Below are 219,544 nucleotides of genomic sequence, written 5' to 3'. Positions count from 1 at the left end.
ATTAGTATTCATGACGGACTCCTTTTGTTGGTTGATCCCCATGCCCATGCGAACCAGTACGTCTACTTTGGCGCAAAAAGACGGAGGGAGTCCATCCCATCACGTTACAGCTTGGGATTGGTATAAAGAAATAAGGTTTCTCCTTGCACATATTGCCATTCTCCTTTCCTCCTTTTCCCCCTTCTTTTCCTCATCTTGTCCATTAAATAGCAAGACTTTTGCCAAGCTGGCAAGACGCCTTGGCAAGCCTATAACAATGCTCTGAAACATTGTTGTATCAAATCATTTTTCTCATTGACGTCAGGAACCTTTTCTGCCCGGAAATCTCAGAGAAGGCATGCACCGAGTCAACATGACTCAAGGCAACGGAACCTGCAAAAATGAGAATGACAGAACTGACATCAACCAACAGCAAGGCATGGACATCGATGATCGTGACGGTTTGCGCCGCGGCCGCGCTAAGCGCATGCGGTGGAGGCATGCCGGATGAAGATGCCAATTTATTAGGCGCGCCGATACAGGCACATCGCAGCCAGAAACTGACCGGGACGGCGAGTGATTTCAATCCTGGGATCTGGGATCAGCATCACTGGGATGAGTGTGATTGCGGACGTAATGCCACACCCTCGAACGCACCCTGGACAGGCGGGCGTTAAGGATTAGCTGTACTGCATCAATGAAATCCGCTCTCGCTTTAGCGGCTACCCTGCAGGGCGTCACGCTCCCTGATTGTTTTCTTCAGCATTGCCTCGGCCTCGGCCACTTCCTGCTCCAGCGTTAACTGCCGCGCCTTGTACTGGTCATTCAGTCGCGAACCGCCATTGGCATTGCCGGTGCGCTCGCCAGGCAGGGGTTCGACGCCGTTCTGCTGCTTCTTCCTTGCATCTTCGAGAAGCATCTCCGCCTTCATTACATGTGCATTTGCTTCATCGATGCTCTTGCGCGTCGATACTGAAGCAACCGGCGGAAGCCTGGACACCGGCGTCGATTCCACACGCGGCGGAACCACAGGACGTTTTCCTGTCTCCGACTTCCAGGTGTTCATGTTTGCGGGATCAGGAACAATCGTCTCATCGATCCTTGCGCCTTTGATGTGCTTGTCGGAATAAACAATCTTCCCGTTCGGCATAACCTGCCGGTACACCTTGGATGCAGGCTTGCCAATGCTTGCTGGCGCCGCCAGTTGTAGTTCTTCGGCAGAATGGGAGACCAGCGGCATCAATGCCAGCAGAAGTATGGCAACGCATGGTGAAAACAGTGATGTCATGACGGCACTCCTTTCTTGCATACATTAGCAAATTCAAATCAACGCTTGATGATAATCAGCAAAGAGCTTGTGGAGCATGGCGTCAGGACATCCTCTTTTCTCTGAAACTCCGTTTGATTGAGCAATTGCAACGCCCGCATGAAGCAAGGCGACATACTTTGCTGTAACCCATTCAGCATCTGGCATTACGGAAGGAAACAGGCGGTGAGGTATCAATGGATTAGCGGCAATCAGTTTTCCTTGCTCGAAAACGGTGAGGAATTCTATCCGCGCATTTTCGAGACGATCGCTGCTGCCCGGAACGAGGTGTTGATCGAGACCTTTATCCTGTATGAAGACAAGGTGGGAAAGCGCCTGCATGAAGTACTCATGGCAGCGGCGCGTCGCGGTGTGCAGATCGACCTCACGGTCGATGCATTTGGATCGCCAGATCTGTCCGACGAATTCATTTCGTCACTCACGGGCGCGGGTGTACGTTTGCATGTTTTCGACCCGGCCCCGCGCCTGTTTCGCCGGGTAAATTACTTCCGCCGTATGCATCGCAAACTTGTGGTCATCGATGGCATGCGCGCTTTTATCGGCGGCATCAATTATTCGGCCGATCATCTTGCCGACTATGGACCGGAGGCGAAGCAGGATTATGCGGTAGAAGCGGAAGGGCCCATCGTGACGGAAATCCATCGGTTCATGCATCAGGCAATTCGCGACGGCTTGCCGCGCAGTCACTGGTTTCAGCGCCGCCATGCCGTGCCGAAAATCCCGACGCCGCCCCGCGCCGGCAATGCCGACGCCCTGTTTGTCTGGCGCGACAACGGGCAACACACCAATGACATCGAACGTCAGTACCGTGTCGCGATACGGCTTGCTCGCAAGCGCATCGTGATCGCCAATGCCTATTTTTTTCCGGGCTATACCTTCCTGCGTGATATGCGCAAGGCCGCCCGACGTGGCGTGGAAGTATGCCTGATCCTGCAGGGCAAACCGGATATGGCCATTGTCCAGACTGCCGCTGCCATGCTTTATCACTACCTGCTTCGTGGTGGAGTCAAGATTTTCGAGTATTGCGACCGACCCCTGCATGGCAAGGTTGCCGTGGTTGACGACGAGTGGGCGACGGTCGGGTCCAGCAATCTGGACCCGCTCAGCCTTTCGCTTAACCTGGAGGCGAATGTCCTGATCCGTGATCGCGATTTCAACCGTCAGTTGAGCGATAAGTTGCAACATCTGATGAACCACAGTTGCAAGCGCATCGAGACACAGGACTTGACCGAGTCCACCGCCTGGCGGCAGGTCAGAAGCTTTTTTCTGTTCCATGTGCTGAGACGCTACCCGTCGTGGGCCGGATACCTGCCGGCGCATGCGCCCAGACTCGCGTCCTTGCCGGAGGCTGCCATCGAACCCGACGGCGCGGACCGCCTCGACGACAAGGCCATACAATGAGCGACGCCTCGCGAACCACGCGGGATGAAAAGCATGGGCTGACATCAAAACCGTGGTGGCCATGGCTGAAGCGGGGTGGCTCGCTGGTGTTCTTCATCCTGGTTGCCTACCTGCTTTTTACGCAGGCACGCACCGTCGAATGGGGCGAAGTCATCGACACGGTGCAACGCCGACCCTTGCAGGATATTTTCATTGCCTGCGCATTCGGCGCGGCGAGCTATGCGCTGTACAGCTGCTTTGACCTGATCGGACGTTACACCACCGGTCATGGCCTCGCGGTACCCAAGGTCATGCTGGTCAATTTTGTTTCCTATGCCTTCAACCTCAATCTTGGTTCATTAGTCGGCGGGGTGGCCTTCCGCTATCGGCTGTACTCGCGTTTCGGACTAGAGGCGGCAGTCACCACCCGGGTCGTCATCATGAGCATGCTGACCAACTGGCTCGGCTACGTATTGCTGGCCGGCCTGGTCTATCTGTTCCAGCCGCCGCCGTTGCCGCCTGGCTGGAATCTCGATGCGCTGGGCCTGCGCGTGCTGGGCGGCGTGCTCTGCACCGCTATCTTCGCCTACGTTCTCTGCTGCGCCGTGTCGCGCAAGCGTACCTGGACCATCAAGGGACAGGATTTCACCCTGCCTTCGCTTCGTCTCGCGGCGTTGCAGCTATTGATGTCATCGACGAACTGGTTGTTCATCACGTGTGCAATCTACTTCTTGCTGGGACAAAAGCTTGCTTTTCTGACGGTATTGAGTGTCATGCTATTGGCGGCGATTGCCGGCGTCATTACCCATGTGCCGGCAGGGCTCGGGGTGCTCGAAACCGTATTTGTTGCCATCCTGTCGGAGCAGGTGCCGAAGAGCGAATTGCTCGCTGCGCTGATTGCCTATCGCGCGATTTATTACCTGATGCCGCTTGCGGTGGCGACGGTGGCTTATCTTGCGATGGAAGCGCGCGCACGGCAATCGTCGGCCGCTGACACCTGACTGTGCTTCAACCCTGACTAGAATTCCTAGCCAAAATGGCATGCTCCTTGCTGTACATGGGGATTCACTGATATATCCCATGGAGGAAACATGAAGACCTCGACATCGATGTTGCTGGCTGCATTGCTGGCAGCTTCACAATTGGCGTGGGCGCAAACCTCAACGCCAAGTTCTCCCGGCGTGAGTTCGAGAACGATGGGCAGCAGCAGTTCGGTAGAGCCCAATACCCAAGCAGGTTCCGGTTCCAGCGGCTCAACGACAGGGGCCGGTGGCCCCGGCACATCAGCCGCCGGCAGCAGTGATTGCGCTCCAGGTACAACCAGCGGCGTCACCAGCAGCGATGCCAAAGCCAACGGTCGCAACAGCAGTACCGGTGGCACAGGCGGCGCCGGAACGACTTCATCGGCCGGCAACACCAATTGTGCATCAGCGACATCGGGAGGAACGTCCGGAGCACGCGGCACCGGCGCGTCAGGACTGAGTACCGGGACCAGCCCGACCACACAGGGGGTGGGCACCATGGGCAGCGGCTCCAGCGGATCACCGACGGGCCCTGGCGTCAGCGGTCCGACAAACGGCATCGGACGCTAGTCCGGGCTACATCATGCGGGCGGAAACGCCCGCAACTTCAGCGTGCAAGTGTGTGCAATCGGACTCGCCGCGCGAGGTCTCACCACTCACCAGCGCGTCTTGCCATAGCTGGATGCGTCAAAAGCGCCGGAAGTGCCAGAGGTGTGCTGGCGGCGTTTCTTCATTTGCCACAGCGCCATGAGCGCCAGACCGGATCCCAGCATCACCGCGCCTGTTGTGCGGGGATGGGTGGCGGCACTGGTATAAACACTGGTCTCACGCGCCGTCCCGCCGACACCTCCACGTTCCAGCAGATCGGTCTTGTGGGTATAGAGATTATTGTTGTCGCGGTGATCGGCCTGCTTGTCGGACTTCATCAGCTTGTACATGAAACGCTGCATGCCCTTGTCCAGCAAGCGCGGAATGTAATGAGCGCCGGCACCCATCAGGCGGGCACGGCTTCCGACGTACATGTCCCTGACAGAATGTTCCGCTGCATACAACAGTGCATCAGCGGCAATCTCGGGTGCATAGATGGGAGGAGGAAGCTTGGGCTCGACTTCCAGGTAATTTTTTGCATGGGTGACCAGCATGGTATCGATGGAAGCCGGCTTGATCAACGTCACCGATACAGGCGCGCCTTCCTCTTCCAGTTCGACGCGCAGGGAATCCGTAAAGCCTTTTACCGCATGCTTGGATGCCGAATAAATTCCCTGCAGCGGCACCGCGCGATCGGACGTTTCGCTCCCCATATTGATCAGCGCGCCACCGCGGGTCTTGAGATGTTTTACAGCGACCAGCGATCCATTGACGACGCCCCAGAAATTAATGTCGAACAGGCGGCGCATGTCGCCCATCGATACCTCTTCATTCTTGCCGAAAATACCCACCCCGGCTACGTTCATCCAGGTATCGAAACCGCCAAAGCGTTCAATCGCCATGCTGGCGACACGTTGCATGTCGGCTTCGTTGGCAACATCGGCCGCTACGTAGATCGCTTCCGCGCCTTGCATATTGATATCGTCCGAAATCTGCTTGAGTGCATTTTCATTTCGCGCTACCAGCACCAGTCTGGCGCGCTGCCTTGCCGCCTTGCGTGCCGTTGCCAGTCCGATACCGCTGCTGGCGCCAGTGATAACGATTACCTGCTCCGATAATTTCTTGAGTTGCATGGCCATAATGATCTCCCGTGAAAAGCGGTGACAGGCGCGAAAAGCATGCCAGTGCTGCTGTGCCACGGAAAGCCGCTGGATACGCTTGCAGCGTCGTCGCTGCGCGTGCCCACGGATAAACCGGATGGCAAGATCGGCATGAAGTTATTACGCGGTCATGCGCGTTTTCTACAAGTGGCGCAGCGGAGGTGAGTGCGTTCATCTGCCGGCGACCGGTGCCACGGAATTTTGCCTTCGCGATCAGACTGAGATGACACTGGAATTGCCGATAATGGAAATACTGTACTGTTTAACCGTAAGGCCGCCTGCTGTTATCGATCTCTACTTCCGCGGCGCTGAGATAACCTTCAGTCGGATTAATATGTTGGCGTGATGGCATCGCGCCGACTTGCCCGACCAGTTCCGGTGCGATTCTTTGCATCAGGTCTTCCGGTATTGATTCGGCACACGCCTTTGCCGCCGGGAATAGTGGCGCGGCGGATGCTTGCATGCCCGACGCGACATCCTGGACAAGCGGTTCAAAATGTTTTCGCGCAAGGTCCATCAGCATGGATCGCATGCGTGCGGAAAATGGATTCGACTCTGCGGCTTCGGCAAGACTGGCGTGGTCGATCACCGGAATTTCTGCCGCTCCCGATCCGGCACTGGAAAGATGGAAGGGATTGAATCCGGCCTGTAACAGATAGCTCAAAAACCGTTCATGGAATTCGTTGTGGCGCATGCCGTCGAGTGCCAGTGCTTGAAAGGAAGGCCCCGCGCCTTCGTTATAGGCATGAGCGCCGCGTTGGGCGAGTTCTTGCAAGACGCGCCAATCGAAATTTTCCCGATCGCTTTCCCACTGTTCCTGCAAATCCATGAAGTCGCCTACCAGGCGATTAATGCCGTCAGGACTATGCGCGCTCATAGTGCCTCCAAAACACGGTTTGGTGTCCATTCCGGGAAAACGTTCAACTCGGTCTTCCCCCGATGAATGCATGACCTGGCGTTCATTGCGCCGAATACGATCCGTGCCAGCACACAGCGATGCGATAGCGCAAGTCGGGCATCGGAGTCATCCACGAACCGCGGAAAGCCTCATCATCAAAGGGCGGAAAAAAGCACCAGGCGACAGCGTTTTTTTGGCGAATGCCTGCATGCTTTCCAGCGTCACATTGCGCTTTACGTCCTGTTCGTCATACTGAACTTCACGCCTGGTTTATCCAACTTGTCCATCTTCAGGAGAAATAAATGAAAATTCTTCTCTTCATCATTCCCGCGCTTGCGCTATCGAGCTCATTTGCCATCGCGCAAATCCCACCAACCACCCCGACCACACCGACCACCCCTACAACGCCGACCACACCGAGCACACAGGAGCTGTTTATTCCACTGTTCGGAAGTACCGGCAGCAACTCTTCCGCCGGGGGAACCGCAAATGCATCCACATGGTTTATTGATGTGACGAACCGTCAGGTTGTGTTCTGTTCACAAACGGCGAATGGCACAGGTGCCACTGCAGGTACGCCACCCTTCACTTGTACGACACAGCCGATACCGGCTGCAACCACCACGCCGGGAACAACCCCAGGCACAACACCAGCCGCTCCTGCAGCAGGCGCACCGCCATTTGGTACACCAGGTACACCAGCGACCGGCACAGGCGGCACATCATAAGCGGGCAGACCGGGTTCAACCCGAAACACAGCAAGCGACACCGTGACAGAAGCCTTCCGCCAGGCGTACGATTTTTGCTGGCCTGTACCTGTGTCGCTCCTGCTGAATGCTGCTAATTCATGGTGCTAATACTGCAGTAACAGTATCCCTGAAAGTAATCACCACAACGTCGGCCCACAGCGCGGTGTCCGTGCTGTGGGCGTTGTTTGTCATCATGAGGTAACAATGAAACTGGTGACCTGGAATATTCAGTGGGGGCGTGGAGCGGATGGGCGTGTCGATCTCGACCGTATCGTTGCGCATGCGCAGCGATTCGCAGACTTCGATGTACTGTGCCTGCAGGAAGTCTCTGCCGGGTTTTCCGAACTTCCCGGCAATGATGACAGCGATCAGTTCGAGGGCATCGCGCAACGTCTGCCCGGCTATCAGGCGATCGATGGTATCGCCGTCGATCTGCCGCATCCTGAGCGTGGGCGTAAGCGCTTCGGTAACATGATCCTGTCACGCTTGCCGGTTGGTCCGGTGTATCGCCATTTGCTGACATGGCCGGCCGATCCAACAACAAAAACCATGCAGCGCATTGCCCTCGAAGCCAGTATCGAGACGTCTGCCGGCGCAGTGCGGGTAATCACGACGCATCTTGAATACTATTCGGCAAAACAGCGGCGGGCTCAGGTGGAGCAGTTGCGCGCATTGCAGCAGGATGCCGTCAGTCATGCCGATCATCCCGGCGTCGGCAAACCAGCAGACGGCCCTTTTTTTCATCCTGAGCGCGGCAAGCCCGCGATCCTGGCTGGTGATTTCAACTGCAGGCCGGATTCGGACGAACACGCACGCCTGCTGATGCCCTTTGACGATGCAACACCGGCTTTTCACGATGCGTGGCAAGTCCTTCGCCCCGGACAATTGCATCCGGCAACGGTTGGCCTTTATGACAAAGCACAGTGGCCCGACTCTCCCTTCACCTGCGACTTTATTTTTGTCAGCGAAGATCTCACGGCGCGCTCGCGAGACATCCGTATCGATCAGGAAACCGATGCATCGGATCATCAACCTGTCATGCTCTGCCTTGACTGAGTTGCCTTGCAGAACGACACGGGCCATTGCTGACATTCAATATGTTGCCGCTTCCTTGAGAAAATGTAACGACTCTTTTAAGGAACTTTGTATCTTGTACGAAAATGATCTACCTTAGACTGCAGGAACATGGGAGACGTACATCTCGTGCCGTTATTCCTGGTAATGCAAAGGACCAGACAAATGAAAAGGGTTATGAAGTGGGTGTTGATCGCGCTGTTGCTGGGTGCCGCGACATTCGCCATCCTGTTATGGCAGCAAGGTCCAACATTCAAGGGGCCGCCCACCGGGCCGGCCGATGTCCCGCCACCGCCCGTGGCCGCTACTGAGCCGGGAATCCATTATCCGCTGCCTGAAGCGAAAACCGAGCCGTTGCCGACGCTGGAGAAAAGCGATGTGCCGCTGCTGTCGGCCTTGGGCGACCTGATCGGCAATGCGGCGGTCAAGCAATTTATCCAGCCACAGGAAATCGTCAGGCGCATCGTAGTCACGGTCGACAATATTCCGCGTAGCGTCATATCGGCCCAACTGATGCCGACAACACCGGTGCCAGGCAAATTCCGCACGACGGGCAAGGGCGACAATCTCACCATGTCCGCACTCAATACCGAGCGCTATACGTCCTTTGTGCGATTGCTGGAGAGGGTGGATTCGAAGAAGCTGACGAACCTGTATATTCACTACTATCCCTTGTTCCAGCAAGCCTATCGTGACCTTGGTTATCCCAAGGGTTATTTTAACGACAGGCTGGTCACCGTCATCGACCATATGCTCCAGGCGCCGCAAAGCGATGGACCGATCGTGCTGGAGCAGCCGCATGTCTTTTACAAATTCGCCGATCCCGAACTGGAGTCCTTGTCGGCGGGTCACAAGCTGATGCTACGGGTCGGGAATGACAACGCGGCGAGGATCAAGAAGAAGCTGCGTGAAATCCGCGGGGAGCTGGTGAAGGCCAGCGAGGCGACGCAGACAAAGTCGAAGTAAGACAGGGCGCCTTCACTGGCTTGGTTAGCCAGGTAGTGATGTAGTGATGGGGCATCCGTTGAGAGAACCGACTCTAAGCGTTAAACGTTTTTAGGGGCGGTCTTGGAATCGATATCGGCCAGCGATTCCTGTCCGCGCTGCGTGATGTCGAAGCCATCGCCCGATGCCCGTGGAACGATATGGCCCTTCTTGCTGAGGAACGTTGCAACGCCGGTGTCCAGTTTGGTAAGAGGGTCGTTAGCGACAGCACGCAGCCCATCGATACAACGCTTGATGAACAGAGTAGTCTCACCTTTTTCCGTCAGGATCAGCTGTCCGCCTTTTTCATGCGTTGCGTACTTCAGGCCGACCAGCCGCTTGGTATTTCGCGCAACGCAAGCATTGGGACGCTCGCCACGTTTCAGCTTGGTGATCTGGAAAAGCGCGTCGTATTCGTCTTTGGTGAGGCTGTCGTCCACTTGTTATCCTTTGTCTGGTATGGCCATTTAATCCGCGAGCATGGTACGCGCCTATGCTTGGAGTAACAAGCGCATTCATTAATAGAAAGAAGAATGAACGGTTGAGGCCAAAACTCGGTGTTATTTAGATTGCAACATTACAGATTTTGCATAAAATGCAACTTCTTAAACTTTGTATCTAACGACATGCAGCAAAATCCAGACTTCAGCTTAGTCCTTTCGCCAATTCAAATGGCAGCTTTGCTACAGGGGGAAAGCATTGATCCCGTAAGTGTCCATTCGAACCGTTTATGGGGAGGCGTGGGTATTATCGGCGGAGCTATCGAGCTCATTGGAGCGGGCGCCCTATTGCTTGCACCTGATCCCACCATGACAACTAAAATTGGCGGGGCGTTGTTGGCGGCTCATGGACTGGATACCTTGTCGACTAACGCTAACCAAGCGTGGAACGGACGCCTGGCCCAGTCCTTCACGTCAAAAGCCGCTTCCAGTGCAGCAAGAAGTTTAGGTGTCGATGCCGGAACAGCTCGCACTATAGGGACCTCGGTGGACATAGCAGTGCCTGTTGTTGTCGGTGGTTTGCTAGGAGCCCTTCGCGTTGTATCTATTCGTGCAGGAACAATCAATTTGCTGGCAGAAGAGGCGGCTGGTGGACATGCCATTGCACGTCATGTTGGAAAGAGTGAAGCCTGGCTTCGTTCGCGCCTTGCGGCAGAAGCACACATACCGGCGGCCACGTCCTTTAAAAGTATTAAAGAGGCAACGGCTGTCATTTCCAAAGCGGTTAAGGTAAATTCAGCAGCAATCAAGAGTGCGATGCACTCTGCCAATGTTGGTCAAAGCTATGCTTTTCAGTACAACGCAGGCAAAGTTATCGGTTATGGCGTGACGCGGAAAGCTAATGTTTTACAAGACATGACTAAAATCCGTATCGTTTTAAAGAAGATCAGTCATGGTGGTAAAGTTTATTTTTTACTGACTGCTTTCCCGATTCCCTAAAAGACCACAATGCATAGCTATCTCGAATCCTTTCCTTACCTTGAGCAACTTTTAGGTGGATGGTTTCATCAAGACTTTGACCTCGCAGGCGGAACCATTGAAGCAATCATGGAGAACTATAGAAGCACGGCTCATCCGCATGATGTGATGGGTGTGAAGGCAGACATCCAACGTTTCATTCATAACGCGGAGGCGAATAAAGCTGACCTTGAAAAAGCATTCGTGAAGCAATTTAATCCCGATATATTGCCCGCGGCATGGGGAATGTCGACCAAAAACTGGTTGTTGTATCTGAATGAACTACTTTGACATTTATTGGCTTGAAGTTCAATTGCAAGAAAAGTGACGTGATTCTCTCTCCGACTTTCATAAAGGCCAATTGTCGAGAGAGAATCAATCACTAATTCCTCCGGAAGAAAAGGGCGATGACTACTTGCCCCACGAATCCTTCAACGTCACCACCCGGTTAAACACCGGTCTTCCAGGTTGCGAATCCACGCGATCGGCAACGAAATAACCGTGCCGTTCGAACTGGAATTTTTCGTCCGGTTGCGCGGCTTTCATGCCTTGCTCCAGATAAGCGGTAATCACTTCCTTTGCGTTCGGGTTCAACACCGCCTTGAAATCCTTGCCGCCGGCGTCCGGATGCGGATCGGTGAACAGTCGGTCGTACAGGCGTACTTCAGCTTCCAGTGCATGCGTCGCGCTGACCCAGTGGATATTGCCCTTGACCTTGTAGTTGTTGGAGCCTTCGGTACCGCTCTTGCTGTCGGCAAAATAATTGCAATGTACGGCGATGACCTTGCCATCGGCATCCTTGTCGCAACCGGTGCATTCAACAACGTAACCATAGCGCAGGCGGACCTTGTTGCCCGGGAAGAGGCGGAAGTAACCCTTGCTCGGCACTTCCATGAAGTCTTCCGCTTCGATCCAGAGTTCCTTGGTGATCGGAAAATGACGGTTGCCGCGTTCCGGATGGTGCGGATGCACCGGTGAACTGCATTCGTCGATCAGGTTCTCGGGGAAGTTGTCGATGATGAGCTTGAGCGGGCGCAGTACGGCGGTGGCACGCGGCGCCTTTTCATCGAGGTCGTCACGCAATGCGCCTTCGAGCGTGCTCATGTCGATCCAGCTGTCCGCCTTGGCGACACCGACACGTTCGCAGAACAGGCGAATCGATTCCGGCGTATAGCCGCGACGGCGGATGCCAACGATGGTGGGCATGCGCGGATCGTCCCAGCCGTCGACGATGTTTTCATCGATCAGTTGGCGCAGCTTGCGCTTGCTGGTGATCGCATAGGTCAGGTTGAGGCGAGCGAACTCGGTTTGCGCCGGCAGCGGATGCTTGAAGAAGCCGCCTTCCGCTGCGCGTTCAAGGACCCAGTCATAGAACGGACGATGGTCCTGGAATTCCAGCGTGCAGAAGGAGTGGCTGACGTGTTCGATCGCGTCTTCCAGCGGATGCGCGTAGTCGTACATCGGGTAGATGCACCACTTGTCGCCGGTACGGTGGTGATGCGCATGGCGGATGCGGTAGATCGCCGGATCGCGCATGTTCATGTTGGGCGAGGCCATGTCGATCTTGGCGCGCACGATATGTTCGCCATCCTTGAACTCGCCTGCCTTCATGCGGCGCAACAGGTCCAGCGATTCGGCGGCGGGGCGGTCGCGGAAAGGCGAGTTCTTGCCAGGCTCGCCGAAGTTGCCGCGATTCTTTGCCATGTCGTCGGCGCTCTGGCTGTCGACATAAGCGTGACCGGCGCTGATCAGGTATTCGGCAATTTCATAGAACTTGTCAAAATAGTCGCTGGCGAAATACAAATGCTCGCCAGTGTTGTCTTTCCAGTCGAAGCCCAGCCACTTGACGCTGTCGAGAATGGTGTCGACGTATTCCTGTTCTTCCTTGGTCGGATTGGTATCGTCGAAGCGCATGTGGCAGCGTCCGCCGAAATCGCGTGCAAGGCCGAAGTCGATGCAGATTGCCTTGGCATGGCCGATATGCAGGTAACCGTTCGGTTCAGGCGGGAAACGGGTGACGACAGGGGGTAGCGGGCGGCCGAGCGAGTCGGTGCGGTTGCTGTACTTGCCAGCGGCGTTGTCGGCTTCAATGATGCCACGCAGGAAATTGGAGGCCGGTGCGTTGTCCGCAGCGCCTGCTGGGGCTGGTTTACTGGTGTTCTTGGAGTCGGTGCTCATGTGCTTCGCAAAATGCGTTGAAATGAATGGATTGACGGGCATTTTACCGTAGCAGGGTAAGCTCGGCGCTTCCGGCAGGCTGCATATCGGAAAACTGCTTCAATCCCCGCTGTTCGTTTGTCGCAGGATGACTTCCCATACAATTTTCGGCTTGTCATAGCGGGCGATCGATAATTCCTCAATGGAAATTCTTTCCCATCCATGCGCAAAAAGAAGATCGACGGATTCCCGGTCAAAAAAGCGTTTCGGAAAACCATCCACCAGATAATAATTCCGTCCAACCGGCTCATGTCCGACCGCACCATAATGGACATCCCGCGTCGAGTTCAGCCGGCACAACAGGATACCTCCTGGCGTCAGGGAGCGTCCAATGTCGCGCAGTATCGCCTCGGTTTTGTCCCATGCGAAGTAATGCAGGCACAAACTGGCAATCCCCACATCGAAGCTGCGTTCGGCAAACGGCAGCGGCTCACGCAGGTCATGGCATACCATCAACGCGCCCGGCGCCGCGCGGGCGCAGCGCGCGAGTGCCCTGGGCGAGACGTCGGTGCAGGTAAGACGGACGATATCTTGCTCAACCAGGTAAGCCGAGTCGTCACCTGGGCCGCTGCCAAGCTCTAGCACCGCCGGGATCGGAGCCTGTGCCTTGATGAGGGGAATCCACCTTGCCAGCCAGAGATCCGTTTGCATATCAGTTCCCGAAGATCCCTATGCGCCACGCGGCGCAAACAGGATGATTGCCATGCCGCTCAGCGATACCAGCACGCCGACGACGTCAAAGGCCGTGGGGCGCATGCCGTCAACCAGCCATAGCCATGCGAGCGCGACCGTAATGTACACCCCGCCATACGCGGCATAGGTACGGCCGGCGGCGTCAGGATGCAGTGTAAGCAGCCAGGCGAACACTGCAAGGCTCAATGCGGCCGGAATCAGCAGCCAGGTGCTTGCGCCTTTCTTCAGCCAAAGATAGGGCAGGTAGCAACCAAGAATTTCAGCGATCGCGGTCAGGACGAACAGTAACAGGGTTTTTGCGGCAAACATGGGTTTTATCGGTAGAGACTGGGGAGACTGAGCAGTCGCTTGTATCAGAAAACGCGACCCGGGGTAGCGGGAAGAGCATCCTGGCTCGGGATCATGCATTTAGTCTTCCGCGCGCAGGAAGTTGCGCTACATTACCTGCGCATCATAACCCGGAGCGTTCGATGAAAATAAAACGTGAAGTTTTGCAGGCGGCGGCCGACGCCGGTGTGCTTAATCCCCTTGAAATTGATGGCTTGCTGGCTTTCCTGGGCCGATACGAGGGTTTGCCGGGACAGGGGTCTTCACCGCGATTTTCCGGCACGCATGTCCTGTACTACCTTGGCGGCATGCTGGCGATCGGCGCGGCGTCGCTGTTCGCGACCCTGGCGGTCGAAGCGGCCGGGATGCCTGCGTTGCTCATCCTGTCGCTGCTCTACGCGGCGGTGGCCGTGGCGATTGCGGCGATACTGGAAAAGCGTGGCCACGGTATTCCGGCCGGTATCTTTGCAACCCTTGCGGTGGCCCTGGTGCCGCTGGCCGTGTTTGCGCTCCAGCATGTCCTCGGCCTCTGGGTCGATGGCGCGCATGCCGAGCACTATCGTGACTATCATCGCTATATCGACTGGCGCTGGTTAATCATGGAACTGGCTACCCTGGCTGCCGGCGCCGCGTTGCTGTGGCGCTTTCGTTATCCTTTTCTGATGATGCCGATTGCGGTCACCCTGTGGTACATGGGCATGGACATCATCCCGGCACTCCTTGCACAAGCCGGGGGCGAAAACGACTGGTTCAGCGGTGCCACATGGGAATTGCGCAAACAGATATCGCTTGCCTTTGGCATGCTCATGCTGCTGCTGGCGTTCTTTGTTGATGTACGTTCCCGGCACGACAAGGACTACGCGTACTGGCTTTACCTGTTCGGCTTGCTGAGCTTCTGGGGCGCATTGTCGATGATGGGGACCGGCAAACTGCCCGGTAAACTGGTTTATCTGTGTATCAACTTCGGCATGGTCTTTGTCGGCGCCTTGCTGGGGCGACGCGTATTCGCCGTGTTCGGCGGCATCGGCATCGCGATGGTGCTGGGCGACCTGTCATGGAACCTGTTCAAGAACAGTATTGCGTTTGTGCTTGTGCTGACGGTGCTCGGTTTTGCGCTGATCGGTGTCGGCGTGTGGTGGAGCAAGCATGAAGCGCGCATCTCGTCGCGCCTGCGTGAATTCCTGCCGGAGAATGTGCGTGAGCTCATCGACAATCGCCGGGGATGAATCATGCAGCGGTGCATCCTGGAAAGTCGGCGCACCGTCATACGCCATCTATTTTTAACTGTTGGTTACTCTGGTTTGATGGTGCGTAAATCAGGCGTCGATGTCGGCTAAGCGCTTGATGTATATCTATCCGATGTGTTTTGAAAGTCGCTTAAATACATCATGTAAATCTATCGACGATGTGCAGGCCCGACGTTTCATTACATCGAACTCCTCCGCTTTCACTACCTTTGCCGCTTTTAAATTAACGAGGTTTTTCCTCGTCAGGACCGTCAAAATCATCAGGGCCAGCAGTCAGTTAGCCAGCCTCCTGACGATGGTCAGGCAAACCACAGGACAGTGGAGACCGACGGCACCAAGCCGCTCTCGATAAACGTCGGAATATCAAAGGAGCGAGAATGACTATCCAACGCGAGGACTTGGTAGCCGCCGCTGCCGTGGGCTTGCTGCCATATAGGCAGATCGATCCGCTGCTGGTTTTCCTGCTTCAGCGTGACGTGATCAAGAAGCGTCTCGAACTTGGCGCACCTCTGAATCCGCGACAGCCCGGCAGCCTCGCCACGACGCTATCGTGGATCGCGATTGCACTGGGTCTGGTCACGGCTGCGATGTTTGCCGTCCTGTTTACTGGTCGCGCGGTGCAGACAATGGGAGTGGGTGCATTGTTTTTCATCACTTTGTTTTATGCGCTTGGCGGCCTTGGCGTATCGAACTGGTTCAAGCGCCATGGGCTTGGCGGCCGTGCGCGGGCATCGCTCGCCGTTCTGTTGACCGCTGCGCCGCTTGCCGTGTTCGCGCTACAGCAGGTGTAAAGATATCGACCGTGTCCGGTTGCGTTTCATTGTAAGGATCGCGCCGCTTGCCGGATTACATTTGTTTAAACAAATGCGCATAAACACGGCTGACCGTCAGCATTTGTTCGCGATTCTTCAGTTTGAGTAACAGCTTGCCAGTCTCGTCACGCAGCGCGGCCTGGATGCAATGCACGTTCACTACCGTTCCGCGATGTATCTGCCAGAAGCGCGATGGATCGAGCTGCGGCAACAATTCCTTCAGGCTGGTGCGGATCAGTGATTCGCTTTCGGCGGTGACGACGTTGACATATTTGTCGGTCGCCTCGAAATACTGAACTTCGTCAACCGGAATCAGCCGGATCTGGTTGCCGACAGCGGCCCGGATCATGGTCAGGCGTTCGCCAGCACCCGCTACACCTGGCATGCCCGGCACCAGCGAGCGAAGCTGGCCAACGATGCGTTCCAGTTCGGCACCGCGTTCGACATCGTGCTGCAGGCGCGGCTTGAGCCGCTCGACCGTCTTGCCGAGGCGGCCGTCGCTGATTGGCTTGAGGACGTAGTCTGCCGCCGCATACTCGAAGGCCTGCAACGCATATTCATCGTAAGCGGTGACAAACACGACCAGGGGAAAATGGGGGCCTTCGGGCCAGTCTTCGGCAAGTTCCTGAGCGGCTTCGAGTCCGGTTTTGCCCGGCATTTTAATGTCCAGGAAGAGCACATCAGGACGTTGCGCCAGCGCTTCCTGCACCGCGCTTGCGCCGTTGTCGACGACACCGCATACCTGCAGCTCGGGCCACAAGCGCTGCAGTGTCTGCTGCAGGGTATAGGCGAGAATCGGTTCGTCTTCCGCAATCAGTGCGCGTGGGTGGTTCATACGGGTATCCTCAATGCGGCAATCACGCCTTCCGGCGTATTGGGACCAAGTGCAAACTGCGCCGCGTCGCCGTACAGGGCGCGCAAACGCTCACGAATATTCTCGACGCCAAGATGGGTACTGAGCTTGTTTTCCGGAGATGCGCCAAGTCCGAGGCCATTATCGATTACCTCCAGGTGCAGCATGTCCTTGTGGCGTGCCGCCTGCACCGTGACTTGGCCGCCGCCGACCTTTGGTTCGATGCCATGCCTGATGGCGTTTTCTACCAGCGGCTGCAACAGCATCGGCGGGATGCGGATTTGCTGGAGTTCATCCGGCAAATCAAGCCGGTATGACAGGCGCGCACCCATGCGTACTTTCATCAGCCCGAGATAGGCTTCCATGAGTGAAAACTCGTGTGCCAATGTGGTCTTGTCCGAGCGCGACGATGCCAGCGTCGCGCGCAGGTACTGGATCAGCTGATCGAGCATGTGCTGCGCCCTGGGCGGATCAATGGCGATCAGCCCCTGCAGGTTGGCCAGCGTGTTGAACATCATGTGCGGTTCGATCTGTGCCTGCAGCATCTGCAGTTGCGCCTGCAATGCCTGTTTTTCGATGGCCGACGCGCGCGCTTTTTCATTGGCCGCCTCGGCCTTGAAGTGTTCCATCACACTACGGCTATAGAAGAACCAGGTGATGCTGCCGCAAACCACCGCAAACAGCACGAGGAAACCTACCAGGTTGTTGGAGCGGACCGCCTGGAAGCTTTCCCTGGGAATGTCGAGCAGCCAGCTCGCAATGCTGTTGCCGCCATACTGCGATACGGGCAATGCGACAAGAAACATCAACAGGAAGGGCAGACGCGTTGGCTTGTCGAGTCCCCAGATAAGCAGTCTGCCGCCGTCGAGTATGGTCACCATCAGCGTGCCGATGCACATCGAGATGACAAAGTTGATGTAGAAGGTGCTTGGTATCCGCATCACATAGGTAATCATCAGGGCGATCGCCGTGTTGAATACACTGGTGATCGCCACATCGATGACAAAGCGACGCAGGCGTGGATAAGTGGCAAGAACCGGAAGTGCGGAGGTATTCATCAATGCGAAGCGTGATTTTTTTTCAGTTCCTGTTCGATCATCCGGTTCTTCCATGTCATTCCCGGGCCGTGCAGGTAGGTCGCCAACCCATGGAATAGTAACCCGATTCCCCAGCCAAACAGCGGCCATACCGCCCAGACCTTGTTTGGCGTGACCAGGACATTCGTCAGGATAAGCCCGGCATTCACCAGCACAAAGACGGAAAGATGGATGGCAAAGCCGATCTTGCGTTCGACATGGCGCTTTGCTGCGCGGTAGGCGTCATTGGTTTCCATGATGGATCTCCTTTGTAAATCGTTGAAAGGGCGATGGCTTTTCAATTCCGGGGCGAATCAGATCAAGCCGACCGACTGCCACACGAGGTGGCCGAGCAGACGTTGCGGCAACAGCGTAAAAGTACCGGCAACAACCAGGCTGATGTAAAGGGAACGCATGCCGCGCTGATGGGCGTGGATGTTTCCTTTCGCCACGGCATAGATGGAACCGGCAAGTCCCGCAATCGTGATGAGGGAAAGCAGGTGAATCCAGGAATAATGTCCATGGGTCCGGATGCCGAAGGAAGACAATACGGCGATCAGCATCAGGATTACCCAGCCGCGACCAAGCAGGCGGTGCAGGGGCGTACCCTTTTTCGACAGCAGGGCCGCGCCACCGACGGCGATGGCTGACGTTGCCGCCAGAACATGGGTGAGGATGAGGGGGGTGAAGGCCATGATGCGCTCCCGGTAATGCGTGTCGATGGAGCCATTCTGGACATGGACGGCAGGCTTTTACAGCGCAATGCGACGAACTGCCGTAGTCCGTCGTAAACCTTGCGATTTCAGGAGCGAAGCGCAGGGCGGGGAATGGGAAAAGCCGGTTAAAAGCCCACCGCCTGGCCATCGCGCCGGCTGTCGCTGGCTGCGATGTAACCGTCAGCGGTTTTCCAGATGAACTGGCCGGAGCCGAAATCATGGTTGCTGTCGGTGCGGGTATTGACCTTGTGGCCGCGTGCCGCCAGCTCGGCCACGATGTCCGGCGGCATCGTGGTTTCGATATCGACCTCAAGGCCGCTGTTGACCTTCCAGCGCGGCGCATCGCATGCAGCTTGCGGCTGTTGTCCGTAAGTCAACATACGCACCAGGGTTTGCACATGACCTTGAGGTTGCATGTTGGCGCCCATCACGCCAAAGCTCATCTGCGCCTTGCCGTCCCGCGTCAGGAAACCCGGGATGATCGTATGAAACGGTTGCTTGCCCGGCGCTACGCAATTTGGGTGGCGGGCATCGAGTGAAAATCCGCGGCCGCGATTGTGCAGGCTGATCCCGGTTCCCGGCACCACGACGCCGGAACCGAAGCCATGGAAATTGGACTGGATGAAACTGACCATCATCCCGCTTTCGTCGGCGGCACTGAGATAGACGGTGCCTCCTTGGGGTGGCCGCCCGTGCTCCGGCGTTCCCGCGCGATGCAGGTCGATGCGTCTGGCACGGTCGGCCAGATAATGATCGTCAAGCAGGTGGGCGGCGGTAACCTCCGTCATTGCACGGTGGTCCGCAACCCAGCGGTAGGTATCGGCAAACGCCAGCTTGATCGCTTCAATCTGGCAATGATGGAAATCCGCGGAATCCAGTGCAAAGCGTCCGATATCCAGTTGCTCGATCAGACCGAGCGCGATCAGAGCGGTAATTCCCTGGCCATTGGGAGGAATTTCATGGACGGTGTAGCCGCCATAGTCGCGGGTGATCGGTGTGACCCATGAGGGATCAAAAGCGGCCAGATCATCGATGCCGAGCGCGGCATCATGCTGTTTCGCATGCGATGCCATGGCTTCCGCCAGTTCGCCGCGATAAAACGCTTCGCCATGGGTTTCGGCGATGCGGATCAGGGTATGCGCCGCTTCGGCAAAGACAAAGTTCTCACCAACATGCGGTGCCCGGCCGTGCGGCATGAAAGCGCGGGCAAACCCGGGTTGATCCTTCAAGTGAGGGATTGCGCGTTCCCATTTCGACTGCACGACAGGGGCAACCAGATGACCGCGCTGGGCAATGTCGATCGCCGTTTCAAACAACTGTGTAAAAGGCAGCTTGCCGAAGCGTTCGGACAATGCCACCCAGCCGGCAACCATGCCGGGCACCGTGACGGTGTCCCAGCCATGGGAGGGAATACGCCCGTCATGCCGTTGCCTGAAATACTCGGTGGTCCAGGCTTGCGGCGCCGGTCCGGACGCATTCAGTCCATGCAGTTCATGGCCATCCCACAGGATCGCAAACGCATCGCCGCCGAGGCCGCAGGATACGGGTTCGACAATGGTCAGCGTGGCGGCCGCGGCAATTGCTGCATCGACCGCATTGCCGCCGGCATGCAACATGCGCAAGCCCGCCTGCGCCGCCAGTGGATGGGAAGTGGCGACGACATTCCGGGCGAGCAGCGGACTGCGGGTCGTCGGATAAGGGTTGCTCCAGTTAAAGTCGTCCATGCCTGCTCCCGGTTTTTAAAATTTGTTGGAATTTTGCGTGGAATTCTGGCGATGCAGCAATCAGCTCAATTCATGAGCATCAAACGATGCCCTTCTTGCGCAATTCTTCCACCTGTTCCGCGCTGCGGCCGAGCACGTCGCGCAACACCTCGTCGGTATGCTGTCCCAGCAGGGGCGGCGGCATGTCGTAGCGCGGCGGCGTGGCAGACATTTTCATCGGGCTGCCGACAAGTTTAACTTGCGCGCCGGTCGGATGCGGCAGATCGACCCGCAGTTCGCGCGCGACCACCTGCGGGTTTTCGAAGACTTCGTCAAGATTGTTGATCGGACCGCAGGGCACACCCGCGGATTCGAGGGCGTCAATCCATTCCTGCTTGGTCTTGGTCTTGACCATCTCGGCCAGCAGCGGCACCAGGATATCGCGATGCCGCACGCGCATCGGGTTGGTGGCAAAGCGCTCGTCGGCAAACAGGTCCGGCCTGCCGCCAGCTTCCACGAAGCGACGGTACTGTCCGTCATTGCCGACCGCCACAATGATATGACCGTCCGCAGTAGGAAAGGTCTGGTAGGGGACAATATTGGGATGGGCATTGCCCCAGCGATGTGGCGGATTGCCGCTGGCAAGATAGTTGGTGTTCATGTTGGCCAGCATGGCTACCTGTACGTCGAGCAGCGCCATGTCGATGTACTGGCCTTCGCCGGTCCGGTCACGGTGCGTCAGTGCGGCCATCACCGCGATGGTCGCGTACATGCCGGTCATCAGGTCGGAAATCGCCACGCCGGCCTTTTGCGGACCGCCGCCCGGCTGGTCGTCCCGTTCGCCGGTGATGGACATGAAACCGCCCATGCCCTGGATAATGAAGTCGTAGCCGGCGCGCTGCGCATAGGGACCACTCTGGCCGAAACCGGTAATCGAGCAATAGACCAGGTCCGGTTTTTCCTTCTTCAGGGAGTCGTAGTCCAGCCCATACTTCTTCAGCTGGCCGACCTTGTAATTTTCCAGCACTACATCCGATTGCCGCGCCAGTTCGCGCACGATCTGCTGTCCTTCGGCTGAAGCGATATCGAGCGTCACCGAACGCTTGTTGCGATTGGCCGCGAGGTAATAAGCGGCTTCGCTGGTGTCCTTGCCTTCCGCATCGCGCAGGTAGGGCGGGCCCCAGGAGCGGGTGTCGTCACCGGCGCCGGGGCGTTCGACCTTGATCACATCGGCGCCGAGGTCAGCCAGGTTTTGTGCGCACCAGGGTCCCGCGAGCACGCGGGTCAGGTCGAGTACGCGGATATGTCCAAGTGCTTTGTTGACAGGCAGGTCAGTCATGTTCGATTGGGTGTCGGATGAGCACCTCGCCGGCGCTCAGGTGGATCGGGTAGCCGTGGTCGCTGCGGTTGATTCTAACCGCATGCGGCAACCTCTGTCTCGACTGACCTGCCGGAGATCCTAGTTGCGCCCGGTGCGCGGCACGGGCGGCGTGCCATCGTTGAGCTGTGGACGGAACATCCGGTACTGGTCCCGTCCTGAACGCTTGGCTTCTACCAGCGCAATGTCTGCCTTTTTCATCAGCGTGTCGAGATCCGTACCGTCAAAGGGATAGATGGCAATGCCGACGCTGGCCGAAATCTGCACCTTATGGCCACCGACCGAGAAAGCGCCGCGCATGGTATCGACCAACTGCGTGGCGATGTCGTCGGCAATGCGCATGTCGCTGAGGTTGACCGCCAGCAGAACGAATTCGTCGCCGCCCAGGCGGGCAACGATGTCGTTCTTGCGGACCACGTTGCGCAGCCGCATGGCCGAGGCTTTCAGCAATTCGTCGCCGACCTCCTTGCCAAGACTGTCATTGACTTCCTTGAAGCCGTCGAGGTCGATGAAGAATGCCGCAAGAGTATTGGCGCGGGTCGTCATCTTGGGGAAGATGTCAGCCGCCTGGTCAAGCAGGAAATCGCGGTTGGGCAGGCCGGTCAGCCGGTCATGGCGGGCAAAATGCTTGGCCTGCGCCTCGGCGCGGACACGGTCGACTTCCTTCAGGATGAGCGCAATCAGGCCGGCAACGATTTCGGCGAAATCGGATTCATCGCGCCGCCACTGGCGGACTTCGCCGACATGCGACAGCACCAGTACGCCGGCATAGGCATCGCCATGCCTTACCGGCATGGCGATCACTGCCTTGACCTGGTTGGCGTGAAAGTACTCGCAATAGACGGCGACACGCGCATCCTGATCCACGTCCGCGACGACCAGCTGATGGTCGCTGCTGAGCACGCGTTGGAACAGTGAATGCAGGGACGTGCCGGACGGCAGGCTCAGTTGCTCTTCATGATAGTTCTGGCGCAATTCGTCATAGGCCAGCATGCAACGGGTTTTCTGGGGATCATCATGGACGTCCCAATACGCGCAGCGATGCGTTCCCAAGGCCTTGGTGGCGGATTTCAGAATGACTTTCAGTGCCGACGAAAAATTGGCATGTGGATGCTGGGCGATGCGCATCAGGCGATTCAGATAGTGAAGCTGGCGCTTCTTGTCCAGTTCCACGCCTTGCTGACGCTGTACGTCGTCGGTAACGTCACGCAGGTTGAGCAGCAGTCCACCGACGTCTTTCTGGTTTTGCAGATTGCGCACCTCGCCAGCCACATGACGGTACGGCCCCCCCTGGCCACGCAGCCGGAAGGCAAGCGGCACGGCGGGTCCATCCGGTTGTGCCTGTGCGAGCGATTCGACGAAACGCGGGCGATCTTCTTCATGAACCTGCTGGGCAATATCGACGTTTGTGCCGACTGCATTGCGGAAAGCGCGGTTGCTGTAGCGCAGGTTTGCATCGGGCGTGCAGACCGCGATCAGGTCAGGCAAATGATCCGTCAGCGAAGAGGCATCTGCCAGGTTCGGCGCATCGTTACCGGTCAGTTGGTCGACCTCCGCGCTCGACAGCATCGGCTGCAATACCCATATCACGCAACCGGCATCGCTGAATGTATCGACGCGGTTCGCAACCAGTTGATAATGGACTTGCGCGCCGCCCTTGGTCCGCAAATACATGTCGCTGCCATCTTCCATTGATGGCTGGATCGGCTGCGTTGACGTGCCCGATGGCTGGAACAGTATTTCGAGCGGTTGTCCGGCCAGTTCATCGTCGGTATAGCCAAGTTGGGTCGCAAGCGTTGAATTGGCATGGACGATCATGCCATCGCGCAGAAAGAGCAAGCCGGTATCGACCCCGCCAAGCAGGTCGGAAAATGCGTGCCAGCCTTCAGGGATGATGAAGGTGGACGCGTCGAAAGGCGAATTATAGGAATTGTCGGAAGCCATGTGGTGTGCATCGACCGCTCTCGTCCATGCGCGTTGACATGAACGAAGGCGGCCCTCCTTTAATTAACGTTTGGCATTAGACTACGACTGGTTGAATATCATTCCAAGACATAGATCAAGCCATGTGGTTTTATCCAAAAATCGTTGCCCACCGCGGCGGCGGCACTCTTGCCCCCGAGAATACCCTTGCCGGAATGCGCTGCGGGCTGGCACACGGATTCCGTGCCGTCGAATTCGACGTCATGCTGTCTGCAGATAATATACCGGTCCTGATGCATGACCCGCAGTTCGGCCGTACAGTTCCCGGGCATGGGCAGGTCGCGATGACGACGGCAGCCGAACTGGCTGGAATGGACGCGGGTTCCTGGCGTGGTCCAGAGTTCGCTGGCGAGCCTGTGCCAAAGTACGAACAGGTTGTGGCTTTCTGCAAGGAAAATGGCATCTGGATGAACGTGGAAATCAAGCCGTCTCCCGGCTTCGAAGCGATCACTGGGGCAGTGGTGGCGGAAACGACAAGAAAACTGTTTGCACAGGAACTTGCCGCGGGCGCCGCACCGTCGGAATTACCGTTGTTCTCGTCATTTTCGTTCGACGCGCTTGCAGCGGCGCAGGATACCGCGCCCGATATTCCCCGGGGCTTCCTGCTGGATATTTTGCCGCCGGACTGGCTCGACAAACTGCGCAGCCTTGATGCCGTCGCCCTGCATACAAATCACAAAAAACTTACTCCCGACCAGGCGCGCGCCATCAAGGAAGCCGGTTATGGGTTGTTTTGCTATACCGTCAATGAACCGGAGCGCGCACGGGAAATCCTGACATGGGGCGTCGACGCGTTTTGCACCGACCGGCTCGATCTGATCGGACCGGATTTCGCTGCATAATCAAGCACTTCCGATCGTCGGCGCATTTGCCGGCACTATCCGGGCCGGGTCGCCGATCCCGTGCCAATGCCTTTGCGCAGCGTCTTTTTCCGTTGCGTTTCGCGTATCATTCCACCCCGGCTTCACCAAGGGGATATCACGTATAATCAACGGTTTGCAAGCTTAACCCCTAGTCGCCACCGAACATGAAATCGTCTGAAATCCGCGAAAAATTCCTGAAGTATTTCGAATCCAAGGGCCATACCATCGTTGCGTCCAGCCCGGTGGTGCCTGGGGATGACCCGACACTGCTGTTTACCAATGCTGGCATGAACCAGTTCAAGGATGTCTTCCTGGGCTTCGACAAGCGTCCGTACACCCGTGCGACGACATCGCAGAAGTGCATCCGCGCAGGCGGCAAGCACAATGACCTGGAAAACGTCGGCTACACCGCGCGTCACCACACCTTCTTTGAAATGCTGGGCAATTTCAGCTTTGGCGATTATTTCAAGCACGACGCGATCCAGTTTGCCTGGGAATTGCTGACCGACGTGTTCAAGTTGCCGAAGGAAAAACTCTGGGTCACCGTCTACGCGGAAGACGACGAAGCTTACGAAATCTGGAACAAGACCGTCGGCGTGCCGGCGGAACGCATCGTGCGCATCGGCGACAACAAGGGTGCGCGCTATGCGTCCGACAACTTCTGGATGATGGGGGACACCGGTCCCTGCGGTCCGTGTACCGAGATCTTTTACGATCACGGTCCCGAAATCCCCGGCGATCCGCCTGGTTCGCCCGATGAAGACGGCGACCGTTACATCGAGATCTGGAACAACGTGTTCATGCAATTCAACCGCGACGAAGCGGGCGTCATGCACAAGCTGCCCAAGCCCAGCGTCGATACCGGCATGGGCCTTGAGCGCATCACCGCGGTGCTGCAGCATGTCCACGGCAATTACGAGATCGATACCTTCGTCAACCTGCTGGCAGCCGCGAAGAAGGCCGTCGATGCCGCTGGCGCCGGTGACTGCGACAAGGATTCGCCGTCGCTGAAAGTCATTGCCGACCATATCCGTGCCTGTACCTTTACGATCGTCGACGGCGTCATCCCGAGCAACGCCGGTCGCGGTTATGTGCTGCGCCGCATCGCCCGCCGTGCGATCCGTCATGGCTACAAGCTGGGCGCACGCAAGCCGTTCTTCTATTCGCTGGTCCCGGCGCTGGTCGCCGAAATGGGCGACGCCTACCCGGAACTGCGCCAGAATGAAAAGCGCGCGACCGAAGTGCTCAAGCAGGAAGAAGATGCGTTCTTCCGCACCATCGCCAACGGCATGGAAATCCTTGAGCGCGCGCTTGCTTCAGGCGCCAGGCAGATCGATGGCGATACCGCATTCAAGCTGCACGACACCTACGGCTTCCCGGTCGACCTGACTGCCGACGTTTGCCGCGAGCGTGGCGTCACAGTGGACGAAGACCGCTTCAACGCACTGCTCGATGAACAACGTCAGCGCGCACGCGAAGCCGGCAAGTTCAAGATGGCGCAAGGCCTGGAGTACAGCGGCAACCCGACCACTTTCCATGGCTACGAAAAGCTGATCCACGAAACGGCGACAGTGACGGCAATCTACGTCGACGGCACGGCGGTCAATGAAGCGAACTCCGGCGACGACGCCGTCGTGGTGCTCGACCATACACCGTTCTACGCAGAGAGCGGCGGCCAGGTTGGCGACACCGGTGAACTGCGCAACGCTGCGTCACGCTTCCTGGTTGAAGATACCCTGAAGATCCAGGCTGCTGTTTTCGGTCACCATGGCCGCATCGTCGAAGGCACGATCAAGGTCGGCGACGTCGTCAATGCCAAGGTCGACGCCGAGAAACGCGCCAGGACCATTCGTAACCACAGCGCGACCCACCTGATGCACAAGGCGCTGCGCGAAGTGCTGGGCGCACATGTGCAGCAGAAAGGTTCGCTGGTCAATGCCGAGCGTACACGTTTCGACTTTGCGCATAACGGCCCGATGACACAAGAGCAGATCCGCAAGGTCGAAGCCATCGTCAACGCCGAGATTCTCGCCAATCATCCGACCCAGGCGCGCGTCATGCCGATCGAAGAAGCGCAGAAATCCGGCGCCATGATGCTGTTCGGCGAAAAGTATGGCGATGAAGTCCGCGTACTCGACATCGGTTCAAGCCGCGAACTGTGCGGCGGCACCCACGTGCAGAGCACTGGCGACATCGGCCTGTTCAAGGTCGTCGCCGAAGGCGGTGTCGCAGCGGGCGTCCGTCGTATCGAGGCAGTGACCGGCGAGAATGCGCTGGCTTACCTGCAGTCGCTGGAAACGACCGTCAACAATGTGGCGGGTACGCTCAAGGCGACGCCTGCTGAAATCAATGCACGTGTCAGCAGCGTACTCGAACAGGTCCGCACACTGGAAAAGGAACTCGCCGCGCTCAAGGGCAAGCTGGCTTCCAGCCAGGGCGACGAACTGGTTGGCAAGGCGGTCGATATCAATGGCCTCAAGGTGCTGGCAGCAACGCTGAACGGCGCCGACGTGCCGGCGCTGCGCGAGACCATGGACAAGCTCAAGGACAAGCTGAAGTCGGCGGCCATCGTGCTGGCGGCGGTCAATGACGGCAAGGTCAGCCTGATTGCCGGCGTCACCGCGGATGCCACCTCCAAGGTCAAGGCTGGCGAACTGGTCAACTTTGTCGCTCAGCAGGTGGGCGGCAAGGGCGGCGGCCGCGCCGACATGGCGCAGGCTGGCGGTACCGATCCAAGCGGCTTGCCCAAGGCGCTCGACGGCGTTGCCGCCTGGGTACGCGAACGCGCATAAGGACGCACTTACTAGGACTAGGAGCTCGCATGGATTACCAATATTGTCCGATTTGCGCCGCGCCGCTGATCCAGCGCGCGGATACCGGCGAAGGCGGCAAGGTTCGCCTTGCCTGTCCTGACGGACATTGGACGCATTGGGACAATCCGCTCCCCGTATTGGCCGCCCTGGTCGAAGTCGAAGGTCGTATCCTGCTGGCGCGCAACGCAGCTTGGCCGGAGAAAATGTTTGCCCTGATCACCGGATTCATGGAGCGGGGCGAGACGCCGGAGCAGGGCGTTGCCCGCGAACTCAAGGAAGAAACCAACCTGGACGCCGATGAGATCACCCTTATCGGCGTCTACGAGTTCGTCCGCAAGAATGAACTCATTATTGCCTACCATGTGAAGGCGTCGGGCGACATCCGCCTGTCCGAAGAACTGGTCGATTACCGCCTCGTCGCACCCGAAAAGCTCCGTCCCTGGCGTGCCGGTACCGGCTACGCGATGGCCGACTGGATGCGGGCTCGCGGTTTGCCCGTCGAATTTCTGGACTGGGCTTCTTAACCCGCTCGATCTGCTCGAACTAAACAGATTCCATAAACCCTGGAAGCCGCGCAATTTCCGTGTGGCTTGCTGCGACGCACCAAGCTTCCCATATTTAGGGTAGAATTTTTGCTACTTCCCAATCCCTGTCTTCCCTCGAGAAAGCAACATGGAATTCCAGAAAGAGCTTGACGCTCGCGGCCTGAACTGTCCGCTGCCCATCCTGAAGGCAAAGAAAGCGCTGGCGGAAATGGCCAGTGGCGAGATCTTGCGTGTCACGGCAACCGATCCCGGTTCAGTGCGCGATTTCCAGGCTTTTGCCCGCCAGACGGGCAACGAACTCGTTAGCCACAGCGAGGACAACAAGGAATTCACCTTCTTTATGAAGCGCAAATAGTCTAATCTGTCCTGATTCGGCGCAGGTTGTGCCACATTGATTGCGCTATTCTCATCAGCTTGTACAAGGCGCGGCCATGCTTCCGCAAAGCAATACGCCGTAAGCTTCCCTCCGCCTTTTTGGATTTTTGCTGTGAATTAGGGCATACTGTCTACCAATTAATAGAACGGTCGTGCTAAATTCTGCATCCAGTCCAGTTCTCTTTATAATCACGGTTTGGTTTACGTTAACGTCAATTGTTTATTTACAAAGGCACAGCTATGAAAGTTTTGGTTCCAGTCAAGCGCGTGGTGGACTACAACGTCAAGGTCCGCGTGAAATCCGACGGCAGCGGCGTGGACATCGCCAACGTCAAGATGTCGATGAATCCGTTCGACGAGATCGCCGTTGAAGAAGCGACCCGCCTGAAAGAAGGCGGCAAGGTCACCGAAGTCATCGCTGTGTCCTGCGGCGTAACGCAATGCCAGGAAACTCTGCGCACCGCGATGGCGATTGGCGCCGACCGCGGCATCCTGGTCGAAACCGATGTCGAACTGCAGCCGCTGGCTGTCGCCAAGCTGCTCAAGGCGGTCGCCGACAAGGAGCAGCCGCAGCTCATCATCCTGGGCAAGCAGGCGATTGACGACGACTGCAACCAGACCGGCCAGATGCTGGCGGCGCTGCTGGGTTGGGGCCAGGCGACGCAGCCGCAGCTCATCATCCTGGGCAAGCAGGCGATTGACGACGACTGCAACCAGACCGGCCAGATGCTGGCGGCGCTGCTGGGTTGGGGCCAGGCGACCTTTGCCTCCAAGGTCACCCTGGAAGACGGCAAGGCAACCGTGACGCGTGAAGTCGACGGCGGCCTGGAAACTCTGGCGCTGCCACTGCCGGCGATCGTCACGACCGACCTGCGTCTGAACGAACCGCGCTATGTGACCCTGCCCAATATCATGAAGGCCAAGAAGAAGCCGCTGGAAACCCTCAAGCCGGCCGATATCGGTGTGGACGTCACCCCGCGCCTGAAGACCCTGAAAGTGTCCGAGCCGCCGAAGCGTTCGGCCGGCATCATGGTCAAGAGCGTCGACGAGCTGGTGTCCAAGCTCAGGAACGAAGCCAAAGTCATCTAAGCCTCATCCAAGCCGTTTGCGCCTTTACCTTATTCAGATCAGGAAACCATCAAACACGACAACGCTTCGCTCAAGGGAAGCACCCTCAACACCATTACTGCTGCCGCCCAGTGCGGCGGCGACGTCCACGTGCTCGTGGCCGGTTCCAACGGCGGCGGCGCTGCCGAAGCCGCTTCCAAGATCGCTGGCGTGACCAAGGTCCTGGTCGCCGATGCACCGTATTTCGCTGAAGGCCTGGCCGAGAACGTCGCTGAACAGGCGCTCGCCATTGCTTCCGCGTACTCGCACATCCTGGCCCCGGCGACTGCCTACGGCAAGAACATCCTGCCGCGCGTGGCCGCCAAGCTCGACGTCGGCCAGGTGTCCGAAATCACCAGGGTGGTCTCCGCTGACACCTTCGAGCGTCCGTTCTACGCCGGTAACGCCATTGCCACCGTGCAGTCGGCTGACCCGGTCAAGGTCATCACCGTCCGTACCACCGGCTTCGATGCGGCAGCCACCGGCGGTAACGCCGCAGTGGAAACCATCACCGCAGCGCCGGATGCCGGCAAGTCCGCCTTCGTCTCGCGCGAAGTGGCCAAGTCCGACCGCCCTGAACTGACCGCCGCCAAGGTGATCGTTTCCGGCGGTCGTGGCATGGGTTCCGGCGACAACTTCAAGATCCTCGAACCGCTGGCTGACAAGCTCGGTGCAGCGATGGGTGCTTCGCGTGCGGCGGTTGACGCCGGCTTCGTGCCCAACGACTGGCAGGTTGGCCAGACCGGCAAGATCGTGGCGCCGCAGCTGTACATCGCGGTCGGCATCTCCGGTGCGATCCAGCATCTGGCCGGGATGAAGGATTCGAAGACCATCGTTGCCATCAACAAGGATCCGGAAGCACCGATCTTCTCGGTGGCCGATTACGGCATCGTGGGCGACCTGTTCGAACTCGTGCCACAACTGGTCAACGAACTGGGTTAAACCGCAGCACAGCAGGGATGGCAGCGTGCCGTCCCTGCGAAAGAAATTGATGAAAATACCGGGCAGATGTGCCGGGTTTGTCGCGAAGCTGACAGGAATTCTCCGCAAGCTTCGTCATACTGCCCGCCATCCTGCCCTTCTTTTTGGAGACTGAAATGAGCTACGTCGCCCCGTTGAAAGACATGCTGTTCGTGATCAACGAACTCGCGGGCCTGTCCGAAGTGAATGCCTTGCCCGGCTGTGAAGATGCGAGTCCGGAAACCGTGGAAGCGGTGCTGGAAGAAAACGCAAAGTTTTGCAGCGAGGTAGTCGCACCGCTTAACGTTATCGGCGATAAAGAGCCCAGTTTCTGGAAAGACGGCAACGTCACTACCACCAAGGGCTTCAAGGAAGCATTCAAGGCCTTTGGTGAAGCCGGCTGGCAGGGCGTGCAGCATCCGGTCGAGTTCGGCGGCCAGGGCTTGCCCAAGCTCGTGGCAACGCCTTGCATTGAAATGCTCAACTCCGCCAATCTGTCGTTCGCCCTGTGCCCGCTGTTGACTGACGGTGCGATCGAGGCGCTGATGACTGCCGGTACCGACGAGCAAAAGAAGCTCTACCTGGAAAACCTGATTTCCGGCAAATGGACAGGCACCATGAACCTGACCGAGCCGCAAGCCGGTTCCGACCTGGCCCTGGTGCGTACCCGCGCCGTGCCGCAGGGCGACGGCACCTTCAAGATTTCCGGCACCAAGATTTTCATCACCTATGGCGAACACGACATGGCCGAGAACATCGTCCATCTCGTACTGGCACGTACGCCGAATGCGCCGGAAGGCGTGAAGGGCATTTCGCTATTCATCGTACCGAAGTTTCTGGTCAATGCCGATGGCTCGCTGGGCGAGCGCAACGACGTGCATTGCGTCTCCATCGAACACAAACTGGGTATCAAGGCCAGCCCGACCGCGGTGCTGCAATTTGGCGATCATGGTGGTGCGATCGGCACCCTGGTCGGCGAAGAAAACCGCGGCCTCGAGTACATGTTCATCATGATGAATGCCGCGCGCTTTGCGGTCGGCATGCAGGGCGTCGGCCTGGCCGAGCGCGCCTACCAGAAGGCTGTGCAATACGCACGTGATCGCGTGCAATCGCGCGATCTCGCCGGTTCCAGCGGTCCGGTGGCAATCATCCATCATCCGGATGTGCGCCGCATGCTGATGTCGATGCGTGCACAGACTGAAGCGTCACGCGCGTTGTCCTACGTCACCGCGGCAGCCCATGATGCCGCCCATCATCATTCTGATGACGCTGTGCGCAAGACCAACCAGGCTTTCTACGAGTTCATGGTGCCCATCGTCAAGGGATGGTCGACGGAACTGTCGATCGACGTTGCCTCCAATGGCGTGCAGGTCCATGGTGGCATGGGCTTCATCGAAGAAACCGGCGCCGCTCAGTATTACCGTGACGCACGCATCCTGCCAATCTATGAAGGCACGACCGCAATCCAGGCAAACGACCTGATCGGCCGCAAGACGGTGCGCGATGGCGGTGCGACCGCCAAGGCAATCCTGTCCCAGGTACGCCGTACCGAGGAAGAATTGTCGGCCTGCACCTCGGGCGACCTGGCCGCTATCCGCAATCAGCTGGCAGCCGGTTCCAAGGCACTGGAAGAGGTTGTCAATTATGTCGTCGGCAACATGAAAGGCGACATCAAGGGTGTGTTTGCCGGCAGTGTGCCGTACCTGAAAATGGCGGGTGTCGTTCTCGGCGGCTGGCAGATGGCACGCGCCGCACTGATTGCCCAGCGCAAGCTGGACGCCGGTGAGGGCGATGCAAAGTTTTATCAGGCCAAGATTGCTACCGCACGTTTCTTCGCCGACCACTTCCTGGCACAGGCCGCCGGTTATCGTGCCGCAATTGTCGATGGCAGCGCGGGCGTCATGGCATTGGCGGAAGAGCAGTTCTGACAACGACGTACTGCGCGGTTTGATGTAGCGCTAGAAGGCAGCCCGCGGGCTGCCTTTATTGTTTGTAAACCGTGAACTCTCGGCACTTTTGCAACTCTGCCTCCATATCGGGTAATCAATTGTGCAATTGTAGTTTCTGATCGGGAGGCGATCATGAAACGGTTGTTGGCTACGGCAACCCTGCTTATCGGACTTGCTGGTCCCTGGTGGACCAGCGCTATGGCGGTCGACGCCATCACCACGGCGGATGCGATAGCCATCCATGACGCCGTACAGCTTCAGCTTGAAGCCCTCGCTAATGACGACGCGGACCGCGCGTTCGAACTCGCCAGCCCGGAAAAGCGCATGTTGATCGGCAGTCCCGACAGGTTCCTGCGATTGATCAAGGAGCAGTACAACCCAATATACCGCTACGAGCGCGCGATTTTTTCCAGTGCCGAAGTCATCGACGGCAACGCGATCCAGATCGTCCGGGTCACGGACGAAAACAGCAAGGTGTGGATAGCCGTCTTCTGGATGCAGGAAGGTGAAGACAGCCGCTGGAAGATCGACGGCTGTCAGTTGCTGGAAACAACCAGCGTCTCCATCTGAGCGTCAAGTGTCGACTATTGACTGTCGACCGATGCTGTTTATAAAAATTTGACAGCAGGCTGCATTACGTGTGAAGGCGTGTGTGCCCTGCATTGCCCGCCTCAGCGCAGTCTGCCGATATACGCCTTGTCCAAGGCTGCATCGCCGGCGGTAGCGGTCGACACGGCTGGAATGGATGCCGCAGGAAGCTGAGCGGTCATGCTGACAGCTTCCTCGCTCTTTGCAGTCGCTTCTCTTTGTGCCGCCAGGTTGGAGAGCAGCGGTGCCTTTGGCGGTATGCGGACAAATAAGCCTTCGGCGCCGAAAAATACCTGCTCCAGCTTCGTGCAAATCTGCGGCAGATCTTCATGGTCCATGCCAGATGCAAGCTGCAATACATACCGACAATAAGCAGGGTCAAGCCGCATGTATTCGATATCGGTCACGCGGCCATTGTGCCGTCGCAGGATCACATGCAAGCGGCTCATCAATGCAAAGGCCTGGCTTTCCAGCGCAGCAAGCGTCACTTCCTGTAGCGCGCTCATACGACGTGCTCTCCATGCTGTTGCAGGTCCAGACCATCGCGTTCCTGCTCAGGTGTCAGGCGCAGGCCGACGAGCAGATTGACTACCGCAAGGATCGCCGCACTCATGAGCGCCGAGTACACTACCGTTACGATAACGCCAAAGGCTTGCGTGCCGATATTGCCTTCCACACCGCCAATATTTTTTACCGCGAACACGCCGGTCAGCAGCGCTCCCAGGATGCCGGCGATTGCATGGACGCCAAAGACATCAAGCGAGTCGTCATAGCCGAACATGGACTTAAGCGATGTTGCACCCCAGTAGCACACCATGCCACCCAGGGCGCCGATGGCGAGTGCGCCACCGGTCGACACGTAACCGGATGCTGGTGTGATAGCAACCAAGCCGGCAACTGCACCCGATACCATGCCCAGAACAGAGGGCTTGCCGCGTCGCAACCATTCCACCGACATCCAGCCAAGTGCAGCTGCGGCGGTCGCGACCTGAGTGACCAGCATCGCCATGCCTGCGCGGCCATCAGCTGCGCCCGCAGATCCGGCATTGAAGCCAAACCAGCCCACCCACAGCATTGAGGCGCCTACGACAGTCAATACCAGGTTGTGTGGCGGCATTGGCTCCTTGCCGAAGCCCGCTCTTGGGCCCACCATGATGGCGGCAACAAGCCCCGAAATGCCGGCGTTGATATGCACGACCGTGCCACCCGCAAAATCAAGCACACCTTTTGCCGCCAGCCAGCCGCCCGGTTCCCATACCCAGTGTGCAATTGGCGCATAGACCACCAACGACCAGATCGTTATGAACAACACCAGAGCCGAAAACTTCATGCGTTCTGCAAATGCGCCCGCGATCAAGGCCGGTGTGATGATGGCGAAGGTTAACTGAAACATCATGAACACGCTTTCCGGTACCGTTGGCGCCAGTTCGTGTACCGTCAGTTTTCCACTGTCCTTCACATATTCGAGGCCTTCCAGCAGGACACGTGTTGCGCCGCCAAGGAAAGGTGAGCCAGGTGTGAAGGCAAGACTGTAGCCAACCAATACCCACAAAACGGTGACGATACAGACAGTAATGAAGCTATGGGCCATCGTTCCCAAGGCATTCTTTTTGCGCACCATGCCGGTATAAAACAGGGCTAGTCCGGGTATGGTCATCAGCAGAACCAATGCAGTAGAGGTCAGCATCCAGGCCGTATCCCCGGCGCTGATTGTGCTGCTATCGACCAAAGTGGGACGGGTAAGGGGTGCGGCCGCCATCGGTAGAGGCGTTGGGGCAAGGGCGAGTCCTGCGGACGGCGCGCTGTCGCGGGCCGATGTGTCTGCCACAGCCGCCGATTCAGCCGGTGCCGATGACACCTGGTCGGTTTGCTGCGCGACTGCCGGCAACATAATGAAAACAATTACCAGCTGCATCAGGAAACGCAGCGCAAAATGCGGAATTTGCTTCATATGAACCCCCGGAATAGTTTGGTGGAGTACTCGTTGCCGCAACGACATGGTTCCGCGCAGCATGTTTTGTGCCATGCAGCATTTCAATAAAAACATGCTTGCTTTGCACAAAATCCGGTAATTTGCTCGTACGCTGCACCATAGATGACAGTAGGGATGCGTCATCACGACGCATTTTTGAGCGATGCCCCAAAGCGGGCGTCAAATATTGCGAGGCAAAACCAGGATTAATGCGATGGATGAGGGCCGGGAAGCCGGAGAAACTTGATGTGGCGCCCGCGCCCGCCTATAACGAAGCGTGCCGCCAATTTCATAGGTAATACACGACCGGACTTCTAGGCTGCACAGGCCACTGGAAACATCAGTGTCGACCTACTTCTCCTGCAGGAGGTAAGCATCATGGGACGCAAATTTATCGACTGTCGCGAATTTCCAAGCGATAGCGGCTGCTCGGTCGCCATATCGGCCGATTCCGATCAAGAATTGCTGGAAGCAGCAGTGCAACACGCGGTCAGCGTGCACAAGCATGAGGACAGTCCGGAATTCCGCCAGCAGCTGAAATCCCTGTTCAAGGAAGGCACGCCACCTGTCGAGCGGCCAACCGCTCACATGCTGTAATCCGGGCCGTTCAGCCGTAGGCGCCGCCTGTGAATAACAGGTCGAAGGTGCGAGCGATTGCCGCGATCAGGGCAATCGCTCCACCGGCAAAGGTAATCACCACAAGAATGATCACCAGCCAGCCCGAATCGGACTGCCGTCCAGAACCGGCATTGTGTTGAACATCCCATTTTTCATCAGGGGTGAGCCCGATAACGAGTGCCGCGATAAAGCCAGCAAATATCGATAGCGGAAACAGCACTACGTGAAGCCAAGCCAGCTTGTCTTTTTTTCCATAAAGATAGAATCGGTGTGCGCCAATACCACCAAAGACTGATGCGAGAAAAGTGGCAAGTGTTTTGTTCTTGTGTGTAACGTTCATGTAATGTCAGCTTGCCGGCATGCGCGCCGGGCAAGTCATTTTATAGTGCAGTTCAATCCGGCGCCCTTGGAGTCCATGGCGCGGCATAGCGACAATCGGCCGCCGCGTAGTGTGCATGAGACCGTCCCCCAAAGCAACGCCGGACGGCAAATGCTTCTAAACTTGCCGGCACATCGAAAACTGGGCTATAATTCCCGGCTTTTTCCGCCCTCGAACAATTTTTGGAAGCAAATTATGGTCGTTATTCGTTTATCTCGTGCCGGTGCCAAAGGGCGCCCGTTTTTCAACATCGTTGCAACCGACTCGCGTAATCGTCGTGACGGCCGTTTCATCGAGCGTCTCGGTTTCTACAATCCGGTAGCATCGGGCAAGGATGAGGCTTTCCGCATCACTCAGGATCGCTTGGCTTACTGGCAAGGTGCTGGCGCGCAACTGTCCCCGACCGTTGCCCGTCTGGTAAAAGCTGCTGGCAGCAAGGTCGCCGCTTAATTGTCAGTGAAACCTGCTTCGGGGATATCAGTCCCTGATGATCTGGTGCTGGTGGGTCATGTGACCGGCGCCTATGGAATTCAAGGCTGGATCAGGATCAGGCCTTATTCGTCGGATGCGGACGCAATGCTGCATGCAAGGACATGGTGGCTAGACAAGCCGGTCCTCCGTGACGTCGACATGATGCAGGCAAAGATCCATGGCGAAGATGTCGTTGCCCAGTTGATGGGGGTGGCGGACCGTAATGCGGCAGAAGCGCTCAAGGGCGCGACCGTCCAGGTACGTCGAAGTCATTTCCCGGTCCTGTCGGACGATGAGTTTTACTGGATCGATCTGATTGGTCTGGAAGTCGAGAACCTTCAGGGCGAGCCCCTGGGCAAGGTTGCCGATCTGATGGACAACGGTGCGCATCCCATCCTGAAAGTGACCGCCGCTTCGGCAGCCGAAGGTGAAAAGCCGAAGGAATGGCTGATTCCCTTTGTCGAGCAGTTTGTCAAAACGGTTGATCAGGCTGGCAAGAAGATCACAGTAGACTGGGGTCTGGACTTCTGATGCCTGACGCTGGACGACCGCATGGCGACATGCAGACTGCTTCAGAAAAAAGTTGAGGATGAGCAGAGATGCAATTTGATGTCGTCACGCTCTTTCCCGACATGTTTGCTGCGATAACGCAGTCCGGCATTACCCGTCGCGCGTTTGAACAAAAGCGATGCAGTCTGTCGCTCTGGAATCCGCGTGATTTCACGACTGATAATTACCGTACTATCGACGATCGCCCGTATGGCGGCGGCCCTGGCATGGTGATGTTGGCAAAGCCTCTTGAGGCTGCGATTGGGGCGGCTAAAGATCGGCAGGCGGAGCAAGGCTTGCCAAAGCCGCGAGTCGTCTACCTGTCGCCGCAGGGAAGGGCGCTGACGCATGAGCGTGTGATGCAGTTGACGTCAGAACCTGGTTTGATCTTATTGTGCGGACGTTATGAAGCAGTCGACCAGCGTCTTCTCGATCGCTGCGTAGACGAGGAAATCAGCCTTGGTGATTTTGTGCTGTCCGGTGGCGAGCTACCTGCGATGGCCTTGATGGATGCAGTGATCCGGCAGTTGCCGGGGGTTCTGAACGACGATGTGTCGGCTGTTGAAGACAGCTTTGTCAATGGCTTGCTTGACTGCCCGCATTACACGCGGCCGGAGGTTTACGAGGGTGTCGCAGTCCCTCCGGTGCTGATGGGTGGCCATCATGCCGAAATCGAGAAGTGGCGCCGTGAACAAGCCTTGCTGGCAACATCAAAAAAGCGGCCCGACCTGATCTTGAAGGCGCGGGCGGCTGGTTTGCTGACGCGGGCCGATGAAAAGTTTTTAAGCAGTGTGCAGTAGCAGGTATGCAGTAGAAGTATCGAGCGGACGATGTCTGTCCGCATGTTTAACCCCATCCTCTACCGGGCAAATTTTCTGTGTACAAGCACATGCGCCGGCAAGATGGTATCAGGAGCTAACAAATGGACTTGATCCAGAAACTCGAGCAAGAAGAAATCGCCCGCCTGGGCAAAAACATCCCTGACTTCGCACCGGGTGACACCGTCGTCGTCAACGTCAATGTGGTTGAAGGCACTCGCAAGCGTGCACAGGCTTACGAAGGCGTCGTCATTTCGCGTCGCAATCGCGGCCTGAACTCCAACTTCATCGTGCGTAAGATTTCGTCCGGCGAAGGCGTGGAACGTACCTTCCAGCTGTATTCTCCGTTGATCGCTTCGATCGAAGTCAAGCGTCGTGGTGATGTGCGTCGTGCGAAGCTGTACTACCTGCGTGAGCGTTCCGGTAAGTCGGCACGTATCAAGGAAAAGCTGCCAAACCGTCGCGTTGCTGCTACCCAAGCTGCAGAGTAATTGCGGATCTGTAGGCAGAAGGGCACCGTATGGTGCCCTTTTTCATTTCCGGCCCGCCACATGAGATCCGGCGGTATTCAAGGATTTCATCGTGGTGTACGGAGAATCGGGTCGACCTGGCGTGCAGGACAAGGCGCGCGAAGTGCCGTGTGGCGGGCCACACAAGCGACAAGCAACGCGGTCCTGCGCGTCAAGGCGGGTCGAGGCGACAGTACACACGATGAATCCGCTCTAGAGCGCTTTCGTCCTGGCTGGGCCAGACAGCGTGTCAGGCATTGACGGTGCGTCAGGAGGGAAGTGCGCGAATACATAGGATAAACAGCCATCGCGTAAAACCATTGGCATGCCAAAGTCACTCATAGAGATCAATGCTCTTGTAGATTCCGCCAGAGGAAAACGAATTTGTCCAAATTGTTATTTGACCCTGAATCACTGCCCGTTGATGCAGTGGCCGGCGAACCGCCGATCCCATCTGAGCGCCTGACTGCCCACTGGTTGCGCCAGCGCTTTGCGCACCCGCCACCTTGGATACGTGAAGAATTCGATGAGCGCCATCTGCGCAGGCTGACCGGTGAGCCGGTGATGGCCTCGGTGCTGATGCCCCTGGTGGCGCACGAGTCCGGGCTTACCATGCTACTGACTCAACGTACCGCACACCTGCATGATCACGCCGGTCAGGTTAGTTTACCTGGCGGCCGTGTTGATGCGGTCGACACATCGGCGATTGAAACGGCCCTGCGTGAGACCGAGGAAGAGGTTGGCCTGCATCGCCGTCATATTGAAGTGCTCGGCACCTTGCCTGATTATTTTACCGGCACCGGCTTTCGTGTCACTCCTGTGGTTGCCTTGGTTCGGCCTCCATTCGACCTGTTGGCAGACCCGTTCGAGGTTGCAGAGATCTTCGAGGTGCCAATGGCCTTCTTGATGGATGGCAGGAATCATCAGCTCCGCACCTATGAGGTTCCCGAAGTAGGCGGGAAACGTACCTTCTATACAATGCCCTATGAACGGTTCTTCATCTGGGGCGCAACGGCCGGCATGCTGCGCAACTTGTTTCATTTCCTCCGCGCCTGAAATACTTCGGTGAGCGGACGAAGTTTGATTAAGGTCTTGCGCTGCGTTATCGTAGCGGCTGTGTGATTAACAAGGCAGGACAATGACCTTTCTTTCCATTCTTTTCGCGTTGCTGTTCGAGCAATTCAAACCACTGCGCGCGGATAATCCCATGTATGCGGCCATCAAGCAGCTTGCCGCCCGTATGGAGGCTACGTTTAACGCTGGCCAGGAGAGGCATGGTCGCATGGCATGGATAGTAACCATGCTCCTGATGCTGATACCAACGGCGCTGATCTACTGGATATGTCTCAGGATCAACCCTCTGGCTGCTTTGTTGTGGAACATCCTTATCGTTTATCTAACGCTCGGCTTTCGCCATTACAGTCACTACTTCACGTCGATTCAACTGGCGCTCAATAGCGGCGATGAGGCCACGGCCCGTCGGCTGCTCGCAGAATGGACCAAGCAAGACACCACGACGATGAGTGTTGCGGAAGTCTCGCGCGTCGCTGTCGAAAAAGCCCTGATCACCACGCATCGCAACGTCTTCGGCGTGTTTTTCTGGTTTGCGATGCCGCTGGGGCCCGCAGGCGCGGTGCTGTATCGCGTGTCGGAATACCTGGCACGTGCCTGGAATGAACCTGAGCATTTGAAGAATGAGGCGTTCGGCCGGTTTGCGACCAAAGCCTTCTATTGCATCGACTGGGTCCCCGCGCGGCTCACCGCGATTGCATTCGCGATCGTCGGTAATTTTGAAGATGCCATTTATGCATGGCGCAATTTTGCCCATCGTTGGCCCGATGAAGCGATTGGGATCATACTGTCCGCTGGCGGCGGCGCCATGGGTCTACGATTGGGCACCGCTTTTGAAACGGCGTCCAGTGTGCCGACTGCCGATGCGACAACCGTGGATTCCATCAGCGTCGAACCGGAAATTCCACCCGGCGAGGAGGCGACGGTGCGCGCATTGCAGAGTACCGTCGGTCTGGTATGGCGTGCTTTGTTGCTGTGGATGCTGCTGCTTTTGCTCCTGTCCTTCGCGGTATGGCTCGGTTAATCGACAAAACATTCTCGGCGCCAATGACCGTCCGGTAGTGCTCTCGCGTATTAACTTAAGTATCATCCGGACCCGTCATCACATGAAGGCCATTCCATAGCTCTGGATAGAACAAACCGAAGTCATTGGCAAAGTATTCGCGTGCTGTCTTCGCCACTCATATTCTGAAGGCGAAATTGCAAATAGTCGAAACCGTAGCGGCACATACCCGTCTTATACCAATCCTGACCCAAAACTTAACAGGGGATCGCGTCTTTTTGCACTTTTACCTTGCCAATAAAACGCCTTCGATTCCATTTGTTACGGCAGGGCAAGATTGCTATTCCCTCTTGCATATTTCACATTGCGAAATATTGTTTCGCACCAAGTCTTCTATAAGATATAATATGCAAGAATTATGAAAGCCTGATGCTGCATAATGGCATCACACCAAACGGCTGTTTGCGCGTCTACCCGCTGCGCAGCCAGCAACAGCTAGCAACTGCTGAGAAGGCAAGCCGCACACATGGCCGAATTCAAAAAATCCACGATTGTCGCTCGCGAATTCTTCATCCAGGGCATCACCAGCGATGGCCGACAGTTTCGTCCCAGCGACTGGGCTGAACGCCTGTGCGGCGTCATGTCCTGCTTCCGTCCCGAAGGCTCCGGCGGACCCAATGCGCACTTGGGCTATTCCCCCTATGTCCGTCCCACCGTGCTGGCCGGGGTAAAGTCTGTCGTTGTGAACGAGCAACTACGAGAAATTGAACCACTTGCTTATCATTTCGTCGTCAATTTTGCCAAGGATAATGACCTGCAAATAGTCGACGCCTGCCTGCTGCCCGATGCCAAGACGCCCTGATCGGCGCGCCAGGTGGTCCCCAACTGGCACTCATCGAACACTCGGCATTAACGATATAGTCAGTGCGAATGCGCCCTGATGCCCAAGGGCTGTGCATATCGATAACACGCAGCGGCAGTGACGCCAAAGCCAAGATGCGCGACCGCAGCCGCCGTATCGCGGCTCGCAACAAACCAGGGAAAGACACCCGTAAACCCGCCCATATTCAGGATGAACAGCAACAGGCCGGAAATGGTTCCCAAGCCCACCGCTGCTGTCATCTTCATTCGATTGACCAAGGCTGCGATCGCGAGCCCATACGTCGCCGACAGGACGAAATGCAAAATACCCGCTACCAGCATGATGAACAGGTCGAAGGTGGCGGGCGGCGGCAGGACACGCGGACCGAGCACGATCGCTGCTGCGAAACGGCTGTCCCGCAGCAGCATGTCCCAGACAGGGTAGGACAGGCCCAGCCATATTCCCATCTGCAGAAAGGTCGAGGAGACGCCGGCCGCGCAACCAGCGCCGACTGCGGCGGCAATATCGAACGGTGGCGCCCTTCCTGAACGCAGGGGAGGCAGTTCGTCTGTGCGCTCATTCAGCAAGCGCGCGTCAAGATGGTGCGCCAAGCCTTCCGCGCCCTGTCGCAGGATCGCCTTGTAGCGGCGCAGAAAAAACCAGCGTGCGACCGGGGCTGCAATATTCATCCACCATCGCCGCGTAGTGAATTGCCATTCATGGTGAATGCTTGTCACGGTGTCCGCTTCTACAACAGACAAGCGGACCGCTCCCCTGAGTTCCCCATCGAGTAATCCCGTCAGGCACCCCCTCAATTCACATTGGGCCGAATCCATGGACAATGACAACGATGCGCTGGGCCACCAGGATTTCCTGTTTGCATCGGAAAGGGCCTGTATCACTGGCTGTGCGGTTGCCTCAATCAGCCATGTCGCAGAAAGCCGGTAGTCAGCCATACTCTATCGCGGGCAAAGGTTACGAAAAAGCCATAAAGCGAATAAACGTAAAACGCTCATATTTCCCAGCAGGTGTGACATTGTTGGAAGGCTACGACGCTCGCCGAATACCCGATTCACTGAAGTGAAAGGAAAAACCGGCAATGGCTTTCCGATCGGTAATAAATCCGCTACTCTTGCAAATGCAAACGCGATCTGTGAATTGAGCAACCTGCCTCCGACTCACGCCGACACAAGACCAAACCGGAAATTGAATGCCCCGACCGCGCCTGTCATTTTCGTTCTCCCCGGCGGCGACGCTGGCACTTGTTGTCGGGCTGATCGCCACAACAGCGCTGTTTGTCAGCATGCGGCGTCTCGAGCATGACAAGATCGAACTCGACTTCCAGCAGCGTGCAAATGTTCGTATACTGACGATCCAGCAGCAACTTGACCAGACCATACAGGTCGTCAAGATGCTTAACCAGGTGTTCACTACCTTCGAGCCGGTCAGCCGCGAACAGTTTCGTCTCTTCACCTTGCCTTTGCTGCAGCGGCATTCCTATGTACAGGCATTCAATTTCCATCGGCTAGTGGCGGAAGATCAGCGCATCTCCTACGAGGAAGGCATGCGCCGCCTCTATCCCGGCTACGTGATGAACGAGCTTGAAAATGGTCGCGCCGTTCCCACCAAAGTCGCGACCGGTCACCTCGTGGTCGACTATATCGAGCCGCTGACCGGCAACGAGGCCGCACTTGGACTGGATGTGACACGCAACACCCATCTGTCAGAAGCCGTGCAGTGGGCCACCGATACCGGACAGCCGACGGCCACGTCGCTCCTCACGCTGGCTCAGGGAGGCGGCGTGGCCGGTTTTCTGGTCGTGATGCCGGTGTACCGGCATGGCGCTGCTCTCGACAGCGTTGAGGCGCGACGCGAAGCCGTCATTGGCGACACGGCCGCCGTCTTCAATGCTGCCACGCTGATTGACAAGATCCTTGGCGAGAACGGCATGCTGAACGATGCATCCCTGGATATCAGCGTCTATGCGAATGGTGAAGCGGACGACCGCCATCTCGCATTCCGTAAGCTTGCGGTCCCAGCCGAAAGCCGCCAGTCGCCGTTTGCCGGCATCCCAAACTGGCTGTTCCATGATCGTCCCGACCCCATCATCCATGACTTCGATGTTGCCGGGAGGCCCTGGAAGATTGTCGTTTCGCGCAGCGCCCAGCTATTTACCGAACGCCATAACGGCTCGCTGGCGACACTGATTGGCGGCATTCTCGTCAGTTTCCTGATCGCCGCCTATGTGCATACCCTGGCGTCGCGCTCGCGGCGCGTCCAGCGACTGGTGGAGCAGCGTACCTCGGAACTGAGTCTGGCCAATGCCATGCTGAAAGAGGATATCGCTGCACGTCGCCGTGTCGAAGATGCGCTCAATTTGCGCCAACGCGCGATCGAAGCCAGTGCGAACGCCATCATCATCACCACTGCGCAGGCGCCGCACTATCCGATCCAGTACGTCAATCCCGCCTTCGAACGCATTACCGGCTATGCGTCGAGCGATGTCATCGGCCGCAGCTGCAGCCTGTTGTGGGCCGATGATCATGACCAGCCTGCAATCCAGGAAATCCGCGCAGCCGTCCGGGAAAAGCGTGAATCGCGCTTTTCATTGCGTAACTACCGCAAGGACGGTCGCATGTTCTGGAGCGACGTCTATTTGGGGCCGGTACGCGATGATTCCGGCGAGATCAATCATTTCGTGGTGTCCCTGAACGACATCACCGCGACCAAACGCTATCAGGCCGAGCTTGAGTTCCAGGCCAATCGCGACACGCTGACCGGTCTCGCCAACCGCAACCTGCTGCAGGACCGGTTGCGTCAGGCCAGTGCGTATGCGGAACGCTATGGCCATCCGGTATGGGTACTGTTTTTCAATCTCGACCGCTTCAAGTTCGTCAACGATACGCTCGGACATCATGCCGGCGACCAGTTGCTGAAAGTTGTGGCGGAACGACTGCGCGGCGCAGTCCGTGAAACCGACACCATCGCCCGCTTGAGTGCGGATGAATTCGTACTGGTGCTGCCCGAACGCACCGAAGAGCACCTGTCGGCAGCGGTCGTACAGCGCATCATGGACGCCGCTGCGCGACCCATCGTGATGGAGTCCTATGAATTCGTCATGAACTCAAGTGTCGGCATTGCCGTGTGTCCAGCGGATGGAAGCGATGCCGAGACCCTGATCAAGCATGCTGGCATTGCAATGTATCGCGCCAAGGAAATTGGACGCAATAACTTCCAGTTTTATACGCCGGCGATGAACGAGCGCGCGATGGAGCGGCTTCGAATGGAAGGCGATTTGCGTAACGCATTGGAGCGGCAGGAATTCGTGCTGCACTTCCAGCCGCAGCTCAACCTCAAGACCGGTAGCCTGGTCGGCGTGGAAGCATTGATACGCTGGGAGCATCCGATGCTGGGCACGGTGCCGCCGGGTCGCTTCATTGAGCTGGCGGAAGAAATGGGATTGATCGTGCCGATCGGCGTATGGGTGCTCCGTACCGCCTGCATGCAGGGCGTGGCATGGCAGCGCGCTGGCCTGGGCAGCTTGCGCATTGCGGTCAACCTGTCCGCGCGCCAGTTCTACCAGCAAGACCTGGTCGCAACCGTGCGCGATATCCTTGAAGAAACCGGTCTGCCGCCGCAATTGCTCGAACTCGAACTGACTGAAAGCATGATGATGAGCGACGTCGAGGTGGCGGCCGCCATCCTGCGCGACCTGAAGGACATCGGCGTGCATCTTTCGATTGATGACTTCGGCACCGGTTATTCCAGCTTGTCTTATCTGAAGCGTTTTCCCATCGACCTGCTGAAGATCGATCAATCGTTCGTGCGCGATATTACGCTCGATCCGGACGATGCCGCCATCGTGCTCTCCATCATTTCGCTCGCACACAGCCTGCGGCTGGAGGTGATTGCCGAAGGCGTGGAAACGGAAGCGCAGCTTGCCTATCTGCAGAAACATGGCTGCGATTACATGCAGGGTTATTACTTTAGCCGTCCGCTGCCAGCAGAAGAATTCCTTCAGAGATTTTCGGCATCGGCGACCGGGCACAAGTTGATCACAAGCGACAGCGGCTTGCCGACCGCTGCTATCGACGGCTGATTCAGGTTCGTCATTCAAGCGCCTTCCGTGAAGAAAATATCACCTTGGGATATTTTGGCGCTGTGGGAACAGGGTTGCCCCTACAGGGATCGAAACAAGACCTTTAATGGAGAGCAAGCATGACCGATACGCGAACCGAACGCGATACCTTTGGCCCGATCGATGTTCCGGCCGACCGGCTATGGGGTGCGCAGACGCAGCGCTCGCTGCATCATTTCCATATATCCACCGAAAGGATGCCGTCCAGTCTCGTGCTGGCACTGGCGCAGGTCAAGCGCGCTTGCGCCGTCGTCAATCGCGACCTCGGCCAGCTTGATGCAAAAAAGGCGGAAGCGATCATCGAAGCAGCCGATGAGGTGATTGCAGGCCGGCATGATCAGGAATTTCCATTGTCGGTATGGCAGACCGGATCCGGTACCCAGAGCAACATGAACATGAACGAGGTGCTTGCCAATCGCGCATCCGAATTGTTAGGCGGCAAACGCGGGCAGGAACGCCTGGTGCATCCGAACGATGACGTCAACATGGGACAGTCGTCGAACGATATCTTTCCCACCGCCATGCATGTTGCAGCGGCATCGACTGTTGCGTCGACACTGGTGCCGGCGCTCGAACAGTTGCGCTCCACACTCGCGAGCAAATCTTCATCGTTCGACGACATCGTCAAAATCGGGCGTACGCATTTGCAGGATGCGACGCCATTGACGCTGGGCCAGGAATTTTCCGGTTATGTTGCTCAACTGGATCATGCGCAAGCGTTCGTATCGTCGATGTTGCCGGCCTTGTGCGAACTTGCCGTGGGCGGTACGGCGGTCGGAACCGGGCTCAATACCCATCGTGAATTCGGCGACCGCGTCGCTGCCGAACTATCGCGCGAACTCAAATTGCCGTTCAAGAGCGCGTCCAACAAGTTTGCCGCACTGGCTGGGCACGAAGCGATGCTTGCCGCGCACGGTGCCTTCAAGACCCTGGCCGCTGCATTGATGAAGATCGCCAATGATGTACGCTGGCTTGCTTCCGGACCACGCTCGGGACTCGGTGAAATCACCATTCCGGAAAACGAACCCGGCAGCTCCATCATGCCGGGCAAGGTTAATCCCACACAATGCGAAGCGATGACCATGTTGTGTTGCCAGGTGTTTGGCAACGACGTCGCGATCAATTTTGGCGGTGCATCCGGCAATTTTGAATTGAACGTTTTCAAGCCAATGATCGCGCATAACTTCCTGCAGAGCGTACGCCTGCTCGCGGATGGCATGCTGAGCTTTGAAGAGCATTGCGCGCGTGGCATCGAAGCCAACCGCGATCGTATCTCGGAATTGATGGGGCGCTCGCTGATGCTGGTGACCGCATTGGCGCCGCATATCGGCTACGACAAGGCTGCCCAGATCGCCAAGCGTGCGCATCATGATGGCACGACGCTCAAAGAAGCCGCGTTGACGCTCGGCTTTGTGAGCGAGCAGGATTTTGACAAATGGGTGAGGGCAGAAGAAATGATTGGTCCGCGCTAAGGCTGAAAGGCAGCTTCAACCTGATGCGGCTAACACGCGCTCAGTCGTGAACCGACTGCATCACCTGTTCGCGGAACCAGATGTTGGCAGGGTCCTTGTCGACATTGGCATGCCAGTACAGAAACACATCGAAGGCCGGTACTTCAACAGGAAACGGCAGGATCTGATTGTCAAACTGCCGGTTCGCGATATGCGCATAGCGGCCGGGCATGGTCAGTACCATGTCGGTCTGGCTGACCACACGGCAAGCGGCAAAATAATGCTGGCAGCGCAGCCGGATATGCCGCTCCAGGCCGATCCGGCTCAGTTCGAAATCCTCCAGTCCGGGGCCACGGCGACGCGAGCTTGCGAGGATATGGTCCTGCTTCATGTAGGTATCGATGTCGAGCGCGCCGTCGATGTCGGGATGGCCCTTGCGCGCGACCACCACCGTTGCATCGCTATAGATGCGGGTATGCATGATGTCGCTCGATAGCGGCAGCAAGACATCGATTGCGCCGTCCAGCGTGCCGGCGGCCAGTTCGGTTTCCAGTTCACGTCGTTCGACATGGCTGGCAGCAAGATCCACCATTGGCGCGCTATCGCGCATGCGCAGCATCAGCGGAGGCAGGATGGTCGCTTCCAGCACATCGCGCAAGGCGATGTTGAAGCGCTTGTGCGCGGTTGCCGGTTCGAAACTATGCACGCCGTTCAAGGTGACTTCCAGGCCCCGCAGCGACCTGCGGATTGGATCGATGATGGTCCGTGCCAGCGGGGTGGACACCATCGTATGCCCCTGACGCACGAATAAAGGATCGTCAAACATCTGACGCAGCCTGCCCAGTGCATGGCTGATCGCCGGTTGCGTAAGGTTCAGCTTCTGGCTCGCACGTGTCACGCTGCCTTCGGTATAGATCGCATCGAAGACGATGAACAGGTTGAGGTCGACCCGGGATATATGCATGGAATTTATGGATGGTGATAATAACTATTCATTTGATAGATTCTAACCGTAGCGATATGCTCTTCACAACCCGCTATTCAGGCGGTTAGCCAAGGGAAGTACGCAATGGGACAGATCTACCTCGTCCGCCATGGACAAGCTTCATTCGGTAGTGCGAACTACGACCAGTTGTCCGAGCTGGGCCACGAGCAGGCCCGCTTGCTGGGCGAATGGTTCGCCAGTACCCATCAGACCTTCGATTGTGTTGTTACCGGCGGCATGAAGCGCCATCGCCAGACTGCCGACGCCTGCCTCGCGGTATTGCCGAAATCTCATCGAGTCAATACTGAATGGCTGACCGATCCTGATTTCAATGAATATGACCACCACGAGATCATGGTGCGCCACCGGCCGGATTTTGACGACCCGGACGAGGTGAAGCGCTTCCTTACCTCCAGCCCAAAAGCTAAATACGCCTTCCAGGATATCTTCCAGGTATCGATGTCGCGCTGGATGAGCGGCGAGTACGACCGTGAATATCGCGAACCCTGGCCGGCATTCAAGCAGCGCTGCGTCGGCGCATTGCGTCGCGTGATGGATGGCGCGGAAAAGTCGCAGAGCATCATTGTATTTACGTCGGGTGGCACGATTTCCACCATCTGCCAGCATGTGCTTGGCTTGCAGGACAAGCAGGTGGCCGAACTCAACTGGACGCTGGTGAACTGCGCGGTGACCAAGCTGCTGTTCCAGCCGGGCCGCGTCACCCTCAGTACCCTCAACAGCTATGCCCATCTCGAATGGCTGGGCAAACCTCACACCATTACCTATCGTTAGGACCAGCATGACAAACGCAAACCTGTTCGACCTGTCCGGAAAAATCGCCCTCGTTACCGGCGCCAGCCGCGGCATCGGTGAATCGATCGCGAAGACGCTTGCTGCCTACGGCGCCCATGTGATCGTCTCCAGCCGCAAGGTGGAATCCTGCGAAACGGTCGTCGCCGCGATCCGCGACGCCGGCGGTTCGGCTGAAGCCATGGCTTGCCACATCGGCGAGATGGCGCAGATCGAAGCGGTGTTCGCCGCCATCGGGGAAAAGCATGGCCGGCTCGATATCCTGGTCAATAACGCCGCCACCAATCCGTATTTCGGCCCGATCGTCGACACCGACTTGTCGTCGTTCCAGAAAACCCTGGACGTCAACATCCGCGGCTACTTCTACAGCTCGGTCAATGGCATCAAGCTGATGACAAAGAATGGCGGCGGCAGCATCGTCAACGTCGCTTCGGTCAACGGCGTCATCCCGGGCGACATGCAGGGCATCTATTCGATCACCAAGGCAGCCGTGATTTCCATGACCCAGGCATTCGCCAAGGAGTGCGCGCAATCCGGTGTGCGGGTCAATGCATTGCTGCCTGGCGCAACCGATACCAAGTTCGCCTCGGCGCTGGTGCACAATCCCGAGGTGCTTAACAAAATGATGCCGCACGTGCCGATGCGTCGTGTCGCGCATCCCGACGAGATGGCCGGCGCGGTGCTCTACCTCGTGTCGAATGCATCCAGCTACACCACGGGCACGGCATTGAACGTCGACGGCGGGTATTTGCTCGGCTAGGTTGATCGAATCAGCGAATCAGCGAATCAGCGAATCAGCGAATCAGCAGGTGGAAGTGAGTATGGCAGGAGACAAAGCAACACAATAAAACGGCAGCGGGGCAGGGTGACCTGTCCCGCCAAGCCGACCTCCTCCGGCTGCAATCCCTCAGTCAACCGGTAACTCGGTAAATCAATGCGCATGACAGGCATCGGCCACCAAAAAAGGCCGATCGGTTTCGCGCGCCCATAGGATCGAATCACATGAAAAACCTTCAGATCAAAGTCGCCGTCATTACTGGCGCCGCCAGCGGATTCGGGCGTGAGCTGGCCATTGCCTGTGCCGGCGAAGGCATGTCGCTGGCACTGACCGATATCGATGAAAAGAATCTGCAGGGGACGGTCGAACTGCTGCCACCCGGCACGCCTGTGCTGGCGATGAAGTGCGATGTCGCCAAAGCGGATCAGGTCGAGCAGCTCGCCGTGGCGACGTACGAACGTTTCGGCGCCTCACACCTGCTGTTCAACAATGCCGGCGTGCTGGTGGGCGGTCCATTATGGACCGCAACCACGCAGGACTGGGAATGGATGCTCGGCATCAATGTGATGGGCGTGGCGCATGGTATTCGCAGCTTCGTCCCACGCATGCTGCAGCAGAAAGACGAGTGCCACATCGTCAATACTTCCTCGGTAGCCGGGCTGCTGTCTGTGCCTGGCGGCGGAATCTATTGCGCGACCAAGCACGCGGTCGTGACGATGTCCGAATGCCTGGATCAGGAGCTGCGCGCTGAACAGGCGTCGATCGGTGTCTCCGTCTTGTGCCCGGCCTTTGTGCCGACCGGCATTGCCGATGCCGCGCGCAACCGGCCCGCAGAGCTGGGCGAGGCCAATCCGCTCAACGCCGGATTCGAAGAGCAGACTCGCAAGGCAACGCAAGCCGGCAAGATCAGCGCCAGCGACATCGCCCGCATCACGCTCGATGCGGTGAAGGAAGGGCGTTTCTACATCCTTCCGCACCAGAAGATCAAGGGCGCTATCGAAACCCGCATGCGTGACATTCTCGACGAACGCAGCCCGACCCGCACTGCCCCCTGATTCGCTTCTTCACCCAAGGAGAACAGCATGCAAGCCACACACCAGCCGTCCAACGCGGCCTATGCGGAAACCCTGACACGCTCAGTGCTGGCCATGCCGATGGCACGCGCGCTGGGCTTGCAATTTTCCAGCGTGGCACCAGGGAGCGTGGAAATTGAAATCCCTTACCACGAGCAGTTCAGCTTTCGCCCGGGGCAATTGCAGGCAACCGCCATTTTTGCCGCAGCCGATTTCGCAGCGATCGCAGCGGCTGGAACCTTGCTTCCGCCAGGATGGATCAATGCCAGCATCGACTGTACCTTGAAGATCGTCGGACCGGCGAACGGCGAAAAACTCGTGGCACGCGGACGCGTCATCAATGCAGGCAAGCTGATCACGGTCAGCAGTGCCGAGGTGTTCTCGGTGCGAAATGGTGAGGAAAGCCTGTGCGCGACGGCGCTGGCAACGGCACGCAATATCGAACTGAAACAGTAGCAGCAGAAACAGCAACATCTAACCGATTCAAACGACCCAACTCGCGCAAAGCGCAACCTACAAGGAGCACGCCATGGACTTCCAGTACAGCCCCAAAGTCAAAGATTTGCAGAAACGCCTGATCGCCTTCATGGACGAGCATGTCTATCCGAATGAAGACCGATACTATGCGGAAGTGCAGGCCAACCGCGACAAGGGCAACCCTTGGGTGCCTACCGTGGTGATCGAAGAGCTGAAGGAAAGAGCGCGCGCGCAAGGCCTGTGGAATCTGTTCCTGCCCGAATCGCATCGTGGCGCCGGCCTGACCAACCTGGAATATGCGCCGCTGTGCGAAATCATGGGTCGGGCGCTGTGGTCGGCGGAAGTATTCAACTGTTCCGCGCCTGACACGGGCAATATGGAAACACTGGAGCGCTACGCCAGCGAAGAGCTCAAGCAGCAATGGCTGCAGCCGCTGCTGGAAGGCAAGATCCGCTCTTGCTTCGCCATGACGGAACCGGCAGTCGCCTCGTCGGATGCAACCAATATCGAAGCGTCGATCGTACGCGACGGTGACGAGTATGTGATCAATGGCCGCAAATGGTGGTCGTCCGGCGCCAACGACCCGCGCTGCAAGGTCTTTATCTTCATGGGCAAGACCGATCCGGCTAATCCGAACCGCCACCTGCAGCAATCGATGATTGTCGTCCCGCGCGACACACCGGGCGTCACCGTGCTGCGCCACCTGCCAGTCTTCGGCTATGACGATGCTCCGCACGGTCACGGCGAAGTGCTGTTTGAAAACGTTCGCGTTCCGGCGTCCAACATCCTACTCGGAGAAGGTCGCGGCTTCGAAATTGCGCAAGGCCGTCTGGGACCTGGCCGCATCCACCACTGCATGCGCCTGATCGGCCTTGCCGAACGCGCGCTGGAAGATATGTGCAAGCGCACGCTCAAGCGTGTCGCCTTCGGCAAGCCGGTGGCCGAACAAACCGTCACACTGGAGCGTATCGCCGACGCGCGCATCCTGATCGACCAGGCCCGCTTCCTGGTACTCAATGCCGCTTACATGATGGATACGGTAGGCAACAAAGTTGCCGCCAAAGAAATTGCAATGATCAAGGTCGCTGCGCCGAACATGGCTTGCCAGGTGATCGACTGGGCGATCCAGGCGCATGGCGGCGGCGGCGTGACCAGCGATTTCGGATTGGCGTATTCTTATGCGCAGGCGCGCACGCTGCGTCTGGCTGACGGTCCGGATGAAGTCCATCGCAACCAGATCGGCAAGCTCGAACTGAAGAAATACAAATAAGGAGCAACATGACAGGCAAGACATTTGCAGGCAAGTCGGTGCTGGTCACTGGTGGCGGAAGCGGAATAGGCCGTGCCGCAGCCTTGTCCTTCGCGGCGGAGGGTGCGCGCGTCGCGGTGTCCGATGTCGATGCCACCGGCGGCGAACAGACCGTGTCGCTGATCGCCCAGGCCGGCGGCGACGCAATCTTCATCCGCGCCGACGTATCGCAGTCGGCGCAGGTGCAGGCCATGATCGACACGGTGGTATCGCGTTTCGGCAGGCTGGATTGCGCGTTCAATAACGCCGGCATCGAAATCGAGCATCAGCCGCTGGCGGAGTCTGATGAAGCCACCTTCGATCGCATCATGAATGTCAACGTCAAAGGCGTATGGCTGTGCATGAAGCACGAGATTGCACAAATGCTGAAGCAGGGTGGAGGCAGTATCGTCAATACGGCATCGGTTGCCGGCCTGGTTGGTGCACCGACTCAGCCCATCTATGCCGGCAGCAAACATGCGGTGGTCGGCATGACCAGGACCGCTGCAGCGGAGTACGGACGCGCCGGCATCCGCATCAATGCGGTCTGCCCCGGCGTGATTCGCACACCGATGATGGACCGTGCGATTGAACGCGAGCCCCGTCGGCAAAAGATGATCGAGAAGATCCATCCGATCGGCCGCCTCGGCGAAGCGCAAGAGATCGGCAATGCGGCGCTCTGGCTGTTGTCGGATAGTGCGTCGTTCGTCACCGGCCATCAACTCGCCGTGGATGGAGGGCTGACGGCCATTTGACGATAGATCGTTTACCGTCTCGTCCAATGAGGATGAAGCGCTGTTTCCCCTGTCATTCCGGTCGCGATGCGCATCGTGACCGGAATGATCTGCATTTTACAAAACGATAATTCAGGAGACTGCAGGCATGACAGCAAAAGCAATGACCTCAAAAGCAATGACCTTTCCGTGGATCAAATCCTACCCGGCCGGGGTGCGCTGGGATGCGCCACTGCCCACCATGCCGGTGCCACAACTGCTGGATGAGGCGGCGGCGAAATGGCCTGAGAATGATGCCATTCAATTCATGGGACGCAAGATCACTTACCGTGAGTTGCTGCAGCTCGTGAACCAGGCCGCAAAAGGGTTTCAGTCGCTAGGCGTCAAGCCCGGTGTGCATGTCGGTTTGTTCCTGCCCAATACGCCGCATTACGTCATCAGCTTTTTCGGTGTGCTGAAGGCGGGCGGCACGGTCGTCAATTATTCGCCGCTGGATGCGGAAAAGGTGCTAGAACATAAGGTCGGTGACAGCCGAACCGATATCATCGTCACGCTCGACCTGGAAGTGCTGTATCCGCAGATGCAAAAGCTGCTTGGCAAGACCCGTCTGCAAAAGCTCGTTATTGGCAGCATTGGTGAAATGTCTGCTCATCCTGCGGCAGTGCAGGAACAGATGAACAAGGCCGGGCTGCTGGCCACGATCGGGAAAGACGATCAGCATTTGAGTTTTACCGACTTGCTGGACAACAACGGCGACTTTACGACCCATCCGATTGGCGATGTGCACGATACCATCGCGGTGCTGCAGTACACCGGCGGCACTACCGGCCTTCCCAAAGGCGCCATGCTTACGCATGCCAATCTCACCGCCGCCTGCAGCCAGATCAAGGCAATTGTCAGCGGCGAGCCAAAGGTGCTGGAGGAGGGCCGGGAGAGAGTGCTCGCGGTACTTCCGCTGTTCCATATCTATGCGCTTACGGTGAACATGCTGTTCGGCATCCAGATGGGTGCGGAAATCATTCTGCATACCCGGTTCGATGTCGAGGCGGTGGTGCGCGATCTGTCCGAGAAAAGGGTCACCGTGTTTCCCGGTGTGCCGACGATGTACACGGCGATCATCAACTATCCGGATATCGGTAACTATGATCTGAGTTCGCTGAAGTTTTGCGGGTCCGGCGGTGCGCCGCTGCCCGTCGAGGTCAACCAGAACTTCCAGCGGCTGACCGGTTGCTCTCTGGTGGAAGGATGGGGCATGACCGAGACTTCCCCCACAGGCACGTTCACGCCAGTGTATGGGATCCAGAAGGTAGGCTCATGCGGCATGCCGACAGTCGGCGTGGAACTCAGGTTTGTGGATGTCGATGATCCGCGCAAGGAAGTTCCGCTGGGCGAACGCGGTGAAATGTGCATCAAGGGGCCGAACGTCATGAAAGGTTACTGGAACCGGCCGGAAGCGACCGCGGCATCGATGACCGAGGACGGATTCTTTCGTACCGGCGATGTCGCCTACATGGATGAAGACGGTTTTGTTTTCATCGTCGACCGCACCAAGGACATGATCCTCTGCGGCGGCTACAACGTCTACCCGCGTATTATTGAAGAAGCGATTTACGAGCATCCCTCCGTGGCAGAGGTCAGCGTGATCGGTGTGCCCGATGCGTACCGCGGTCAGTCGCCCAAGGCCTTTATCGCGCTCAAGCAAGGCGCGCCGGATCTGACACTGGATGAGCTGAAGACTTTCCTCAAGCGCAGGCTCGGAAAACACGAGATGGTGCAGGATATCGAGATCCGCAAGGAGTTGCCAAAGACGCCGGTCGGCAAGTTGTCGAAGAAAGAACTGTACGAAGAAGAAGCGCGCAAGCGTTCGACGTCCTGAGTTTAGGCACATCGCCGTAACATCACGCAAATGATCAGGCGGCAGGCATGTAAGTGCTTGCCGCTTGTGCCTTGTGCGGACTGTATTGCGTATGTTCGTTGCGGCTGAAGCGAGCGAAGGAAGAAGAGGAAAGAAAGAGGAGGGAAGGTGGCGCAGGACACTGTCGGGAGACCAGTATCCTGCGCCATCGGATCAGCGCTGGAATGCAAGCCGGGCGATCCGTTTAATCATGATTCATATTGCATGAATCACGGGTGACACAGAGAGCTGATGTTATCCAGCTCTCTTAGCGGGGCGTCCCGCGACGGAGCAGGTTCACAATGGCCAGCAGGATCACTGCGCCAAGGAACGACACAAGCAGCGACGAGATACTAAAGTCATTCTGATTGATGGTTCCGGTTCCAAACAGCGGTGCGAGCAGCCAACCGCCGAGGAGTGCGCCTACAATACCGACGATGATGTTCAGGAACATGCCTTGGCTGGCATCCGTACGCATCACCAGGCTGGCGAGCCAGCCGAGAATACCACCGACAACAATCCAGATAATAAAATTCATTTTTACCTCCTATGTATGTTGATAGACTGGCTACTTCAATAGACTAGCTGTTAATGAATTGGTTCATGCACCGGCGCCGTCCTTCAGTTTGTTCAGCGTCATGAAAACGCGATGTATTGTGTCCTCATGACCGCTGCGAAAAGACTGTGCAAACGCGGTGAGCACTCCCGTAACCCGAGAATCAGATCGCACATGACCAGCCCTGCAGGACGGGATGCAAGTAACGTGCGATGGGGTGCTGTTGGCGTTCATACGAATCTGCTTACGGCAGGCTTCCGCGCCGGACAGTCAACCGGTGCTGTCACCCGGACGGCTTGCCCCGTCCAGGTTGCGTTGACCATCGATCTGCATCGGGAGCGGCGAAAATCCATCGTCGTCCTCGACCAGAGCTGTGGCTCCCGGTGTGGCGCTCCTTAGCGCCGCGGCATAGGCATAGGCATCCTCCTTTCCATTAAACGAAGCGAGTGGTTGATCAAAGCCTTTTTCTGCGACATCCCATTTACCGTGTAGGCCAGGAGACACGTAGATCACCAATGTCTCTTGCTGCTCGAATCTCATTACCTGTTCTCCTGCCTTTAAACAAAGATCAAGCCTTACATCTGGACCGCACCGTAGCGGCATAAGCGCTTACGCTTGCCTGTCCGCTTTACTGTGCAGACAAACTGATGCTAAGGAGGTTGATGCGTTTCGTTTGCCAACTTCGGTCTGTCGCTCATCGTTGTGCCTGACCTGGTCAAGATATCCAGGCGCACGCCGTTATAGTTGCCTGATGGCTCTATCATCACCAGGGCTTTTCCGGCATTGCAGGATTCCTGCCAGCCTAGAGTGCTGACACGCAAACATGAAGAGGGGAGTACGGTTACGGACACTCCACTGCTCTGTCATTCTTCGTTTTTCCGGCATGCGGTCGTCTGCAATGGTCTCGTACTGCATAACGATTTCCTTTCACAGGTAAAGGACAGACCCGTCAGTCGATGTTTGAAGCTTGAGAGAGCTAGTGCAAATCCTGTGCCCGTATCGAAATGGAGGGATTTGTTGAGCTGATAGTTCTTTTGGCAATTTGCTCGTGTAAATGTTCCAAGCGCAGTTGAAAACAATACAGGCAAGGCATCGGCATTCCGCATGGGAATATTTAGTCGGCATGAATCTGCATGATTTCGGGAACTGTCTTGCCCTAAAAGAAACGAAGAGTGCAGGAGACAAATTTTTTAAATGGAAATTTGCGCTGTCGCAGAAGGCCAGAAAATCTCTGTGAAATCGTGCCGCAGCAGGAAACTTAATCAGGGTCAAGTTGTCATTTGTTACACCCGAGTACGATCGGTTACAACATTTACTACAGGAGTAAATCATGACTGAACACGCGCTGGCAGGACAAGAAAGCTACGATCCCAATCGACTGCTCGACACTCTGCTCGAAAAGATGAACCTCAAGAACGACGCTGCTCTTTCCCGCATGCTGGAAGTTGCGCCGCCGGTAATCAGCAAGATCCGTCACCGTCGTCTGCCGATCGGCGCTTCGCTACTGATCCGTATGCATGAAACCACGGGTATGAGCATTCGCGAACTGCGCGACCTGATGGGTGATCGTCGCACCAAGTACCGCTTGAGCGACGCACAAGGCAAACCGAAGCCGGCTGCCGACGCGCCTCAGCCAAACCAGCCCAGCTTCCACTAAGGACGATTTCGCCTTGCACCAGCACTGTGACAGCATCGCAGGCTGATGCAAGGCAGGAGCCCCGGCATGCGACGCTTGCCGGCTGCTGAATCGATCGTCTTCAGGCAATGATGCATGGCGCGTGCACGTCGGTCCTCTCGCAGTGACCGACGTAACAAGCTTCTCCCTTCTCTTTTTTCCGGTCCTGCAGTTGTTCCCCGCAACGTCTTTGGCACTATTGCAAAGGGCGCTCGCTGTTTCCCTGGCTTCCCTGTTGTTGCTTCATTGAAATGTTGACCGAGATCAAGGTTTTTAACGTTTCGCCTGCCTATCCTGCTTTCCTCGTACATTGAACCGAAACGATGCGTCGCCATGCTGGCAGACCGCGCGGTTCCTTACAGGGAAAGCCATGTTACGCAATCTGTCCATCAAGTCCCGCCTCATCTTTGTTGTCGCATTCCTTTCCCTGATGTGTATTTCCGGCGCGGTGATCGGCCTGGGCAGCCTGCTCATCGCCAATCAGGGCCTGGAGAGTAATTATGAACATCGCCTTGTGCCGCTGGCCCGTCTTGATCGCCTGGTACGGATGATCGATCAAAACCATTTTGCCGTGGCACAGGCACTGAGCTCGGAGCCAACAGCAATCGCTGCCGAAATGGACGCGGTTGACAGTCGCATTCAAGAAATCAGCGCCGGCTGGAACACGCTGATGCAGGACATGAAGGACACCATCACGCCCGACGAGCAGGCACTGGCCGATCGCTTCGTGAGCAGCCGCAAGACCTATGTCGAGCAAGGCCTGAAACCGGCCACCTCGGCTTTGCGTGCGAATGACATCGCGCAGGCAACGCGCTTGATGCGCGGCCCGATGGCCGAGCAGATGAAGGCGATGACCGAGGCTGCCAACACCTTCATGCAATACCAGGAGCAGGCCGCAAAAAAGGACTATGAAAAAAACCAGGAAATCTATGTCTGGGTGCGTAACGCCTGCCTTTCCGGCATGGTGTTCGCGGTCCTGCTGGGTACCTGCATCTGCGTCTGGCTGGTGCGCGCCATCGCACGCCCGCTGGCTGATGCGGTGGATGTGGCGAGACGTGTCGCCGCCGGTGATCTGACCAAGGACATTGTCGTCACTTCGTCCGACGAGACCGGGCAATTGCTGCAGGCATTAAAGGAAATGAATCAAAGCCTGGTGCGCATCGTGACCGAAGTGCGCGGCGGCACCGAGACCATCGCAACGGCGTCCAGCCAGATTGCCTCGGGCAATCTCGACTTGTCGGCACGGACTGAAACCCAGGCTGCGTCGCTGGAAGAAACCGCCTCCTCGATGGAAGAACTGACCTCGACCGTGCGGCAGAATGCCGACAGTGCGCAACAGGCCAACTCGCTCGCCGTGTCAGCCTCGGAAGTGGCCATCAAAGGCGGCGCGGTCGTATCGCAGGTGGTCGATACCATGGGTTCGATCAATACGTCGGCCAGGAAGATCGTCGACATCATCGGCGTGATCGACAGTATCGCTTTCCAGACCAATATCCTGGCGCTGAATGCCGCTGTGGAAGCCGCCCGTGCCGGCGAACAGGGCAAGGGATTCGCGGTTGTCGCGACCAAAGTGCGTCAGCTTGCGCAGCGGTCCGCCGCCGCCGCCCGGGAAATCAAGGCATTGATCGACGACTCGGTGGAAAAGGTAGACCTCGGCGCAAAGCTGGTGGACCAGGCAGGCGCCACGATGCAGGAAATCGTCGACAGCGTCGGTCGCGTGACCCACATCATGGGTGAAATTTCTGTCGCCAGCAAAGAGCAGACCGACGGTATTGAACAGGTTAATCAGGCGATTACGCAGATGGATGAAGTAACCCAGCAAAACGCCGCACTGGTTGAGGAAGCGGCTGCTGCGGCAGCCTCCCTGCAGGATCAGGCGGTCGGCCTGTCGCATGTGGTCAGCGTGTTCAAGCTCACCGCAAACACGCCCGCGGCAAGCGCAAACATTGTGCCTATTGTGCCGCTGATGCGCAAACCGGCACTGAAGGCGGTAGTCGCTCCCACACCACGTGCGCAGCGGGTCGCGAACCTGTCGCCGGTTGCTGGCAGTGACTGGGAAGAATTCTGAAGTGATGGGTTGGGATTGGTATTAGTCGCTCCGTCGCTGAATCGCGTATTCGCTGACCGGCTCAGTGATACCCCTCGCCGGGTTGCAGCCGCCCTCGAAACAACCAGAACACGAATACCGTATAGCCGAGCACCATGGGCAGCAGGACCGCAGCGCCGACCAGGAAGAAGAACTGCGACGAAGGGTCCGCCGCCGCCTGCCAGATGGTCAGCGACGGCGGCACCAGGTAAGGCGCATTGGAGATCACCAGGCCCAGATAAGCGAGCAGGAACATTCCCGTCGCGCAGGCGAACGGCAATACATCGCGATGCCGGCGCATGCCGTGCCAGCAAAGCCACGCGAGGATGGCCGTCGCGATCGGTATCGGCGCCAGCAGGTACAGGTTGGGAAGGCTGAACCAGCGTTGCGCAATCCTGTCGATCTGCAAGGGCGTCCACAGGCTGACCACCGCGATAAAGGCCAGCATGGCAAACAACAGCAGTTCACCAAGGCGGCGTGCGTGATCGGCGACCGCACCGCCGGTTTTCATCATCAGCCAGGTCGCGCCCAGCAATCCATAACCCGCTACCAATGCCAACCCGCACATCAGGCTGAAGGGACTCAGCCAATCCAGTGCGCCGCCGGCGAACTGGCCGTCCTGTACGCGAATTTCCTGAAGCAGGGCGCCCAGCACCACACCCTGGGAAAATGTTGCCAGTATCGACCCGGCCGTAAAAGATAGATCCCAGTGATGATGCGTAGGCTTCGCCACCCAGCGGAATTCGAAGGCGACGCCGCGAAAGATCAGTGCGAGCAGCATCACGATGACCGGCAGATAGACTGCGGGAAGAATGATGGCATACGCTTTCGGAAAAGCCACCCAGAGGCCGACGCCGCCCATCACCAGCCATGTTTCATTGCCGTCCCAGTAAGGCGCCACCGAGTTCATCGCAAGGTCCCGCTCCGCTTCATCCTTGAGAAAAGGAAACAGGATGCCGATCCCCAGATCCACGCCGTCAAGCACGACATAAAGCGCCACCGACAAGCCGATGATCAGTGCCCAGATGACAGGAAGCATATCGTCGCTCATTCCGTTCCCCCTTCCGTGCGTTGCACCGCAGACAGCGGCCGGTTCGGCAAGGCTTCGGCTTCGCGCGGATCGACTTGCGGACCCTTGACCAGCATGCGGTGGATATAGCGTATGCCGACAGAAAACACCACGCAGTACACCAGCACGAACATTGCCAGGGAGATCGCAACAGTTGATGCCGCGATCGGTGAAGTCGCGTCCGCAGTACGCAGTACGCCAAAGACAACCCAGGGCTGGCGGCCGATCTCGGTGACCATCCAGCCTGCCAGGATCGCAACGAAACCCAGTGGCCAGCATCGGCCCACTGCGCGCAAATACCAGTCAGTCACAAACAACCGCTTGCGCCACCACAGGAAGGCGCCAGTGAAACCAATCGCGATCATCAGCAAGCCGATGCCCACCATCAGGCGAAACATGAAGAACACCGGAATGATCGGCGGCCGGTTCTCCGGTTTGAATTCCAGCAGTCCGGGAAACTTGCCGTCCCATTCATGGGTAAGCACAAGACTGCCGACGTTGGGCAGCGATACTTCCCAATGATTACGTTCGGCCTGGGCATCCGGCCAGGCAAAGATGACAAACGGCGCAGGTTTGGAACCATCCCAGTGAGCTTCGATGGCGGCGATTTTTGCCGGCTGATGCTTCAGGGTATTGAGGCCATGGAAATCGCCGACGATGAGTTGCAGCGGTGCGAGCACCGCCACCATGCCGAGACCCATGCGTATCATCGTGCGCGCTTCACGCTCGAAGCGGGCGGCCAGCACATAACGTGCACCGGTCGCCAGCACGACCAGCGAGGTCGTCAGGTAGGTCGCAATCATCATGTGGGTAAACCGGTAGGGAAAACTGGGATTGAAGATGATTTGCATCCAGTCGACCGGATAGGTAATGCCGTCGCGCACCGCGAAACCGGCGGGTGTATGCATCCAGCTATTGGCTGCGAGGATCCAGAAGCCGGAAAGGGCGGTTCCGGCAGCGACAATCACCGATGCCAGGGTATGCATCCACGGCGGCAACCGGTTCCAGCCGAACAGCATCGCGCCGAGAAAACTGGCCTCAAGGAAGAATGCGGTAAGGACCTCATAACCGAACAAGGGACCTATCGTATTGCCGACCACTTCCGAATAGCGGCTCCAGTTAGTGCCGATCTGATAGGACAGGACGATGCCGGAAACGACGCCCATGGCAAACGAGACGGCAAAGATCTTGGTCCAGAAGCGCGCCAGCAAATGGAAATGAGGCTGGCCGCTGCGTAGCCAGAGAATTTCCAGGGTGGCGATGAAAGCGGAAAGGCCAATCGAAAACGCGGGAAAGATGATATGGAAACTGATCGTAAAGGCAAACTGTATGCGCGCCAGCAGTGTCGCGTCGACACCGGCAATTGTTTCCATTGTCCTCTCCGAAAAAGACAGTGCGTGGTCGCCGAAGCGGCAAACCGCAGGGGCACTGCAATACCAGATCACTGCAAAAACAAACACTAACGAACCAAAGCCGCCCCGGGCACCAAATATCCTTACACCGGTAGACCAGCGCGGCATTGACGCGTCAATGCGTTAATGCGTTAAAGCTTCAATGCGACATCAGGACCGGTACGGGCATCGCTTCCAGCATGCTGCGTGTCACTTCACCAAGCACCCATTCCCGAAAGCGGGCATGTCCGTATCCGCCCATGATGATGAGGTCGGCGCCCGCTTCGAGCGCCAGAGAACGAAGCGACTCGCCGACTGGCGACATAGCATTGCGTTGCAGGGTCTCGATGCGAACGCCGTGCCGCTTCAGGTACTGGGCGATTTCACTTCCCGCAGGTACGCTGTGCGCGCTTGCGGCTCCTGTCCGGAATATCACAACATCGATATGTTGCGCCCGCTTCAGCAAGGGCAGAGCGGCGGACACGGCGCGAGCTGCTTCCATGCTTGCATCCCAGGCGATCAACACCCGGTTTCCGATATTCTCGAAACGCCCGGCATGCGGCACGATCAGCACGGGGCGGGATGAATTTAATACTACGTACTGTGGAAAATCCGGCATCACCACCGGCGACACTTCACCTGGATCATTCTGGCCAATCACAACAAGGTCTGCATAACGTGCCTGCAGGCAAATGCCGCCGCCAGCTTCGTCATCGACCAGGCGTTTCTCAAATGACGCAAGGCCAAGTTTTTGCACCGTAGCGTCAAAGTCCTCTAGTCCCCGCCGTGCGCGCTCACGCAGAAAATCGAGGTGCGTCCGCAAGTTCGGGTCAAGCTCCGCCAGCAGGCGCGCCTGCACCAGAAACCGCGATGCGCCGGTCATCGCGGTTCCTATAAGGTGAGCGTTTTCCGTCATGGCAACAGCGGCCGCAAGTTTGATGCGTTCTCCCGCCCGTGTCGACTCGTCGACATGGACAAGGATGGTTTTATAGGACATGGGACTCTCTTTCGCACGGACGCAATGAGGCTGTCGCAGCGCCTCCGGGAATTAGACAGGATGAATAATCGAATGCCGGAACGGATACGCTCGCCATTGATTCGCGTCAAAGTTTCGCAGGCGTCAGTACGAAGTATTCATGCATTTCCGAGGATAGGGAGGCTGCGGCGTGGCAACACTTGAATTCAGGTGAATGCACCATAGAATGAAAGTGGACCATCATGAACATGACGAACTCAAACTCAACTTCAAGCTCAACAGCAAGGCCGTCCGGGATACTTCCAATGTCTCCGGTGTGCCGGTCAAACAGTCGACGCCGCCCGCACCCGGGACCCACATCGGGTGGCCGCCGGTGACAACGGTGCATTTTCGGTTCTACGCCGAACTGAACGATTTTCTTGCGCCGTGGCAGCGGTCGAGAATCTTCAGCCAGACCTGCTCGCGCGACGCGAGTGTCAAACATATGATCGAGGCACTTGGCGTGCCGCACACCGAAGTGGAGCTTATTCTTGTCGACGGTCTCTCGGTCGACTTTGCACATCGGCTTGCGGATGGTGAATTCGTCAGTGTCTATCCCGCATTCAATACCATTGACGTAAGCCCACTGGTTCTCCTGCGTCCACCGCACACGAGGCCAGCGCGGTTTATCGCCGATGCCCATCTTGGTCAGCTTGCGCGCAACCTTCGAATGCTGGGCTTCGATGTCCTCTATCGTAACGATTACAGCGATGCGGAGGTGGCGCGCATCGCTGCCGGCGAACACCGGGTGGTGCTGACGCGCGACCGTGACCTGCTGATCAGGAAGGAAATTGTGCATGGCTGTTATTTGCACTCGGTCGGCTGCGAAGAACAATTGGCTGAAGTGCTGACCCGCCTCGAACTGGCGCGCTCGGCGCAAGCGTTCAGTCGCTGCCTCAACTGCAATGGCCTGCTGCAGGCTGTGGCCAAGCGTGATGTCGAACACCGCGTGCCGCTGCATAGCCGGATGGTGTATGACCGCTTCTACGAATGCCAGGGATGTCTGCAAGTGTACTGGGAGGGTTCGCACGTCGCGCGCATGCGGCAACGGGTCGAAAAGATGCTCGGCAGCTCGGGCACGGACGGGTAGAAGTTTTTTTGGTATAACCAGGGTTTCGACCACCCGTCCTGCCTGTGATGAACAAACCCTTTTCCGTCGCTTGCGAACGCAATCGCGATCCTATCCTTGTCGTGCTGCAAGAGGCCTTGCGGGATTGTCGGCATGTCCTTGAGATTGGCAGCGGTACCGGGCAGCATGCAGTGTATTTCGGCGCCGCCTTGCCACACCTGGTATGGCAAACCAGCGATCTGCCTGAAAACCACGAGGGCATCCTCGCGTGGCTCCATGAAGCGGGGTTGCCGAACGTGCTGCCGCCGCTGCTGCTCGACGCGTCGGGGCAGGGGTGGCCGCGGCAGGGTTTCGATGCGGTCTACACCGCGAACACCTGTCACATCATGTCGTGGGATGAAGTAGAGGCCATGTTTGCCGGTGTCGGGCGCTTGCTGCCGGAAGGTGGCCTGTTTTGCCTATACGGCCCGTTCAACTATAACGGGCGCTTCACCAGCGAAAGCAATGCCCAATTCGATGCGATGTTGCGTGCGCAGGTGCCGCATCGCGGGATACGGGATATCGAAAAGATTGTGGCGCTCGCCTCCGCGCAGGGCATGCACCTTGAGCTTGAGGACGACCATGCGATGCCGGCAAATAACCGGCTTCTGGTTTTTCGCAAAGGAGACTCTTGATGAAAACGCGCGTCCTGCCGATCAATGCAGATGCAGGTTTGACTGGGCACGCAACAGGTCGCCAAAGTTTTCGGCTGGCATCGGTTCGCTGAAGTAATATCCCTGCACGCTGTCACAGGCATTCTCGCGCAGAAAATCGAACTGTTGCTGCGTCTCCGCCCCTTCGGCGATCACGCTACATTCCAGGCTGTGCGCCAGGCTGATGATGGCTTTGGTAATGGCCGAGTCACTGCGGCTGTAAGGCAAGCCTTGCACAAATGACTGGTCAATCTTGACGGCACGTATCGGAAACTGTTTGAGGTAGGAGAGCGAAGAATAGCCGGCGCCGAAATCGTCGATGGCGACGCTGACTTCGAGTCGTTGCAAGTCGTTCAGGACGTCGATCGCTTTTTCCGGATTGCTCATGATCGCGCTTTCCGTAATCTCGAGTTCCAGATAACGCGCTTCCAGTCCGGTCTCGCGCAGGATGTCGGACAGCTTTTCGATCAGACGGTCATCCGCCAATTGGCGTGAAGAGAGATTGACCGCCACTTTCAGCCGTGCACTGCTGGCAAGCTGCCACTGTTTGTTCTGCGCACAGGCAGTGCGAAGTACCCAATAACCAATCGAATGGATGAGCCCCGTTTCTTCGGCCAAGCGGATGAAGCGATGCGGCGGCACAGCGCCAAATGTCGGATGCTGCCAGCGCAGCAAGGCTTCCATGCCACTGATGCGATTGGTCAGTACGTCGATCTTCGGCTGATAGTAAAGGGACAGCTGGTCCATTTCGATCGCTGTGCTGAGCGCGGACTCCAGCGCGAACCGCTCCTGCGCATCCCGATTCATCGCAGGTGAATAATAGCGATAACTGTTGCGTCCTAGCGCCTTGGCGCAGTACATCGCCTTGTCGGCATGTTTGATCAGCGTATCGGCGTCGACGCCGTCGCTTGGGAAACTGCTGATGCCGATACTGGTACTGATACGCAGCGGCTCCTGTCCGACTTCAAACGGCGGCCTGAATGCGGACAGTATCTTTTCGGCAATCACGCCGCCTCGATGCGGTTCATCGACATTTTCCACCAGCACGACAAACTCATCGCCGCCGAGCCGCCCGACGGTATCCGACTCGCGCAGGATGTCTTGCAGGCGCCTGGCTGTTTCCTTCAGCACCAGGTCGCCGATCGCATGGCCGAGGGTGTCATTGATCAGCTTGAAGCGGTCGAGATCCAGGAATAGCACTTCCAGCGAACGGCCGGGCCGTTCCGCAATCGTTAGCGCATGTTCCAGCCGCTGGTAAAACAGCACGCGGTTGGGCAAGCCTGTCAGCGAATCGTAGTGGGCCAGATAAGCCATCTGTTCCTGGGTCCGCTTGCGGTCAGTGATATCGCGAACAAAGAACATCGATGCAAACTTACCGGAATGCATGAAGGTTGACGAACTCATCTCCACGTCGATTGCCGTTCCGTCAAGGCGCAACAAGGTCACTTCGGCTGGAGGCAGTGCTTGCCCTTCTTTTACATGCTTCATGCGCGTGCGGACAAGTTCGTGAAAGCGCGGATCGAGGAAGGAAAACACCGAGTGTCCAATGATGTCTTCCATCCGCGTGGCACCGATGAGGGTCATGGCGGCCCGATTGGCAAGAATGAACCTGCCATTCTGCTGTGCAAGAATCGCATCGGGAGATAATTCCACCACCGTGCGATAGCGCTCGTTCGCTTCACGCAGCAGGTTTTCCGCTGCCTTGGCATCGGTGATGTCTTGCACGGTGCCAGCCATCTCGCGTACGTGTCCCTCCGCGTCGATGATGCATCGTCCATGTGCTGCGACGTAACGGACATCGCCGTTTGGCAAAAGAATGCGATGTTCAAGATAAAACGGTTTGCGGGTGGCGCGGCAAGTGTGGATGGCCGCCTGAACCGCAGGGAAATCGTCCGGGTGCACTGGGCGTCGACAGTTTTCCGGAGTGGTCGGGAATGACCCCTTGTCGACTCCCATAATGCGATAAAGCTCGTCCGACCATGTCACTTCCCGCGTTTGCGGATTCCAGTTCCAGCTCCCAAGCTTTGCCAGCTGCTGCGCATCGGCGAGCTGTCGTTCGCGCATCGCGAGCGTATTTTCGACTTGCTTGCGCGCTTCGATGTCGCTGACCAGTTCTTCTGTGCGTTCGGCCACTCGCTGCTCGAGCTTGTCACGCTCCGCGCGCAGTTCGCGTTGAGTGAATTGATTGCGGTAGACGAGGCTTGCCAGGGCAAGCCCGGTGGTGCCCATGATGCCGACGTAGACCATCAGTAAGGTCAATGACACATTGCTTGAAACATTAACTGCAGGACCGAGTGTAAAAGGTCCCAGGCCGCGTCCGGTGTTCCATACGGCAATGCTGCAGATTGCGGCGGTTGCCCAGCTGACTGCCGAAAAATTAAATCGAAACGCCGCCCATAACATAAAAGGAATTGGTACAAAGGCAACCGGCAAGTTGCCAAGCGCACTGCCCAAGGTTGCCTGGCTGACGACCAGCAACAAGATACAAAACACCACTCCCTCGACGACTCTTGCTGCCTTGTATCGCATACCGGAAAACGGATTCCACGCCATCAGGAGCGGAACGCCGACGATCATGCCGGTGGCATCGCCGAGCCACCATGTCAGCCAGTTGACTGTCAGCATTTCTGGGGTGTGCGGATAAGCCAGCGCTACGGCGGTGACGCCAAAGAGAGCGCCAATGAGTGAGCAGGCGACTGCAATGCCGACAAAACGGAAGATAGATCCACGCTGTATGAAACCCGGTTCGGTGTTGTATAGCCGCTTCAGCAGCCATGCCATTGCGCAAGCTTCCAGGGCGCTGCCAAGTCCAATCAGCAGCGCGGACTGCAGGGGGAGGCCGGCACTTACAACGCTCAGAAGCGCACCCAGCAGAATGGCCGGTGCAATCCAGGGGCCGCGCTTGAGTACCGCCCACACACCGAGGGCGGCGGGTGGCCACAAAGGGCTGACCGTACCGGGCAACATACCCAGTCTGGCCGAAATCTGACAGCTTAAGTAATAGAAGGCAGCTAGCAGGCAAAACGTGGCGAAGTAAGAGATGCCGCCTGTAAAAATATCCCGCCAGGTATAACCGCCCGTATGATTTTTTAGGATGCTGATCCGCTCCATCTCAAGCCTTCCGTCGGAGAAGTCATGAAGAGTCCAACTGCGCAGGCAGGACGGCAGTCATGCAGCCACTATGCCACTGTAGCCTTGTGGCTGTTTGAATCTTCTCAAGCGAATGTCGTGCACCTATGGTCGACGTAGGACTTTTTAATTTCTCCACGGTTCCATGACATTTCCAACTTCCTCCCGCGAGAGCGCTACGGAGACACGTAGATTTATATTTCAGGAAGCGCAACTATTTTGCGTTTTGTTAAACCAGTAAGCGATAGCTTCTATTAAGAAATCCCTATCCTTGGTGCTTGGCCGGTTCACACAGGTTCGATTTGCCGCCAGATTTCGCAGGTGCAGAGGGCCTAATACCTGATGACGCAGGACCTGTCCCGTCGAACGTGTCGAAGAATCCTGCGCCTGCTTACTTGATACACACCGCCCGCACTTGCTTGATATCGGTAATCCCTGACAGGATTTTCTCAATACCATCCATCTTCAAGGTCAGCATGCCATCTTCTAGCGCAGCGGCCAGCATCACTGCAACACGGCTGTGTTCCTGGATCAGGCGTTTCAGCTTGTCTGTCCCGATCATCAGTTCATGCAGGCCGACACGTCCTTGATAACCACCGCTGCACTCATCGCAGCCAACAGCCTTATACAGCCTGAACTTGCCGTTGTCGTGCGCATATCTCCCGGTCCACTCCTTGATGACGCGTTGCTGGCCTTCCTCGGGATTCTTGAAAGCCTCGGTATTGCGCAGCTCTTCGCAGTATTCCGCCAGCAGCAATTGCAGTTCTTCGGCGCTGGGTTCATAAGCCTGCTTGCAATTGGCGCACAGGCGCTTGGCGAGGCGCTGCGCCAGTACGCCGAGCAGTGCGTCGGCAAAGTTGAACGGATCCATGCCCATGTCCAGCAGGCGGACGATCGATTCGGGCGCGCTATTCGTATGCAGGGTCGCAAATACCAGGTGGCCGGTCAGTGACGCCTCGATGCCCATCGACACGGTTTCCTTGTCGCGCATTTCGCCGACCATGATGACATCGGGATCGGCCCGCAGGAAAGCCCGCATCGCCGTCGCGAAGTCCAGTCCGCTCTTGCGGTTGACCTGCACCTGGCGCAAACCTTTCTGCGTGATTTCGACCGGGTCTTCCGCCGTCCAGATCTTGGTTTCCGGCGTGTTCAGGTGATGCAGCACCGAATGCAAGGTTGTCGTCTTGCCTGAACCGGTCGGGCCGCACACGAAGAACAGGCCGTAAGGCTTGCTGACGGCGGCACGCAAGCGCGCAAGGTTATGCGGCAGTACACCCAGCTTGTCGAGGGGAATCGGATCGCCTGCCGCCAGGATGCGCATCACAATGTCTTCGACGCCGCCGGCGGATGGAATGGTGGCTACCCGCAGTTCGATATCGAGCGGACCGAATTTCTTGAACTTGATCTTGCCGTCCTGCGGCTTGCGGCGCTCGGAAATATCGAGGTCGCACATAATTTTGATCCGCGCGGAAATCGCATTGCGGTAGCTGGCCGGAATCTCGATATAAGGTTCCAGTGAGCCATCCTTGCGGAAACGGATGACGGTTTTTTCCTTGCCTGGGCGTGGTTCGATATGAATATCGGAGGCACCCTGGCGATAGGCGTCGACAATCACCTTGTTGACCAGCTTGACCAGTTCGTTTTCCGCCGCGGCGGACAAGTCGGCCTCGGAAAGTTCGACGCCATCATCGTCCTCACCTTCCATGCCGGACAACAACTCGCCGACAGAGGTGAGGTCGCCTTCGATGCCGAAGAAAACATCGATCGTCTGCCGGAATTCGCGCATGGTGGTGACGCGGTAGGTCAGCCTTGCCTTGGGGAATACGTTGTTGATCACACGCGCATTGCGCACATGCTCGGGATCGATGGCGAGGATCACGACGCCGTCGCTTGCTTCCCCGATCGGTACCCACTGGCTTTGCTCGACGAATTCACGTTTCAGGTTGCGCAGCAGGTCGACCGGCTTGACGCGGTCCGGCTTGTGCGGCTCATAAGGCACGCTGAAAAACTTGCTCAGTGAATGACCGATCAGCTGCGGCTTGACCTGGAATTCCTTGATCAGGATTTCTTCAATGTCATCGTTCTTGCGCCGTGCGGCGCGCGTGGCCAGTTCGAGTTCGGCGGCGGACAGCACCGCTTCCGAGACCAGGGCACTGTATTTGGAACGGATCAGCGGCGCCGGCTTGAGGCGCTGCGCATAGGCGATCGCCAGCGTCTTGCACAGTTCCCTGATGCCTTCTTCGGCGACCGCCGAAAAGGCTTCGCCGGTGCGGTTATTGATCAGCTGAATGGCGCCCAGCAGAGCATTGCTCTGCGCATCGATCAGCGGCGCGACCAGCATCTGCTTGGTGCGATAGCCCGTGTGCTGATCCACGCCCCGCTGGAAGTGCAGCTCCGGCGAATGCGACTTCAGCTCGCTCTCGTCATAAACATCGCGCAGGTTGATCACCCGGCGCGACAGTGACGCATAGCCGGCAATGCTTTGCGGCGACAGAGGCAACTGAAAATCTTTGAAGGAATTCAGGCCGGTCTTGACCCGTGAGACGATGCAGGTCTTATCCTCGCTCATCGCGTACAAGGTCAGCCGATCGCAATCAAACAGGTCGCACAGGTCCTGCGACAGGTCGAGCATGAGCTCGTCGAGATTGCTGGTCGCGTGGATCTTGTTGGTGACGGCCTGCAGCTTCTTGAAAAAAATAAGGCGGACATTGGTGTCGTCCGCGCCGACAGTCTTGGAGGTGCCTAGAACCGCGCTCATGTGGTCCCGTTCATACGGTGTGTTTCAATACAATCAACAGATGAGCTTACCTGGCAGGTCTCCTTGGGCGCGAAACCCGCGCTGCCTCGCAAAATCCGGTGTTGGCGTTTTGTCATCGTATTGCTGCTCAATTGGTGAGATCCGTGGTCTGCGTTTTCAGGCGTGCTGAATCGATGCAGACATTCGTTAACAAGATGCTTTCAATCATAATTGATCGCGTTGCGTAAATGTATCACTGCAGCAAGCATAATTTTCCACACTCTCTTTGTAACGACTAAAAAGCCGCAATTTAGTCGATTCAGTCTACAATCATTCAAAAAAGCAAAGGGAGGGCGGTACATGAGGATGCTTTCGGCGGTAGTCAAGGGTCCGGATGAAACCGCCCGGACAGTCACTACACCGTACTTACCATTCCGCCCGGACCGGCCGGGCATTGCGCGATGAAGCTTCAAGTACTTGGATGTGCAGGCGGCATAGGGGGCCGTGAACGGTTCACCACCAGCCTGCTCGTCGATGACAATCTCCTCCTGGACGCAGGCACGGGACTCACCGGCCTGGACGTCGACCAACTGGCGCGCATCGATAACGTCTTCATCACGCATAGCCATCTCGATCATGTGGCAGGTCTGGCATTGCTGGTCGATGCCGTACAGGGCAGGCGCAACGCACCGATTGTCGTCCACGCCACCGAAATCATCATCAACGCGCTGAAGCGACACCTGTTCAACTGGATCCTCTGGCCCGATTTCGCCGCGATTCCCGATGCCGCGCATCCGGCCTTGCAATGGAAGGTGGTCGGGCATGGCGACACGGTGGAACTCGGTGGCCGGCGCCTGACGTCCCACGCGGTTAACCATACCGTCGGGTCGGCGGCCTATCTCGTGCAGAATGGCCGCTCCGGTTTCCTGTTTACCGGAGATATGGCATCGACGCCGGAACTCTGGACCGCGATCGGCAATGAAGTGAAATTGTCCAAGGTGATTGTCGACTGTTCATTTGCCAATGCCGAACGCTGGCTGGCCGAAAAGTCGATGCATTTCTGTCCTGCCTCGCTCATCGAAGACATTCATGCGATGAACGACGCGATCGAGTTCCTGATTTACCATCTCAAGCCGGGCCAGGAAGATCTGATCATGCAGGAACTGGAAACGGGCGGGGGCGGGCGCCCGTTTCGCGCGCTGAAATGCGGAGACGTGTTCGAATTCTGAGCAGGTACCAGGGCACCAAGGCACTAGAAACGGAAACGTATCGTCAGTGGAAAACAATGAGCGATCCCAGTTACACCGACATTGCCCTCAGGCTTGAGCAGCGATCTTCGAGCCGATTGCGCTGAGTCCGAGATCGACGAAGCAACGCGGGCAGAACTGGACCAATGGCACACCACCCTTGCGATGGTGCGCAGCCAGCAATGGGATAGCGCGGAACAATCATTGCAAAGCTTGCTGGCGGGCGATCCACAGAGCGGCCTCTACCAGCTCTGCCTCGAACGGGTTGCGTACTATTGACAGCATCCGCCGGGTCCGGATTGGGATGGCGTGACGACGTTCGAAACGAAATAAGCCGGCCGGGAAGAAACGACATCAAGACGGCTGCGGGTGCGAGTCGGACTGCGCTTGTGGCTGCGGTCGTGTCCGCTCTTTTTGCCGGCTGCCAAACCAGAGCGCGTACTGATGCGTGATCTCTGCACCGAGGAAAAAAATCTGCGCAGAGTAATAGACCCATAACAGCAGGGCGATCGTTGAACTGGCGGCGCCGTAGCCACTTGCGACTTTGCTGCTGCCAAGATAAGCGCCTATGAGATTTTTGCCGATGATGAAGAGCGCGGCGGTCACCAGCGAACCAATCAGCACATCACGCCAAGGCAGCCTTACCTGAGGCAGTAGCCGGAAGATGGCAGCGAACAGGCTGGTGATCACACCGAATGAAACAACGGACGATATCGGCAGCAGAATGGCCGATGCGTCGGCCCAATAACCACCGACATATTTCTCCAACACCGCCAGCGCGGCATTGATCGAGAGCGATACCAGCAGCAGAAAAGCCAGGACTAGGATCAGGCTGAACGACAGTATCCGGGTACGAATGAAGGCCACGATCCCCGACTGGCGTGAAGGAGGGGTATGCCAGATTTCATCGAGACTGTCTTTCAGCTCGCCGAACACGGTGGTTGCGCCGACCAGCAGCAAAACAAATGCCGACATCGAAGCAATCAGACCGCTGGCCGGATTGCGTACACTGGCAAGCAAGAGCTGAATCGCCTCTGCACCGGCTTTCCCGACGAGACCGTTCAGCTCATGGAAAATGGCGCCACGCGCTGCCTCCTCGCCAAAAATCGCCCCGGCAATGGCAAGAACCATCACCAGCACCGGCGCCAGCGAGAACAGGGTATAAAAGGCAAGCGCCGCACCCTTGCTCGATGCGCGGTCGCTGACCCAGTGTTCCACTGCGCCCACTACCATCGGGCGCAGCCTCGAAAGAACACTGGCGGGAGGAGCGAGGTTTGCTGATTCCATGCGTCAATACGCCAAATTGGAAAGGTATTAGCCTCGTTCAATTATGGCGCGGTCGGCGGGCATTGCCATGCGCCAGCACAAGGGTGCAGAGGTGAACCCAGTCCAGATACCACCTGCCGCACCGGATACAACTTGTTGCAACCATTACGAGCCGACACTGGAGTCGCATCGCGCTTTGTCGTTTAATTGGCCTATCAATTCTATCGAGAACACATCATGAAAGCCTTCGCTACCAAAGCTCTTGCCTCCCTGCTCGTAGCCGGAATGTTGACCGCCTGCGCAAGCCCCGGTTATGGTCCGGTTGCTACCCAGCCTTACCCATCGAGTGCGGGTGGCTATCCGGCCGGAACCTATCCTTCCAGGCCTTACCCGGCCACATCGCCTTCCTATGCCTATAGCTATGGAACCGTGGATTCGATCCAGGTTGTACAAGGACAAGGTGCGCCGGCCGCAAACAACGGTATCGGTCTCGGTACGGTAGTAGGCGGTGTGGTTGGCGGTCTGTTAGGCAATCAGGTGGGCAGCGGCAGTGGCCGGAAAGCTGCGACTGTCGCTGGCGTTGTCGGCGGCGCGGTCGTGGGTAACCAGATGGAACAGCGCAACGGACAGGTGCGCGATGCCTACCAGGTTGGGGTGAGGATGGATAATGGCAGTTACCGCACCGTGGTGCAGGACAATGTGGCCGATCTGTACGTGGGTGGGCGGGTACGTATCGAAAACGACCGTGCGTATCGTCAATAGGAAATCTGCTCCAAGCGACCCAACTCAACTTTAAGTGACACGGTGATTCATCGAGGGTGATGGATGGCTGGTGCCCGATGTCGCATAGCGACAGGCGGCCACCAGCCCGCTCGCCGCGCTTGCATAAGTGTAGTCGCTCGCCATACTGACACTTGCACGCGAAAACCTGTCCCAGGCTGATTGATCCGACAGCAGCATTGCGGCTGCCGTACTCCAGGCGCCGGAGTCGAGATCTTCCACCAATCCATTACGGCCATGTACGATCAGCTCATTGGCCACGCCGGCATGTGGCGAGACCAGCACCGGTAACCCGGCGGCACAGGCTTCATTGGCCACCACGCCCCAAGGGTCCCACAGAGTTGGAAACAGAAAGATCTTCGCCGAATGATACAGCGAGGGCAGCGCTTCATGCGCAACAAAGCCCTGGAACCGCGCATCGACCTGGGCCGCATGTTGCGCGGCATACGCCCTCAGTGCATCGTCCTGCTCGCCGGCGCCCACGAACAGGATGCTGACTTTCCGCCCCAGCTTGCGCGCCGTGTGCAAGGCGACCTCAAATGCAAACATGGGATTTTTGACCGGCTCGATCCGGCCGCAAAACAGAAAATCGACATCCCGTTCCTGTGCGTTTCCAGAATTCGCGAATACCGCATTATCAATGCACAGGCAGGAGCGGAAGCAAGCTTCATCAGCAATGCCATAGCTGCGATGCAAGCGGCGACCGCCAGAGCTTGCTGATACAAAAGCCGCACTGCGTGCATACACGAGGCGACGCACTGCCTTGTGCCACTTGCCCAAGCCCTGTTCCGACACATCTGTACCATCCGTCATCGCGACATGGGGAATATGTTTTGCCAAGCAATAGGCAAAGGCATACAAGTGTGTGGGATTGAAGCCGCCGGTGACCACGACATGTGGCGCAAAGCGGTGCAGCGCGCGCACGACGCCGGGATTGTTATGGATATAACGTCCGCGAATCGTGATGATCCGTTCACGCAGAAATTCATGACCGAAGTCAAGCGAAGGAATTTCCCACAAGCGGTTCGGTTCGCGTCGCGTACAAAACAATACCTGCAGCGTGACGCCCGGCGTGCGATCCAGCGCCTGAAAGAACGGTACGCGGTAAGGTGGTAGTTCATTGGAAACGAGAGAGATGCGCAACATCGTTGACCTGCTCATATTGTGAATGGCGACTGTTTCGGGCAATCCCTGCAACGGGCAGTACGTGTGATCGTGTTTGCCGCGTCTTGTTCAATGTCTCCCTCCCGAAGGCAGAGATATATCAACTGGTCACCACCACTGCCCAAATTTGAGGCATGGATTATGCCGCGATGCGCATCGATGGTGCATCTTGCGATAGCAAGACCGAGACCGAGACCATCTCCATACGTCAAAGTCGTACACCACATTTTCTACAGATCGCCCGGTACGCAAACGGTTCTGCCACCATGATGCATCCTGGTATCAAACCATAAGCGGCGTAAAAGCAGCCTTGTCGGCATGTCTCTGTCAGCAGGAAACGGACCGTCAGATTCGGGGTTGTTGGTAAGGGCAAAAACGGCCAAATCTCACAGGATTGGCTTGATTGGAGGGTAAAGCCAACACAATTGCGAAATTATTTGTTCCAGAAAGTAATTTTCCGCGCAAACCCGCAGCCAGACGCCATTTCTTTTGTTAGAATCTGCTCCTTTTCTGAAAGGAATGCGATGAACAAAACTGAACTGGTAGATGCAATTGCAGCAGAGTGCGATCTCTCGAAAACCGCTGCGCAACGCGCACTGGACTCGGTGATCAACAATATTGTCAAAGCTGTTGCAGAAGGCAAGACCGTCCAGCTGGTCGGTTTCGGTAGCTTCGGCAGCGGCACACGTGCAGAACGCACTGGCCGTAATCCGCGTACCGGCGAAGAAATCAAGATCGCTTCCGCAAAGACTGTGAAATTCTCCGCAGGCAAAGCATTCAAGGACGCCGTCAACAGCTGATCCTTCAGGCGAGGCGCCCCGGGCGTTCTCGCCGCATCCGGGCCTGCTGTTATCGACGCAGGCATCCGCGAACAAGCACTCCAATTCTATTCCGCTCTATCCCACTCTACCGCTCTATATCCGTGCCGTACCTCTGCTGAATCCTTTATCCCCCTTGGTATCGGTAGTCAATTGCTCCAGCAAGGCCGTGACTTCGAGTGCGCCGGCTGGTTTGACCAGATGATGGTCGAAGCCCGCTGCCTTCGTGCGCGCATGATCCTGAGCCTGGCCATAGCCGGTCAATGCAATCAGCACTGCTTCGCTACAGCCTTCCTCTTCGCGCAAGCGTTTCGCCAGCGCGTAACCATCGATATCCGGCAAGCCGATATCGAGGAGGAATACCTGGGGTTTCTGTTTCCTCGCACATTGCACGGCCTCGGCGCCTGAATACGCAACGTAGACCTGGTGGCCTGCGGCATTGAGCAGCATGGCAAGCGTATCCGCGGCATCAATATTGTCATCCACCACGATGACCTTCAGGCCAGTGCGTGGAGCCGCGGGAATCACGCCTTTTGTCCGTGTCTGCTCACTGGCGCCGGCTCCGTCATGCCGAGGCAGGCGGAATGTAAATGTGCTGCCGTGTCCCTGACCCGCACTGTTTGCCTGGATTGTGCCGTCGTGCAGCGTGACGAGGCTGCGCACCAGTGCGAGCCCCAGACCGAGACCTCCCTGGGCGCGGTCCGGGGAACGTTCGCCCTGGGTAAAAAGCTCGAAGATATGCGGCAGTAGTGTGGCGTCGATACCGGCACCATTGTCTCGTACGCTGACGACGATCCTGCCCGCTTCTTCGTACATGCGGAGTTGAATGTCGCCGCCTTCCGGCGTGTACTTCGCCGCATTGTTCAGCAAGTTGGCCAGCACCTGGACCAGTCGCGTACGGTCACCCACTACCAGCAGCGCGTGGTCCGGGATGTCCAGTTTCAGCCTGTGCCGCCGTGCGTCAATCAGCGTTCGCACCTGCTCGATGGCGCCTGCTGCAACATCATGCAAATCCAGTACCGCCTTTTCCAGCGTGACCAGTCCACCGGTCACGCGAGACACATCCAGCAAATCATCGACCAGACTCGTCATGTGTTCGGCCTGGCGAGCGATGATGTCACTGGCCTTGCGCACCATCGGCTGGTCGGCGCTAAGCATTTTCAGAATCTGCGCGGCATTGCTGATCGGCGCCAGCGGATTACGCAACTCATGTGCCAGCATCGCGAGGAATTCATCCTTGCGGCGATCGGCGGCACGCAAGGCTTCGTCGGCAAGCTTGCGGTCGGTGACATCGTAGCCTTCGACAAAGATCCCTGAGGTCGTTCCATCCGTATCGATCACCGGCTGAAAGATGAAATCGACAAATCGTTCGGTCGCCGGACCGCCGGGCGTTCTCTGCAAGACCACGCGCTCCTGTTGCGCAAAGAAGGGCTCACCGGTAGAAAACGCATGATCGAGCCTGGCGAAGAAGGGCTGTCCTTCGATCTCGGGCAGCGCAAGTCGTACCGGCTTGCCGATGATGTCCCGTGCGCCGATCAGGCGCATGTAAGCCGCATTGGCAAGTTCAAATACGTGTTCGGGACCGCGCAGCACTGCCATGAAGCCCGGCGCCTGCTGAAACAAGGCACGCAGGCGATTGCCTTCCGCTGCCAGTTGCGAACTCAGCGTCTCTTCTGCGGCGCGCCGCTTCTCTTCCGCACGTGCGCGTTCGACAGCGGCCCAGGTGCGTTCGGCGACGTGCTCTGTCAGAGTCTGATCTTCATTGGTCCACCGACGCGTGCCTGGCTCATGCAGATAAAGAAGTGCGGTCAAGCGACCTACCTTGATCAACGGGACGATCAGCAGGGACCGGGTGCCAATGCTGGCGTAGCCGGTTGCATAGGGGGCAGATCGTGGATCGTCTGCAATATTATCCAGCCTCAGCACACGCCCAGCACGCAGATGATCAATGATGTCGGGACCAAAGCTATTTAGCGGACGGGTTTCTCCAGCCAGGCTGGGAACTCCGGGCGCGGTCCAGTCGCGTGCGACAGAGACGAACTGGCCGCTTGGATCGATCTCTCCGTAACCAACGCGCGATACTTGCAGATGTCGTCCCAACGCTGCTGCGGCGACTTCGGTAATTTCGTAAGGATCGTCCAGGTCGCGCAACAGGTCGGCCATCTTCAGTTCAAAGGCTTGCCGGCGTTCCGCCAGGATCTGTGCGGTAGTTTCGGTGCAGGCGCAGAACATGCCGGCGATGTTGCCGTTTTGGTCGCGTGCGGGCGAGTAGGAAAACGTGAACCAGGTCTGCTCCTCATGTCCCTTGCGCAGCATCAGCAGCGGCAGGTTTTCATTGAAGGTCGCCTCGCCAGCCAGGGCACGCTGGATCAATGGACTGATGACGGGCCAGATCTCGGTCCAGACAACATCGAAGCGGCGGCCCAGCGCATCCGGATGTTTGGCACCGAGCACTTCGCTATACGGATCGTTATAGAGAATACCAAGTTCGGGCCCCCAGGCAAGAAACATTGGAAACTTGGAATCGAGGATCAAGCCCGTCACGGTGCGCAATGCAGGCGACCAGTGCTGCGGTGGACCGAGCGGTGAATGGCTCCAGTCATGCTCGCGCATCAATGCGCGCATCTTGCCGTCGCCGGTAAGGAAATCAAAATTGCCAATGGAAGTGCTATTCAAAACGGATCTGCTCCAACGGATTGCACAAAGTTCGCAGCAAGTGTTGCATCGCGGAATCGGCGCGCAAATTGAGATACGTTATTCTGCAACAAAATCCGTATTCAGGGCCGCAAGACCGACAGGGCCTTTGACCACAATAGCGACTGAGAAATTTCTTATCTGCCTTCTTCCCCCCTGAGCCATTGCTTGCGCCACCATGTTCACCGCCTCAATGACGTTCTCTCATCCAAAATGGTGTTGTGCATGTGGCGACATGGTGAGGGTGCGCAGACTCAGCAGCCAAAATCCGGTTTGACGAAACGATCAAAAAATTGCTTAATAGACAACTTCAAATTTCCTTTGTAGACTGCCAAGCTGCTATTGATTCACACGTCGTATTAAGGGAGGGACCATGTTTACTTGCAAATTTGAGCTCAACAACCAGCCGATGAGTAAGTTCCAGATTCTTACCGTATCTTATCCAGCATTTTCCGGGCTTGGACGAGAAAGCAATAACCGCAGTGCGGCATGCCTACAAAACGTCGGGCCGATTCCATTTGGTACCTACTACATCGTCGACCGCGAGTCAGGAGGATTGCTTGGTCCACTATGGGACAGAATCAAGGGCCGAACTGACTGGTTCGCCCTGTACGCGATGGACAGTGTCATCGACGATCGTACCTATTGCAATGAGGTTGAGCGAGGAAATTTCCGTCTCCATCCCAAGGGGCCCAGTGGTTTGAGCAAGGGATGCATCGTGATTGAAAACCGCGCCCACTTTAACCATGTCAGAAGTCTTTTGAAAAGCGTTAGGCCGGTTACCATCCCAGGCACGAAGCATATGGCCTACGGAAAGGTGGAGGTCAGATGAAGGGCGTGGCGAAAGCGTTGTTTGCGCTTGTGAGCTGGGCGACGGGGGCACTTTTTTTGACGCGTCTCTGGCTGAGCAATCCTGACACGGGACTATCGCTGCCTGCGCCGTGGTGGCAATGGCTGGACGGAGTCTACGGGTCCAGCAATGCGGAAGAGGTCGCGGATCTGGAATTTTTGATTGGATTCACGATTGCTTTGGTCGTGCTGGCTGTTGCCGGTACACTGGCGCTATGCGCTTTGCGTTTCGTCCGATCGCAGCAACCGCAATAAAGGCAAGGTGCATAGCGCGCACTGTTTCGCTGCTGCAAAGGATGTCAGAAATTTTGGATCGTGTATGAGGCTCGTCAACATACACAATGTACACAATGCCGGTCCGCAGCAAATTCCATGTTCAGGGCAGCAAGATCGACAATTCCTGCGCACCCCGCAATAGCGCCGGAAGAAATTCTTCCCGCATCTTCTTTGCGCTGACGCGGGTCGCTTGCGCACCGATGTTCAGCGCGGCAATCACATTTCCCGAAGCGCCATGCACCGGCACCGCGATCGAGCGAAGGCCGATTTCCAGTTCCTCTTCAACCAGTGCATATCCGCTGTTCCTTACCTGCGCAAGGATCTCGCGAATCCGCGCTTCCGATACCACAGTTTTGTCGGTATAGGCCTTGAGTTCTACGCGGGCAAAGTAAGCGGACAAGGCGTCTTCGGATAAATGCGCGAGCAGAACCCGGCCAAGCGATGTGCAATAGGCCGGCAGGCGACTGCCGGTATTGAGTGCGACCGACATGATGCGCGCTGTCGCTGAGCGCGATACGTAGAGCACTTCGCCCTCATCCAGCATGGCAAGCGAACACGATTCATTGAGGGTACGACTGATGGCATTCAGGCAGGGCTGGGCCGAAACGGTCAATGGCGTCGACGACAGATAGGAATAGCCCAGCGTCAGGATCTTGGGCTTGAGCGAAAAATTGTTTGCTTCCGAATCGACATAACCGAGTTGCCTCAGCGTATGCAGGCAGCGCCTGACGGCCGCTCGCGGGATCCCGGTACGGTGACTGATCTGCGCGATAGTGAGGCTGCGCCGCTGGTCGCTGAAGGCGCGTATTACCGCAAGTCCGCGCGCCAGCGAAGTCATAAAACTGGGATCGGTCAGCGCGTCGATTTCCTCGGCGATGGTCAATACCTTTTTGCCGCCAGGTTCTCTGACGTCCTCAACGGCCCGCGGGGTGTTGCTTTTCATCTTGTTTTCCCAGGTTCATTCACGACAGCGCATGGTCACGTGGTCATATTCAGTCGTTCTATTGCTCTGCCGTTCTACGTAGTGCGTATTCCGTTCGGCCACCGAACACATTTGTATAACCCGCCTTGACGCTTGCGAACCGTGATAGCTACACTGCAATCATTGTTCTATAAACAGACATTAGTTCGTTTATCGCACAAAGTCAACGCAAGCTTCCTACCATTAACAGGAACCAACGTGATCAATAAAATCTGTGACTCGCTGCAGGCAGCAGTGAGCGATATCCACGACGGCGCCACCGTCATGATCGGCGGTTTTGGCAATGCCGGCATGCCTTCGGCACTGATCGACGCGCTGCTGGAGCAGGGCGCACGCGAACTCACCATCGTAAACAACAATGCAGGCAATGGCGAAACCGGACTTGCCGCGCTGCTCAAGGCGAAACGGGTGCGCAAGATCATCTGCTCTTTCCCGCGCCAGGTGGACTCCCAGGTGTTCGATGCGCTTTACCGGTCCGGCGAAATCGAGCTTGAATTGACGCCGCAAGGCAATCTTGCAGAGCGCATTCGTGCGGCCGGAGCTGGTATCGGCGGCTTCTTTTCTCCCACCGGCTATGGCACCTTGCTGGCCGAAGGCAAGGAGACGCGGGTCATCGACGGTCGCAACTATGTGTTCGAAACCCCCATCCATGCAGATTTTGCGCTGATCAAGGCCTTGCGCGGCGACCGCTGGGGTAACCTTGTCTATCGCAAGACCGCACGCAATTTCGGCCCGATCATGGCGATGGCGGCCAAATGCGCCATCGCGCAGGTGGTGGAGGTCGTCGACCTCGGTGAACTTGACCCGGAAGCGATCGTCACACCCGGGATCTTTGTGCAACGTGTGGTCCAGGAAGGAAATCCAGCATGAAACGATTCAGCCGCGACCAGATTGCCGCACGCGTGGCGAAAGATATACCGGAAGGCGCCTACGTCAATCTCGGCATTGGCCTGCCCACCATGGTGGCGAACCACTTGCCAAAGGAACGGGAAATTTTCCTGCACAGCGAAAACGGCTTGCTGGGGATGGGTCCCGCACCGGCGCCCGGCGAGGAAGACGAAGACCTCATCAATGCCGGCAAGCAGCCGGTTACCTTGCTCACCGGTGGCGCCTATTTTCATCATGCCGACTCCTTCGCGATGATGCGCGGCGGCCACCTTGATATCTGTGTGCTCGGCGCGTTTCAGGTCTCCGCAAAGGGAGACCTGGCCAACTGGCATACCGGCGCGCCGGATGCGATTCCCGCCGTCGGCGGCGCGATGGACCTTGCCGTCGGCGCAAAGCAAGTGTTTGTGATGATGGAACACCAGACCAAGACCGGCGAAAGCAAGATTGTCGCAGCATGCACTTATCCGCTGACCGGCATCGGCTGTGTCAACCGCATCTTCACCGACCTGGCAGTCATCGATGTGACGCCACAGGGACTGCTGGTGCGCGAGATCATCGACGAACTGCCGTTCGAAGAACTGCAACGCATCACCGGCGTACCGCTGACGCTGGCCCCGCTCTGAACTTTTTGCCAAGGACACATCATGACTGACGCATTTATCTGTGACGCGATTCGTACCCCGATTGGCCGCTATGCCGGCGCGCTCAAGGATGTGCGCGCCGACGATCTCGGCGCCGTGCCGCTGCGCGCGCTGATGGAGCGCAACAAGGGCGTCGACTGGACCCAGGTGCAGGACGTGTTATACGGCTGCGCCAACCAGGCCGGCGAAGACAACCGCAACGTGGCGCGCATGTCGCTGCTGCTGGCAGGATTGCCGCACGACGTGCCGGGCGCCACCATCAACCGCCTGTGCGGTTCCGGCATGGATGCGCTCGGGACTGCCGCCCGCGCAATCAAGGCCGGCGAGACCAGCCTGATGATTGCCGGCGGCGTCGAGTCGATGACGCGTGCGCCGTTTGTCATGGGCAAGGGCGACAGCGCGTTCTCGCGCAATGCGGCGATCTACGACACGACCATCGGCTGGCGTTTCGTCAACAAGCTGATGAAGGAAATGTATGGCGTCGATTCGATGCCCGAGACGGCGGAGAACGTCGCAGTCGATTACAAGATCAGTCGCGAAGACCAGGACCTGTTTGCCGTCGCCAGCCAGAACAAGGCAGCCGCTGCGCAAAAGAACGGCATCCTCGCCCAGGAAATCACGCCGGTCACCATTCCGCAAAAGAAGGGCGATGCCCTCATCGTCGAACATGACGAGCATCCGCGTGCCACCAGCGTTGAAGCGCTCGCCAAACTGAAAGGCGTGGTGCGTCCTGACGGCAGCGTCACCGCTGGTAATGCGTCTGGCGTCAACGACGGCGCTTGTGCGCTGCTGCTGGCAAATGAAGACACCGCGAAGCGCTTTGACCTGACACCGCGTGCCCGTATCGTCGGCATGGCCACCGCGGGCGTTCCGCCACGCATCATGGGCATCGGCCCGGCGCCGGCATCGCAGAAGCTGTTGAAGCAGCTTGGCATGACAATCGATCAGATGGATGTGATCGAGCTGAACGAAGCCTTCGCATCGCAAGGCCTCGCAGTATTGCGTGAACTCGGTGTCGCGGATAACGACCCGCGCGTCAATCCCAATGGCGGAGCAATCGCGCTCGGCCATCCGCTCGGGATGAGCGGTGCGCGCCTGGTCACCACGGCGATGTACCAGCTGCATCGCACTAACGGACGTTTTGCGCTTTGCACCATGTGCATCGGCGTGGGTCAAGGTATTGCGATGGTGATCGAGCGGGTATAAGCGTATTCTCCTCTCATCGCCACCATAATTTTCCTGCCAACCATGACTGAATCGCCACTTGCCAGCCTGACCGGGACCATGTTTTCGACTGCTGCCATGCGGCAGGTATTCAGCGCCGCTTCGTGTGTGCAGGGCATGCTGGATTTCGAGGCCGCACTGGCACGTGCGGAGGCGCAGGTCGGCGTGATACCTGACAGCGCCGTGGCATCGATCGCCCGGGGTTGCGATGCATCGGTGATCGACCTCGGCAAGCTGGCGCAGGACGCCGCGACATCGGGCAATCTGGCGATACCCCTGGTCAGGCAACTGACTGCAGCCGTTGCCGCCTCCGACAAGGACGCCGCGAAGTTCGTGCACTGGGGGGCCACCAGTCAGGACGCAATCGACACCGGGCTGGTACTGCAATTGCGTCGCGCACTGGAGCTGCTTGATGCAGATCTCGACGGTCTTATCGCAGCGCTGGCCAGTCTTGCGGCGCGTCACAGAGACACAGTCATGGTCGGCCGCACCTGGATGCAACATGCGTTGCCCATCACTTTCGGACTCAAACTTGCCGGCTGGCTCGATGCCTTGTTACGCCATGAAGAACGAATAGCGAGCTTGCGACCGCGCTTGCTGGTGTTGCAATTTGGCGGTGCGGCCGGCACGTTGGCAAGCCTGGGGGACCAGGGCATACAAGTCGCCGAGGCACTGGCGGAAGAACTGCAACTGGAACTGCCGGACACGCCATGGCACACGCAACGCGACCGCATGGCCGAGTGTGCAAGCGTGCTCGGCATGCTGACCGGCTCACTGGGCAAAATGGCACGCGATATCTCGCTGCTGATGCAAACCGATGTCGCCGAAGCGTCCGAGCCCACGAGCGAAGGGCGTGGCGGTTCCTCGACCATGCCGCACAAGCGCAATCCTGTCGGATGCGCCGCAGTACTCGCCTGTGCGACCAGAGTGCCGGCACTGGTATCGACCATGCTGTCCGGCATGGTGCAGGAACATGAACGCGCACTCGGCGGATGGCAAGCGGAATGGGATACCTTGCCGGAGATCGTGCAGTTATCGGCAGCAGCATTGCAGCAGATGCGTGCAATCGCTGAAGGGTTGAGCGTTGATGCGGAACGCATGCGCGTCAACCTGGACCTTACCCACGGCCTGATCATGGCCGAGGCAGTCACGCTGGCGCTTGGCAGTGCCATGGGAAGGCTGGCCGCCCATCACGCGGTCGAAGCCGCTTGCCGGAAAGCGGCAAGCACCGGACAGGATCTGCGTGACGTCTTGTTGAATGACTCGTCCATCACCAGCGTGCTGTCGCCGGCAAAGATTGATGAATTGCTCAATCCCGCTCACTACCTCGGACAAGCAGGTTATTTCGTCGACCGTGTGCTGCAATCCTGCCGCATCCGCCAACGCAAAGGAGAACAATAAGCATGCCTTTTATCGATATCAATGACGCCCGACTGCATTACGAAGTCGATGGACAGGAGGGGGCGCCCTGGCTGATCCTGTCGAATTCCCTCGGCACCCACCTGGAAATGTGGGACCCGCAGATGCCGGCGCTGCGCAGTCGCTTCCGGGTGCTGCGTTATGACACCCGAGGGCACGGCATGTCGGCGGTACCGGAAGGGCCGTACAGCGTCGAACAACTGGGACGCGATGTCGTCGCCCTGATGGATGAACTCGGTATTGCGCGTGCGCATTTCTGCGGTCTATCGATGGGTGGCATGACCGGTATGTGGCTCGGCGTGCATGCGGCCGAGCGTATCGATCGGCTGGTGCTGTGCAATACCTCTGCACTGATTGGTCCTGCCGAGGTATGGAATACGCGTATCGCCAAAGTGAATAGCGAAGGCATGGACGCCATCGTACAGGCCGTGATCGACCGCTGGTTCACGCCTGCGTACCAGCAGCGTGCACCAGAGGACGTAGCCCAGGTGCGCGACATGTTGCGGCAGACACCGGCAGACGGTTACACCGCGAATTGCGCCGCGGTCCGGGACATGGATCAGCGTGCGGATGTTGCACACATCAAGGCACCGACGCTCGTCATTGCAGGCACCCATGACCTTGCTACTCCCGCAAAGGATGGCAAGGCCGTCGCTGACAGCATTCCGGGCGCCCGTTACATAGAACTGGATGCGGCCCATCTTTCCAACTGGGAGCAGGCCGAGCGCTTTACGGCCACACTGGTCGACTTCCTCACGCAAGGAGCCTGAGATGGATGAACGCGAACGGCATGCCAAAGGCATGGAAGTCCGCAGGGCGGTATTGGGCGACGCGCATGTCAATCGCGCCGAGGCCAATGCGAATGCCAATGCACTGAATACCGAATTCCAGGACCTGATCACGCGCTATGCATGGGGGGAAATCTGGACCCGCCCCGGCTTGCCACGCCATACGAGGAGTTTGCTGACCATCATGGCCATGGTGGCACTGAACCGTGAAGAAGAACTCAAGTTGCATCTGCGTGCGGCGGCCAACAATGGTGTCACGCGCGACGAGATCAAGGAAGTGTTGCTGCAGGCGGCGATTTACTGCGGCGTGCCGGCGGCCAACTCAGCGTTTCATATGGCGCAGGAAGTTTTCCGGCAGGTTGATGCAGAGAAGGCGGGCTGACAGAGCGACTCTGCATCAGAGACCTTGAATCAGAGACCTTGAATCGAATACCCGTTTATTAAAACTATTGTGGAAATTATCTATGCGTGTCGATTGTCCAGTGCGTCGAACGAAAATCCCGCATAACCGGCAACGATATTTATACTAATAAGCCATTCCAGTCATCACAGAGAAGGAGACACATCATGCGGCATCCCACACGACAGAGGTGGCAGCCATGGTGAGCAATTTCATCGGCGTGCTGTTTGACGGTATCGCCTACGGCAGCCTGCTGTTTCTGATCAGTGTCGGGCTGTCGGTCACGATGGGCCTGATGAACTTCGTCAACCTCGCGCACGGTGCGTTTGCGATGCTGGGCGGTTATGTCTGCGTCACGCTGATGCTGCGCATGGGATTGCCGTTTCTACTCTCGCTGCCGATTGCCTTCATCGCCAGTGCCGCAGTCGGCTTCGTGCTGGAGCGCACTCTTTATCGCCGCCTGTATAAGGCCAGCCATCTTGATCAGGTGTTGTTTTCGATTGGCCTGACCTTCATGGCGGTCGCTGCGGCAACGTATGTCTGGGGTCCGCAGCAGCAGCCGGTTTCCTTGCCCGACTGGCTGCGCGGACAGGTCTCGGTGCTCGGTCTCGATCTGGGCGCTTACCGCTTATTTATGATCGCGGTGGTCATCGTCATTACACTGGCGCTGGGATACCTGATCGAGCGTACCCGCTTCGGCGCGCAGATCCGCGCCTCGGTTGACAACCAGGCAGCGTCGGCCGGACTGGGTATCAATGTGAATCGCGTATTCAGCCTGACGTTCGCGCTGGGCTCCGGTCTCGCGGGCCTCGGCGGCGGGCTCGGCATCGACGTACTCGGCCTCGACCCGACCTTTCCGATCAAGTACATGGTGTACTTCCTGCTCGTCGTCGCGGTGGGTGGCGCAGGGACCATCAAAGGGCCGCTGCTTGCAGCAATCATCCTTGGCGTATTTGATGTCGCCGGCAAATACTATGTGCCGTCGGTCGGCGCATTCGTCATCTATGCTTTGATGGTGGTCCTGCTGCTGCTGTTCCCCACCGGACTGATCGGGAGACGCTCATGAAACCCGTTACCTACGCAGCCCCGACCCAGCCGCAACCGGTTTCCCCCGCACAGCCGATTCGCCACCCATTGCCCAGCGATCGCTGGAAGCCGCTGGAAATCATCTTCTGGCTGTTGCCGCTGGCATCGTTTTTTCTGTTTCCAGGCTATCTCGTGCTAATCAGCCAGATGATGATCGTCGGCTTGTTTGCGGTATCGCTGGATCTGATTCTTGGCTATGCGGGCATCGTTTCGCTGGGACATGCGGCATTCTTCGGCATGGGTGCCTACACCGCCGGTTTGTTGTCGGTGCATGGCTGGAGCGAACCAATCAGCGGCCTGCTGATCGCTGCTGTCGTGTCGGGCTTGTTTGGTTTCCTCGTCAGCTTTCTGGTGGTGCGCGGACAGGACCTGACACGTCTGATGGTCACGCTTGGCGTCGGCCTGATGATGTACGAGGCTGCCAACAAGGCGGCGTTCCTGACAGGCGGCGTCGATGGCTTGTCCGGAGTGTCCATGGACAAGCTGTTCGGCGTGTTTGAATTCGACCTGTACGGCAAGACGGCGTTCTTCTACAGTTTTGGCGTGCTCTTCATCATCTTCGTGCTGCTGCGCCGTATGGTCAATTCGCCATTTGGGCTTGGCCTGATCGGCATCCGCGAAGGAGGAAAGCGCATGCCCGCCATCGGCGCCGATGTTAACAAGCGACTGACCGTCATCTTCACGGTCGGTGCAATGGTGGCCGGTATTGCCGGTGCCTTGCTAGCCCAGACCACGCAGTTCGTCGGTCTTGATTCGCTCAGCTTCGCACGCTCGGCGGAACTGATGATCATCCTGGTGCTTGGCGGCACCGGGCGCTTGTACGGTGCTCTCATCGGCGCGCTGGTCTTCATGCTGGCGCAGGATTACATCGCCGGTCTCAATCCGGCTTACTGGCAATTCTGGATCGGCTTGCTGCTGATCGTTATCGTGCTGTTCGCACGCGGCGGCATTCTTGGCGGTGCTGAGCGCCTGGTCAGCATGACAAAAAATTCGGCCGGCAACAAGGAGGGTAAGTCATGAGCACGACCCTACGCACACAGGGCCTGTCGAAACAATGGGGTACTTTCAAAGCCAACAGCGATATCAGCCTGACGTTTACGCCAGGCGCACGGCATGCATTGATCGGACCGAACGGCGCGGGCAAGACAACCTTCATCAATTTGTTGACCGGCAGCTTCGCGCCGACCAGCGGCAAGGTGTTTTTTGGTGATGAAGACATCACCGCGCTACCGCAACACAAGCGAGTCAAGCGCGGCATGACCCGGACCTTCCAGATCAACACACTGTTTGCCGGGCTCACCGTGCTGGAATCGGTGGTGCTGGCGATCTGCGAACGTGAAGGCAAACATTTCACCTGGTACAAAACCGTCGCGCAGCAGCATGCGGAAATCGACGAGGCAATGGCCTTGCTGAGCATGCTCAAGCTGGAGCGTGACGCGACGACTGTGACGCGCAGTCTTCCCTACGGCAAGCAGCGCCTGGTTGAAATTGCGCTGGCGCTGGCGACGAAACCCAGGGTGCTGCTGCTGGATGAACCGGCAGCCGGCATCCCGTCCGCCGAAAGCAAGGAATTGTTCGACGTGATCGCCAGGCTGCCGCGTGATGTCACCATCCTGTTCATTGAACATGACATGGGACTGGTATTCCGTTTTGCCGAACGCATTACGGTAATGGTAGGCGGCAAGGTGCTGACGGAGGGAACGCCCACTGACATCGCGGCCGATCCGCGCGTCAAGGAAGTCTACCTGGGAGAAGCGGAACATGGCTGAGTTGCTCGCACTTGACAACGTCACCGCAGGTTACGGCGAGTCGGTGGTGCTGGAAGGCATATCGCTGACCATGCAGGATGGCGACAGCCTTGCACTGCTGGGCCGCAATGGCGTCGGCAAGACCAGCCTGCTGGTCACGTTGATGGGTCTGACGAGCATGCATGGCGGTGCGATACGCTGGCAGGGCGGCGACATTGTGCGCTTGCCCACGCACCTGCGGGCGCATGCCGGCCTGGGTTGGGTACCGCAGGAACGCTTTATGTTTCCTTCGCTGACAGTTGAAGAACATTTGACTGTCGTGGCCCGACCGGGCGAATGGGATGTTAAAAAGGTCTATGACGTCTTTCCGCGTTTGCAGGAGCGGCGCTCCAACATGGGCAACCAGTTATCCGGCGGCGAACAGCAGATGCTCGCGATTGCGCGCGCACTGATGGTCAATCCAAAACTCTTGTTGCTCGATGAACCGATGGAAGGACTGGCACCCATCATCGTGCAGGAACTGACCCGTGTGATTCGCGACCTGGTCGTTGATCGCGGCATGTCGGTGATCATCGTCGAGCAACATGCCCGACTGGCGTTGTCACTGACCAAGCGTGCGATCGTTCTCGACAGGGGACGCATCGTGCACGAATCGGATAGCGACAGCCTGATGCAAGATCCGGAGACGCTGAACCGCCTGGTGGCCGTGGCCTGATTTTGTCCGGGCTGGCGACGCCGGGCGGGGTGGGCCATCGGAAAGGCATCTCCCTGCACATCAGGCCGATGTGCGGGACAATACGCTCATGACAACATCGATCAAGACCAATGCGGCGAGCCGTCCGGCGTCGCCGTTGCTCCTTGCTTTCACACTTTTTCTCGTCGCCATCAACCTGCGTCCCGCACTGTCAGGTGTTGCGCCGCTACTTGCCGCAATCCGTGCGACGACCGGCCTGTCAGCCACCGGTGCCGGCAGCCTGACGACGTTGCCGGTGCTTTGCTTCGGCGCGATTGCGCCGCTCGGCCCTTTGCTGGCGCGGCGCTATTCGGCGGAGCGCACCATCCTTTTCGGCCTTCTGGTGCTCGCAGTCAGCGTTGTGCTGCGGGTCTTTTTTGGCTTGCCGGGATTGTTCGCGGGTACCTTTCTGGCGGGAGCAAGCATCGGCGTTGTCATGGTGCTGTTGCCAAGCATCATCAAGCGGGATTTCTCGGAAAGCGCCGGCATCATGACCGGCTTGTACACCATGGGCCTGTGTCTCGGCGCGGCGGTTGCCGCCGGTGTTGCTGTGCCAATTCAGCGACTGGCAGGTGGCGACTGGCGCGCATCGCTGGCCTTCTGGGCATTGCCCGCCTTGCTTGGCGCGGTCGCCTGGGGTGTATTTGGCGTGCATGGCAATGCGACCCCGGTGCAAAAGCGTTATCGCGTGACCGGCCTGCGCGCAAGCCGCATCGCCTGGCACGTGGCCCTGTTCATGGGGTTGCAATCGATGCTGGCGTACTGCGTATTCGGCTGGCTTCCGACCATCCTAATCGATCGTGGGTTCACGCCGCTCGCCGCTGGCGCAGCGCTATCGGCGTCGATTGCCGCGCAACTCGTGACAGCCCTCGGTGGACCATCGCTGGCCAGTCGTGGCAAGGACCAGCGACTCGTTGTCATGGTGATGATATTGCTGACGGCGGCAGGTCTGATGGGTTGCATGTATGCGCCGGTGTCGCAGATCTGGTTCTGGGCCGTGGTGCTTGGCCTGGGGCAGGGCGGCAGTTTCAGTGTCGGCATGATGCTGGTCGTCTTGCGTTCGCCCAACTCGCAGATCGTCGCGTCGTTATCCGGCATGACACAGCTGGTGGGCTACCTGCTGGCCGCTGTCGGCCCGTTCGTCGCCGGGGTGATGCGGGATGCGACCGGCAACTGGAATCTCGCGGCAGGATTCTTCATGGTGACGGCGGTCGCAGCCTTGTTGATGGGCATCGGCGCAGGCCAGCGCTTGTATGTGCAGGCGAAGGTGGAGGAGGTTGCGACGTCGTAGTACATATCAAGGCTGGTTGTTCGGTTATTAGCTATGCCGGCCAGCGCGCACACGATATTCATGCGGCGACAGCTGCGCAACGCTTTCTCGAAAAAGGATGCTTAACGTTTGAGTCAACCGCAGCGGGAAGGCAAGCTGAAACGAAGAGTTAACCCTTATCGGGTATGAACTCCATCATCCAATTTATCTCCCAGGTTGCGCCATTGTCGGCTGAGAACGCCTGTTCCCAAGTCGGGTTGCCACCGGGGTTGCCGTTCCAGGTAAAGCGTACCTTGATGGGTCGGCGGTCCAGCTTGTCATCAGCAAAGAAGACACCAACGGGGCCGTTGAAACTTCCAACCACCGGCACGTCGAGCTTGTGCGGGGCGCGTCCATCAAGCCACCAGATCGCCCAGGTTTTTGTTTGTGGGTCAAACGAGCGAAAGGCGACGGCCCGCACCTCGGCTTCGGGAAAGTAGAGAACGTTGTCTTCTACATTGCCAAAGCCGCCGAGAATTTTATGCGTGCGAGAGGTTCCGGAAAAAATGGTCCAGTCACTGCAACCGGTGAGACGAGAATTAAGGCGGCGGTGGCGAACATGCCAGGCTCCCATAATGAAATCGAAGTCAGTAGGCGCTGCGATCTGGTTTGAAGGTGACATTGCGTGTTGGCGAAAAAATTTAAAACAATCGGTTTGCTAGAGCGCTTTTCAGGAAAGAGAAGGGCTGACCAAAATTGATCAGCCCTTCATTCTTTTGATTCAATCGTGCGTCTACAGGCTAGTTCGCCAGCCCCATGGGCCCACCAGCCCATGATCGGTCTTTACTTGCCGGGGTCCTTCATATCCGCAAACTTGTCGAACTCTATGTTGTAGACCTCATTGCCGCGCTTCTCGACCTTGCGGATGTACACGGTTTGAATCACGTCACGCGTTGCGGGGTCAATCGTGATTGGGCCGCGCGGGCTATTGATTTTCATGCCCTTGAGTGCAGCCATCGCCTTATCGGCATCGATCTTGCCATTCAGTTTTTTCGACACTTCATAGATGGCATGCATGCCGTCATAGGCAGCCACGGCCATGAAGTTCGGGCGTCCGCCGTTCGGGTTGGCATCGGCGAAGTTCTTCAGGAAGGTTTTGTTTTCCGGTGAATCGTGCGCAGCCGAATAATGGAAGCTGGTGATGACGCCCAACACCGCATCGCCCATTGCCGGCAACACATGGTCGTCAGTCAGGTCGCCGGTGGCGATGACCTTGATGCCTGCTTCCGCAAGGCCGCGTTCACGATAGCCTTTCATGAAGGCGATACCTTGCTCGCCCGCCGGCACAAAGATGAACACCGCTTCGGGTTTGGCATCCTTGATACGCTGGATGAAGGGTGCGAATTCAGGGTTGCGCAAAGGCACGCGAATCGATTCCACTACTTGTCCGCCGCCACCGATGAAGTTGGTCTTGAAAGCGGTTTCCGCATCGATCCCGGGGCCGTAGTCAGCAACCAGAGTGACGACGCGCTTGATGTTGTTCTTGACCGCCCAGGTGGCCATCGGAGCGGATATCTGCGGCAGTGTCATCGAGACACGCGCGATATAGTTCGACTTGGTCGTGATGATCGAGGTCGCCGCGTTCATGATGATCATCGGCTTCTTCGCCTGCTCGGCGATCGGGGCGACCGCCAATGCTTCCGGTGTCAGTCCGAAGCCAGCGAGGAAATCCACCTTGTCGCGTACCACCAGTTCCTGCGCGAGGCGCTTGGCGACTTCGGGTACCGGGCCGGTCGTATCCTTGATGATGATTTCGACTTTCTTGCCGGCGACTTTGTCACCATGTTGCTGCATGTAGGCCTTGATGCCGCCTTCCATCTGCTTGCCGTAATCGGCGAAGGGACCGGAGAAGGGCGCAATCAACCCAACCTTGATGGTTTCCTGTGCATAGACGCTGAACGAGGTCAACCCGAGGGTGCCAATGGTGCCAATGGCGGCAATGGATGCCAGTATTTTGCTGAACTTCATGGTTGTCTCCTGTATGTGGCTGGTTAGCTCTTCATATCAGCATTGGCGGGACTGGCCTGACAATGCCACTGTGAAAACGATCATAACTGAATAGCGGTTCGCTCAATAGCGATTTGTTCGGTTGTCGAACAGTTTTCAGGGTCAGGCCGCTGCTGCTCGCTGGCTTCTGACAAATAGCTGCTCACTCTATTTTTTCATAAGGCAAGCCGACGTAATTCTCCGCGATCGTGGTGCGTCCCGCCAGCGAGCCGGTGTAGTAATTCAGGTCTGCCAGTTGTATGCGCTGAGCGAATGGGTCGTCGGACAGCTTGTGCAGGATCGAGGTCATCCACCATGAGAAACGCTCCGCCTTCCAGATACGGCGCAGGCAGATATCGGAATAGCTGTCGAGCAAATCGGTGCGGCCTTCGTGATACGCCTTGCGCAGCACATGGTAGAGCGTATAGACATCGCTGGCAGCCAGATTCAGGCCCTTTGCACCGGTGGGCGGCACGATATGCGCGGCGTCGCCGACCAGGAACATGCGGCCGAATTTCATCGGCTCGGCCACGAAACTGCGCAGCGGCGCAATGCTTTTTTCAATCGACGGACCGGTCACCAGCGAGGCGGCCACATCTTTCGGCAGGCGGGACTTTAATTCATTCCAGAAACGCTCATCCGACCATTGCTCGATCGTGTCATCCAGTGAGCACTGCACGTAGTAACGACTCAGTACATTGGAACGCATGCTGCAGAGCGCAAAGCCGCGCTCATGATTGGCATAGATCAGTTCATGCGCGACCGGCGGGGTACGCGACAGCACCCCGAGCCAGCCGAACGGATAGACCCGTTCGAAGATGTTGAGCTTGTCCGTGGGCACCGACTTGCGCGACACGCCATGGAAGCCGTCGCAACCGGCAATGTAGTCACATTCCAGCGTGACAGTTTCGCCGTTCTTCACAAAGGTCACGCGCGGCGCTTCACTGTCGAAATCATGCAATGCAACATTGCGTGCTTCATAAATGCTGATGCCTCCGACCGCAGCCCGCGCTTCCATCAAATCGCGCGTGACCTCGGTCTGGCCGTACACCATGACGGTTTTTCCACCGGTCAGGCCTTTCAGGTCGATACGCTCACGGCGGCCGCTGAAGGCCAACGTAACGCCTTCATGTACTTGCCCTTCACGATCCATGCGTGCACCTGCGCCGGCTTCGCGGATCAGTTCGACCGTGCCTTGTTCCAGCACGCCAGCGCGAATGCGGCCGAGAACGTATTCCGGTGTTTTGACTTCGAGAATCACATTGTCGATACCCTGACGCTGCAGCAACTGGCCGAGCAGCAGGCCGGACGGGCCGGCGCCAATAATGGCAACTTGAGTTTTCATGATGGTCTCCTGAGTCGCTGAATGCCTGAATGCGTATTGTTGCGGTGCGAGCAGTGATATCAACCTACATGACTATCTTGGTCCACAGCGCTTGCGCGGGGAATGAACTTTCCAAGGAAAAAATTGGACTTTTCGCATATTTTATGGAGCGGTTTTGCTAAGATTCATATTCGTTCATCCCTAATCAATAATCCAACAATCTCACGATTCAACCCTCCATGGCCAACGTAGGTGCAATTCCTGTCTACAAACTGTACGGTGAACATGCCCCATGGCCAACGCCGGAAATGGTGCATTGCGAGTCGATAGCGGCACGCAGCCGTTTGCACAATTGGCATATCAAGCCGCATCAGCACAATGGCCTGTTCCAGATCCTGTACCTTGACCAGGGCAGTGCGCGCATCCAGCTTGACGACATGCACCGATCCATGCGCGCCGGACAAATACTGATGGTGCCGCAGGTCTGCATCCATGGTTTCGAGTTTTCCCGAAACACCATCGGCCACGTGGTGACGCTGGCCTATCCATTGATCAGCAAGCTGACGCGCCAGATGACCGACGGACTGGCGGCACTGACCGCGCCCAGCATGCACACACTGGGTGACGACGAAGAGAGTGGCTATATACGCGTGGCATTTTCTGCCCTCGATGCCGAATACCGCGGCGTCGCGCCACATCGCGACATCCTGATTGAAGCACTGCTGGGTGCTATCCTTGTCTGGTTGACCCGTCACGCAATGCAGGCGCTGCCGCCGCGCCCGAAAGAGGCGGTACGCGGCGGCCGTCACCTTGTCCGCTTTTCGGAATTGCTCGAAGAAAACTACACCAGGCATTTCCCAGTTGCCTATTACGCAAAACAGCTTGGTATCACCGCTGCGCACCTGAACCTGCTCTGTCGCCGGACCATCCAAAAGTCAGCACTGGAAATGATTCACGAGCGGGTCTTGCTTGAAGCCAGGCGCAACCTTGTGTACACGTCGATGACCATCAGCGAAGTCTCCTATGCGCTTGGTTTTTCCGACCCCGCCTATTTCACGCGTTTCTTCAAGCGAGGCACAGGCCAGTCGCCAAAGGACTTCCGTCGTCGTGCCGGTACCTGAAAAGTAAAAAAAGACATCTTTTTTGGTGACTCGTGGCAAGCAGCGGCTGCGCACGTTAGATACAATGCGTCCTTCACGATCAAGGAGTCCGAAAATGGATGAAAACGACTTTTCCGAAAAAGACTGGCGCCGCCTGTTGCGCCACATCGGCGAAGACCCGACGCGCCAAGGCTTGCTGGAAACGCCCAAGCGCGTCGACAAGGCATGGCAGCATTGGACATCCGGTTACAAGCAGGACCCGGCGGACATCCTGAAGGTATTTGAAGATGGCGCCGAGAAATACAACGAGCTGATCGTGGTACGCGGTATTCCTGTCTATAGCCATTGCGAGCATCACCTGGCGCCGTTTTTCGGAACGGCCACGGTGGGTTATACCCCTAATGGCAAGATTGTCGGCCTGTCCAAGCTGACCCGTCTTGTCGAGTGCTTCTCGAAGCGCCTGCAGGTGCAGGAGCGCCTGACCATCCAGGTCGCCGACGCATTGATGGAACATGTGCAGCCACTGTCAGTCGGTGTTGTGGTGCGTTGCCGTCACATGTGCATGGAGAGTCGCGGCATCCAGACGCCGGGCGAAGAAACCGTCACCTCCGCATTGCTCGGTGAAATGCGGACCAATCTCGGCCTGCGTACCGAGTTCCTCTCGCTGGCGCGCGAAAAGGATTAAGGATCTGCGATTCGGGACGATGATCTCCTCGTCATCCGATCTCTAATGCAGCTTTACCGACGGCGATACCTTGCTGCGCAGCCAGTGCACCACCGTCTGTGCAGCCATGCGAATAAAGCCGTGCAGGGCCATCACATGCTTCTGGTACATCAGCGCATACAACACCCGTGCGGTCACGCCGCCGACGAGCATCTCGCGTCCCGGAGCAGCTCCCAGCAGGCTGCCCACAGCAGCGAAAGGGCCAAGGGAAACCAGTGAGCCATAGTCGCGATACTGGAAGTCAGGACTCCTGGTGCCGGGTTGTTTCGCCAGCACTTCGGCGAGATACATCGCCTGCTGATGGGCGACCTGCGCGCGCGGTGGAACGGCTGCACCTTTCACCGGGCAGATGTAATTCGAACAATCCCCGATTGCATACACACTGTCGTCGTCCGGCGTTTGCAAAGCGGCGTTGACGATGATCTGCCTGATACGGTTCATCGGCAGTCCCAGTGTCGTGCAGACCGCAGGACCCTCTACACCCGCTGCCCACAGGGTGATGTCTGCCGCATGCCTTGTTCCATTGGTATCCAGCACCGCATCCGCATCGACGCGCGCCACGGTGGTCGATGTGCATACTTCTACCCCGAGCGAACGCAGATAACGTGCAGCACGCCTGGACAAGCGTGGATTCAGATGCGGCAACAAGAGTTCGCCGCGCTCGACAATGCTGACCCGTACGTCGTGATCGGGATCGAGCGTATGCACGTTGTACTTCGCCAGCGTGCGTACCGTATGACTTAGTTCCGCTGCCAGTTCCACACCGGTGGCGCCACCTCCGACGATGACGATATTTACAATCGTGCCTTCGCTCGCGCCTGCCAGGCGACGACTGCTCGCGTGCATGCAGTTGGCAAGGAAACGCTTGCGGAAGAGCTCGGCCTGCCAGACGCTGTCGAGCGTCATTGCGTGTTCGGCTGCGCCGGAGATGTTGAAAAAGTTAGTGACGGCGCCGAAAGCAAGCACCAATTTGTCGTAGCGCAGACTGCGCGCCGGCAGGATTTCCTGCCCATCGTCGCTGCGAAAAGGACCAATGCTGACGGTGCGACGGGTGCGGTCCACGCTCAGCACTTCGCCGCAGACGAACTGGAAACCATGCTCTGCCGCTTGTGCCGAATAGGCGACTTCGTGCATTAGTGGATCGCGCTTGCCCGACGCAACCGTATGCAGCAGCGGCTTCCAGAAATGGGTGGGAGAGCGGTCGATGAGGATGATGCGAGCGCGTCCGTTCCTGCCGAGACTGTCGCCCAACCGCGTTGCGAGCTCAAGCCCGCCGGCTCCTCCTCCTGCAATGACTATGGTATGCATCTCGTACCTCCAGACAGATTAACAATTCATGATGAGACAGCTTGCGCACGTCGCTTTGCCGATCAGGCGTCAGGTATCAGGCATTAGGATGAATCGGCATGGTCGGACGCAGGACCGGGAGTCCGTTATGTGCATCTGTTGGCTGTTAATATATGCGCAAGTAATTGAAAAGAAAAATTAATTTTTCTACAAAATTAATAAGGCATAGCTTATGAATCATGCGAGTTTTAAACAGCTTGAGGCGCTACTGCTCGTTTCACGGCATGAAAGCGTATCCCGCGCGGCTGATGCATTGCATGTGACGCAGCCTGCTGTATCGCTGCAGTTGCGCATGCTGGAAGAAGCGGCCGGAACGCCGCTGACCCGAAAATCGGGCCGCGGTATTCAGCTGACAGCTGCCGGCGAAGTGATGGTTGATTTTGCTGACCGGATACTTCGGCTGTGGGAAGAGGCGACTGATGAAGTCGCTGCATTGAAAGGCGTGATCAGCGGAACCTTGCGCATTGGTGCGGTGACCACGGCGGAATATCTGTTGCCGCCGATGCTGGTGCAGTTCACCACCGAGCGCCCCGATGTGCGTATCAAGCTTCAGGTCGGCAGCCGCCCCGAAATCATCAACCTGCTGAGCCGGCATGAAATCGATCTTGCCATCATGGGTACGCCACCGCGCGAACTTCGAACGAATGCAGCGGTGTTTGCAAAGCACCCGATGGCCTTCATCGCCAGTCCTGACCATCCATTAATGAAGCTCAAGCGCGTCTCTCTGGCGCATATCATGGAAGCGAACCTGCTGGTGCGCGAACGCGGGTCGGGCACACGCACGGCGGTGGAGCGCTTGTTCAAGGAGGCATCCTATCCGCTACGGATCGGTTCCGAGATGTCGAGCAATGAAGCGATCAAGCGTATGGTGGTCGCAGGACTCGGCGTGGCTTTTCTGTCGGTGCATGCCTGCACGCTGGAGTTCGAGGCTGGTCTCGCATGCATGCTGCCCATGAGCGAGAGCCCCGTCGAGGCTGACTGGTATGTGATGCACCTGACCGATAAGCCGATTCCGACGGTGGCAGCAGCGTTTCAGGATTTTGTCATTGAAAACGGTCAGGCCGTGGTGCGCCAACAGCTTGAAGCGTTTCATCGAGATGCGGCGCGGCGCAATCGCACGCGCAAGGCACGTTGAGCCGCAAGCGATCATGATCAATCACAATTGATCGCCATGAACGGAAATGAAAGAGGCTTGACTCAATATACCGAATTGCCGGTCACAGTGGTGGCCGTGGCGGTTTCCTTGTAGCGGGCCGCCAGCGCGCTGCTGGCGCGAGAGAGCAGGGTGGCATCAGCACCGACCGCAACGAATGCACAACCGAGTTCAAGATATTTGCGAGCGAGCGTTTCATCCGATGCAATGATGCCGGCCGCCTTGCCTGCGTTGATGATGACCTTGATGGCGTCATCGATGGTGCGCAAGACGTCAGGATGGTTCGGGTTGCTGCGATGGCCCATGGAGGCGGAGAGATCAGCCGGACCGATGAATACTCCATCGACACCGTCGACCGCCGCAATCGCGGCCAGGTTGTTCAGGCCGGTCACCGATTCGACTTGCACCAGCAGGCAGATTTCCGCATTGGCCTGATCGACATAATCCGGTATGCGGCTCCAGCGGGATGCACGTGCCAGCGCGCTGCCAACGCCACGTACGCCTTCCGGCGGATAGCGTGTCGCGCGAACCAGCGCGGTGGCCTGTTCCGGAGTATCCACCATGGGAACCAGCAGGCTTTGCACACCCAGATCGAGCAACTGCTTGATGACCACCGTATCGCCGATCGGCGGACGGACCACCGGATGCGAAGACGAAGCCGCTACTGCCTGCAATTGTGCCAGTACGCTGCGCACATCGTTGGGCGCATGTTCTCCGTCGAGCAGAAGCCAGTCAAACCCTGCGCCCGCACAGATTTCCGCACAGTAGGGATCGGCAAGGGCAAGCCAGAGGCCGATCTGGGCCTGCCGCTGTTGTAATGCCTTCTTGAACGCGTTGTCTGGGTTTTGCATGTGAGAGCCTGTCGCCTGTCTGTAACGATAGAGATTTGTGTCAGTGCATTGAAACTTTTACACCCTTTATGTTACAGCGCCGGCAATTTGCTTGCCGGCGCTGTCAGGGAACGTCGTGGCTTACTTGCGTTCCGGTGCAGACATGGCGGTAACCGGACCGATTGTCGTTGGAAACTCCGGCGGGGCAGGATCGGGAATGATTTCCGGACCTTGCGGTCCGGCGGGCCCTGTCGGATCCTGTGGCGGCGCGATTTCGGGCTGCGGCCAAGTGGATGGTGCGATCTCGGGTGCCGGATTCGGTGTTACCGGTACTTCGGGTGGGGAATGAGCAGGGTTATCCCCTGGTTCTTGCGTAGCCATGGCACTAACTCCTTATTGAAAGTTGAATCAAAGGATGCGGACAGCTCGCCAGTTGCATCGCTTTTACAAACTTGTGCCTGAGCTTGTCCACTACCGGCATACACGTTACCGGTGCAAGTTCCATTCCATTCCACCATTCCGGCAATGACTGACAGCCGGGCTGCGTTGCGGCGCCATGGAGATATTGAAAAATCGCCAGTAGCTGCGGCCGGCAAGCTTGCTTTACATCAAACTTCAATAAAAATGCCGCCCGGCTTTCGCGGGGCGGCATGGATAGGGATGACGCGCTGTCGTTCCTCAGGGCGCCGGCCCGTGCCTATCGCCTTGGCAATAGGCAATAAGCAATAGGCAATCAGGATTTGTCAGGCAAAGTTCTTTGCAACGAAGTCCCAGTTCACGAGGTTCCAGAATGCCTCGACAAACTTCGGACGGGCATTGCGGTAGTCGATATAGTAAGCGTGCTCCCAGACGTCGCAGGTCAGCAGCGGCTTATCGCTTGTGGTCAGCGGTGTGCCGGCATTGGATGTATTGACGATGTCGACCGAACCGTCAGCCTTCTTGACCAGCCATGTCCAGCCTGAACCGAAGTTGGTCACGCAGGACTTGGTAAATTCTTCCTTGAACTTGTCAAACGAACCCCACTTGGCGTTGATCGCGTCCGACACGGCACCGGCCGGTGCACCGCCACCGTTCGGTTTCATGCAGTTCCAGAAGAAGGTGTGATTCCAGACCTGGGCAGAGTTATTGAACACGCCACCCGACGACTTCTTGATGATGTCTTCAAGGGAGGCGTTTTCAAACTCGGTGCCTTTGATCAGGTTGTTCAGGTTGGTCACATAGGCCTGGTGATGCTTGCCGTAGTGGTACTCCAGCGTTTCCTTGGAGATGTGCGGCTGCAGTGCGTCCATCGCGTAAGGCAAAGGTGGCAGGGTATGTTCCATTTGGCTTCCTTTCTGTTTTCGGGCGGTTGATGTTGTTTTTGAAAGAGCTCAATTGTATGTCGGATGCGGCAAGCCTGCATATGTGCGTGTATTGATACATCCCCAATAGGTTTGCATCAACTTTTGCCGCGGATTTGCGGTAGATGGCCGGTGAATTCGCTTATTTATTCCAGCGTCGGTTGGACGCTGGCAATGCCGACTTCGGCTGCGCCATCGGCGAGTCTTACCGTCACGACGTCACGCGGACGAAGATCTTTCGGCGTACGCACGATCCTTCCCTTGCCATCCAACACCATCGCATAGCCGCGCTCGAGCGTGCGTTGTGGATTGAGCAGTTCAAGCTGGGCGCTGAGGGCGGCCAATGCCTGTCGTCTCTGCATCGTCAAGGTGGTCATCCGCGTCGCCAGCCGCCGCGCGTCATCCGTCAATTTTGCGCGAACCGGTCCGGTACGCGGCAACTGCGCGTTCAATCTGGTTTGCAACTGGCTGACAGCGAATCGTGCCTGCCGCAACGGGGTGCGCGTGGCATGGGCAAGCCGGGTCTGCAATCCCTGCAGTTTCAGTCGCTCATGGGTGATGTGCGCAGACGGGCTCACGAGCCGATGCGACAGCCAGTCGAGCGTCTGGGAACTATCCGAAAGCAGACGGCGCAGGGCGCGCGTCAGGTCGTCGGCATGGGATTCCAGCATGGACAGCCAGTCCGCGCGCGGTGCGGCCGCCATTTCGGCGGCAGCGGTCGGGGTCGGCGCGCGCAAGTCGGCAGCGAAATCGGCAATCGTGAAATCGGTTTCGTGGCCGACGCCGGAAATGACCGGCATCGCGCAATCCACGATGGCTCGGGCGACGACTTCTTCATTGAAAGACCACAGGTCTTCGATACTGCCCCCGCCGCGACACACCAGCAGGGTGTCGACTTCAGCACGTGCCGAGGCGGTGGTGATCGCCTGGGCAATCTTGTCGGCTGCGCCTTCGCCCTGGACCGGCGTTGGATAAAGAATCACCCGGACATGCGGTGCCCGGCGCCGCAGCGTCGTCAGGATGTCCCGCAACGCCGCCGCCTGAGGACTGGTTACGATGCCGATAGTGCGCGCAAACAGGGCGAGCGGACGCTTGCGTGCAGGATCGAACAAACCTTCGGCATTCAGCTTGTCCTTGAGGCGCAGAAACGCTTCGTACAGGTTGCCGACGCCGGCGCGACGGATCGCTTCGACATTGAGCTGGTAATCGCCGCGGGGCGCATACAGCGTGACGAGGGCGCGGACTTCGACCTTGTCGCCTTCGCGCGGCATGAAGCCGGCATACTGCGCGCGCCCACGGAACATCACCGCCCGTACCTGGGCGCCTTCGTCCTTGAGCGTGAAGTACCAGTGGCCGGAGGCTGCCCGCGTGAAATTGGAGATCTCTCCGGAGACCCAGGCCAGTGGAAAACTGCGCTCCAGCATCCGTGCAACGGCCTGGTTCAATGCCGATACCGTCAGCACGGACGGCGCCGCGCTTGTATCTTCGTTTAAAGAGTCAATGTTCATGCGCCTCTCCGGACGAAAACCTGTCCACAGGCGCACCAAACCGTCATCTTGCTGTCACAGTTGGTTACAATCAACTTTCATCATCCTTAAGTCCTTGATTTGTAAGGACTGCTTAATTCATGGAAATTTCCGTAAAGAAAGCAAAAAGTCTTAAAAATCAACCACTTTTGCGAAATCCCACAGACTTGCCCACAAAGTTATCCACACCTTCGGCCGAACAACAGAACAGGTTTACCACGGCCTTGCCCTTGCCCATGAAGGCTCAACACGATACATTCTGCATCCGACTGAATTGAACACCAGGAGTCTGTTTTGCTCGCCATTATCCAAGCTGCCGGCTGGCCCATCTGGCCGCTGCTGATTGCCTCCGTTATCGGACTGACACTGATCATCGAGCGGGTATTGTACCTGCGCCGCAGCCGTATCATTCCCGCCAATCTTCTCGACGATGTCATCCGTGTTTATCACAATGGCAAGATAGGTCCGGAAGTCATTGCCAACCTCGAACAGAATTCGCCGCTGGGTCGCGTGCTGGCAGCCGGCCTACGCAATGTCGACGCGCCGCGCGAGGTCATGAAAGAAACCATCGAGGAAGCGGGGCGCGGCACGGCCCACGAACTGGAACGCTTTCTCACCACGCTCGGCACCATCGCTACGCTGGCGCCGCTGATGGGCCTGTTCGGCACGGTGGTCGGCATGATCGAAATCTTCGGGTCGCAAAATGCAGCGGGCGCCAATCCTGCGCAACTTGCGCATGGTATTTCGGTGGCCCTCTACAACACTGGTTTCGGCCTGGCCATCGCCATGCCGGCACTTGTGTTTTATCGTCATTTCCGTGCGCTGGTCGACAGCTTTATCGTCGATATGGAACAGCAGGCCGTCAAATTTGTCGACATCGTCCACGGCAATCGCAAATAAGGCCGCGCCATGAATTTTCGTAAAGGCAAGGGCAGGGAAGAACCGGACATCAACCTGATTCCCTTCATCGATGTACTGCTGGTCATCCTGATTTTTCTAATGGTGACCACCACCTACAGCAAATTTACCGCGCTGCAGATCACGCTGCCGACGGCAGACGCCGAAAAGGCCATGGAACAGCCGCAGGAGATTAACGTCGGGGTTGACGCGCAAGGCCATTATGCAGTCGACAATACCAAGGTGGCCGCACGCGATGCAGCAGCTCTTGCGGAAGAGCTGAAGAATGCCTCTAATGCACACGGCCAGTCCAAAAAAGATCCCGTCATCATCATCAACGCCGATGCGACTGCGGCGCACCAGTCTGTGATCAACGTGCTGGAAGCGGCACGTATCGCCGGCTTCGACAGAGTCACTTTCGCCGCCCAGACCAGCGGCAGGAAATGAGCTCGGCTGCCGAATCAGTCCTGACCCGCGCCTGGCGCCGGCGCGGCTTGCTTGCTTGGCTGCTGCTGCCGGTTTCCCTGCTGTTTCGTGTGCTTGTCTCGGTGCGCCGGCGCCTGTATCAGGCCGGATGGCTGCGCAGTACCCGGCTGCCGGTGCCGGTGATCGTGGTCGGCAATGTATTTGTCGGCGGTACCGGGAAAACTCCGTTCGCGATCTGGCTGATTGAACAATTGCGTACAGCGGGTTTCACGCCCGGCGTGATTTCTCGCGGCTACGGTGCCAGCACCGAAAGTCCGGTCGAAGTGACCGCCGGTACCACCCCCGCCCAAGTCGGCGACGAGCCAACGCTGATCGCCCTGCGCACCGGTTGCCCGCTCATGGTCGGGCGCAACAGGGTCGCCGCCGCGCAGGCGTTGCTTGCTGCCCATCCGTCCGTCGATGTCATCGTTTCCGACGACGGCTTGCAGCATTATGCGTTGCAGCGCGATATTGAAATCGTGCTGTGCGATGAACGCGGGGACGGCAACGGCTGGATGCTTCCCGCCGGACCCTTGCGCGAACCGGCCAGCCGGACGCGCGACTTCACAGTCGTCAATGCGCCACATTTGCCGCCCCGTGTGATCGAGCCGGCATTCCGGATGCAACTTTCCGGCGACTCCGCAGTGCGTTTGTCCGATCCGTCGCATGCCGTGCCGCTGTCGACTATCCGGGCACCACGGATCCTTGCCGCAGCCGGTATTGGCAATCCGGAACGTTTCTTCTCCATGCTGAAAAAGGCCGGCCTTGCCATCCGGACGTTGCCCTTGCCGGATCACTACGATTATGCGGACAATCCTTTTGCGAAGGCTCCCGCCGATATCATCCTGATCACGGAGAAGGATGCAGTAAAATGTACCCAAATTGATACGATAAAGAGTGACCCACGCCTGTGGGTCGTACCTGTGGCAGCGCGCGTCGACGGTGCGCTCGCCAAACGAATAGTGGAGAAATGTCGTGGACGCCCGACTGCTTGATATCCTGGTTTGCCCGCTCTGCAAGGGGCCGCTCGAGTACGACAAGACTGCGCAGGAACTGATCTGCAACCCCGACAAACTGGCGTATCCGATCCGGGATGGCATCCCGATCATGTGGGCCGATGAAGCCCGTGATCTCAATGCGCCCCGCACGCCGGCGGCAAGCTAAAGCCAAGGCAAGGTCAATCAATGCGGCGCTGCAGCCGCATACTTGACGGAATGCGCCGGCGCACGGCGCTCCGCCAACGACCCGTTTGGTCTGTCTACCGGAAAAGCCCTCATGTCCTTTACCGTCATTATTCCTGCGCGCCTGGCTTCCACGCGCCTGCCCAATAAACCGCTTGCCGACATCGGCGGCAAACCGATGGTCGTGCGCGTCGCAGAACGCGCCGCGCAATCCGGCGCCGCGCGTATCGCCGTTGCCACTGACCATCAGGACATCGTTGCGGCCTGCCGGGCACACGGCGTCGAAGTTCATCTGACCCGCGCCGACCATCCTTCCGGAACCGACCGTATTGCAGAAGTCGCAGCCACCATGGGCCTTGGCGAGGATGCTGTTATCGTCAACGTCCAGGGTGATGAACCGCTGATTTCCCCGGCACTGATCGCCGCCACCGGCGCGCTGATCAGCAGCGATGTGCCGATGGCGACTGCAGCCCATGCGATTCATGAGCCTGCCGATATCTTCAATCCGAATGTCGTCAAGGTCGTGCTCGACAAGTCGGGAAGGGCGCTCTATTTTTCGCGCGCAACCATCCCCTGGCATCGCGATGGCTTCACGCAGTCCAGGGAAATCGTCCCACCGGGTTACCAGCCGTTGCGCCATATCGGCCTGTATGCGTTCCGCAATGCCTTCCTGCAGGCCTATCCTCGGCTGGCGATATCGCCGCTGGAACAGATCGAAGCACTCGAACAATTGCGGGTTCTGTGGCACGGCTATTCGATCGCTGTCCACGTTACCGATGGTGCACCTGCAGCAGGTGTGGATACCCCGGAAGACCTCGCCAGAGTACAGGCTTATTTTGGTCAAGGAAAATAGAAGAATTCCGGGCAAGCCTGCCGGTTAAACAAGATTCTGTGGTAAGTTTCATGAAAAGTTGGCGTGATACAAACATGCTGTTTCAGTCGAAACGTATCTCGCACTGCACCAAATTTAAAACCAGTCTAGGAAAATGTCATGCGTCTCATCCTGTTAGGGCCGCCCGGTGCCGGTAAGGGCACCCAGGCGAATTTCATCAAGGAAAAGTTCAATATCCCGCAGATCTCGACCGGCGATATGTTGCGCGCCGCCGTCAAGGCCGGTACGCCGCTCGGTATCGAAGCGAAGAAAGTCATGGATGCCGGTGGTCTGGTATCGGACGACATCATCATCGGCCTCGTGAAGGATCGCCTGAAGCAGGCAGACTGCGCCAATGGTTATCTGTTCGACGGTTTTCCGCGCACCATCCCGCAAGCGGACGCGATGAAGGAGGCCGGTGTAGCCATCGACTTCGTGCTTGAAATCGATGTGCCCGATGCGGCTATCATCGAACGCATGAGCGGCCGCCGCGTCCACCAGTCGTCCGGCCGTACTTACCACGTCACCTTCAATCCCCCTAAAGTGGCCGGCAAGGACGACATCACCGGTGAGGACCTGATCCAGCGCGATGACGACAAGGAAGAGACCGTGCAAAAACGCCTTTCTGTTTATCACGAGCAGACTGAAGTCCTTGTCGACTACTACAACAAATGGGCGAAGTCCGGCCAGCCTGGCGCGCCAAAGTATCGGAAAATTGAAGGAGTCGGACCGGTTGAAACCATCCGGGACAGAGCCTTCGCAGCATTGGCTGAGTAAGAATCAAAAAGCGGACAATTGTCCGCTTTTTGTTTTCGGCATGCTGAACCTAATCGGGGCAATCGAGCCCAAAATGGAACGGACATGCATGGCCCACTTGAGATAGGTGCAGCGAGGAATTGAAACACGATTGTCGGTCAGCGAACAGTGGACAATGAATAGTGAGCAGGTTTTGCTGCCGATGCGATGAGCTTCAAAGGGTTGCGTAAAAGTTTGCAGTGCGTAGTACCCGAAGGATAAGACAACGGCTATTGAAGTAGCCGTCATCGAATGTCGTACTCCTCCGGAACGTCGTCGTTGTTTTAACTTTGTCGTGAACAATATGGAGGAGTCGATATGGCAACAGGATTGTGGTTTGCCGTAGCATGCGGTGTGCTTGCCGTCATCTACGGACTGATGTCCCGGAGCTGGATCCTGAGTCAGGATGCCGGCAATGCCCGCATGCAGGAAATTGCGCTCGCTATCCAGCAGGGTGCGGCCGCTTATCTCGGACGACAGTACCGTACCATCGCGATCGTCGGCGTTGTCCTGTTTATCCTTATCGCCATTCTTCCCGGCCTTGGCCTCAAAACAGCCGCCGGATTCCTGATCGGTGCCGTCCTCTCGGGTGCCTGCGGTTTCATCGGCATGAACGTGTCGGTACGTGCAAACGTCCGCACCGCACAGGCCGCCACCAAAGGCATGAATGAAGCGCTGGACGTTGCGTTCCGTGGCGGTGCGATCACCGGCATGCTGGTGGCCGGCCTGGGCCTGCTCGGCGTGGTGCTGTTCTACTGGTATCTCACCAGTTCCGGTGCAAATGCGAGCTCCATTCATGATGTGCTCAAGCCGCTGATCGGCCTTGGCTTCGGCGCTTCCCTGATTTCGATATTTGCACGTCTTGGCGGCGGCATCTTTACCAAGGGTGCGGACGTTGGCGCCGACCTGGTTGGCAAAGTCGAAGCCGGCATCCCGGAAGACGATCCACGTAATCCGGCCGTCATCGCCGATAACGTCGGCGACAATGTCGGCGACTGCGCGGGCATGGCGGCCGACCTGTTTGAAACGTATGTCGTCACGCTGATCGCCACCATGCTGCTCGGCGCGCTGGTGATCAAGGGCGCCGAAATGCAGGCGGTGCTGTATCCGCTGCTCCTGGCTGCGGTGTCGATCCCGGCGTCCATCATCGGCTGCTGGATGGTCAAGGCCAAGCCCGGCAAGAAAATCATGTCTGCGCTGTACACGGGATTATGGTGGGCCGCCGGCCTGTCGCTGATCGGCTTTGCCGTCGTCACCTGGATGGTTCTCCCCGAACCGATGCGTGTTCCCATGATGGGTTCGGCGGTGGTTGGCATCGTCCTGACCGGCCTCATGGTGTATATCACCGAGTACTACACCGGAACCGATTTCAAACCGGTCCGGCACATCGCCGAAGCATCCACCACCGGCCACGGTACCAATATCATTGCCGGCCTTGGCGTATCAATGAAATCGACCGCATATCCGGTGCTGTCTGTGTGCGTGGCGATCCTTGTCGCATACTGGCTCGGAGGACTCTACGGCGTCGCGATTGCCGCTACGGCCATGCTGTCGATGGCCGGCATTATCGTTGCCCTCGATGCCTACGGTCCGATTACCGATAACGCGGGCGGCATTGCCGAAATGTCCGAACTGCCGGATTCCGTGCGGGCGATCACCGATCCGCTCGATGCGGTAGGCAATACCACCAAGGCGGTCACCAAAGGGTATGCCATCGGTTCCGCCGGTCTTGCCGCACTGGTTCTATTTGCCGACTATACCCACGCGCTCGACTCGGTTGGCAAAAGTACGTCCTTCGACCTGTCCAACCCGATGGTCATCGTTGGGCTCTTCATCGGTGGCCTGATTCCCTACCTGTTCGGTGCAATGGCCATGGAGGCGGTGGGACGTGCCGCGGGCGCCGTCGTTATCGAAGTGCGTCGCCAGTTCCGTGACATCAAGGGCATCATGGATGGTTCGGGCAAGCCGGAATATGACAAGGCAGTCGACATGCTGACCGCATCGGCTATCAAGGAAATGGTCATCCCATCGCTGCTCCCCGTGGTGGTTCCGGTTCTCGTCGGCATGCTGCTCGGACCGGCCGCTCTAGGCGGACTGCTGATGGGTACTATCGTTACCGGTCTCTTCGTCGCGATCTCGATGACCACTGGCGGCGGTGCCTGGGATAACGCCAAGAAGTACATTGAAGACGGCCATCATGGCGGCAAGGGGTCGGAAGCGCACAAGGCGGCAGTGACTGGCGATACCGTGGGCGATCCGTACAAGGACACCGCGGGACCTGCTGTCAATCCACTGATCAAGATCATCAATATCGTTGCACTGCTGCTGGTGCCCTTGCTGCCCGCAACCGCGCCGCAGGCAGGCGGTGCGCATGGGCCTGCTTCGATCACGGCGCCGGCGGGCACGCCGCCGACGACGGACTCGGCGGCGCCGATCGCGTCTTTTTCTGGGGGCGCCGAGCTGCCTGCCGGCGTTGCACTCGTCGTCAATAGCTCGCTATTGACTCCTCCTGCGCCTTGCCAGTCAAAAAAAATCCATCGATCTCATTTGTCACGTTATAGCTTGGGATTGGTATAAGGCGACGCAATACACGCGGTCCATCGGAATCTTCGGGACTTCGTAAATGGTGAATCAAGCAAAAGGCGGCTGCGGTCGCCTTTTGCTTTTTCGGCGAAAAGTTCGCTACAATCGCATGAATTACGTTTACGTAAACGTCATCCGGGCTGACAGGTCTGTGCATTGACGCAGACCTCAATCACCTTTCCGTTCAGAAAAGAGGAGAACATGCAGATTCAGAACAGCGTATTCATTATTACCGGCGGCGCATCCGGTCTCGGCGCGGCAACGGCCCGCATGATCGTCGATAACGGTGGCAAGGTGGTGCTGGCCGACGTTCAGGTAGAAGCCGGCGAAAAGCTGGCGGCGGAACTGGGCGGGCGTTTCGTCAAGTGCGATGTCACCTCCGAAGCCGACGGCAAGGCGGTCGTCGATGCCGCCACCGGCATGGGAACCTTGCGCGGCCTGATCAATTGCGCTGGCGTCGCGCCCGCAGTAAAGACTGTCGGAAAAGACGGTCCGCATCCGCTGGACGTATTCCAGCGCGTGGTCAGCATCAACCTGGTTGGCACCTTCAACATGGCGCGTCTCGCGGCCGATGCCATGTCCAAAACCGAGGGCAACGAATACGGTGAACGTGGCGTCATCATCAATACCGCATCGGTCGCCGCCTACGATGGTCAGATCGGACAAGCGGCTTACGGCGCATCGAAAGCCGGTGTGGTGGGCCTGACGTTGCCGATGGCGCGCGATCTGTCGCGTAACGGCATCCGGGTCATGACTATTGCTCCAGGCATCTTCGAGACGCCGATGCTGCTCGGCATGCCCCAGGAAGTGCAGGACGCACTCGGTCGCATGGTCCCGTTCCCACCGCGGCTCGGCAAGCCCGTCGAATACGCGCATCTTGCCCGCTCGATCATTGAAAATCCCATGCTGAACGGCGAAACCATTCGTCTGGATGGCGCTATCCGTATGCAGCCCAAGTAATTGTTTCTCATGGAAAGGGCGAGCGACACTTCGGTTTCGCTCGCCCTTTTGCTTGGATGCATTGTCTTACGTGCGGTGAGCGACCTCAAGTGTCCGGCATTTAGCGATGGCAAGCGCATGACAGCCAGGCACAGTCAAATTAGACTAGCCACTCCTTTCCCATGGAGTCGGCCATGATCAAAACAAAAATCTCCCTGCTCGCCACGGCATCGCTCCTGCTCGTTGCCTGCGCCAGCAATCAGACCGCACAACAAGCTGCTCCGGCCACCCCGGTCGCTCCGGTCGTCGCAACCAGCCCGGCCCCTGGCATGCAGGCCCCGGAAAGCGCGTCCGGCTTCACTGATAAACCGGGTTGGGCCGCCAAAAAATTCATGGTCGCTGCAGCCAATCCTTTGGCAACCGAAGCCGGTTACCGGGTACTGCGTGTCGGCGGTTCCGCCGTCGATGCCGCCATCGCCGTGCAGATGGTGTTGGGGCTGGTAGAGCCGCAATCGTCCGGCATTGCCGGCGGTGCCTTCATGATGCATTTCGATGGCAACACCGTGAAGGCCTTCGACGGGCGGGAAACCGCACCCGCCGCTGCAACCGAACGATTGTTCCAGACCGCCGAAGGCAAGGCCATGAGTTTCCACGAAGGCGTCGTCGGCGGACGCTCGGTCGGCGCACCCGGCGTGCTGCGCATGCTTGAACTGGCGCACAAGCAGTACGGCAGGTTGCCATGGGCATCCCTGTTCGCGCCTGCGATTTCACTGGCGGAGCGAGGCTTCGCTGTCAGTCCGCGCTTGAACGCCATGCTGAAAACTGAACAGTTCCTGAGAAAGGATCCAGTCGCGGCTGCCTATTTTTACGATAAGGATGGCAACCCCTGGCCAGTGGGGCATGTATTGAAAAATCCTGAGCTTGCGCAAGTTCTGCGTGATATCGCCAAAGGCGGTGCCGATGCGTTTTACACAGGCCAGATCGCGCGCGATATCGAAACCAAGGTAAAAAGCCATCCCACCAATCCGGGCTTGCTGACCGCGGCCGATATTGCCGGCTACCAGGCCAAGGTGCGCGAGCCGGTCTGTACCGACTACAAAACCTGGACCGTATGCGGCATGCCGCCGCCTTCCTCAGGTGGTATCGCCATCGCGCAAATGCTTGGCATGCTGGAGACAAAGAATATGCGCGCACTCACCCCCGTGAATGGTGCGCTCAACGCCGATGCGATTCATTTGTTTTCCGAAGCGGGCCGGCTCGCCTATGCCGATCGGGGCCGCTATGTCGCCGACACCGATTTCGTGCCCTTGCCCGGCAATAGCCCGAAGGCGCTGGTGGACAAGCGCTACCTGGCTGAACGCGCAGCACTGATTACGGACAAGTCGATGGGCGTGGCAAAGTTCGGCGTGCCACCGGCTACCACGCTTGCGCTCGGGATAGACAATTCTCCGGAGTTGCCGTCTACCTCGCACATTTCCATCGTCGATGCCAAGGGCAATGCCATTTCGATGACCACCACGATCGAGGACGCTTTTGGTTCCAGGCAGATGGTGCGCGGCTTCCTGCTCAATAACCAGCTTACGGACTTTTCTTTCGATCCGGTGGATGCCAATGGGCCGGTAGCCAACCGGGTGCAGTCCGGCAAGCGCCCGCGCAGTTCCATGGCCCCGACCTTCGTGTTTGAACGGGGTACGAAAAAACTCGTGCTTTCAACGGGCTCCCCGGGCGGATCTGCAATCATCAATTATGTCGGCAAGGTCCTGGTCGGAACGCTCGACTGGGGACTCAATGTGCAGCAGGCAATCAGCCTGCCCAATTTCGGCAGCCGCAACGGGCCGACCGAACTGGAACAGGGGAGGGTAAGCGATGCCTTGGTCGAACAGCTCAAGGCCAAAGGGCACAATGTCCGTGTTATGGAGCAGACCTCGGGATTGCAGGGCATCATGCGCATGAATATCCATGGAGAAGAGATGTGGTTCGGTGGCGCCGACCCGCGCCGCGAAGGTATCGTCAAGGGCGACTAATGTCTTGCTGACATGGAAGAACAGGGCAGTGCACCAGCGCCGACATGACGTCGCGTTGTTTTCAGGTTGGTCGCAGCGTCTCTGTTTCCCAAAGGGCATTGTCGCCTGCTAATCTCTTGTCATGAGTGAGAGCAAAAAAACTGGCCTTGTCCTGACTGGCGGAGGCGCACGGGCAGCCTACCAGGTTGGTGTACTGGATGGCGTCTCGTCGATCCTGCGCGACGCAGGCTGGGAAGCGTCGCGCAATCCCTATGACATTATCTGCGGCACATCGGCTGGTGCGATCAACGCCACCGCGCTGGCTTGTCATGCCGATAACTTCGAAGAAGGCCTGCACAAGGTCTTGCAGGTGTGGGAGCACTTCGCCGCGGAACAGGTGTACCGTGCCGATTCGCTCGGCGTCTTGCGATCGGGCGCCAGGTGGCTGTCGCTGATGTCCTTCGGCTGGCTTTTGCGTAAATGGAAGGCCAGTCCCCCCAATGCGCTGCTTGACAATACGCCATTGGTGACGCTGCTGAACCGGATGCTCAACTTCCCACGGCTGGATGCGGCGCTGATGGATGGGAAGCTGCATGCGCTGGCCGTTACTGCATCGTCTTATACGGCAGGTCGCCACATTACCTTCTTTCAAAGCGAAGCCGACATCGAGCCTTGGGTGCGCTCACAGCGGACGGCGTTACGTAGCCAGATCGGCGTGGAGCATTTGCTGGCTTCATCGGCGATTCCCCTGATTTTTCCGGCGACACCTCTTTACTGCGAAGGTCGGCGAGAATTCTTCGGCGACGGATCGATGCGCCAACTCGCGCCAATTTCGCCGGCAATCCATCTGGGGGCAGACAAGGTGCTGGTCATTGGTGCAGGACGACTCAATGAACCCACCCCGGAAAATCCCGGTCCGCCGCAATATCCCAGCCTTGCACAGATCGCCGGCCACGCCTTGTCCAGTATCTTCCTTGACAGTCTTGCCGTGGACATCGAGCGCACGACGCGCGTGAATCTCACCCTGTCGATGCTGACCGAAGAACAGAGGGCACGGATGCCGCTGCGTCCCATCCAGATGCTGATCATTGCTCCGTCGGAGCGCCTTGACGAAATTGCCAGCCGGCGGGTTGGCAGTCTGCCGCGCCCGATACGGATGTTGTTGGGAGGAATCGGCGCCACCGAGGCGAGCGGTGCAGCGCTGGCGTCTTACCTGTTGTTTGAATCCAGTTATACCGGCGAGCTGATTCGGCTAGGCCGGAAAGATGCGCTTGCTCGTCGCGACGACGTTCTTGCCTTCTTTGGCATGGCTGAACAGGAGCAGCAAAAATGCCAGGAGAAAGCATGGTGCGCCGGGAGCAGCTGACCCTCGCAACACGTTGACCAACACCGCCTGGGGTTGGCCTATTACCAGCCGCCGCTTTGCTGGTAATGACGTTTCCAAGGCTTTTTGCGCAAGGAACGAAGCTTTCTTGTAACAAGACGAGCGTGTATCACGGCCGTAAATCGTTTCGCTTTTGATTCTGATGCCCTAATTGAGATGGCTTTCGAATAATATTTGTTGTCAAAGTTTCATGCAGGAAAATTACGTACCACATTTAGAGTATTCAGGGTTGATTCGCATTTAACAAGCAGTTACCCTACGGTATCCGATACCGGAATTGTCAAACCTTCACAACATGGACAGTACCTCATGAACCGGCAGTTGATGAACAGATGGTTGCTGTTTTTCGCAACGCTGTTCTTTTCCCTTCAGTTATTTGCCAAGGGACTGGCCCCGATTGGCATTATTCCTGTTGAGGATTTACCCAGGGAAGGGCGTCAGACGCTGGAACTCATCAAGCGCGGCGGACCTTTCCCCTACCCAAACGACGGCCGCGTTTTCAGGAATTTTGAAGGAGTTTTGCCCAAGCAGAAGCGCGGGTATTATCACGAATTCACGGTAAAGACCCCAGGCGCGCGCAACCGCGGCGCACGGCGCATTGTTTCTGGCGGAGATCCGCAATCGTCGGGCGAGTACTACTATACCGATGACCATTACGACACCTTCCGGCGTATTAAAGAGTAAGAAGCAAGAACATGCTATTCGAGCCATCGCACAGAGAACCCGTGAACCTCATTCCCCGTACCGAGGAAGACATGAGCCTGTTTAAAACCGTGCCACCCAACTTGGTGCAGTCCATCCGCGCATTCCGGGTGACGGAATTGCAGGAAGAGGCCGCGCGTCTTGGTCAGCATTTTCTTTATGCTTATTGCGCCGAGGCAACGACAAAACAGCAAGTATTGGCGTGCATTGCGCAAGCGTTTCATTTTCCCAAACACTTTGGCAAGAATTTCGACGCGCTCAGCGATTGCCTGACCGATCTTCCCTATAAGGCCGGGCCGCAACCGGGCTTTCTGGTCGTGATTGAACAACTTCCGAACACGCCGAAGTTTGACAAGGAAGCGCGCGAAACGCTGCTTGACGTATTCCGGGACGCCGCTGACTTCTGGGCGGAAAAGAAAGTTGCCTTTCGTGTCTTTTATTCTTTCCAGTAGCGGGAGTTTGGTTTTTAACCATTGGAAAGCCGGCCGCGGGCCGGCTTTTTTATTTCATTCAGGTGGGGCAGGTAGGCCGGTACGGTAAAATGCGCGCCATGAAAAATATCGTCATCCTGATTTCCGGACGCGGCAGCAACATGCAAGCCATTGTTCGCGCGGCCAAAGCGGAAGGCTGGCCGTGCCGAATCGCGGCGGTCATCAGTAACCGCGCCGACGCGGAAGGTCTTGCATTCGCGGCGCAGCAAGGCATCGCTACCGAAGTTGTCGTCAGCAAGGATTTTCCATCGCGCGAAGCCTTCGATGCCCAGTTGCAGGCTACGATTGACCGGTTTGCGCCGGATCTCGTCGTTCTGGCCGGCTTCATGCGCATCCTGACTCCCGGCTTCGTCGAGCATTACGCCGGCCGTATGTTGAATATCCATCCGTCGCTGCTGCCGAGTTTCCCGGGCTTGGCCACCCACAGGCAGGCGCTCGCGGCCGGCGTCAAGGTGCACGGCGTAACCGTGCATTTCGTCACAGCGGAACTTGATCACGGCCCTATCGTCGCACAGGCAACAGTGCCGGTACTTCCCGGCGATACTGAAGACACCCTGGCAGGTCGCGTGCTGGTCGAAGAGCATGTGCTTTATCCAAAGGCCGTGCGCTGGTACGTCGAAGGCCGGCTGTCGATTGACAACGGCGTGGTCCATATTGCAGATGCGGCACAACCCGCATAAAGAGAAAGAAATTCCATGAGATTGCACCCAGCGGTCGTAGGCGCCGCCGAAGAGGTTTTGCGCGAAGTATTGCGTTTCACCGGTCCCGCCGACGTCATCATTTCCCGTTATTTTCGCGAACATCCCAAACTCGGCTCGCGTGAACGCAACGCTGTAGCTGAAGGCGTCTATGCGGTATTGCGCAACAAGCTTGCGTATGCGAGTTTCGCCGAATCCGGCCATGGCCCGGCAATGCGCCGGCTGACCTTGCTTGGTTTGGCGGACGCCGTCGGCGTCGACAACCTGGGCAGCCTGTCCGCGGAAGAAACCGAATGGCTGCAACGGATTGCACAAATCGACCGCAACAGTCTGCCGGTGACGCTGCGCGCCAACTTGCCGCAATGGTTGTTTGACAAACTGGTCGAGCGCGACGGCGAAGCGGCAACGCTGGAACTGGCCGAGGCACTTAACCGTCCCGCGCCGCTTGACCTGCGCGTCAATGCGCTCAAGTGGAAACGCGAAGACGTCATCGCCGAACTGGCCAAGGCACCTATCCTGTGCGAGCCCACCCCGTATGCGCCGCTCGGTATCCGCGTCATGAAGAAGCCGGCATTACAAAATCTTCCTCTATTCAAGGAAGGCGCGATCGAGGTGCAGGATGAGGGTAGCCAGTTGCTCGCCCAGATCCTGGGAGCGAAGCGGGGCGAAATGGTGGTGGATTTCTGCGCCGGCGCGGGCGGCAAGACGCTCGCCCTCGGTGCCGCCATGCGAAATACAGGTCGCCTCTACGCATTCGACGTGTCCGAAAAGCGCCTCAGCAAACTCAAGCCGCGACTCGCTCGCAGCGGCTTGTCGAATGTGCATCCGGTCGTGATTGCCCATGAAAACGACGCCAAGGTCAAACGCCTGGTATCGAAAATCGACCGTGTCCTGGTCGACGCACCCTGCAGCGGTCTGGGTACATTACGCCGTAATCCGGATATGAAATGGCGCCAGACGCCGGAATCGATTGTCGAACTCCATGCCAAACAAGTGTCCATTCTCGCCAGTGCCGCGCGGCTGCTCAAACCCGGAGGACGGTTGGTATATGCAACCTGCAGCCTGCTGGATGAGGAGAATGAATCGGTCGCCCAGCAATTCCTGGCTACCCATGAAGGATTTGAACTGGTGCCGATGAAAGATATCCTGGAAGAGCAGAAAGTGGCGCTGGAGATGCAGGATTACCTCAAGCTTTCTCCGCACATCCATCACACCGATGGCTTCTTCGCCGCTGTCTTCGAACGGAAAAAAGCCACCTGATGTACCGCGCCATCGGATTGGTGCTTGCACTTGCACCTGCACTTGCGCTGAATATTCTTTCTCTGGCCTCGGCGGTCGCAGCAACGACTACTGAGGCACCACCGCCCATTGCAGCGCAGGGAACGCTTCAACCGCTTTTCGCACCCTGGGACAATATCGAGGCCGAGATTATCGAAGTGGTCGACGGCGCTCGTCAGCAGGTCCTCGTCCAGGCCTACCTGTTGACCAGCAAGAAAATCGCCACTACGCTTCTCGCAGCGCATCGGCGCGGCGTTGATGTGAAGGTGCTGGTCGATGCCAATCAGCTCGAAAGAGTCGATTCCTCAGTAGCGCCCAAACTTGCCGCTGGCGGTATTCCCGTCTGGCTTGAGACCAAATACCAGAATGCGCACAACAAGGTCATGGTGGTCGACGCTGCCAGTCCGAAGGCGGTAGTCATCACCGGCAGTTTCAATTTCACCTGGACAGCTCAGCACAAGAATGCGGAAAACCTGTTGATTTCGCGAAATAATCCGGCGCTGGCCGCACGCTACGCGAGCAACTGGGAGCGCCACAAAAGCGAGGCAACACCTTACAAGAAATGAAACAAAACCTGCTCTCCAGCCTATTGTCCGACCTCTGGGTCGACCTTTTTGATCCCAACCTGCTCTGGCAACTCATTGCGCTTATCGGAAGTCTGGCGCTTGGGTGGACGCTTGCCCGTGCGCTGCGAGGACGTCTGACGGCGCATGACGTGCAGTTGCGCGTCATGCGCCTGGGTGTGGAAAGCTTTTCTCGCGTACTCGGACCGCTGCTTGCATTGGCGTTCATTGCGCTGTCCAAACTGGTGCTGGAACAGTGGATACATGTCAATCTGTTACGCCTCGCGCTGCCGCTGGCAGGCTCCTTCGCGTTAATCCGCCTGGCTTTCTATGTCTTGCGTCGCGTGTTTGCGCGTGGCGGCGACGCCGGAGCGCTGCTGTTACTGTTTGAAAAAGTATTCGCGACCATCGTTTGGAGTGGCGTCGCACTGTACATCACCGGGCTCTGGCCCGAACTAATCGCTTACCTCGAGCAGACTACGATCCCGGTCGGGCGGCACAAGGCGTCACTTCTGGTCATAACGCAAGCTGCGGCATCGGTGGCGATCACCCTGATGTTCGCGCTGTGGGCAGGGGCGGCACTCGAAGAACGTTTGATGCGGATGGACAGCGTGCATTCTTCCTTGCGTGCTGTGATGGCGCGCATGGGACGTGCTGTCTTGATCCTGCTGGCTGTCTTGATCAGTCTTTCATTGGTCGGCATCGACCTGACAGTGCTGTCGGTGTTTGGTGGTGCGCTCGGCGTTGGCCTTGGCCTGGGTCTGCAGAAGATTGTCAGCAGTTATGTTTCCGGATTCGTGATCCTGATCGAACGCAGCCTCGCCATCGGTGACATTGTCAATATTGACAAGTATTTCGGACAGGTGACACAAATAAACACCCGGTACACCGTGGTAAGGGGCTTTGATGGCATTGAAACGGTTGTTCCAAATGAAATGTTGTTGTCTAGTCCGGTTCAAAATTACTCATTGACAGACCGAAGCCTGCGCCTCGCTACGCGAGTGAGCGTTTCTTATAAAGCGGACATCGAGATGGTGCTCAAGCTGCTTGAAGATACGGCAGGCGGCATTCCAAGGATTTTGAAAGAACCGGCGCCCCAAGGCCTCCTGATCCGCTTTGATGCCGATGGATTTGAGCTCGAGCTGGGCATCTGGATTGCGGATCCGGAGAACGGACGCGGGAATGTACTGTCTGAGTTGAACCGGGCCATCTGGAAAAGTTTTCAAAAACATCACATCGAAGTACCGTATCCACAGCGTGAAGTGCGAATCCTTGATCTGTCTCCTGGAATTGAACCCAGGCTTTCCCCCAAAATGCCCGTCACCGAGGCGCCATAACAGCGTACAATCTGCTGCGAAATGCGGATAGGACCTTGTTTTCCAAGTAAAAACCTCGGTAAATACATGAATAGCAAGAACCCCGATGTATTCAAACTGGAGTAACCATCATCGAAACCACCATGCTTGACGCAGTACTTAACTTTCTCTCCAACGGCCTCTCCGGTGCTTCCGGTTGGGAAATCGTTGCATTTACGTTGATCGCGACGCACATCACGATTGCCGCCGTGACCATTTACCTGCATCGTTGCCAGGCGCACCGCGCGCTCGAGTTGCACGCAATCCCCAGCCACTTCTTTCGTTTCTGGCTGTGGCTGACGACCGGCATGGTGACTAAGGAATGGGCTGCCATTCATCGCAAACACCATGCGAAATGCGAGACCGAAGACGACCCGCATAGCCCTGTCACACGTGGTATCAAGAAAGTTTTTTTTGAAGGCGCCGAACTGTATCGCGCCGAGTCCAAAAACGCCGAAACCATGGAAAAGTATGGTCATGGCACACCTAACGACTGGATCGAGCGCAATCTTTACAGCAAATACAGCTGGCAGGGCGTAGGCTTGATGCTGATTATCGACATCATGCTGTTCGGCGTAGTCGGTCTGAGTGTATGGGCAGTGCAGATGCTGTGGATCCCGGTGACCGCCGCCGGCATCATCAACGGTATCGGCCACTATTGGGGTTACCGGAATTACGACTGTGCCGATGCCGCGACTAACATCTTCCCGATTGGCATCATCATCGGTGGTGAAGAGCTGCATAACAACCACCATACCTTTGGGACTTCCGCCAAACTGTCGTCGAAGTGGTACGAGTTCGATATTGGCTGGATGTATATCCGCATCCTGGAAACAGTTGGCCTGGCAAAGGTCAAGAAGGTGGCCCCGGAGCCAAAATTCAATCGTGAAAAGAGTGTGGCCGACTTTGATACATTGCAGTCCGTTATTGCTAATCGCTATGATGTGATGGCTAAGTATGCAAAATCGGTGAAAAGCGCATGGCATGATGAAGCCGAGCATTTGGCGAGCAAGGGCAAGCTGGAATACAAGCGTCTCAAATCGTCCCGCAAACTGCTGCAGCGTGAGCCGGCCAAACTTGGCGCGCCGCAGAAACAGCAATTGAGCGAACTATTTGCGCATAGCAAAGCATTGCAGACCATGCATGAAATGCGTGTCGAACTCAGTGCTATATGGGAGCGTTCCAACTCCAGTCGTGAGCAGTTGCTGCAGCAATTGCAGGACTGGTGTGTGCGTGCAGAAGCTTCGGGTATCCGCGCTTTGCAGGAATTTTCGCGTCGCCTGCGTAGCTACGCATAAAGTAGCCATATACAAGGGACTGCGTTCCCAATATAAAAACAAGCGGCCCCTCTACTTCAGGGGCCGCTTTCTTTTTGCATGGCGCAAATCCACGACACCTTTGCATTGGGTTTTCTTCTTGCCGCGCCAATTAGTCATCTGCTTTTACATCGCAAAGCGTTCCGCCCAGCTTACCAAAAGACGGAGCGGGAAAAGAAAAAGCCGTTCGATTGAACGGCTTTTTTGTTGCACGACATTGCAAAGGGCAAGATTACTTGATCTTGGTCTCTTTGTATTCAACGTGCTTGCGTGCCTTGGGATCAAACTTCATGATCGCCATTTTTTCAGGCATGGTGCGCTTGTTCTTGGTGGTGGTGTAGAAATGACCTGTACCTGCAGTCGATTCCAGCTTGATTTTGTCGCGGTTAGATTTTGCCATGATAATTTCCTAAAGATGTCCGCTTAGACTTTTTCGCCACGGGCACGCATATCGGCGAGGACGGCGTCGATGCCGATCTTGTCGATAACGCGCAGGCCGGCGTTCGAGAGGCGCAGGGAAACCCAGCGGTTTTCGGATTCAACGAAGATACGGCGGTTTTGCAGGTTTGGCAAAAAGCGACGCTTGGTCTTGTTGTTAGCATGGGAAACGTTGTTGCCGACCATCGGCCCCTTCCCGGTCACTTGGCAAACACGTGCCATGGTTCACTCCTTAAAATATTCCAGATTTGGAAAAAACGAAAGTATAGCCAAAAAAATGTGAATTTTCAATGACTTGCGAAAAACAATTGTGTCTTATATGAATTTACGAGTTTAACATTTTAATTGGCTCGCCTTGCCGGTCAGATTTCACCGTGTTCAGCAAATGAATAAACACAGCTGCCTGCGACCACAAAATGGTCGAGCACCCGAACGTCGACCAAGCCCAATGCCTGCTGCAAAGCCTTTGTCAGCGTGCGGTCAGCATGACTGGGCTCCGGACTGCCGGAAGGATGATTGTGCGCGATGATGACACCGGCTGCATTGTGTGACAGCGCAGCCTTGACGACTTCGCGCGGGTAGACGCTGGTATGCATGAGGCTTCCTCGAAACAGTTCTTCTGCAGTGATGAGACAATTTTTCACGTCGAGGAAAAGCACTGCAAAGGATTCATACGCTTTCTTTGCAAGCATGAGCTGCAGGTATTGACGGACAGCCTCCGGCGAACTCAGGACGTCTCCTCTTTTCAGTTCTTCGCTGATCGAGCGACGAGCGAGTTCAAGTACTGCCTGTAGCTGTGAGAACTTCGCCGGACCAAGCCCGTTCACCAGGGAAAATTGATCTAGCGAGGCGCTAAAGAGACCATGCAGTGACCCGAAATGGATGAGCATGTCACGACCCAGGTCGACCGCACTTTTACCGCTTACGCCAATTCGCAAGAAAACCGCGAGGAGTTCAGCGTCAGAAAGGTGCTGGGCGCCGAAGCGGATGAGTCTTTCGCGTGGACGCTGGTCTTCCGGCCAGTGATTGATTGCCATGTGATTCCGTTTAATGGTGCTTGCAAAGTCAACCCGCGATTATAAAGCGAAAAATTATTAAAATAACAATTTTACATTGTTGGGCGGCCACTTTTATCATCATTCCGGGAAGGCAAACTCCTTTGAGCAAAAGCATTCAGCGCCGTCGTGGCTTACAATAACGGGTTATCTTTTGAGTCAACTATGTCATGCAGAACGCTATCCACCCCGTCGTCACCGAATCCGCTTACCTGACCTTGCACTACCGTCTTGCGGCGATGGATGGAACGAATATCGTCAGTACATTTGAGGACAATCCCGCTACACTGCAACTCGGTACGGGTCAACTTGCGCCGTTTCTCGAGTCATGCCTGATCGGCTTGCCGGAAGGGGTGCACCAAACATTCGAGCTTCCTCCGGAAAAGGCTTTTGGTCCACGTAACCCGGAACTGATCCAGCATGTGTCAAGGGCAACGCTGACTGAGAATTCCAACTTTGGCGAAGAATACGTCATCGGCGATCTCGTTGAATTTTCCGCTCCCAGCGGCGGCCGCTTTGCAGGTATCTTGCGTGCCATTGACGCCGAAACCGCTCTATTTGACTTCAACCATCCGCTGGCCGGACAGCAGCTGAAGTTCGAAGTAAAAATTATTGGCATACTTTAAGTGCGCTCGCGCCTATCGTCTCAAGGACAGAACATGGATAAGGAAATCCTGCTTGCCCAACCGAGGGGCTTTTGCGCTGGCGTAGATCGCGCGATCGATATTGTAGAGCGCGCGCTCCAGCAATTCGGCGCACCTATCTATGTGCGCCATGAGATTGTGCATAACGCGTATGTGGTCGAGGACTTGCGCAGCAAGGGCGCAATTTTCGTCGAAGAACTCGATGAGGTCCCGGCGGGCAACACCGTCATTTTTTCTGCCCATGGTGTATCCAAGGCAGTGCAGGTGGAAGCGAACCGGCGCGGCTTGCGTGTGTTCGATGCAACTTGTCCGCTCGTGACCAAAGTGCACGTCGAAGTCGCCAAAATGCGTCGCGAAGGCCGCGAAATCGTCATGATCGGCCATGATGGTCATCCCGAAGTAGAGGGCACGATGGGCCAGACCGAAGAGGGCATGTATCTGGTTGAGACGGTGGCTGATGTCGAGGCACTGCAAGTGTGCGATCCCGACATGCTCGCGTACGTCTCGCAAACCACACTCTCGGTTGACGATACGGCGGACGTCATTGCTGCGCTCAAGCATAAATTCCCGAACATCGCCGAACCGAAAAAGGCGGACATTTGCTACGCAACCACCAATCGCCAGGAAGCAGTCAAATTCATGGCACCACAGGTGGAAGTCGTTATCGTGGTCGGTAGCCCCAACAGTTCCAATTCCAATCGCCTTCGTGAAGTAGCGCAGAAAAAGGGTGCTCAGGCCTACATGGTAGACAATTCGGCCCAGATCGATCCGGCTTGGCTGGAGGGCAAAAGCCGTATCGGCGTCACAGCGGGCGCATCGGCGCCGGAAGTCCTGGTGCAGGCAGTTATTGACCGTCTAAAAGAGCTTGGCGCGCGGAGCGTGCGACCTTTGCCCGGCGTAGAAGAAAATGTCACGTTCCCTATGCCTAAAGGCTTATCGGTAAATTGAATGAACGTTGCAGAATAAGAAATTACCCTACGGATACCCGGAATTATATTCAGACCCCTCGCTTTTTTTCCATCGATTGTTTTTTCCTTTCCTCGTTATGATTGCTGCCGGCAACGATGGTGATTGAAAAAGAATTCAAAAATTGAATTTGTCAGGTAAAGCAGTTAAAGCTTAGCTTCCTGTAACCCCGACTGTAAATTTTCAAGTACTTTTGTGCCATTTTGGTTATAACGTAAACATTCCTGTCCTTCTTCCGAAACAGTACCTTGTTAAGGTCAGCCAAGTTTACGAAGCTGTCACAGGCATTGATATTTTTTTGAATATAAATCCGTACCCTATGTCATCAGAAGCTGGCGGTTCGCGGCTGATGTCGTTAAATGAAAACAGTCAGCTAATACATTGACGTTTCTTTGGGGAACATGTTGGGTATAATGCCGCCCGACTAGGGTGAAGCTCAAAAGGCTATACAACTATAAAAAGTTTTTACCAAAAACGGGAACAGGAGACACGAATATGAGCATGACTAACGCCCGAGCCACTCGCAAGACCGCGGCATGCCTCTTCCGATAACAATAATTAACGCCAAGCGGCACCCCTGAGGATTTCATCCGGGTGCCGTTTTTATTATCTGAAAAGGTTTTGCTGCATCGCACATTAATTCTTGCAGCGAATTTGTAAAACGATTTGAACGATCCTTATAGAGAGTAGGCAAACTATGGATACCTTTATCCAACAAATCATTAATGGACTAGTGCTCGGTAGTATGTATGCGCTGGTCGCGCTTGGTTACACCATGGTGTACGGCGTCCTTAACCTGATTAACTTTGCTCACGGCGACGTTTTGATGGTGGGTGCCATGGTGGGCGTCACCATCCTCAAGATCGTGCAAACGGTGGCTCCGGACCTGCCGGGTGTCGTCAAGCTTGCCATTGCCATTATCGGAGCGATCCCGGTATGTATCCTTGTCAACGTCATCATCGAGCGCGTCGCCTATCGGCGCTTGCGTAACGCGCCTCGCCTGGCACCGCTGATTACGGCTATTGGTGTTTCGATCCTCCTGCAGACCTTCGCCATGATGATCTGGGGACGCAGCCCGATTCCGTTCCCTCAGGTGATGCCAGCGGAATCCTTCAACGTTGGCGGTGCATTGATCTCGCAGACACAGGTCATGCTGCTTGTGCTCGCTGCCGCAGCGATGACTGGCCTGGTATTGCTGGTTGAACGTACCCGCATGGGGCGTGCCATGCGAGCAACTGCAGAAAACCCCCGTGTCGCCGGACTGATGGGCGTCGACTCCAACAAGGTGATTGTCATGACGTTTGCCATTGGTGCCGCACTTGCCGCTGTCGCCGGCGTGATGTGGGGCGCAAACTACTCTTCCGCACAATTCGCCATGGGCTTCGTGCCAGGTCTTAAAGCGTTCTCCGCTGCGGTGCTTGGTGGTATCGGCAACATTTACGGCGCGATGGTGGGCGGTATTCTGCTGGGTCTCATCGAGAGCCTCGGCGCCGGCTACATCGGCGACCTTACAGGTGGCTTCCTCGGCAGCCACTACCAGGACATCTTTGCATTCATCGTGCTTATCATCGTGCTCACACTGCGTCCGTCCGGCATCATGGGCGAGCGTGTTGCGGATCGTGCTTAAGCGAAAAGGAGAGAACCATGTCGGCACTATTTGACGTCAAACATAACCCGCGCAAGGCTTACACCAGCTTTGCAATTCTTGGCATCGTCCTGATCGCTTTTCCGTTTATTGCGTCCAACTTCGGTAATTCCTGGGTCCGCATTATGGATCTGGCGCTGCTCTATATCATGCTGGCGCTCGGCCTGAACATCGTGGTCGGCATGGCCGGCTTGCTGGACTTGGGTTATATCGCGTTCTATGCACTGGGCGCCTACATGACCGGCCTGCTAGCATCGCCGCAATTCGCTTCTGTGCTCGAGTCATTCGTCAATCAGTATCCATTGATTGGCGACAGCTTGCGATGGATAGTCGGGGAGGAGGCCGCCACAAACGGGATTCACCTGTCGGTCTGGCTGATCGTGCCGCTTGGTGCAGCGCTGGCAGCGTTCTTCGGCGCATTGCTTGGCGCGCCAACCCTGAAGCTGCGCGGCGACTACCTTGCAATCGTGACACTCGGATTTGGCGAAATCATCCGTATCTTCATGAACAACCTGAATGCGCCGGTCAATATCACCAACGGCCCGCAAGGTATCAACATGATCGATCCGATTCGCATTTTCGGTGTGTCACTTGCCGGCGAACCAGGGTCACGCGCGACGGTGTATTTCGGCGAATGGGGCATGCCATCGGTGAACGCCTATTACTTCCTGTTCCTGTTCCTGTGTGCTGTAATTATCTTCATTTCCATTCGCCTGCAGCATTCGCGTCTCGGTCGTGCATGGGTCGCCATTCGCGAAGATGAGATCGCTGCAAAAGCCATGGGCATCAACACCCGCAATATCAAGCTGCTCGCATTTGCCATGGGCGCGTCCTTCGGCGGTGTTGCCGGTGCAATGTTCGCTTCCTTCCAGGGTTTCGTGTCGCCGGAGTCGTTCTCGCTGACAGAGTCCATCGCTGTGCTGGCCATGGTGGTCCTTGGTGGTATCGGCCACATCCCCGGCGTCGTGCTGGGTGGCGTGATTCTCGCTGCCTTACCTGAAGTTCTGCGTCATGTCGTTGAACCGCTGCAGCGTCAGCTGTTTGGCACCGTGCTGATCGACGCTGAAGTGCTGCGTCAGCTGCTTTACGGTCTGGCCATGGTTGTTATCATGCTTTACCGTCCGGAAGGTCTGTGGCCGTCGCCCAAGCATGAAGACCGCATGGACGCAAATGCGAAGAAGCGTCTTGACGACAAAGAACCTGCTGCGCTGGCTGCATAAGGAAAATTCATGAGCGAACAAACAATTCTCAAGATTGCGGGCGTCAATAAGCGTTTCGGCGGCCTGCAGGCGTTATCGGAAGTCAGCATCAAGATTTTGCGTGGCCAGATTTATGGCCTCATCGGCCCGAATGGCGCCGGCAAGACGACGTTCTTCAACGTGATCACCGGCTTGTATCAGGCCGATACCGGGACCTTTGAACTTGGTGGCAAACCTTATTCGCCTTCCGCACCACACGAAGTGGCGAAGGCTGGCATCGCACGGACGTTCCAGAACATTCGCCTGTTCGGCGAGATGTCCGCTGTCGAAAACGTGATGGTTGGCCGCCATGTCCGTACGCATCAGGGCGTGTTTGGTGCGGTGTTCCATCACAAGGCGGCACGCGAAGAAGAAGCGGCGATTCGTCGTCGCGCCATGGAGTTGCTGGATTTTGTCGGTATCAGCCAGTTCGCGCATCGCACTGCGCGTCATCTGTCTTATGGCGACCAGCGCCGCCTGGAGATCGCCCGTGCTCTGGCAACCGATCCTCAGTTGCTGGCGCTCGACGAACCGGCCGCCGGCATGAACGCCACCGAGAAACTCGCGCTGCGTGAATTGCTGGTCAAGATCAAGGCAGAGGGCAAGACAATTCTGCTGATCGAACACGATGTGAAGTTGATGATGGGTCTCTGCGACCGCCTTACGGTTCTCGATTACGGCAAGCCAATTGCAGAAGGCGTGCCGGCCGAGGTGCAAAGCAACCCGGCAGTTATCGAGGCGTATCTGGGAGGAGGGCATTAATGAACGAAAATATTCTGAAGGTCAGCGGTCTCAAAATCGCTTACGGCGGCATTCAGGCTGTCAAAGGCATCGACCTGGAAGTCAATAAAGGTGAACTGGTTACGCTCATTGGTGCCAATGGCGCTGGCAAGACCACAACGCTGAAGGCAATTACCAATACGCTGCCAGGTTGCAAGGTTGAAGGACAGATTCATTACACCGGCCAGCCGATTCAAGGCACGACATCGTTCTCTCTGGTCAAGAAGAATCTTGCTATGGTGCCGGAAGGCCGTGGTGTCTTCACCCGCATGACCATCCAGGAAAACTTGCTCATGGGTGCCTATATCCGTGATGACAAGGCCGCTATTCAGGCTGACATCGACAAATGGTTCAGCGTGTTTCCGCGCCTGAAGGAGCGCTCATCACAACTCGCCGGCACTTTGTCCGGCGGTGAGCAGCAAATGCTGGCAATGGCTCGTGCGCTGATGAGCCATCCGAAGCTGTTATTGCTGGACGAGCCATCGATGGGATTGTCGCCAATCATGGTGGAAAAGATTTTTGAAGTCGTTCGCAACGTGTCTGCACAAGGCGTCACTATTTTGCTCGTTGAGCAGAACGCGAAGCTTGCATTGCAGGCCGCCCATCGCGGCTATGTGATGGACTCCGGGCTCATCACCATGAGTGGTAACGCGAAGGATATGCTGAACGATCCTAAGGTCAAGGAAGCTTACCTCGGCGAAGGCTGATTCTTTCTGCTTGTCATTGACAAAAACCGCCTTGTTCGATTCATCGACAAGGCGGTTTTTTTATTACTGATCCACACATGCAGACCGGCGAAGGCATGCGTCGGCAAGCAATGGCATAATCTGCCAAACACCTAGGAGACAGCTATGCAATTTGCCATACCCCAACCTTCAATTCCCACCGTTCCTGTTGCCGGCAGTGAGTCCGTCTTTCCAGTTCATCGTATTTACTGCGTTGGCCGTAACTACGTTGAGCATGCAAAGGAAATGGGAGGAACGGGCAGAGAGGCGCCATTCTTTTTTATGAAGCCCGCGGATGCCGTGCTCCCGGTGCCAGCCGGCACGATAGGGGAAATGCCCTATCCCGGCATGACAAACGATCTGCACCACGAAATCGAGTTGGTTGTAGCCATTGGTAAAGGCGGTTCGAACATCGCAGCAGCCGATGCGATGCAATACGTCTGGGGATATGCAGTTGGTCTCGATATGACGCGTCGCGATTTACAGGGTGAAGCAAAAAAACAGGGGCGTCCGTGGTCAACCGGCAAAGGCTTCGACAAGTCCGCGCCGATCGGCCCGATCTACCCGGCCGCACAGGCCGGTAATATTGCACATGCCTCGATCCGCCTCCAGGTCAATGGGGCAGCGCGCCAGCAAAGTAGTATTGAAAAGCTGATCTGGAATATCTCTGAAACGATCGAACATCTGTCCAAGTATTTTGCGCTGCAACCGGGTGACCTTATCTTTACCGGCACACCGGAAGGCGTAGCCGCCGTCAAGCAAGGTGATGTACTGGAAGGAGCGATTGACGGCCTTGGCGAACTCAAGGTCAAGATTGTCTAAAGATTCTGTCGATTCAATCCTCGCTCTGGTCGCATGGCCGATCCATGCCGGCGACCACCCGCCAACCTGAAATCGGGATATCGCGTGAAGTTATACAGTTACTTTCGCAGTTCAGCATCCTACCGTGTCCGAATTGCCCTCAACCTGAAGGGCCTTGCCTACGAGACCTTGCCGGTACATCTTTTGAAAAACGGTGGAGAGCAGCTGACACCGGAATACCGGAAGCTGAACCCTGACGGTTTAGTACCGGTGTTCGTGGATGAGCTCGCTGACAATTCAGTGGCACTGACGCAGTCTCTCGCAATCATCGAGTATCTCGACGAAACGCATCCACAGCCTCCGCTATTGCCCCAGAGTCCATTGGGCAAAGCCTTTGTACGCAGCATCGCCTTGTCGATCGCTTGCGATATCCATCCTATTAACAACCTGCGGGTATTGCGCTACCTGGTGCGTGATCTGAAGGTCAGCGAAGACGACAAGAACGCCTGGTATCGGCACTGGTGTGAACAAGGGCTTGCCGCGATTGAGCAAACCCTGTCGACGGATAAACGCGTTGGGCGTTTTTGTTATGGTGATGCGCCAACATTGGCTGATTGCTGCCTGGTTCCACAGATCGCCAACGCACAGCGGCTCAACAGCGACCTATCGAAGATGCCTACCGTCATGCGCATTCATGATGCCTGCATGGCGTTGGACGCGTTTGTTAATGCGTCTCCCGCCAAACAACCAGACGCGGAATAGGCCTGCATCGGTTGTGCAAACTTACGTAACCGCCTATTGGACATGCAATTTCAAACAGGGCAGGAGAGTGTCAGCATGCCTCCATGCATAAGAAATCCGGAGGCATGCGGCACAATTAAGGCGCTTGGAAAGCGATCACCTCTTGTCGCTGCTCCCCGAGGCCATGGATCCCCAATGTCATGACGTCACCCCGCTTCAGGAAGCGCGGTGGTTTCATGCCCATACCGACGCCGGGAGGCGTACCCGTTGTGATGATGTCGCCTGGCATCAGCGTCATGAAACGGCTGACATAGCTGACAATCTTGGCGACCGAAAAAATCATGGTTTTCGTGTTACCCGTCTGCACGCGCTCACCGTTCAGGTCGAGCCAGAGTTCAAGGCGCTGGGGGTTGGGCACTTCATCCTTGGTGACGAGCCATGGACCAACGGGGCCGAAAGTGTCGCAACCCTTGCCTTTATCCCATTGTGTTCCGCGCTCCAGCTGATATTCACGTTCCGAAACGTCATTGACGACGCAGTACCCTGCAACGTAGTCAAGGGCATCCTTTTCGGATACGGAGCGTGCAACTCCGCCGATGACGACGCCAAGTTCTACTTCCCAGTCCGATTTCTTGGAGCCCTTCGGTAGCATGACCGGATCATCGCCTCCGCACAACGACGTAATGGCCTTCATGAAGATGATCGGTTCCTTGGGAATCGGCATTCCGGCCTCCGCCGCATGGTCTGAGTAGTTGAGACCGATTCCGATGAACTTTCCAACGCCACTCACCGGAACCCCACGCCTCGGCGCACCGCGTACAAGGGGTAATTTCGCTGGGTCAAGTTTGGCAAGTCGCGCCAGCATTTTTGGGGAAAGCTGTTCAGGTCCAATGTCGTTCACGATGGCTGACAGATCGCGCAGTCGTCCCTGGTCATCGACCAGTGCGGGTTTTTCCTTGCCAATGCGGCCATAGCGCGCCAGTTTCATGCAATCTCCTTGTTGTGTTTTACCTGCGAACCTGCACGCAGGCTGATAGGGGAGTTGGCAATATATGCGGGCGAGGAAAGCTTGTCCACAGTTCGGCACTGGCCGGAGGCGTCACTGTGGGGACTACACGGTTTGCCGTGTCTCGACCATTTTGTCGTGACTGGGCGTTATTCCGGATCAGGCAGGGCACTATTCTTAACGATCTGGATAGCCTGCCTTTAAATTAAGCAGTGCGCTAATTCCGTTAAGAATCATGACGTTAAATAAGCAATGCGACACTTATCCACAACGATAGTCACAATAGCTGTGGGCAAGTGACTATCGTTGATTTCACACCTCTGGCGTGAGGGTCAGTCAGGGAGCATTCCGTGGAATGATCAGCTTTCCGATCAAGTTGAGGCGCATGGTCACATCTGACACATTGGCGGTGCCATTTTCATCGTCGCGATCCGTTACCGGATCTTGCCCAGGCAGCTTGGTATCTTCCGGGTCGGGGGTAATGTGTTCATCGTTATTCAGTCTGGACATCGTGCACTCTGCTGGTAAGGGAAATGCTGTAAAGCTTACCTACCTACCAGGCAACGACGTTGAGATTGCTCATTCGTGTCCAAGGCTATAAAAACTGGGTATGGAAATAATGCGTAGAGTCAATGAAATGTTGAGTCAGGGATGTTTCAATGCGCGAAGACTGCGCGGAGGATCAACATGATTACTGCTGTTATTTCTTTGTTGGCGATGCTAGGCGCTGGTGCCGTGGCAGCCACCTGCATCGACAGGTTACTGCGACTCGAAGATATAGATGAGCGGCAATAACCAGACTGGCATTATTACCCTTGGCTTAGAGTTTGCGGTGTAACAGTGACACTCGGGGAGGGCATTGACTCGTCACAAAGGCTTTTGCCATTAAACGGTTATACCTGTCATATCGACAACTTCGACATTGACTGGAGCCGCAATGAACGTCGCCATGCCCGACTTCGATACCTTGGTCGCATTACATCGGCAAGACCCGGAAGCCTTGGAAATATTTCGGCGGCATCTGCTGCGTGAAGCAGTCGATACCGCGCCCGCCGAGCATCGTCCCTCCCTCGAAAAACTGCTCGACCGGATCGAGATCGCTCGCAGCAGCGCCAAAGACCCCACCGAAGCGGCAGTCATCGCATTCCGGATGATGCAGGATTCCATGAGCCGGCTTAACGAATCCTGGGACAAGGCTATGTACGAAGTTGCAGGCTTGCAAACTACGTTGCTGCTCGACCGCATGCGTCACTGATCGCTGAGGCATTTCTATGCATGAAGTGTGGGTGACAGTGCAGCAGGAGTTTTCTGATCTGCCGGATCTGACCCAGTTCACCCGTGTATGCGTCCGTCTCCTCGTCGCCATTTTGCTTGGTGCGGTATTGGGCTACGAGCGCGAATATCGTGGCACCGGCGCCGGCCTTCGCACCCATATGCTGGTCGCGCTTGGCGCTGCACTTTTTGTCCTGGTGCCGTTGCAGGCTGGTATGGAGATGGATGATCTCAGCCGCGTGCTGCAGGGATTGATCTCGGGCATCGGCTTTCTAGGCGCAGGCGCCATTATCAAACTGTCCCGCGACCGGGAAATCCGTGGACTGACGACCGCGGCAACCATTTGGGTTACGGCCGCAATTGGCGTTGCTGCGGGCATGGGGCGCGAAGCAACCGCTTTCCTGAGCACTTTGCTTACCTTATGTATCCTTGGTCTGTCGCATAGGAACACGGATGTCAAAAAAATTCCGGAGTCGGGCAGCGACGAACCTGGTGCAATGTCAGAACGTACAACTGACAAATGATGAAATGAGCGGGAAAATCGGGTTGGAAAAGCTAAAAACGAGAGGGGAATGCAAGCAGCAGGATGCAGGGAGCGTTTCGGCAACCATTCGTAGATACCGCAGATTGGTCCCGCCGACAGGGTTTGGTCCCTGCTTTGCCTGATGCAGGTTATTGATTACAAAGGCATTTTTTGAGTGTGGAAGGGCAGTGTATCACACCGTGTAACACAGGAAGCAAGCCTAAGTCATCCAAAAAAGAAATGGACGCTTCTGTCTCAAGTGCAACAAGAACAACTTTTCGTTCCCCTTTAGCCCTTTTTTGGAAAGCTCCTAAAACGGAAGGTAGGGGGGGTACTTTGGGTGGCTGCGATGAAATGTCTAGCTGTACCCCTATTCACTGCCAACTGCTGGATGGTCTGTCCAATCGCATACGCCACAACTTGTGTAATAGGCACCATCAGGCGGTATATCAATGTCGAAATGAGTCCTGACATTTCGCGACTTGCAAACAGGGCATTGCTCCGTTTTATCAGTATGGCTTCGCTCAAGAATCTGTACAAAGTGCCCGATGGTCGTTCGACAGGAATGCATGGCAATGGAGGATGCCGTCCTGTTTGCGCTCCTAGTGTGGGTGAGCCAGTTCGTTAGCTGCCACGCTTCCTTGGCAATGTTCTTAAGATGCTGGCGCAACTCCTTGTTACTTCCGCCACCACAGAGCGCATTCATTAAGACATCCGTCCAACCAATGAAATTAGCATCTTGTGGCCTTTCGACTTCGGGTGGTAGCTCCGTTCGTCGTCGTAGGGCAGCAACCAGCGAAATAAGACTTTCGCGAAGCAGCATTCCTACTGTCTGGAAATCCTCAGCTTCCACAGCACTGTCATGCCTGTTCTCGGCCTGATCCATCCTTCTAAACACCTCATCAAATGGGGATGGGGTATCCGCGTCGACCGCAGCAGACCGGCTTCTCACCCGCATCATAAGCCCGATGTGGAACGACAAGGTGTAGTCGAGGCTGGGGAAATGTTTTTGCGAATATAGATTGGTTGGCGAAGTTATAACCCACCAACGATCGACATCAGTAGTTACGTCCCATATTTCGTACGTCGCTCCCAAGACTACTTCGCTTTTTATCCTTTCAACATGCTGAACAACTTCATCCCTTGCTTGACCTTCGACGTAACGTGCAATGTCCATCTCTGAATGAGGGTCTCGTTCTACGCTATAGCGATGCAGTTCTTCAGCCGGAACAGGATGGGTATGGACGATGCAGTCATCCTGCCCTGGCCCTTTTGTTTCGTTGTTCTCCGAATGGCTTTTCATTTGACTGCTAACCGTATTTAGATCGATTTGCAGATTCTACCGGTACTGTAGCGAGGGTATCGGTGACCCCCAATCAATCTGCACGGTATCGGGCAAGAAGTATGTATGAATAGTGCAGTACGTTGCACGGTATCGGGCAACCCAGTGCACAGCGCGACACTGCCACAAAACCTCCGTTTGCTACCACCCCCAAAACCTTTACTGTTGTGTGTTAACAAAATAGGGGTATCTATTTCTAACAGTCAATGTAATACTCACACCCATTACTACCAGTTTTAGGCAAACACCATGGCAGTCTTCGGGTACGGTCGCGTCAGCACCAAAGAACAGACCACAGAGAATCAGCGTCTAGAAATTGAAGGGTCTGGCTACAAGGTCGAGTATTGGTTTGCCGACGAGGGCATCAGTGGCAAGACCCATGCTACGCAGCGTCCACAGTTCATGGCCATGCTCGGCAAAATCAGGGACGGGGAAACGCTGGTAGTTACGAAGCTCGATAGGCTTGGTCGGGATGCTGAAGATATCCTACGCACTGTCCGTACACTCGCTGACCGGAAGATCGAAGTAGTCGTCCTGCAGCTTGGCAAGCTCGACCTAGCGTCATCTGCTGGCAAACTGATGCTGACCATGCTGGCAGCAGTGGCCACTATGGAGCGCGATCTGCTGGTCGAGCGGACGCAATCGGGACTGGCTAGAGCCAAGGCGGATGGAAAGACCCTTGGTAGACCCTCCAAAACGACCCCAGAGCAGCGTGAAGATATCAGAGCAAGGCATGCAGTCGGGGAAACAGTCAGCGCGTTAGCGAGGCTGTATGAAATCTCAAGAGCTAGTGTCTTGAATATAGTGACTGATGAGGTGCAGGCGTAACCACCGTATGCTGTATCTGCAATACAACAATTCCCATCGGCTAAAAACTTGCATCCGACATAACTTTTAGGCAAAATATCACTGGATGTATTTACAGTACATCTAGCTCTGCCGTATCTGGGAAAAGGCAGTTTGGAAGCTGACCATTGCGACCGAAGGGCACGGGGTAACTTCGACTTAGGGAGAAAGGCCGGTACATATCGGCAACATGTCGAGGCGAACGTGCGCAGCACCCTTTCATTCGATCTTTAGGTTTGAAAGGAAATGCAAATGCATCAATATACGTGGACTGCCAGTAGTGGTCAGGTTTTGGGTTTCCAACGATGTGACTACCATGGCGATTGGAACCCTGTCGCAGGGGTCTACCTGTTCTGCCGTGAGGGCTTTAACTCACCGCCTGTAATCCTATACGCAGGCAAAACCGAGAACTTCAAGAGCAGGTTTGCAGATCATCATAAATGGCCTGCGGCATATAGGGCCGGTGCTACGACTGTATTGGCTTCAGTTGTCGAGAATGGGTGGCTTCGAGACTTGTACGAACGGGAATTGATAGCTCGGTTCTCGCCACCGTTGAATGAGATGTTAACCAGCCCTGCTGCAATCGCATCAACACTCGGCATCATTGGACAGGCACGTGCCGCTTCAGAAGCTCTACCTTCCTCTTGGCCGATACGTGGCTTGCTATACGGTCAATAACATCTTCTGATATCGCAGTTCGACCCGTTGACCACGACGGGTCCTTTTGTTTTGATGCAACGCCCACCAGATATATGTGAGGCGACGAGTGTCAAGATCATACAGCGTAGCTCCATATCAATACGAAGCAGCATGTTTGGCCATAAGTCATTGATAAAAAAGGCAATTTTTTATTTAGGCGTAGGGTTTTTCTTGCATTGTGGCAGTATTGCGAGCATAATCCACGTCGCCCCCTTAGTGCTTCTACGCCAAGGTTCGCGCCAGCATGGGTTGCGCCTGCTGTCATTACCGGTTTTCATTAGAAACGCCGGTTTCTCAAGCCTCATCAGATGTTCACCCAACCATTGCTGGAGCCGGTATGAGCTTGTTTCATGAACATGGTTTTAATCATGACAAGCAAAAACACGCTCGTAGCAATCGACGTATCTAACGTCATTACCCACAAGCCATCATCGTCGGCTTTCTCTGTCGCATCTTCCCCGAAGCGCAGGCGCATCAAGACCGTCACGCCTGATGCATATCGAACTTTTCAAGAACAGCGCAACAATCGCAAGCAGCAACCCGATCCAGAGCATTCCGAGGCAGGTTTTTCGGTCTACACTTTCGGCGACCTCTGCAATATGGATTTTCGCCAGCCGCCATGGCTGCTCACTCGCCTCATGCGCGTCAACGAAGTGGCGATGGTCTACGCCGGTACTGGTGTAGGCAAGACGTGGCTGACGCTTTCTTTGGCTATGGTTGCCGCTGGTGGTGGCCGGTTACTGGACTGGTCGAACGACACCCCCCGTAGGGTACTGTACCTGGATGGCGAAATGGACTCATCCGAGATGTCAATTCGCATGAAGCAGTTGGTCAAAGGACTGGACTGCGACCCCGAGGCACTGAAGAAGAACTTCGTGCTTTGCCCTCGCCAAATGCAGAAGACCATCACTGGCAATTTCATCGAGATTGAAACTGAAGGGAGCCAGCTGGGGATTCTCAAGTATGCACAGGAAGAAAAATTCGATGTCATCGTGATTGACAACCTGACGACGTTATCAGGGCAACTGGATGAGAACGCATCCAAGGACATGAAGCTGTTCAACACCTTTTTGCTTCGTGCAAAGCAGCTTGGTATCGCGATCTTGGTCGTTCACCATCAAGGCAAAGGAAAAGACAGCGGCCCACGCGGATCAACTGCGATGACGGCGACACTCAACCTTATTTTGAAACTGGAACCGTCCACACAGGAACGCGCTGCAGGGGACAAAGATGCAAAGTTCACCGTAGTCTTCGAGAAAAACCGTGGCAATGTTGATAGTCGGCCTCTGCCAGTGTGTGTTACTGCAATTCCCAAAGACGAGTTCACATCCAAGGAACAGCAGCAGACTGAGGAGATTGATGACCTCACCCTAATGGTTGACCCCGATGCGGATAGCAATGCGGAACGGGCCAAGAGGTTGCTCCAGTCAGGCAAGTACAAAACCCAGAAGGAACTGGCAGATGCATTCGGGGTGAAGCAACCAGCGATTAGCAAGATTCTTCAGAACGCAGTGGCGCAGGGTGTACTCGACCGCGATTACGTCGAGAAGTGCTTCAGTCGTGCTCGGAATGCATCTGAACCCCTGATTACGGTTGATGACGACGAACCCGACTTCTAATGGGATGATGCCTTAGGAGACAGCGGGTAATGTAACGGTGTGTGGTATGCGCTATTCTGAAACACAGACCCGCAGCCTCCTTGAGGCGAACCAAGGGGAGCGTTAGCGACCCGCGATGAATGATGTTTTTCTATATTCCATATTCTTGTTCTTTATACGGGGGAATATAGGAATACGTTGTCTCTGTTTAGATGCGTACCGCAATCTTCGACAGCCATTCGTACATGGTCTTGAGTGTGTGCCCCTTCCCATACTTTTCCGCTATGTTACCGTTGGCGTGGCCCTGAATTGCATCGCGGATGTCGCTAGGGCAACCTACTTCCCGAAGTCGATCCTTCATTGCGTGTCTGAATGAGTGGCTGGTAACCCCCCATTTTTCTATCCGCTTGTTCACTGCAGCAGAGGCCGCATCATTTCCTCTTGGACGGGCGTATTGGTCAAACAGTCCTTGTCCAGTCCGGGGCAGGGCTACAGCAGCCTTGAGTGCGTCAAGGGCAATACCTACTACAGGAACTTGTCGTTCGCTGTCAGCCGTCTTCAGTGATCGCCATGGGTTTTCACGGAAATAAACATGAGGAGTGTCATGATCTAGGAAAACATCGTGGATACTCAATCCAGAGATTTCACCGATCCTTGTACCTAGTTCTATTTGCATCAACGTCATTAAGGCAGTTGCAGACGACGTGTCACTCCGTAACGCTTCAACGATTTCCTTCAACTTCGCTGCGTCAGGTACAACGACCTTCTTCGCATCTTTCCCTTCCCCTGGAATGCGCAAAGACTCAAAAGGGTGCGTCCGCTGAATTTCTAACTCTCTTATTGCTGACTTGACTACAGCGGAGAGGGCATTAAGGGTCCGACGTACGGTCGTGGTCTTCTTGCCTTCCGCAATCAAGTGGTCAATTATCTGCCGCCCGTGCGTGCGTCCTAGGTCTTGAAATTCAATATCGCCGACAAGCCCCACCAGTGCATTCCAGTCCCGCGCTACTTTCTGGGCGAACCCTTGTTCAATACCCCTTTGATGTGTCTTGAGATAAAGGTGCAAGGCATCCGTCAACCGGAATGATTGTGGATTGGACAGAATCTTCCATGCTTCGACTTGGTAGGGTGCAAGGTATTCAGACGGGCTGGCCACATCGTATAGATCGTCATCCCCTTTGGCGAACCCTTCTCGCGCAGGCATGATGACTTGATCAATAAAATGCTCTAGGTCATACGTTTCTGCAAGCGCACGGGCCGCTGCCGTTATCTCGACGGGTGTTAGCTTCTTGCCGTCAGTGAGGGCATTAAATTCCGCTTGCTGCCGTTGGGCATATTTCTCCACCTCCCTGACCGCCGTAGTGTAGTCCGTTGTACGTAGACTCTTCCGGATGGAATCTTTACCGTAGTGATGGACGAGGTGTTGGGGTACGCGCATGTAGAAGTAATACATGTCCCCACGCCGTTGCAGGTATTGAACTGTCACTGTGATTGCTGCGCCTAACCGTATATGCATGTTTAGACCATGAGTGAGCCCATGTATCACACTCTGTATCACAGCAAATAGGGGGATTTGACGCTAAGTGACTGATATAAAAGAAAAATCAGTGCAAAATTGGTCCCGCCGACAGGAATCGAACCTGTATCTAGCGCTTAGGAGGCACTCGTTCTATCCATTGAACTACGGCGAGGGACGCTATTTTGAGGGCATTTTACACCCTGTTCTTACTCTGTGGCACTCATCCGATATAATCTTGTTTCACATCATCAGTGATACAAAGTGATACGGGGAGTGATACATGGCCAGCATTACAAAGGTCGGCTCGTCCTGGCGGGCGCTGATCCGCCGCAAAGGCCATAAGTCGCTGTGCAAGACCTTCAAGAACAAAGCGCAAGCGGAAGTCTGGGCTCGGCAGCGTGAAGCTGAGATCGACCGAGGCGAAATTGTAGCAGAGCCGGGTGTCGTACGCCTTGTCGAAGTGATACAGGCGTATCGCGACCTCCGGGATCAATCCAGGCCTATCGCTGACACGTCAAACGAGCATTACATGCTGCGGCGCCTGTCGGAAGGCCTCGGAGACAAGCGGGCGGGCTCGCTCAATCCGCAGGACCTGGTCGCCTATGCGCACATGAGGCGTGAGGAGGGTGCTGGCCCCTATACGGTCAACATGGAAGTCAGCAAGCTGGGAACCGTGATGCGGTACGCCGGCGCTGTCATGAAGATTGCGCTTCCTGACGTTGTTGGTTCGGCGCGCCCGCTTCTCAATCACCTTGGGCTGATAGGCGGTGGCGGCAAGCGTGAGCGCCGGCCGACCGAGGATGAGGTCCTGCGACTGCTCGCCCAGCTCAAGCAGCCGTACTCCGATATCGTCGCATTCGGAATTGCGACGGCAATGCGCCGTGGCGAGATCGTCAAGCTACGCTGGGACGGCATAGATGAGGTGAAAAAGTTGATCCTGGTGAAGGACCGCAAGGACCCGCGCAAGAAGCAGGGCAATGACCAGTGGGTTCCACTTCTGGGCGATGCCTGGGAAATCGTCCAGCGCCAACCTCAGGGCGACGAGCGGATTTTTCCCGTGCATGAGCAGACGCTATCGAAGTATTTTAAGGAAGCGTGTGACGCGCTCGGGATCCCAGATCTGCACTTCCACGACCTCAGGCACGAAGGGACATCACGGTTGTTTGAGCAGGGATATGAAATTCAACAGGTGTCGCTTGTGACAGGGCATAAGGACTGGCGTCATCTTCGTCGGTACACCAACCTTAAGCCGGAGGACCTGCATAAGAAAGAGGCGGTCTCCCGCGATGAGGGGGTCGCGTAACATGGGCCGCGTGCATACGGTTAATCGTGTCGATCCTGGTGAAGTGATTTGGCGCTACACGGACTTCGCAAAGTTTTATTCGCTCTTGCAGAAATCGGCACTTTATTTTTGTCCAGCTCTCCTGTTGAGGAAAAGCGAGCCTTTCGAACTGCAGGTCCCAGTAGCTCACCGTGATGAGTGGCGCGGCAATACGGTCAACCAGCTCCGCGGTGTTGGATATACCGAGGAGGCAATCGCGGAGATCATTGTCGAAGCGTCGAAGTATACGGATCACAGTCCTCAGTGGGCGTTAAATTGTTGGCATCGCAATCAGATCGAATCATTCGCGATGTGGAAAGTATTTGTCGGGCAACCGGAGGGCGTCGCTATAAAGACGACGTTTGACCGCGTGAGGCTTGCATTCAACGAAGATGGCGGCCAGCCAGTGACGGCTGGCAATGTGCACTATATCGACTACTTACGTGGGAGGTATAGCGAGCAAGTTATCGCGCAAGGCTACGAACCGATCTTTCACAAGGCACATTTTTATAGCTATGAGAGGGAATTCCGGCTGGGGATCAACCCACACTTCGAATCCTTGCCAACCGAGGACCCTGATTGGTATGAGCGACCGCGTACAAAGGAGTCGCTAAGCCAGAAAGTGGATTTAGAAACACTGATAGAAGAAGTGCGGGTTAGTCCATATGCCGCACCGTGGTTCTTCGAAATGGTTGAGCAGCTCGTGAGAAATACAATCGGTCCCAAAGTGATCGTCACTAAATCCACGGTATTCAACACCGAATTCTTAACACGCTAAGAGTGCCAGTCTGAGGGAATGCAGCCCTCGGGAACAAATTTGTCGAACTGTTACACTTACTTAAAGCGCAAATCCTTTGGTCGTTGTATCGTTGCTTCTTTGGCACCAATGCGGCGATACTGCGCGGTAGTAAAGTTCAAAAAATACGCAGTACTTGGTGTACACTCTTGCACAATTGCAACATTTAGAACCCGAGGCAACTTCAATCATGCGCACGCAGGCAACAGGACAGCTCAACAAACAACCGCCGTGGTATCGGCGGTTGGTGCTGCCTGCTTACCATGTAAAAGACGCCGCCCGGTATGCTCGGGTGTCTCCGCAGACCATCCTGAACTGGCAGAAAAAGCAAACCGACCAGCCGACGATATCGCATCGCGAGGATGGCCAGTCGCTCTCGTATTTGCAGCTAATCGAAGTTGCAGTCGTTGCCGCAATGCGGGAAGCTGGCGTTTCGCTTACTGCTATACGAAACGCAAAAGAGTACATAGCTCAGCGGCTCAAGTCGGAGTATCCGTTTGCTCAGTACGGTTTCAAGACCGATGGTAAGCAGATATTGATGAAGCTCTCCGACTTCGAAAAAAATGAGTCGCCGGACAAGTTGATCGTTGTGAGTAAGAGTGGGCAACTAGGATGGAATACCATACTGGAAGCGCGCTTGAAGGAATTTGAGTACAACAAGGGTATGGCCGTGCGTTGGAATGTGGGTGGTGCCGATTCGCCTGTCAGTATCGATCCGCAGGTCTCGTTCGGCGCGCCTTCTGTGAAGGGCATACCTACGTGGACAATCAAAGGCCGGCTTGACGCAGGCGAAAGCATCGACGATATCGCTGATGACTTTATATTGGACCCGGCTGAAGTGAGAGAGGCACTTCGGTTTGAGGGCATCGAAGTAGACAAAATAAAAAATAACACTGAGTGGAGCCACTGACACTTTACTTCGACCGGAACGTTGGACGGCGCCTCCCTGAGGCGCTACGTCTATTGCATCTTCCCGGCGTTCGAAAGAATGTAGTGCATCATCATGCGGATAAGCATTCGCTTGGCATGAAAGGCAAAAAGTCTGAGCCTCTTTTTCCGCACAACGCAAGTGATGACCAGTGGCTCGAATTCGTGGGTTCTCGCGACTGGATAGTATTCAGTCAGGACCGGAAATTTCACAAAGCCGGTTACGAAAACGAAATGTTTGCAATTAAGCAGTTCAAAGTTGGGTGCTTCTACCTCTGGGGTGCTGACGCCCAAACTCATGAAAAGGCTCAGGTGTTTTTGAAGGCTTATGACAAGATATTGCACGCTATTCAAACAACGCCAAGGCCGTTCATCTACGACGTAACGAAAAGCGGTCGTCTGGTAAAAGTGCCAATCAAGTAGATTGTTTTCTTACCCTTGGTGGGCGAGATGGAAGTCCGCGCCACTGATGAGAAGGGTGACTGCCCATTAATGAGATGGGTCCTCCTGGCCAACACAGCCATTGCTGTCCGCTCCAATATCGGAAACGTGAACCCGTCAGGTAACGAGAGTTATTACTTGGCACCGTGCCGTCATTACGTACTTCATACAGTCCAGGGTGTACGGGCGCCACGTCGTACCGAAACCATTGGGTAACTTCACTGTACCTCATGCTGCAAATTCCTTTCGCTGATTGGTTCGCACCATAGGCGCGCTGAAAGATGGGGCGTTTTTTCATGCTACGATTTCGTTCTTCAACCACATGGAGGCCTTACCAGAAATGGGCGGAGACCAAGGTAACTTCAGCGATAAGTCGGAATCCCCTGGAAACATATCGCTTGGAAATTCGGCCGGCGTATATTCCAAAGATGCATTCCAACGCATCCTTGATCGACAGCCGCCGGCAAGGGTGCGTGCTGCGCTAGAAACAAAGCAAATTCCATCCAAAAATGAGGCGCAAGCACGTGAGTGGCTGGCTGAAAAAGATGCACAACGCCGGCAAGCTGATGACGAACGCGAGGTTGAGCTGCGCGAGCGGGAGATATCGGCGGCGGAACGAGCGACGGAAGCTGCGGAACGGTCTGCTCGATGGGCAGCATTCGCTGCCACAATTTCGGTCGCAGCACTCTTAATTTCAGCCTGGCCGTACCTTCCTTTTAATAAGTAGCTCACGCCACCCTCGTAACTTAATGTTCGTGTGTCATGTTGATGCGCTTGAACTCCACTACCCATGCCCATGGGTTGGCTTCCCAGCTGCCAGGGCCGTTGATCAGTTCCCACAGCGAGCGATAGCTGTCCTGCCCGTAGGCGAAGATGCCGTCATCCTGGTGATAGTCACGGTAGACGCCCAGACTGCCCTCGATGCCCTCAGCGATCGCATCTGCCTCGCTAATATCCTGCAGCCGCTCGACGCGCACGCCGGTCACTTCCAGGAGGATGCGGCTTGCGGTGCGCGGCATATGAATGGATGGCTTCCAGACCTTCTTTACACCTAAGTGGTCTCCCAGCCGGTCGCCGTGCTGGTAGGTGGCGGCGTAGTCATATTCGATCGGCTGGCCACCGTTGTAGGCTGGATCCTGTGGGTAGATCGGGCAAAAGGTCTCGCGCACCCAGAGCCGGTCACCTGGCTGGCCATGCGGGCTGCAGATTACCTTGCCCGTGCGGGTGTGCCAGATTGCGCCTTGGTACGGAATTTTGCGACCATGCTGATCGTAGACGCCGCCACCGCCGACAGAAGTTGCCTCCCATTGGCCCAAATGATCTGGTGCCGGCGGCAGCTTCACAACCCGTCGCGTCTGCGTCTTGCTACCATCAAGGATGGCGCGCACCATCGGCGCGCTGAAAAGGATAGGGCGTTCTTTCATGCGAAAAGCTCCAACTGTGGGGCGGTGGTTGTGGTCGGTGCTTCCGTGTTGGTAGGCAGCCAGCAGACGTAGCCTTCCGGGACATTGTCCGTTTCCCATCCGCGTACATACCAGGCATCCCTGAAGCGGTACCCGAATACATCACGAGCATCAGAAGTCCAAAGGTCGATGAGCGCGCTCATACGGCAGGTCCCTCCGGCAGATCGGCCCAGTGCGTCGGCTGAGCCGGCATGCCATCGGCATAGCGCCACATATCACCGTCGAGATAGCCCGGCCAGACCGGCTCGTTTGCGTTCGGATCGAACAGCATGACCGTCGTGTCGCTGTCAGGAAGGCGGTCCGCAACTTTCGTCCAGGTGAGTGCGTTACCGCAAGGCTCACCGGTAGTCTGCTCGGTATTGGTGCGGCGATTCCATGCGGCGATGGCTTCGGCCTTGGTGCTTGTGATCATGCCGCAGCATCCATCAGTCGGACATTCGATAGTCCAGCTTCCGGGATGATCGGGGATGCCTGCTTCCTTCAAAAAGCCGCTGTGCGTATGTGGCTCATGCTCTTGCATCAGCGGGGTAGCGCCACAAAACGGGCAATTCAGTAGTGTGTCAACCATTGTCCCCCTCCAAGTCATCATCGTCGTCACCATGCATGCCTGCAATTTCCCTGTTCAGGCAAGGAATGCACAGGTAGTAACGGCCCCAGTAGCTGCCATCCACCAGCGCCTTTTCGTAGCGTGCGTAGTCACCTGGTGCGATGGTGTGGCCGTCACCACTGCCTGCGCCGAAAAAGCAGGCATGCGACTTTCGAACTTTCACTAGTTTCACCGTCCTGCAGGTGATTTCAGCTTCATCGCCAAAGAACGGATCAAAAGTCACGTATTCCTGTTCGGTGTGTTTCATGTCAGTCATTGCGACCTCCCGTGGCCTTGGCAATGGGTCGCACGTCTTTCAGCAGCCGTGCATTTGAATAGCCTTCGGTATCCACCACACGTACAAAGACGCGGTGCAGGCTGTCATTGCCGCCCAGGTCGGCCCATGCGTAATAGCCGGTGACAGTATGTTCTACCCATGCATTCTTGCTGTTCAGGTGAATTAGCACGTTGGAGCCAATCGTTGGCAGTTGATCGCCTTCCACGGGTTCCAGGTCTCCGATCCCCTCGGTAGCAGGCCGTGCTAATTCGGTGGTGTCACGGCAAACAGGGCATAGCGTGTCAATCGCACCCAGTGCCAGCGTTTCGGCAGCCGTCCCGTTCCAGCGGCAGTGGCCGCATTCACGATGCTCTGACGCATTAGCACAGCCAACCTTCACGCCTTCCAGATAAGCGTACGAAACCCTGCCGTCCACGTCATCTTTCACCAGGTCATAATCTTGCTTCAGCAGCTCATAGCGTTCCTGCGCATTTTCCAGCAGCAGGCGCGCGAAGCGGACGATGATCTTCTGGTGCCACGGGGAGTGTGCTGTCAGCACAGTGCAAGGCGTGTTGGCCTTGTCGAACAATTGCATGATTTCCTGTTCAGTCACGCTGACCTCCTGCACTCTGGGCGATATGGTCGGCGCAAACCTTGTCCATATAAGCTTCCAGCACGCCATCAAGGCATCGCATTACTTCGGCTTTGTCGCTGTCAGCGCGACCGGTTAGGGATACGGAAACAGCACGCCAGCGGCGTTCGAATTCGCCCTGATTCGGTGCAGCCATCGATGCGCGCTTTTGCCATGCGGCGTGGGCAGCGTTTTGAACAACCAGTGTGTGTAACGGTTCGGATGCCTGCTTTGCACTCCACCATGCCTCAAACAATGTGTGTTCTTTGTACTTGTCGTACTGTGTCGGCGGTTGTACTGCTTGCGATGCGGAGAGAATTTCCCGCACCATGCACGTTGCGTTATCGCCGGTCTGATCTTCGATAAAGCCACGGATAGCTTCGTCTACGGCTGGCAAGTCGCAAATGCGCTGCGCCTCGACCCACGGCACCGGCTCTTTGCCGGAGCCATTGCAAACATCGCACTTCTCCGAATGCGATTCCGGTCCGCTTACGGGATCGGTCCACGTATCCAGCGTGAAACCACCATTTCCGCCGCAGTTATCGCACTCTACTGGCTGTGCAGGTACGGCAGGCAGCGCGGCAGAGAGAGCTTCGTTTGCCATAAAGATTGCGGTGCCGATGCTATCTTTATTGGCATCAAGCTGTGCAATTTGGCGAAGTGCCCACTTCAGTTGATCGTTCATGTCGCTTCTCCCTTCATGGCTGTATCAATGGCAGCGCGCAGCGTGCGGTTCTTGGCAGCGTCTTTGATGATGGCCATGCATTGATCCGGTGTTAAGTTCTCCATGGCATCCAAGCGTTCGGCGTCCTGTAATGCGGCTTGAAGTTTGGGATGCAGTTCAATCACGTCTGCATTAGGATCAACGATCTCGTTCTTGTCATACAGGATCACGTAGCACATGCCGCCGATTACGCGGCCCGGATAGCCTGGTGACTTGTCCAGCGTTGCAGACACCATTTCATAAAACCTGCGCAAATGCTCTGGATCATCCTGATCGAACCACATCTGAATGTCCGGCTCGTCTTCTTTTGCGGGGTAGTGACCGCGACTGATGGTGTCCAAAATGCCCATCAACTCGCCTGCGGCGTCGATGTCCTTTTCATCGGCCTTTGCCATTTTCATTTCTGCACTCCTCCAACTTTGGCCACGATTTGATCGAAAAGGCCCATCACGCGATCCCACTTGGCACCCAGTTCAGAGTCCTGCGCATGCACGATTGCGCTCACTTCTTCGCGGCTGAAAGCGCTGGTGTCTTTGAGCCTGGCGTCGATTCGGCGTCGGACTGTTTTCTCGACGTCGGTTTGTGGTGCCGGCAGCTTCTCGGCCCATTGCAGCAGCAACGCTAAAGGGGCCGACTGCACCTCGGCGACTGTTGGGTAAATCATGCTGCCCTCGCAAGTTGGTGTTCATGTGTCATGTTTGCCTGTACCAATGCTGCTGCCATTGGCGGGCAAACGCTGTTGCCGATCATCCGGACCTGTGCCGTCTTGGTGAGCGGCTTGCCGTTGACGACGGGGTTCAGGATGTATGTGTCCGGAAAGCCTTGCGCACGTGCCAGCTCGCGAGGCGACAACATGCGCATGCCGATGTCGACGATTGCATAGTCCTCGCCGTGGATGGTCACCAGGCCGAGACGGTCCTTTGTGGGCACCGTGTGCATCGGATCGCGCAAATCCTGCCACTGGCCGCCCTCGCTGTAATACTTGACGAGGAAGGCGCGGACCTCGCCGACATGGCCGCCGCCGGCAGTCAGCGTCGGCATCGGCTCGCGTGCATCCTGGCCGAACTGGTTGTTGCGAAGCTTCACCAGGTTGCTGGTCACCAGTGAATGGTGGTCGACACTGGTGACGGTGCCGGCCGGGACATCGATGCCGGTACCGACCACGCCGGTGTAGTGCTTCGCAAGGAATGCCGACACCAGCGCATGGTGGCCTCCCTTGACCTGCGCGCAGATCGTGCGCAGCGGCTCGTCCGCCGACCAGCTGCGCGGCGATGAGGCATTCGCATGCTCGGTGATGACCGGCGCGATCATCGGCACCACAACGGCGCGGTGGTTCTCGGTCGTCAGGGTTCCGAACGGCTTGTCGACAGCGGCGGGCTTGCCGCTGTAGGCCGGGCCGCCGGCGCCGACGATGAACGGATCCGCGCTGTTGACGACAAACTTCATGACGCCCTTGGCGATCCGCCGCAGCGTGGCGTCCTTCAGCGGCTTCTTGCGCTTGAAGATCGACGGGCAGGGCAGGGACCAGTCGATGCATTCCGCCGCGGTGCGCCACGGCTGCAGCTTGCCCTTCCTGACGGCGTCGCTCTTCGGGTCGCCGTGCGTCGGCGCCGGCCAGACGATCGGGCGGCCATCGCGGCGGGCGACCAGGAACAGGCGCTTGCGGATCGTCGGCGTGCCGTAGTCGCAGGCACGCAGCACCTTCCATTCCACCTGGTAGCCAAGCCCCTGGTGCAGGCGCTCGATCGGGAAGTCATGACCGAGGACTGTGTAAATTTCCTCAAGGTCCGGATGGTCCTTGGGGATGCCGGTCGTCAATGCAGCAATGAATGCCTTGAACGTGCGTCCCTTTTCGGCCTTAACCGGCTTGTTGTCGGTGCCGACCGGGCCCCAGCCCTGAAACTCTTCGACATTTTCCAGCATGATGACGCGGGGCATCTGGAAAGTTGCCCATTTCAGTGTCACCCATGCCAAGCCGCGAATCTTCTTGTCGACGGGCGTGCAGCCTTTTGCCTTGCTGAAGTGCTTGCAGTCCGGACTGAACCAGGCAAGACCGATCGGCAGCTGGCGGGTAACGAATCCCGGGTGCACGTTGAACACGTCTTCCGTGTAGTGCGCGGTGGTCGGATGGTTTGCCGCATGCATGGCGAGGGCTTCGCCGTCGTGGTTGATGGCAACGTCCACCTCTCTGCCAAGCCCCATGGCGATCCCTGTAGAAGCCCCACCGCCGCCAGCAAAGTTGTCGATCGCAAGCTCGTGTCCGAGCTGTAACTGCATCGTGAAGACATCTCGCTTCATGCTGCAAGCTCCCTGCATTCGTCAATGTGCTTGGCGACGTCACGGTAGTCGGCCCAGCGCTTACCACCGTCGACATAGGTCTTCACCGGGCACGTGCCGGCACTGATCTGGTTATACAGTGCACCTTTGGTGACGCCGAGGATCTCTGCGACTTGTTCCAGCTTCAGGCGGATGCCATATTTTTCGACAATGAATGCTTGTGTGACTAAGCTCATTTTGTAACCTCGTCTGGCCTTGGCAACACCGACAGCGGGAGCCAATGCGTGTAATTCTTCGGATACTGGGCGACTGTCTTGGCCGACACGATCACGTAATCCTTGAACGTGTCGCTCCAGGCGAAGACCGTCACGCCGTCGACGTCAGCGCGGGGGTACTGGTCGCTTGTTCGGATTGGATTGATGTGATCGGTTGCCATGGCCGTTCCTATTTCCGTCCGCGATACTGGCGGGCGACCTTCTTGGACTTCGAGCGGGACCACGGCTTTCCGGTCTTCTGGACGGGCTTGGCCACATCGGAAGCTTCGGGTTGAGTTTCGCGCTTGGCTGCCTTGGCGCCGGGGATAGCTGTCAGCGCAAGGCCTACAGCTGCTGCAAAGAATCGGCGGATGCTCATGCTGTCACCTCCAGGCGTTCAAATTCGACGGCTGTCTGGGTAACCTGCACCAGCTCCTTGGCGTAGTCCTTTGGGAAGGTATGCAACTCAGCAACGAGAGCCGGCATGCATGCGCGAATGGCCTTTGTGTCGTCGCTGAAAATTGGCATGTCCACTTCCATCTTCTTCGCCAACAGTCGTAGCGGCTCCAGTGGCAAAGCCTTGCCGGTACGTCCTTCGTGCAGTTCGAACATTTCGATCAGACCGCGCAGCGCCGGAGCAGCGGCATACCACTCGTTGTCGCCGGTTGGCTGGAAAACCGGCATTCCTGCCTGCGTTCCTTTGGCGACCACTGTTAATGTGCCGTGTGTCTCCAGCTCGTCGAGGATGGCCTCAAGCGGGCGGAATACCGCATGTGTTTGCCAGGGCAACGTGCGCAAGGAGCGGTTGCCTGTGGTCTTTATCCGGCGCTTGTGCCGGGGCTTGGATGAGCTGGGCATGGTTACTTCCGATATGAGTAGAACAGCAGCATTCCGGTCCATGTGGCGTTCGCGATGACGACCGCGATGCCACACCAGAAACTGAACATTTGTCCAAGGGTGGGGTAGTAGTACAGATTCCACACACCCCACGCGAAAAAGAACATCACGCTCACGATGCTGATGCCTCGGACCAGCTTGTCCCGGTACAGGACACGGGCATGGTTCAGGATCATCAGGCTGGCGAACGCTTCAAACAGTCCGTTGATGGTGTCTGCAGTCATGCCGCGACAGCGTGTAGTTCATTGACCGGCACCTGCCAGGGGGAACCGTTCTGGGTGCCCTTGACCTGGATGACTGCGATCGACTGGCCGTTGCCGATGTGTGGCTTGATCTCTGCGACGGTGCCGTGTTGGGGGCCGTGCTCGCTGTCGAATGTGACGCGGGTGCCGGTGGTGATGTTTTGCTTCATGGTGAGCTCCTACAGGGTGTTGTGTTTGGTGTCGGTACGTTTGCCGCCCGCCGACTCCGGGAATGTGATCGTCTCTCTGACCAACACGCATGCCGGCTGCCCCGGGCTGTTCAGTTCCTTCGCAACTTGTTCAAGGCTGCTGAAGCAGTCGGCATGCGTGTTGGCGCCGTCTCTCCGGCTGTCACGTCTGTTCTGTGCTGCTTCAGCAATCGGCTGGCACATGGCTAAGTCCAACACATGGACACACCGCGACGTTCTCCCTCTCGCGCTGGGTATTCGATTACTTTTGATGGGTACCTTCAACGCCGCGGCGCATGCGCTCCAGCGTGCGCTGCTGAAGCCAATGCTGGGCTTCCTCGATGTGGGTCAGGGCGCATGCATTGGCCTTGCATGCGTATGGGCCAGCTTGAAAGCTACGCAGGCGATCCGCAACGATGGCCAGAAGTACTTCATGTGTCAGGCCGTTGACACCAGCTTCCGGGATGGGGCCGTTTTGAAAAAGGATCATCGTGGACTTCAGTTCCACTCCGCCCGTAGAAGGATTGCTAAGGCTGTTGAAGCCACGGACCAGATATGCGTGGTGGGCTCCGCCTGCGCCTGGCTCGTCGATAACTTGAATTTCGAGCTGGTCGTTTGCCGGGTTGACTTTGTGATCATCAATAATGCGCATTGTGTATCTCTCTATGTATGAATTTGATGCCGGTTTCACCGGCTACTTCATCCGCGCCTTTAACATGGCGTCGGCGTACTGGTAGCACTCGCGTGCGGTAAACAATTTGTCGGGGCCAATGTCCCAGTCAGCGCCGTTTGAGGCCAACATTCCCTGCAGCGCTGCCATCGCGAAGCGGTCACGCAAGGTCGCGTACATTGCTTCTGCTTCTGGCTCCGGTGGGTCGTTTCGACGCTTCGGGAAGTTGAGTGGATCTGCCATTTGAACCCCGATAATCTGTGCCGGCTTCACCGGCTTGGCCAATCTGTAGCGCTTGGCTTGCTCTCCAGCACGTGAAACTTAAGGCTTGCCGATCAGGACCTTGACGCCGGTTTCCTTTGCCTTTTCGACATAGGCAGTAAATGCGTCTTCGATGACGTTCTCCGGACGGTCCAGTTCGTACCAGAACTTCACCTTGCCGCCACCCAAGCGATATTTCAGGCGGGCGCGGATCTTGTAGCCGTCGCCGTTCTTGAACAGCCTGCAGCCGATCGCGAACTCGCGTGGAATCTCGATACTGCCGGCGCCGGCCCGGGCGTCGATGTTCTCGGTGTAAGTGATTTGCACCTGGCCGTTGTCGAGTCGGCGGCTGGTATTGAAGTTGACCTCAGTCTTTGCCTGCAGCGTCAGTGCGATCGCAAGCAGCGATTCGCCGGAAGGTTCGACGACGTCAGCGATGTTGTCCTCGAGGAAAACAGCGAACTCCTCCTGCTCCTTTGGCTGCTTGTTGTTCTTCAACCAGGTGTTGAATTCACGGCTCAGCTCAGCGGTGTAGACAGCACGGAAATCGCGCCAGCCAGCGTCAGTGCTGCGGTCGCCATATTCATGGTCATTGAATACAGCGGTGAGGGTGCGTGCTTCCGGATCCGCGTAGATATATGAACCCTCGGTGCGGCGCTGGTCCTTTACGAATTCATTGAAACTCTCAATGCTGGACAGGGCGACTGTGCCGCGCTTGCGGTAGGGAGCCGGGTGCGCTTTCTCAATTGCCGAGGTGATTTCAACGTGCGTAAATCCCTGTGGCACAAGGATGAACGAGGCGTCGCCTGCTTCCTGGATGGCGGTTGCAGCAACCATCAGGGCGCCGGCCTTTCCCAATGCAGTTTCGTCGAGGTGGGTGTGCTGATTCACTTGCTTGCTTCCTTCAGGTTGGATGGCTTGGACGATGCTGCTTCGCGCAGCTCCAGGCTTTGTTGACGGGGATGGTTGCGCGACAGATCGTTGTCGTCGGTCAGCCAGAAGAAGTCCTCGCCTCGCTCTGGCTTCGGAAGATCCACGGAGATCAGGTCCGAGACCGTGACCTTGTCAACATCGCCGCCGCGACTGGCCGGTTTAATCTTGATCTTCAGCGTGATGCCGCCGGCCTTACCGGTTTCCTTCACCTTCGAGATCAATTCTTCGAGTTGGCCGGATAGTTCAGAATGAGCGCGACCGTCGCGCAGATCCTGAAGGAACACGGCAAATGCTTTGCTCACGGGTTCTCCCTTCTTGTTTAAGTTAATCGTGGTCGTTGGCCTGCAGCTTTTTCACATCAGTCCGCGCGCGGCGCTGCATATGCCGACGAGCGATGTTTTCGAGAATGAGACGGAAGGAGGTCTGCTTGAGCATGTCGTCGAGCGGTGTGCTGACGAATAGGGTGCGGTGAGCAATCTCCAGTGCGGCGCGGTCAGGTTGGATGCGCGCCGTCATGTCAGGCCTCGAGTTCGACGTCGAGCAAGCCCTGCACGGACTCGTCGGACAGGAAATTCCAGTTCACCTCTTGCAGCACGCTTGTTTTCCTGCGGTCTTTGGATGCGGCAGCGCAGATCGCCTGGACAGCAGGCAGCAGACGCTCGCGGATGCAGGTCGGGCACTGGCATTCGCCGCTCGTTGCGGCACCTCTGAATGGGATGCGCTGCGACAGTCCGCGGGCCTTGATGTAGTCATGGCCACGGGCGCCATTAAACGGATCGGGAGCGCTGCTGCGGATGCGGACGGTGCTCATTGCTGCACCATGACAGTCACACCGCAAACACCGTACTTGTCGTAGGCGTCATCCATGAGCGCATCGCGGCTACCGATGGCAGTGTAGGAAAATGGTTTTCCGTCTTTGTTGATTGTGACCAGGTAGCTCATCTGCTCTCCATCGTGTTGCCGCAACGAACTGTTGCGCGATGGAAGGAAGTATAAGCAAGCTTATACGGTCACGTCAATAAGTTTGCTTATATTTAAAGATAAGCGCTAATTTATCTGATGCCGAAAATAAGAAAACCTGCCATTGGCAGGTTTCTCGTTTGAAAAGGGAGGTGTTTAACCGTGATTCCACCAAGCGCCGAGCCGGGCACCGACATAACAAATCATCCCTGCAACAACCATGACCGTTCCCACCCCTTGGCCGCCTGCTACAACAACAGCAATTCCTGTCGCAAGTGTTAAGCCGCCAAGAAGCTGCAGCGCTTTGTATCGCTTTGCCGTTAGCTGGGTTGTAATAATCGTCTGCTCGTCCGCGCTATGTACGTTGGCAGCTGACGTAAGAGGGTAAGCGCAACTTGGGCAGGCTACTGCTGCGCTGGATACCTCTTTGTTGCACTCGGGGCACGAAATAAGAGCCATATGATCGCTTAGAATGGTTGCAAACAAGCAATTAGACCGTAAACGCGCTCATTGAACAAATTCCTATTATTAATATGGCTGTATCAAGGCCGATCCTCTTGGCACAATTGCCGCCACTCTGTGAATACAGATAATGTCTTGTAACTGTAGTGTTATTGGGGGCACAGAGTCGTTAATAGAGCCAAAGGAAATTTCTCCATCGCGTACCCAAAGTAGCTCCTTGACCATTGCCTTGTCGTTTCTTAGCTTTACAACGACGTCATCGCCTGGCTGTGCTTCGACACCAGGCTCAGCAACAATGTACTCCCCGCTCTTTATCCTTGGACGCATGCTGTCGCCTCGCACTCGAATAGCATATGCATCGGGATCTGGGCTATAAGTATAGATTCTTCCATCGCCTTGTCCGGACGGATAATCGTCAATGCTGATATACCCGTCGGGGCCTCCTTGGCCAATACCTACAATCGCCACATATCTCCCTGGGCGCAGTTCCAAATTTGGGCCGGCGTTAAAATGCGCATACGGTGAATCTTCAGTTAACTTATCACTACGGTTCTCAGCTCGCCGCTCTTCCCCTGTGTATGTATCAGCCCGCTTGGGGCCTTTCCCGCTTTCTAACCAGAGCGCATTAACGCCGAGCGCTGCTGCCATAGATGCAGTGCTTGATGCAGCTTGTGACTCGCCAGTCTCAAGCTGTGAGATGGCGGACTGAGAGACGCCGGCTTTAGTCGCAAGTTGCTTTTGTGACAAGCCCGCCTCAGTTCTCGCTTCGCGAATTCGTTTCCCAATAGACATATCAGAATTCTTATACATAGCGCTATAAGATTCCTTATTGACTTCAGGAATAAGTATGCTTATATTGTTGCCTATGGACATTGCACTCATCTTAGCTAAGCTCCTCGAAAAAGGGCTTACTCAAACCGAAATTGCGAATGAGATCGGCTGCACCCAGCCGTCTATTAGCGCAATGGCGGCTGGCAAATTTGGTAAATCGCGGCCTTCATATGCAGTCGTTGAGGGCTTGAAGCGATTAGCGATGGAACGGGGGATTTCAACTCTCGTTGAGTCCAAAACAACGTCTGAATAAGTCTGAAGGGCGGCGCCGAGTAATGCTTAGCCGCCTCTTTTTTCGTCTGTACTTAGGAAATTGAGAAAACTCAATTCGAGGTACGGCAATGAAACGATTTGACTTGACGCAGTAGCGATAGAAAGTTTGCAAAGCTGGCTCCCTTAATGTTGTGTTTGAAGCCAGTTTAGTTGTCAAAAATAAATTTAAAAACCACCGAAGTCCAGGAGAGGCCCGTGGAACTGAAAGATGCCTACAAAAAGATGTGCACCTCAATGCAGGGCGGTTGGGGCGCAATGGCGGGTGCTCTCGGAATGACCGTTTCCGCACTGGAGAACCATGTGTACGAGAAAAAAGGTCAGAGCATGTCGGTGCACATGGCGCGCCAGATGCAGGACTTTTCAGATACCACTCTGTTCGCTGAAGCAGTTGCAGCGGACGCTGGCGGCACCTTTGTCAAGCTGCCATGCGTCGAACATATCGACAATGACTTGCTGATGGCGAAATTCAACGAACTGCATGCCGAGCTTGGACTGCTGCACGCCACATTTAACAAATCCATCGGCGATAACGAAATCGATGCGAACGAACGTGCCGATCTCACTTTGCACGGTGGACAGGTCCACCGAAAGGTAGCGGAGCTGCTTGCGCTGAGCTTCAAGATCTATTGCAAGGGCTGAGCGCGGGAATGGTTCCACTCACCCTTGATACTGCCAGCAGGGCACTGTCCTTTATCTCTCCGGATGACCGCGATACATGGGTACGGATGGGTATGGCACTCAAAGCAGAATTTGGCGATGCCGCTCGTGAGACCTGGATCAACTGGAGCGCTGGTTCGGACAACTTCAGTCCAGGCGCCGCAGCTGCGTCGTGGAAGTCGTTCAAGAACGGCGGCAAGATAGGCATTGGCAGTCTGCTGAAAGAGGCTATCGACGAAGGCTTCGTGCTTGACCAGGCTGACATCGTAGTCTCACCCGAAAGGCTTGCAGCTGATAAGAAGGCTCGCGAGGAGCGCGCAGCGAAAGCCGAGAAGGACCGGCTGGACCGTGCAGCAGCGGCAGCAAAGCGGGCGCAAAGCCAATGGCGTATGGCAGCCGACGAAGGCGTGTCGCCGTACCTTGAACGTAAACAGGTCAATCCGGAGAGTTGCCGATTCCTTCCTGATGGCGCCATCATCGTGCCGATGATGCGGTACGACGTTGAGCCAGCAGCGATGGTCGGCAAGCAGGCAATTGCAGCGGACGGCACGAAGAAATACAGTGGTGGCATGGACAAGCACGGTGCGGCATGCCGGCTTGGCAATTTGCCGAATGATGGCGACCTGCTATTGATCGGCGAAGGGTACGCGACCGGTCTGTCGGTTCGAATGGCGGTTAGCTATCAACATCCGTTCTATGTGGCGTTTGATACGTCCGGCCTGCTCGCTGTTGCGCAGATTTTGCGTTCTAAGTTTCCCTCCAGTCCGATCCTGTTCTGTGCTGACGACGATTACCTGACCGGTGGTAAGGGTGTGCAGAAGGCTCAGGCCGCTGCCACTGCTGTTGGAAATGCATCGGTGCTGCTGCCGGTCTTTACAGCAGCAAGGCGGCAAAGCAAATCGGATGAATCGCTGCCCATGCTGACCGACTTCAATGACTTGCATGTTGCGGAATCTATCGCGGTGGTTGCTGAGCAAATGGCAACTGCAATCGCTGCCCTTACTGCCCTCGACGCGGCTCCTCCCGCTCCCGCCTTGACGCTGGCGCATTCGAACGATGCCGTTCCTCGCACTCCTTCAGCAGATGATACGGACTTGCCAGTGATGGAGGTCAAGCCAGGCACCATCGAGTCGTTGCTGCAGCATTTTTCACTGATTTACGGAAAAACCGATGTTTGGGATGCATTGAATCAGCAAGTGATCAAGAAAGCCGCCTTTCAGGCTTGTTTCGGTGCCAAGTTGGCAAAGCAATGGCTGGAGCATCCCGAGCGCAAGACGAAAGATCAGCGCGATTTACCGTTGCTCAAGGGTGGGCGCGCACTTGACGGAGGGGGGCGGGGAGCGGACCCGCTTAAGGAAATGCTGGACCGGTATGTTCTGCTGTATGGAACCGAAACGGTATGGGACCGCGTCCTGCGCGATGTTGTCGGTCTGTCGGCAATGAGAGCGGCGTATCCGGATCTGGCGGTGCGGTGGCTGGAAAGTCCGCATCGGGAAATGCGCGACGCGAAGAACCTGGTGTTTGACCCGACTTTGCAGGCTTCACCAGAAACGCATATCAATATGTTTGCGGGATTTCCCTTGATACCGGTGAATGATGAGGCACTGGTTGAGCCGGTGCTGGAGCTGCTCGCCTCGTTATGTTCGTCAGAAAGCAATGCCGATGAAGTGTTCCAGTGGCTGCTGCGCTGGCTGGCATTCCCGCTCCAGAATCCGGGAGCCAAGATGCAGACAGCGATCCTAATGTTCGGTGAAAAGCAGGGAACCGGTAAAAGTCTTTTCTTTGAAGGTGTCATGGGCCCCATTTATGGAGACTATGGTACGACCGCAGGCCAGCACCAGTTGGAATCGAGCTTTACGGACTGGAAGTCGCGTCGCCTTTTTGTCCTTTTCGAGGAGGTCTTATCGCGTAATGACCGGTACAACCACCTCGGCACATTGAAGCACATGGTCACCGGCCGCACTCAGCGGATCAACCCGAAGAATCTGCCGGAGCGGGTAGAAGCAAACCACCTCAATGCGGTGTTTCTGTCCAACGAGCCGCAGCCAATCCCAATCGATCTGGAGGACAGGCGCTTCCTGGTGGTCGGGGCGAAGAACAAGCTGGAAAAAGCTTTCTACGACAGGTTCAAACGTCTGCTCAAGGAAGGTGCATCGGCCGCATTCTACGAGTTCCTGCTGCGCTATCCCATTGGTGACTTCAATGAGCATACGCTGCCGCCGCGCACTGATTCCAAGGATGGAATTATCCGTTTCGGTTTGCCGGGCTGGCATGTGTTCCATGAGCGCTGGAAGGGCGAGGAGCTGGATATTCCTTACTGCAGTTGCATCTCTGAAGACCTACACGAGTATTTCCTGAGATGGTGCGAGCGTACCCGTGAAACCAAGTTGTCGTTGACCAAGTTTTCAGAGTTGATGGGCGGGCGTGAGTTGAAGGCACGTAAGCGGGTCAAGGTGTCGGCAGCCGGCAAGCTGTCCATGAGGACAGTGTTTTTAATCGAGGACAAGGATCATCCGGACGACTCGCTGGACAAACAGTGCCAGCGTTTTCGAGATTTGATGGTGCCGAAATGAGGACATTTATCCAATTTTGTGCAGGGTGTACAGGGTGTTCAACGTCCGCCTGTACTGCGCAAAGCCTTGCCAGCATTGATTCCGTGCAGGGTGTGCAGGGTGTGCAGGGTTGCGTACGTGCACGCGGGAGAAAGATGCATAACCTAACGAGGCAGAAGCCATGATTATTTTCTTGCGTACACGACGAACAACCCTGCACACCCTGCACACCCTGCACAAGTGCAATACCAGTGCGGGTTCTAGCTGTTCTGGGTTGCCTTTAATCCATGCACAACCATGAACAAAGAAAAAGCGTCAGCAAAAACAACCTTGAGAGACGAAATGCCAATGGTTGCCGGTTTCATTGACGACCTGCGTGCCGCCTTTGGCAAGGAGATGATCGATGGCCAGATCCGCAAGGGGATGCGCGGCGAGCCAGTGTTTCATGCGGTCGAGAACGGCCACGAGATCGGCACGCCGATTGAACACGGCCAGCGGATTGGCACCGATCCTGTGACGGGATGCTCGGTTGACCTCGATAAGGAAGGGAGCGCAGCATGAAGGTAAGCATCAACAGCGATCTGCCACAACTGCAGGCGCGCATAGAGGACATGGGTAAGCAGGTCAAGTTCGCCGCCGCAGTGGCGCTGACCCGGACGGCGCAGAAGATCAAGGACGCGCAGCTGCGGGAGATGCGTGACGTGTTCGAGTCGCCCACGCCTTGGACAATGTCCAGCCTGTTCGTCAACCCGGCAACGAAAGACAAGCTGATCGCAGTGGTCTGGCTCAAGGACTTCGCAGCCAAGGCAACTCCGGCGGCCAAGTACCTGATGCCGCAGATCGATGGTGGTCCACGCTCGCTGAAGCGCTTCGAAAAGGCCTTGCAGTCTGTCGGTGCACTGCCAGCCGGCTACCACGTTGTGCCAGGCGAAGCAGCAAAGCTGGACGCGTTCGGCAACATGGACCGCGGCCAGATCGTGCAGATACTCTCGTACTTCAAGGCATTCCCCGAAGCCGGATACAAGGCCAACATGACCGACAAGCGCAAGGCACAGCTTGCCCGTGGCACGCGGAGCAAGCAGGGTTTCGAGTACTTCGTTGGCCGTCCTGGTGACCGGTTGCCGCTGGGCGTCTGGCAGCGTATCCGGTTCGCACGAGGCACCGCCATCAAGCCGGTGATGATTTTCGTGCGGTCGGCCCAGTACAAAGCGATCTACGACTTCCAATTCGTCGCCAAGATGGTCTACACGCAAGAGTTCAAGCAGGAGTTTGATCGCGCCTATGCCGAGGCGATGCGGGCCGCGCGTTGAAAATTTCACGGGTCCTTTGCAGGTAGGGCCAGTAAGGGTAATTCGAACCGCCCGTTTTCACTACTGACAGGATGCTTCTAAGGGGGTTATGTGATTGATTTACAAGGGAAAGTAACACAGTCGGCATTCGGCGAAATGATTGGCATCAGCCAGCCCGCCGTCAGCGACTTGCTTTCTCGCGGCGTGATCATCGCGGATCAGCCGGTCGGCGAATGGTTGAAATCGTACTGCCTACACCTGCGCGAACAGGCAGCAGGGCGCGCCGCCGCGGGCGAACTCGATCTGGCAGGGGAGAGGGCAGCGCTGGCCAAGGTCCAGCGCGAGCGCATCGAGATGCAGAACGCAGTCACCCGCAAGCAGCTGGCGCCGGTCAATGTCATCGAGGAAGTGCTCGCGCGCGTGGGCCGCCAGATCGTCGGCATCCTGGAAGCCATCCCGGTGCAGCTCAAGCGCCGGTCCAGCCTAACGGCGGAAGACCTTGACTTCATTACGCGGGAGCTGGTCAAGGCGCGCAACCTGGCGGCCAACATCGAACTCGAGGACCCGGCGGATGCTCAGGGACCCGATGAAGATGAACACCTTGAGGTGACTGTCTGATGGACATGTCGGAAATCCACCGCGCGGTTAGAGCAGGCTTGCGGTCGCTGGAGGCGGTCGAGCCTATGCGCCTGTCCGAGTGGGCGGCGAAGCACTTCTACCTGTCGGCGGAATCGTCGTATGTCGAGCAGCGCTGGGAAGCGTTCCCGTTCCAGCCGGCGATCATGGACGCGATGTCCGACGACGAGATCGAGGAAGTCGACTTCATGAAGTCGGCACGCGTCGGTTATACCAAGATGCTGCTGGCAGCGATCGGCTATTTTGCCGAGCACAAGCGCCGCAACCAGGCGCTGTGGCAGCCGACCGATGACGACAGTGACGACTTTTGCAAGACCGAACTTGAACCGATGATCCGCGACGTGCCGGTGATGGAGAGCGTGTTCCCGGGTTTTCTGGCAAAGAACAAGGACAACACCCTCAAGCAAAAGAAATTTCTGGGGTCCACGACGCACCTGCGCGGCGGCAAGGCTGCAAAAAATTACCGCCGTATCTCCGTCGACGTCGCGGCACTCGATGAGATCGACGGCTTTGATGCCGACGTCGAGAAAGAGGGCAGCCCGATCAAGCTTGCCTACAAGCGGGTTGAGGGCGCAACGTTTCCGAAACTGATCGTCGGATCCACGCCGAAGATCAAGGGGCTGTCGCTGATCGAGGCGCGTGCGGAGCAGGCCGACCTGCGCTTCCGCCGCTACGTTCCCTGCAACCACTGCAAGGAAATGATTTCGCTGGAATGGGGCGGCAAGGATAAGAAGTACGGATTCAAGTGGTTCAATGATGATCCGGATACCGTCGGCCATGTGTGCCGGCACTGCGGCGGCGTGATGACTCAGGCCGATTACCTGCTGGTGTCCGCCGACGGCAAGTGGATCGCGCAGGACGGTACCTGGATCGACGAGGCAGGTTTCGTTTTCCGCAATGCTGCCGGTGATGTGGTCGCCAAGCCCAAGCACGTGGCTTTCTTCGTCTGGACCGCCTACAGTCCGATGACCGGCTGGCCAAAGATCGTGCGCGAGTTCCTGTCCGCGACAGCCAAGGCCGCCGCCGGCGACCTGTCAGAGCTGAAGGCCTTCGTCAACACGACGCTCGGTGAAACGTGGGAAGAGAAGGGCGAGAAGGCGGACGAGCATGCACTGCTTGCCCGGGCAAAAGACTGGTCGTTGCGGGTTGTGCCGTTTGGCGGCCTGGTGCTGGTTGCCGGTGTCGACATTCAGGACGACCGATTCGAAATCGTCATCTGGGCCATTGGACGCAAAGAGGAAATGTGGCCGATCGACTACACCGTCATTGATGCTAATCCTGCCGATGCGCGCGACTGGGACAAGCTGGACGCCCATCTGCGCATGACGTTCCCGCATGCCGCTGGCGGTCACCTTAGCATTTCTGCGGCAGCGGTCGATACGGGCGGTCACTTCACCCATGAGGCATACAACTTCTGCCGCCTGCGCGTAAGTCGCCGTATCTACGCGGTCAGGGGAGAGACGCGGGAAGGCCAGCCGATCAAGGGGCGCGCGTCCAAGGTGGACGTCAACGACCGTGGCAAGGTGATCAAGGGAGGGGTGAAGCTGTGGCACGTCGGAACGGATACCGCCAAGGACTTGCTGCTGGGTCGCCTGAGTGTCGAGCGCCCTGGCCCCGGCCATGTGCACTTTTCCAAGGAACTGCCAAACGAGTTTTTCCACCAGCTCACCGCTGAGCAGCGAGTCAAGGTAAAGACCGCCAGCGGGGATAAATACCGCTGGGTGAAAACCCGTGCGCGCAATGAGGTGCTTGACTGTACCGTCTACGCGCTGTTCGCCACACACATGCTGGACCTGCATCGATACACCGACCGGCAGTGGGATTCCTTGGAAGCGAAAGTTCGTCCACCCACAATGGATCTGTTTGGCTTACCTGCCGTTGCGAATGACACGGCACTCACGCCAGCCAGCCAAGAACAACAAGTAGCCGCAACGAGTACTCCTGCGGTACCGGTAACGATTCCCCCGCACCAGGTGGAAGCGGCAACCGCGAAAGTGGTTGGCGGCCGCATCTCGCTGAGCGGCACCAGAAGAGGCCGCTAGTGAGCGTCGACTGCGAAGCCGATATTGTCGAAATTATCATTAAGCTTGCGCAAGCTGAAGGTTTGACCGATGCGGCGGCGTTACAAATCGAGCAGGCGGTGCGTACCCAATACGGTGGCCTGCGCGTCCGTATCCCCAAGAAAAAGAAACACCTGACGCCCGAGCAGCGGCAACAGGTGTATCGGGACGGACTGTCCAACAAGGCGACAACGGAAATCACCAGCAAGCATGGAATTGACCGCGCAACCCTCTACCGGATCATGAAGCGCGGCGGATAGTCGTCGCAAATTGCCCTGTTTAAACTTTCCTGCTATCCATAAACTGCTTCATACCTTTTGGAGCAGACCCTATGGCAGGAATAACGTTAGCGCAGGCGCAGGCGCAGCTTGACGCGTATCTCGCAGCAGAAATTGCCGTGCTGGCAAACCAATCCTATGAAATCTCGGGGCGAAAATTTACCCGAGCCGATCTCGCGTCGATACAGCTTGGCATAGAGACCTGGAGTAATCGGGTCAGCCTGCTGTCAACCCGTTCGCAAGGCCGGGGCCGCGCTCGTACCGTCGTGCTGGGTGGCTGACATGGGAAAAGACAACAGCCCTCTCGTTCCGCAGAATCTACTCGATAAGGCCATTGCCTATGTCGCGCCAAAGGTTGCAGCACAGCGCATGGCCGCCCGCGCAACCCTGGCGCTTGCCGGTGGCTACACCGGTGCCAGGATGGATCGCTCGGCGCTTAACCGATGGAACCCGCGTGCAGGTTCCCCGAACACCGACATCATTGCCGACCTGCCGACACTGCGATCGCGCAGCCGGGATCAAATGCGCAATGCGCCGGTCGCACTTGGGGCCCTCAACACCAATATCAACCATGTCGTCGGTACCGGCCTGAGCTGCAACCCAAACATTGATGCCGCATTCCTTGGGCTGACCGACGAAGAGGCGGAGCAGTGGGAGCTGGATACGAAACGCCGATTCAATGCTTGGGCTGAGTCGGCGGACTGCGACATTGCGCGGCACCTCAACTTCTACGGCATCCAGAAACTTGCTTTTCGCTCGATGCTGGAGAGTGGTGACACCTTTGTCCTGACACCGCGAGTTGCGCGTGCCGGATATCCGGCACGGCTCGCACTGCAAATCATTGAAGCCGACCGCGTCTGCAATCCAGACCGCCGCGGCGATACCGACACACTGATCGACGGCGTTGAAATCGCTGACACCACCGGCGAGGCGATTGCCTACCACGTCGCCAGAAAGCACCCGGGCGACTATACCGGAGGAGGAAACTCCTGGACCCGCGTTGACGCACGGGGCAGCAGTACCGGCCGGCGCAATGTCCTGCATCTCTTCGAGCAGCTCCGCCCCGGACAGGTACGCGGCGTGCCGATGATTGCGCCGATCCTTGAGCCGCTGAAGCAGCTGAGCCGTTACACCGATGCCGAACTCAACGCCGCAGTCATCAGCGGCCTGTTCAGTGTCTTCATCAAAATGGATCCGGAAGCATTCAACGATCTATTTGATGACGACGCCAAGGATGCTCTCGTCAACAAGTCCAGCAACTGGAGCGGTGAAATGGAGTCTGGCAAGGCCGTCAACCTGCTCCCCGGTGAAAGCATCGAAAGCAGCAATCCCGGTCGACCTAATGCACAGTTTGATCCGTTCTGGACCGCGATAGTGCGCCAGATCGGCATGGCGCTGGAAATGCCGTTCGAAGTGCTGACCATGCACTTCCAGAGCAGCTACAGTGCTGCGCGTGCCGCGATGCTGATGGCATGGAAAGCGTTCCGCGCGCGTCGCGACAACTGGGCAACCTACCTGTGCCAGCCCGTGTACGAACTATGGCTGACTGACGAAATTGCCGAAGGGCGCATCCGTGCGCCGGGCTTCTTTGCCAACGAGGTGGTGCGCGCTGCGTGGTGTGGCGCTCTGTGGACCGGTGATGGTCCTGGCAGCATTGACCCGGTCAAGGAAGTCGACGCGGCCGAGAAGCGAGTGGCACTGGGTATCAGCACTAAGCAGGCCGAAAGCATCCTGCACGACGGTATCGACTGGTCGCAAAAGCACAAGCAACGTGTGAAAGAAATCAACGCAGAAAAAGCTGACGGCATCTACCTGCCGCCAAAGGGCGCCACACCGGCACTGCCGGGAGCGGACGACGTCAACAGTGGAAAACCTGCAACCGACGAATAACGCTGCGCGCGACCTGCCCGCAGAAGCCGTGCTGATGGCAAGGATCCGCGAGCAGGGCGAGGAACTGAAAACACTGCAGGCAAAGGTCGCTGCGCATTTGCAAGCAGGTTTTCAGCGTCCGTTCAGTGCGGTTCCTCAAGCAGAAATTAAAGATTAAAGAAAGTCGTCGCAAATTGCCCTGTTTTTGAGTTGCTCAAAATCATAAAGTCTAGCCAACGAGAAACTTTCAGCCGCCATGAAAATTACTGACATCCTTAGCGCACCGTGGGCGATTCTCCCGCCAAAGCTCATCGAGCTGCAGGAGATTTACGCCACGCACTTGCGCGGCGACAAGATCGACATTGCGGCTGTCGAACAGCGCATCGGGCGCCCACTCAACAACGAGCCAAAGTCGTACGACATCATCGACGGCGTCGCCATCCTTCCGCTGGAAGGTGTGGTGGCAAAGAAGATGAATCTGTTCGCACAGATTTCTGGCGGCACATCGACGCAGCTTGCATCGCGCAACCTGCGTGAAGCACAGCAGGACCCCGCGGTGCACAGCATCATTCAGTACATCGATAGCCCGGGCGGTACCGTCGATGGCACCCAGCTGTACGCCAACGATGTGTTTTCCGCACGTAGCGCCAAGCCAATCATCAGCTTGGCCAGCGGCACGATGGCATCGGCTGCCTATTGGTTTGGTTCGGCAGCAGGCCGGGTGTATATCGCCGATGAGACCACGCAGGTCGGCTCGATTGGCGTCGTGGCAACACATACCGATGTCAGCCAAGCCGAGATGCAGCGCGGCGTCAAGACTACCGAAATCGTCGCCGGTCAATACAAACGTATTGCCAGCCAGTACGGTCCGCTTACCGAGTCGGGCAAGCAGGCGATGCAGGACCAGGTCGATTACTTCTATTCCATTTTTGTCGGCGCAGTCGCGAAGCACCGTGGCGTATCGACCGACGTTGTACTCAAGGATATGGCTGATGGCCGTATCTTCATTGGGCAGCAAGCCATCGATGCCGGGTTAGTGGACGGTGTATCCACGCTCGAGCAGCTGGTTGAGCAGCTCAATCGTGAGCGCGGTTCGTCCGCAACAAAAGCCCGCGCCGGTGTTGCGCAAATCTCAACCACTCCACAAGGAACCAGCATGCTGACAGCAGAAAAAGTCGCGTCGGATCATCCCGACATCGCCGCTGCTTTCCGTGCCGAGGGTGCCGCAGCCGAGCGCCAGCGCATCCAAGCCATCGAAAGCCAGCTTATCCCCGGTCATGAAGCCCTGATCGACACCTTGAAGTTTGACGGCAAGTCCTCCGCCGGCGACGCAGCACAGGCCGTGCTTGCTGCTGAAAAGCAGGCTCGCACCGCCCAGGCAGCCGCCATTGCCAAGGAAGCACCTGCGCCATTGGCCTTGGTGCCAGCCGCATCGGTCGCCGCACCGGAAGGCAAAAAGCCGTTGACCCGCGCTGAAGTCGATGCGAAGGCCAAGGAATATGTCGCAGCGAATCCGGGAACGGATTACGTCGCCGCCGTAAAAATCATTGAACAGGGAGCATAACCATGGCTTTGACATCCATTGCACTTTTGACGCTGGGCGTTACCGCGACTGGCACTACTGCCGCAAACAGCGCCGTCACTGCAGCCGGCGCCGTCGCAACTGCCGGCGGTAACGCCGTGGGCTTTACCGAAGTGGCTGGCGTTGCTGGTGACCGTCTCCCGACGGTGGCGCTCGGTACAGCGATCGCCAAGGCGGGAGCCGCAATTGCGGCTGGCGCAGCGGTCGAGGTCGGCACCTCTGGCAAGGTCATTACCAAGACCTCCGGTGTTGCTGTTGCCCGCGCATTGACCGCAGCGGCTGCTGATGGCGACCTGATCGAAGTGATGGTCATTCCCAACTAAGCCGACAACCCTACAAACTCAGGAGCAAACATGACTATTCTGACTACTGCCGGCGCCCGTGTGATTGACCCAGTCCTCACCACCGTCGCCCAAGGTTATAAAAACAGCGAGATGATCGCGTCCGCGCTGTTTCCGGCCGTCGGGGTACCTCTGCGTGGTGGCAACATCATTACGTTCGGCAAAGAAGCGTTCATGCTGTATGCCGCCCAGCGTGCACCAGGCGAGAATACCAAGCGCGTGAAGTTTGGCTACGCTGGCGCGCCGTACTCGCTGGTCGACTATAGCCTTGAAGGCCAGGTCCCGGTAGAGCTGCAGCAGGAAGCCAGCGCCGGTCCCGGTATCGACCTCGGCGCCGGTGCGGTCAACCAGGTGCAAGCTATCATGGCTCTGCGCCTGGAGAAGCAGTCCGCTGATATCGCCCGTACGGCTGGTAGCTACGGCGTGAACAACAAGGTCACCCTGTCCGGTACCGACCAATGGTCCGCCCCGGAAAGCGATCCGATCTCTGATATCGAGCTGGCCATCGAGGCCGTGCGTGCCGCAACCGGCAAGCGGCCAAACACCGTGGTGATGGGCGCGAAGGTTTTCTCCAGCCTGAAGCAGCATCCGAAGATCGTTGACCGCATCAAGTACACAGGCCGTGACGTCGCGACCGTGGAACTGCTTGCCATGCTGTTCAACGTCAAGCGCGTGGTGGTGGGCGACGCCATCTACTCGAACGATGCCGGTACAGCCTTCACCGACGTCTGGGGCAAGGACGTGATCGTTGCCTACACCGAACTGGGCAGCGTCATGGATGCCGGCCTGCCAAGCTACGGCTACACCTACAACCTGAACGGCTACCCGCTGGTGGAAGAGCCTTACTGGGACCGTAACACCAAGTCGTGGATCTACCCGGTTACCCGTGCCGAGGCACCGGTACTGGCTGGCGCGTCCGCCGGCTTCCTGATCCAGAACGCTGTCGCGTAAAAGAGGGCGAAGATGAAAGTCACCATCATTTCGCCCGTCAAGCACGACGGCAAACGCTTTGCACCAGGCGATTCGGTCGATCTTCCCACCGAAGTTGCCAAGACACTGATTACTTCTGGATCTGCCGAGCAGGAATCCAAGGCCAAGCCGAAGAATTCGGCTGACGACAAGGGCCCTGTGGCAGATCCAGCATCACCGGCGTCTCCAGCGCAGGACTAATGCAGACCTCTGCATGACCCTGCTTCGATAGGCGGCATCTTCGGGGGTCGCCTCTTTTTTTAACTTTTGACACGGGATCGAGCATGTTTGGCGAAGATTTCACCGTCTATTTCGCTGATTTTGGCGTTGACGTCACGATTGACGGCGTGTCTGCACGAGGCATTTTCGATAACGCGTATTCCCAGATCGGTGGGGGCGTTGGCATGGCTTCGACTAATCCGACCTTGACTGTGGAAACGACATCGGTACCCGCTGCGCCGGTAGGTAAAACGGTTGCTTGCGAAGGCGTTACCTACGGTATCGCAGAGCACCACCCGGATGGAACTGGCGTAAGCGTTCTTGTTCTGGAGCTTGCATCGTGAGTCGAACCGCATTTGCCAGCATTGTGGGAGCCTTCGTGACAGCGTTTCAGGCTGCCCCTGCGGTATCGGCAAACGTATTTCGAGCGATGCCGCGTGAAATCGCCGAACAGCATGCTGAAGCCGTGAATGTGCAGTTTGACGCAGCCGAGCCGAACGCAGGCGCGATAAGCGGTGCACCTGTCGACTGGCGTTCAAGGGTATCTGTGGATCTGTACGCGAAAAGCAGCGCCGTGAGTGGTGATCTTGCTGTCGATCCGCTCTTGAAGGCGGCATACGAGCGGGTCATGCAAGACACCACCCTTGGTGGCCTGGTTGATTACATCGGCGTCCCGTATATCGCCGCGGAATACGACGGCAAGGGACAAAAAACAGGCTGGATCCGGATGGTATTTCCGGTCGAGCACCGCACCTCTAACCTCACTTTGGAATAGCCATGGGCACAAGAACCATTCGCGCCGTCGCGGCGAAGCCTCCTCAGCCAGTCATTGATATACCGCCTCCGCCTGGCGGCGGCAGCTGGCGGTGGAATGCCGCGAGCCAAAGCTGGATCCCGAACGATCATCTTTCCGAACCGACAACTCAAGTACAGGAGTAAGCCATGTCCTCACGCTATATCCGCAATACCGTCATTCTGCTCAAGCCAGAAACGACGCCAAAAACCGATGCTGTGCCGACTGGCGCCGCCAATGCGATGCTCGTCAGCGAAATGACCATCACGCCGCTGGATGCGCAGAACATCGACCTGCCGTACATCCGCGGCTACTTTGGCGCTAACGAGCAGCTGGTGGGCCCGGCGAGCGTCAAGGTCAGCTTTACCTGCGACCTTTCCGGTTCCGGCTCGGCCGACATCGCGCCGGCCTGGGGCAATGCGATTCTCCCGTGCGCGATGGCGGAAGGCATCCTTGAAACTCCTGATCGCGTCGAATACACGCCGGTCTCCACCGGCCTGAAAACTGCCACGATCTATTACTACGACGACGGCGTGCTGCACAAGCTGCTCGGCGTCATGGGTAACGTGATGCTGTCGGCGAAGGCAGGTGAGCGCCCAACACTGAAGTTCGACTTCGTCGGTGTCGACGGCGGCGTGACGGCGGCGACAGCAGCAGCTACCACGCTGACTAACTGGAAAAAGCCGGTTGCGATGACAAAAGACAACGTTGTCGATATCACTTTTGGCGCGACGTACACCGCCGGTGCCTTGAGCGGCGGCACAACCTACCCAAGCACTGGCCTGGAACTCAACTTCGGCAACGCCGTAAATTTCACCCCGTTGCTCAGCAAGGAAGACGTCGACATCACCAATCGGGAAATCACCGGCTCGCTCGAACTGGAACTGACGGCCGCCCAGGAAGTGTCGCTGATGGCATCGGTCAAGGCCAACACGCTGCAAAGCATGGGCTTCACGATCGGCACGGCAACCGGCTTCTCGCTAATCGTCCATGCACCGGCGGTGCAATTGACCAATCCGCGCAAGGTCGATCTGAACGGCAAGCGCCTGGTCGGCTTTGATGCGCGTCTGGTGCCGGTCTCCGGCAACGACGAAATCCGCCTCGCCTGCGTCTAATCGCAGCGCGGTACTCCGATCCACTCTTAAAACCATAAAAATGTACAAATTATCTGTTGCAGACACCGTCAGGGTTCCGGTCAAGTTCACATTGAACGACGCCGGCAAAGCCGCTTCCTTTTTCTTCCACCTGATCTGTGATCGTCTGGACACCGAAGAAATCAAGTCCATCCAACAGGGCGGCGAAAGCACCATCAGCGACTTCCTGCGCAGGGTCACACGCGACTGGCAGGGCCAGACGCTGGTCGTGGACGATGAGAAGAAACCGGTGCCGTTCAGTCCGGAAGCGTTCGAAGTAATGCTTACCTGCGCCGGCGTGGCCGTCCTGACATATCAGGCTTACTTCAAGGAGTGTTCGGCGAAGGAAAAAAACTCCTAAGGGCCGCCCAGCTTCAGGTACGCGGACATCTTCGTGTACCTGGTGCGGATGAAGACGAAGCGGAGCCAGAGGACGAAGTGTCCAAGGCTCTCGCGGTTTGGGGCCTACAGGCGGCAGACCCCGAAGATGTGACAGTAGAGGAAGAGTTTTACCTGTGGCCAGAGTGCGTGCCGACCTTCCAGCTCTGGAACGTGGTGCAAACACAGTGGCGCGAAGATGTCTCCGGGCGTCGTACTGGCCTGGATTACGCTGGCTTGAAAGCCTGCATGGATATGCAACAAATTCCGGACGACGAGCGTGCAGCTCTGTTCTGGGGCGTCCGGGTGATGGAGCGCGCAGCGCTCAAAGAATGGTACCCACGGTAACGAATAGCTTAAGAAGGCGTTAATGACCCAAGCAAAGATCAGCCTGAGCATCGACGGCGTACAGACCGTCGTCGGCGGCATGAAGCAGGTAGGTGATCGCGTCAAGGATGTGGCCAACAGCTTGTCATCCCTGACAGCCATCGGCGGTTCAATTTCCCTTGGCGCCTTCGCCGGCATGATCAAATCGTCTATCGATGCGGCGGACAATCTCAATGACCTGAGCAAAAAGACCTCTCTCGCCGTCGATACGCTCGCGGGCCTGAAGCTGGCAGCTGAGCAATCTGGCGCCGATCTCGACGGGATTGCAAAGGCGGTCAATAAGCTGACCGTCAACATGGGCAAGGAAGCCGAAAAGTTCGCCAAACTCGGGGTGACGGCAAAAGACCCTATCGAGGCATTCAAGCAGCTGGCCGACGTATTCTCTGCTGTCGAAGATCCTCAGATGCGCGCTGCGCTCGGGTCCGAGGCTCTCGGAAAGTCTTGGGAGACTGCGGCGCCCTTGTTGGCCGAAGGCGGTACCAAGATCGGCGAGATGGTGGACAAGGGCAAGCGTCTGTCCGGCGTGACGCAGGACATGGCGGACAATGCCGACAAGCTGAACGACCAACTGGCGGAGATGAAGGCGCTTTCTGCGTCACTCGGGACAAAGCTCGCTGCAGAAATGCTGCCAGCGCTGGTTAGCGTTACCGGCGCCGTGAAGATCGCGTATGAAGAGCAGGGCAAGCTTGCGGCCGCCTGGGTGGCAATGGGTGCCCTAGGTGCATTCCTTTTCACCGACGAGTTCAGCAGTGCGACGGAGAAGATAAAAAAACTCCGTGAGGAGCTTAATAAGCTTGAGGAGCAGAAGCGTCAGAATGATGCAGCACCCTTCGTTGGCATTATTCCTCGGCTGCTATTCGGTGAAAGTGACGTAGAAGGTCGGATTGCATCGGTAAAGGGACAAATCGAGGCTCTCCAGAAAACGCTGGAGAAACCGACCGCACCTGCCGTAGATCCGGAAATTGAACGCGCGAAGGCGCGCGCCAAGGCGGAAAACGAACGGCGCGTCGCAGCATTCATCGCCGGACAAGAAGCCGCAAAAAGCGCTGCTGCTGCCGCAAAAAGAGAATTAGATGAGCAAGCCAAGTTGCTTGCCAAGCTCGCCGGCGTGAACGGCGACTACATGGAGCAGCTGACCCGCTTACAGGCCATTCGCGCGAAGGGTCGAATTACCGAGACGGAATATATTGAAGCGGTGAAGGAACTCATTGCCCTTCAGCCGGCTTCCAAAAAGATCATAGATGAGCAGATCAAGCAGGCTAAAGAACTTGCTGATGCTCGGACAGATTTGAGAAGAAAAGAGCAGGATGCGATCGACGACTATTTCCAGTCTCAGACCCAAGGCTATAACGATGCAGTCCGTGCATCCGGAGAGGCGCTGAAAGCCGCCCAGGCAGAGTATACGCAGCTTGGTATGAATAAAAGCCAAATTGCAGAAATTAACCTGCTTACTCTGCAGTCGGAGCAAGCGAAGTACCGCGAAGGTAGCGCGGGATATCAATCACTCCAGCTACAGATCGAGAAGCAGCGGGAATTGATTGGGGTCCTGAAGCAAACGGATGACGCCATTCAATGGCGGTCTATGTTTGAGAGCATCGACCGCACTGCGCACGATACCTTCGTGTCTATCTTCGACAGTGGCAAGAATGCTTTCGACCGTCTGCGCGATGCCCTGAAAAATGGCTTGCTGGACCTGCTTTATCAGATGACGCTGAAAAAGTGGATCTTCAGCATCGGCGCAACGGTCAGCGGCGTCCCTGGTATTGCAAATGCCGGCGGAAACGGCGTGCTTGGCATGGCAAGCTCTGGCAATTCGCTCCTGAACGCCGCGTCGATGTATGACAAGCTGGGCGGCCTTGGCGGTATGGCAGATTCAGTCGGCCTGGGTGGCGCGTACAACACCGTTGCCGGCTGGTTGGGCAATACCGGGATGGGACTAACCGGCGCCGGCAGCATCGGCGGCAGTACCTCGCTGGCCTCGATGGGCCTTTCCGGCGGAGGTATGGGCGCACCTGTTGCGTCTACAGCCCTGGTTGAGGCTGGCGGTGCGGCAGGCAGCAGCGCGCTGTCGTCTCTTGCATCCGCGGCTCCGTACATCGCCGCGGTGCTTGCCGCGATCGCAATCGGGAAGAAGCTGCTCAGTTACAAGACTGTTGGGTCAGGCTTCCTAGGTAGCGTGACCGGTGACGAGTTCATCGGTAATTCGTACCAGTTTAAGAAAAGCTCACTGCGCGGCAGCAAAACTGATGTGTCCGACTTGCCGAAGGAGATTAACGACACCTTCAGCAATGCGGTCAACGCGATGCGCACCGGCTTTGACCAGCTCGGTGCAGTTACTGGCGCTGGTACCGACGTGCTGGACAGTTTTAATTACTCATTCCGTATCGCCCTTGCTGACTTCGATGAGGAAGGGAAGACAAAGGAAATCCAGAGATTGCTGTCCAGCATGTCAGACAGCATGGCCTTGGCCTTCGTCGACAATTTCCGCACCAGCGTCGATACCGCGCAGCAGGCCTCCAGCCGTTACTGGACGAACACCATCGACGGTGAAGCCGGGCGTCCTAATGGGGAAAGCAATATCGTCAGCCAGACCCGTATCCGTTCGGCGCTGGATCCATATATCGAAGACATGCTCAATATATTCGACGGATACCGGTTTGCGGTGCAGGGGATGGAGGGCAGTGAAGGTAAGGTTTCCCAGTTCGCAACCGAGCTTTTTACCTTGGGTGGTCGGTTGGCGGAAACCAGCGGCATGCTGGAAACCTTCGGGGAACAGCTTGATTTTGACAAGCTATGGGTGGCCGGCAAGGAAGGAGAGACGGTCGTTGACACGTTTGCCCGCCTGAATACCACTTTTGCAGCTACCAACGCCGTGGCAAACATGCTTGGACAGGATATGTCGACGGCGTTCGGCGCAATCGGACTAGCCAGCGAAGTGGCACGCCAAAAGGTCATCGACCTCGCGGGAGGTCTGGAACCGCTGGCCGCGAAGATGGCTTTCTTCTCGCAAAACTTCCTTTCTGAGGCAGAGCAGTTGCGGCCGGACTCCCAAACGGTGGCTGCCGTGTTCAAGAAATATGGTGTTGCAGGCGACATCACAAAGGGCGACTTCGCCTCGCTGGTGAAGGGTGCGCTGACCGATCCTCAGAAACTGGCCGACCTGTTAGGGATTCAGGAGCCATTCCTGCGGCTGGCCAACTATGCGGAAAAGACTGCAACTGCACTGGACGATGCGGCGGAAAAGATCGACGACTCTGCAGACACTGTCGAGAATGCTAACGACAAATTTGCTGCGGCATTAGACCAGGTCGGCAAAGCTTATGATGCCGTGGAACGTTCTGTCGAGGCGGAGCGCGAAAAAGCGACGAAGGCATATGAAGCAGCCGTCGAGCCGCTGACGAAAACCATTGACAAGCTGAAAGGTCTGTCGAGCGTCCTCAATTCGGCGTTGGACCGTCGTAGCCTGTCGTCGCAATTTGGCTCCGATCAAGCGGCTGCGCGCGCCCAGATCGCGACAGCCCTGGCAATTGCTCGTGCCGGCGGCGTCCTCCCGGATGCGGATTCGCTCAGCCAGGTGCTGGAGGTCATTGCGCAGCCGTCCGAGCAGCTGTACGCGACGTTTCAGGAATACCAGCGCCAGTACATTAAGGATTCGAACAACATTCGTGAGCTCGCGGAGCTTACGGACGGACAACTGTCGATCGAAGAAAGAACGCTGGCTTCGCTGGAACAGCAGCATGTAGCTGACATGAAGTACTACGACGACATGCTGGCCTTTGAGAAAGCAAAAATCGACGCGCTGAATGGGATTGATACGTCCGTGCAATCTTTATCGACGGCGCTTGCCGCCTATGGCGCTGCTATTGCCGCTGCAAAGGCGGTTAGCCCGACAGCACCAGGCAGCGGCATTGGCGCAAACAGCGGCGCGTTCGGCGGCGCCGGCTACGGTAGTGGCGCGGGATACGGCACCGGGACTCAAGGTGGAACTGCTCAGTTGTCGGCAGTGGAAGCACTTTATGCCAAATACAGCGATTTCTCTTACCTCACAGCTGAGGGAGGCGCCTTCTGGGCTGATCAGTTCAACCAGGGCAAGTCGATTGCCGATATTGAGCAATCGTTCCAGGACAGCGTGAAGGCAGTGCGAGGCTATGCATCTGGCGGATTCCACCCGGGCGGACTCCGCTTGGTCGGCGAGAACGGCCCTGAGCTGGAAGTCACTGGTCCGAGCGCCATTCTTAGCAACAGCATGACAAACGACTTGTTCAGCCGTTTGCGTGCGCCTGCCAGCAATACGTCGATGCTCGAGGCGGCGATTCTGGCCTTGCGCGGGGAGATTGTCACCCTTCGCGCATCTGCCGACCGGACCGCTACAGCTGTGAGCGCGCAGGAAGCGTTCTTACGCCGGATATCCCCTGACGGCAACTCAATCAATGTCAAGGTGGCCGCATGAACGTTATTCCGCCTCTTGCGATTACCGATGCGCGGCTGACCAGCAGCACGGCCGTGGAAACCGCCCCTGCAGCGTACGCTTCGGGGACGACTTATGCAGCTGGCACAACTGCGAGCGTTGCTGGCAGTGCCGGGCTGATCACGGTGTACAAGTCCCTGCAGAACGGAAATGTCGGGCATACACCGGCCAGTTCGCCAACGTGGTGGTCAAGCCTAGGGGAGACGTACCAGGTCTACTCTGGCGCCGCCACGTACGCGGAAGGTGACCGGGTCATCGACACGACGAACCATCTGGTCTACGAATCACTTGCCGCCAGCAATACTGGGAATGCGCTGACCAAGGAAGACAAGTGGCAGAAGATCGGCCCAACCAATAAGTTTGCAATGTTCGACATTCTGCGCAACACCGCGACAGTGCAGCCCGGGTCGATAACGGCAGTTGTAACGCCTGGTGTGCGGGCCGACTCCATCGGTTTCTCCGGGCTGGTCGGCAACTCTGCAGTCGTGACCGTAACCAGCGACGGTGTCGACGTCTATACGCACACGGAAGACCTGAATACCCGTGAGGTGGCGGACTGGTACGACTACTTTTTCCGGCCTTTCAGTACCAAAAAGGCCTTCGCACTGTTCGACTTGCCGCCGTACACGAATGCCGTGATCACGGTCCAGATATCCGCCACATCCGGCAATGCTGAGTGCGGCGCCTGTGTACTCGGATCCTGCGAATACATTGGCGACGTCCAGTATGACGCCGAATCTGACGTGCTCAACTTCTCGACGGTGACACGCAATTTCGACGGTAGTACGAGCGCGATGGTCCAGCGACGCAACGTTCCTAAAACTGTCCAGGCGATCTGGTTGGAGAAAAGCCGGGTCAATCGTGTACGGGCGCTGCGCGACGCATTGAACGGTGTGCCGGCGTACTGGGCAGGCCTTTCCGACAGCGGAGATGGTTATTTCGAAGCTCTGCTAATACTCGGCTTCTATAAGCGATTCAGCATCAATTTGAAGCATACACAGCGCGCAGTAGTCAGTCTTGAACTTGAGGAAATCTAATGCCAATCACACAAAATATCGGTTCCCTCGGAACGCCACCCTCCACATCCGACCCGTTGTCATTTGCGTCTCGCGCAGATGAGTTGCTCGGGACGGCCTTGCCGGCGCGCGTCACAGAGATGAATACATGGGCAGGGCAGGCCAATGCGCTGGCCTCCGCTGTCAATGCACTAGCAACCCAGGTATTGGAGGATGCCGAACAGGTCGCATTGGATCGCGTGGCGACGGGGCAAGACAGGGCGCAAACTGGGCTTGACCGTGCTGCAGCTGAAGCGGCGGCTCTGTCAGCAACGACATCGATGGTGACCAGCACCAGCACGACATCACTTGCCATCGGCACCGGATCCAAAACCTTTTCGACGCAGGCCGGAAAGCAGTACAGCGTCGGTGTGCCAATTATTGCTGTGGACCAGGCTAACGCGGCAAATTACATGGCCGGTACGGTCACCGCATATTCGGGGACGTCTCTCGAAATCGCCGTCACTGATATTGGTGGATCTGGAACCAAGGCGGCATGGAATATATCGGTCGCTGGCGTCCGGGGCGCACCTGGTGCATTGATTGGCACCGCCACTGGCGCTATCAATGAGATCAAGGGTTCCAATATCGCCAGCGCCGCGACGGTCAATCTCGATACTGCAACCGGCAACCTGGTGCACATCACCGGTACGACGACTATCACGGCCATTACGCTGGCTTCTGGTGCTGAGCGTGACGTGGTGTTCGATGGCGTCCTGACGCTGACGCACCACGCTACTACGCTGATTTTGCCGGGTGGCGCGAACATTACGACAGCGGCCGGTGATCGGGCAACATTCCGTGGTGACGGCGCCGGTAACGTGCGCTGCATGCACTACACGAAGGCAAGCGGGCAGGCTGTTGTAGCGCCAACGGTTGCAGCCGGCCTGACATGTTTGGCGACGGCGACGGTGTCAAGTGCTGTCGCTACTGTCGACTTCACTCAGTACATTGATTCGACATACGACGAATACATCGTCGAGTTTTTTAACGTAGTACCCGATACGGTAGGTGCTACGTTCAGGCTTCTGGCATCGACAAACGGCGGGGCGTCCTTTATGACGGACGGTTACGGTTCGGGGACTATGTGGTGCCAGCCAGGCGGCACTCCTAGCGGGAATAGCGGGGGAACCGCGTCTATCTTGATCGGAGCTGCGAACGGAGCATCGACCACGGTTTCGCATGGCGGCTATGCGGGAACAGTTAAGCTGTTCAATCTTGCAAATACTGCAGCTTCAAAATTGCTCACAACGCAAGCTACGCAAATGATGAGCGCAACAAACACATACGTCACCGCCGGGTCGGGAAGTATTCAGACTAACTCTGCGATTAACGCTATCCGGTTCGCTTTTAATACCGGCCTAATTAGCGCCGGCACATTCAAACTCTATGGCGTAAGAAAGGCGGTGTAATCATGGCACTCAAAAAATTAGCGGACGGTGAATTGGTCGACATGACGCAGGAAGAGGAAGCGGCATTTCTGGCCGAACGGGCCGCGAGTGCGCCAACGCCCGATCAAGTCGCAGCAGAGCAAGTAAAGTACTACGACAACGTAGTGCAGACCCATCTGGACACTGTGGCGCGCTCATTTGGCTACGGCGACCCGAACCGTCCGGACGTCTCGCCCATCCTACACGCGATCAGCTATGCCGAGGAGCCGGCAGTAGAGCGGTTCATGAATGAGGGCAGGGCGTTGCGGGCTTGGCGCTCCCTGGTATGGGTGACAGCAGCAGGCATCCTCAATGCGGTGAAGGCAGGCACCAGGACTATCCCATCCGACGTTGAGCTGCTGGCCGAACTTCCCGATCCACCTACGCAAGACCAGCTGTAAATCGACCAACTCACTTCGGCGGGTTTGTTAATGCCATCAACAATAAGGCCTGGAATGCCAAACATCGATAAAGACCTCCAAAAGGAAATCCTCAAAGAGGCAATTTCAGAGTGGCTGGATAAACAGTTTGCCACGTTAGGGAAATGGACGCTGGGGGGTATTTGCTCGGCTGGGCTCGCGGCATTGGTGGTCTGGATGCTCTCTACTCAGGGATGGCACAAATGAATATCGAAAATCTCACGTCGGAACTAATTGTCGACGAAGCATTGAAGCTAAAGCCCTATCACTGCACCGCTGGCAAGCTGACCATCGGCATTGGCCGAAACCTGGAGGACGTTGGCATTAGCACCGACGAGGCTCGGTATCTGTTGAAGAATGACATTGATCGCGTCTGCGCCCAGCTCGATGCCGCGCTGCCCTGGTGGCGGACGATGTCCGAGCGGCGGCAGCGCGTGCTGGCAAACATGTGCTTCAACATGGGTATCGGCAATTCGACGCGTGGCCTGCTCTCTTTCCGAAACACATTGGCGTCGATGCAACGGGGCGACTACCGTGCTGCGGCGCGCGGCATGCGCGATTCGTCGTGGGCAAAGCAGGTTGGTGCGCGCGCTGAGCGTCTGGCCAAGATGATGGAGGAAGGCTGATGAGTGCGCTTGGCTCCAAACTTCGCCAGTTGAGTGGCGGCGCTGTCGCTTTTCAGTGCCCTGGGTGCAATGAGACGCATGTGGTGTACGTCGAGGCGTGCGGCAATCGGCCGACATGGGGATTCAACGGCGACGGCGACAGGCCAACTTTCACGCCCTCTGTCCTGGTTCGCACTGGGCACTTTATTCCTGGTTATGAAGACAAGCAGTCGTGCTGGTGTACCTATTACGCTGAGCATCCTGACGAAACCCGGGATTTCGAATGTCGGATCTGCCACAGCTTCGTGACCGATGGACAGATTCAATTCTTGTCGGACTGTACTCATCGTTTGGCTGGGCAGACCGTGCCGCTTTCTGACTTCGGAGAATAACAATGAAAAGAAATATTCTGATCTTGTCCGTGCTGATAGCGCTTGCGGGGTGCGCCAATGTCCGATTTCAATGGGCCGCATCCTACGCAACTGATAACGTGCTCGCCGACGTGGAGCGTGCATCTAAATCCGGCGAATCAAAATGACGTCCCGCTTCTTGACGGATTTGCACTTGGGTATCAGTGCCGATGGTGAGCATAAGAGACTCGATGCGCCGCTTGTCTACGAATCCGAGGTAGCAGGGCGCATCTTCATCGTGCCGACCGGCTTCGAGACTGACCTCGCGTCGGTCCCAAGACTGCCGGTTGCCTACTTACTGTTTGGTGGTGTGGGCGACGCCGCAGCGGTGGTGCACGACTATCTTTACACCACGCAGGAGGTCAGCCGGAAGGTTGCTGACGATGTGCTTGCCGAAGCAATGAAGGTGTCCGGTATCTCAGCCTGGCGGCGCGGGCCAATGTGGATTGGCGTGCGGATGTTTGGCTGGTTGCACTACAACAAACCGGCAGACGTTCCTGCATAGAGGCATAATGCCCGAATGAAAATCTCCGCACTAGTTTTCCTCTTGCTGTCGTCGTCCGCATTCGGGCAAATGGTCGAGCGTCCACAAGAAGCAGAGCGCCTTACTGGGCAACGGAATGCAATTCCCCGGCCGGCAGATGTTGCCCGCATCAGCGGCTATCAGGTCATCGGCATAGCAGACGGGGACACACTCACTGTTCTACAGGATCGCAAGCCGGTAAAGCTCCGCCTCGCCAATATCGACGCACCAGAGAAGTCGCAGCCATTCGGCCAGCGCTCGAAGGAGTCGCTTTCTGACCTCTGCTGGGGCAAGGGTGCGACCTACGAAACGCAGGATATTGACCGGTACGGCCGTACTGTCGCGGTTGTGACTTGTGGTGGCGTAGAGGTCAATCGCGCCCAGGTTGAACGCGGGATGGCATGGGTGTATCCGCGCTATAACAAGGACCAGTCTTTGCCTGCATTACAGGAGAAAAGCCGGAATGCGGGCGTAGGACTCTGGCGCGACAGCGATCCAATACCACCTTGGGAATACCGGCGATCGTCAAAGCTCAGTCGAGAGAACTAGTCTCTGGCATTCTCTTGAGCTTACAATATACTGTATGTTTATACAGTATATTCAGCCATGAAAACTGTTGTCTGCTACACAATTCGCTATCGACTCAATGGGCAGTGGCATCTCTCGGGGTGGAAAATGCCACTCGGTTACGCTGACCGTCAATATATGGTTACGCAATGGGAGCCATTGCTGGAAACTGCAGAGGAAATTCATATCAATGATGCAGCCTGGAACCGAAAGACTTCCACGTCTTCATTTCAGAAGAATACTCATAGTCGGCCGTATGCAGATCCAAAGCGACCGCCAATCTTGAACTGGCCGCATTGGCCGGTGGAGTATCCATCGGATGACGACTGGGCCGTCCTGAACGATATATGGAAGCGGTGCACAGACCGCCAGTCGCGCCGGTAACCGTTGGAATGACGGTTTTGCCAGCATTTTTCTGGAAGCCGCATAAAAATGCTCGGCTCAGCGGTTGTTCGAATCCCCCATCCTCTTAGTCCTCGTGCAGCCTCTCTCTATATATAGAGGGGTGCAGAACGGGCGGCAAAAATCATCCCAATTCCGCGCGGAAACTGGTTCTTCATTCTCTTGCTTCAAGTTATCGGTGATACGGAAGTGATACGAGGTCGGCGCTAAGCCAGTACTGGTGCGGATATCCTCCCCTTGAACTACGGCGAGACACGCGGGTATTGATGCAGTGAACTGCATCAGCCCGAGATTATAGCCGAGACCGGGCATGAAATGCCTGTCCTGCAGCAGTAGTGGGTACAATGCGTGCTTCTTCTCATTTTGCGGACGCTTTTCGCGCACCGCTGCAACCGCATTTTCCTATGGCAGTCATCTCTCTTTCAAATGCCCAGTTGGCGTTCGGCCATGTGGCCTTGCTTGATCATGCAGAATTCGCGCTGGAAGCCGGCGAACGGGTCGGCCTGATCGGCCGCAACGGCACGGGCAAGTCATCTCTCCTGAAAATCATTGCCGGCATGTCCAAACTGGACGATGGCCTGCTAGTCATGCAGCAAGGCATCAAAATCGCTTACGTGCAACAGGAACCGCATTTCGAGGACGCGATGTCGGTGTTCGACGCGGTCGCCTCCGGACTTGGCGAATTGCCTGCGATGCTTAACGAGTACAACGAACTGGCGACCAGTCTGGGCGGCACCGATGATGATGCGATCATGGACCGCATGCATACCATTCAGGTCCGGCTTGACGCGGCAGATGCCTGGAGTATTGGCAATCGCGTGGAAACCATTCTCGATCGCCTGAACCTGAACAAGGATGCCTTGATGGGCACGCTTTCCGGCGGTACGCAGAAACGCGTGGCGCTTGGTTGTGCACTCGTTGGCGCGCCGGATGTGCTGCTACTCGACGAGCCCACCAACCACCTGGATTTCACTTCCATCCTGTGGCTGGAAGGGCTATTGCGCGATTACAAGGGCAGCATCCTTTTCATTACTCACGACCGCTCCTTCCTCGATAACGTCGCGACGCGGATCATTGAACTCGACCGTGGAAGGCTGCTGTCCTTCCCGGGCAATTTCAGCGCCTATCAGACTCGCAAGGCGGAGCAGCTCGAAATTGAAGCAATTGAGAACGCGAAATTTGACAAATTTCTCGCGCAGGAAGAAGTCTGGATTCGCAAGGGGGTGGAAGCCCGCCGCACGCGTAACGAAGGGCGGGTCAGGCGTCTCGAAGAATTGCGCCGGACGCGCAGTGCCCGACGCGATCAGCAAGGGCAGGTCAAGCTTGATGTGTCGGCGGGCGAGCGCTCAGGGAAAATCGTTGCAGAGCTTGTCGATATCAGCAAGCGTTACGGTGACAAGGTGATCGTACGGGATTTCAATGCCATCATCATGCGCGGCGACAAGGTCGGATTGATAGGGCCAAACGGCGCAGGCAAGACTACCTTGCTCAAACTGATTCTCGGTGAAGAGCAGCCCGATAGCGGCACGGTGAAACAAGGTGCGCGCCTGCAAGTTGCTTATTTTGATCAGATGCGTGCGCAACTCAATGAAGAAGCGAGCCTCGCGGACACGATTTCACCCGGTAGTGACTGGGTTGAAATCAACGGCCAGCGCAAACACGTAATGACTTACCTTTCGGACTTTCTGTTTGCACCGGAGCGCGCGCGATCGCCGGTCAAATCCTTGTCCGGTGGCGAGCGCAACCGTCTTCTGCTAGCCCGCCTGTTTGCAAAGCCTGCCAATGCGCTGGTGCTCGATGAGCCGACCAACGACCTCGACATCGATACGCTCGAACTGCTGGAAGAATTGCTCGAAGAGTACAGTGGGACCGTATTCCTGGTCAGCCACGACCGCACTTTCCTCGATAATGTGGTTACCCAGGTGATCGTCGCTGAAGGTGAGGGCATGTGGCGCGAATACGTGGGTGGGTATACCGATTGGGAGCGCGTGCGCGATACAGTGGCGGCGTCGGCGAAGGCAGCACTAAAATCTGAGACGAAACCCGTAGTTAGGGAGACACCAGCGGCCGCGAATAGCACGAATGCCTCCAGTGCTAGCAAGGCAAAAAAGCTTAGCTACAAGGAGCAGCGCGAACTAGAGACTCTGCCCGGTGTAATTGCTTCCCTGGAGGCCGAACAGAAAACCATCTCGGAGCAGCTCGCCGATTCCGAGCTATATCGTCAGCGACCAGAGGAGGTGAAGCGTCTCAACCAGCGCTTTGCCGAGATTGATGAACTGTTGATGGAAAACCTGGAAAAATGGGAAGCGATCGAGGCTAAATCCAAAGCCTGAATAGGCAATGCGCAATCGGTATGGGGACTTGGGGTTAACTGTGCACAATGATCAGTGGTCAGTTGAGCCGCTTGCTTGCCTCTCTCAGCTCGGGAAGTTTTTCGCGCAGCATCTCGGCGTCCGGCGCATGTGGTCGCTCAGCGAGATAAGCCTCAAGGTCATCCAATGCAGCTTGGGGACACTCAAGATTGGCATACGCGAGCCCGCGGTCGCGTCGCTCGGCGACCTCATCCGGCAACAAGATCAACAGGCGCTGCTGTACGCCAAGCAGGCGCTGCCAACGCATATGCTCAAGGAACAGAGCCTTCAGATTACGTAGCATGCGTACCAGAATTTCACGCGGGTGAGCGGCATGCAAATAATACGCGAGTGGAATAGCACCTGGATAACTCTGCTGTTCGAAATACGGTTCAAGCCGCTCTTCCAACTCTTCGCGTGACAGACTGGCGCCGTTGAACGGATCAAGCACTATGTCACCCGATTGCACGGACAGCTTCATCAGGAAATGTCCCGGGAAGGAAATCCCTTTGACGTTCAAACCGATTTGCTGTGCCAGCTCCATGTAAAGCACCGCCAGGGAAATCGGAATCCCGCGACGGGTCTTGATCACGCGGTGCAGGTAACTGTTATCGGGGTCGTAATAGTCATTGACGTTGCCGGCGAACCCAAGCTCACGGTAAAAGAAATGATTTAACAGGCGCAGCTTCTGTACATTGGAAGCATCCGCTGCCAGTCGCCGCTGCAGCCTTGCAGCAAGAATATCGACTTCAGCCTGGGTTGCTGATAAGTCCAGTTGGGGTTCTACGTCCTGCGCGATGGCCAGTGCCGCCTCAAACAGCGGAATGGAATCGTCTTGCTGGACCAGGGACGCGAAATATTCAAGGGATTGGATCACCATACAAGGACCATAATAAACCATGCTGCGGTCAATTAAAGGACAGGATGGAAATGTTCTTGCATTCCATCGCCGGGCTGCGCAAGACTTGTCCTCGGATTCGACGCTACTTCGACGTACGCTTGAAGTCCTGGAACCGGAAACCCATCGCCAGCAGTGCACCGAAGTAAGTAACGCCGCAGGCGGCCATGACAACGGTCAATGCCCCAGCACGTAGCAAGGGTTGGGCCTGCAAGGCGATCCAGTTGAATTGCGCGGCAGTCCACAAGGCCACGCCTGCAAGCAGGAAGAGGGCGCCGCAGAGTCTCAGCATGAAAACACCCCAGCCACGCGCTGGCGTATAGATGCCGCGTCGCTTCAGGCCAAAATACAGGAAGCCGGCATTCAGGCAGGCGCCAATCCCTACCGATAACGCGAGCCCCGCATGGGCAAAGCGCGGCACGAACATCAGGTTCATGAGTTGCGTTGCGATCAGTACCCCCACGGCAATTTTTACCGGCGTGCGTATATCCTGCTTCGCGTAAAAGCCGGGAGCGAGAATTTTGACGAGGATAAGTCCGATCAATCCGACGCCATAGGCAATCAGGGCCTGGCCTGTCATCCTGACCGATTCGACGTCAAATTTTCCATAGTGGAACAAGGTGGCGGTCAAGGGCTCGGAGAGCGTAATCAGGCCGACCGCCGATGGCAGGGCGATCAGGAAAGTCAGTCGCAAGCCCCAATCCAATAGAGAGGAATATTCTTCCGGATCACCATCCGCATGGGCCTTGGCCAAGCTGGGAAGCAAAATGGTACCGAGCGCGACACCCAGCAGCGCGGTCGGAAATTCCATGAGTCGGTCGGCATAGGTCAGCCAAGACACGCTCCCACTTACCTGCCGGGATGCAATATTGGTATTGATAATGATGCTGATCTGGGCAACCGATACTGCAACGGTTGCCGGAACCATCTGGCGCAGGACGCGGCGCACACCCGGGTCGCTCCAGGCCAGCTTGAGGTTGATGCCGAGGCGGGGCAACATACCAATCCTGCGTAATGCGGGCAACTGCACCGCTACCTGTAGTATGCCGCCAATCACGACTGCCGCCGCCAGCGCATACACCGGCTGGCGCATATATGGTGCGGCGAACAACGAAGCAACAATAAAAGAGAAATTCAGCAGCACCGGTGTAATAGCCGGCACGCGGAATTGGCGCCAGGTATTGAGGATGCCGCCGGACAGCGCAACAAAGGCCATGAAGCCAATGTAGGGAAACATGATCCGGGTCATGAGCACTGACGCGTCAAAAGCGTCCGGGTCGGCCTGGAGTCCGGTCGCAATAAAATAGACCACAATCGGTGCGCCAACGATGCCAAGAATGCATGTGAGCAACAAAACCCACATAAGAATGGTCGCGACATGGTCGACTAATTCCTTGGTTGCGGCTTCACCTTTCTTGCTTTTGTATTCAGCTAGAATTGGTACAAACGCCTGTGAGAATGCGCCTTCGGCAAAAAGCCGGCGCAACAGGTTCGGTATACGAAATGCAACATTGAAAGCATCGGTATAGGCCGATGCGCCGAAAGCCCGCGCGAACAGGAGTTCACGGAGCAGCCCCGTCACACGTGAAAGCATGGTCATGCCGGAGACGGTGGCTAGCGTTTTGTGCAGATTCATGGGGCGCCATTATAGCCGTTGGTTTCCCGACGGCAGATGGCTCGAACCGGTTTATCTGTTGCCGCGGAATGATGGGCCAAACGGACCATCGCGGACAATCTGCGGGAATGATTGATCAATCCCTAAAATCTGCGTTATAATCCGCAGCTTTACAGAATTCTGTCTCGCAATCCGCGAACGCAGTCCGATTTCGAATTAGGAAATATTCATGGCAAATACCGCACAAGCGCGCAAACGTGCTCGTCAAGCAGTCAAGCAAAACGCACACAACTCCAGCCAGCGCTCGACCCTGCGTACCGCAATCAAGGCCGTTCGCAAGGCGATTGAAGCAGGCGACAAAGCCGCAGCGTCGCAAGTATTCCTGTCTTCCGTTTCGACGATTGACCGTATCGCCGACAAGAAGATCATTCATAAGAACAAGGCAGCTCGCCATAAGAGCCGTCTGGCTGCAGCCCTGAAGGCGCTGGCCTAATTAGTTTCTTGTGAGCCGGCTTGATGCCGGCCGCTTAAGATTTAACGAAAAACCCGCATGACATACGTGTTGTGCGGGTTTTTTTCGTCTATCCATATTGGATCTTATTGCAAGTCCCGATACAAAAGGGCAGCGATAGTGTTCAAGGATCAATCGTCACCTGACATCACACAGAAACATGCAGATGAGCGCAGTACGCAGCAGCATATTTGTGTTCCTGCGATAGGACCGCTCTGCACACTCGGCGCGGTAACTAGTACTTATACCAATCCCCACCCATAACGCACCATGAGATCGCGTCTTTTCCGTCGTCAATAGCCCGCTATTGACTCCTCCTGCGCCTTGCCAGTCAAAAAAATCCATCGATCTCATTTGTCACGTTACAGGTTGGGATTGGTATTACTTCGGCAGACCTTCAATCTTGGTGCCTGGCTTGATATTTTTCTGTTTAAACCAGCCCTGATTCATTTCAAGCGCATAACGGACCGGCTTTTTCGCGCAATGTGAATCGGTCGTTTGCGGCTGCATGTCTTCGATGTTGACGATTTTTCCACTTTCATCGATGAAGGCGACCGAGAGCGGAATCAGGGTATTTTTCATCCACATGCAGACGCCCGCCGGTGCGTCGAACAAAAAGACCATGCCTTCATTGGCGCCCATTTTTTCGCGATTCATCAGACCCTGCTGACGCTCGGCATCGCGTGCGGCGACTTCCGCCTTGATGACGTGCATTCCGGCGGTTAGCGAAATGGTGGGAAAGTGTGGCGCCTGCTGGGCAAAGGTGACGACTGGGAGAGCCGAAAACAGCAGTGCTGCTACGGCTGTCTGGACGAAGATCCTTGGATTCATGGGACGTATGGACAGTGAGGAAACAGGAAGCTTAGCCGATAAAAAAGAAAAAGGCAGGACGAGCCTGCCTTGATTGGTGCCGAAGTGTTGATTACTTCGATGCGGTCGGAGCAGCAGCGGTTTTTGCTTTCTTGGCTTTTTTTGCTTTCTTGGCTTTTTTCTTGGGAGCCGGAGCGTCCATCGAAGCAGCAGGTGCAGCAGCAGGTGCCGGCGCTGCCGAAGCCGGCGCAGCGGCGTGGCTAGCGGCGAAGGAAGAAACAGCGAACAGACCAGCAACGAGAGCAGCGATCAGGTTTTTCATTTTATAGTCCTTCAAATTAACACGTTAGTAACGCGGTGATTCGGTCGAATCAATGGAATTAACGACCATCAACGGCAATGGTTGACACCGAAAACACTGAGATTGCCTAAATATCTTTAGGCCGCCGCATCCGCTGATATGGTTGCGTCGTATACGGAGTAGATGAATCGCAGTTTGGATCATTATCACTTCCTGCCGGCGACTTGGTTAATTGCCGTATTGATGTCATTGTTGCTATGATCCCGAGTCTTTGTACTGCGTGTTCAGTTTGGGGACTGGCTCCCTTGGCACTTATTTTTGGATCCGTTGATGGCCGCTCGTCTTCTTGCAGTGCTGGTCGCGTCGCTCGTCTGCATGAAAGGCGTCGCCGCACCCTATGTGCCCGATTCCAACGCCAAGGTGCTGGAGCGACTTCCATTCAAACCAAACGACCCGATAGCGCGCGAGCTGGCGCAACTGAGGGGAGAGCTCAGGCGCGATCCGCGCAACGCGGAAGTCGCAGTCAAACTTGCGCGCCGCTATTATGAGATGGTGTCGGAAGAAGGCGACCCGCGTTATCTAGGCTATGCGCAGGCGGCATTGGCACCATGGTGGGACATGCCAACCCCACCCGTGGATATCCAGATCTTGCGCGCCAGTCTCAGGCAATTCCTCCATAATTTCAGCGGTGCGGTCACTGACCTGGATGAAGTGCTCCAGCGTGACCCGCGCAATTCGCAAGCGCTTTCGTTACGCGCCATCATTCATATCGTGCAGGCTCGGTATTTACAGGGAATGGCTGATTGCCGCGCGTTGCGCCAGAGCGGCGATCCGCTAATTGCACAGGGCTGCGAAGCCATGGTTGACGGACTCACCGGGAAAGCCGGCCCTGCATATGCCGCACTCAATCCCATTGTTGAAAGCGCGACATCTCTTATCCCCAGTAAAAAACTATGGCTTGAAATCCGCCTTGCCGAACTGGCGGAGCGTCAGGGCCGGGCCGACCGCGCAGAAATGCATTTCAAACGAGCACTTTCGCTGGGCATTACCGATACCTTCCTGTTGGCGGCCTATGCCGATCTGTTGCTTCAGCAAAATCGACCAGGCGACGTGGTGAATCTCTTAAAGGACCGGACTCGCTCGGACGTCTTGTTGCTGCGCCTGGTGTTTGCCGAGCGAGCGCTCAAACTGCCAACCGCGAAAGAACTAGAGAATACCCTTGCGGCCCGCTACGCTGCTGCACAGATGCGCGGAGAAACCGTGCACCAGCAGGAAGAGGCGCGCTTTGCGCTGGATGTCGAGGGCAATGCAAAAAGATCTCTTGGCCTGGCGGTCGAAAACTGGAAGGTTCAACGCGAGCCACGGGACGCGGAGATTTTTCTACGCGCCGCTATCGCCATGAAGGATCGGGAATCGGCAACGCCCGTGCTGCAGTGGCTGGATGACAGCAAGATAGAAGATCCTCATCTCCTTCGACTCGGACAGCAGTTGCGGGGAGTCCGGCCATGATGCGGCAACTGCTCCTGTTATGTACCGGCTTGTTATTCGCTTGCAGTGCCTATGCCCATAAACCGAGCGATAGTTACCTGAGTTTGAAGGTGTCGGGGTCGGTGATCGACGGTCAATGGGATATTGCGCTACGCGATCTCGATTTTGCGATTGGGCTTGATGCCGACGGAGACGCCAATATCACCTGGGGCGAGGTCAAGGCGAAGCACAACGACATTGCGGCTTATGCCTTTTCACGGCTGGCGGTCGCTGCGGATGGTCATGATTGCCCGCTACAAGTGAGCGACCACCTGATCGACGATCACACTGACGGCGCTTATGCAGTGCTGCGATTCAGTGCGAATTGCGAGCAGACGATTGAGCGATTGCAGGCCAGGTATTCACTGCTGTTCGATGTCGACCCACAGCACAAGGGACTGTTGCGACTTGAATTCAAAGGTTCTACGCGGACCGGTGTGTTTACGCCGGAAAGCGCAAACCAGGAATTCGCGATGGGTTCAGTCGGGAAGTTCGCACAATTCGTTGATTACTTGCGCGAGGGCGTGTGGCATATCTGGATTGGATTCGATCACATTCTGTTTCTGCTCGCGCTCCTGTTACCCGCGGTCGTCTATCGGCGGGAAGGAAAATGGCTTGCCGTCGATGGGCTGAAACCGGCTTTCTTCAGCGTACTTAAAATCGTCACCGCGTTCACCCTTGCGCATTCAATCACCTTGTCGCTGGCCACTCTTGGCGTGGTCAGCTTGCCATCACGGTGGGTCGAGTCGGTCATTGCAGCCTCCGTCGTCATCGCGGCGCTTAACAACATATTTCCCCTGTTCAGGGACAGGCGCTGGGCGATGGCGTTTGGATTTGGGCTCATCCACGGTTTTGGTTTTGCCAGCGTTCTATCCGATCTTGGCCTTCCGGGCGACACGCTGGTGCTGGCACTGGTAGGCTTTAATGTTGGTGTCGAAGCGGGGCAACTTGCCATCGTGGCCGGCTTTCTTCCCCTTGCCTATCTTCTTCGTAAGACGATTTTCTACCGCCGTATCGTCCTCATTGGAGGATCGTTTCTTATCGCGATGCTTGCTGCAATCTGGCTGGCCGAACGTGCGCTGGACATGAAAGTGCTGCCGTCTTGATCAGAAGCCGTGGGATCGCCAGGCATGCGTGCAGCGGTGTCAGTCCAGCTCCGAGGTGGATACTTCGCGCCATTCGCCCGGCCAAATGGGATGCGTACTCAACGCAAATGGACCGATAGCAATGCGTATCAAACGTAGCGTCGGTAATCCCACCGCGGCCGTCATGCGCCTGACCTGTCGGTTCTTTCCTTCCGCTATTGTAATGGCGAGCCAACTGGTTGGCAGATTGGCCCGGTGTCGTACGGGCGGGTCTCTTTCCCATAACCAGCCTGGTGGCTCGATGGGCCGTACTGCGCAGGGCTGCGTGACAAAATCGCCCAGATTGAGCGGTCCGCCGAGACGCGCCAGCGCGTCATCCGACGCAATACCTTCCACTTGAACAATGTAAGTCTTTGGCTGCTTGCTGAGCGGGTGGCTGATCCTATGCTGCAATTTCCCATCATCAGTTAACAACACCAATCCTTCGCTGTCGGCATCGAGCCGGCCAGCGGGATAAATTCCGGGGATATCAAGATAGTCGGCGAGTGTCTTCCTGCTCTCGTGAGCGGAGAACTGGCACATCACCTGGAAAGGCTTGTTAAACAGAATCAGTGGCACGCTGTCTCGCAGCAGATAGATAGCGGATCGCGGCGGCGATCCCGGGAAGCCGGTATTTTACGCTTTGTATGTCTACTGCTTTAGCACTAATCTGATATTCGCAACGCAACCGGTATTGAGAATAGGGCAGCCGCAACATATCGGCGGCCATGGATCAATGATTTGCTTGTCAAGGATGGGCAATTGGCTCGAAGGCAAAAACAATGGCATCCAGTAAAATAGTGGTGCATAATACAGAATGTAGTCTTATGTCTTATATAAGACTGAAACTGCGCTTTAAAACAAAAATTTAAAGTAAGAGACGGTCTTTTCCTTTCCTCCTAACCCCGGAGCCTACGATGTATCAACATATCAAAGTGCCTGCCGACGGCAAAAAAATTACCGTCAATGCCGACTTTTCCTTGAATGTGCCAGACAATCCGATCATCCCGTATCTCGAGGGTGACGGCACTGGCGTGGACATCAGCCCGGTCATGATCAAGGTGGTTGATGCAGCGGTTGCTAAGGCATACGGCGGCAAGCGCAAGATCAGCTGGATGGAAATCTACGCTGGCGAAAAGTCGACCAAAGTATATGGTCCTGATGTGTGGCTGCCCGAAGAATCCCTGCAAGTTCTGAAAGATTACGTTGTGTCGATCAAGGGTCCGCTGACTACGCCGGTTGGCGGCGGTATTCGCTCGCTCAACGTGGCACTGCGCCAGGAACTCGATCTGTACGTCTGCTTGCGCCCGGTCCGTTACTTCAAAGGCGTTCCGTCGCCGGTACGCGAGCCGGAGAAGACCGACATGGTGATCTTCCGTGAAAATTCCGAAGACATCTATGCCGGTATCGAATGGCAAGAAGGCTCCGATGGCGCCAAGAAGCTGATCGAATTCCTGGTCAAAGAAATGGGCGTCAAGAAGATCCGTTTCCCGAACACTTCCGGTATCGGCGTCAAGCCGGTTTCCCGTGAAGGTACCGAGCGTCTGGTGCGCAAGGCATTCCAGTACGCAATCGACAACGACAAGCCGTCCGTGACCCTGGTCCACAAGGGCAACATCATGAAGTACACCGAAGGTGGCTTCCGCGACTGGGGCTATGCGTTGGCTCAGAATGAGTTCGGTGCTGAGCTGATCGATGGCGGCCCATGGTGCAAATTCAAGAATCCAAAGACTGGTAAGGAAATTACGGTCAAGGATTCAATCGCTGATGCGTTCCTCCAGCAAATTCTGCTGCGTCCGAATGAGTACAGCGTAATTGCGACATTGAACCTGAACGGCGATTACATCTCCGATGCACTCGCAGCGCAGGTCGGTGGTATCGGCATCGCACCGGGCGCGAACATGTCCGACTCCGTCGCAATGTTTGAAGCAACGCACGGCACCGCACCGAAGTACGCAGGCAAGGACTATGTCAACCCGGGCTCGCTGATCCTGTCCGCCGAAATGATGCTGCGTCACATGGGTTGGACCGAAGCAGCTGACCTGATCATCACATCAATGGAAAAATCGATCACCTCGAAGAAAGTCACTTATGACTTCGCGCGCCTGATGGAAGGCGCAACTCAGGTATCGTGCTCAGGCTTCGGCGACGTCATGATTTCCAATATGTAATCTAACGTGCTGCTGCAGTAAAAAGAAAGGCCGGATAAATTCCGGCCTTTTGTTTTTTGGAATTCTTTGCTTTTTTGACTGGCAAGGCGCAGGAGGAGTCAATAGCGGGCTATTGACGACGAGTGCAACGCAGGCAGGCGGCTCGGCGCCCCCGAAAAAAGACGCGATGTCATGTTGCGTTATGGGTTGGGATTGGTATACGTCCAAAGCCGCAAATCACGCTTCAACGCCTGCCCTGATCCGGACCGTCATTTGATCTGTGTCTGCTCGAGTGCGAAGCGAATCAGGTCAGCCTGGCCTTCAATGCCCAGCTTGCGTTTGATGTTAAGCCGATGCGTTTCGATCGTGCGTACGCTGAGGTCCATGTCACGCGCGATGTGTTTGTTGGATTTGCCGGTGGCAATGCACTGCAGGACTTCACGTTCTCTTGGTGTTAGCAACAATGCAGGCGGCATGGGGCGGGATAGCTGCTTCGCCAATCCGGCGCTGTAATAAATTCCGCCAGACATGACCGTATCGATGGCGGTAATGATATCCATCGCTGGCGCATCCTTCAGAACGTAGCCACGCGCGCCTGCCTGGATTGCCTGCATCACGTATTCTGCCTTGTCGTGCATGCTGAGCATCAGGATCGCAATTTCCGGATAGAGGGTGTTGAAGCGCCCTGTAAGTTCGATGCCATTCATGCCCGATAGATTAATGTCCATCAGCACGAGATCGATGGTCTCTCGTGATGCCGCATCGAGAGCTTCCGCTGCATTGCCGGCTTCTGCGACCACACTGAAATGAGGAATGGTTTCCAGGCGCGCTCTTAAGCCATCGCGCACCAGAGGGTGGTCGTCCACCAGAAGGATATGAACAAAAGGTACGGTCAGCATGTCAGGAGGATAAATTAAACTCGGGGTAATGTGGCAACGACATGGGTTCCATCAATCGATGATGTCAGCTCAAGCTTGCCACCCACGGCGCTGACACGTTCGTGCATGTTGCGCAAGCCAATGCCGCGCTTTGGATGCTGAGAGATGCCGGCTACATCAAAACCAATGCCGTTGTCAGCGATGACGAGCTTGACCTCGGACTTGTAACCAAGCAGTTCTACCCGGACCGTGGATGCATTAGCGTGCCGTTTAATGTTGGTAAGGGTTTCCTGGGCAATCCGAAACATCACGGTATTGGCGACATCCGATAAGCCGTCGGCACTGCCATCGTAATGGAAATGTGTCGTAATGGAAGTGTGTTCAGTGAATTCGCGCGTCAGGTGATCCAGCGCCGCGGCGAGGCCGAGGTCATCGAGCAAGGCAGGGCGCAGGTCATGTGAAATTCTGCGGACTTCACCGAGCACATCGTTGAGCTGACCGGCGGCACGGTCGAATGATGCCTTGGCAATTTCCGGTCGCGAGGCGTTCGCTGCAAGTTTGGCAATACCTGACTCGACCTGTAATTTGATGGATACCAGCCACTGACTGATGCCGTCATGCAAGTCACGTGACAGACGTGCCCGCTCTTCTTCTTGCGATCGAACGACGCGTTGCGCAAGGACGCGCAGTTTGGCATCCGCAACACGGTACTCGCTAACATTCAGCGCCAGTCCGGATAAAGCGACAACCATGGCGCTCGCAATGGCGATCCCGGCAATCCACATCATCGTACTTCGGATGTTTGCGAGAATCTGGGTGTCAATCTTGGCAAGTGCGTTGTCGACGTCATCAAGGTAAATCCCCGTACCCAGCATCCAGCCCCAGCGTGGCAGCATGACGACATAGCCAAGCTTCGGCGCCACTTTCTTGCTTGATGGCTTTTCCCATAAGTAACGAACCAGTCCTCCGCCAGCCTTGGCTTGCAATATAAGTCGCTGAATTGTTGGATTTCCATCGGTATCACGCAACTCCCAGAGATCTTTGCCGACTAACTCTGGCTGCCGGGGATGCATGAGATTTTTACCGTTCAGATCGTACAGGAAGAAATAGCCGTCATCGCCATAGTCGAGCTTTGACAATATGTGGATAGCTTCCAGGCGTGTTGCGTCATCGTCACGGCCGGAATCGTACAAATGAGCGATCGACCTGGATGCGAGGGCTACGTAATGATTGAGCTCTGCTTCCTTGCTAACGAGATAGGCAGTTTCGACAGAAGCACGCTGCTGATGCGCAAGAAGGTTGGCCTGATGCCGAACAGCCATGGCAATGGCAAGCAGGGCGACGATCAACGGTGCGATCGCAAGCAGCAGAATTTTCTGGCGGAGCTTCATAGGATGTTACTTTACAGCTATTTTTGCACTTATCGGGTACGGAATATTACCGATAGGACGAAAGGGCGTCCTTGCAAGCGGCATATGTCGGGAATACCACTAGCGTGTAAAAAGGGTGATGATGTGTGCAGGATATCCCAGGTTGACTCTGCAGCCGACGTCAATCTATACAGTAATAGGAAGACGCAGAGCTACCCCGGGCGAAAAAAAACCCCGCGGGGCGGGGCTTTTTGCGCTCTTGCTAATCGACGTGATTAGGGGGCCTGAATATTGGAAGCTTGCTTGCCTTTCGGGCCTTGCGTGACTTCGAACGAAACCTTCTGACCTTCTTTGAGAGTCTTGAAGCCATTCATCTGGATTGCGGAAAAGTGGGCGAACAAATCTTCACCGCCGTCATCCGGAGTGATAAATCCGAAGCCTTTGGAATCGTTAAACCACTTGACGGTACCTGTTGCCATAAAAGCGTCTTTCAAATAATAACTAATCACACGAGCCGTAAAAGCAAGAAGCCTCGCGACACGCTGCCCCCTCTTATAACTTGCTCACTTCATATTGACAATACGATAATGCTCGAATTGTCAATAAATACCATTGTTCCTGCAAAAAATATAAAAGTCAAGGTAGTTCCCCGAGCGTTTTTGAGTTTTTGCAAGGGTAATGCACAATAGAATTCTTGAAATTCAGCGAAGGAGCATCATCTGCGAACTACAAAGAAAGGGCGTAAGATCAAGATACAGATCATATGTAGTTCGAATTTCCCTTACTTGGGCGCGTTGCGCCTAGTTAAACGTTTTAGAATAAACGAATGGCAACTCAGCATGACAATGACAACGGTACGGTACTTGCTAGGCAAGAGCAGAAGCTTAAGCCTCCACCGATGTATCAGGTCCTCTTATTGAACGACGACTATACGCCGATGGAATTTGTGGTTGCGATCATTCAGGAGTACTTTAATAAGGACCGTGAAACCGCAACGCAGATCATGCTCAAGGTTCATCGTGACGGAAAAGGTATGTGCGGCGTCTATCCAAAAGACATAGCGTCCACTAAAGTAGAATTAGTGTTAACCCACGCTCGAAAAGCAGGACATCCCCTGCAATGCGTGATGGAGGAAGCATGATTGCGCAGGAACTTGAAGTAAGTTTGCATATGGCTTTTGTCGAGGCTCGCCAGGCTCGCCACGAGTTCATTACAGTCGAGCACTTGTTGCTCGCGTTGCTCGACAATCCGTCGGCAGCAGAGGTGCTGCGTGCATGCGCAGTCAATATCGAGGATCTGCGCAAGACGCTGACAAACTTCATCAGCGACAACACGCCGACCGTTCCCGGAACCAGCGAAGTGGATACACAGCCGACACTCGGCTTCCAGCGTGTCATCCAGCGCGCGATCATGCATGTGCAGTCGGCTTCCAACGGCAAGAAGGAAGTTACCGGCGCCAACGTGCTGGTCGCCATCTTTGGCGAGAAAGATTCCCACGCTGTGTATTATTTGCACCAGCAGGGCGTCACTCGTCTGGATGTGGTGAATTTCATTTCGCACGGCGTCCGAAAGGACCAGCAGGCGGAATCGCAGAAATCGCCGGAAGGTACGGAAGATGCGCAGGCCGAAGGCCAGCAGAAGGAAAGTCCGCTTGATCAGTTCACCCAGAATCTGAACAAGTTGGCTGCCGAGGGCAAGATTGATCCGCTCATCGGCCGCGAATCCGAAGTCGAGCGCGTGATCCAGACCCTGTGCCGTCGGCGCAAGAACAACCCGTTGTTGGTTGGTGAGGCCGGTGTCGGCAAGACGGCAATCGCAGAAGGCCTGGCATGGCGCGTTACCCAGGGCGATGTGCCCGAAGTGCTGCAGAACGCAGTGGTGTACTCGCTCGACATGGGTGCGCTGCTGGCCGGTACCAAATACCGCGGCGACTTCGAACAACGCCTGAAGGCAGTGCTCAAGCAGCTGCGCGAAAACCCGAACGGTATTCTGTTCATCGACGAGATCCATACGATCATCGGGGCCGGGTCGGCATCGGGTGGTACGCTGGACGCATCGAATCTGCTCAAGCCCGCGCTTTCCAGCGGCCAGCTCAAGTGCATCGGCGCGACCACCTACACCGAGTTCCGCGGCGTCTTCGAGAAGGACCATGCTTTGTCACGGCGCTTCCAGAAGATCGACGTCAACGAACCGACCGTTGAACAGACGGTGCAGATTCTGCGCGGCCTGAAGTCACGGTTCGAAGAGCACCATGGCGTGAAGTATTCGTCATCTGCATTGACCTCGGCGGCGGAACTGGCCGCACGCTTCATCAATGATCGCCATCTGCCCGACAAGGCGATCGACGTGATTGACGAAGCTGGCGCCGCACAGCGTATTCTGCCGAAATCGAAGCAGAAGAAGACGATTGGCAAATCCGAGATCGAAGACATCATCTCGAAGATTGCGCGTATTCCTCCGCAGTCGGTCAATCAGGACGACCGTGCCAAGCTGCAAACGATCGACCGCGATCTGAAGAATGTGGTGTTCGGTCAGGACCCGGCGATTGAAGCGCTCGGTTCGGCGATCAAGATGGCACGTGCAGGCCTCGGCAAGACCGACAAGCCTATCGGCGCCTTCCTGTTCTCCGGTCCGACCGGCGTCGGCAAAACCGAAGTGGCGAAGCAGCTGGCCTTTATCATGGGCATCGAGCTGATCCGCTTCGATATGTCCGAATATATGGAGCGTCACGCGGTCAGCCGTCTGATCGGCGCGCCGCCGGGCTACGTCGGTTTCGACCAGGGTGGTTTGCTGACCGAAGCGATCACGAAGAAGCCGCACGCTGTGCTGCTGCTCGACGAGATCGAAAAGGCGCATCCGGATATCTTCAATATCCTGTTGCAGGTGATGGACCATGGCACGCTGACCGATAACAACGGTCGCAAGGCTGACTTCCGCAACGTGATTATCGTCATGACCACGAACGCGGGCGCGGAAAGTCTGCAGAAGCGTTCGATCGGCTTTACTGACAAGAAGGAAGCCGGCGACGAGATGGCGGATATCAAGCGTATGTTTACGCCGGAATTCCGCAATCGCCTGGATGCGATCATCAGCTTCAAGGCGCTGGACGAGGAAGTCATCCTGCGTGTGGTCGACAAGTTCCTGATGCAGCTGGAAGAACAGCTGCACGAGAAGAAAGTGGAAGCTGTCTTTACCGAGAGCTTGCGCAAGTACCTCGCGAAGAAGGGCTTCGATCCACTGATGGGCGCACGTCCGATGTCACGCCTGATTCAGGACATGATCCGCAAGGCACTCGCCGACGAGCTGTTGTTTGGCAAGTTGGTAGCAGGCGGCCGTGTTACGGTCGATATGGACGAAAACGAGCAGATCAAACTCGATTTTACCGAGGGCGATCCGACCCCGCCTCCGGCTCCGGAAGAAACGCTGGAAGTCGAATAAGCGATTCACTGGTAGTCAACCCTGCCAGCAAAAAAGCCCGAACCATTCGTATGGTTCGGGCTTTTTCTTTATGGGTCCGGCGACGACGGCGCCACGGGAACGTTAGTGCAATCTATGGCGATGTGCTCATAGAAATGTTCCGACGACTGCTGTTTTGTCGACCAGCTGCTTACTGCGCCGGGTTAGCCATCTCTGCGTGGATAGCATTGATCGACGCAATGACTTCTTCTGGCAACTGCACGGCCAGCGCATCGATGTCTTCCTGCAACTGCTGCAAGCTCGTCGCGCCAATGATTGTCGAGGCAACAAACCAGCGGCTGTAGCACCATGCCAGCGCAAGGGTGGCCGGCGACATGCCGTTGGCACGCGCGAGGTCGGCATAACGCCGGCAGGCTTCGAGGACTGACTCTCGCATATAGCGTGGGCTCCAGGTTGGCGGGAATTTCGTCAGCCGTCCTGCTGCCTTCGGATCGTCGATATATTTCGCCGTCAGCTGGCCGAAGGCGAGGGGGCTGTAGGCCAGCAATCCGACCCGTTCGCGAAAACAGGTTTCATCCAGTCCTGCTTCAAAACTGCGGTTGACCAGATTGTAAGCATTCTGAATCGACACGATGCGCGGCAGTCCACGCGCTTCAGATTGCCGGGTGAATTCACATACGCCCCACGGAGTTTCGTTCGACACGCCGATATGGCGGATCTTGCCGGCTTTGACCAGGTCACCAAGCGCCGCCAACGTATCTTCGATCGCAGCATGGGGACGCTCTTTTTTCGGATCGAATGAAATTGCACCGAAAATCGGCGCATTGCGGCTTGGCCAGTGCAACTGGTAAAGATCGATGTAGTCGGTTTGCAGCCTTTGCAAACTGCCGTCGACGGCGAGCTTGAGGTTGGCTGCATCGAAATCCGATTGCCCATTGCGTATCCAGCTGATTCCACGGGAAGGTCCTGCCGCTTTGGTCGCCAGAATGACGTCGCCGCGCTTGCCGGATTTCTTCAGCCAGCTGCCGATATGGCTTTCAGTACGGCCTTGGGTTTCAGCCCGCGGCATTACCGGGTACATTTCCGCGGTGTCGATGAAATTGATGCCACGCTCAAGCGCATAGTCCAGCTGGCTATGCGCTTCCGATTCCGAATTCTGTTCGCCAAAAGTCATGGTGCCGAGACAAATTTTCGACACGGCGAGGTCGCTGTCTCCCAGTTGTATTTTTTCCATACGTCTCCTATTGGTATGCGTTGCCGGTTAGGTGCCCTGCCATATTCGAGGCAAAGCGCACCCCCAGACTTTAAACCGATTTCCGCAACGCTGCCGCACACTCCCGGATCAGCGCGGGGCCGCGATAGATCAGGCCGGTGTAGAGCTGAACGAGACTGGCACCGGCATCAATTTTTGCCTGAGCATCCTGTCCGGAGAGAATGCCGCCGACGCCAATGATGGGTAGGGCCGTGCCCAGCTCCGATTTCAGCGCGCGGATCACGTCATTGGACAATTTGAATACCGGCGCTCCCGACAGGCCGCCTGTTTCTTCCGCGTGCGGCAAGCCTTTCACCGCATCGCGCGTGATGGTCGTGTTGGTGGCAATAACGGCGTCCATCTTGTGCCGTAACAGGGCATCGGCAATGGTTTTGACCTGTTCGCTATCAATATCGGGTGCGATTTTCAATGCGACAGGAACGTAGCGCTTATGTTGATCCGCGAGCCGCCGTTGTGTTTCTTTTAGGTTCGACAGCAGGGTGTCGAGTTCGGATGCTCCCTGGAGTTGTCGCAGATTTTTTGTGTTGGGCGAGGAAATATTGATCGTCACATAGCTGGCATAGGGATAGACCTTTTGCAAGCAATGCAGATAATCGTCGACTGCCCTTTCAATTGGCGTATCGGCGTTTTTGCCGATATTAAGGCCAAGCACGCCTTCCTTGTTCTGATAGAACTTTGATGCCTGTACATTCTTCACAAAGGCATCCACACCACCGTTGTTGAAGCCCATCCGGTTGATGATCGCGTTCGCTGCGGGAAGCCGGAACATGCGCGGCATCGGATTGCCGGGCTGGGCACGCGGTGTCACCGTGCCAATTTCAATCGAGCCGAACCCCAATGCCGCAAGTCCGTCGATGTAGGCACCGTCCTTGTCCAAACCGGCAGCCAAGCCAACCGGGTTCGGAAATGCGATGCCCATGACCGTGCGCACATCTTTTTTCGGTCGGGGAATGGCGCCGGTCAATCCAAGTGCCGCCGCACGTCGCAGCGCAGGCAAGGTCAGGTTATGGGCGGCCTCCGCATCCAGCGAGAAAAGGAAAGGGCGGGCAAGCGAATAGAGAAGTTTGTCGGACATGGCAGTGGAAAAGACGCGCGGCCGGGTCGGCCTTGCAAAAAGGCGCTATTTTACCCTTGCCAGCCATGGGTATAACCGGAAAGCCGGTCAAAGATCGGGATGCCAGTCCTGCCACGTGCCATGCCGCAGTGCTTCGAGCGGACGGAAGTTGACCTTATAAGCCATCTTCTGACTGTCCCGGATCCAGTAACCCAGGTACACGTAGGGGATTTCCAGCCTTCGTGCCTGTTCGATTTGCCACATGACGTTATAGGTGCCATAGGAGGCACCTATAACGTCAGGGTCGTAAAAGGTGTACACCGAGGACAGACCGTCATTGAGCACGTCGATGATGCTGACCATGCGCAGCGTGCCGTCGGCTTCACGGAATTCCACCAGTCGGGTGTTGACCTTGCTTTGCAGGAGAAATTGCGCATACTGGTCGCGGCTATCCTGATCCATGCCGCCGCCGGCATGACGGGCTGCCTGGTACCGCAGATAAAGTTCGTAATGCTCCGGCACGTAGGCAAGGGTCGTGACCCAGGTTTCCAGATTCGAATGCTTGTTCCAGGCGCGGCGCTGGCTGCGATTGGTAATGAATTCGTTTGCCTTCACCCGCACCGGGATGCACGCCTGGCAGCCATCGCAATAAGGGCGGTAGGTAAAAATGCCACTGCGGCGAAAGCCATTCTTTACCAGCTCGGAATAGACATCGGCATTAATCAGGTGCGAGGGCGTCGCCACTTGCGATCGTGCCTGCCGGTTTTCAAGATAGCTGCACGGGTAGGGCGCTGTGGCGTAAAACTGCAGGGTGGCGAAAGGCAGGTCTTTTAAATGCGTCATATACGTAGTGCCCGACTGCGATGTGGATCGAAGGCGACAGACAAGTGCGCCTTTCTAATTTACACCGTATGCCCGGGCGGCATAACATTTTTTTCAACGGTGTTCAAAATAAAGCAAGGGGCTCCCATCTGGTGATCGGTGCCTGTCGCGTCGCTTTTTTCAAGTGCGCAATGAATTCGCTACGCGGAATCGGGCTGGCGCCGAGTGAAGCAAGATGGGAGGTCTCTTGTTGACAATCGATCATCTCCACTCCATTTGCATTCAGGAAGTGCACGAGATAAGCCAGCGCGATCTTCGACGCATCGGACACGCGGGCAAACATCGACTCGCCATAAAACATCCTGCCGATACAGACACCGTAAGCACCACCCACCAGTTGTCCATCCAGCCAGACTTCAGACGAATGCGCAAAACCGCGGCGATGCAGGCCGCAATAACCACGAACGATCTCTTCGGAGATCCATGTGCCTGCACCGTCGCGACGCGGTGCGGCACAGGCGCGCATCACGTCTTCGAACGCGGTATCGAAACGAATCTGCCAGCGCCCATCCGTCAAGCTGCTCTTATGTACCTTCCTGAGTGTTTTTTTCAGACTGTGCGAGACCGAAAAGCGTTCAGTAAACAACACCATCCGAGGATCGGTGCTCCACCACAGGATAGGCTGGCCTTCGGAAAACCAAGGAAAGATTCCATGGCGGTAAGCGTCCAGCAAACGGTCCGGCGACAGGTCAGCTCCTGCGGCAAGCAGCCCGGCCGCGCCATCTTCTTCAGTCAATGCAAAAGCGACGTCGGGAAAAGGAGAATTGGGTTCCAGCCACGGAATCATGCAGTTTCCCCAAATTGGTACGTGGAGCCGCACGTTAACGGTGCGAAATAAAAAGCCATTTTTATTTCCCTGATTTGTATTGCCATGGAATCAAAGACTTAGCGCAATGCACCAAAATGGAATATTTTTTGCTTAGGAGAATCTCCATTTTTACACTTTGCACATTAACAGGGAGAATTCTTGCATGGATGCGTTTAAAAACGGTGCCGATGCGTTATTCATACTGCTCGGCGCGATCATGATTCTCGCCATGCATGCCGGGTTTGCGTTTCTTGAACTCGGTACGGTTCGTAAAAAGAATCAAGTCAACGCGCTCGTCAAAATCTTAGTCGATTTTGCTGTTTCGACAATAGCCTATTTTTTCATCGGCTATGGCATTGCTTATGGTATGCACTTCTTCGCCGACGCGACCGTACTCGCCGAAAAAAATGGATTTGAACTGGTGAAGTTCTTTTTTCTGCTGACCTTTGCCGCGGCGATTCCCGCGATTATCTCCGGCGGAATCGCAGAACGTGCCAAGTTTCACCCGCAATTAATCGCTACCGCCGTGCTGGTGGGATTCATCTATCCGTTTTTTGAAGGCATCGCCTGGAATCAGCGCTTCGGTATACAGGCATGGCTCAAGGTGATGTATTCGGCAGAGTTTCATGACTTTGCCGGCTCGGTAGTCGTGCATGCGGTTGGCGGCTGGGCAGCTTTGCCAGCGGTCCTGTTCCTCGGTGCACGTCGTGGTCGTTATTCCAAGGACGGCGCCATCGCGGCACATCCGCCTTCAAACATCCCATTCCTCGCGTTGGGTGCCTGGATTCTTGCCGTGGGCTGGTTCGGCTTCAACGTCATGAGTGCGCAGACCCTCGATAAAATGAATGGCCTCGTGGCGATCAACTCGTTGATGGCGATGGTCGGCGGCACCCTGATTGCAGTACTGATGGGTAAGAATGACCCTGGATTTGCCTACAACGGCCCATTGGCAGGATTAGTGGCGGTGTGCGCAGGTTCCGACCTCATGCATCCTCTGGGTGCGCTGGTGACCGGTGGCATCGCCGGCGCGGTATTCGTCTGGATGTTTACGCTTACCCAAAACAAATGGAAGATTGACGACGTGTTGGGCGTATGGCCGTTGCACGGCTTATGCGGCGCCTGGGGCGGACTTGCGGCTGGCATTTTTGGACAGCAGTCACTTGGCGGTATCGGTGGTGTGTCCATCATGTCGCAATTGATCGGCACATTGCTGGGAATTATTATTGCCGCTGCAGGAGGCGCCCTCGTGTATGGCGTACTGAAAAAGCTGGTTGGCATTCGTCTCGATCCCGAACAGGAATTCGATGGCGCCGACCTCTCGATCCACAAGATCGGCTCGACTGCCGAACGCGAAACCAACTGGTAGCATGCAGGCATGCCATTGGGCCGATTGCCGGAGCGGGCAAGACGTGAGCAGACACACCGCTATCTCTTGCCCTCCCTGTCTTGTCCACGCTCCGTGGACTGATATTGGCGATTCTCCAATCTTTTGGGATTCCGTTCAACGAAAGCGGAGGACATTGTAGACGACGTCAAAATCTTCCTGAATCGCTTCAAGCTGTTCCTCGCGGGCGACCTTCACCAGTTGCCGCAATGCATGCTTGAAGAGCCGTCGGTCCGTGTCGCTTGCTTCTTCGCTCAAGGAAGCGACCATCGATTCGATCATTTCATCTGAGGCGCACATATCGGTCTTCTGAGGAAATTGAATAATGCGTCAGTCTTGAGCAAATCCTGTGCCGAGCAGGTGAGCATGGTAGACCGGCGCAGCATCGGCTCTGCTTAACCGGGGATAGCGGCGTTATCTCGTTTTGGTCAACGCCTATCACGTCCTTTTGCCAGGATGCAGCATGATCGATCGGGCTCAGAGCGGCTATATTTTTCAAACGGGATGCAAATAGCACTAATCGACACCCACCATCTTATCGATGCGCACGTGGCACTGAAGGGGAGCGGCCACGGTGCAACAAGCGCTGCATTTCATCAGGAGGGACCGCTGGGCTCAGGAAAAAGCCTTGCATCTCGTCACAATCATGTTCTTCCAGAAACCGGATCTGTTCTTCGCTCGTCACGCCTTCTGCCACAACCTTCAACTGCATAGTGTGCGCCAGTGCAATGGTTGCCGAGACGATTGCAGCATCGTCCCGGCTTCCGGAAATCTCTCGGATAAAAGACTGATCGATCTTGAGTGTGTCTACCGGTAATCGACGCAGGTAGCTGAGAGACGAATAACCGGTGCCAAAGTCATCGATTGAAATCGATACGCCGGCATCTCGTATCTCTGCCAGTTTGGTCAATGTCGATTCGACGTTTTGCATCAAGCTGCTTTCGGTGATCTCGAGTTCGAGCCAGCGCGCATCGAGACCGCTCTGCGTGAGCGACTTACGTACGGCATGGGTAATGGTTGAATCCGGGGCCAGCTGATAGGGGGAAAGATTGACGGATACCTTGAGGCCAGGCAAGCCCGCTTCCTGCCAAAAGCGGTTTTGCTGACACGCGGTCTTCAAAACCCATTCGCCCAGTTCGTTTATGAGGCCGACCTCTTCTGCGAGCGGGATGAATTCATTTGGCGGCACCAGTCCACGTTCGGGATGATGCCATCGCACCAGGGCTTCAGCTCCCACGATTGCATTGCTGTTGATGTCGACGCGGGGTTGGTAATAGACGACCAGCTCTTCGCGCTCCAGCGCAAGGCGAAGCTGCCGTTCATGCATCAGCCGTGCCTTGACCCGCTCATTCATGTCGGCCTTGTAAAACCTGAACGAGCCACCACCACTGGCTTTGGCTTCATACATCGCAAGGTCGGCGTTTCTTAGCAAGGTCGCCGCGTCGTTGCCGTCTTTCGGGTAGAGACTGCAGCCAATACTGCTGGAAACACTGAAGTCGTGACCTTCAAGCGCCACGGGTTTTTCGATCACGGTGAGCAGGTTGCGCGCGATGCCGATCACGTCTTCTGGTGAGCGCACATCTTCAAGAACGATGACAAATTCATCGCCGCCAAGTCTTGCCACGGTGTCTGATTCACGTATGCACTGCTTCAGCCTGTCTGCCATGATGCGCAGCAGGATATCGCCCTTATCGTGACCAAGGCTGTCGTTGACGATCTTGAACCGGTTCAGATCAAGAAACAGGACACCGACGCGGCCGCCCTGGCGCTCGGCCTGCACGATCGCATGCTTGATGCGGTCATCAAGCAGGTTGCGATTCGGAAGGCCTGTCAAACCATCATAAGTGGCAAGATGCTCGATGCGGCGCTCGTAATCCTTGCTGTGCGTGACATCGCGTGCGATGCCGTGGACGCCGACGACTGTGTCGTCAACGATAATCGGCACCACCGTGATGTGCGCATCGTATCTGCTATGGTCCTTACGTACTCCCATCGTTTCAAAGCTTGATGCGTTACCCTCGGTCGCTTCGGTGAAATGCTGGTCAACGATCTTCAGGCTTTCCGGCGCTACCATGGCGCGCAATGACATCGTCGAGAGCTCGTTCGCAGAATAACCCGTGAGCTGAGCGAAGGCCTTGTTGGCCGATATCAGGCGTCCATCGATATCAAATGCGAAAACGCCATCCGGATGGTGCTCGAACAAGGATTCAAAACGCTGTTCTCGCTCAGCAAGCCGACGCGTCGAATGTCTGAGTTCGGTGATATCCCGCGCAACGCAATACAGATGCTGGTCGGCCTCCGACCAGTTTGCAGTCCAGCTTATATGGATAGGATGGCCATCCTCGTGAACGAACCGATTCTCGAAAGGCTGTATCGACGTCGTCTCACCCAGGCATAGTCTACGGATGGTGTCGTTATATTCTTTGCGATCCTCCGGAAATACCAGTTCGAACGCTGGCCGGCCAATCAGCTCCGTCGCCGCATAGCCCCACACGCGCTGCGATGCTGCACTGACCTGCACAAATACGCCGGATGCATTGATGGCGCAAATCACGTCCGGGGTGGTATCAAGCATGTGCTGACACGCGTCCAGTTCGCGCTTCAGTTCAGCCTGATTGTTCTGAAGCCTTGCTTCAGCCGTGCTGGCCAGGGTCATGTCACGGATTGCAATACAAAACAGCGCTTGGGCACCGACATCTACGGATGCAATAGCAAGCTCGACCGTTAGCGGTTTCCCATCTTTATGGCGGGCTGCCGCGTGCATGCGTTTGCTCGCATCAAAACCTGCATCGCGACGTTTCCCCCTCGACAATCCTGATAGGCCCACGAGAGCATTCAAGGCCTTGCCAACTGCCTCTTCGTACGGCCAGCCAAAGATGCGTTCCGCTTCCGGGTTCCATGCATGGACAATCTCGTGCGCATCGATCACGATGATTCCGTCCATTGCATTGTGGACCACTGCATCAAGCAGAGCCTCGCGGTTTTCAATTGTTTCCAATAGTTTCATATGTCTTTTCGTTAATGACTGCATGCCAACGAAAATGAGTGGTGCAGGGTCCCGATTCCAGGTGTCAGTTACGATGAATCGGAGCGTGTCGTGTTTGAGATTCGAGTTGGCTTGCTGTTGCCAGCCCCGCGGAAAATACCTGTCCGGGGAATCAGTGATAATGTCCGGCCCGCGATCGATACCAGGACTCGAAGTCATGGGCGGAGAGCGGCTTGCTGAACAGGTAGCCTTGCGCTTGATCGCACCCGTGGTGACGCAGGTAACTCATGGCTTCTTCGGATTCGATGCCTTCTCCGACGACCTCCAGATTGAGAGCGCGTCCAAGGCCGATGATCGTGTCGGCAATGGACTGACTCGATTGATTGGACTCGAGATTGTCTGTAAAGGAACGGTCGATCTTCAGTTTATCAAGCGGCAGGTTGCTCAGATGGCTGAGGCTGGAGTATCCGGTCCCCACATCATCGAGCACGATACGCACACCGCGCGACTTGAGTTGCGTCAGCTTTGCAATGGCTTCAGGAATATTGTCCATTACGGTACTTTCGGTTAACTCGATTTCCAGGTGGCTGGGATCCATGCCGGATTCGTCGATCGCCTTGGTTAGTTGCGAGGCAAACTCCGGATGCCGGAACTGTGAGGCCGACACGTTGATGGCCATGCTCGGTACCGCCAGACCGGATTCTGTCCAGTCCTGCTGTTGACGGCAGGCTTCCCGTGTCACCCACAGGCCAAGCCTGTCAATCAGTCCGGCCGATTCTGCAATCGGAATGAACTGATCGGGCCCCAGCAGTGTGCCGTTCACGTCCGGCAGGCGAATCAGGGCCTCCGCACCGACCACTTCGCCAGTGGCGATATCAATGACCGGTTGATAAAGCAGCGTAAGCTTGTTTGCATCCAGTGCTTCCTTCAGATGCTGCTCAAGTTTGACCTGTTCGATCGCAAATTGCTGATGCTCTGGCGAATAGATCTTGAAGGTATTGCGACCTGCACGTTTTGCGGCGTACATCGCCAGATCGGCGCAACGAATCAATCCAGCCAGATCGCTGGCATGCTTTTCGAACAGGCTGATGCCGATCGAGGGTGACACGGTGAGATGCAGGGACTCGACGCGGATGGGCTTGCAAACGGTATCAAGGATATGCTGCGCGACGGTTTCCGGATCTTCGGTGCCATGGACACGTGGCAGGACCACGATGAATTCATCGCCACCCAGGCGGCTGACTACGTCTTCCTTGCGCGTACAGTGCAGGAGCCGACGCGCGACTTCCTGGAGCACTTTGTCACCGGCTTCATGGCCGTACAGATCGTTAATTGGCTTGAAGCGATCAAGGTCGACGAACAAGACGGCGCTGTTGGCTCCAATACGTTGTGCCTGCGCTAGCAGGTGTTCGCAATATTCAAACAAAAGTGCGCGGTTGGGCAGGCCTGTCAGGCTGTCGTGCTGCGCAGCGACTTGCACTCTTTTTTCCGCTTCGTACTTTTCAGTAAAGTCAACCGTCACCCCCACGCGACGAATCGCATTGCCATCTGTATCAAAATGCACTTGTCCGCGCAGCGAAATCCATCGCTCCTTGCCATCGATCAGACCTATCGTCCTGAACTCAAGCTGATATCGTCCACTGGCGTCGGGCCGTGATACTTCATGAGTAACTGCACGCACACGTTCCCGGTCGTCGGGATGGATACACGAATAGAAAGTGTTGGCATCGACTGGCGCGTCCGAAGGCAGGCCAAAATGCTCCCGCATTTTTTCAGACCAGACGACTTCGCCGGTTTGGGGGTAGAAGTCAAACATGCCCAACTCCGCTGCTTCGATGGCCAGCTGAAGTTTCTCGGTGCTTTTAATCAAAGCATCTTCCGCATTTTGCCGCGCAGTAATATCGGTTCCGAAAAATACAGCACCGATCCGTACGTCATCAGCATAGAGAGGGGATGCAGTGCCGGATACGTAAAATTGTGATCCATCGTCGCGGGAAATCAACCACACAAAGTCGCGAGCGGATTCGCCATACGCAGCCGCGCGATACACCTTGCATTGCTCGCGGGTAATTGGCTTTCCATCGGGGTGATGCTGATGAAGTTTTTCGATTACCGAGTACCCAAGGATCTCCTTATCCTCCAGGTGAAACATCCGGCGGGCTTCCGGGTTTTGATAAATGACACGGCTTTCAGTATCGGTAATAAAAATCGAGTCGGCAGCGTGCTCTGCAATGCTGAAATCCATGTCGAGTAATGTTTCCATAGCCGGCATCCTGGCGAAGTAACTCCAGTGCAATTCGACTGCATGGCGAGAAGCTAAGTTCGCTAATGAAACACGTTATGACGCAAAGCTTGCGCAAAACCGACCTTGCGCACTCATGGAGGGAATTGCCTTTAAAAATCAAAGCCGAGCAAAAATGAATAAGTTGACATGAATGAGGTCTACGATCAAACCTCATGCAAATGACTTGATTTGAGAATATGACAAATACACAATGGTTTCTGTTGATAGGCGTCTTGATGCTGGCACGAGGGCTTGCGGCGACCACGATTTCCCGGCTGCCTTTTACCTCGGCAATTGTGTATCTGTCCGCAGGGCTCATACTCGGGCCGACAGTTTTCAATATTTTCAATTTCGATCCGCTGGAGCAATCCGCGCTGCTGGAAGTGCTGACGGAAATTGCTGTATTGATTTCGTTATTTTCGGCAGGCGTCAAGATGCCGGTGCCCGTGACATTGAAGCGATGGGGGCCTCCCATCAGGCTTGCCTGGGTGTCGATGACCATCACTGTGGGCCTGATTGCCGTGTTTTCTTACTTTGTTCTCGGCTTGCCGATTGGCGCCGGTATACTGCTCGGCGCTATCCTCGCACCGACTGACCCTGTGCTGGCAACTGATGTGCAGATTCGCCACCCGGGCGATATGGATCAGTTGCGCTTTACGTTGACCAGCGAAGCGGGGATGAACGATGGCAGCGCATTTCCCTTTGTGATGCTCGGCCTTGGTCTGCTCGGGTTACATGAGGTCGGATCCTTCGGTGAAAAATGGGCGGTAGTGGATGTGATTTGGGCGACGCTTGGCGCGGTGCTGATCGGCTGGCTCTGCGGTTCGCTTCTCGGAAAGTTAGGCTGGAAGTTGCGCAGCGGTGAGAACAAGCATGAAGTGCTGGACGACCTTGTCGGCCTGGGCTTGATTGCCGTGGTGTATGGCTTGAGCGTTGGCTTGAAGGCATGGGGATTTCTTGCCGTGTTCTTTGCCGGTGTGGCATTGCGCCAGACCGAACTCACCCTGGCCGGTGCGCCCAAAAATCGGCAAGGGATGCTGGACGGCGATACGTCAAAATCGGTGGCCGCCATTAACAGTCCGACCAACGAGGCGCCACCTACCGTCAGTCTGGGTGCACTGGTATTTAAGGAGCATCTGGAGCGGTTGTCGGAGTTGACCTTGGTCTTGCTATTGGGCGGTATGCTTTCGCTGGACGCGTGGAACTGGCGATCGTTTGGGGTGGCTCTGTTCTTGTTCTTCGTGGCGCGCCCGGTCAGCGTGTTGATTGGACTTGCGGGAACCAGCACCACCCGGCGCATACGCAATATTACCGCTTGGTTTGGCGTGCGCGGTATTGGTTCCGTCTATTACCTGATGTATGCAATCCAGCACGGATTACCGCATGACCTCGGACGTGAGTTGACTCACATCACACTCGTCGTCATAGTGATGTCAATCTTTATCCATGGGACCAGCGTCAAGCCTTTGATGGACAGATTCTGGCGCTCGAACTAGCACAACGGTAGCTAATGGGGGTAAGTTAGACGCCTTGCCACCTGATGCATGACCTCAATCGGTTTGGCGCATCGGCTTTCGGATATCTTCCGTGTGCAAACCATAATTGCCACCTTCACTGCGAACGCGTGCCAAATCCGTGAAGAAGGACTTGAGCGTATGCCCGACGGTAGGAAAGGCGATATCGCTCCACGGGATCTCTTCCTCGGTAAACAGTTCCACTTCGAGGCTTTCGGTACCAGCCTCATAATCGAGGTCAAGCAGCGTAGCGCGGTAGAACATGTGTACCTGGTGAACGTGCGGGACATTCAGGAGCGAGAAGAGGCCATGCAATTCGATGCGTGCCCCGGCTTCCTCAAACGTTTCCCGCAGTGCCGCTTCCGTGGTGGTCTCATTATTTTCCATAAAGCCTGCCGGTAGCGTCCAGTAACCATAGCGTGGCTCTATCGCGCGCTTGCAGAGAAGAACGCGGGTCTTTCCGTCTTCCTCCCATACAGGAATGGAGCCAATCACCATCTTCGGATTCTGATAGTGGATGGTGCCGCATTGTTCGCACACGAAGCGCGGACGGTTGTCATCGGGTGGAACCAGCAACGACACAGGATGCGCACATTCAGAACAGAATTTCATAAAGGTCGGACGCAAAAAGATGGAAGGCCTGGCTAAGCCTGGTTGACAAATTATTCAGCTGGACTCAATTGTATATAGCTATTTTTATAGCGGAATTGAATCTGTTATATCAAGTTTCTCACAATTGAGATAAGCACATGCACAGACCAAGTGTATCACTGCCGGGATGATTGCATTTGCGTTGCCAGTCGATACAGGATATACTTCTTCTCTTCAGACGCGGGGTGGAGCAGTCTGGCAGCTCGTCGGGCTCATAACCCGAAGGTCACAGGTTCAAATCCTGTCCCCGCAACCAAGTCTTTAAGTCTTATATTCCCGCCCTCATAATTACTCCAATAAATCGGGTGTCGGAAAGCATCAACGGGTTTTCTCTGGCCGGACTGCGTCTCGCGGCGCCTGTCGTTGACGATAACTTCTGCACTGAGTTAGTGAAGAACAATACGCAAAAAACATGAATACTATTGAGGCTAAGAAAGTCCTCGAAACCGCGTTGCTTTGCGCGCATGAGCCGCTGTCGATCAATGACATGAAAAAGCTCTTCGCGGAAAATGGCGAGGGTCATGAAGAAGTCGGTGCCGATACCATTAAGGCAATGCTGGAAGAGTTACGGAACGATTGGGTCGACAAGGGTATCGAAATCGTCACTCTTTCCACCGGATGGCGCTTCCAGAGTCGTCCTGAAATGAAGAAATACCTTGAGCGGCTTAATCCTGAAAAGCCGCCCAAATACACACGCGCCACGCTCGAGACACTGGCAATTATTGCTTACCGCCAGCCCGTGACGCGCGGAGACATCGAAGAAATCCGTGGCGTCACAGTGAACTCGCAAACCATAAAGATGCTCGAAGACCGAGGCTGGATTGAGGCTATCGGACATAGAGACGTCCCTGGTCGACCGGCATTGTTTGCAACAACCCGGCAGTTCCTTGATGATCTCGGATTGACGTCGCTGGACCAGTTGCCACCACTGCAGCAGGTTACAAAGGAAGAAGTACAGGGTGGCATGCTGCCCGAGATGCAGGCTCTCCAGGGCGAAATCCAGGCGACGCTTGCCCCGGGAGCGATTAACCCGGATGCACACGTAGAGGCATCTCAGGTCGCCCCCGCGACACCGCCGTCTGGGGATGCCGCTGCATCAGATCCAGTCGCTGCAGAAAACGCTGAATCGCACAACGAATCAAGCCCCGTTCCCGCGGCATCTCAGGATGTCATTCCGGAGGCGGACACCGGAATTTCCTCGTTTGAGGCCGAACCCGCCACGGAAGCACAGGATGATGCAACGCCAAGCCAGCAAAACTAAGAACGAAACAATGAATCTGCCTTCCCACACTGATGAAACAGCGCTTGTCGCTGCTGATGCCGATCAAAGGTCGGAGTCCGGCGAACGTCCAACATCGGCTGCTAAAGCGGTTGATGCTCAAGATGTCCAAGGTGAGGAGGGCAAGAAAAAGCCGGTAAAGCGCGGCGTTCGAGGGCCGCGCAGCCTAAGACGTACACGCGTACCGAAGCAGGATGGGGGTGCCGATAGCGTTACTGCTGAAACCGGTTCCGCGCCGGCTCAGGTAGAAAGTAGCGGCAACATGCCCGTCCGTTCGGACGGTGGTGAGAAGAGCCAGCGTCCACGCCGCAATGCCGATTCCGGCAAGCGCGAAGACAGCCATAGGGATGCTTCCAGCGGCCAGGGGCAAAAGCCGAGGCAGGGCGGCCGAAAAGGCAATGTGCCGGGCAAACCTCAGGCAAGGGCCGGAAGCGGTGGGGCCGAAGACATTTTTGCATTGGTTACCTCGGGAGCGTTCGATACCTCCGTTGATGTCGAGGGGCGACGCGACAGCAGGCCGGCACCTGGCAAGTCGGTGCGGCGTGATCTGACCGCAGAAGACGATGCGCCGAAGTTGCACAAGGTATTGGCGGAAGCCGGACTCGGTTCGCGTCGTGACATGGAAGAGTTGATTATCGCCGGCCGCGTTTCCGTAAATGGCGAACCGGCGCACATTGGCCAGCGTATTCTGGCGACAGATCAGGTGCGCATCAACGGCAAACTGATTCAGCGTAAGGTAAGCAAGCGCCCGCCGCGTGTGCTCATCTATCACAAGCCGGCCGGAGAGATTGTCAGCCATGACGATCCAGAAGGCCGACCGTCCGTATTCGAAAGTCTGCCCCAAATGAAAGCCGGTAAGTGGCTGGCGGTTGGACGGCTTGATTTCAATACTGAAGGTCTGCTGCTATTTACTACATCAGGCGACCTTGCGAATCGCCTCATGCATCCGCGTTACAACATCGAGCGTGAGTATGCCGTCCGTACTTTGGGCGAACTCGAAGAAGGTATGCGACAAAAGCTGCTGTCCGGAGTGGAGCTTGACGATGGCGTGGCGCAATTTTCAAAAATTGCGGACGGTGGCGGTGAAGGCGTCAATCGCTGGTATCGCGTGACGATCGGAGAGGGGCGTAACCGGGAGGTCAGGCGCATGTTTGAAGCCATCGGCCTTACCGTTTCTCGTCTTATCAGAACCAGATATGGTGCGCTGACATTGCCGAGTAACCTCAAGCGGGGACGATGGGAAGAGTTGGATGAAAATGCGGTGCGCGGGCTCATGAGCCTTAGTGGCCTTGAAAAGAATGCGGTGCCGATGCAAAACGGCAAGTCGCGTGGTGAGCGTAATGGCAATGTCGTCGAAAAGACGGTGCCCGGCAGGCGTGGTCAGCCGCAACAAGGACGGACTAACCCACGAGGTCAACAGGGCCAACAGGGTCAGCAAGGCCAGACTCGCAGCCGTCAACCGGACCCCCTGCAAACCGCTTTGGGCTTTCCGGATGCCGGTCAGCATCGACGCCGTGGGCCTGCGACGCCGGGTCGTGGCATGACTGCAGTGCAAGGTTTGCCGCGTAGACGTTCTCGCGGCTGACCACAAGGCTGGTTCGGGCAGCCTGAAAAGGTTCTGTCGAAGGAAATATCTGCCTTGCATAGGCCGGCAAGGCGGCTCCGGCATTGCGATGCACTAAATAATTGTTTATAATTAGAGAGTTAACAAAGGTCGCGTCCGCAAGTGCGCGCCTTGTTGGGAGCGCCGCGCAAAGCGGTGGAACGATAAAAAGAGATGGGCACATGCCCATTTTTTTTTTGTTAAACACTTTGCGAAGATTGCGGGTTTACCCTGTTTTTATGGAGAAATAAGTTTGCGGTTGCTGGAACTGGTTGAAAAAACCGTTGTAGGCATGGGCTATGAGCTGGTTGACCTGGAACAGGCGGCGCATGGCCTGCTGCGCGTATACATTGACTTTCCGCCAGAGGAGGCGGAAAGGGGAAGCATTACGGTCGAAGACTGCGAAAAGGTCAGTCATCAGCTCTCCCATGTGCTGACGGTCGAAAATGCAACTTACGAACGGCTTGAAGTCTCTTCGCCGGGCTTGGACCGGCCATTGAAGAAGCCTGCCGACTATGCCCGGTTTGCCGGGCAGGAGGCGATCGTCAAGCTGCGCATGCCGATGCCTGGTGCGGCAAATCGCAAGTCATTTCAAGGCGTTTTGCATGAGCCCGATGGCGACAAGCTGAAGTTGGAATTTGAAGGAAAAGATGGGCCGGCGATGCTGGAGTTTGTCATTGCCGATGTGGACAAGGCACGGTTGGTGCCGAAAGTGGACTTTAGGAGTCGCAAAGCATGAGTCGCGAAGTACTGTTGTTGGTCGATGCGCTGGCACGAGAAAAAAATGTCGATAAAGAAATCGTCTTCGGAGCGCTCGAGCATGCGCTCGCACAAGCGACCAAGAAACGCTACGACGGCGAAGTGGACGTGCGCGTCTCCATTGATCGCGAATCTGGCGAATTCGAATCCTTCCGCCGCTGGCATGTCGTGCCGGACGAAGCGGGTCTGCAGTTGCCTGATCAGGAAGTGTTGCATTTCGAGGCAAAAGAGCAGATCCCTGATATCGAAGTGGATGATTACATCGAAGAGCCGATTGAATCGGTCGACTTTGGGCGACGCTTTGCACAGGACACCAAGCAGGTCGTCCTGCAGCGTATCCGTGATGCCGAGCGTGAACAAATTCTTGCAGATTTCCTGGAGCGCGGCGATGCGCTGGTAACAGGCACTATCAAGCGTATGGAGCGCGGCGACGCGATCGTTGAATCGGGCAAGATTGAAGCCCGTCTGCCGCGGGACCAGATGATTCCGAAGGAAAACCTTCGTATTGGCGATCGTGTTCGTGCATACATCCTGCGCATCGACCGCAATGCGCGTGGTCCGCAGGTGATCCTGTCGCGTACCGCGCCGGAATTCATCATGAAGCTGTTCGAGTTGGAAGTGCCGGAAATCGAGCAAGGTTTGCTGGTGATCAAATCGGCAGCGCGCGACCCGGGCATACGCGCCAAGATTGCAGTATTTACAAACGATAAGCGGATTGATCCGATCGGCACTTGTGTCGGTATGCGCGGCTCGCGTGTACAGGCTGTCACTGGAGAGCTCGGTGGCGAACGTGTCGATATCGTGTTGTGGTCCGAAGACCCGGCACAGTTTGTGATTGGTGCTCTGGCACCTGCCAACGTGTCGTCGATTGTTGTGGATGAAGAAAAACATGCGATGGATGTCGTGGTCGATGAGGAAAACCTCGCGATTGCTATCGGCCGCGGCGGACAGAATGTGCGTTTGGCATCTGAACTGACTGGCTGGCAAATCAATATCATGACAGCCGAAGAGTCAGCGGATAAATCGGCGGCTGAAACGGCGGCTATCCGTGCGTTGTTCATGGAAAAGCTTGATGTTGACCAGGAAGTGGCCGACATCCTCGTTGATGAAGGTTTCTCCAGTCTTGAAGAAATCGCCTATGTGCCGATCACTGAAATGCTCGATATCGAGGCATTCGACGAGGACACCGTCAATGAGCTGCGCAACCGTGCGCGCGATGCACTGGTAACTGAAGCAATTGCTTCCGAAGAAGGACTGGAAGGTATGGACGATACCTTGGTCAACCTTGACGGTATTGACCGCGTAACAGCAGGAAAACTGGGACTGGCCGGTATCAAGACGCTTGATGCGTTTGCCGGACTGGCCTATGACGAGTTTGGTTCGATTCTGGCGTTGCCGATCGAACGTGCTCGTCAGCTGATTGAAAACCAATTTGAAGATGTGACCGATGATGAGATGCGCCTGATCGACGCCAAGTACGACGATCGTGCTCGGGCGTTGCAAGCCAAAGCGCGGGAGCTGGCAGAAGCTAAATGATCGCGAACGCTCCAATATCATCTGTCGTGCCACATAGAAAAGAGGACTGAATGGCGAGTAACAACGTAGCCCAATTTGCCACCGAACTGAAGATGCCCGCAGACTTGCTCTTAACGCAACTGCGCGCTGCCGGCGTCGAGAAAAGTTCGGCGTCCGATGCCTTGTCCAAAGAGGACAAGGATAAGCTGTTGAATCACCTGCGCCGCTCGCACGGCACAATACCGGATGGCGAGAAAAAGAAAATCACGCTGACGCGCAAAGAAACGACAGAAATCAAGCAGGCCGACGCCACTGGCAAGTCGCGCACGATTCAGGTCGAAGTGCGCAAGAAGCGCACCTTCATCAAGCGCGACGAGCCGGCGGCCGAAGAAAATACTGCGCCGCCAACACCGGCTGCGCCGGTTGTCGACGAGGCCGAAGAGGCGCGCCGGGCTGAAGAAGCACGCCGTCAGGCTGAACTGGTTGCACGACAAGAAGCCGAGCTGCGTGAGAAACAGGAGCATCTCGCTAAACTCGAAGCCGAGAAGGAAGCGCAAGCGAAGGCCATGCGCGAAGCCGAGGAGGCTCGTAAGGCGCAGGCTGCCAAGGCTGCTGCCGAGCAGGCTGCTCAGGCGGCCAAGGTTGACCTGACCGTCGCCGAAGAGAAGAAGCGTGCGGATGACGACGAGGCGAAGAAGAAGGCTGCTCAGCAAGAGGCCAAGGAAGCCGCCGAGCGTGCCGCCGCGACCGAACGCGCGCGCAAGGCCGTGGCCGACGAGGTGGCTCAGATCAAAGCGATGATGAGCCAGCCGCGCAAGGTTGTAAAGGCACCTGAGCCGGCACCGGCACCCGTTGCCAAGGCCGCCGAAGGGACACTGCACAAGCCAACCGACAAGAAACCTGCGGTAGGTGAAAAGCCTGCGGACAAGAAGCCCGCGCCGGGCGACAAGAAATCCATCAAGTCGGCTAACGTTTCGTCGACCTGGCAGGACGATGCCGCTAAAAAGCGTGGCATCAAAACACGCGGTGGTGGCACCTCGACGACGCCTGGCGGACGCGATGGTTGGCGTGGTGGTCCGAAAGGCCGCCGTTCCTCTCATGGCGATGACCGCCATGAGTCGAATTTCCAAGTGCCAACGGAAGCCGTCGTGCGCGACGTGCACGTACCGGAAACCATCACGGTTGCCGAGTTGGCGCACAAGATGGCGGTCAAGGCATCCGAAGTCATCAAACACATGATGAAGCTGGGTCAGATGGTTACCATCAACCAGGTACTCGACCAGGAAACGGCCATGATTCTGGTCGAGGAAATGGGACACAAGGCATTTGCCGCCAAACTGGATGATCCTGAAGCATTGCTTGAGGACACTGGTGCGCATGCCGAAGGCGAAGCAGTGTCGCGTGCACCGGTCGTCACCGTCATGGGTCACGTTGACCATGGTAAGACCTCATTGCTCGACTCGATCCGTCGCGCCAAAGTGGCGGCAGGCGAGGCTGGCGGCATTACACAGCACATCGGCGCTTATCACGTCGAAACGCCACGTGGCATCATCACCTTCCTCGATACGCCGGGTCACGAAGCATTTACTGCAATGCGTGCCCGCGGTGCGAAGGCCACCGACATCGTCATTCTGGTAGTAGCGGCTGACGACGGCGTGATGCCGCAGACGAAGGAAGCGATTGCTCACGCGAAGGCAGCAGGTGTGCCCATCGTTGTCGCGATCAACAAGATCGACAAGCAAGGTGCCAATACCGAGCGCGTAACGCAGGAATTGATTGCAGAGCAAGTTGTGCCGGAAGCCTATGGTGGCGAATCGCCATTCATCTCGGTATCGGCAAAGACCGGCCAGGGCATCGACGATTTGTTGGAAAACGTGCTGTTGCAGGCCGAAGTGCTGGAACTGAAGGCGCCGATTGATGCGCATGCCAAGGGTCTGGTAATCGAGGCCAAGCTCGACAAAGGTCGCGGCCCGGTTGCAACCGTGCTGGTGCAATCCGGTACGCTCAAGCGTGGCGACGTTGTACTTGCCGGTTCGGCTTATGGGCGTGTTCGCGCGATGCTGGACGAAAATGGCAAGACAATCAACGAAGCAGGTCCATCCATTCCTGTTGAGATTCAGGGCTTGACCGAAGTGCCGGCAGCCGGTGAAGAGGTCATGGTAATGGGCGACGAGCGCAAAGCGCGTGAAATCGCACTGTTCCGTCAGGGCAAATACCGTGACGTCAAACTGGCGAAGCAGCAGGCAGCAAAGCTGGAAAACATGTTCGAACAGATGGCCGAAGGCGAAGTCAAGAATTTGCCTTTGATCATCAAGGCGGACGTACAGGGCTCGCAAGAAGCGATCGTGCATTCGATGCAAAAGTTGTCCACCAACGAAGTCCGCGTACAGATCGTGCACGCGGCAGTCGGTGGCATCAGCGAATCCGACGTCAACCTGGCAGTGGCTTCGAAGGCAGTCATTATTGGCTTCAACACGCGCGCTGATGCGTCGGCACGCAAGCTGGCGGAAAGCAGCGGCATCGACATTCGCTACTACAACATCATTTACGATGCAGTAGATGAAATCAAGGCGGCGATGTCCGGCATGCTGTCTCCGGAGAAGCGTGAGCAGGCATTGGGCCTGGTGGAAATCCGCCAAGTGTTCCATGTCAGCAAAATTGGCTCGATCGCCGGTTGCTACGTGCTCGACGGACTGGTCAAGCGTGGTTCCTCGGTACGTCTGCTACGCAACAACGTAGTTGTGTGGACAGGTGAACTTGACTCGCTAAAACGCTTCAAGGATGACGTGAAGGAAGTGAAGGCTGGATTTGAATGCGGCTTGTCACTGAAGAACTTCAATGACATCCATGAAGGCGATCAGCTGGAAGTTTTCGAGGTGCAGGAAGTTGCTCGTACGTTGTAATCGGTCTGCAAGAAACGCACTGCAGGCCACCGAGCGTAATACCTGACGCCTGATGGTTGTTTCTCCAATGCGCCGTCGTACTACAAGTGCGGCGGCGCATTGTGTTTCAAGAAGATCGATATGCAAAAGTTGCACATTTGACGATGCCCTAAACCTGGGCGAAATTCAAAGCCCGTTGTGCAATGATGGTTTATGCATTGACGCGTCGGTCAAACCGCCAAAAACCATAAGCAGCCCCATGCAACATTGGGGACTGTTACTGGTCACAGGAAAAAAGCCTCGTCTAATTCTCGGTTCGGACTGCGCGGTCCAGGTGTAACGAGTCGCCGCAGGATGCCTATACGGCAACAGCATCGCAAACCGCCACATACCCGGACCGCGCAGTGCGTTCCGACTGATAAGCAATAAAAGTAAGAAGAAAGTAGCAAAGCATGGCTAAACACAGCAAATCGATTCCGGGGCGTGGTGTTCGCGTCGCAGACCAGATACAACGCGACCTGGCGGAAATCATCGCCTATGAACTGAAGGATCCACGTGTAGGCATGATTACGATCACCGAAGTACAAGTGACGCCCGATTACGCTCACGCAAAAGTGTTTTTTACAACACTGATTGATAACGACGAAGCAATTCAGAATACCTTGTCCGGATTGCAAAAAGCATCCGGATTCATCCGCGGTCAGTTGGGACGCCGTTTGACCATACACACCACACCCGAGCTGCATTTCGTCCATGACCGTTCCACCGCACGCGGGATGGCGCTGTCGAAACTGATCGATGAGGCCAATGCCACACGTGCCGCGGACGCTGACAACGAGACAGATTCAAAGCCAGAATAAGCTTTGCCTGAATAAGCATTGCATCCTGCATCGGCTTGTTCTTCACGACATTATCTATCTGCCCACATGGCTTCCACTCAGCCGAAAAAAATTCGTATCCCCGTGCATGGCGTTCTCTTGCTCGACAAGGCAGCCGGTTCGTCCAGCAATGATGTGCTGATGAAGGCCAAATGGCTACTGAGTGCGAAGAAAGCCGGCCACACTGGCACGCTTGACCCCTTTGCCACCGGGTTATTGCCACTTTGCTTTGGCGAAGCGACAAAGTTTTCCCAGGATTTGCTGGAAGCCGATAAAACCTACGAAGCCGTAGTTCATCTTGGCATCACCACCGAAACCGGCGATACGGAAGGCGCAGTGCTGGATACCCGCCCTGTTGCGGTCAATCTGGCGCAAATCGAAGAAGTTCTCTCCCGTTTTCGCGGGCCGATCAACCAGGTGCCGCCTATGTATTCCGCGCTCAAGCGCGATGGCAAGCCGTTGTATGAATATGCGCGTGCCGGTATTACACTGGAACGTGAGGCACGGCAGGTAATCATCTACACATTGGAACTTCTGGATTATCAGGCGCCGATGCTGACCTTGCGCGTGAAATGCAGCAAAGGAACGTATATCCGCGTCCTCGGCCAGGATATCGGCGATGCACTCGGGTGCGGTGCGCATCTGCAAGGATTGCGGCGTACGGAAGTGGGCGACCTTACACTCGATCGTGCAGTCACCATCGACCGCTTGTCCGCAACGGCAGAGCCAGAGCGGACCAGCATGCTGGCACCCGTTGATGCGCTATTGTCCACTTTCCCGGCGGTATCCTTGCCCGAAGAACTTGCGGAGCGGTTTATGCACGGGCAGCGACTGCCGCCAGGCAAAACTCATGATCCCTTGCATATCAGGCCGGGAAGAGTACGCGTCTACCGGCAGGAAGGCGCACAATTGCTCGGTACCGCGCAGTTATTGGCCCACGGCGTCCTTGCGCCCGAGCGCCTCATCGCCATGTGATTCAATGTGTAAATGTCACACATAAAATTGCATGGATTTTTCGCGAATTTTTTCACACTCTGTTTGTCCATATACCTCTTCGTCCGACGCAAGCCATTGAAATACAAGAATTTTTGATTATTTCCTTGCGTCGCAGCATGCTATAATTTCGGGTTCATCGAATCTCGCGCTCACACACCATGTCAAACACAAAACGCGCTCTGCGCAACATCGCCATCATCGCTCACGTTGACCACGGCAAAACCACTCTGGTCGATCAGCTGCTGCGTCAGTCCGGCACCTTCCGCGAAAACCAGCAAATAGATACACGCGTGATGGACTCCAACGATCTGGAAAAAGAGCGTGGCATTACGATTCTCGCCAAGAACTGCGCGGTTGAATACGAAGGCACCCATATCAACATCGTCGACACCCCCGGCCACGCTGACTTCGGTGGCGAAGTCGAGCGCGTACTGTCGATGGTCGATTCCGTGCTGTTGCTGGTCGACGCGGTCGAAGGCCCGATGCCGCAGACCCGTTTCGTGACCCGCAAGGCGCTCGGCCTGGGCCTCAAGCCTATCGTTGTGGTCAACAAGATCGACCGTCCGGGTGCGCGCCCTGACTGGGTTATCAACGCGACATTCGAATTGTTTGACAAGCTCGGCGCGACCGAAGAACAGCTCGACTTCCCGGTTGTTTACGCCTCGGCGCTGAATGGCTACGCCAGCCTCGATCCGAACGTACGCGAAGGCACGATGAAGCCGCTGTTCGACTCCGTACTCGAAAATGTCCCGGTACGTGACGACGATCCGGACGGTCCGCTGCAGTTGCAAATCTCTTCGCTTGATTACTCTTCCTACGTCGGCAAGATCGGTATCGGCCGTATCAGCCGCGGTCGTGTCAAGGCGCTGCAGGATGTGATCATCATGAATGGTCCAGACTCGACGCCGACCAAGGCACGCATCAATCAGGTACTGAAGTTCAAGGGCCTCGAACGCGTGCTGGTCGATGAAGCGATCGCTGGCGACATTGTCCTGATCAACGGTATCGAAGAGCTGGGCATCGGCACTACCGTGTGCTCGCCTGACAAGCCGGATGCCTTGCCGATGCTGAAGGTCGATGAGCCGACGCTGACCATGAACTTCCTGGTCAACAATTCCCCGCTGGCTGGCCGTGAAGGCAAGTTTGTCACCAGCCGCCAGATCCGTGATCGTCTTGACCGCGAACTGAAATCCAACGTGGCGCTGCGTGTGACCGACACCGGTGACGACACGACATTCGAAGTGTCCGGCCGTGGTGAATTGCACCTGACCATCTTGCTGGAAAACATGCGCCGTGAAGGTTACGAGCTGGCCGTTTCGCGTCCGCGCGTGGTGTTCAAGGAAGTTGACGGCGTCAAATGCGAACCTTACGAGCTGCTCACCGTTGACGTCGAAGACTCCCACCAGGGCGGCGTGATGGAAGAACTCGGCCGTCGTCGTGGCGACCTGCAAAACATGGAACCGGATGGCAAGGGCCGTGTGCGCCTTGAATACCGTATCCCGGCACGTGGCCTGATCGGCTTCCAGTCGGAGTTCATGACGCTGACACGTGGTACCGGTCTGATGAGCCACATTTTCGACGAGTATTCCCCGGTCGACAGCAGCAAGCCCGAGCTCGCAGGCCGTCGCAACGGCGTGCTGATTTCGCAGGACGATGGCGCTGCGGTCGCCTATGCATTGTGGAAGCTGCAGGATCGCGGTCGCATGTTTGTCAGCCACAACGATCCGGTCTATGAAGGCATGATCATCGGCATTCACTCGCGTGACAATGACCTGGTTGTCAACCCGATCAAGGGCAAGCAGCTGACCAACGTGCGCGCATCTGGTACCGACGAAGCGGTGCGCCTGGTACCGCCGATTCAGCTGACACTGGAATACGCGGTTGAATTTATCGAGGACGACGAACTGGTCGAAATCACGCCGAAGAGCATTCGTCTGCGCAAACGTTTCCTGAAAGAGCACGAGCGCAAGAAGGCATCGCGCGAAGCAGCGTAAGCTCTTCATCGCTGCCCAGCCTGCCTCGCCAGTGTCGGTGCAAATTATCCGGTCTTGCAGCTCACGCTGTGGCTCTGGCTAATACCAATTCCGACCCGTAACGGGTCGCCTTTCTTGGTGATGCGTCCCAGGTTTCTGGTGCTGCCGGACGAATGTTCCTTTGGTGTCAACCCGAACCAGCTGGCGAAGTGCCGGGCATCTTTGAAATGAGCGACATTTCCACTGGTGGCGGCCACCATCGCAGTAGCGGTCAACAGACCAATGCCAGTAGCGGTCAACAGACCAATGCCA

General features: G+C 56.6%; 226 protein-coding genes, 2 tRNA genes and 1 pseudogene. 141 read left to right on the top strand and 88 right to left on the bottom strand.

Annotated elements, in window-relative coordinates:
• A partial coding sequence (locus tag ASE07_RS30000) for a hypothetical protein (RefSeq protein WP_235548564.1) occupies window positions 1–265 on the top strand: 265 nt, incomplete at its 5' end.
• Window positions 266–277: 12 nt separating this feature from the next.
• On the opposite strand, the gene ASE07_RS22315 is transcribed toward ASE07_RS30000, so the two are convergent.
• From ASE07_RS22315 to ASE07_RS29995, 3 genes are all read right to left on the bottom strand, one after another.
• Entirely contained in the window at window positions 278–565 is a 288-nt protein-coding gene (locus ASE07_RS22315) for a hypothetical protein (protein ID WP_156396892.1), read from the bottom strand.
• A 129-nt stretch (window positions 566–694) separates the two neighbouring features.
• Window positions 695–1,267 carry a hypothetical protein gene (locus ASE07_RS22310; protein ID WP_057293023.1) on the bottom strand — a complete coding sequence of 191 codons (573 nt, stop codon included), beginning with the start codon at window positions 1,265–1,267 and terminating at the stop codon, window positions 695–697.
• 33 nt (window positions 1,268–1,300) lie between these two features.
• Complete coding sequence (locus ASE07_RS29995) at window positions 1,301–1,627, bottom strand: hypothetical protein (protein ID WP_235548567.1); 327 nt, start codon at window positions 1,625–1,627, stop codon at window positions 1,301–1,303.
• On the opposite strand from ASE07_RS29995, the gene clsB reads away from it, so the two are divergent.
• The gene (gene clsB / locus ASE07_RS22305) at window positions 1,508–2,707 is read left to right on the top strand and encodes a cardiolipin synthase ClsB (RefSeq protein ID WP_235548566.1); all 1,200 of its coding nucleotides are present in this window, start codon (window positions 1,508–1,510) and stop codon (window positions 2,705–2,707) included. The genes ASE07_RS29995 and clsB overlap by 120 nt on opposite strands.
• Complete coding sequence (locus ASE07_RS22300) at window positions 2,704–3,687, top strand: lysylphosphatidylglycerol synthase domain-containing protein (protein ID WP_057293021.1); 984 nt, start codon at window positions 2,704–2,706, stop codon at window positions 3,685–3,687. Before clsB ends, ASE07_RS22300 begins: the two co-directional genes overlap by 4 nt.
• A gap of 26 nt (window positions 3,688–3,713) precedes the next feature.
• Here the strand turns inward: ASE07_RS22300 and ASE07_RS22295 are convergent, their stop codons facing one another.
• Together ASE07_RS22295 and ASE07_RS22290 are read right to left on the bottom strand one after the other, a co-directional pair.
• On the bottom strand, window positions 3,714–4,268 hold the full coding sequence (locus ASE07_RS22295) for a hypothetical protein (RefSeq protein ID WP_057293020.1): 555 nt from the start codon (window positions 4,266–4,268) through the stop codon (window positions 3,714–3,716).
• A gap of 96 nt (window positions 4,269–4,364) precedes the next feature.
• Complete coding sequence (locus tag ASE07_RS22290; RefSeq protein ID WP_082584382.1) at window positions 4,365–5,435, bottom strand: SDR family oxidoreductase; 1,071 nt, start codon at window positions 5,433–5,435, stop codon at window positions 4,365–4,367.
• Between the two features lie 39 nt (window positions 5,436–5,474).
• Between ASE07_RS22290 and ASE07_RS29065 the strand changes: the two genes are divergently transcribed.
• Window positions 5,475–5,621, top strand: a complete 147-nt coding sequence (locus ASE07_RS29065; RefSeq protein WP_156396890.1) for a hypothetical protein — start codon at window positions 5,475–5,477, stop codon at window positions 5,619–5,621.
• Window positions 5,622–5,718: 97 nt separating this feature from the next.
• Here the strand turns inward: ASE07_RS29065 and ASE07_RS22285 are convergent, their stop codons facing one another.
• Entirely contained in the window at window positions 5,719–6,333 is a 615-nt protein-coding gene (locus ASE07_RS22285; RefSeq protein WP_057293019.1) for a hypothetical protein, read from the bottom strand.
• Window positions 6,334–6,656: 323 nt separating this feature from the next.
• Between ASE07_RS22285 and ASE07_RS28380 the strand changes: the two genes are divergently transcribed.
• The 3 genes from ASE07_RS28380 to ASE07_RS22270 all read left to right on the top strand — a co-directional run bounded on the left by ASE07_RS28380 (window position 6,657) and on the right by ASE07_RS22270 (window position 9,143).
• Window positions 6,657–7,082, top strand: coding sequence for a hypothetical protein (locus ASE07_RS28380; RefSeq protein WP_082584381.1), 426 nt, complete (start codon window positions 6,657–6,659; stop codon window positions 7,080–7,082).
• 225 nt (window positions 7,083–7,307) lie between these two features.
• Window positions 7,308–8,159, top strand: coding sequence for an endonuclease/exonuclease/phosphatase family protein (locus tag ASE07_RS22275; protein WP_057293017.1), 852 nt, complete (start codon window positions 7,308–7,310; stop codon window positions 8,157–8,159).
• 183 nt (window positions 8,160–8,342) lie between these two features.
• On the top strand, window positions 8,343–9,143 hold the full coding sequence (locus ASE07_RS22270; RefSeq protein ID WP_162256932.1) for a DUF3014 domain-containing protein: 801 nt from the start codon (window positions 8,343–8,345) through the stop codon (window positions 9,141–9,143).
• Between the two features lie 80 nt (window positions 9,144–9,223).
• Here the strand turns inward: ASE07_RS22270 and ASE07_RS22265 are convergent, their stop codons facing one another.
• On the bottom strand, window positions 9,224–9,601 hold the full coding sequence (locus tag ASE07_RS22265; protein WP_057293015.1) for a hypothetical protein: 378 nt from the start codon (window positions 9,599–9,601) through the stop codon (window positions 9,224–9,226).
• Window positions 9,602–9,787: 186 nt separating this feature from the next.
• On the opposite strand from ASE07_RS22265, the gene ASE07_RS22260 reads away from it, so the two are divergent.
• Both ASE07_RS22260 and ASE07_RS22255 read left to right on the top strand, forming a co-directional pair.
• Entirely contained in the window at window positions 9,788–10,600 is an 813-nt protein-coding gene (locus ASE07_RS22260; protein WP_057293014.1) for an RNase A-like domain-containing protein, read from the top strand.
• A 9-nt stretch (window positions 10,601–10,609) separates the two neighbouring features.
• On the top strand, window positions 10,610–10,909 hold the full coding sequence (locus tag ASE07_RS22255) for a contact-dependent growth inhibition system immunity protein (RefSeq protein WP_057293013.1): 300 nt from the start codon (window positions 10,610–10,612) through the stop codon (window positions 10,907–10,909).
• Between the two features lie 120 nt (window positions 10,910–11,029).
• Here ASE07_RS22255 and ASE07_RS22250 read toward each other — a convergent pair whose 3' ends face one another.
• The 3 genes from ASE07_RS22250 to ASE07_RS22240 form a co-directional block, all read right to left on the bottom strand.
• A complete protein-coding gene (locus ASE07_RS22250) occupies window positions 11,030–12,796 on the bottom strand; it encodes a glutamine--tRNA ligase/YqeY domain fusion protein (RefSeq protein ID WP_057293038.1) in 1,767 nt (588 codons plus the stop codon).
• Between the two features lie 99 nt (window positions 12,797–12,895).
• On the bottom strand, window positions 12,896–13,486 hold the full coding sequence (locus ASE07_RS22245; RefSeq protein WP_057293012.1) for a class I SAM-dependent methyltransferase: 591 nt from the start codon (window positions 13,484–13,486) through the stop codon (window positions 12,896–12,898).
• An 18-nt stretch (window positions 13,487–13,504) separates the two neighbouring features.
• Window positions 13,505–13,837 (bottom strand): YnfA family protein, encoded by a 333-nt coding sequence (locus tag ASE07_RS22240; protein ID WP_057293011.1) that lies wholly within the window; start codon window positions 13,835–13,837, stop codon window positions 13,505–13,507.
• Window positions 13,838–13,998: 161 nt separating this feature from the next.
• Between ASE07_RS22240 and ASE07_RS22235 the strand changes: the two genes are divergently transcribed.
• Window positions 13,999–15,081: a hypothetical protein gene (locus ASE07_RS22235; RefSeq protein WP_057293010.1), complete on the top strand. Its 1,083-nt coding sequence runs from the start codon at window positions 13,999–14,001 to the stop codon at window positions 15,079–15,081.
• A 398-nt stretch (window positions 15,082–15,479) separates the two neighbouring features.
• Window positions 15,480–15,893 carry a hypothetical protein gene (locus tag ASE07_RS22230; RefSeq protein ID WP_057293009.1) on the top strand — a complete coding sequence of 138 codons (414 nt, stop codon included), beginning with the start codon at window positions 15,480–15,482 and terminating at the stop codon, window positions 15,891–15,893.
• Window positions 15,894–15,948: 55 nt separating this feature from the next.
• On the opposite strand, the gene ASE07_RS22225 is transcribed toward ASE07_RS22230, so the two are convergent.
• The 7 genes from ASE07_RS22225 to ASE07_RS22195 form a co-directional block, all read right to left on the bottom strand.
• Entirely contained in the window at window positions 15,949–16,749 is an 801-nt protein-coding gene (locus ASE07_RS22225) for a LytR/AlgR family response regulator transcription factor (RefSeq protein ID WP_057293008.1), read from the bottom strand.
• Entirely contained in the window at window positions 16,746–17,825 is a 1,080-nt protein-coding gene (locus tag ASE07_RS22220) for a sensor histidine kinase (protein ID WP_057293007.1), read from the bottom strand. Before ASE07_RS22220 ends, ASE07_RS22225 begins: the two co-directional genes overlap by 4 nt.
• Window positions 17,825–18,100, bottom strand: coding sequence for a 2TM domain-containing protein (locus ASE07_RS22215; RefSeq protein ID WP_057293006.1), 276 nt, complete (start codon window positions 18,098–18,100; stop codon window positions 17,825–17,827). Before ASE07_RS22215 ends, ASE07_RS22220 begins: the two co-directional genes overlap by 1 nt.
• 57 nt (window positions 18,101–18,157) lie before the next feature.
• Window positions 18,158–18,538, bottom strand: a complete 381-nt coding sequence (locus ASE07_RS22210) for a DUF2306 domain-containing protein (RefSeq protein WP_057293005.1) — start codon at window positions 18,536–18,538, stop codon at window positions 18,158–18,160.
• Window positions 18,539–18,684: 146 nt separating this feature from the next.
• Window positions 18,685–20,283 (bottom strand): gamma-glutamyltransferase family protein, encoded by a 1,599-nt coding sequence (locus tag ASE07_RS22205; protein WP_057293004.1) that lies wholly within the window; start codon window positions 20,281–20,283, stop codon window positions 18,685–18,687.
• A 79-nt stretch (window positions 20,284–20,362) separates the two neighbouring features.
• On the bottom strand, window positions 20,363–21,601 hold the full coding sequence (locus ASE07_RS22200) for a CaiB/BaiF CoA transferase family protein (protein ID WP_057293003.1): 1,239 nt from the start codon (window positions 21,599–21,601) through the stop codon (window positions 20,363–20,365).
• 120 nt (window positions 21,602–21,721) lie between these two features.
• The gene (locus ASE07_RS22195; RefSeq protein ID WP_057293002.1) at window positions 21,722–23,584 is read right to left on the bottom strand and encodes a diguanylate cyclase domain-containing protein; all 1,863 of its coding nucleotides are present in this window, start codon (window positions 23,582–23,584) and stop codon (window positions 21,722–21,724) included.
• A gap of 122 nt (window positions 23,585–23,706) precedes the next feature.
• Between ASE07_RS22195 and ugpQ the strand changes: the two genes are divergently transcribed.
• The 8 genes from ugpQ to ASE07_RS22155 all read left to right on the top strand — a co-directional run bounded on the left by ugpQ (window position 23,707) and on the right by ASE07_RS22155 (window position 32,805).
• A complete protein-coding gene (ugpQ, locus tag ASE07_RS22190) occupies window positions 23,707–24,465 on the top strand; it encodes a glycerophosphodiester phosphodiesterase (RefSeq protein ID WP_057293001.1) in 759 nt (252 codons plus the stop codon).
• A gap of 185 nt (window positions 24,466–24,650) precedes the next feature.
• Window positions 24,651–27,278, top strand: coding sequence for an alanine--tRNA ligase (gene alaS, locus ASE07_RS22185; RefSeq protein ID WP_057293000.1), 2,628 nt, complete (start codon window positions 24,651–24,653; stop codon window positions 27,276–27,278).
• A 29-nt stretch (window positions 27,279–27,307) separates the two neighbouring features.
• The gene (locus ASE07_RS22180; RefSeq protein WP_057292999.1) at window positions 27,308–27,823 is read left to right on the top strand and encodes an NUDIX domain-containing protein; all 516 of its coding nucleotides are present in this window, start codon (window positions 27,308–27,310) and stop codon (window positions 27,821–27,823) included.
• A 148-nt stretch (window positions 27,824–27,971) separates the two neighbouring features.
• A complete protein-coding gene (locus tag ASE07_RS22175; protein WP_057292998.1) occupies window positions 27,972–28,199 on the top strand; it encodes a sulfurtransferase TusA family protein in 228 nt (75 codons plus the stop codon).
• A 260-nt stretch (window positions 28,200–28,459) separates the two neighbouring features.
• Window positions 28,460–29,308, top strand: a complete 849-nt coding sequence (locus tag ASE07_RS22170; protein WP_057292997.1) for an electron transfer flavoprotein subunit beta/FixA family protein — start codon at window positions 28,460–28,462, stop codon at window positions 29,306–29,308.
• A gap of 48 nt (window positions 29,309–29,356) precedes the next feature.
• Window positions 29,357–30,268 carry an electron transfer flavoprotein subunit alpha/FixB family protein gene (locus ASE07_RS22165; RefSeq protein ID WP_057292996.1) on the top strand — a complete coding sequence of 304 codons (912 nt, stop codon included), beginning with the start codon at window positions 29,357–29,359 and terminating at the stop codon, window positions 30,266–30,268.
• 155 nt (window positions 30,269–30,423) lie between these two features.
• On the top strand, window positions 30,424–32,214 hold the full coding sequence (locus tag ASE07_RS22160) for an acyl-CoA dehydrogenase (protein WP_057292995.1): 1,791 nt from the start codon (window positions 30,424–30,426) through the stop codon (window positions 32,212–32,214).
• Between the two features lie 153 nt (window positions 32,215–32,367).
• Window positions 32,368–32,805 carry a DUF4864 domain-containing protein gene (locus ASE07_RS22155; protein ID WP_057292994.1) on the top strand — a complete coding sequence of 146 codons (438 nt, stop codon included), beginning with the start codon at window positions 32,368–32,370 and terminating at the stop codon, window positions 32,803–32,805.
• A gap of 101 nt (window positions 32,806–32,906) precedes the next feature.
• Here ASE07_RS22155 and ASE07_RS22150 read toward each other — a convergent pair whose 3' ends face one another.
• Together ASE07_RS22150 and ASE07_RS22145 are read right to left on the bottom strand one after the other, a co-directional pair.
• Window positions 32,907–33,329, bottom strand: coding sequence for a hypothetical protein (locus ASE07_RS22150; RefSeq protein WP_057292993.1), 423 nt, complete (start codon window positions 33,327–33,329; stop codon window positions 32,907–32,909).
• Window positions 33,326–34,738: an ammonium transporter gene (locus ASE07_RS22145; protein WP_442946117.1), complete on the bottom strand. Its 1,413-nt coding sequence runs from the start codon at window positions 34,736–34,738 to the stop codon at window positions 33,326–33,328. Before ASE07_RS22145 ends, ASE07_RS22150 begins: the two co-directional genes overlap by 4 nt.
• 435 nt (window positions 34,739–35,173) lie before the next feature.
• Here ASE07_RS22145 and ASE07_RS22140 point away from each other — a divergent pair, with 435 nt between their 5' ends.
• Complete coding sequence (locus tag ASE07_RS22140) at window positions 35,174–35,392, top strand: DUF1059 domain-containing protein (protein WP_057292992.1); 219 nt, start codon at window positions 35,174–35,176, stop codon at window positions 35,390–35,392.
• A gap of 10 nt (window positions 35,393–35,402) precedes the next feature.
• Here the strand turns inward: ASE07_RS22140 and ASE07_RS22135 are convergent, their stop codons facing one another.
• The gene (locus ASE07_RS22135) at window positions 35,403–35,753 is read right to left on the bottom strand and encodes an NINE protein (protein ID WP_057292991.1); all 351 of its coding nucleotides are present in this window, start codon (window positions 35,751–35,753) and stop codon (window positions 35,403–35,405) included.
• 234 nt (window positions 35,754–35,987) lie between these two features.
• On the opposite strand from ASE07_RS22135, the gene rpsP reads away from it, so the two are divergent.
• From rpsP to ASE07_RS22100, 7 genes are all read left to right on the top strand, one after another.
• Window positions 35,988–36,242 carry a 30S ribosomal protein S16 gene (rpsP, locus tag ASE07_RS22130; RefSeq protein WP_057292990.1) on the top strand — a complete coding sequence of 85 codons (255 nt, stop codon included), beginning with the start codon at window positions 35,988–35,990 and terminating at the stop codon, window positions 36,240–36,242.
• Window positions 36,243–36,794, top strand: a complete 552-nt coding sequence (rimM, locus tag ASE07_RS22125; RefSeq protein ID WP_057292989.1) for a ribosome maturation factor RimM — start codon at window positions 36,243–36,245, stop codon at window positions 36,792–36,794.
• Between the two features lie 68 nt (window positions 36,795–36,862).
• On the top strand, window positions 36,863–37,612 hold the full coding sequence (gene trmD / locus ASE07_RS22120) for a tRNA (guanosine(37)-N1)-methyltransferase TrmD (protein WP_057292988.1): 750 nt from the start codon (window positions 36,863–36,865) through the stop codon (window positions 37,610–37,612).
• A 122-nt stretch (window positions 37,613–37,734) separates the two neighbouring features.
• Window positions 37,735–38,121 carry a 50S ribosomal protein L19 gene (gene rplS / locus ASE07_RS22115; RefSeq protein WP_057292987.1) on the top strand — a complete coding sequence of 129 codons (387 nt, stop codon included), beginning with the start codon at window positions 37,735–37,737 and terminating at the stop codon, window positions 38,119–38,121.
• A gap of 402 nt (window positions 38,122–38,523) precedes the next feature.
• Window positions 38,524–39,195, top strand: coding sequence for a CoA pyrophosphatase (locus ASE07_RS22110; protein WP_057292986.1), 672 nt, complete (start codon window positions 38,524–38,526; stop codon window positions 39,193–39,195).
• A gap of 82 nt (window positions 39,196–39,277) precedes the next feature.
• On the top strand, window positions 39,278–40,234 hold the full coding sequence (locus tag ASE07_RS22105; protein ID WP_057292985.1) for a CobD/CbiB family protein: 957 nt from the start codon (window positions 39,278–39,280) through the stop codon (window positions 40,232–40,234).
• A 505-nt stretch (window positions 40,235–40,739) separates the two neighbouring features.
• Window positions 40,740–41,075: a DUF3579 domain-containing protein gene (locus ASE07_RS22100; RefSeq protein ID WP_057292984.1), complete on the top strand. Its 336-nt coding sequence runs from the start codon at window positions 40,740–40,742 to the stop codon at window positions 41,073–41,075.
• Between the two features lie 59 nt (window positions 41,076–41,134).
• On the opposite strand, the gene ASE07_RS22095 is transcribed toward ASE07_RS22100, so the two are convergent.
• The gene (locus ASE07_RS22095; protein ID WP_057292983.1) at window positions 41,135–41,764 is read right to left on the bottom strand and encodes a hypothetical protein; all 630 of its coding nucleotides are present in this window, start codon (window positions 41,762–41,764) and stop codon (window positions 41,135–41,137) included.
• A 521-nt stretch (window positions 41,765–42,285) separates the two neighbouring features.
• Here ASE07_RS22095 and ASE07_RS22090 point away from each other — a divergent pair.
• Both ASE07_RS22090 and fumC read left to right on the top strand, forming a co-directional pair.
• A complete protein-coding gene (locus ASE07_RS22090) occupies window positions 42,286–45,174 on the top strand; it encodes a bifunctional diguanylate cyclase/phosphodiesterase (protein WP_082584379.1) in 2,889 nt (962 codons plus the stop codon).
• A gap of 119 nt (window positions 45,175–45,293) precedes the next feature.
• A complete protein-coding gene (gene fumC, locus ASE07_RS22085) occupies window positions 45,294–46,685 on the top strand; it encodes a class II fumarate hydratase (protein WP_057292982.1) in 1,392 nt (463 codons plus the stop codon).
• Window positions 46,686–46,725: 40 nt separating this feature from the next.
• Here the strand turns inward: fumC and ASE07_RS22080 are convergent, their stop codons facing one another.
• Window positions 46,726–47,628, bottom strand: coding sequence for a LysR family transcriptional regulator (locus ASE07_RS22080; RefSeq protein ID WP_057292981.1), 903 nt, complete (start codon window positions 47,626–47,628; stop codon window positions 46,726–46,728).
• Window positions 47,629–47,733: 105 nt separating this feature from the next.
• Between ASE07_RS22080 and ASE07_RS22075 the strand changes: the two genes are divergently transcribed.
• From ASE07_RS22075 to ASE07_RS22045, 7 genes are all read left to right on the top strand, one after another.
• Window positions 47,734–48,441, top strand: a complete 708-nt coding sequence (locus ASE07_RS22075) for a histidine phosphatase family protein (RefSeq protein WP_057292980.1) — start codon at window positions 47,734–47,736, stop codon at window positions 48,439–48,441.
• A 7-nt stretch (window positions 48,442–48,448) separates the two neighbouring features.
• Window positions 48,449–49,219: an SDR family oxidoreductase gene (locus ASE07_RS22070; RefSeq protein ID WP_057292979.1), complete on the top strand. Its 771-nt coding sequence runs from the start codon at window positions 48,449–48,451 to the stop codon at window positions 49,217–49,219.
• 242 nt (window positions 49,220–49,461) lie between these two features.
• Window positions 49,462–50,292 (top strand): SDR family NAD(P)-dependent oxidoreductase, encoded by an 831-nt coding sequence (locus tag ASE07_RS22065; protein WP_057292978.1) that lies wholly within the window; start codon window positions 49,462–49,464, stop codon window positions 50,290–50,292.
• A 27-nt stretch (window positions 50,293–50,319) separates the two neighbouring features.
• Complete coding sequence (locus ASE07_RS22060) at window positions 50,320–50,766, top strand: PaaI family thioesterase (RefSeq protein ID WP_057292977.1); 447 nt, start codon at window positions 50,320–50,322, stop codon at window positions 50,764–50,766.
• 73 nt (window positions 50,767–50,839) lie between these two features.
• The gene (locus ASE07_RS22055; protein WP_057292976.1) at window positions 50,840–52,057 is read left to right on the top strand and encodes an acyl-CoA dehydrogenase family protein; all 1,218 of its coding nucleotides are present in this window, start codon (window positions 50,840–50,842) and stop codon (window positions 52,055–52,057) included.
• A gap of 8 nt (window positions 52,058–52,065) precedes the next feature.
• The gene (locus tag ASE07_RS22050) at window positions 52,066–52,830 is read left to right on the top strand and encodes an SDR family oxidoreductase (protein ID WP_057292975.1); all 765 of its coding nucleotides are present in this window, start codon (window positions 52,066–52,068) and stop codon (window positions 52,828–52,830) included.
• Window positions 52,831–52,957: 127 nt separating this feature from the next.
• On the top strand, window positions 52,958–54,685 hold the full coding sequence (locus ASE07_RS22045; protein WP_057292974.1) for a long-chain-fatty-acid--CoA ligase: 1,728 nt from the start codon (window positions 52,958–52,960) through the stop codon (window positions 54,683–54,685).
• 286 nt (window positions 54,686–54,971) lie between these two features.
• On the opposite strand, the gene ASE07_RS22040 is transcribed toward ASE07_RS22045, so the two are convergent.
• Both ASE07_RS22040 and ASE07_RS22035 read right to left on the bottom strand, forming a co-directional pair.
• Window positions 54,972–55,241: a GlsB/YeaQ/YmgE family stress response membrane protein gene (locus tag ASE07_RS22040; protein WP_057292973.1), complete on the bottom strand. Its 270-nt coding sequence runs from the start codon at window positions 55,239–55,241 to the stop codon at window positions 54,972–54,974.
• Between the two features lie 288 nt (window positions 55,242–55,529).
• Entirely contained in the window at window positions 55,530–55,799 is a 270-nt protein-coding gene (locus ASE07_RS22035) for a DUF2188 domain-containing protein (RefSeq protein ID WP_057292972.1), read from the bottom strand.
• 790 nt (window positions 55,800–56,589) lie between these two features.
• Between ASE07_RS22035 and ASE07_RS22025 the strand changes: the two genes are divergently transcribed.
• Window positions 56,590–56,916, top strand: a complete 327-nt coding sequence (locus ASE07_RS22025) for a hypothetical protein (protein ID WP_057292970.1) — start codon at window positions 56,590–56,592, stop codon at window positions 56,914–56,916.
• A 388-nt stretch (window positions 56,917–57,304) separates the two neighbouring features.
• Window positions 57,305–59,002 (top strand): methyl-accepting chemotaxis protein, encoded by a 1,698-nt coding sequence (locus ASE07_RS30520; RefSeq protein ID WP_057292969.1) that lies wholly within the window; start codon window positions 57,305–57,307, stop codon window positions 59,000–59,002.
• A 61-nt stretch (window positions 59,003–59,063) separates the two neighbouring features.
• Here the strand turns inward: ASE07_RS30520 and cydB are convergent, their stop codons facing one another.
• From cydB to ASE07_RS22005, 3 genes are all read right to left on the bottom strand, one after another.
• Window positions 59,064–60,071: a cytochrome d ubiquinol oxidase subunit II gene (gene cydB / locus ASE07_RS22015; RefSeq protein ID WP_057292968.1), complete on the bottom strand. Its 1,008-nt coding sequence runs from the start codon at window positions 60,069–60,071 to the stop codon at window positions 59,064–59,066.
• Window positions 60,068–61,462 (bottom strand): cytochrome ubiquinol oxidase subunit I, encoded by a 1,395-nt coding sequence (locus tag ASE07_RS22010; protein ID WP_057292967.1) that lies wholly within the window; start codon window positions 61,460–61,462, stop codon window positions 60,068–60,070. Before ASE07_RS22010 ends, cydB begins: the two co-directional genes overlap by 4 nt.
• 178 nt (window positions 61,463–61,640) lie before the next feature.
• Window positions 61,641–62,477: a universal stress protein gene (locus ASE07_RS22005; RefSeq protein WP_057292966.1), complete on the bottom strand. Its 837-nt coding sequence runs from the start codon at window positions 62,475–62,477 to the stop codon at window positions 61,641–61,643.
• Between the two features lie 205 nt (window positions 62,478–62,682).
• Here ASE07_RS22005 and ASE07_RS22000 point away from each other — a divergent pair, with 205 nt between their 5' ends.
• Both ASE07_RS22000 and ASE07_RS21995 read left to right on the top strand, forming a co-directional pair.
• On the top strand, window positions 62,683–63,585 hold the full coding sequence (locus ASE07_RS22000; protein ID WP_082584378.1) for a Mut7-C RNAse domain-containing protein: 903 nt from the start codon (window positions 62,683–62,685) through the stop codon (window positions 63,583–63,585).
• Window positions 63,586–63,632: 47 nt separating this feature from the next.
• Window positions 63,633–64,238: a DUF938 domain-containing protein gene (locus ASE07_RS21995; protein WP_057292965.1), complete on the top strand. Its 606-nt coding sequence runs from the start codon at window positions 63,633–63,635 to the stop codon at window positions 64,236–64,238.
• A 21-nt stretch (window positions 64,239–64,259) separates the two neighbouring features.
• Here the strand turns inward: ASE07_RS21995 and ASE07_RS21990 are convergent, their stop codons facing one another.
• The gene (locus ASE07_RS21990; RefSeq protein ID WP_057292964.1) at window positions 64,260–67,367 is read right to left on the bottom strand and encodes a bifunctional diguanylate cyclase/phosphodiesterase; all 3,108 of its coding nucleotides are present in this window, start codon (window positions 67,365–67,367) and stop codon (window positions 64,260–64,262) included.
• Window positions 67,368–67,776: 409 nt separating this feature from the next.
• Window positions 67,777–70,143: a GspE/PulE family protein gene (locus ASE07_RS21985; protein WP_057292963.1), complete on the bottom strand. Its 2,367-nt coding sequence runs from the start codon at window positions 70,141–70,143 to the stop codon at window positions 67,777–67,779.
• A gap of 440 nt (window positions 70,144–70,583) precedes the next feature.
• Here ASE07_RS21985 and ASE07_RS21980 point away from each other — a divergent pair, with 440 nt between their 5' ends.
• Both ASE07_RS21980 and ASE07_RS21975 read left to right on the top strand, forming a co-directional pair.
• Window positions 70,584–71,351 carry a 3',5'-cyclic-nucleotide phosphodiesterase gene (locus ASE07_RS21980; protein ID WP_057292962.1) on the top strand — a complete coding sequence of 256 codons (768 nt, stop codon included), beginning with the start codon at window positions 70,584–70,586 and terminating at the stop codon, window positions 71,349–71,351.
• Window positions 71,352–71,444: 93 nt separating this feature from the next.
• A complete protein-coding gene (locus tag ASE07_RS21975; protein WP_057292961.1) occupies window positions 71,445–71,648 on the top strand; it encodes a hypothetical protein in 204 nt (67 codons plus the stop codon).
• 75 nt (window positions 71,649–71,723) lie between these two features.
• On the opposite strand, the gene ASE07_RS21970 is transcribed toward ASE07_RS21975, so the two are convergent.
• Window positions 71,724–72,656, bottom strand: coding sequence for a YihY/virulence factor BrkB family protein (locus ASE07_RS21970; RefSeq protein ID WP_057292960.1), 933 nt, complete (start codon window positions 72,654–72,656; stop codon window positions 71,724–71,726).
• 216 nt (window positions 72,657–72,872) lie between these two features.
• Here ASE07_RS21970 and ASE07_RS21965 point away from each other — a divergent pair, with 216 nt between their 5' ends.
• Complete coding sequence (locus ASE07_RS21965) at window positions 72,873–73,397, top strand: glycine zipper 2TM domain-containing protein (RefSeq protein ID WP_082584386.1); 525 nt, start codon at window positions 72,873–72,875, stop codon at window positions 73,395–73,397.
• A 30-nt stretch (window positions 73,398–73,427) separates the two neighbouring features.
• Here the strand turns inward: ASE07_RS21965 and ASE07_RS21960 are convergent, their stop codons facing one another.
• On the bottom strand, window positions 73,428–74,561 hold the full coding sequence (locus tag ASE07_RS21960) for a glycosyltransferase family 4 protein (RefSeq protein WP_057292958.1): 1,134 nt from the start codon (window positions 74,559–74,561) through the stop codon (window positions 73,428–73,430).
• A 515-nt stretch (window positions 74,562–75,076) separates the two neighbouring features.
• Here ASE07_RS21960 and ASE07_RS21955 point away from each other — a divergent pair.
• A complete protein-coding gene (locus tag ASE07_RS21955) occupies window positions 75,077–75,379 on the top strand; it encodes an HU family DNA-binding protein (protein WP_268793459.1) in 303 nt (100 codons plus the stop codon).
• A gap of 114 nt (window positions 75,380–75,493) precedes the next feature.
• Here ASE07_RS21955 and ASE07_RS21950 read toward each other — a convergent pair whose 3' ends face one another.
• A complete protein-coding gene (locus tag ASE07_RS21950; RefSeq protein ID WP_057292956.1) occupies window positions 75,494–78,073 on the bottom strand; it encodes a hybrid sensor histidine kinase/response regulator in 2,580 nt (859 codons plus the stop codon).
• A gap of 391 nt (window positions 78,074–78,464) precedes the next feature.
• Between ASE07_RS21950 and ASE07_RS21945 the strand changes: the two genes are divergently transcribed.
• Window positions 78,465–78,923 (top strand): DUF2778 domain-containing protein, encoded by a 459-nt coding sequence (locus ASE07_RS21945; protein ID WP_057292955.1) that lies wholly within the window; start codon window positions 78,465–78,467, stop codon window positions 78,921–78,923.
• The gene (locus ASE07_RS21940; protein WP_057292954.1) at window positions 78,920–79,195 is read left to right on the top strand and encodes a hypothetical protein; all 276 of its coding nucleotides are present in this window, start codon (window positions 78,920–78,922) and stop codon (window positions 79,193–79,195) included. The genes ASE07_RS21945 and ASE07_RS21940 overlap by 4 nt, the downstream gene beginning before the upstream one ends.
• A gap of 121 nt (window positions 79,196–79,316) precedes the next feature.
• Here the strand turns inward: ASE07_RS21940 and ASE07_RS21935 are convergent, their stop codons facing one another.
• Window positions 79,317–80,159: an IclR family transcriptional regulator domain-containing protein gene (locus tag ASE07_RS21935; RefSeq protein ID WP_082584377.1), complete on the bottom strand. Its 843-nt coding sequence runs from the start codon at window positions 80,157–80,159 to the stop codon at window positions 79,317–79,319.
• Window positions 80,160–80,396: 237 nt separating this feature from the next.
• Here ASE07_RS21935 and ASE07_RS21930 point away from each other — a divergent pair, with 237 nt between their 5' ends.
• From ASE07_RS21930 to ASE07_RS21880, 11 genes are all read left to right on the top strand, one after another.
• Window positions 80,397–81,068 (top strand): 3-oxoacid CoA-transferase subunit A, encoded by a 672-nt coding sequence (locus ASE07_RS21930; protein WP_057292953.1) that lies wholly within the window; start codon window positions 80,397–80,399, stop codon window positions 81,066–81,068.
• Window positions 81,065–81,709, top strand: a complete 645-nt coding sequence (locus ASE07_RS21925) for a CoA transferase subunit B (RefSeq protein ID WP_057292952.1) — start codon at window positions 81,065–81,067, stop codon at window positions 81,707–81,709. The genes ASE07_RS21930 and ASE07_RS21925 overlap by 4 nt, the downstream gene beginning before the upstream one ends.
• 21 nt (window positions 81,710–81,730) lie before the next feature.
• Window positions 81,731–82,933, top strand: a complete 1,203-nt coding sequence (gene pcaF / locus ASE07_RS21920) for a 3-oxoadipyl-CoA thiolase (protein WP_057292951.1) — start codon at window positions 81,731–81,733, stop codon at window positions 82,931–82,933.
• A gap of 42 nt (window positions 82,934–82,975) precedes the next feature.
• On the top strand, window positions 82,976–84,352 hold the full coding sequence (locus ASE07_RS21915) for a 3-carboxy-cis,cis-muconate cycloisomerase (protein WP_057292950.1): 1,377 nt from the start codon (window positions 82,976–82,978) through the stop codon (window positions 84,350–84,352).
• Window positions 84,353–84,354: 2 nt separating this feature from the next.
• A complete protein-coding gene (gene pcaD, locus ASE07_RS21910) occupies window positions 84,355–85,140 on the top strand; it encodes a 3-oxoadipate enol-lactonase (protein ID WP_057292949.1) in 786 nt (261 codons plus the stop codon).
• Between the two features lies 1 nt (window position 85,141).
• A complete protein-coding gene (gene pcaC, locus ASE07_RS21905) occupies window positions 85,142–85,540 on the top strand; it encodes a 4-carboxymuconolactone decarboxylase (protein ID WP_057292948.1) in 399 nt (132 codons plus the stop codon).
• A 217-nt stretch (window positions 85,541–85,757) separates the two neighbouring features.
• On the top strand, window positions 85,758–86,624 hold the full coding sequence (locus ASE07_RS21900; RefSeq protein WP_057293034.1) for a branched-chain amino acid ABC transporter permease: 867 nt from the start codon (window positions 85,758–85,760) through the stop codon (window positions 86,622–86,624).
• Window positions 86,621–87,664, top strand: a complete 1,044-nt coding sequence (locus ASE07_RS21895; protein WP_057292947.1) for a branched-chain amino acid ABC transporter permease — start codon at window positions 86,621–86,623, stop codon at window positions 87,662–87,664. Before ASE07_RS21900 ends, ASE07_RS21895 begins: the two co-directional genes overlap by 4 nt.
• A complete protein-coding gene (locus ASE07_RS21890; protein WP_057292946.1) occupies window positions 87,661–88,413 on the top strand; it encodes an ABC transporter ATP-binding protein in 753 nt (250 codons plus the stop codon). The genes ASE07_RS21895 and ASE07_RS21890 overlap by 4 nt, the downstream gene beginning before the upstream one ends.
• Window positions 88,406–89,107 (top strand): ABC transporter ATP-binding protein, encoded by a 702-nt coding sequence (locus ASE07_RS21885; protein ID WP_057292945.1) that lies wholly within the window; start codon window positions 88,406–88,408, stop codon window positions 89,105–89,107. Before ASE07_RS21890 ends, ASE07_RS21885 begins: the two co-directional genes overlap by 8 nt.
• A gap of 88 nt (window positions 89,108–89,195) precedes the next feature.
• Window positions 89,196–90,416, top strand: coding sequence for a CynX/NimT family MFS transporter (locus ASE07_RS21880; RefSeq protein WP_057292944.1), 1,221 nt, complete (start codon window positions 89,196–89,198; stop codon window positions 90,414–90,416).
• A 148-nt stretch (window positions 90,417–90,564) separates the two neighbouring features.
• Here ASE07_RS21880 and ASE07_RS21875 read toward each other — a convergent pair whose 3' ends face one another.
• The 3 genes from ASE07_RS21875 to pobA all read right to left on the bottom strand — a co-directional run bounded on the left by ASE07_RS21875 (window position 90,565) and on the right by pobA (window position 93,765).
• Entirely contained in the window at window positions 90,565–91,056 is a 492-nt protein-coding gene (locus ASE07_RS21875) for a hypothetical protein (protein ID WP_057292943.1), read from the bottom strand.
• 161 nt (window positions 91,057–91,217) lie between these two features.
• A complete protein-coding gene (locus ASE07_RS21870) occupies window positions 91,218–92,402 on the bottom strand; it encodes an ABC transporter substrate-binding protein (RefSeq protein WP_057292942.1) in 1,185 nt (394 codons plus the stop codon).
• 181 nt (window positions 92,403–92,583) lie between these two features.
• Window positions 92,584–93,765: a 4-hydroxybenzoate 3-monooxygenase gene (gene pobA, locus ASE07_RS21865; protein WP_057292941.1), complete on the bottom strand. Its 1,182-nt coding sequence runs from the start codon at window positions 93,763–93,765 to the stop codon at window positions 92,584–92,586.
• Window positions 93,766–93,983: 218 nt separating this feature from the next.
• On the opposite strand from pobA, the gene ASE07_RS21860 reads away from it, so the two are divergent.
• Together ASE07_RS21860 and folE are read left to right on the top strand one after the other, a co-directional pair.
• Window positions 93,984–94,865, top strand: a complete 882-nt coding sequence (locus ASE07_RS21860) for a helix-turn-helix domain-containing protein (RefSeq protein ID WP_057292940.1) — start codon at window positions 93,984–93,986, stop codon at window positions 94,863–94,865.
• 94 nt (window positions 94,866–94,959) lie between these two features.
• Complete coding sequence (gene folE / locus ASE07_RS21855; RefSeq protein WP_057292939.1) at window positions 94,960–95,529, top strand: GTP cyclohydrolase I FolE; 570 nt, start codon at window positions 94,960–94,962, stop codon at window positions 95,527–95,529.
• Between the two features lie 42 nt (window positions 95,530–95,571).
• Here the strand turns inward: folE and ASE07_RS21850 are convergent, their stop codons facing one another.
• Entirely contained in the window at window positions 95,572–96,876 is a 1,305-nt protein-coding gene (locus ASE07_RS21850; protein ID WP_057292938.1) for an NAD(P)/FAD-dependent oxidoreductase, read from the bottom strand.
• Window positions 96,877–97,087: 211 nt separating this feature from the next.
• Between ASE07_RS21850 and ASE07_RS21845 the strand changes: the two genes are divergently transcribed.
• Window positions 97,088–98,050 carry a LysR family transcriptional regulator gene (locus ASE07_RS21845; RefSeq protein ID WP_057292937.1) on the top strand — a complete coding sequence of 321 codons (963 nt, stop codon included), beginning with the start codon at window positions 97,088–97,090 and terminating at the stop codon, window positions 98,048–98,050.
• A 62-nt stretch (window positions 98,051–98,112) separates the two neighbouring features.
• Here the strand turns inward: ASE07_RS21845 and hpaI are convergent, their stop codons facing one another.
• The 4 genes from hpaI to xseA all read right to left on the bottom strand — a co-directional run bounded on the left by hpaI (window position 98,113) and on the right by xseA (window position 101,746).
• Complete coding sequence (gene hpaI / locus ASE07_RS21840) at window positions 98,113–98,919, bottom strand: 4-hydroxy-2-oxoheptanedioate aldolase (protein WP_057292936.1); 807 nt, start codon at window positions 98,917–98,919, stop codon at window positions 98,113–98,115.
• Window positions 98,920–99,039: 120 nt separating this feature from the next.
• Window positions 99,040–99,279, bottom strand: a complete 240-nt coding sequence (locus ASE07_RS21835; protein ID WP_057292935.1) for a hypothetical protein — start codon at window positions 99,277–99,279, stop codon at window positions 99,040–99,042.
• Between the two features lie 362 nt (window positions 99,280–99,641).
• Window positions 99,642–100,220, bottom strand: a complete 579-nt coding sequence (sodB, locus tag ASE07_RS21830; RefSeq protein WP_057292934.1) for a superoxide dismutase [Fe] — start codon at window positions 100,218–100,220, stop codon at window positions 99,642–99,644.
• Window positions 100,221–100,384: 164 nt separating this feature from the next.
• A complete protein-coding gene (gene xseA, locus ASE07_RS21825; RefSeq protein WP_057292933.1) occupies window positions 100,385–101,746 on the bottom strand; it encodes an exodeoxyribonuclease VII large subunit in 1,362 nt (453 codons plus the stop codon).
• Between the two features lie 312 nt (window positions 101,747–102,058).
• On the opposite strand from xseA, the gene ASE07_RS21820 reads away from it, so the two are divergent.
• The 17 genes from ASE07_RS21820 to ASE07_RS21740 all read left to right on the top strand — a co-directional run bounded on the left by ASE07_RS21820 (window position 102,059) and on the right by ASE07_RS21740 (window position 119,267).
• Window positions 102,059–102,664 (top strand): MotA/TolQ/ExbB proton channel family protein, encoded by a 606-nt coding sequence (locus tag ASE07_RS21820; RefSeq protein WP_057292932.1) that lies wholly within the window; start codon window positions 102,059–102,061, stop codon window positions 102,662–102,664.
• 9 nt (window positions 102,665–102,673) lie between these two features.
• On the top strand, window positions 102,674–103,108 hold the full coding sequence (locus ASE07_RS21815; protein ID WP_057292931.1) for an ExbD/TolR family protein: 435 nt from the start codon (window positions 102,674–102,676) through the stop codon (window positions 103,106–103,108).
• Window positions 103,105–104,121: a tetraacyldisaccharide 4'-kinase gene (lpxK, locus tag ASE07_RS21810; protein WP_057292930.1), complete on the top strand. Its 1,017-nt coding sequence runs from the start codon at window positions 103,105–103,107 to the stop codon at window positions 104,119–104,121. Before ASE07_RS21815 ends, lpxK begins: the two co-directional genes overlap by 4 nt.
• Entirely contained in the window at window positions 104,102–104,290 is a 189-nt protein-coding gene (locus tag ASE07_RS21805) for a Trm112 family protein (protein ID WP_057292929.1), read from the top strand. Before lpxK ends, ASE07_RS21805 begins: the two co-directional genes overlap by 20 nt.
• 111 nt (window positions 104,291–104,401) lie before the next feature.
• Window positions 104,402–105,160: a 3-deoxy-manno-octulosonate cytidylyltransferase gene (gene kdsB, locus ASE07_RS21800; protein ID WP_057293033.1), complete on the top strand. Its 759-nt coding sequence runs from the start codon at window positions 104,402–104,404 to the stop codon at window positions 105,158–105,160.
• A gap of 138 nt (window positions 105,161–105,298) precedes the next feature.
• Complete coding sequence (gene adk, locus ASE07_RS21795; RefSeq protein WP_057292928.1) at window positions 105,299–105,955, top strand: adenylate kinase; 657 nt, start codon at window positions 105,299–105,301, stop codon at window positions 105,953–105,955.
• 336 nt (window positions 105,956–106,291) lie between these two features.
• Entirely contained in the window at window positions 106,292–108,550 is a 2,259-nt protein-coding gene (locus tag ASE07_RS21790) for a sodium-translocating pyrophosphatase (RefSeq protein ID WP_235548563.1), read from the top strand.
• Window positions 108,551–108,757: 207 nt separating this feature from the next.
• Window positions 108,758–109,516, top strand: coding sequence for a 3-hydroxyacyl-CoA dehydrogenase (locus ASE07_RS21785; protein ID WP_057292927.1), 759 nt, complete (start codon window positions 108,758–108,760; stop codon window positions 109,514–109,516).
• A 173-nt stretch (window positions 109,517–109,689) separates the two neighbouring features.
• Window positions 109,690–111,519 carry a gamma-glutamyltransferase gene (gene ggt / locus ASE07_RS21780; protein WP_057292926.1) on the top strand — a complete coding sequence of 610 codons (1,830 nt, stop codon included), beginning with the start codon at window positions 109,690–109,692 and terminating at the stop codon, window positions 111,517–111,519.
• Between the two features lie 121 nt (window positions 111,520–111,640).
• Window positions 111,641–112,864 carry a patatin-like phospholipase family protein gene (locus tag ASE07_RS21775; RefSeq protein WP_057292925.1) on the top strand — a complete coding sequence of 408 codons (1,224 nt, stop codon included), beginning with the start codon at window positions 111,641–111,643 and terminating at the stop codon, window positions 112,862–112,864.
• Between the two features lie 327 nt (window positions 112,865–113,191).
• Complete coding sequence (locus ASE07_RS21770; protein ID WP_057292924.1) at window positions 113,192–113,566, top strand: ribonuclease domain-containing protein; 375 nt, start codon at window positions 113,192–113,194, stop codon at window positions 113,564–113,566.
• 71 nt (window positions 113,567–113,637) lie between these two features.
• Window positions 113,638–114,036: a barstar family protein gene (locus ASE07_RS21765; protein ID WP_057293032.1), complete on the top strand. Its 399-nt coding sequence runs from the start codon at window positions 113,638–113,640 to the stop codon at window positions 114,034–114,036.
• Between the two features lie 98 nt (window positions 114,037–114,134).
• Window positions 114,135–114,755: a phosphoribosylglycinamide formyltransferase gene (gene purN, locus ASE07_RS21760; protein ID WP_057293031.1), complete on the top strand. Its 621-nt coding sequence runs from the start codon at window positions 114,135–114,137 to the stop codon at window positions 114,753–114,755.
• A gap of 15 nt (window positions 114,756–114,770) precedes the next feature.
• Window positions 114,771–116,033 (top strand): RsmB/NOP family class I SAM-dependent RNA methyltransferase, encoded by a 1,263-nt coding sequence (locus ASE07_RS21755; protein ID WP_057292923.1) that lies wholly within the window; start codon window positions 114,771–114,773, stop codon window positions 116,031–116,033.
• The gene (locus tag ASE07_RS21750; RefSeq protein ID WP_057292922.1) at window positions 116,030–116,617 is read left to right on the top strand and encodes a phospholipase D family nuclease; all 588 of its coding nucleotides are present in this window, start codon (window positions 116,030–116,032) and stop codon (window positions 116,615–116,617) included. The genes ASE07_RS21755 and ASE07_RS21750 overlap by 4 nt, the downstream gene beginning before the upstream one ends.
• Complete coding sequence (locus tag ASE07_RS21745) at window positions 116,614–117,951, top strand: mechanosensitive ion channel family protein (protein ID WP_057292921.1); 1,338 nt, start codon at window positions 116,614–116,616, stop codon at window positions 117,949–117,951. Before ASE07_RS21750 ends, ASE07_RS21745 begins: the two co-directional genes overlap by 4 nt.
• Window positions 117,952–118,073: 122 nt before the next feature.
• Window positions 118,074–119,267, top strand: a complete 1,194-nt coding sequence (locus ASE07_RS21740; protein ID WP_057292920.1) for a DesA family fatty acid desaturase — start codon at window positions 118,074–118,076, stop codon at window positions 119,265–119,267.
• Between the two features lie 250 nt (window positions 119,268–119,517).
• Here the strand turns inward: ASE07_RS21740 and rpmG are convergent, their stop codons facing one another.
• From rpmG to radC, 3 genes are all read right to left on the bottom strand, one after another.
• On the bottom strand, window positions 119,518–119,685 hold the full coding sequence (gene rpmG, locus ASE07_RS21735; protein WP_057292919.1) for a 50S ribosomal protein L33: 168 nt from the start codon (window positions 119,683–119,685) through the stop codon (window positions 119,518–119,520).
• A 23-nt stretch (window positions 119,686–119,708) separates the two neighbouring features.
• A complete protein-coding gene (rpmB, locus tag ASE07_RS21730; RefSeq protein WP_041296590.1) occupies window positions 119,709–119,945 on the bottom strand; it encodes a 50S ribosomal protein L28 in 237 nt (78 codons plus the stop codon).
• A gap of 140 nt (window positions 119,946–120,085) precedes the next feature.
• Window positions 120,086–120,760, bottom strand: coding sequence for a RadC family protein (gene radC, locus ASE07_RS21725; protein WP_057292918.1), 675 nt, complete (start codon window positions 120,758–120,760; stop codon window positions 120,086–120,088).
• 188 nt (window positions 120,761–120,948) lie between these two features.
• On the opposite strand from radC, the gene ASE07_RS21720 reads away from it, so the two are divergent.
• The 8 genes from ASE07_RS21720 to maiA all read left to right on the top strand — a co-directional run bounded on the left by ASE07_RS21720 (window position 120,949) and on the right by maiA (window position 128,339).
• A complete protein-coding gene (locus tag ASE07_RS21720; protein ID WP_057292917.1) occupies window positions 120,949–121,404 on the top strand; it encodes an FKBP-type peptidyl-prolyl cis-trans isomerase in 456 nt (151 codons plus the stop codon).
• A complete protein-coding gene (gene ispH / locus ASE07_RS21715; RefSeq protein WP_268793455.1) occupies window positions 121,405–122,370 on the top strand; it encodes a 4-hydroxy-3-methylbut-2-enyl diphosphate reductase in 966 nt (321 codons plus the stop codon).
• Window positions 122,371–123,085: 715 nt separating this feature from the next.
• Window positions 123,086–124,015, top strand: a complete 930-nt coding sequence (locus ASE07_RS21710) for a branched-chain amino acid ABC transporter permease (RefSeq protein ID WP_057292915.1) — start codon at window positions 123,086–123,088, stop codon at window positions 124,013–124,015.
• Window positions 124,016–124,032: 17 nt separating this feature from the next.
• Entirely contained in the window at window positions 124,033–125,253 is a 1,221-nt protein-coding gene (locus ASE07_RS21705; RefSeq protein ID WP_057292914.1) for an ABC transporter permease subunit, read from the top strand.
• Between the two features lie 9 nt (window positions 125,254–125,262).
• Entirely contained in the window at window positions 125,263–126,033 is a 771-nt protein-coding gene (locus ASE07_RS21700; RefSeq protein WP_057292913.1) for an ABC transporter ATP-binding protein, read from the top strand.
• Window positions 126,033–126,758, top strand: a complete 726-nt coding sequence (locus tag ASE07_RS21695; protein WP_057292912.1) for an ABC transporter ATP-binding protein — start codon at window positions 126,033–126,035, stop codon at window positions 126,756–126,758. The genes ASE07_RS21700 and ASE07_RS21695 overlap by 1 nt, the downstream gene beginning before the upstream one ends.
• A gap of 144 nt (window positions 126,759–126,902) precedes the next feature.
• On the top strand, window positions 126,903–127,598 hold the full coding sequence (locus tag ASE07_RS21690; protein ID WP_057292911.1) for a fumarylacetoacetate hydrolase family protein: 696 nt from the start codon (window positions 126,903–126,905) through the stop codon (window positions 127,596–127,598).
• 84 nt (window positions 127,599–127,682) lie between these two features.
• Window positions 127,683–128,339 carry a maleylacetoacetate isomerase gene (gene maiA, locus ASE07_RS21685; protein ID WP_057293030.1) on the top strand — a complete coding sequence of 219 codons (657 nt, stop codon included), beginning with the start codon at window positions 127,683–127,685 and terminating at the stop codon, window positions 128,337–128,339.
• A 115-nt stretch (window positions 128,340–128,454) separates the two neighbouring features.
• On the opposite strand, the gene ASE07_RS21680 is transcribed toward maiA, so the two are convergent.
• On the bottom strand, window positions 128,455–129,306 hold the full coding sequence (locus tag ASE07_RS21680; RefSeq protein WP_057292910.1) for a fumarylacetoacetate hydrolase family protein: 852 nt from the start codon (window positions 129,304–129,306) through the stop codon (window positions 128,455–128,457).
• A gap of 354 nt (window positions 129,307–129,660) precedes the next feature.
• Complete coding sequence (locus ASE07_RS29060) at window positions 129,661–129,834, bottom strand: hypothetical protein (RefSeq protein ID WP_156396888.1); 174 nt, start codon at window positions 129,832–129,834, stop codon at window positions 129,661–129,663.
• Window positions 129,835–130,261: 427 nt separating this feature from the next.
• On the opposite strand from ASE07_RS29060, the gene ASE07_RS21675 reads away from it, so the two are divergent.
• Both ASE07_RS21675 and ASE07_RS21670 read left to right on the top strand, forming a co-directional pair.
• On the top strand, window positions 130,262–130,579 hold the full coding sequence (locus ASE07_RS21675) for a DUF3135 domain-containing protein (RefSeq protein WP_057292909.1): 318 nt from the start codon (window positions 130,262–130,264) through the stop codon (window positions 130,577–130,579).
• Window positions 130,580–130,595: 16 nt separating this feature from the next.
• A complete protein-coding gene (locus ASE07_RS21670; RefSeq protein WP_057292908.1) occupies window positions 130,596–131,120 on the top strand; it encodes an MgtC/SapB family protein in 525 nt (174 codons plus the stop codon).
• A 369-nt stretch (window positions 131,121–131,489) separates the two neighbouring features.
• Here the strand turns inward: ASE07_RS21670 and ASE07_RS21665 are convergent, their stop codons facing one another.
• Window positions 131,490–132,422 (bottom strand): hypothetical protein, encoded by a 933-nt coding sequence (locus ASE07_RS21665; protein ID WP_057292907.1) that lies wholly within the window; start codon window positions 132,420–132,422, stop codon window positions 131,490–131,492.
• A 288-nt stretch (window positions 132,423–132,710) separates the two neighbouring features.
• On the opposite strand from ASE07_RS21665, the gene ASE07_RS21660 reads away from it, so the two are divergent.
• Both ASE07_RS21660 and ASE07_RS21655 read left to right on the top strand, forming a co-directional pair.
• Window positions 132,711–133,289: a recombinase family protein gene (locus ASE07_RS21660; protein ID WP_057292906.1), complete on the top strand. Its 579-nt coding sequence runs from the start codon at window positions 132,711–132,713 to the stop codon at window positions 133,287–133,289.
• A gap of 1,067 nt (window positions 133,290–134,356) precedes the next feature.
• Complete coding sequence (locus ASE07_RS21655) at window positions 134,357–135,625, top strand: AAA family ATPase (protein WP_057292905.1); 1,269 nt, start codon at window positions 134,357–134,359, stop codon at window positions 135,623–135,625.
• 187 nt (window positions 135,626–135,812) lie between these two features.
• On the opposite strand, the gene ASE07_RS21650 is transcribed toward ASE07_RS21655, so the two are convergent.
• Both ASE07_RS21650 and ASE07_RS21645 read right to left on the bottom strand, forming a co-directional pair.
• Entirely contained in the window at window positions 135,813–137,120 is a 1,308-nt protein-coding gene (locus ASE07_RS21650) for a DUF6538 domain-containing protein (RefSeq protein WP_082584375.1), read from the bottom strand.
• A gap of 100 nt (window positions 137,121–137,220) precedes the next feature.
• A tRNA-Arg gene (locus ASE07_RS21645) sits at window positions 137,221–137,295 on the bottom strand.
• A 108-nt stretch (window positions 137,296–137,403) separates the two neighbouring features.
• Between ASE07_RS21645 and ASE07_RS21640 the strand changes: the two genes are divergently transcribed.
• The 5 genes from ASE07_RS21640 to ASE07_RS21620 all read left to right on the top strand — a co-directional run bounded on the left by ASE07_RS21640 (window position 137,404) and on the right by ASE07_RS21620 (window position 141,335).
• Window positions 137,404–138,426 (top strand): site-specific integrase, encoded by a 1,023-nt coding sequence (locus tag ASE07_RS21640; RefSeq protein WP_057292903.1) that lies wholly within the window; start codon window positions 137,404–137,406, stop codon window positions 138,424–138,426.
• A gap of 1 nt (window position 138,427) precedes the next feature.
• Entirely contained in the window at window positions 138,428–139,222 is a 795-nt protein-coding gene (locus ASE07_RS21635; RefSeq protein WP_156396886.1) for a hypothetical protein, read from the top strand.
• A 208-nt stretch (window positions 139,223–139,430) separates the two neighbouring features.
• The gene (locus ASE07_RS21630) at window positions 139,431–140,150 is read left to right on the top strand and encodes a DUF433 domain-containing protein (protein WP_057292901.1); all 720 of its coding nucleotides are present in this window, start codon (window positions 139,431–139,433) and stop codon (window positions 140,148–140,150) included.
• Complete coding sequence (locus tag ASE07_RS21625; RefSeq protein WP_162256931.1) at window positions 140,138–140,590, top strand: hypothetical protein; 453 nt, start codon at window positions 140,138–140,140, stop codon at window positions 140,588–140,590. The genes ASE07_RS21630 and ASE07_RS21625 overlap by 13 nt, the downstream gene beginning before the upstream one ends.
• 271 nt (window positions 140,591–140,861) lie before the next feature.
• The gene (locus ASE07_RS21620) at window positions 140,862–141,335 is read left to right on the top strand and encodes a hypothetical protein (protein WP_156396884.1); all 474 of its coding nucleotides are present in this window, start codon (window positions 140,862–140,864) and stop codon (window positions 141,333–141,335) included.
• 19 nt (window positions 141,336–141,354) lie between these two features.
• Here the strand turns inward: ASE07_RS21620 and ASE07_RS21615 are convergent, their stop codons facing one another.
• From ASE07_RS21615 to ASE07_RS21505, 22 genes are all read right to left on the bottom strand, one after another.
• Complete coding sequence (locus tag ASE07_RS21615; protein WP_057292898.1) at window positions 141,355–142,032, bottom strand: hypothetical protein; 678 nt, start codon at window positions 142,030–142,032, stop codon at window positions 141,355–141,357.
• A gap of 178 nt (window positions 142,033–142,210) precedes the next feature.
• Window positions 142,211–142,639 (bottom strand): Lar family restriction alleviation protein, encoded by a 429-nt coding sequence (locus tag ASE07_RS21605; RefSeq protein WP_057292896.1) that lies wholly within the window; start codon window positions 142,637–142,639, stop codon window positions 142,211–142,213.
• Window positions 142,632–142,934 carry a hypothetical protein gene (locus ASE07_RS21600; protein ID WP_057292895.1) on the bottom strand — a complete coding sequence of 101 codons (303 nt, stop codon included), beginning with the start codon at window positions 142,932–142,934 and terminating at the stop codon, window positions 142,632–142,634. The genes ASE07_RS21605 and ASE07_RS21600 overlap by 8 nt, the downstream gene beginning before the upstream one ends.
• Window positions 142,927–143,547: a hypothetical protein gene (locus ASE07_RS21595; RefSeq protein ID WP_057292894.1), complete on the bottom strand. Its 621-nt coding sequence runs from the start codon at window positions 143,545–143,547 to the stop codon at window positions 142,927–142,929. Before ASE07_RS21595 ends, ASE07_RS21600 begins: the two co-directional genes overlap by 8 nt.
• Window positions 143,540–144,250 carry a hypothetical protein gene (locus ASE07_RS21590; RefSeq protein WP_057292893.1) on the bottom strand — a complete coding sequence of 237 codons (711 nt, stop codon included), beginning with the start codon at window positions 144,248–144,250 and terminating at the stop codon, window positions 143,540–143,542. Before ASE07_RS21590 ends, ASE07_RS21595 begins: the two co-directional genes overlap by 8 nt.
• Complete coding sequence (locus ASE07_RS21585; protein WP_057292892.1) at window positions 144,247–144,690, bottom strand: hypothetical protein; 444 nt, start codon at window positions 144,688–144,690, stop codon at window positions 144,247–144,249. Before ASE07_RS21585 ends, ASE07_RS21590 begins: the two co-directional genes overlap by 4 nt.
• Window positions 144,687–144,953, bottom strand: a complete 267-nt coding sequence (locus ASE07_RS21580; RefSeq protein WP_057292891.1) for a hypothetical protein — start codon at window positions 144,951–144,953, stop codon at window positions 144,687–144,689. The genes ASE07_RS21585 and ASE07_RS21580 overlap by 4 nt, the downstream gene beginning before the upstream one ends.
• On the bottom strand, window positions 144,950–146,587 hold the full coding sequence (locus ASE07_RS21575) for a DNA cytosine methyltransferase (RefSeq protein ID WP_082584373.1): 1,638 nt from the start codon (window positions 146,585–146,587) through the stop codon (window positions 144,950–144,952). Before ASE07_RS21575 ends, ASE07_RS21580 begins: the two co-directional genes overlap by 4 nt.
• A complete protein-coding gene (locus tag ASE07_RS21570; protein WP_057292890.1) occupies window positions 146,584–146,802 on the bottom strand; it encodes a helix-turn-helix transcriptional regulator in 219 nt (72 codons plus the stop codon). Before ASE07_RS21570 ends, ASE07_RS21575 begins: the two co-directional genes overlap by 4 nt.
• On the bottom strand, window positions 146,799–147,002 hold the full coding sequence (locus tag ASE07_RS21565; protein ID WP_057292889.1) for a hypothetical protein: 204 nt from the start codon (window positions 147,000–147,002) through the stop codon (window positions 146,799–146,801). Before ASE07_RS21565 ends, ASE07_RS21570 begins: the two co-directional genes overlap by 4 nt.
• A gap of 8 nt (window positions 147,003–147,010) precedes the next feature.
• Window positions 147,011–147,199: a hypothetical protein gene (locus ASE07_RS21560; RefSeq protein WP_057292888.1), complete on the bottom strand. Its 189-nt coding sequence runs from the start codon at window positions 147,197–147,199 to the stop codon at window positions 147,011–147,013.
• The gene (locus ASE07_RS21555; protein WP_057292887.1) at window positions 147,196–147,678 is read right to left on the bottom strand and encodes a hypothetical protein; all 483 of its coding nucleotides are present in this window, start codon (window positions 147,676–147,678) and stop codon (window positions 147,196–147,198) included. Before ASE07_RS21555 ends, ASE07_RS21560 begins: the two co-directional genes overlap by 4 nt.
• A 2-nt stretch (window positions 147,679–147,680) precedes the next feature.
• Entirely contained in the window at window positions 147,681–147,941 is a 261-nt protein-coding gene (locus tag ASE07_RS21550) for a hypothetical protein (RefSeq protein WP_057292886.1), read from the bottom strand.
• Window positions 147,938–148,129 (bottom strand): hypothetical protein, encoded by a 192-nt coding sequence (locus ASE07_RS21545; protein WP_057292885.1) that lies wholly within the window; start codon window positions 148,127–148,129, stop codon window positions 147,938–147,940. The genes ASE07_RS21550 and ASE07_RS21545 overlap by 4 nt, the downstream gene beginning before the upstream one ends.
• A 280-nt stretch (window positions 148,130–148,409) precedes the next feature.
• Window positions 148,410–148,799, bottom strand: a complete 390-nt coding sequence (locus ASE07_RS21535) for a hypothetical protein (protein ID WP_057292883.1) — start codon at window positions 148,797–148,799, stop codon at window positions 148,410–148,412.
• A 42-nt stretch (window positions 148,800–148,841) separates the two neighbouring features.
• Window positions 148,842–149,060, bottom strand: coding sequence for a hypothetical protein (locus tag ASE07_RS21530; protein WP_156396882.1), 219 nt, complete (start codon window positions 149,058–149,060; stop codon window positions 148,842–148,844).
• A 78-nt stretch (window positions 149,061–149,138) separates the two neighbouring features.
• On the bottom strand, window positions 149,139–149,969 hold the full coding sequence (locus ASE07_RS21525) for a DUF2303 family protein (RefSeq protein WP_057292881.1): 831 nt from the start codon (window positions 149,967–149,969) through the stop codon (window positions 149,139–149,141).
• Entirely contained in the window at window positions 149,966–150,313 is a 348-nt protein-coding gene (locus ASE07_RS21520; protein ID WP_057292880.1) for a hypothetical protein, read from the bottom strand. The genes ASE07_RS21525 and ASE07_RS21520 overlap by 4 nt, the downstream gene beginning before the upstream one ends.
• Window positions 150,314–150,335: 22 nt before the next feature.
• Window positions 150,336–150,527, bottom strand: coding sequence for a hypothetical protein (locus ASE07_RS21515; RefSeq protein WP_057292879.1), 192 nt, complete (start codon window positions 150,525–150,527; stop codon window positions 150,336–150,338).
• Window position 150,528: 1 nt separating this feature from the next.
• A complete protein-coding gene (locus ASE07_RS21510) occupies window positions 150,529–150,822 on the bottom strand; it encodes a hypothetical protein (RefSeq protein ID WP_057292878.1) in 294 nt (97 codons plus the stop codon).
• The gene (locus tag ASE07_RS30440; RefSeq protein WP_268793454.1) at window positions 150,819–150,953 is read right to left on the bottom strand and encodes a hypothetical protein; all 135 of its coding nucleotides are present in this window, start codon (window positions 150,951–150,953) and stop codon (window positions 150,819–150,821) included. Before ASE07_RS30440 ends, ASE07_RS21510 begins: the two co-directional genes overlap by 4 nt.
• A 546-nt stretch (window positions 150,954–151,499) precedes the next feature.
• Window positions 151,500–152,315 carry a S24 family peptidase gene (locus ASE07_RS21505; protein WP_082584372.1) on the bottom strand — a complete coding sequence of 272 codons (816 nt, stop codon included), beginning with the start codon at window positions 152,313–152,315 and terminating at the stop codon, window positions 151,500–151,502.
• Here ASE07_RS21505 and ASE07_RS30905 point away from each other — a divergent pair.
• The 30 genes from ASE07_RS30905 (at window position 152,281) to ASE07_RS21355 (ending at window position 179,892) form a co-directional block, all read left to right on the top strand.
• On the top strand, window positions 152,281–152,517 hold the full coding sequence (locus tag ASE07_RS30905) for a helix-turn-helix domain-containing protein (RefSeq protein WP_057292876.1): 237 nt from the start codon (window positions 152,281–152,283) through the stop codon (window positions 152,515–152,517). The two genes, ASE07_RS21505 and ASE07_RS30905, sit on opposite strands and share 35 nt — an antisense overlap.
• Before the next feature lie 215 nt (window positions 152,518–152,732).
• Window positions 152,733–153,176 carry a YmfL family putative regulatory protein gene (locus ASE07_RS21495; RefSeq protein WP_057292875.1) on the top strand — a complete coding sequence of 148 codons (444 nt, stop codon included), beginning with the start codon at window positions 152,733–152,735 and terminating at the stop codon, window positions 153,174–153,176.
• An 8-nt stretch (window positions 153,177–153,184) separates the two neighbouring features.
• Window positions 153,185–155,767: a PriCT-2 domain-containing protein gene (locus ASE07_RS21490; protein ID WP_082584370.1), complete on the top strand. Its 2,583-nt coding sequence runs from the start codon at window positions 153,185–153,187 to the stop codon at window positions 155,765–155,767.
• A 276-nt stretch (window positions 155,768–156,043) separates the two neighbouring features.
• Entirely contained in the window at window positions 156,044–156,307 is a 264-nt protein-coding gene (locus ASE07_RS21485) for a hypothetical protein (RefSeq protein WP_057292873.1), read from the top strand.
• Entirely contained in the window at window positions 156,304–157,056 is a 753-nt protein-coding gene (locus ASE07_RS21480; RefSeq protein WP_057292872.1) for a hypothetical protein, read from the top strand. The genes ASE07_RS21485 and ASE07_RS21480 overlap by 4 nt, the downstream gene beginning before the upstream one ends.
• A gap of 90 nt (window positions 157,057–157,146) precedes the next feature.
• Entirely contained in the window at window positions 157,147–157,653 is a 507-nt protein-coding gene (locus ASE07_RS21475) for a terminase small subunit (protein ID WP_057292871.1), read from the top strand.
• On the top strand, window positions 157,653–159,713 hold the full coding sequence (locus ASE07_RS21470) for a phage terminase large subunit family protein (RefSeq protein WP_057292870.1): 2,061 nt from the start codon (window positions 157,653–157,655) through the stop codon (window positions 159,711–159,713). The genes ASE07_RS21475 and ASE07_RS21470 overlap by 1 nt, the downstream gene beginning before the upstream one ends.
• On the top strand, window positions 159,713–159,991 hold the full coding sequence (locus ASE07_RS21465) for a hypothetical protein (RefSeq protein ID WP_057292869.1): 279 nt from the start codon (window positions 159,713–159,715) through the stop codon (window positions 159,989–159,991). The genes ASE07_RS21470 and ASE07_RS21465 overlap by 1 nt, the downstream gene beginning before the upstream one ends.
• 71 nt (window positions 159,992–160,062) lie before the next feature.
• Entirely contained in the window at window positions 160,063–160,290 is a 228-nt protein-coding gene (locus ASE07_RS21460) for a DUF6148 family protein (protein WP_057292868.1), read from the top strand.
• Between the two features lies 1 nt (window position 160,291).
• A complete protein-coding gene (locus tag ASE07_RS21455; RefSeq protein ID WP_057292867.1) occupies window positions 160,292–161,899 on the top strand; it encodes a phage portal protein in 1,608 nt (535 codons plus the stop codon).
• A complete protein-coding gene (locus tag ASE07_RS21450; RefSeq protein WP_057292866.1) occupies window positions 161,874–162,056 on the top strand; it encodes a hypothetical protein in 183 nt (60 codons plus the stop codon). The genes ASE07_RS21455 and ASE07_RS21450 overlap by 26 nt, the downstream gene beginning before the upstream one ends.
• A 78-nt stretch (window positions 162,057–162,134) precedes the next feature.
• Window positions 162,135–163,442: a S49 family peptidase gene (locus tag ASE07_RS21445; RefSeq protein ID WP_057292865.1), complete on the top strand. Its 1,308-nt coding sequence runs from the start codon at window positions 162,135–162,137 to the stop codon at window positions 163,440–163,442.
• A gap of 2 nt (window positions 163,443–163,444) precedes the next feature.
• Window positions 163,445–163,783 (top strand): capsid cement protein, encoded by a 339-nt coding sequence (locus tag ASE07_RS21440; protein WP_057292864.1) that lies wholly within the window; start codon window positions 163,445–163,447, stop codon window positions 163,781–163,783.
• A 30-nt stretch (window positions 163,784–163,813) separates the two neighbouring features.
• The gene (locus ASE07_RS21435; protein WP_057292863.1) at window positions 163,814–164,752 is read left to right on the top strand and encodes a major capsid protein; all 939 of its coding nucleotides are present in this window, start codon (window positions 163,814–163,816) and stop codon (window positions 164,750–164,752) included.
• 12 nt (window positions 164,753–164,764) lie between these two features.
• Entirely contained in the window at window positions 164,765–164,971 is a 207-nt protein-coding gene (locus ASE07_RS21430) for a DUF7210 family protein (protein ID WP_057292862.1), read from the top strand.
• An 83-nt stretch (window positions 164,972–165,054) separates the two neighbouring features.
• On the top strand, window positions 165,055–165,333 hold the full coding sequence (locus ASE07_RS21425) for a head-tail joining protein (protein WP_057292861.1): 279 nt from the start codon (window positions 165,055–165,057) through the stop codon (window positions 165,331–165,333).
• Entirely contained in the window at window positions 165,330–165,764 is a 435-nt protein-coding gene (locus ASE07_RS21420; protein WP_057292860.1) for a hypothetical protein, read from the top strand. The genes ASE07_RS21425 and ASE07_RS21420 overlap by 4 nt, the downstream gene beginning before the upstream one ends.
• Window positions 165,765–165,931: 167 nt before the next feature.
• Entirely contained in the window at window positions 165,932–166,897 is a 966-nt protein-coding gene (locus ASE07_RS21415; RefSeq protein ID WP_057292859.1) for a phage tail tube protein, read from the top strand.
• 40 nt (window positions 166,898–166,937) lie between these two features.
• Window positions 166,938–167,276 (top strand): hypothetical protein, encoded by a 339-nt coding sequence (locus ASE07_RS21410; protein WP_057292858.1) that lies wholly within the window; start codon window positions 166,938–166,940, stop codon window positions 167,274–167,276.
• On the top strand, window positions 167,249–167,641 hold the full coding sequence (locus ASE07_RS21405) for a DUF1799 domain-containing protein (protein WP_057292857.1): 393 nt from the start codon (window positions 167,249–167,251) through the stop codon (window positions 167,639–167,641). Before ASE07_RS21410 ends, ASE07_RS21405 begins: the two co-directional genes overlap by 28 nt.
• A gap of 22 nt (window positions 167,642–167,663) precedes the next feature.
• Complete coding sequence (locus ASE07_RS21400; RefSeq protein ID WP_057292856.1) at window positions 167,664–172,130, top strand: hypothetical protein; 4,467 nt, start codon at window positions 167,664–167,666, stop codon at window positions 172,128–172,130.
• On the top strand, window positions 172,127–173,185 hold the full coding sequence (locus ASE07_RS21395; RefSeq protein WP_057292855.1) for a hypothetical protein: 1,059 nt from the start codon (window positions 172,127–172,129) through the stop codon (window positions 173,183–173,185). Before ASE07_RS21400 ends, ASE07_RS21395 begins: the two co-directional genes overlap by 4 nt.
• Window positions 173,185–174,615: a hypothetical protein gene (locus ASE07_RS21390; RefSeq protein WP_057292854.1), complete on the top strand. Its 1,431-nt coding sequence runs from the start codon at window positions 173,185–173,187 to the stop codon at window positions 174,613–174,615. The genes ASE07_RS21395 and ASE07_RS21390 overlap by 1 nt, the downstream gene beginning before the upstream one ends.
• 2 nt (window positions 174,616–174,617) lie before the next feature.
• Window positions 174,618–175,034 (top strand): hypothetical protein, encoded by a 417-nt coding sequence (locus tag ASE07_RS21385; RefSeq protein WP_057292853.1) that lies wholly within the window; start codon window positions 174,618–174,620, stop codon window positions 175,032–175,034.
• Window positions 175,035–175,088: 54 nt separating this feature from the next.
• Window positions 175,089–175,259 carry a hypothetical protein gene (locus ASE07_RS29055; RefSeq protein ID WP_156396880.1) on the top strand — a complete coding sequence of 57 codons (171 nt, stop codon included), beginning with the start codon at window positions 175,089–175,091 and terminating at the stop codon, window positions 175,257–175,259.
• A complete protein-coding gene (locus ASE07_RS21380) occupies window positions 175,247–175,678 on the top strand; it encodes a glycoside hydrolase family protein (protein ID WP_057292852.1) in 432 nt (143 codons plus the stop codon). The genes ASE07_RS29055 and ASE07_RS21380 overlap by 13 nt, the downstream gene beginning before the upstream one ends.
• A complete protein-coding gene (locus ASE07_RS29980) occupies window positions 175,678–176,049 on the top strand; it encodes a DUF6527 family protein (RefSeq protein ID WP_057292851.1) in 372 nt (123 codons plus the stop codon). Before ASE07_RS21380 ends, ASE07_RS29980 begins: the two co-directional genes overlap by 1 nt.
• Before the next feature lie 142 nt (window positions 176,050–176,191).
• Window positions 176,192–176,572 carry a DUF1353 domain-containing protein gene (locus tag ASE07_RS21370; protein ID WP_057292850.1) on the top strand — a complete coding sequence of 127 codons (381 nt, stop codon included), beginning with the start codon at window positions 176,192–176,194 and terminating at the stop codon, window positions 176,570–176,572.
• A 15-nt stretch (window positions 176,573–176,587) separates the two neighbouring features.
• Window positions 176,588–177,139 carry a thermonuclease family protein gene (locus ASE07_RS21365; RefSeq protein ID WP_235548561.1) on the top strand — a complete coding sequence of 184 codons (552 nt, stop codon included), beginning with the start codon at window positions 176,588–176,590 and terminating at the stop codon, window positions 177,137–177,139.
• 824 nt (window positions 177,140–177,963) lie between these two features.
• Window positions 177,964–179,892, top strand: a complete 1,929-nt coding sequence (locus tag ASE07_RS21355; protein WP_057293027.1) for an ATP-binding cassette domain-containing protein — start codon at window positions 177,964–177,966, stop codon at window positions 179,890–179,892.
• A 58-nt stretch (window positions 179,893–179,950) separates the two neighbouring features.
• On the opposite strand, the gene ASE07_RS21350 is transcribed toward ASE07_RS21355, so the two are convergent.
• Both ASE07_RS21350 and murJ read right to left on the bottom strand, forming a co-directional pair.
• A complete protein-coding gene (locus ASE07_RS21350) occupies window positions 179,951–180,790 on the bottom strand; it encodes a SirB1 family protein (protein ID WP_057292848.1) in 840 nt (279 codons plus the stop codon).
• A gap of 103 nt (window positions 180,791–180,893) precedes the next feature.
• Window positions 180,894–182,444: a murein biosynthesis integral membrane protein MurJ gene (gene murJ, locus ASE07_RS21345; RefSeq protein WP_057292847.1), complete on the bottom strand. Its 1,551-nt coding sequence runs from the start codon at window positions 182,442–182,444 to the stop codon at window positions 180,894–180,896.
• Between the two features lie 208 nt (window positions 182,445–182,652).
• Between murJ and rpsT the strand changes: the two genes are divergently transcribed.
• Window positions 182,653–182,916: a 30S ribosomal protein S20 gene (gene rpsT, locus ASE07_RS21340; RefSeq protein WP_057292846.1), complete on the top strand. Its 264-nt coding sequence runs from the start codon at window positions 182,653–182,655 to the stop codon at window positions 182,914–182,916.
• A 399-nt stretch (window positions 182,917–183,315) separates the two neighbouring features.
• Here the strand turns inward: rpsT and ASE07_RS21335 are convergent, their stop codons facing one another.
• Both ASE07_RS21335 and ASE07_RS21330 read right to left on the bottom strand, forming a co-directional pair.
• Complete coding sequence (locus ASE07_RS21335; protein WP_057292845.1) at window positions 183,316–183,765, bottom strand: DUF192 domain-containing protein; 450 nt, start codon at window positions 183,763–183,765, stop codon at window positions 183,316–183,318.
• Between the two features lie 91 nt (window positions 183,766–183,856).
• Window positions 183,857–184,066, bottom strand: a complete 210-nt coding sequence (locus ASE07_RS21330) for a hypothetical protein (protein WP_057292844.1) — start codon at window positions 184,064–184,066, stop codon at window positions 183,857–183,859.
• Between the two features lie 309 nt (window positions 184,067–184,375).
• Between ASE07_RS21330 and ASE07_RS21325 the strand changes: the two genes are divergently transcribed.
• Together ASE07_RS21325 and ASE07_RS21320 are read left to right on the top strand one after the other, a co-directional pair.
• On the top strand, window positions 184,376–185,554 hold the full coding sequence (locus ASE07_RS21325; RefSeq protein ID WP_057292843.1) for a tetratricopeptide repeat protein: 1,179 nt from the start codon (window positions 184,376–184,378) through the stop codon (window positions 185,552–185,554).
• On the top strand, window positions 185,551–186,678 hold the full coding sequence (locus tag ASE07_RS21320) for a HupE/UreJ family protein (protein WP_200960998.1): 1,128 nt from the start codon (window positions 185,551–185,553) through the stop codon (window positions 186,676–186,678). The genes ASE07_RS21325 and ASE07_RS21320 overlap by 4 nt, the downstream gene beginning before the upstream one ends.
• A 39-nt stretch (window positions 186,679–186,717) precedes the next feature.
• Here the strand turns inward: ASE07_RS21320 and ASE07_RS21315 are convergent, their stop codons facing one another.
• Window positions 186,718–187,275, bottom strand: a complete 558-nt coding sequence (locus ASE07_RS21315; RefSeq protein WP_057292842.1) for a pseudouridine synthase — start codon at window positions 187,273–187,275, stop codon at window positions 186,718–186,720.
• 338 nt (window positions 187,276–187,613) lie between these two features.
• Between ASE07_RS21315 and icd the strand changes: the two genes are divergently transcribed.
• On the top strand, window positions 187,614–188,867 hold the full coding sequence (gene icd, locus ASE07_RS21310; protein ID WP_057292841.1) for an NADP-dependent isocitrate dehydrogenase: 1,254 nt from the start codon (window positions 187,614–187,616) through the stop codon (window positions 188,865–188,867).
• A gap of 248 nt (window positions 188,868–189,115) precedes the next feature.
• Here icd and ASE07_RS21305 read toward each other — a convergent pair whose 3' ends face one another.
• The 3 genes from ASE07_RS21305 to cspE form a co-directional block, all read right to left on the bottom strand.
• The gene (locus ASE07_RS21305) at window positions 189,116–189,745 is read right to left on the bottom strand and encodes a response regulator transcription factor (RefSeq protein ID WP_057292840.1); all 630 of its coding nucleotides are present in this window, start codon (window positions 189,743–189,745) and stop codon (window positions 189,116–189,118) included.
• A gap of 14 nt (window positions 189,746–189,759) precedes the next feature.
• Window positions 189,760–191,115: a cache domain-containing protein gene (locus ASE07_RS21300; protein WP_057292839.1), complete on the bottom strand. Its 1,356-nt coding sequence runs from the start codon at window positions 191,113–191,115 to the stop codon at window positions 189,760–189,762.
• A gap of 254 nt (window positions 191,116–191,369) precedes the next feature.
• A complete protein-coding gene (gene cspE, locus ASE07_RS21295) occupies window positions 191,370–191,573 on the bottom strand; it encodes a transcription antiterminator/RNA stability regulator CspE (RefSeq protein WP_057292838.1) in 204 nt (67 codons plus the stop codon).
• Window positions 191,574–191,920: 347 nt separating this feature from the next.
• Between cspE and clpS the strand changes: the two genes are divergently transcribed.
• Both clpS and clpA read left to right on the top strand, forming a co-directional pair.
• A complete protein-coding gene (gene clpS, locus ASE07_RS21290; protein ID WP_057292837.1) occupies window positions 191,921–192,235 on the top strand; it encodes an ATP-dependent Clp protease adapter ClpS in 315 nt (104 codons plus the stop codon).
• Complete coding sequence (gene clpA, locus ASE07_RS21285) at window positions 192,232–194,532, top strand: ATP-dependent Clp protease ATP-binding subunit ClpA (RefSeq protein WP_057292836.1); 2,301 nt, start codon at window positions 192,232–192,234, stop codon at window positions 194,530–194,532. Before clpS ends, clpA begins: the two co-directional genes overlap by 4 nt.
• Before the next feature lie 169 nt (window positions 194,533–194,701).
• Here clpA and ASE07_RS21280 read toward each other — a convergent pair whose 3' ends face one another.
• From ASE07_RS21280 to aat, 4 genes are all read right to left on the bottom strand, one after another.
• Complete coding sequence (locus ASE07_RS21280) at window positions 194,702–195,745, bottom strand: aldo/keto reductase (RefSeq protein ID WP_057292835.1); 1,044 nt, start codon at window positions 195,743–195,745, stop codon at window positions 194,702–194,704.
• Window positions 195,746–195,815: 70 nt separating this feature from the next.
• A complete protein-coding gene (locus ASE07_RS21275) occupies window positions 195,816–196,859 on the bottom strand; it encodes a quinone-dependent dihydroorotate dehydrogenase (RefSeq protein ID WP_057292834.1) in 1,044 nt (347 codons plus the stop codon).
• A gap of 87 nt (window positions 196,860–196,946) precedes the next feature.
• On the bottom strand, window positions 196,947–197,681 hold the full coding sequence (locus tag ASE07_RS21270; RefSeq protein WP_057292833.1) for an arginyltransferase: 735 nt from the start codon (window positions 197,679–197,681) through the stop codon (window positions 196,947–196,949).
• A 103-nt stretch (window positions 197,682–197,784) separates the two neighbouring features.
• A complete protein-coding gene (aat, locus tag ASE07_RS21265; protein ID WP_057292832.1) occupies window positions 197,785–198,507 on the bottom strand; it encodes a leucyl/phenylalanyl-tRNA--protein transferase in 723 nt (240 codons plus the stop codon).
• Between the two features lie 184 nt (window positions 198,508–198,691).
• Between aat and ASE07_RS21260 the strand changes: the two genes are divergently transcribed.
• The gene (locus ASE07_RS21260; protein ID WP_057292831.1) at window positions 198,692–199,894 is read left to right on the top strand and encodes an ammonium transporter; all 1,203 of its coding nucleotides are present in this window, start codon (window positions 198,692–198,694) and stop codon (window positions 199,892–199,894) included.
• 135 nt (window positions 199,895–200,029) lie between these two features.
• Here the strand turns inward: ASE07_RS21260 and ASE07_RS21255 are convergent, their stop codons facing one another.
• The 3 genes from ASE07_RS21255 to ASE07_RS21245 all read right to left on the bottom strand — a co-directional run bounded on the left by ASE07_RS21255 (window position 200,030) and on the right by ASE07_RS21245 (window position 205,161).
• Window positions 200,030–200,212: a hypothetical protein gene (locus tag ASE07_RS21255; RefSeq protein WP_057292830.1), complete on the bottom strand. Its 183-nt coding sequence runs from the start codon at window positions 200,210–200,212 to the stop codon at window positions 200,030–200,032.
• A 235-nt stretch (window positions 200,213–200,447) separates the two neighbouring features.
• Window positions 200,448–202,919 carry a sensor domain-containing protein gene (locus ASE07_RS21250; protein WP_057292829.1) on the bottom strand — a complete coding sequence of 824 codons (2,472 nt, stop codon included), beginning with the start codon at window positions 202,917–202,919 and terminating at the stop codon, window positions 200,448–200,450.
• 151 nt (window positions 202,920–203,070) lie between these two features.
• On the bottom strand, window positions 203,071–205,161 hold the full coding sequence (locus tag ASE07_RS21245) for a sensor domain-containing protein (RefSeq protein WP_057292828.1): 2,091 nt from the start codon (window positions 205,159–205,161) through the stop codon (window positions 203,071–203,073).
• Window positions 205,162–205,379: 218 nt separating this feature from the next.
• On the opposite strand from ASE07_RS21245, the gene ASE07_RS21240 reads away from it, so the two are divergent.
• Window positions 205,380–206,678, top strand: a complete 1,299-nt coding sequence (locus tag ASE07_RS21240) for a cation:proton antiporter (protein WP_057292827.1) — start codon at window positions 205,380–205,382, stop codon at window positions 206,676–206,678.
• Between the two features lie 54 nt (window positions 206,679–206,732).
• Here ASE07_RS21240 and ASE07_RS21235 read toward each other — a convergent pair whose 3' ends face one another.
• Window positions 206,733–207,308, bottom strand: coding sequence for an NUDIX hydrolase (locus ASE07_RS21235; protein ID WP_057292826.1), 576 nt, complete (start codon window positions 207,306–207,308; stop codon window positions 206,733–206,735).
• A gap of 218 nt (window positions 207,309–207,526) precedes the next feature.
• Between ASE07_RS21235 and ASE07_RS21230 the strand changes: the two genes are divergently transcribed.
• From ASE07_RS21230 to typA, 9 genes are all read left to right on the top strand, one after another.
• Window positions 207,527–207,603 (top strand) — tRNA-Met (locus ASE07_RS21230).
• 156 nt (window positions 207,604–207,759) lie between these two features.
• Window positions 207,760–208,608 (top strand): SMC-Scp complex subunit ScpB, encoded by an 849-nt coding sequence (gene scpB, locus ASE07_RS21225; RefSeq protein ID WP_057292825.1) that lies wholly within the window; start codon window positions 207,760–207,762, stop codon window positions 208,606–208,608.
• A 10-nt stretch (window positions 208,609–208,618) separates the two neighbouring features.
• A complete protein-coding gene (gene rluB / locus ASE07_RS21220; RefSeq protein ID WP_057293025.1) occupies window positions 208,619–210,211 on the top strand; it encodes a 23S rRNA pseudouridine(2605) synthase RluB in 1,593 nt (530 codons plus the stop codon).
• Between the two features lie 271 nt (window positions 210,212–210,482).
• The gene (gene rimP, locus ASE07_RS21215; RefSeq protein ID WP_057292824.1) at window positions 210,483–210,968 is read left to right on the top strand and encodes a ribosome maturation factor RimP; all 486 of its coding nucleotides are present in this window, start codon (window positions 210,483–210,485) and stop codon (window positions 210,966–210,968) included.
• Window positions 210,965–212,524: a transcription termination factor NusA gene (gene nusA, locus ASE07_RS21210; RefSeq protein ID WP_057292823.1), complete on the top strand. Its 1,560-nt coding sequence runs from the start codon at window positions 210,965–210,967 to the stop codon at window positions 212,522–212,524. Before rimP ends, nusA begins: the two co-directional genes overlap by 4 nt.
• A 50-nt stretch (window positions 212,525–212,574) precedes the next feature.
• The gene (gene infB, locus ASE07_RS21205) at window positions 212,575–215,406 is read left to right on the top strand and encodes a translation initiation factor IF-2 (RefSeq protein WP_057292822.1); all 2,832 of its coding nucleotides are present in this window, start codon (window positions 212,575–212,577) and stop codon (window positions 215,404–215,406) included.
• Window positions 215,407–215,837: 431 nt separating this feature from the next.
• Complete coding sequence (gene rbfA, locus ASE07_RS21200) at window positions 215,838–216,245, top strand: 30S ribosome-binding factor RbfA (RefSeq protein ID WP_057292821.1); 408 nt, start codon at window positions 215,838–215,840, stop codon at window positions 216,243–216,245.
• A gap of 66 nt (window positions 216,246–216,311) precedes the next feature.
• On the top strand, window positions 216,312–217,238 hold the full coding sequence (gene truB / locus ASE07_RS21195) for a tRNA pseudouridine(55) synthase TruB (protein WP_057292820.1): 927 nt from the start codon (window positions 216,312–216,314) through the stop codon (window positions 217,236–217,238).
• A 179-nt stretch (window positions 217,239–217,417) separates the two neighbouring features.
• Window positions 217,418–219,253, top strand: coding sequence for a translational GTPase TypA (gene typA / locus ASE07_RS21190; RefSeq protein ID WP_057292819.1), 1,836 nt, complete (start codon window positions 217,418–217,420; stop codon window positions 219,251–219,253).
• A gap of 104 nt (window positions 219,254–219,357) precedes the next feature.
• Here typA and ASE07_RS21185 read toward each other — a convergent pair.
• Window positions 219,358–219,544 (bottom strand): annotated as a pseudogene (locus ASE07_RS21185) (transposase); the annotation flags it as partial.

The sequence above is a fragment of the Noviherbaspirillum sp. Root189 genome, assembly GCF_001428545.1.
In the GTDB taxonomy this organism is placed as follows: Bacteria; Pseudomonadota; Gammaproteobacteria; order Burkholderiales; family Burkholderiaceae_D; genus Noviherbaspirillum.
The sequence above is the reverse complement of the archived record's forward strand: the minus strand, read 5'-3'. Positions and strand labels throughout refer to the sequence as shown.

What these genes read in the sequence shown, in the direction of transcription:
- ASE07_RS21845 (WP_057292937.1), top strand. Translation starts at nt 97,088, where the DNA reads ATGAATCATGCGAGTTTTAAACAGCTTGAGGCGCTACTGCTCGTTTCA.
- ASE07_RS22045 (WP_057292974.1), top strand. Translation starts at nt 52,958, where the DNA reads ATGACAGCAAAAGCAATGACCTCAAAAGCAATGACCTTTCCGTGGATC.
- ASE07_RS22135 (WP_057292991.1), bottom strand. Translation starts at nt 35,753, where the DNA reads ATGAACGTTACACACAAGAACAAAACACTTGCCACTTTTCTCGCATCA.
- ASE07_RS21670 (WP_057292908.1), top strand. Translation starts at nt 130,596, where the DNA reads ATGCATGAAGTGTGGGTGACAGTGCAGCAGGAGTTTTCTGATCTGCCG.
- ASE07_RS28380 (WP_082584381.1), top strand. Translation starts at nt 6,657, where the DNA reads ATGAAAATTCTTCTCTTCATCATTCCCGCGCTTGCGCTATCGAGCTCA.
- purN (WP_057293031.1), top strand. Translation starts at nt 114,135, where the DNA reads ATGAAAAATATCGTCATCCTGATTTCCGGACGCGGCAGCAACATGCAA.
- ASE07_RS21665 (WP_057292907.1), bottom strand. Translation starts at nt 132,422, where the DNA reads ATGAAAAGCCATTCGGAGAACAACGAAACAAAAGGGCCAGGGCAGGAT.
- ASE07_RS21530 (WP_156396882.1), bottom strand. Translation starts at nt 149,060, where the DNA reads ATGGCAGATCCACTCAACTTCCCGAAGCGTCGAAACGACCCACCGGAG.
- ASE07_RS21980 (WP_057292962.1), top strand. Translation starts at nt 70,584, where the DNA reads ATGAAGCTTCAAGTACTTGGATGTGCAGGCGGCATAGGGGGCCGTGAA.
- ASE07_RS21385 (WP_057292853.1), top strand. Translation starts at nt 174,618, where the DNA reads ATGGCACTCAAAAAATTAGCGGACGGTGAATTGGTCGACATGACGCAG.
- ASE07_RS22100 (WP_057292984.1), top strand. Translation starts at nt 40,740, where the DNA reads ATGGCCGAATTCAAAAAATCCACGATTGTCGCTCGCGAATTCTTCATC.
- ASE07_RS22025 (WP_057292970.1), top strand. Translation starts at nt 56,590, where the DNA reads ATGACTGAACACGCGCTGGCAGGACAAGAAAGCTACGATCCCAATCGA.
- ASE07_RS22010 (WP_057292967.1), bottom strand. Translation starts at nt 61,462, where the DNA reads ATGGAAACAATTGCCGGTGTCGACGCGACACTGCTGGCGCGCATACAG.
- ASE07_RS21835 (WP_057292935.1), bottom strand. Translation starts at nt 99,279, where the DNA reads ATGGCTACGCAAGAACCAGGGGATAACCCTGCTCATTCCCCACCCGAA.
- typA (WP_057292819.1), top strand. Translation starts at nt 217,418, where the DNA reads ATGTCAAACACAAAACGCGCTCTGCGCAACATCGCCATCATCGCTCAC.
- ASE07_RS21705 (WP_057292914.1), top strand. Translation starts at nt 124,033, where the DNA reads ATGTCGGCACTATTTGACGTCAAACATAACCCGCGCAAGGCTTACACC.
- ASE07_RS21560 (WP_057292888.1), bottom strand. Translation starts at nt 147,199, where the DNA reads ATGAGCATCCGCCGATTCTTTGCAGCAGCTGTAGGCCTTGCGCTGACA.
- aat (WP_057292832.1), bottom strand. Translation starts at nt 198,507, where the DNA reads ATGATTCCGTGGCTGGAACCCAATTCTCCTTTTCCCGACGTCGCTTTT.
- ASE07_RS22285 (WP_057293019.1), bottom strand. Translation starts at nt 6,333, where the DNA reads ATGAGCGCGCATAGTCCTGACGGCATTAATCGCCTGGTAGGCGACTTC.
- ASE07_RS21555 (WP_057292887.1), bottom strand. Translation starts at nt 147,678, where the DNA reads ATGCCCAGCTCATCCAAGCCCCGGCACAAGCGCCGGATAAAGACCACA.
- scpB (WP_057292825.1), top strand. Translation starts at nt 207,760, where the DNA reads ATGAATACTATTGAGGCTAAGAAAGTCCTCGAAACCGCGTTGCTTTGC.
- ASE07_RS22310 (WP_057293023.1), bottom strand. Translation starts at nt 1,267, where the DNA reads ATGACATCACTGTTTTCACCATGCGTTGCCATACTTCTGCTGGCATTG.
- ASE07_RS21280 (WP_057292835.1), bottom strand. Translation starts at nt 195,745, where the DNA reads ATGGAAAAAATACAACTGGGAGACAGCGACCTCGCCGTGTCGAAAATT.
- pcaC (WP_057292948.1), top strand. Translation starts at nt 85,142, where the DNA reads ATGGATGAACGCGAACGGCATGCCAAAGGCATGGAAGTCCGCAGGGCG.
- ASE07_RS22255 (WP_057293013.1), top strand. Translation starts at nt 10,610, where the DNA reads ATGCATAGCTATCTCGAATCCTTTCCTTACCTTGAGCAACTTTTAGGT.
- ASE07_RS21755 (WP_057292923.1), top strand. Translation starts at nt 114,771, where the DNA reads ATGAGATTGCACCCAGCGGTCGTAGGCGCCGCCGAAGAGGTTTTGCGC.
- rpsT (WP_057292846.1), top strand. Translation starts at nt 182,653, where the DNA reads ATGGCAAATACCGCACAAGCGCGCAAACGTGCTCGTCAAGCAGTCAAG.
- ASE07_RS30520 (WP_057292969.1), top strand. Translation starts at nt 57,305, where the DNA reads ATGTTACGCAATCTGTCCATCAAGTCCCGCCTCATCTTTGTTGTCGCA.
- ASE07_RS21435 (WP_057292863.1), top strand. Translation starts at nt 163,814, where the DNA reads ATGACTATTCTGACTACTGCCGGCGCCCGTGTGATTGACCCAGTCCTC.
- ASE07_RS21925 (WP_057292952.1), top strand. Translation starts at nt 81,065, where the DNA reads ATGAAACGATTCAGCCGCGACCAGATTGCCGCACGCGTGGCGAAAGAT.
- ASE07_RS21490 (WP_082584370.1), top strand. Translation starts at nt 153,185, where the DNA reads ATGGTTCCACTCACCCTTGATACTGCCAGCAGGGCACTGTCCTTTATC.
- ASE07_RS22005 (WP_057292966.1), bottom strand. Translation starts at nt 62,477, where the DNA reads ATGTCCTATAAAACCATCCTTGTCCATGTCGACGAGTCGACACGGGCG.
- ASE07_RS22090 (WP_082584379.1), top strand. Translation starts at nt 42,286, where the DNA reads ATGCCCCGACCGCGCCTGTCATTTTCGTTCTCCCCGGCGGCGACGCTG.
- ASE07_RS21815 (WP_057292931.1), top strand. Translation starts at nt 102,674, where the DNA reads ATGAATTTTCGTAAAGGCAAGGGCAGGGAAGAACCGGACATCAACCTG.
- ASE07_RS21355 (WP_057293027.1), top strand. Translation starts at nt 177,964, where the DNA reads ATGGCAGTCATCTCTCTTTCAAATGCCCAGTTGGCGTTCGGCCATGTG.
- ASE07_RS22140 (WP_057292992.1), top strand. Translation starts at nt 35,174, where the DNA reads ATGGGACGCAAATTTATCGACTGTCGCGAATTTCCAAGCGATAGCGGC.
- ASE07_RS21880 (WP_057292944.1), top strand. Translation starts at nt 89,196, where the DNA reads ATGACAACATCGATCAAGACCAATGCGGCGAGCCGTCCGGCGTCGCCG.
- ASE07_RS22225 (WP_057293008.1), bottom strand. Translation starts at nt 16,749, where the DNA reads ATGAACCACCCACGCGCACTGATTGCGGAAGACGAACCGATTCTCGCC.
- hpaI (WP_057292936.1), bottom strand. Translation starts at nt 98,919, where the DNA reads ATGCAAAACCCAGACAACGCGTTCAAGAAGGCATTACAACAGCGGCAG.
- ASE07_RS21660 (WP_057292906.1), top strand. Translation starts at nt 132,711, where the DNA reads ATGGCAGTCTTCGGGTACGGTCGCGTCAGCACCAAAGAACAGACCACA.
- ASE07_RS21990 (WP_057292964.1), bottom strand. Translation starts at nt 67,367, where the DNA reads ATGGAGCGGATCAGCATCCTAAAAAATCATACGGGCGGTTATACCTGG.
- ASE07_RS21410 (WP_057292858.1), top strand. Translation starts at nt 166,938, where the DNA reads ATGTACAAATTATCTGTTGCAGACACCGTCAGGGTTCCGGTCAAGTTC.
- ASE07_RS21320 (WP_200960998.1), top strand. Translation starts at nt 185,551, where the DNA reads ATGATGCGGCAACTGCTCCTGTTATGTACCGGCTTGTTATTCGCTTGC.
- ugpQ (WP_057293001.1), top strand. Translation starts at nt 23,707, where the DNA reads ATGTGGTTTTATCCAAAAATCGTTGCCCACCGCGGCGGCGGCACTCTT.
- ASE07_RS22075 (WP_057292980.1), top strand. Translation starts at nt 47,734, where the DNA reads ATGGGACAGATCTACCTCGTCCGCCATGGACAAGCTTCATTCGGTAGT.
- rbfA (WP_057292821.1), top strand. Translation starts at nt 215,838, where the DNA reads ATGGCTAAACACAGCAAATCGATTCCGGGGCGTGGTGTTCGCGTCGCA.
- ASE07_RS21250 (WP_057292829.1), bottom strand. Translation starts at nt 202,919, where the DNA reads ATGAAACTATTGGAAACAATTGAAAACCGCGAGGCTCTGCTTGATGCA.
- alaS (WP_057293000.1), top strand. Translation starts at nt 24,651, where the DNA reads ATGAAATCGTCTGAAATCCGCGAAAAATTCCTGAAGTATTTCGAATCC.
- rpmG (WP_057292919.1), bottom strand. Translation starts at nt 119,685, where the DNA reads ATGGCAAAATCTAACCGCGACAAAATCAAGCTGGAATCGACTGCAGGT.
- ggt (WP_057292926.1), top strand. Translation starts at nt 109,690, where the DNA reads ATGATCAAAACAAAAATCTCCCTGCTCGCCACGGCATCGCTCCTGCTC.
- ASE07_RS21545 (WP_057292885.1), bottom strand. Translation starts at nt 148,129, where the DNA reads ATGAAGCAAAACATCACCACCGGCACCCGCGTCACATTCGACAGCGAG.
- rplS (WP_057292987.1), top strand. Translation starts at nt 37,735, where the DNA reads ATGGACTTGATCCAGAAACTCGAGCAAGAAGAAATCGCCCGCCTGGGC.
- ASE07_RS22235 (WP_057293010.1), top strand. Translation starts at nt 13,999, where the DNA reads ATGAAAATAAAACGTGAAGTTTTGCAGGCGGCGGCCGACGCCGGTGTG.
- ASE07_RS21550 (WP_057292886.1), bottom strand. Translation starts at nt 147,941, where the DNA reads ATGACTGCAGACACCATCAACGGACTGTTTGAAGCGTTCGCCAGCCTG.
- ASE07_RS21960 (WP_057292958.1), bottom strand. Translation starts at nt 74,561, where the DNA reads ATGTTGCGCATCTCTCTCGTTTCCAATGAACTACCACCTTACCGCGTA.
- ASE07_RS22245 (WP_057293012.1), bottom strand. Translation starts at nt 13,486, where the DNA reads ATGCAAACGGATCTCTGGCTGGCAAGGTGGATTCCCCTCATCAAGGCA.
- ASE07_RS21470 (WP_057292870.1), top strand. Translation starts at nt 157,653, where the DNA reads ATGGACATGTCGGAAATCCACCGCGCGGTTAGAGCAGGCTTGCGGTCG.
- ASE07_RS21370 (WP_057292850.1), top strand. Translation starts at nt 176,192, where the DNA reads ATGACGTCCCGCTTCTTGACGGATTTGCACTTGGGTATCAGTGCCGAT.
- ASE07_RS21260 (WP_057292831.1), top strand. Translation starts at nt 198,692, where the DNA reads ATGGATGCGTTTAAAAACGGTGCCGATGCGTTATTCATACTGCTCGGC.
- ASE07_RS29055 (WP_156396880.1), top strand. Translation starts at nt 175,089, where the DNA reads ATGCCAAACATCGATAAAGACCTCCAAAAGGAAATCCTCAAAGAGGCA.
- ASE07_RS22150 (WP_057292993.1), bottom strand. Translation starts at nt 33,329, where the DNA reads ATGAGCGCGCTACAGGAAGTGACGCTTGCTGCGCTGGAAAGCCAGGCC.
- ASE07_RS22270 (WP_162256932.1), top strand. Translation starts at nt 8,343, where the DNA reads ATGAAAAGGGTTATGAAGTGGGTGTTGATCGCGCTGTTGCTGGGTGCC.
- ASE07_RS21430 (WP_057292862.1), top strand. Translation starts at nt 164,765, where the DNA reads ATGAAAGTCACCATCATTTCGCCCGTCAAGCACGACGGCAAACGCTTT.
- lpxK (WP_057292930.1), top strand. Translation starts at nt 103,105, where the DNA reads ATGAGCTCGGCTGCCGAATCAGTCCTGACCCGCGCCTGGCGCCGGCGC.
- ASE07_RS22275 (WP_057293017.1), top strand. Translation starts at nt 7,308, where the DNA reads ATGAAACTGGTGACCTGGAATATTCAGTGGGGGCGTGGAGCGGATGGG.
- ASE07_RS21695 (WP_057292912.1), top strand. Translation starts at nt 126,033, where the DNA reads ATGAACGAAAATATTCTGAAGGTCAGCGGTCTCAAAATCGCTTACGGC.
- ASE07_RS21745 (WP_057292921.1), top strand. Translation starts at nt 116,614, where the DNA reads ATGAAACAAAACCTGCTCTCCAGCCTATTGTCCGACCTCTGGGTCGAC.
- ASE07_RS21785 (WP_057292927.1), top strand. Translation starts at nt 108,758, where the DNA reads ATGCAGATTCAGAACAGCGTATTCATTATTACCGGCGGCGCATCCGGT.
- ASE07_RS22210 (WP_057293005.1), bottom strand. Translation starts at nt 18,538, where the DNA reads ATGGCCTTCACCCCCCTCATCCTCACCCATGTTCTGGCGGCAACGTCA.
- ASE07_RS21615 (WP_057292898.1), bottom strand. Translation starts at nt 142,032, where the DNA reads ATGAAAGAACGCCCTATCCTTTTCAGCGCGCCGATGGTGCGCGCCATC.
- ASE07_RS21275 (WP_057292834.1), bottom strand. Translation starts at nt 196,859, where the DNA reads ATGTCCGACAAACTTCTCTATTCGCTTGCCCGCCCTTTCCTTTTCTCG.
- ASE07_RS22230 (WP_057293009.1), top strand. Translation starts at nt 15,480, where the DNA reads ATGACTATCCAACGCGAGGACTTGGTAGCCGCCGCTGCCGTGGGCTTG.
- ASE07_RS21440 (WP_057292864.1), top strand. Translation starts at nt 163,445, where the DNA reads ATGGCTTTGACATCCATTGCACTTTTGACGCTGGGCGTTACCGCGACT.
- ASE07_RS21720 (WP_057292917.1), top strand. Translation starts at nt 120,949, where the DNA reads ATGCAGAACGCTATCCACCCCGTCGTCACCGAATCCGCTTACCTGACC.
- ASE07_RS21455 (WP_057292867.1), top strand. Translation starts at nt 160,292, where the DNA reads ATGGGAAAAGACAACAGCCCTCTCGTTCCGCAGAATCTACTCGATAAG.
- ASE07_RS21995 (WP_057292965.1), top strand. Translation starts at nt 63,633, where the DNA reads ATGAACAAACCCTTTTCCGTCGCTTGCGAACGCAATCGCGATCCTATC.
- ASE07_RS21850 (WP_057292938.1), bottom strand. Translation starts at nt 96,876, where the DNA reads ATGCATACCATAGTCATTGCAGGAGGAGGAGCCGGCGGGCTTGAGCTC.
- ASE07_RS29065 (WP_156396890.1), top strand. Translation starts at nt 5,475, where the DNA reads ATGCCAGTGCTGCTGTGCCACGGAAAGCCGCTGGATACGCTTGCAGCG.
- ASE07_RS22040 (WP_057292973.1), bottom strand. Translation starts at nt 55,241, where the DNA reads ATGAATTTTATTATCTGGATTGTTGTCGGTGGTATTCTCGGCTGGCTC.
- ASE07_RS21970 (WP_057292960.1), bottom strand. Translation starts at nt 72,656, where the DNA reads ATGGAATCAGCAAACCTCGCTCCTCCCGCCAGTGTTCTTTCGAGGCTG.
- ASE07_RS21395 (WP_057292855.1), top strand. Translation starts at nt 172,127, where the DNA reads ATGAACGTTATTCCGCCTCTTGCGATTACCGATGCGCGGCTGACCAGC.
- ASE07_RS22035 (WP_057292972.1), bottom strand. Translation starts at nt 55,799, where the DNA reads ATGAGATTCGAGCAGCAAGAGACATTGGTGATCTACGTGTCTCCTGGC.
- ASE07_RS21580 (WP_057292891.1), bottom strand. Translation starts at nt 144,953, where the DNA reads ATGATTTACCCAACAGTCGCCGAGGTGCAGTCGGCCCCTTTAGCGTTG.
- ASE07_RS22200 (WP_057293003.1), bottom strand. Translation starts at nt 21,601, where the DNA reads ATGACTGACCTGCCTGTCAACAAAGCACTTGGACATATCCGCGTACTC.
- ASE07_RS22290 (WP_082584382.1), bottom strand. Translation starts at nt 5,435, where the DNA reads ATGGCCATGCAACTCAAGAAATTATCGGAGCAGGTAATCGTTATCACT.
- ASE07_RS21740 (WP_057292920.1), top strand. Translation starts at nt 118,074, where the DNA reads ATGCTTGACGCAGTACTTAACTTTCTCTCCAACGGCCTCTCCGGTGCT.
- ASE07_RS21640 (WP_057292903.1), top strand. Translation starts at nt 137,404, where the DNA reads ATGGCCAGCATTACAAAGGTCGGCTCGTCCTGGCGGGCGCTGATCCGC.
- ASE07_RS22220 (WP_057293007.1), bottom strand. Translation starts at nt 17,825, where the DNA reads ATGAATACCTCCGCACTTCCGGTTCTTGCCACTTATCCACGCCTGCGT.
- trmD (WP_057292988.1), top strand. Translation starts at nt 36,863, where the DNA reads ATGCAATTTGATGTCGTCACGCTCTTTCCCGACATGTTTGCTGCGATA.
- ASE07_RS21650 (WP_082584375.1), bottom strand. Translation starts at nt 137,120, where the DNA reads ATGCATATACGGTTAGGCGCAGCAATCACAGTGACAGTTCAATACCTG.
- ASE07_RS21890 (WP_057292946.1), top strand. Translation starts at nt 87,661, where the DNA reads ATGAGCACGACCCTACGCACACAGGGCCTGTCGAAACAATGGGGTACT.
- ASE07_RS22205 (WP_057293004.1), bottom strand. Translation starts at nt 20,283, where the DNA reads ATGGACGACTTTAACTGGAGCAACCCTTATCCGACGACCCGCAGTCCG.
- ASE07_RS22080 (WP_057292981.1), bottom strand. Translation starts at nt 47,628, where the DNA reads ATGCATATATCCCGGGTCGACCTCAACCTGTTCATCGTCTTCGATGCG.
- cydB (WP_057292968.1), bottom strand. Translation starts at nt 60,071, where the DNA reads ATGAGCGACGATATGCTTCCTGTCATCTGGGCACTGATCATCGGCTTG.
- ASE07_RS21870 (WP_057292942.1), bottom strand. Translation starts at nt 92,402, where the DNA reads ATGAAGTTCAGCAAAATACTGGCATCCATTGCCGCCATTGGCACCATT.
- ASE07_RS21305 (WP_057292840.1), bottom strand. Translation starts at nt 189,745, where the DNA reads ATGCTGACCGTACCTTTTGTTCATATCCTTCTGGTGGACGACCACCCT.
- ASE07_RS21860 (WP_057292940.1), top strand. Translation starts at nt 93,984, where the DNA reads ATGGCCAACGTAGGTGCAATTCCTGTCTACAAACTGTACGGTGAACAT.
- icd (WP_057292841.1), top strand. Translation starts at nt 187,614, where the DNA reads ATGTATCAACATATCAAAGTGCCTGCCGACGGCAAAAAAATTACCGTC.
- xseA (WP_057292933.1), bottom strand. Translation starts at nt 101,746, where the DNA reads ATGAACATTGACTCTTTAAACGAAGATACAAGCGCGGCGCCGTCCGTG.
- ASE07_RS29995 (WP_235548567.1), bottom strand. Translation starts at nt 1,627, where the DNA reads ATGCAGGCGCTTTCCCACCTTGTCTTCATACAGGATAAAGGTCTCGAT.
- ASE07_RS21935 (WP_082584377.1), bottom strand. Translation starts at nt 80,159, where the DNA reads ATGAAAAGCAACACCCCGCGGGCCGTTGAGGACGTCAGAGAACCTGGC.
- cspE (WP_057292838.1), bottom strand. Translation starts at nt 191,573, where the DNA reads ATGGCAACAGGTACCGTCAAGTGGTTTAACGATTCCAAAGGCTTCGGA.
- ASE07_RS22065 (WP_057292978.1), top strand. Translation starts at nt 49,462, where the DNA reads ATGAAAAACCTTCAGATCAAAGTCGCCGTCATTACTGGCGCCGCCAGC.
- ASE07_RS21350 (WP_057292848.1), bottom strand. Translation starts at nt 180,790, where the DNA reads ATGGTGATCCAATCCCTTGAATATTTCGCGTCCCTGGTCCAGCAAGAC.
- ASE07_RS21510 (WP_057292878.1), bottom strand. Translation starts at nt 150,822, where the DNA reads ATGAGCACCGTCCGCATCCGCAGCAGCGCTCCCGATCCGTTTAATGGC.
- ASE07_RS21270 (WP_057292833.1), bottom strand. Translation starts at nt 197,681, where the DNA reads ATGACGCATTTAAAAGACCTGCCTTTCGCCACCCTGCAGTTTTACGCC.
- ASE07_RS21915 (WP_057292950.1), top strand. Translation starts at nt 82,976, where the DNA reads ATGACTGAATCGCCACTTGCCAGCCTGACCGGGACCATGTTTTCGACT.
- ASE07_RS21235 (WP_057292826.1), bottom strand. Translation starts at nt 207,308, where the DNA reads ATGAAATTCTGTTCTGAATGTGCGCATCCTGTGTCGTTGCTGGTTCCA.
- ASE07_RS22240 (WP_057293011.1), bottom strand. Translation starts at nt 13,837, where the DNA reads ATGTTTGCCGCAAAAACCCTGTTACTGTTCGTCCTGACCGCGATCGCT.
- ASE07_RS21655 (WP_057292905.1), top strand. Translation starts at nt 134,357, where the DNA reads ATGAACATGGTTTTAATCATGACAAGCAAAAACACGCTCGTAGCAATC.
- ASE07_RS21425 (WP_057292861.1), top strand. Translation starts at nt 165,055, where the DNA reads ATGTTTGGCGAAGATTTCACCGTCTATTTCGCTGATTTTGGCGTTGAC.
- pobA (WP_057292941.1), bottom strand. Translation starts at nt 93,765, where the DNA reads ATGAAAACTCAAGTTGCCATTATTGGCGCCGGCCCGTCCGGCCTGCTG.
- ASE07_RS22260 (WP_057293014.1), top strand. Translation starts at nt 9,788, where the DNA reads ATGCAGCAAAATCCAGACTTCAGCTTAGTCCTTTCGCCAATTCAAATG.
- ASE07_RS22050 (WP_057292975.1), top strand. Translation starts at nt 52,066, where the DNA reads ATGACAGGCAAGACATTTGCAGGCAAGTCGGTGCTGGTCACTGGTGGC.
- ASE07_RS22295 (WP_057293020.1), bottom strand. Translation starts at nt 4,268, where the DNA reads ATGCCGTTTGTCGGACCGCTGACGCCAGGGCCCGTCGGTGATCCGCTG.
- ASE07_RS21390 (WP_057292854.1), top strand. Translation starts at nt 173,185, where the DNA reads ATGCCAATCACACAAAATATCGGTTCCCTCGGAACGCCACCCTCCACA.
- ASE07_RS21790 (WP_235548563.1), top strand. Translation starts at nt 106,292, where the DNA reads ATGGCAACAGGATTGTGGTTTGCCGTAGCATGCGGTGTGCTTGCCGTC.
- radC (WP_057292918.1), bottom strand. Translation starts at nt 120,760, where the DNA reads ATGGCAATCAATCACTGGCCGGAAGACCAGCGTCCACGCGAAAGACTC.
- adk (WP_057292928.1), top strand. Translation starts at nt 105,299, where the DNA reads ATGCGTCTCATCCTGTTAGGGCCGCCCGGTGCCGGTAAGGGCACCCAG.
- ASE07_RS21330 (WP_057292844.1), bottom strand. Translation starts at nt 184,066, where the DNA reads ATGAAAAACCTGATCGCTGCTCTCGTTGCTGGTCTGTTCGCTGTTTCT.
- ASE07_RS29980 (WP_057292851.1), top strand. Translation starts at nt 175,678, where the DNA reads ATGAGTGCGCTTGGCTCCAAACTTCGCCAGTTGAGTGGCGGCGCTGTC.
- pcaF (WP_057292951.1), top strand. Translation starts at nt 81,731, where the DNA reads ATGACTGACGCATTTATCTGTGACGCGATTCGTACCCCGATTGGCCGC.
- ASE07_RS21965 (WP_082584386.1), top strand. Translation starts at nt 72,873, where the DNA reads ATGAAAGCCTTCGCTACCAAAGCTCTTGCCTCCCTGCTCGTAGCCGGA.
- ASE07_RS21535 (WP_057292883.1), bottom strand. Translation starts at nt 148,799, where the DNA reads ATGCGCATTATTGATGATCACAAAGTCAACCCGGCAAACGACCAGCTC.
- ASE07_RS22175 (WP_057292998.1), top strand. Translation starts at nt 27,972, where the DNA reads ATGGAATTCCAGAAAGAGCTTGACGCTCGCGGCCTGAACTGTCCGCTG.
- clpA (WP_057292836.1), top strand. Translation starts at nt 192,232, where the DNA reads ATGATTGCGCAGGAACTTGAAGTAAGTTTGCATATGGCTTTTGTCGAG.
- ASE07_RS21605 (WP_057292896.1), bottom strand. Translation starts at nt 142,639, where the DNA reads ATGGTTGACACACTACTGAATTGCCCGTTTTGTGGCGCTACCCCGCTG.
- ASE07_RS22300 (WP_057293021.1), top strand. Translation starts at nt 2,704, where the DNA reads ATGAGCGACGCCTCGCGAACCACGCGGGATGAAAAGCATGGGCTGACA.
- ASE07_RS21400 (WP_057292856.1), top strand. Translation starts at nt 167,664, where the DNA reads ATGACCCAAGCAAAGATCAGCCTGAGCATCGACGGCGTACAGACCGTC.
- ASE07_RS21240 (WP_057292827.1), top strand. Translation starts at nt 205,380, where the DNA reads ATGACAAATACACAATGGTTTCTGTTGATAGGCGTCTTGATGCTGGCA.
- ASE07_RS22145 (WP_442946117.1), bottom strand. Translation starts at nt 34,738, where the DNA reads ATGCAGCTGGTAATTGTTTTCATTATGTTGCCGGCAGTCGCGCAGCAA.
- ASE07_RS21365 (WP_235548561.1), top strand. Translation starts at nt 176,588, where the DNA reads ATGAAAATCTCCGCACTAGTTTTCCTCTTGCTGTCGTCGTCCGCATTC.
- ASE07_RS30905 (WP_057292876.1), top strand. Translation starts at nt 152,281, where the DNA reads ATGCTTATATTGTTGCCTATGGACATTGCACTCATCTTAGCTAAGCTC.
- ASE07_RS22155 (WP_057292994.1), top strand. Translation starts at nt 32,368, where the DNA reads ATGAAACGGTTGTTGGCTACGGCAACCCTGCTTATCGGACTTGCTGGT.
- ASE07_RS21570 (WP_057292890.1), bottom strand. Translation starts at nt 146,802, where the DNA reads ATGAGCTTAGTCACACAAGCATTCATTGTCGAAAAATATGGCATCCGC.
- nusA (WP_057292823.1), top strand. Translation starts at nt 210,965, where the DNA reads ATGAGTCGCGAAGTACTGTTGTTGGTCGATGCGCTGGCACGAGAAAAA.
- ASE07_RS21690 (WP_057292911.1), top strand. Translation starts at nt 126,903, where the DNA reads ATGCAATTTGCCATACCCCAACCTTCAATTCCCACCGTTCCTGTTGCC.
- ASE07_RS21985 (WP_057292963.1), bottom strand. Translation starts at nt 70,143, where the DNA reads ATGAGCGCGGTTCTAGGCACCTCCAAGACTGTCGGCGCGGACGACACC.
- ASE07_RS22055 (WP_057292976.1), top strand. Translation starts at nt 50,840, where the DNA reads ATGGACTTCCAGTACAGCCCCAAAGTCAAAGATTTGCAGAAACGCCTG.
- clpS (WP_057292837.1), top strand. Translation starts at nt 191,921, where the DNA reads ATGGCAACTCAGCATGACAATGACAACGGTACGGTACTTGCTAGGCAA.
- rpmB (WP_041296590.1), bottom strand. Translation starts at nt 119,945, where the DNA reads ATGGCACGTGTTTGCCAAGTGACCGGGAAGGGGCCGATGGTCGGCAAC.
- ASE07_RS21380 (WP_057292852.1), top strand. Translation starts at nt 175,247, where the DNA reads ATGGCACAAATGAATATCGAAAATCTCACGTCGGAACTAATTGTCGAC.
- ASE07_RS21585 (WP_057292892.1), bottom strand. Translation starts at nt 144,690, where the DNA reads ATGAAAATGGCAAAGGCCGATGAAAAGGACATCGACGCCGCAGGCGAG.
- ASE07_RS21675 (WP_057292909.1), top strand. Translation starts at nt 130,262, where the DNA reads ATGAACGTCGCCATGCCCGACTTCGATACCTTGGTCGCATTACATCGG.
- ASE07_RS21700 (WP_057292913.1), top strand. Translation starts at nt 125,263, where the DNA reads ATGAGCGAACAAACAATTCTCAAGATTGCGGGCGTCAATAAGCGTTTC.
- ASE07_RS21325 (WP_057292843.1), top strand. Translation starts at nt 184,376, where the DNA reads ATGGCCGCTCGTCTTCTTGCAGTGCTGGTCGCGTCGCTCGTCTGCATG.
- ASE07_RS21575 (WP_082584373.1), bottom strand. Translation starts at nt 146,587, where the DNA reads ATGAAGCGAGATGTCTTCACGATGCAGTTACAGCTCGGACACGAGCTT.
- ASE07_RS21515 (WP_057292879.1), bottom strand. Translation starts at nt 150,527, where the DNA reads ATGACGGCGCGCATCCAACCTGACCGCGCCGCACTGGAGATTGCTCAC.
- ASE07_RS21635 (WP_156396886.1), top strand. Translation starts at nt 138,428, where the DNA reads ATGGGCCGCGTGCATACGGTTAATCGTGTCGATCCTGGTGAAGTGATT.
- ASE07_RS22250 (WP_057293038.1), bottom strand. Translation starts at nt 12,796, where the DNA reads ATGAGCACCGACTCCAAGAACACCAGTAAACCAGCCCCAGCAGGCGCT.
- ASE07_RS21710 (WP_057292915.1), top strand. Translation starts at nt 123,086, where the DNA reads ATGGATACCTTTATCCAACAAATCATTAATGGACTAGTGCTCGGTAGT.
- rpsP (WP_057292990.1), top strand. Translation starts at nt 35,988, where the DNA reads ATGGTCGTTATTCGTTTATCTCGTGCCGGTGCCAAAGGGCGCCCGTTT.
- infB (WP_057292822.1), top strand. Translation starts at nt 212,575, where the DNA reads ATGGCGAGTAACAACGTAGCCCAATTTGCCACCGAACTGAAGATGCCC.
- ASE07_RS21255 (WP_057292830.1), bottom strand. Translation starts at nt 200,212, where the DNA reads ATGTGCGCCTCAGATGAAATGATCGAATCGATGGTCGCTTCCTTGAGC.
- ASE07_RS21770 (WP_057292924.1), top strand. Translation starts at nt 113,192, where the DNA reads ATGAACCGGCAGTTGATGAACAGATGGTTGCTGTTTTTCGCAACGCTG.
- kdsB (WP_057293033.1), top strand. Translation starts at nt 104,402, where the DNA reads ATGTCCTTTACCGTCATTATTCCTGCGCGCCTGGCTTCCACGCGCCTG.
- ASE07_RS21630 (WP_057292901.1), top strand. Translation starts at nt 139,431, where the DNA reads ATGCGCACGCAGGCAACAGGACAGCTCAACAAACAACCGCCGTGGTAT.
- ASE07_RS22180 (WP_057292999.1), top strand. Translation starts at nt 27,308, where the DNA reads ATGGATTACCAATATTGTCCGATTTGCGCCGCGCCGCTGATCCAGCGC.
- ASE07_RS22215 (WP_057293006.1), bottom strand. Translation starts at nt 18,100, where the DNA reads ATGGAAACCAATGACGCCTACCGCGCAGCAAAGCGCCATGTCGAACGC.
- ASE07_RS21335 (WP_057292845.1), bottom strand. Translation starts at nt 183,765, where the DNA reads ATGAATCCAAGGATCTTCGTCCAGACAGCCGTAGCAGCACTGCTGTTT.
- ASE07_RS21875 (WP_057292943.1), bottom strand. Translation starts at nt 91,056, where the DNA reads ATGTCACCTTCAAACCAGATCGCAGCGCCTACTGACTTCGATTTCATT.
- ASE07_RS21505 (WP_082584372.1), bottom strand. Translation starts at nt 152,315, where the DNA reads ATGAGTGCAATGTCCATAGGCAACAATATAAGCATACTTATTCCTGAA.
- truB (WP_057292820.1), top strand. Translation starts at nt 216,312, where the DNA reads ATGGCTTCCACTCAGCCGAAAAAAATTCGTATCCCCGTGCATGGCGTT.
- ASE07_RS22160 (WP_057292995.1), top strand. Translation starts at nt 30,424, where the DNA reads ATGAGCTACGTCGCCCCGTTGAAAGACATGCTGTTCGTGATCAACGAA.
- ASE07_RS21900 (WP_057293034.1), top strand. Translation starts at nt 85,758, where the DNA reads ATGGTGAGCAATTTCATCGGCGTGCTGTTTGACGGTATCGCCTACGGC.
- ASE07_RS22060 (WP_057292977.1), top strand. Translation starts at nt 50,320, where the DNA reads ATGCAAGCCACACACCAGCCGTCCAACGCGGCCTATGCGGAAACCCTG.
- ASE07_RS21485 (WP_057292873.1), top strand. Translation starts at nt 156,044, where the DNA reads ATGAACAAAGAAAAAGCGTCAGCAAAAACAACCTTGAGAGACGAAATG.
- ASE07_RS22170 (WP_057292997.1), top strand. Translation starts at nt 28,460, where the DNA reads ATGAAAGTTTTGGTTCCAGTCAAGCGCGTGGTGGACTACAACGTCAAG.
- ASE07_RS21600 (WP_057292895.1), bottom strand. Translation starts at nt 142,934, where the DNA reads ATGACTGACATGAAACACACCGAACAGGAATACGTGACTTTTGATCCG.
- ASE07_RS29060 (WP_156396888.1), bottom strand. Translation starts at nt 129,834, where the DNA reads ATGTCCAGACTGAATAACGATGAACACATTACCCCCGACCCGGAAGAT.
- ASE07_RS22000 (WP_082584378.1), top strand. Translation starts at nt 62,683, where the DNA reads ATGAAAGTGGACCATCATGAACATGACGAACTCAAACTCAACTTCAAG.
- ASE07_RS21460 (WP_057292868.1), top strand. Translation starts at nt 160,063, where the DNA reads ATGGCAGGAATAACGTTAGCGCAGGCGCAGGCGCAGCTTGACGCGTAT.
- ASE07_RS21945 (WP_057292955.1), top strand. Translation starts at nt 78,465, where the DNA reads ATGTTTACTTGCAAATTTGAGCTCAACAACCAGCCGATGAGTAAGTTC.
- pcaD (WP_057292949.1), top strand. Translation starts at nt 84,355, where the DNA reads ATGCCTTTTATCGATATCAATGACGCCCGACTGCATTACGAAGTCGAT.
- ASE07_RS22095 (WP_057292983.1), bottom strand. Translation starts at nt 41,764, where the DNA reads ATGAATATTGCAGCCCCGGTCGCACGCTGGTTTTTTCTGCGCCGCTAC.
- ASE07_RS22070 (WP_057292979.1), top strand. Translation starts at nt 48,449, where the DNA reads ATGACAAACGCAAACCTGTTCGACCTGTCCGGAAAAATCGCCCTCGTT.
- rluB (WP_057293025.1), top strand. Translation starts at nt 208,619, where the DNA reads ATGAATCTGCCTTCCCACACTGATGAAACAGCGCTTGTCGCTGCTGAT.
- ASE07_RS21885 (WP_057292945.1), top strand. Translation starts at nt 88,406, where the DNA reads ATGGCTGAGTTGCTCGCACTTGACAACGTCACCGCAGGTTACGGCGAG.
- ASE07_RS21680 (WP_057292910.1), bottom strand. Translation starts at nt 129,306, where the DNA reads ATGAAACTGGCGCGCTATGGCCGCATTGGCAAGGAAAAACCCGCACTG.
- murJ (WP_057292847.1), bottom strand. Translation starts at nt 182,444, where the DNA reads ATGAATCTGCACAAAACGCTAGCCACCGTCTCCGGCATGACCATGCTT.
- ASE07_RS21300 (WP_057292839.1), bottom strand. Translation starts at nt 191,115, where the DNA reads ATGAAGCTCCGCCAGAAAATTCTGCTGCTTGCGATCGCACCGTTGATC.
- fumC (WP_057292982.1), top strand. Translation starts at nt 45,294, where the DNA reads ATGACCGATACGCGAACCGAACGCGATACCTTTGGCCCGATCGATGTT.
- ASE07_RS21940 (WP_057292954.1), top strand. Translation starts at nt 78,920, where the DNA reads ATGAAGGGCGTGGCGAAAGCGTTGTTTGCGCTTGTGAGCTGGGCGACG.
- ASE07_RS21415 (WP_057292859.1), top strand. Translation starts at nt 165,932, where the DNA reads ATGTCCTCACGCTATATCCGCAATACCGTCATTCTGCTCAAGCCAGAA.
- ASE07_RS21565 (WP_057292889.1), bottom strand. Translation starts at nt 147,002, where the DNA reads ATGGCAACCGATCACATCAATCCAATCCGAACAAGCGACCAGTACCCC.
- folE (WP_057292939.1), top strand. Translation starts at nt 94,960, where the DNA reads ATGGATGAAAACGACTTTTCCGAAAAAGACTGGCGCCGCCTGTTGCGC.
- ASE07_RS22195 (WP_057293002.1), bottom strand. Translation starts at nt 23,584, where the DNA reads ATGGCTTCCGACAATTCCTATAATTCGCCTTTCGACGCGTCCACCTTC.
- ASE07_RS21775 (WP_057292925.1), top strand. Translation starts at nt 111,641, where the DNA reads ATGAGTGAGAGCAAAAAAACTGGCCTTGTCCTGACTGGCGGAGGCGCA.
- ASE07_RS21590 (WP_057292893.1), bottom strand. Translation starts at nt 144,250, where the DNA reads ATGAACGATCAACTGAAGTGGGCACTTCGCCAAATTGCACAGCTTGAT.
- ASE07_RS21895 (WP_057292947.1), top strand. Translation starts at nt 86,621, where the DNA reads ATGAAACCCGTTACCTACGCAGCCCCGACCCAGCCGCAACCGGTTTCC.
- ASE07_RS21245 (WP_057292828.1), bottom strand. Translation starts at nt 205,161, where the DNA reads ATGGAAACATTACTCGACATGGATTTCAGCATTGCAGAGCACGCTGCC.
- ASE07_RS22105 (WP_057292985.1), top strand. Translation starts at nt 39,278, where the DNA reads ATGACCTTTCTTTCCATTCTTTTCGCGTTGCTGTTCGAGCAATTCAAA.
- ASE07_RS21765 (WP_057293032.1), top strand. Translation starts at nt 113,638, where the DNA reads ATGAGCCTGTTTAAAACCGTGCCACCCAACTTGGTGCAGTCCATCCGC.
- ASE07_RS30440 (WP_268793454.1), bottom strand. Translation starts at nt 150,953, where the DNA reads ATGAGCTACCTGGTCACAATCAACAAAGACGGAAAACCATTTTCCTAC.
- ASE07_RS21480 (WP_057292872.1), top strand. Translation starts at nt 156,304, where the DNA reads ATGAAGGTAAGCATCAACAGCGATCTGCCACAACTGCAGGCGCGCATA.
- ASE07_RS21445 (WP_057292865.1), top strand. Translation starts at nt 162,135, where the DNA reads ATGAAAATTACTGACATCCTTAGCGCACCGTGGGCGATTCTCCCGCCA.
- sodB (WP_057292934.1), bottom strand. Translation starts at nt 100,220, where the DNA reads ATGGAACATACCCTGCCACCTTTGCCTTACGCGATGGACGCACTGCAG.